163 protein-coding genes, 3 tRNA genes and 1 riboswitch are annotated in these 183,048 nt (G+C 63.7%); of the genes, 81 read left to right on the top strand and 85 right to left on the bottom strand.

Annotation, left to right across the window (positions count from 1 at the left end; genetic code table 11):
- Positions 1-156 precede the first annotated feature (156 nt).
- A tRNA-Leu gene (locus tag WBF69_RS08160) sits at positions 157-241 on the bottom strand.
- A gap of 42 nt (positions 242-283) precedes the next feature.
- Positions 284-1,294 carry a GlxA family transcriptional regulator gene (locus tag WBF69_RS08155; protein WP_424263035.1) on the bottom strand — a complete coding sequence of 337 codons (1,011 nt, stop codon included), beginning with the start codon at positions 1,292-1,294 and terminating at the stop codon, positions 284-286.
- Positions 1,295-1,516: 222 nt separating this feature from the next.
- Here WBF69_RS08155 and WBF69_RS08150 point away from each other — a divergent pair, with 222 nt between their 5' ends.
- On the top strand, positions 1,517-2,929 hold the full coding sequence (locus WBF69_RS08150; protein WP_424263033.1) for an L-serine ammonia-lyase: 1,413 nt from the start codon (positions 1,517-1,519) through the stop codon (positions 2,927-2,929).
- Positions 2,930-2,933: 4 nt separating this feature from the next.
- Here the strand turns inward: WBF69_RS08150 and WBF69_RS08145 are convergent, their stop codons facing one another.
- Positions 2,934-3,893 carry an EamA family transporter gene (locus tag WBF69_RS08145; protein WP_424263031.1) on the bottom strand — a complete coding sequence of 320 codons (960 nt, stop codon included), beginning with the start codon at positions 3,891-3,893 and terminating at the stop codon, positions 2,934-2,936.
- A gap of 73 nt (positions 3,894-3,966) precedes the next feature.
- Here WBF69_RS08145 and WBF69_RS08140 point away from each other — a divergent pair, with 73 nt between their 5' ends.
- Entirely contained in the window at positions 3,967-4,986 is a 1,020-nt protein-coding gene (locus WBF69_RS08140; protein ID WP_424263029.1) for an LLM class flavin-dependent oxidoreductase, read from the top strand.
- Positions 4,987-5,025: 39 nt separating this feature from the next.
- Here the strand turns inward: WBF69_RS08140 and nadE are convergent, their stop codons facing one another.
- The 3 genes from nadE to WBF69_RS08125 all read right to left on the bottom strand — a co-directional run bounded on the left by nadE (position 5,026) and on the right by WBF69_RS08125 (position 8,444).
- Positions 5,026-5,853, bottom strand: coding sequence for an ammonia-dependent NAD(+) synthetase (gene nadE, locus WBF69_RS08135; RefSeq protein WP_424263047.1), 828 nt, complete (start codon positions 5,851-5,853; stop codon positions 5,026-5,028).
- 101 nt (positions 5,854-5,954) lie between these two features.
- Positions 5,955-7,643: a dihydroxy-acid dehydratase gene (ilvD, locus tag WBF69_RS08130; RefSeq protein WP_424263027.1), complete on the bottom strand. Its 1,689-nt coding sequence runs from the start codon at positions 7,641-7,643 to the stop codon at positions 5,955-5,957.
- 129 nt (positions 7,644-7,772) lie between these two features.
- Positions 7,773-8,444, bottom strand: a complete 672-nt coding sequence (locus tag WBF69_RS08125; RefSeq protein ID WP_424263025.1) for a Crp/Fnr family transcriptional regulator — start codon at positions 8,442-8,444, stop codon at positions 7,773-7,775.
- Between the two features lie 91 nt (positions 8,445-8,535).
- Here WBF69_RS08125 and WBF69_RS08120 point away from each other — a divergent pair, with 91 nt between their 5' ends.
- The 5 genes from WBF69_RS08120 (at position 8,536) to ppc (ending at position 16,184) form a co-directional block, all read left to right on the top strand.
- The gene (locus WBF69_RS08120) at positions 8,536-9,531 is read left to right on the top strand and encodes an ABC transporter substrate-binding protein (RefSeq protein ID WP_424263023.1); all 996 of its coding nucleotides are present in this window, start codon (positions 8,536-8,538) and stop codon (positions 9,529-9,531) included.
- Complete coding sequence (locus tag WBF69_RS08115; RefSeq protein ID WP_424263021.1) at positions 9,528-10,310, top strand: ABC transporter permease; 783 nt, start codon at positions 9,528-9,530, stop codon at positions 10,308-10,310. The genes WBF69_RS08120 and WBF69_RS08115 overlap by 4 nt, the downstream gene beginning before the upstream one ends.
- Entirely contained in the window at positions 10,303-10,950 is a 648-nt protein-coding gene (locus WBF69_RS08110; protein WP_424263019.1) for an ATP-binding cassette domain-containing protein, read from the top strand. Before WBF69_RS08115 ends, WBF69_RS08110 begins: the two co-directional genes overlap by 8 nt.
- Positions 10,951-11,020: 70 nt before the next feature.
- Complete coding sequence (locus WBF69_RS08105; protein WP_424263017.1) at positions 11,021-13,141, top strand: TonB-dependent receptor family protein; 2,121 nt, start codon at positions 11,021-11,023, stop codon at positions 13,139-13,141.
- Between the two features lie 193 nt (positions 13,142-13,334).
- On the top strand, positions 13,335-16,184 hold the full coding sequence (gene ppc / locus WBF69_RS08100; protein WP_424263015.1) for a phosphoenolpyruvate carboxylase: 2,850 nt from the start codon (positions 13,335-13,337) through the stop codon (positions 16,182-16,184).
- 1 nt (position 16,185) lies between these two features.
- On the opposite strand, the gene WBF69_RS08095 is transcribed toward ppc, so the two are convergent.
- From WBF69_RS08095 to WBF69_RS08080, 4 genes are all read right to left on the bottom strand, one after another.
- Complete coding sequence (locus WBF69_RS08095; protein ID WP_424263013.1) at positions 16,186-17,076, bottom strand: SMP-30/gluconolactonase/LRE family protein; 891 nt, start codon at positions 17,074-17,076, stop codon at positions 16,186-16,188.
- Between the two features lie 15 nt (positions 17,077-17,091).
- A complete protein-coding gene (gene kdgD / locus WBF69_RS08090) occupies positions 17,092-18,003 on the bottom strand; it encodes a 5-dehydro-4-deoxyglucarate dehydratase (RefSeq protein ID WP_424263011.1) in 912 nt (303 codons plus the stop codon).
- A 239-nt stretch (positions 18,004-18,242) separates the two neighbouring features.
- A complete protein-coding gene (locus tag WBF69_RS08085; protein WP_424263009.1) occupies positions 18,243-18,968 on the bottom strand; it encodes a FadR/GntR family transcriptional regulator in 726 nt (241 codons plus the stop codon).
- Between the two features lie 62 nt (positions 18,969-19,030).
- Positions 19,031-20,305: a glucarate dehydratase family protein gene (locus WBF69_RS08080; protein ID WP_424263007.1), complete on the bottom strand. Its 1,275-nt coding sequence runs from the start codon at positions 20,303-20,305 to the stop codon at positions 19,031-19,033.
- A gap of 292 nt (positions 20,306-20,597) precedes the next feature.
- Here WBF69_RS08080 and WBF69_RS08075 point away from each other — a divergent pair, with 292 nt between their 5' ends.
- From WBF69_RS08075 to WBF69_RS08035, 9 genes are all read left to right on the top strand, one after another.
- On the top strand, positions 20,598-21,779 hold the full coding sequence (locus tag WBF69_RS08075) for an L-talarate/galactarate dehydratase (RefSeq protein WP_424263005.1): 1,182 nt from the start codon (positions 20,598-20,600) through the stop codon (positions 21,777-21,779).
- A 69-nt stretch (positions 21,780-21,848) separates the two neighbouring features.
- On the top strand, positions 21,849-22,823 hold the full coding sequence (locus WBF69_RS08070) for a tripartite tricarboxylate transporter substrate binding protein (RefSeq protein ID WP_424263003.1): 975 nt from the start codon (positions 21,849-21,851) through the stop codon (positions 22,821-22,823).
- A 107-nt stretch (positions 22,824-22,930) separates the two neighbouring features.
- Positions 22,931-23,407: a tripartite tricarboxylate transporter TctB family protein gene (locus WBF69_RS08065; protein WP_424263002.1), complete on the top strand. Its 477-nt coding sequence runs from the start codon at positions 22,931-22,933 to the stop codon at positions 23,405-23,407.
- A gap of 11 nt (positions 23,408-23,418) precedes the next feature.
- Positions 23,419-24,909, top strand: a complete 1,491-nt coding sequence (locus tag WBF69_RS08060) for a tripartite tricarboxylate transporter permease (RefSeq protein WP_424263000.1) — start codon at positions 23,419-23,421, stop codon at positions 24,907-24,909.
- A 320-nt stretch (positions 24,910-25,229) separates the two neighbouring features.
- On the top strand, positions 25,230-26,402 hold the full coding sequence (locus WBF69_RS08055; protein WP_424262998.1) for an ABC transporter substrate-binding protein: 1,173 nt from the start codon (positions 25,230-25,232) through the stop codon (positions 26,400-26,402).
- A 68-nt stretch (positions 26,403-26,470) separates the two neighbouring features.
- Entirely contained in the window at positions 26,471-27,550 is a 1,080-nt protein-coding gene (locus WBF69_RS08050; RefSeq protein ID WP_424262996.1) for an ABC transporter ATP-binding protein, read from the top strand.
- Positions 27,547-28,422 (top strand): ABC transporter permease, encoded by an 876-nt coding sequence (locus WBF69_RS08045; RefSeq protein WP_424262994.1) that lies wholly within the window; start codon positions 27,547-27,549, stop codon positions 28,420-28,422. Before WBF69_RS08050 ends, WBF69_RS08045 begins: the two co-directional genes overlap by 4 nt.
- 5 nt (positions 28,423-28,427) lie before the next feature.
- Entirely contained in the window at positions 28,428-29,294 is an 867-nt protein-coding gene (locus WBF69_RS08040) for an ABC transporter permease (protein ID WP_424262992.1), read from the top strand.
- A 15-nt stretch (positions 29,295-29,309) separates the two neighbouring features.
- The gene (locus tag WBF69_RS08035) at positions 29,310-30,203 is read left to right on the top strand and encodes an aldose epimerase (RefSeq protein WP_424262990.1); all 894 of its coding nucleotides are present in this window, start codon (positions 29,310-29,312) and stop codon (positions 30,201-30,203) included.
- Between the two features lie 122 nt (positions 30,204-30,325).
- Here WBF69_RS08035 and WBF69_RS08030 read toward each other — a convergent pair whose 3' ends face one another.
- Positions 30,326-31,516, bottom strand: coding sequence for an L-talarate/galactarate dehydratase (locus WBF69_RS08030; RefSeq protein ID WP_424262988.1), 1,191 nt, complete (start codon positions 31,514-31,516; stop codon positions 30,326-30,328).
- 234 nt (positions 31,517-31,750) lie between these two features.
- On the opposite strand from WBF69_RS08030, the gene WBF69_RS08025 reads away from it, so the two are divergent.
- From WBF69_RS08025 to WBF69_RS08015, 3 genes are all read left to right on the top strand, one after another.
- Entirely contained in the window at positions 31,751-33,319 is a 1,569-nt protein-coding gene (locus WBF69_RS08025) for an aldehyde dehydrogenase (NADP(+)) (RefSeq protein WP_424262986.1), read from the top strand.
- Between the two features lie 2 nt (positions 33,320-33,321).
- Positions 33,322-34,671, top strand: coding sequence for an enolase C-terminal domain-like protein (locus WBF69_RS08020; protein WP_424262984.1), 1,350 nt, complete (start codon positions 33,322-33,324; stop codon positions 34,669-34,671).
- 81 nt (positions 34,672-34,752) lie between these two features.
- Positions 34,753-35,652: a DMT family transporter gene (locus tag WBF69_RS08015; protein ID WP_424262982.1), complete on the top strand. Its 900-nt coding sequence runs from the start codon at positions 34,753-34,755 to the stop codon at positions 35,650-35,652.
- 33 nt (positions 35,653-35,685) lie between these two features.
- Here WBF69_RS08015 and WBF69_RS08010 read toward each other — a convergent pair whose 3' ends face one another.
- The 3 genes from WBF69_RS08010 to WBF69_RS08000 form a co-directional block, all read right to left on the bottom strand.
- Positions 35,686-36,498, bottom strand: a complete 813-nt coding sequence (locus WBF69_RS08010) for an NAD-dependent epimerase/dehydratase family protein (protein ID WP_424262980.1) — start codon at positions 36,496-36,498, stop codon at positions 35,686-35,688.
- 122 nt (positions 36,499-36,620) lie between these two features.
- Positions 36,621-39,131 carry a YbcC family protein gene (locus WBF69_RS08005; protein WP_424262978.1) on the bottom strand — a complete coding sequence of 837 codons (2,511 nt, stop codon included), beginning with the start codon at positions 39,129-39,131 and terminating at the stop codon, positions 36,621-36,623.
- Positions 39,128-40,729, bottom strand: coding sequence for an NADH-quinone oxidoreductase subunit L (locus tag WBF69_RS08000; RefSeq protein ID WP_424262976.1), 1,602 nt, complete (start codon positions 40,727-40,729; stop codon positions 39,128-39,130). Before WBF69_RS08000 ends, WBF69_RS08005 begins: the two co-directional genes overlap by 4 nt.
- Positions 40,730-40,823: 94 nt before the next feature.
- Here WBF69_RS08000 and WBF69_RS07995 point away from each other — a divergent pair, with 94 nt between their 5' ends.
- Both WBF69_RS07995 and WBF69_RS07990 read left to right on the top strand, forming a co-directional pair.
- Entirely contained in the window at positions 40,824-41,756 is a 933-nt protein-coding gene (locus tag WBF69_RS07995; protein WP_424262974.1) for a LysR family transcriptional regulator, read from the top strand.
- A gap of 17 nt (positions 41,757-41,773) precedes the next feature.
- Positions 41,774-42,409, top strand: a complete 636-nt coding sequence (locus WBF69_RS07990) for a carbonic anhydrase (RefSeq protein WP_424262972.1) — start codon at positions 41,774-41,776, stop codon at positions 42,407-42,409.
- 53 nt (positions 42,410-42,462) lie between these two features.
- On the opposite strand, the gene WBF69_RS07985 is transcribed toward WBF69_RS07990, so the two are convergent.
- Together WBF69_RS07985 and WBF69_RS07980 are read right to left on the bottom strand one after the other, a co-directional pair.
- Positions 42,463-43,044 carry an NUDIX domain-containing protein gene (locus WBF69_RS07985; protein ID WP_424262970.1) on the bottom strand — a complete coding sequence of 194 codons (582 nt, stop codon included), beginning with the start codon at positions 43,042-43,044 and terminating at the stop codon, positions 42,463-42,465.
- Between the two features lie 10 nt (positions 43,045-43,054).
- The gene (locus WBF69_RS07980; RefSeq protein WP_424262968.1) at positions 43,055-45,250 is read right to left on the bottom strand and encodes a putative bifunctional diguanylate cyclase/phosphodiesterase; all 2,196 of its coding nucleotides are present in this window, start codon (positions 45,248-45,250) and stop codon (positions 43,055-43,057) included.
- A 225-nt stretch (positions 45,251-45,475) separates the two neighbouring features.
- On the opposite strand from WBF69_RS07980, the gene WBF69_RS07975 reads away from it, so the two are divergent.
- The gene (locus WBF69_RS07975) at positions 45,476-45,979 is read left to right on the top strand and encodes a GAF domain-containing protein (protein ID WP_424262966.1); all 504 of its coding nucleotides are present in this window, start codon (positions 45,476-45,478) and stop codon (positions 45,977-45,979) included.
- Positions 45,976-47,121 (top strand): PQQ-dependent sugar dehydrogenase, encoded by a 1,146-nt coding sequence (locus WBF69_RS07970; protein ID WP_424262964.1) that lies wholly within the window; start codon positions 45,976-45,978, stop codon positions 47,119-47,121. The genes WBF69_RS07975 and WBF69_RS07970 overlap by 4 nt, the downstream gene beginning before the upstream one ends.
- 162 nt (positions 47,122-47,283) lie before the next feature.
- Here the strand turns inward: WBF69_RS07970 and WBF69_RS07965 are convergent.
- Positions 47,284-47,360 (bottom strand) — tRNA-Pro (locus tag WBF69_RS07965).
- Positions 47,361-47,423: 63 nt separating this feature from the next.
- Positions 47,424-48,389, bottom strand: a complete 966-nt coding sequence (gene ispB, locus WBF69_RS07960; RefSeq protein ID WP_424262962.1) for an octaprenyl diphosphate synthase — start codon at positions 48,387-48,389, stop codon at positions 47,424-47,426.
- A 108-nt stretch (positions 48,390-48,497) separates the two neighbouring features.
- On the opposite strand from ispB, the gene WBF69_RS07955 reads away from it, so the two are divergent.
- Entirely contained in the window at positions 48,498-49,337 is an 840-nt protein-coding gene (locus WBF69_RS07955) for an ATP-binding protein (RefSeq protein WP_424263045.1), read from the top strand.
- Positions 49,338-49,370: 33 nt separating this feature from the next.
- On the top strand, positions 49,371-50,372 hold the full coding sequence (locus WBF69_RS07950) for a Nudix family hydrolase (protein WP_424262960.1): 1,002 nt from the start codon (positions 49,371-49,373) through the stop codon (positions 50,370-50,372).
- Between the two features lie 24 nt (positions 50,373-50,396).
- Here the strand turns inward: WBF69_RS07950 and WBF69_RS07945 are convergent, their stop codons facing one another.
- The 7 genes from WBF69_RS07945 to WBF69_RS07915 form a co-directional block, all read right to left on the bottom strand.
- On the bottom strand, positions 50,397-51,797 hold the full coding sequence (locus WBF69_RS07945) for an efflux transporter outer membrane subunit (protein WP_424262958.1): 1,401 nt from the start codon (positions 51,795-51,797) through the stop codon (positions 50,397-50,399).
- A 124-nt stretch (positions 51,798-51,921) separates the two neighbouring features.
- Positions 51,922-55,026 (bottom strand): efflux RND transporter permease subunit, encoded by a 3,105-nt coding sequence (locus WBF69_RS07940; protein ID WP_424262956.1) that lies wholly within the window; start codon positions 55,024-55,026, stop codon positions 51,922-51,924.
- Entirely contained in the window at positions 55,023-58,106 is a 3,084-nt protein-coding gene (locus WBF69_RS07935; RefSeq protein WP_424262954.1) for a multidrug efflux RND transporter permease subunit, read from the bottom strand. The genes WBF69_RS07940 and WBF69_RS07935 overlap by 4 nt, the downstream gene beginning before the upstream one ends.
- Positions 58,103-59,293, bottom strand: a complete 1,191-nt coding sequence (locus WBF69_RS07930; protein ID WP_424262952.1) for an MdtA/MuxA family multidrug efflux RND transporter periplasmic adaptor subunit — start codon at positions 59,291-59,293, stop codon at positions 58,103-58,105. The genes WBF69_RS07935 and WBF69_RS07930 overlap by 4 nt, the downstream gene beginning before the upstream one ends.
- Positions 59,294-59,310: 17 nt before the next feature.
- Positions 59,311-60,063: a cell division protein ZapD gene (gene zapD, locus WBF69_RS07925; RefSeq protein WP_424263043.1), complete on the bottom strand. Its 753-nt coding sequence runs from the start codon at positions 60,061-60,063 to the stop codon at positions 59,311-59,313.
- Positions 60,064-60,075: 12 nt separating this feature from the next.
- Entirely contained in the window at positions 60,076-60,708 is a 633-nt protein-coding gene (gene coaE / locus WBF69_RS07920; protein WP_424262950.1) for a dephospho-CoA kinase, read from the bottom strand.
- A 32-nt stretch (positions 60,709-60,740) separates the two neighbouring features.
- Entirely contained in the window at positions 60,741-61,454 is a 714-nt protein-coding gene (locus tag WBF69_RS07915; RefSeq protein ID WP_424262948.1) for a prepilin peptidase, read from the bottom strand.
- Positions 61,455-61,526: 72 nt separating this feature from the next.
- On the opposite strand from WBF69_RS07915, the gene WBF69_RS07910 reads away from it, so the two are divergent.
- Positions 61,527-62,204 carry a hypothetical protein gene (locus tag WBF69_RS07910; protein ID WP_424262946.1) on the top strand — a complete coding sequence of 226 codons (678 nt, stop codon included), beginning with the start codon at positions 61,527-61,529 and terminating at the stop codon, positions 62,202-62,204.
- Here the strand turns inward: WBF69_RS07910 and WBF69_RS07905 are convergent.
- From WBF69_RS07905 to WBF69_RS07890, 4 genes are all read right to left on the bottom strand, one after another.
- A complete protein-coding gene (locus WBF69_RS07905; protein WP_424262944.1) occupies positions 62,166-62,516 on the bottom strand; it encodes a response regulator transcription factor in 351 nt (116 codons plus the stop codon). The two genes, WBF69_RS07910 and WBF69_RS07905, sit on opposite strands and share 39 nt — an antisense overlap.
- 118 nt (positions 62,517-62,634) lie before the next feature.
- Complete coding sequence (gene panC, locus WBF69_RS07900) at positions 62,635-63,489, bottom strand: pantoate--beta-alanine ligase (protein ID WP_424262942.1); 855 nt, start codon at positions 63,487-63,489, stop codon at positions 62,635-62,637.
- Between the two features lie 21 nt (positions 63,490-63,510).
- Positions 63,511-64,380: a segregation and condensation protein A gene (locus tag WBF69_RS07895; RefSeq protein WP_424262940.1), complete on the bottom strand. Its 870-nt coding sequence runs from the start codon at positions 64,378-64,380 to the stop codon at positions 63,511-63,513.
- 9 nt (positions 64,381-64,389) lie between these two features.
- The gene (locus tag WBF69_RS07890; protein ID WP_424262938.1) at positions 64,390-64,581 is read right to left on the bottom strand and encodes a DUF3460 family protein; all 192 of its coding nucleotides are present in this window, start codon (positions 64,579-64,581) and stop codon (positions 64,390-64,392) included.
- Positions 64,582-64,652: 71 nt separating this feature from the next.
- Here WBF69_RS07890 and WBF69_RS07885 point away from each other — a divergent pair, with 71 nt between their 5' ends.
- The gene (locus WBF69_RS07885; RefSeq protein WP_424262936.1) at positions 64,653-66,086 is read left to right on the top strand and encodes a DHA2 family efflux MFS transporter permease subunit; all 1,434 of its coding nucleotides are present in this window, start codon (positions 64,653-64,655) and stop codon (positions 66,084-66,086) included.
- Positions 66,087-66,120: 34 nt separating this feature from the next.
- On the opposite strand, the gene WBF69_RS07880 is transcribed toward WBF69_RS07885, so the two are convergent.
- The 3 genes from WBF69_RS07880 to WBF69_RS07870 form a co-directional block, all read right to left on the bottom strand.
- Positions 66,121-66,906: a helix-turn-helix transcriptional regulator gene (locus WBF69_RS07880; protein ID WP_424262934.1), complete on the bottom strand. Its 786-nt coding sequence runs from the start codon at positions 66,904-66,906 to the stop codon at positions 66,121-66,123.
- Positions 66,907-66,983: 77 nt separating this feature from the next.
- On the bottom strand, positions 66,984-70,757 hold the full coding sequence (gene metH, locus WBF69_RS07875; RefSeq protein WP_424262932.1) for a methionine synthase: 3,774 nt from the start codon (positions 70,755-70,757) through the stop codon (positions 66,984-66,986).
- A 76-nt stretch (positions 70,758-70,833) separates the two neighbouring features.
- On the bottom strand, positions 70,834-71,448 hold the full coding sequence (locus tag WBF69_RS07870) for a histidine phosphatase family protein (RefSeq protein WP_424262930.1): 615 nt from the start codon (positions 71,446-71,448) through the stop codon (positions 70,834-70,836).
- A gap of 243 nt (positions 71,449-71,691) precedes the next feature.
- Between WBF69_RS07870 and WBF69_RS07865 the strand changes: the two genes are divergently transcribed.
- On the top strand, positions 71,692-71,847 hold the full coding sequence (locus WBF69_RS07865; RefSeq protein ID WP_424262928.1) for a hypothetical protein: 156 nt from the start codon (positions 71,692-71,694) through the stop codon (positions 71,845-71,847).
- Between the two features lie 68 nt (positions 71,848-71,915).
- Here the strand turns inward: WBF69_RS07865 and WBF69_RS07860 are convergent, their stop codons facing one another.
- Together WBF69_RS07860 and cobT are read right to left on the bottom strand one after the other, a co-directional pair.
- Positions 71,916-72,737, bottom strand: coding sequence for an adenosylcobinamide-GDP ribazoletransferase (locus WBF69_RS07860; protein WP_424262926.1), 822 nt, complete (start codon positions 72,735-72,737; stop codon positions 71,916-71,918).
- Positions 72,734-73,786: a nicotinate-nucleotide--dimethylbenzimidazole phosphoribosyltransferase gene (cobT, locus tag WBF69_RS07855; protein ID WP_424262924.1), complete on the bottom strand. Its 1,053-nt coding sequence runs from the start codon at positions 73,784-73,786 to the stop codon at positions 72,734-72,736. Before cobT ends, WBF69_RS07860 begins: the two co-directional genes overlap by 4 nt.
- Before the next feature lie 74 nt (positions 73,787-73,860).
- A riboswitch (cobalamin riboswitch) is annotated at positions 73,861-74,036 on the top strand.
- A 102-nt stretch (positions 74,037-74,138) separates the two neighbouring features.
- Here cobT and WBF69_RS07850 point away from each other — a divergent pair.
- From WBF69_RS07850 to WBF69_RS07815, 8 genes are all read left to right on the top strand, one after another.
- Positions 74,139-76,046: a TonB-dependent receptor domain-containing protein gene (locus tag WBF69_RS07850; protein ID WP_424262922.1), complete on the top strand. Its 1,908-nt coding sequence runs from the start codon at positions 74,139-74,141 to the stop codon at positions 76,044-76,046.
- Positions 76,047-76,049: 3 nt separating this feature from the next.
- Positions 76,050-76,904 carry a cobalamin-binding protein gene (locus tag WBF69_RS07845; protein ID WP_424262920.1) on the top strand — a complete coding sequence of 285 codons (855 nt, stop codon included), beginning with the start codon at positions 76,050-76,052 and terminating at the stop codon, positions 76,902-76,904.
- A 212-nt stretch (positions 76,905-77,116) separates the two neighbouring features.
- Entirely contained in the window at positions 77,117-78,481 is a 1,365-nt protein-coding gene (locus WBF69_RS07840) for a COG3014 family protein (protein WP_424262918.1), read from the top strand.
- Between the two features lie 36 nt (positions 78,482-78,517).
- Positions 78,518-79,132, top strand: a complete 615-nt coding sequence (lpoB, locus tag WBF69_RS07835; protein ID WP_424262916.1) for a penicillin-binding protein activator LpoB — start codon at positions 78,518-78,520, stop codon at positions 79,130-79,132.
- 7 nt (positions 79,133-79,139) lie between these two features.
- Complete coding sequence (locus WBF69_RS07830; protein ID WP_424262914.1) at positions 79,140-80,483, top strand: CsgG/HfaB family protein; 1,344 nt, start codon at positions 79,140-79,142, stop codon at positions 80,481-80,483.
- 79 nt (positions 80,484-80,562) lie between these two features.
- Positions 80,563-81,366 carry a thiazole synthase gene (locus WBF69_RS07825; protein WP_424262912.1) on the top strand — a complete coding sequence of 268 codons (804 nt, stop codon included), beginning with the start codon at positions 80,563-80,565 and terminating at the stop codon, positions 81,364-81,366.
- 58 nt (positions 81,367-81,424) lie between these two features.
- On the top strand, positions 81,425-82,246 hold the full coding sequence (thiD, locus tag WBF69_RS07820) for a bifunctional hydroxymethylpyrimidine kinase/phosphomethylpyrimidine kinase (protein WP_424262910.1): 822 nt from the start codon (positions 81,425-81,427) through the stop codon (positions 82,244-82,246).
- Positions 82,247-82,366: 120 nt separating this feature from the next.
- Positions 82,367-83,047 carry a protein-L-isoaspartate O-methyltransferase family protein gene (locus WBF69_RS07815; RefSeq protein WP_424262908.1) on the top strand — a complete coding sequence of 227 codons (681 nt, stop codon included), beginning with the start codon at positions 82,367-82,369 and terminating at the stop codon, positions 83,045-83,047.
- A gap of 280 nt (positions 83,048-83,327) precedes the next feature.
- Here the strand turns inward: WBF69_RS07815 and rfaE2 are convergent, their stop codons facing one another.
- The 5 genes from rfaE2 to ubiE all read right to left on the bottom strand — a co-directional run bounded on the left by rfaE2 (position 83,328) and on the right by ubiE (position 88,130).
- Complete coding sequence (gene rfaE2, locus WBF69_RS07810) at positions 83,328-83,816, bottom strand: D-glycero-beta-D-manno-heptose 1-phosphate adenylyltransferase (protein WP_424262906.1); 489 nt, start codon at positions 83,814-83,816, stop codon at positions 83,328-83,330.
- Positions 83,813-85,378: a ubiquinone biosynthesis regulatory protein kinase UbiB gene (gene ubiB / locus WBF69_RS07805; protein WP_424262904.1), complete on the bottom strand. Its 1,566-nt coding sequence runs from the start codon at positions 85,376-85,378 to the stop codon at positions 83,813-83,815. The genes rfaE2 and ubiB overlap by 4 nt, the downstream gene beginning before the upstream one ends.
- Positions 85,372-85,995, bottom strand: coding sequence for a ubiquinone biosynthesis accessory factor UbiJ (locus WBF69_RS07800; protein ID WP_424262902.1), 624 nt, complete (start codon positions 85,993-85,995; stop codon positions 85,372-85,374). Before WBF69_RS07800 ends, ubiB begins: the two co-directional genes overlap by 7 nt.
- A gap of 199 nt (positions 85,996-86,194) precedes the next feature.
- A complete protein-coding gene (locus tag WBF69_RS07795) occupies positions 86,195-87,163 on the bottom strand; it encodes a Tim44 domain-containing protein (RefSeq protein WP_424262900.1) in 969 nt (322 codons plus the stop codon).
- Between the two features lie 202 nt (positions 87,164-87,365).
- Positions 87,366-88,130: a bifunctional demethylmenaquinone methyltransferase/2-methoxy-6-polyprenyl-1,4-benzoquinol methylase UbiE gene (gene ubiE / locus WBF69_RS07790; RefSeq protein WP_424262898.1), complete on the bottom strand. Its 765-nt coding sequence runs from the start codon at positions 88,128-88,130 to the stop codon at positions 87,366-87,368.
- Between the two features lie 130 nt (positions 88,131-88,260).
- Here ubiE and phoB point away from each other — a divergent pair, with 130 nt between their 5' ends.
- Complete coding sequence (gene phoB / locus WBF69_RS07785) at positions 88,261-88,956, top strand: phosphate regulon transcriptional regulator PhoB (RefSeq protein WP_424262896.1); 696 nt, start codon at positions 88,261-88,263, stop codon at positions 88,954-88,956.
- Complete coding sequence (phoR, locus tag WBF69_RS07780; protein WP_424262894.1) at positions 88,953-90,269, top strand: phosphate regulon sensor histidine kinase PhoR; 1,317 nt, start codon at positions 88,953-88,955, stop codon at positions 90,267-90,269. Before phoB ends, phoR begins: the two co-directional genes overlap by 4 nt.
- Positions 90,270-90,278: 9 nt before the next feature.
- On the opposite strand, the gene ilvA is transcribed toward phoR, so the two are convergent.
- On the bottom strand, positions 90,279-91,787 hold the full coding sequence (gene ilvA, locus WBF69_RS07775) for a threonine ammonia-lyase, biosynthetic (RefSeq protein ID WP_424262892.1): 1,509 nt from the start codon (positions 91,785-91,787) through the stop codon (positions 90,279-90,281).
- Positions 91,788-91,973: 186 nt separating this feature from the next.
- On the opposite strand from ilvA, the gene WBF69_RS07770 reads away from it, so the two are divergent.
- Positions 91,974-93,503: a diguanylate cyclase domain-containing protein gene (locus WBF69_RS07770; RefSeq protein WP_424262890.1), complete on the top strand. Its 1,530-nt coding sequence runs from the start codon at positions 91,974-91,976 to the stop codon at positions 93,501-93,503.
- Here WBF69_RS07770 and WBF69_RS07765 read toward each other — a convergent pair.
- The 5 genes from WBF69_RS07765 to WBF69_RS07745 form a co-directional block, all read right to left on the bottom strand.
- The gene (locus tag WBF69_RS07765) at positions 93,476-94,342 is read right to left on the bottom strand and encodes a D-amino acid aminotransferase (protein ID WP_424262888.1); all 867 of its coding nucleotides are present in this window, start codon (positions 94,340-94,342) and stop codon (positions 93,476-93,478) included. The two genes, WBF69_RS07770 and WBF69_RS07765, sit on opposite strands and share 28 nt — an antisense overlap.
- 25 nt (positions 94,343-94,367) lie before the next feature.
- Complete coding sequence (locus tag WBF69_RS07760; protein ID WP_424262886.1) at positions 94,368-95,102, bottom strand: amino acid ABC transporter ATP-binding protein; 735 nt, start codon at positions 95,100-95,102, stop codon at positions 94,368-94,370.
- 15 nt (positions 95,103-95,117) lie between these two features.
- The gene (locus tag WBF69_RS07755) at positions 95,118-95,807 is read right to left on the bottom strand and encodes an amino acid ABC transporter permease (protein ID WP_424262884.1); all 690 of its coding nucleotides are present in this window, start codon (positions 95,805-95,807) and stop codon (positions 95,118-95,120) included.
- Positions 95,808-95,816: 9 nt separating this feature from the next.
- The gene (locus WBF69_RS07750; RefSeq protein ID WP_424262882.1) at positions 95,817-96,557 is read right to left on the bottom strand and encodes an amino acid ABC transporter permease; all 741 of its coding nucleotides are present in this window, start codon (positions 96,555-96,557) and stop codon (positions 95,817-95,819) included.
- A gap of 127 nt (positions 96,558-96,684) precedes the next feature.
- Positions 96,685-97,587 carry an amino acid ABC transporter substrate-binding protein gene (locus tag WBF69_RS07745; protein ID WP_424262880.1) on the bottom strand — a complete coding sequence of 301 codons (903 nt, stop codon included), beginning with the start codon at positions 97,585-97,587 and terminating at the stop codon, positions 96,685-96,687.
- Positions 97,588-97,881: 294 nt separating this feature from the next.
- Between WBF69_RS07745 and WBF69_RS07740 the strand changes: the two genes are divergently transcribed.
- The 7 genes from WBF69_RS07740 (at position 97,882) to WBF69_RS07710 (ending at position 108,610) form a co-directional block, all read left to right on the top strand.
- Positions 97,882-98,778 carry a LysR substrate-binding domain-containing protein gene (locus WBF69_RS07740; protein ID WP_424262878.1) on the top strand — a complete coding sequence of 299 codons (897 nt, stop codon included), beginning with the start codon at positions 97,882-97,884 and terminating at the stop codon, positions 98,776-98,778.
- A gap of 102 nt (positions 98,779-98,880) precedes the next feature.
- Positions 98,881-100,131, top strand: coding sequence for a D-amino acid dehydrogenase (locus tag WBF69_RS07735; protein WP_424262876.1), 1,251 nt, complete (start codon positions 98,881-98,883; stop codon positions 100,129-100,131).
- 55 nt (positions 100,132-100,186) lie between these two features.
- Complete coding sequence (locus WBF69_RS07730) at positions 100,187-100,726, top strand: YqaA family protein (RefSeq protein ID WP_424262874.1); 540 nt, start codon at positions 100,187-100,189, stop codon at positions 100,724-100,726.
- 86 nt (positions 100,727-100,812) lie between these two features.
- On the top strand, positions 100,813-101,544 hold the full coding sequence (locus WBF69_RS07725) for a response regulator transcription factor (RefSeq protein WP_424262872.1): 732 nt from the start codon (positions 100,813-100,815) through the stop codon (positions 101,542-101,544).
- Positions 101,541-102,650: a FecR domain-containing protein gene (locus WBF69_RS07720; RefSeq protein WP_424262870.1), complete on the top strand. Its 1,110-nt coding sequence runs from the start codon at positions 101,541-101,543 to the stop codon at positions 102,648-102,650. The genes WBF69_RS07725 and WBF69_RS07720 overlap by 4 nt, the downstream gene beginning before the upstream one ends.
- 3 nt (positions 102,651-102,653) lie before the next feature.
- A complete protein-coding gene (locus WBF69_RS07715; protein ID WP_424262868.1) occupies positions 102,654-104,588 on the top strand; it encodes a CHASE2 domain-containing protein in 1,935 nt (644 codons plus the stop codon).
- An 89-nt stretch (positions 104,589-104,677) separates the two neighbouring features.
- Positions 104,678-108,610: a DUF3683 domain-containing protein gene (locus WBF69_RS07710; protein WP_424262866.1), complete on the top strand. Its 3,933-nt coding sequence runs from the start codon at positions 104,678-104,680 to the stop codon at positions 108,608-108,610.
- A gap of 95 nt (positions 108,611-108,705) precedes the next feature.
- Here the strand turns inward: WBF69_RS07710 and WBF69_RS07705 are convergent, their stop codons facing one another.
- The 4 genes from WBF69_RS07705 to WBF69_RS07690 form a co-directional block, all read right to left on the bottom strand.
- The gene (locus WBF69_RS07705; protein WP_424262864.1) at positions 108,706-109,251 is read right to left on the bottom strand and encodes an adenine phosphoribosyltransferase; all 546 of its coding nucleotides are present in this window, start codon (positions 109,249-109,251) and stop codon (positions 108,706-108,708) included.
- 51 nt (positions 109,252-109,302) lie between these two features.
- Positions 109,303-110,856, bottom strand: a complete 1,554-nt coding sequence (locus WBF69_RS07700; RefSeq protein WP_424262862.1) for a copper resistance CopC/CopD family protein — start codon at positions 110,854-110,856, stop codon at positions 109,303-109,305.
- On the bottom strand, positions 110,856-111,386 hold the full coding sequence (locus WBF69_RS07695; RefSeq protein ID WP_424262860.1) for a YcnI family protein: 531 nt from the start codon (positions 111,384-111,386) through the stop codon (positions 110,856-110,858). The genes WBF69_RS07700 and WBF69_RS07695 overlap by 1 nt, the downstream gene beginning before the upstream one ends.
- Positions 111,387-111,501: 115 nt before the next feature.
- On the bottom strand, positions 111,502-111,906 hold the full coding sequence (locus WBF69_RS07690) for a DUF2946 family protein (RefSeq protein WP_424262858.1): 405 nt from the start codon (positions 111,904-111,906) through the stop codon (positions 111,502-111,504).
- A 39-nt stretch (positions 111,907-111,945) separates the two neighbouring features.
- On the opposite strand from WBF69_RS07690, the gene WBF69_RS07685 reads away from it, so the two are divergent.
- The 10 genes from WBF69_RS07685 to WBF69_RS07640 all read left to right on the top strand — a co-directional run bounded on the left by WBF69_RS07685 (position 111,946) and on the right by WBF69_RS07640 (position 119,597).
- On the top strand, positions 111,946-112,932 hold the full coding sequence (locus WBF69_RS07685; RefSeq protein WP_424262856.1) for a KpsF/GutQ family sugar-phosphate isomerase: 987 nt from the start codon (positions 111,946-111,948) through the stop codon (positions 112,930-112,932).
- The gene (locus tag WBF69_RS07680; protein WP_424262854.1) at positions 112,932-113,534 is read left to right on the top strand and encodes a KdsC family phosphatase; all 603 of its coding nucleotides are present in this window, start codon (positions 112,932-112,934) and stop codon (positions 113,532-113,534) included. Before WBF69_RS07685 ends, WBF69_RS07680 begins: the two co-directional genes overlap by 1 nt.
- Entirely contained in the window at positions 113,531-114,148 is a 618-nt protein-coding gene (lptC, locus tag WBF69_RS07675; RefSeq protein WP_424262852.1) for an LPS export ABC transporter periplasmic protein LptC, read from the top strand. The genes WBF69_RS07680 and lptC overlap by 4 nt, the downstream gene beginning before the upstream one ends.
- On the top strand, positions 114,145-114,726 hold the full coding sequence (gene lptA / locus WBF69_RS07670) for a lipopolysaccharide transport periplasmic protein LptA (protein ID WP_424262850.1): 582 nt from the start codon (positions 114,145-114,147) through the stop codon (positions 114,724-114,726). Before lptC ends, lptA begins: the two co-directional genes overlap by 4 nt.
- A 14-nt stretch (positions 114,727-114,740) precedes the next feature.
- On the top strand, positions 114,741-115,523 hold the full coding sequence (gene lptB, locus WBF69_RS07665; RefSeq protein WP_424262848.1) for an LPS export ABC transporter ATP-binding protein: 783 nt from the start codon (positions 114,741-114,743) through the stop codon (positions 115,521-115,523).
- Positions 115,524-115,861: 338 nt separating this feature from the next.
- Complete coding sequence (gene hpf, locus WBF69_RS07660; RefSeq protein WP_323018254.1) at positions 115,862-116,188, top strand: ribosome hibernation-promoting factor, HPF/YfiA family; 327 nt, start codon at positions 115,862-115,864, stop codon at positions 116,186-116,188.
- 108 nt (positions 116,189-116,296) lie between these two features.
- Positions 116,297-116,794, top strand: a complete 498-nt coding sequence (locus WBF69_RS07655; protein WP_424262846.1) for a PTS sugar transporter subunit IIA — start codon at positions 116,297-116,299, stop codon at positions 116,792-116,794.
- Positions 116,766-117,704: an HPr(Ser) kinase/phosphatase gene (gene hprK / locus WBF69_RS07650; RefSeq protein WP_424262844.1), complete on the top strand. Its 939-nt coding sequence runs from the start codon at positions 116,766-116,768 to the stop codon at positions 117,702-117,704. The genes WBF69_RS07655 and hprK overlap by 29 nt, the downstream gene beginning before the upstream one ends.
- A gap of 46 nt (positions 117,705-117,750) precedes the next feature.
- Complete coding sequence (rapZ, locus tag WBF69_RS07645; RefSeq protein ID WP_424262842.1) at positions 117,751-118,626, top strand: RNase adapter RapZ; 876 nt, start codon at positions 117,751-117,753, stop codon at positions 118,624-118,626.
- A complete protein-coding gene (locus WBF69_RS07640) occupies positions 118,623-119,597 on the top strand; it encodes a septal ring lytic transglycosylase RlpA family protein (RefSeq protein ID WP_424262840.1) in 975 nt (324 codons plus the stop codon). The genes rapZ and WBF69_RS07640 overlap by 4 nt, the downstream gene beginning before the upstream one ends.
- On the opposite strand, the gene rsmI is transcribed toward WBF69_RS07640, so the two are convergent.
- Positions 119,585-120,514: a 16S rRNA (cytidine(1402)-2'-O)-methyltransferase gene (gene rsmI, locus WBF69_RS07635; protein ID WP_424262838.1), complete on the bottom strand. Its 930-nt coding sequence runs from the start codon at positions 120,512-120,514 to the stop codon at positions 119,585-119,587. The two genes, WBF69_RS07640 and rsmI, sit on opposite strands and share 13 nt — an antisense overlap.
- 33 nt (positions 120,515-120,547) lie before the next feature.
- Between rsmI and WBF69_RS07630 the strand changes: the two genes are divergently transcribed.
- The 6 genes from WBF69_RS07630 to WBF69_RS07605 are packed head-to-tail and all read left to right on the top strand — an operon-like array spanning position 120,548 to position 124,573.
- Positions 120,548-121,045 carry a YraN family protein gene (locus tag WBF69_RS07630; protein WP_424262836.1) on the top strand — a complete coding sequence of 166 codons (498 nt, stop codon included), beginning with the start codon at positions 120,548-120,550 and terminating at the stop codon, positions 121,043-121,045.
- Positions 121,046-121,095: 50 nt separating this feature from the next.
- A complete protein-coding gene (locus tag WBF69_RS07625) occupies positions 121,096-121,689 on the top strand; it encodes a phosphoheptose isomerase (protein ID WP_424262834.1) in 594 nt (197 codons plus the stop codon).
- The gene (locus tag WBF69_RS07620) at positions 121,689-122,402 is read left to right on the top strand and encodes a BON domain-containing protein (protein WP_424262832.1); all 714 of its coding nucleotides are present in this window, start codon (positions 121,689-121,691) and stop codon (positions 122,400-122,402) included. Before WBF69_RS07625 ends, WBF69_RS07620 begins: the two co-directional genes overlap by 1 nt.
- Positions 122,399-122,896: a peroxiredoxin family protein gene (locus WBF69_RS07615; RefSeq protein WP_424262830.1), complete on the top strand. Its 498-nt coding sequence runs from the start codon at positions 122,399-122,401 to the stop codon at positions 122,894-122,896. The genes WBF69_RS07620 and WBF69_RS07615 overlap by 4 nt, the downstream gene beginning before the upstream one ends.
- Complete coding sequence (gene argB, locus WBF69_RS07610; RefSeq protein WP_424262828.1) at positions 122,893-123,795, top strand: acetylglutamate kinase; 903 nt, start codon at positions 122,893-122,895, stop codon at positions 123,793-123,795. The genes WBF69_RS07615 and argB overlap by 4 nt, the downstream gene beginning before the upstream one ends.
- 28 nt (positions 123,796-123,823) lie before the next feature.
- Positions 123,824-124,573, top strand: a complete 750-nt coding sequence (locus WBF69_RS07605) for a pyrimidine 5'-nucleotidase (RefSeq protein ID WP_424262826.1) — start codon at positions 123,824-123,826, stop codon at positions 124,571-124,573.
- Here WBF69_RS07605 and WBF69_RS07600 read toward each other — a convergent pair.
- From WBF69_RS07600 to gpmA, 4 genes are all read right to left on the bottom strand, one after another.
- The gene (locus WBF69_RS07600; RefSeq protein ID WP_424263041.1) at positions 124,503-125,282 is read right to left on the bottom strand and encodes a HesA/MoeB/ThiF family protein; all 780 of its coding nucleotides are present in this window, start codon (positions 125,280-125,282) and stop codon (positions 124,503-124,505) included. The two genes, WBF69_RS07605 and WBF69_RS07600, sit on opposite strands and share 71 nt — an antisense overlap.
- Before the next feature lie 17 nt (positions 125,283-125,299).
- On the bottom strand, positions 125,300-126,808 hold the full coding sequence (locus WBF69_RS07595) for a S41 family peptidase (RefSeq protein ID WP_424262824.1): 1,509 nt from the start codon (positions 126,806-126,808) through the stop codon (positions 125,300-125,302).
- Positions 126,809-126,890: 82 nt separating this feature from the next.
- A complete protein-coding gene (locus WBF69_RS07590; protein WP_424262822.1) occupies positions 126,891-128,273 on the bottom strand; it encodes a murein hydrolase activator EnvC family protein in 1,383 nt (460 codons plus the stop codon).
- A gap of 1 nt (position 128,274) precedes the next feature.
- The gene (gene gpmA, locus WBF69_RS07585) at positions 128,275-129,027 is read right to left on the bottom strand and encodes a 2,3-diphosphoglycerate-dependent phosphoglycerate mutase (protein ID WP_424262820.1); all 753 of its coding nucleotides are present in this window, start codon (positions 129,025-129,027) and stop codon (positions 128,275-128,277) included.
- 89 nt (positions 129,028-129,116) lie between these two features.
- Between gpmA and WBF69_RS07580 the strand changes: the two genes are divergently transcribed.
- The 4 genes from WBF69_RS07580 (at position 129,117) to WBF69_RS07565 (ending at position 131,441) form a co-directional block, all read left to right on the top strand.
- Positions 129,117-129,527: a rhodanese-like domain-containing protein gene (locus tag WBF69_RS07580; RefSeq protein WP_424262818.1), complete on the top strand. Its 411-nt coding sequence runs from the start codon at positions 129,117-129,119 to the stop codon at positions 129,525-129,527.
- A gap of 12 nt (positions 129,528-129,539) precedes the next feature.
- Entirely contained in the window at positions 129,540-129,797 is a 258-nt protein-coding gene (grxC, locus tag WBF69_RS07575) for a glutaredoxin 3 (RefSeq protein ID WP_424262816.1), read from the top strand.
- Positions 129,798-129,833: 36 nt separating this feature from the next.
- Positions 129,834-130,334, top strand: a complete 501-nt coding sequence (gene secB / locus WBF69_RS07570) for a protein-export chaperone SecB (RefSeq protein ID WP_424262814.1) — start codon at positions 129,834-129,836, stop codon at positions 130,332-130,334.
- Between the two features lie 72 nt (positions 130,335-130,406).
- Positions 130,407-131,441, top strand: a complete 1,035-nt coding sequence (locus tag WBF69_RS07565) for an NAD(P)H-dependent glycerol-3-phosphate dehydrogenase (RefSeq protein ID WP_424262813.1) — start codon at positions 130,407-130,409, stop codon at positions 131,439-131,441.
- 29 nt (positions 131,442-131,470) lie between these two features.
- On the opposite strand, the gene WBF69_RS07560 is transcribed toward WBF69_RS07565, so the two are convergent.
- Both WBF69_RS07560 and WBF69_RS07555 read right to left on the bottom strand, forming a co-directional pair.
- Positions 131,471-131,941, bottom strand: a complete 471-nt coding sequence (locus WBF69_RS07560; protein ID WP_424262811.1) for a tRNA (cytidine(34)-2'-O)-methyltransferase — start codon at positions 131,939-131,941, stop codon at positions 131,471-131,473.
- Between the two features lie 68 nt (positions 131,942-132,009).
- On the bottom strand, positions 132,010-132,786 hold the full coding sequence (locus WBF69_RS07555) for a ComF family protein (protein ID WP_424262809.1): 777 nt from the start codon (positions 132,784-132,786) through the stop codon (positions 132,010-132,012).
- 77 nt (positions 132,787-132,863) lie between these two features.
- On the opposite strand from WBF69_RS07555, the gene WBF69_RS07550 reads away from it, so the two are divergent.
- Complete coding sequence (locus tag WBF69_RS07550) at positions 132,864-133,814, top strand: methyltransferase domain-containing protein (protein WP_424262807.1); 951 nt, start codon at positions 132,864-132,866, stop codon at positions 133,812-133,814.
- Here WBF69_RS07550 and rimO read toward each other — a convergent pair.
- Positions 133,811-135,133 (bottom strand): 30S ribosomal protein S12 methylthiotransferase RimO, encoded by a 1,323-nt coding sequence (rimO, locus tag WBF69_RS07545; protein WP_424262805.1) that lies wholly within the window; start codon positions 135,131-135,133, stop codon positions 133,811-133,813. The genes WBF69_RS07550 and rimO overlap by 4 nt on opposite strands.
- Positions 135,134-135,298: 165 nt before the next feature.
- Here rimO and rsmB point away from each other — a divergent pair, with 165 nt between their 5' ends.
- The 4 genes from rsmB to WBF69_RS07525 all read left to right on the top strand — a co-directional run bounded on the left by rsmB (position 135,299) and on the right by WBF69_RS07525 (position 140,315).
- A complete protein-coding gene (rsmB, locus tag WBF69_RS07540; protein WP_424262803.1) occupies positions 135,299-136,606 on the top strand; it encodes a 16S rRNA (cytosine(967)-C(5))-methyltransferase RsmB in 1,308 nt (435 codons plus the stop codon).
- 109 nt (positions 136,607-136,715) lie between these two features.
- Positions 136,716-137,282 (top strand): DUF4390 domain-containing protein, encoded by a 567-nt coding sequence (locus tag WBF69_RS07535; RefSeq protein ID WP_424262801.1) that lies wholly within the window; start codon positions 136,716-136,718, stop codon positions 137,280-137,282.
- Complete coding sequence (locus WBF69_RS07530) at positions 137,282-139,606, top strand: ATP-binding protein (protein WP_424263039.1); 2,325 nt, start codon at positions 137,282-137,284, stop codon at positions 139,604-139,606. Before WBF69_RS07535 ends, WBF69_RS07530 begins: the two co-directional genes overlap by 1 nt.
- Positions 139,607-139,616: 10 nt before the next feature.
- Positions 139,617-140,315, top strand: a complete 699-nt coding sequence (locus tag WBF69_RS07525) for a response regulator (RefSeq protein ID WP_424262799.1) — start codon at positions 139,617-139,619, stop codon at positions 140,313-140,315.
- A gap of 63 nt (positions 140,316-140,378) precedes the next feature.
- On the opposite strand, the gene fmt is transcribed toward WBF69_RS07525, so the two are convergent.
- Together fmt and def are read right to left on the bottom strand one after the other, a co-directional pair.
- Complete coding sequence (gene fmt, locus WBF69_RS07520) at positions 140,379-141,338, bottom strand: methionyl-tRNA formyltransferase (RefSeq protein WP_424262798.1); 960 nt, start codon at positions 141,336-141,338, stop codon at positions 140,379-140,381.
- Positions 141,339-141,342: 4 nt separating this feature from the next.
- Positions 141,343-141,855, bottom strand: coding sequence for a peptide deformylase (gene def / locus WBF69_RS07515; protein ID WP_424262796.1), 513 nt, complete (start codon positions 141,853-141,855; stop codon positions 141,343-141,345).
- 119 nt (positions 141,856-141,974) lie between these two features.
- On the opposite strand from def, the gene dprA reads away from it, so the two are divergent.
- The 3 genes from dprA (at position 141,975) to WBF69_RS07500 (ending at position 144,744) form a co-directional block, all read left to right on the top strand.
- Positions 141,975-143,150 carry a DNA-processing protein DprA gene (gene dprA, locus WBF69_RS07510; RefSeq protein WP_424263037.1) on the top strand — a complete coding sequence of 392 codons (1,176 nt, stop codon included), beginning with the start codon at positions 141,975-141,977 and terminating at the stop codon, positions 143,148-143,150.
- Positions 143,151-143,280: 130 nt separating this feature from the next.
- The gene (locus WBF69_RS07505) at positions 143,281-144,183 is read left to right on the top strand and encodes a hydroxymethylglutaryl-CoA lyase (RefSeq protein WP_424262794.1); all 903 of its coding nucleotides are present in this window, start codon (positions 143,281-143,283) and stop codon (positions 144,181-144,183) included.
- Positions 144,184-144,270: 87 nt separating this feature from the next.
- The gene (locus tag WBF69_RS07500) at positions 144,271-144,744 is read left to right on the top strand and encodes a hypothetical protein (RefSeq protein ID WP_424262792.1); all 474 of its coding nucleotides are present in this window, start codon (positions 144,271-144,273) and stop codon (positions 144,742-144,744) included.
- A gap of 2 nt (positions 144,745-144,746) precedes the next feature.
- Here the strand turns inward: WBF69_RS07500 and WBF69_RS07495 are convergent, their stop codons facing one another.
- From WBF69_RS07495 to WBF69_RS07465, 7 genes are all read right to left on the bottom strand, one after another.
- Complete coding sequence (locus WBF69_RS07495) at positions 144,747-146,018, bottom strand: phenylacetate--CoA ligase family protein (protein ID WP_424262790.1); 1,272 nt, start codon at positions 146,016-146,018, stop codon at positions 144,747-144,749.
- 18 nt (positions 146,019-146,036) lie between these two features.
- Positions 146,037-146,864 (bottom strand): ABC transporter ATP-binding protein, encoded by an 828-nt coding sequence (locus tag WBF69_RS07490; protein WP_424262788.1) that lies wholly within the window; start codon positions 146,862-146,864, stop codon positions 146,037-146,039.
- Positions 146,865-146,909: 45 nt separating this feature from the next.
- A complete protein-coding gene (locus tag WBF69_RS07485; RefSeq protein ID WP_424262786.1) occupies positions 146,910-148,241 on the bottom strand; it encodes an ABC transporter substrate-binding protein in 1,332 nt (443 codons plus the stop codon).
- A 121-nt stretch (positions 148,242-148,362) separates the two neighbouring features.
- Positions 148,363-149,424: a branched-chain amino acid ABC transporter permease gene (locus WBF69_RS07480; protein ID WP_424262784.1), complete on the bottom strand. Its 1,062-nt coding sequence runs from the start codon at positions 149,422-149,424 to the stop codon at positions 148,363-148,365.
- A gap of 32 nt (positions 149,425-149,456) precedes the next feature.
- Positions 149,457-150,386 carry a branched-chain amino acid ABC transporter permease gene (locus WBF69_RS07475; RefSeq protein WP_424262782.1) on the bottom strand — a complete coding sequence of 310 codons (930 nt, stop codon included), beginning with the start codon at positions 150,384-150,386 and terminating at the stop codon, positions 149,457-149,459.
- 9 nt (positions 150,387-150,395) lie between these two features.
- A complete protein-coding gene (locus tag WBF69_RS07470; protein ID WP_424262780.1) occupies positions 150,396-151,229 on the bottom strand; it encodes an ABC transporter ATP-binding protein in 834 nt (277 codons plus the stop codon).
- The gene (locus WBF69_RS07465) at positions 151,230-153,191 is read right to left on the bottom strand and encodes an AMP-dependent synthetase/ligase (protein ID WP_424262779.1); all 1,962 of its coding nucleotides are present in this window, start codon (positions 153,189-153,191) and stop codon (positions 151,230-151,232) included. It abuts the gene before it with no gap.
- Positions 153,192-153,337: 146 nt separating this feature from the next.
- Here WBF69_RS07465 and WBF69_RS07460 point away from each other — a divergent pair, with 146 nt between their 5' ends.
- The gene (locus WBF69_RS07460; protein WP_424262777.1) at positions 153,338-154,012 is read left to right on the top strand and encodes a Crp/Fnr family transcriptional regulator; all 675 of its coding nucleotides are present in this window, start codon (positions 153,338-153,340) and stop codon (positions 154,010-154,012) included.
- Between the two features lie 40 nt (positions 154,013-154,052).
- On the opposite strand, the gene WBF69_RS07455 is transcribed toward WBF69_RS07460, so the two are convergent.
- The 8 genes from WBF69_RS07455 to WBF69_RS07420 all read right to left on the bottom strand — a co-directional run bounded on the left by WBF69_RS07455 (position 154,053) and on the right by WBF69_RS07420 (position 163,055).
- On the bottom strand, positions 154,053-154,772 hold the full coding sequence (locus WBF69_RS07455; protein WP_424262775.1) for an ABC transporter ATP-binding protein: 720 nt from the start codon (positions 154,770-154,772) through the stop codon (positions 154,053-154,055).
- Entirely contained in the window at positions 154,766-156,703 is a 1,938-nt protein-coding gene (locus WBF69_RS07450) for an ABC transporter permease subunit (protein WP_424262773.1), read from the bottom strand. Before WBF69_RS07450 ends, WBF69_RS07455 begins: the two co-directional genes overlap by 7 nt.
- Positions 156,704-156,706: 3 nt before the next feature.
- The gene (locus WBF69_RS07445; protein ID WP_424262771.1) at positions 156,707-157,582 is read right to left on the bottom strand and encodes a branched-chain amino acid ABC transporter permease; all 876 of its coding nucleotides are present in this window, start codon (positions 157,580-157,582) and stop codon (positions 156,707-156,709) included.
- 111 nt (positions 157,583-157,693) lie between these two features.
- Positions 157,694-158,908: an ABC transporter substrate-binding protein gene (locus WBF69_RS07440; protein ID WP_424262769.1), complete on the bottom strand. Its 1,215-nt coding sequence runs from the start codon at positions 158,906-158,908 to the stop codon at positions 157,694-157,696.
- A gap of 129 nt (positions 158,909-159,037) precedes the next feature.
- Complete coding sequence (locus WBF69_RS07435; RefSeq protein ID WP_424262767.1) at positions 159,038-159,958, bottom strand: LysR substrate-binding domain-containing protein; 921 nt, start codon at positions 159,956-159,958, stop codon at positions 159,038-159,040.
- 99 nt (positions 159,959-160,057) lie between these two features.
- On the bottom strand, positions 160,058-161,359 hold the full coding sequence (locus WBF69_RS07430; RefSeq protein WP_424262765.1) for a sulfate adenylyltransferase subunit 1: 1,302 nt from the start codon (positions 161,357-161,359) through the stop codon (positions 160,058-160,060).
- Entirely contained in the window at positions 161,359-162,276 is a 918-nt protein-coding gene (gene cysD / locus WBF69_RS07425; RefSeq protein WP_424262763.1) for a sulfate adenylyltransferase subunit CysD, read from the bottom strand. The genes WBF69_RS07430 and cysD overlap by 1 nt, the downstream gene beginning before the upstream one ends.
- Positions 162,273-163,055 (bottom strand): phosphoadenylyl-sulfate reductase, encoded by a 783-nt coding sequence (locus WBF69_RS07420; RefSeq protein ID WP_424262761.1) that lies wholly within the window; start codon positions 163,053-163,055, stop codon positions 162,273-162,275. Before WBF69_RS07420 ends, cysD begins: the two co-directional genes overlap by 4 nt.
- Before the next feature lie 261 nt (positions 163,056-163,316).
- Between WBF69_RS07420 and WBF69_RS07415 the strand changes: the two genes are divergently transcribed.
- Both WBF69_RS07415 and WBF69_RS07410 read left to right on the top strand, forming a co-directional pair.
- Positions 163,317-164,606 carry a Glu/Leu/Phe/Val family dehydrogenase gene (locus tag WBF69_RS07415; protein ID WP_424262759.1) on the top strand — a complete coding sequence of 430 codons (1,290 nt, stop codon included), beginning with the start codon at positions 163,317-163,319 and terminating at the stop codon, positions 164,604-164,606.
- Positions 164,606-165,580, top strand: a complete 975-nt coding sequence (locus WBF69_RS07410) for an asparaginase (RefSeq protein WP_424262757.1) — start codon at positions 164,606-164,608, stop codon at positions 165,578-165,580. The genes WBF69_RS07415 and WBF69_RS07410 overlap by 1 nt, the downstream gene beginning before the upstream one ends.
- Before the next feature lie 73 nt (positions 165,581-165,653).
- Here WBF69_RS07410 and tdh read toward each other — a convergent pair whose 3' ends face one another.
- Positions 165,654-166,694: an L-threonine 3-dehydrogenase gene (gene tdh, locus WBF69_RS07405; RefSeq protein ID WP_424262755.1), complete on the bottom strand. Its 1,041-nt coding sequence runs from the start codon at positions 166,692-166,694 to the stop codon at positions 165,654-165,656.
- Positions 166,695-166,757: 63 nt separating this feature from the next.
- The gene (locus tag WBF69_RS07400; protein WP_424262753.1) at positions 166,758-167,966 is read right to left on the bottom strand and encodes a glycine C-acetyltransferase; all 1,209 of its coding nucleotides are present in this window, start codon (positions 167,964-167,966) and stop codon (positions 166,758-166,760) included.
- 180 nt (positions 167,967-168,146) lie between these two features.
- Between WBF69_RS07400 and WBF69_RS07395 the strand changes: the two genes are divergently transcribed.
- Positions 168,147-170,726: an EAL domain-containing protein gene (locus WBF69_RS07395; RefSeq protein ID WP_424262751.1), complete on the top strand. Its 2,580-nt coding sequence runs from the start codon at positions 168,147-168,149 to the stop codon at positions 170,724-170,726.
- 119 nt (positions 170,727-170,845) lie between these two features.
- Here the strand turns inward: WBF69_RS07395 and WBF69_RS07390 are convergent, their stop codons facing one another.
- The 3 genes from WBF69_RS07390 to WBF69_RS07380 form a co-directional block, all read right to left on the bottom strand.
- On the bottom strand, positions 170,846-172,582 hold the full coding sequence (locus WBF69_RS07390; protein ID WP_424262749.1) for a TRAP transporter large permease: 1,737 nt from the start codon (positions 172,580-172,582) through the stop codon (positions 170,846-170,848).
- 2 nt (positions 172,583-172,584) lie between these two features.
- Positions 172,585-173,196: a TRAP transporter small permease subunit gene (locus tag WBF69_RS07385; RefSeq protein WP_424262747.1), complete on the bottom strand. Its 612-nt coding sequence runs from the start codon at positions 173,194-173,196 to the stop codon at positions 172,585-172,587.
- Positions 173,197-173,319: 123 nt separating this feature from the next.
- Complete coding sequence (locus WBF69_RS07380; protein ID WP_424262745.1) at positions 173,320-174,408, bottom strand: TRAP transporter substrate-binding protein; 1,089 nt, start codon at positions 174,406-174,408, stop codon at positions 173,320-173,322.
- 246 nt (positions 174,409-174,654) lie between these two features.
- On the opposite strand from WBF69_RS07380, the gene WBF69_RS07375 reads away from it, so the two are divergent.
- Positions 174,655-175,863 (top strand): MFS transporter, encoded by a 1,209-nt coding sequence (locus WBF69_RS07375; protein WP_424262743.1) that lies wholly within the window; start codon positions 174,655-174,657, stop codon positions 175,861-175,863.
- Positions 175,860-177,095 carry a CynX/NimT family MFS transporter gene (locus WBF69_RS07370; protein WP_424262741.1) on the top strand — a complete coding sequence of 412 codons (1,236 nt, stop codon included), beginning with the start codon at positions 175,860-175,862 and terminating at the stop codon, positions 177,093-177,095. Before WBF69_RS07375 ends, WBF69_RS07370 begins: the two co-directional genes overlap by 4 nt.
- Here the strand turns inward: WBF69_RS07370 and WBF69_RS07365 are convergent.
- The 6 genes from WBF69_RS07365 to hemA form a co-directional block, all read right to left on the bottom strand.
- Positions 177,092-178,330, bottom strand: coding sequence for an HD-GYP domain-containing protein (locus WBF69_RS07365; protein WP_424262739.1), 1,239 nt, complete (start codon positions 178,328-178,330; stop codon positions 177,092-177,094). The genes WBF69_RS07370 and WBF69_RS07365 overlap by 4 nt on opposite strands.
- A gap of 30 nt (positions 178,331-178,360) precedes the next feature.
- Complete coding sequence (locus WBF69_RS07360; RefSeq protein ID WP_424262737.1) at positions 178,361-178,969, bottom strand: UbiX family flavin prenyltransferase; 609 nt, start codon at positions 178,967-178,969, stop codon at positions 178,361-178,363.
- A complete protein-coding gene (grxD, locus tag WBF69_RS07355; protein ID WP_424262735.1) occupies positions 178,966-179,307 on the bottom strand; it encodes a Grx4 family monothiol glutaredoxin in 342 nt (113 codons plus the stop codon). Before grxD ends, WBF69_RS07360 begins: the two co-directional genes overlap by 4 nt.
- Positions 179,308-179,324: 17 nt before the next feature.
- Positions 179,325-180,146 carry a peptide chain release factor N(5)-glutamine methyltransferase gene (gene prmC / locus WBF69_RS07350; RefSeq protein WP_424262733.1) on the bottom strand — a complete coding sequence of 274 codons (822 nt, stop codon included), beginning with the start codon at positions 180,144-180,146 and terminating at the stop codon, positions 179,325-179,327.
- Between the two features lie 4 nt (positions 180,147-180,150).
- Positions 180,151-181,230: a peptide chain release factor 1 gene (prfA, locus tag WBF69_RS07345; protein ID WP_424262731.1), complete on the bottom strand. Its 1,080-nt coding sequence runs from the start codon at positions 181,228-181,230 to the stop codon at positions 180,151-180,153.
- A gap of 83 nt (positions 181,231-181,313) precedes the next feature.
- The gene (gene hemA, locus WBF69_RS07340) at positions 181,314-182,591 is read right to left on the bottom strand and encodes a glutamyl-tRNA reductase (protein WP_424262729.1); all 1,278 of its coding nucleotides are present in this window, start codon (positions 182,589-182,591) and stop codon (positions 181,314-181,316) included.
- A 120-nt stretch (positions 182,592-182,711) separates the two neighbouring features.
- Here hemA and WBF69_RS07335 point away from each other — a divergent pair.
- Positions 182,712-182,787, top strand: a tRNA-Phe gene (locus WBF69_RS07335).
- Positions 182,788-183,048 lie beyond the last annotated feature (261 nt).

Genomic DNA, 183,048 nt, shown 5'->3' with positions numbered 1-183,048 from the left:
GGCCTACGGCTTCAGAAACTTTGAGAATTACCGCATGAGGGTCTTGGCTCAATGCGGCTGGAACGGTGTCATCAACCGTGTCTGATGGATGCCCATCCCCCGTTAATGGGGTAGAGCCATGGGGTAGAGCCCAACGCAACCTATTGATTCTAAACGTGGTGCCCGGGGCCGGAATCGAACCGGCACGCCTTGCGGCGGGGGATTTTGAGTCCCCTGCGTCTACCAATTTCACCACCCGGGCAGGGTCGGGGTGGCAGACAGCCACCCCGGAAACGGATCGCCATTATACGGTGTTTTCGGGCGTTTCTGCCTGACGCCGCCAAACGCCCGGGGACAGACCATATTCCCCCTTGAAAATCCGCCCCATGTGCGCGGCGTCGGCGAAGCCGCAGTCGGACGCAATGGCGGCGATGCTCTTGTCGGTCTGGCGCAGCATCCAGGCGGCTAGGCGCAGGCGCACAGTACGGGCGTAGGCCTGGGGGGTGGTGTCCAGATGCTGGCGGAACAGGCGCTGCAACTGGCGCGGCGACAGGCCCAGGCGGCTGGCCAGATTGTCCAGGCTCGGGGCCTGGCCGGCGTATTGCTGAATCAACAGGACAGCGCGGCGCACCGCCGGGGGACTGTCCGCCGGCACGTCCGGCGGCGGGGGCTGAACCTGACGATGGGGTTCACCCGCCTGGATCTGCAGCAGGCGCAGGGCGCGGCGGATGTCCGCCTGGGGCAGGTAGCGGCTTAAGATGCGCACGGCAACGTCGGTGACGGCGGGGCCGCCCACGCAGCTGATGCGCCGCCGATCAAACGCAGCAGGCTGGTCGGTGACCAGGTCATCCGGCCCGAAGGCCGGATAGTGTTCCGTGAATTCGCGGTACAGGCTGCTGCTGATGCTCAGGCGGTGGCCTGCCATCACGCCGGCCTGGGCCAGCGCAAAAACACCATTGCACAGCCCCACCAGACGACGCCCGCCCCTGGCGGCCTGCCGTAGCCACGCCATCAGGGCGGGGCCAGGGCTGTCCTGCGGTTGCTGGGGGCCGCCCACGACCACGATGTAGTCGAAACGCAGGGGATTGCCCAGGAGATCGGTCGGCACGACCTGCACGCCGCTGGCGCAGCGCACGGGGATCAGCGTGTCGGCCACCACTTCCCAGGAACAAGGGCCGGCGGTATCGGTCTGGGCATCCAGCAGGCCCAGCAAATCGGCGAACGCGGCGAATGCGCCCAGCGCGAACTGCGGCAACAGGACGAATCCCAGGCGCACCGAAATATCGCTCGTAGTACTTATGTCGTTTTTATTCATTTAATACGCAATAAAGTCGCTTTTATTCAAAATATAAACTCATCAAAAGGAATATGAAGCATCATATCCTCCATCAATAGCAGAAAATGCATATAAATACCTGATGAATGTCGCTTTCATTCAATCCATATTTTGCCAAATCACTAGAATCTGAGGCAAGCAGGGAATGCCCGCCCCGCGCGACGGCGCCCGCTCCCGAACGACTATGACAACGAGACAAGCATGTCCTTATCCGTCTTTGACATCTTCAAGATCGGCATCGGCCCGTCCAGTTCCCACACGGTGGGTCCGATGCGGGCCGCCCGCAATTTCGCCCGCAACCTGGATGCGCGCGGGTTGCTGGACCAGGTCACCACCCTGTCCATTCACCTGTACGGTTCTCTGGCCGAAACCGGCGCGGGCCACCGCACCGATATGGGCATCATGCTGGGCCTGATGGGCGAAGCCCCCGACACCGTGGACCCTGCCGCCATCGGCGCCTTGATGGACGCCGTCGACCGCGACCGGCGCCTGACGCTGTGGCAGCGGCATACGATCGCCTTCGATCCCGCAACCGTGTTTTCCGGGCGAGTCCAGCCGCTGCCGGAACACCCCAACGGCATGCGCTTCATCGCCAAAGACGCGCAGGGCGGCATCCTGCTCGACGAACGCTATGTGTCCATCGGCGGGGGCTTCATCCGGGCGCTGGACAGCATCGATACCGATGAAACGGTGCCCGAACACGAACCCATGCCCTATCCCTTTGCCAACGCGGCGGAACTGATGGATCAATGCGCCCGCCACGGCCTTAGCATCCCCCAGTTGATGATGGCCAATGAAATCACGATGCGGCCCGAGGATCAGGTGCGCGCGGGGGTGCTGCGCATCGCCCAGGTGATGGACGACGCCATCGACCGGGGCTGCGGTCTGCAGGGCGATTTTGCTGACGAGACCCTGCCCGGAGGGCTGAAGGTCCGCCGCCGCGCCCCGACCCTGTACCGTGAACTGAAGGCGAAATCCGGCGAAACCGGCACGCCCCGCCCCGCCAGCCCGGACGATGTGATGTTCGCCATGGACTGGGTCAATCTGTACGCGATGGCCGTGAACGAGGAAAACGCCGCCAGCGGTCGGGTGGTCACGGCCCCCACCAACGGGGCCTCGGGGCTGCTGCCCGCCGTGCTGCGCTATTACCGCACTTTCATTCCCGGCTGGTCGGAGGACGGGGTGGTGGATTTTCTGCTGACGGCGGCGGCCATCGGTTTTCTGTACAAGGAAAACGCCTCGATTTCCGGGGCCGAAGTCGGCTGCCAGGGCGAGGTCGGCGTGGCCTGTTCGATGGCGGCGGCGGGTCTGACGGCAGTAATGGGCGGCACAGTGGCGCAGATCGAAAACGCCGCTGAAATCGGCATGGAACACAACCTGGGGCTGACCTGCGATCCGGTGGGTGGGCTGGTGCAGATCCCCTGCATCGAACGCAACGCCATGGGCGGCAACAAAGCCATCAACGCATCGCGCCTGGCGCTGCACGGCAATGGCAAACACCACGTGACACTGGACATGGTGATCGAAACCATGCGCCAGACCGGCGCCGACATGAAATCCAAATACAAGGAAACGTCCCGCGGGGGCCTGGCGGTCAACGTGGTGGAATGCTAGGCTGCTAACGCCCTGCCCGCACCACGCCGATGCTGGCGGCGACCACCAGGCCGACCCCCAGTATCTGCCCGATCAGCATGCCCTGCCCCAGGATCAGCCACCCGGACAGGGCGCCGATGGCGGGTTCCAGGCTCATCAGGACGCCAAAGGCCGCCGCCGGCAGATGCCGCAGCGACTGCATTTCCAGGATGTAGGGCACCAAGGGCACCAGTACGGCCAGCCCTGCCGTCAAACCTAGCAGCTGCCAGGAAAACAGACCGGTGCCGGATTCCATCACGGCAAACGGCAAGGACAGGACTGCAGCCGCCAACAAAGACGCCGACAGCCCCTGCAAGCCCGGCAGGCTGCGGCCCACGCGCTTCATCATGATGATGTACACCGCCCAGCCTGCTGCGGCCAGCAAGGCAAAGGCGATGCCGATCGGGTCCGCGCCCTGGCCGTCGTGCGCATCCCCCCAGGCCAGCAACACAATGCCGATGGCGGCCAGCAAAGGCCAGGCCAGCGCCCGCCAGCCGCGCACGCCCAGTGCGGCGACCGCCAGCGGTCCGCAGAATTCCAGCGCGACGGCCAGGTGCTGGGGCAGGCGTTCGAGCGCCACAAAAAACGCCAGGGACATGACGGCCATGCCGGCCCCGAGGATCAGCGTCGCGCGCCATTGGGCGGCGCTGAAACGGTGCAGCGGCGGACGCACGAACAGATAGAGCACCACCGCCGCCCAGCAGATGCGCAAGGAGGACGTGCCCAGCGGCCCATAATCCGCGATGACGGGCACCGCCAGCGACACCCCGGTCTGGACGCTGATCATGGACGCCACGGCAAAACCCACCGCCAGCCACAGACCCTTGCTCTTGCGCAAGCGGGCCTGATCGTCCTGGGGGCGCGAGCCTGCGCCGGAGGACTGGCTGATCTGCCCGCCCGTGGCCTCGTTTTGGGTAGCCGGTGAAAATGGCTTATCGTTGAGCACTGCGTTTTCAGGCGGCACACCATGCCGCTGCCTGCTTTATTTTTTCAGACATTCGACTATACAGGACCGCTCGATGACCGTTTCCATTCCTTTATCCGTCCTGGACCTGGCGCCGATCACCGAGGACGGCAGCGCCGCCGAATCCTTCGCGCATACGGCAGACCTGGCCCGCCACGCGGATGCCTGGGGATACCGGCGTTACTGGATGGCCGAACACCACGGCATGACGGGCATCGCCAGCGCCGCCACCGCCATCCTGATCAATCATGTGGCGGCGGCCACCACCCGCATCCGCGTCGGGGCCGGCGGCATCATGCTGCCCAATCATTCGCCCCTGGTCATCGCCGAACAATTCGGCACACTGGAAGCCCTGCATCCGGGCCGCATCGATCTGGGGCTGGGCCGGGCGCCGGGGTCGGACCAGGCGACCGCCCGCGCCCTGCGCCGTACGCTGCAGACGGATCCCGATGCCTTTCCCCGCGATGTCGTCGAACTGATGGGCTATTTCGGGGGCGAGAACCCCGTGCGCGCCGTCCCTGGTGAAGGCCATCCGGTTCCCATCTGGATTCTGGGGTCCAGTCTGTTCGGCGCCCAACTGGCGGCGGCGCTGGGGCTGCCCTACGCCTTTGCCTCGCATTTCGCACCGGCCCAGATGATGGACGCCATCCGTGTCTACCGGCAGCACTTTCAGCCGTCCGAACATCTGGACAAGCCCTACGTCATGCTGGGATTCAATGTCTTTGCCGCCGACACGGATGAGCAGGCGCGCTTCCTGGCCAGTTCCTGGCAGCAATCCTTCGTCAATCTGCGCACCGGGCGGCCTGGCCGCCTGCCCAGGCCGGTGGACGGCTATCTGGACAGCCTGCCGCCCGCCGCCCGTGAATTACTGGACCACATCCTGTCTTGCGCGGCCATCGGTGCGCCGGAATCAGTCGCGGCCCAGATGCGGTCTTTCATCGCCCGCACCGGGGCGGATGAGCTGATGATCACCTGCAATATGTACGACCATGCGGCGCGGCTGCGGTCATATGAAATCGTGGCGGGGCTGATCAGCAACGCAGCGCCAGGCCACGATCAGGCGGCAGGGACCTGAGCCCGCCGCCAGAAGGCGGGGCCTTACCGCATCAAGGCATCAAGGAGCGACCGGCAGCGCTCGCTTATGGGCGCTGCGCCGCCAGGTACCCACGATGATCTCGAAGGCCTCGAGGGACACGTCTCGCCCTTCCAGAAAATCATCGATCTGCTGGTAGCTGACGCCGAAGGCGTCTTCGTCCGGCTTCAGGGGTGTGAGCAATTCGAGATCGGCGGTGGGTACTTTGAACACCAGGGCGTCCGGCGCCCCCATGGCGCTGGCCAGCGCCCGCACCCGGCGCTTGTTGAGCCCGGCCAGCGGGGTGACATCGGCGGCGCCATCGCCGAATTTGGTAAAGAACCCCATCAGGGCCTCGGCGGCATGATCCGTACCCACCACCAGGCCGCCGCGCGCGCCGGCCACGGCGTACTGGGCGATCATGCGCTGACGGGCTTTGATGTTGCCGTGCAGGAAGTCCTGCTGCGCGGCGTCGCGAAACCCCTGCCCTGATGCCTGCACCGCCGCCAGCATGGCGTCGGATGCGGGCCGCACGTCAACCGTCAGGGCCTCGTCGGGCAGAATGACCTGCAGGCAGGCCTGGGCATCGGCCTCGTCCAACTGGGCGCCATAGGGCAGACGCATGGCCACGAAACGGGCATCGCCGCCCTGATCGCGCACCCGCTGCACGGCCCGCTGCGCCAGGCAGCCCGCCGTCAGGGAATCCACCCCGCCACTGATGCCCAGCACCAGAGCGCGCGCGCCCGTGCTGCGCAGCAGTTCGGCCAGAAAATCGACGCGGTGTTCGATTTCCGCAGCGGCGTCAAAGTCGTCCCGCATGCCCAGACCCAGGCGGATCTGTAGTTGCAAAGCGCGTTGCTCGGCAGTCAACAAGATGCATATCTCCAGCAAAAAGGGCCGGCCCCCACAAGAGAACCAGCCCGATACGATACCGCAGAACCGCCCGCCCGCGAGGGGCGGGCCGCGCAGGATCAGCTGCGGTCTTCGAATCGATCCAGCACGGCGCCGGTGCTGGCGTCGGAACAGTTGAAGGCGAATTTCGCCTGCACGCCGCGCGTGTAGCGGGGTGCGGGCGGCGTCCAGGCGGCGCGGCGCTTGGCCAGGACGTCGTCGGACACATTCACCTGCAGCAGCTGCTTGTGCGCGTCGATGGTGACGGAATCGCCTTCTTCGACCAGGGCGATCGTGCCGCCCACGGCGGCTTCGGGGGCGACGTGGCCCACGACCATGCCCCAGGTCCCGCCGGAGAACCGGCCATCGGTGATCAGGCCGACCGAATCGCCCAGGCCTTCACCCACCAGCGCGCTGGTCGGCGCCAGCATTTCCGGCATGCCCGGGCCGCCCTTGGGGCCCAGATAGCGCAGGACCATGACGTCGCCGGCTTTGATCTTGCCGGCCAGAATGGCGTCCATGGCGGACTGTTCGTCATCGAACACGCGGGCCGGACCGGTGATGGCCGGGTTCTTCAGGCCGGTGATTTTCGCCACAGCGCCCAGTTCGGCCAGATTGCCCTTCAGGATAGCCAGGTGACCTTCGGGATACAGAGCATTGTCTAGCGTGTGGATCACGCTTTGATCGACGGGCACGTCGGGTACGTCGGCCAGGGTTTCGGCGATGGTCTTGCCGGTGATGGTGATGCAGTCGCCGTGCAGCAGGCCGGCGTTCAGCAACAGTTTCATCACCTGAGGCACACCGCCCGCCTTGTGGAAATCCACCACCAGATGCGCGCCGCTGGGCTTGAGGTCGCAGATGACCGGCACGCGACGGCGCACGCGCTCGAAATCGTCGATGGTCCATTCGACTTCCGCCGCATGGGCGATCGCCAGGATGTGCAGCACGGCGTTGGTCGAACCGCCGGTAGCCATGATGACGGCCACGGCGTTTTCAATGGATTTGCGCGTGACGATGTCGCGCGGTTTCAGATCCAGTTTGACGGCATTCAGCAGCACGCGGGCGGATTCAGCCGCCGAGTCGAGCTTTTCCTGGTGCACATTGGCCATGGTCGAGGAATACGGCAGGCTCATGCCCATGACCTCGAAGGCTGAACTCATGGTGTTGGCCGTGTACATGCCGCCACAGGATCCGCTGCAGGGAATGGCATGGGTTTCGATATTGCGCAGATCGGTTTCGGTCATGCGCCCGGCGGCGTGTTCGCCGACGGCTTCGAACACGCTGACGATGTTCAGATCCTGGCCGTTGTAGTGGCCCGGCAAAATGGTGCCGCCATAGACATAGATGGACGGCACATTGGAACGCAGCATGCCCATCATGCCGCCGGGCATGTTCTTGTCGCAGCCGCCGATCACCAGCACGCCATCCATCCACTGACCCTGCACACAGGTTTCCACGCAGTCGGCGATGACTTCGCGCGAGACCAGGGAATATTTCATGCCTTCCGTGCCCATGGCCATGCCATCGGAAATCGTCGGCGTCCCGAACATCTGCGGATTGCCGCCGGATTCCTTGATGGCTTTTGCCGCCGCATCCGCCAGCGGCTGCAGGCCGCTGTTGCAGGGCGTGATCGTGCTCTGCCCGTTGGCGATGCCGATCATGGGATTGTTGAAATCGTCTTCGGTGTAGCCCAGGGCGTAATACATGGAACGGTTCGGTGCGCGGGCCACCCCCTGGGTGATATTGGACGAGCGCAAAGGCTTGGACATGAGCGGATCCTTACGGGTTATTTCTGCAGACAATCGTAAAGTGTACGACCTGTTCAGACAACGCGCAGCAAATCGGCCCGCTGCACAGGGATATTTCCGCATCCGTCCACGCGGCGGTGCCGAAAAGCGTTAAAAATGCCGCCGTGCCGCCTGCGCCCAGGATGCCAGCAGCGCAGGGTCGCGCAGCGCCCATTCCCGGCGGGCGCCGGAAATATGCCCCTGGGCCGCCCAATCCGCCAGCAGACGGCTCAGCGTTTCGGGGCGCACGCCCAGATGCGTGGCCAACTGGCGCTGCGTCAGCGGCAAGCGGACCGTGCCGGCAGGATCGCTGGGCAGCCGCAGCAGATAATCCGCCAGACGCTGCGCCGCCGTGCTGTCGCTATACCACTCGATGTCGTTCACCCGCTGATAGATGCGGTCGCTCAGGCGAGTCAGCAGGCGCCTGGCCAGTTCCGGCCAGACCTGCACGGTGTCCTGCAGACCGCTGCGCTTGAGACATTGCACGATGGCATCGCCCCGCGCGCGCGCTTCCATGGGATAGCGGCCATGCGTCATGAACATGGCGGTTTCCGCCACCAGCTGGCCGGGCTGAAAAATCTGGAAGACCCGGTCCTGCCCTTCCTGGGTATGACGCAGCACCTCGACACCGCCCCCCAGGACATACAGGTATTCCCCGGCGCTCTGCCCCTCGTGAAACAGCACCTCGCCCGACTGCACATGCAGGATGGCGGCGTCGCGCAACAACACCTGCGCAAGGTCCTGCGGCATGCCGCGAAACAGGCTGTGGCCCAGAACTTGCACAGGAGAATCACCAGTTTTATTGACTTTTGTCATTGTGAGCAAAACCACAGAGTGAGACCATATGCGACTGATAATAATTCGCATTCATTTTATGTGGAAATCCCTGAAAACATCATACCGCTACCTGGCCGGCTGTCTGCTGGCAGCCGCACTATCCTACACGCCAGCCGCGGCGACGGCACCCTATCAGAAACTGGTGCTGGCCGGCCCGACCGCTGCCGTCAGCTTTCCATTGATCCACATGGTGGAAACGGGAGCGCTGGCCGGCTGGGCGGACCAGGTGGAATTCAGGCACTGGAAGAACCCGGACCAGTTGCGGGTGCTGCTGGCCAAACAGGAAGTCGACTTCAGCGCCGCGCCGGTCAATCTGCCCGCCATCATGGCCAATCGCGGCCTGCCGGTGCGTTTGTTGAATGTCTCGGTCTGGGGGCTGCTGTGGTTCGTCAGTTCCGATCCGGCCATTCAGTCGGTGACCGATCTGGCGGGACAACCATTGCTGACGACCTTTCAGCGCGACCTGCCGGCGCTGCTGCTGGAACGGCTGCTGGCCGCCCAGGGCCTGACCGGCGACCAGGCCCCGAAAATCCGCTATGCGCGCGACGCCCAGGACGCCACCGCCCTGATGCTGACGGGCGAAGCCCCCACGGTCCTGCTGCCGGAACCCTCCGTGTCGCTGCTGCTGGCGCAAAATGCCCGTCAGGGGCAACAGCCCATCCGTCGGGTGCAAAGCCTGGAAGACGCTTGGCGAACCGCCTTTCCGCAACAGCCTGATCTGCCCCAGGCGGGCATCATGGCCAACGCTCACCGAGCGGGCGATCCCGCCTTGAACCAGGCGGTGGCCCAGGCCTATGAGGCCTCGGCCCGCTGGTGCAAGGCCGAACCCGCCGCCTGCGCGGACGCAGTCCACAAACACCTGGATTTCCTGCCTGTAGACGCCATCGAAGCATCGATCCGCGTCACCCGGCTGGAAAGCCGCGACGCCCAGGCCGCGCGCCCGGCGCTGGAAGCCCTGTACCAACTGATTCTGGATCACAACCCGGAAGCCGTGGGGGGCAAGCTGCCTGCTCCGGATTTCTACGGCTCATGAAGGCCCCCGGCATACCTTCTGCATCGCCCACGTCCCGGCGCTGGTCGGTCCTGGGCGTCATCCTGATCTTCGCAGGCTGGGAGCTCGCGGCCCGCGCCATGGGTCCCATGCTGATGGCCTCGCCGCTGCAGGCGCTGCAAGCCGTCGCCGACCTCAGCCAGGATTCCGGCTTCTGGGAACACAGCCGGGCCAGCCTGTTGCGCATCGCCACCGGGGTCGGCACGGGCTGCCTGATCGGCTTTGCGCTGGGGGTGCTGGCCGGCCACGATGCTCGTCTGCGCGGCCTGCTGGAACCCTTGCGCTGGCTGCTGATGGCTCTGCCGCCGGTGGTGGCAGTCGTGCTGGCGATGCTGTGGTTCGGCCTGGGGTCGGGCATGGTGATTTTCATCACCGTCCTGATGATGGCGCCGGGCATGTACGTCAACACGGTCAAGGGCATGCGGATGATCGATCCTCAGTTGCTGGAAATGAGCCACGTCTACCGCTTCAGCGCCTGGACGCGGCTGCGCCACATCTATCTGCCCGCCCTGGCCGCCCCCCTGACGGCAGCCCTGTTGATTGCCGCCTGCGGCGGTGTGCGACTGGTGGTCATGGCCGAAGTGCTGGGCGCCGAAAGCGGGGTGGGCTATGCGCTGGCCAATGCGCGCAGCACCTTCGACAGCGCGCGCCTGTATGCCTGGGTATTGCTGATCCTGGGGCTGGTGGCCCTGCTGGAATTCCTGCTGCTGCAGCCCATCCAACGACGCCTGACCCGCTGGCAGGAACCTAGCCATGCTTGAACTTCGCGACCTGAGCCGGTCTTTCGGGCAACGTACCGTGCTCGACGGTATCTGCCTGACCGTACGTCCCGGTGAACGTCTCGGCCTCATTGGCCCCAGCGGCGCCGGCAAAAGCACACTGCTGCGCCTGGCCGCCGGCCTGCTGCGCCCCAGCGCCGGGGTGTGCCGCAACACGTTTGCATGCACCCGCCTGGTCTTCCAGGAACCCCGTCTGCTGCCCTGGCGCAGCGTGGCGGACAACCTCGACATCGCCTTGCATGCGCACGGCATCCCGGCACACGAGGCCGCTACGCGGCGGGACAGTTGGCTGGCGCGCGTAGGACTGGCCGACGCGGCACGGTCCTGGCCGGCGGAATTATCCGGCGGCATGGCGCAGCGCGCCGCCCTGGCCCGCGCGCTGGCGCTGGAACCAGACCTGCTGCTGTTGGACGAGCCTTTCAGCGCGCTGGATCCGGCGCTCCGTGCCGACCTGGGGCGTCTGTGCGCCGATCAGGCCCGCGTCACGGGCGCTGCGCTGATCTGCATCAGCCACCAGCCCTGGGAACTCGCCGGGCTGGTGGATCGCGTCCTGTGCGTGGCCGACGGCCGGATATGCGAACAAGCGGTTCCAGCGATCCGGGATACCGCCACCCCGCCCTGAATCCCCCTGGGCGGACGCCACAACCCGCCCTGCACACTTTTCAACCCCGCTTCTTTGACCAAGGATCTCCATGCGCGCACGACACGCACATCAACGCCCCCTGACACTGGCCCTGGCATTGGCTTTCACCGGCCTGACGCCCGCCCTGGCCCAGGATGTCACCAGCCTGAATCCCATCACCGTCAGCGGCGACCGGCAGGCCTCCCCACTGAACCCCGGCGTGGCGGCGGAACGCACCCGCCTGGATGGCGTGGCCGGCGGCGTCAATCTGATCGAGCCGCAAAAGGAAACCCGTCTGGCCACGCTGAAGGACGCCCTGGATTACCAGCCCGGCCTGGTGGTGCAGGAATTCTTCGGCGGCCTGGATCAGCCGCGCCTGAACATCCGGGGGTCGGGCATCCAGAGCAACCCGGTCAACCGGGGCGTGCTGCTGATGCAGGACGGCCTGCCCTTGAACGAGGCCGACGGCTCCTTTGTCATCGGCTTCCTGGAACCTCGCAATGCGCGCCTGATCAGTGTGCGCCGAGGCGCCAATGCGCTGTCGCCCGCCGCCACGACCCTGGGCGGCGAACTGGACTTCCAATCCTTGACCGGCACATCGGGCGACCTGCTGCGGGTGGAAGGCGGCAGCTTCGGGCGTTTCGGCGCTCAGGCGGCCAAGGGCTTCCAATCCGGCAATCTGGACGGTCGCCTGAACGTCACGCACGACCAATACGACGGCTACCGGCACCATTCCGGGTCGGAGCGCACCAGCGTGCAGGGCAATGTCGGCATCCAGGGCGACGGCTTCGAGAACCGGACGTATCTGTCGTATGTGGATCTGGACGTGACCATCCCCACCGTCGTGCCGCGCAGCCAGATGGAAGACGATCCTCGTCAAGTCCTGGGTGACGGCAACGGGCCCTTCGATAAAGCGCAAAACGTCTACCAGCGCAATCCCCACCGCACGTCGTCGCAATTCCGTCTGGCCAACCGCACCTACTGGGGGACGGAGGATCTGAACAACACCTTTGGCGTCTACGCCCAGAACATCGACGATACCTTTCAAGACCCCCTGGTCTCGACCGTCACCGACGGCATGACCTATGGTGCCCAGTGGCAGCTGGCCGGCAAGGTCCGGACGATCGACTATCGCGTCGCCCTGGATTGGTCCCGCAGCGACATGGACCGCGATCTATACGCCGTCAATCCGCAAAACGGCAGCAAACTGCGCCGCTTCGGAACCTACGATCTGCAGGCGGAGAATCGCAGTGCCCTGGCCAGCCTGGCATGGCATGCCACGCCCCAATGGACCGTTGTCGGCGATCTCAAATTCACCCAGGCCATTCGCGATGCGCGTGAGCAAGCCTCGGGCAATACGCTGGACCAGGACTGGAGCTACCTCAGCCCCAAAATCGGCTTGATCTGGCGCCCGGTCGAATCACAGCGCTTCTTCGCGAACGTCAGCCGCAGCAATGAAGCCCCCACCTACTGGGAAATCATCCGTGACAACGCCGCGCCGAACAACGCGCCGACGATGCGCTCCGATCTGAGCAAGCTCGATGTGCAACGCGCGGACACGGTGGAAATCGGCGGGGAAGGCACGCTCGGGCCGGGTCAATACGCCCCCCGCTGGGCGCTGGCGTTCTACCGCAGCGACGTGAAGGACGAGATCATGTCCGTCAGCAATGCCAACGGCACATCGGCGGGCACCTATAACTATCGGGGCGGCACGCGCCACCAAGGCATCGAACTGGGTCTGAACGGCAGCCTGCCCGCCCCCGGCGCGAGCGCGGCCTTCGACTACCGCGTCGCCTACACCTTCAGCGACTTCCGTTTCAAGGGCGGTGAATTCGCCGGCAACCGCATCGCCGGTGTGCCGCGCCATCTGCTCAGCGCCGAAGTGCTGTACCGGATCGGCGGCCTGCGCTTCGGCCCGAACGTGCGCTGGATGCCCTCGGATACAGAAACCACCCACGCCAATATCGCCGGAACGCAACAGGACAGCTACGCCCTGCTCGGCTTCAAGATCGACTACCAGATCGGCAAGCACTGGCAGGCGTACGTGCAGGGGGACAACCTGACGAACAAGACCTACGCCAGCGCCTTTGTCATCCGCAACGCGACACCCGCCAGCGCCCTGACCACGGCCCCCACCTTTCTGCCCGGCAATGGCCGCAGCGTGACGGCGGGCGTCAGCTACAAGTTCTAGGTCGCTCCCCCCAAGGCCCCGGTCATCCGGGGCCGATCCGGCCCGACCGCCCCCCTGGATCGGCACTAAGCATATAAGAAAAAGAGATAAGAGCCGTCTGGACGTAAGCGGAATACGCTTATGATTGTTGGTTGCCGATTCCAGGCCTTCCTGGGGCCGCACCCCTATCCACCCTCACGCCGATGGAGACCCCGTGAAACCCGCATCCTCGAATGACGCCATTTCCCCCCTGCGACAAGACATCCGGATGCTGGGCCGAACGTTGGGGGAAATCATCCGGGAATGCGAAGGGCGGTCCATCTACGATGTGATCGAAAAGCTGCGCCGCGCCGCCGTCAAGTTCCGCCGCGAAGGCCAGGATAGCGACGGCAGGATGCTGGAACGGCAGATCCGCCGCCTGGCCGACGGCGAGGCCAATTCGGTGGCCCGCGCCTTCAGCTATTTCCTGCACCTGTCCAACATCGCCGAGGATCGCGACCAGACACGCCGTCAACGTCAGCAATGGCAGGTCGAAGGCCAGGCCACGCCCGGCAGCCTGCAGCATGCCGTCGAGCGCCTGAAATCAGGCGGCCTGTCGGGCACACGCATCCGCCAGCATCTGTCCCAGGCCTGTATCGTGCCGGTGTTGACCGCCCACCCGACCGAAGTCCAGCGTAAAAGCACTCTGGATCTGCATCAGGAAATCGCCCGCCATCTGCGGCAATTGGATACCCCGCACGCCCCGCTGGAAGCGGCCCGCCTGCAGGAACGATTGACCGGCCTGATCGCCGCCCTGTGGCAGACCCGCATGCTGCGTCAAAGCAAGCTGACGGTGCTGGACGAAATCGACAACGCCCTGTCCTACTACACCAGCACTTTCTTCAGCACTTTGCCCCAGTTGCACCTGGACATGGGAGCCTTGCTGCGCAAGCCGCCGAAATCCGTGTTCGACGTGGACAACACGCCGCTGCCGCCCTTTGCCCATATGGGCAGTTGGATCGGGGGAGACCGCGATGGCAATCCCAACGTCAACGCCGCGACACTGGAACAAGCGCTGCTGCGCCAGTGCGCCCACGCGCTGCGCCACTACCTGACCGAAGTCCACGAACTGGGATCCGAGCTGTCCGTGTCCCAATCGCTGATGCAGGTCACCCCCGCTCTGGCCGATCTGGCCGCCAGCAGCCAGGACCCGTCCACGCATCGCCAGGACGAGCCCTACCGCCGGGCCTGCATCCACATCTACGCCCGCCTGGCCGCCACCGCACAGGCACTGACCGGGCGCCGGCTGGCGCGGCGCAACACCTACGATGCCCCTGCCTATCCGACGGCTACCGACCTGGCTGCCGACCTGCGCATCGTCTCGGAATCCCTGGATAGCCACCACGGCGCCCTGGTGAACCGCCTGCGTCTGACCCACCTGTGCCAGGCGGTCGAGATCTTCGGCTTTCACTTGGCCACCGTCGATCTGCGACAAAGCTCGGATGTGCACGAGAGAGTGCTCGACGAACTGATGCGCCAGGCCCAGGTTACGTTGGACGGCAAAGCCGTCCACTATGCCCGGCTGAACGAAGCCGACCGGATCCGCGTGCTGCGTCAAGAGCTGCGCGAGCCGCGCCCGCTGGTATCCCCCTGGATCGAATATTCCGCAGAAACCGACAAAGAACTCGCCATCCTGCGCATGGCGGCTGACTGCCGGCGCCGCTTTGGCGAGGCGGCGATCCGCCAATCCATCGTCTCGCACACCGAAACGCTCAGCGATCTGCTGGAAGTTCTGGTGCTGCAACAGGAAACCGGCCTGATCGCGCCCACCGTGGGCAACGCCACGCCCCAGACAGGCCTGATGGTGGTGCCGCTGTTCGAGACCATCCCCGATCTGGAACGCGGCCCGGACATCATGGACGCCTGGCTGTCCCTGCCCGAGGTCGCCGCCCGAGTGCGTCAGGCGCAGCACGGCATCCAGGAAGTCATGCTGGGCTATTCGGACAGCAACAAGGACGGCGGCTACCTGACGTCACACTGGTCGCTGTATCAGGCCGAACGCCGCTTGGTGGAAGTCTTTCGCAAACACCGCACCCGCCTGCGCCTGTTCCACGGACGTGGCGGTTCCGTGGGCCGGGGCGGCGGCCCCAGCTACGATTCCATCATCGCACAGCCACCCGGCACCGTGAACAACCAGATCCGCCTGACGGAGCAAGGGGAAATCATCCAGGGCCGCTACAAGGACGCCGAAGTCGGCCGCTGGCATCTGGAACTGTTCGTCGCCGCCACCCTGGAAGCCAGCCTGGCCGGCGCGCCCGCAGCCCGCAACGAGGATCAGCACGCCACGGAATACGGCGAGGCCATGGCCTGGATGTCGCAGACAGCGCGGGACGCATACCGCAACCTGGTGTACGAAACCGAGGGTTTCACAGACTATTTCTTCGCCTCGACGCCGATCCGCGAGATCGCCGGATTGAACATCGGCTCGCGACCCTCGTCGCGCAAAGCGCTGCAGCGCATCGAAGACCTGCGCGCAATCCCCTGGTCGTTTTCCTGGGCGCAATGCCGGCTGCCGCTGCCCGGCTGGTACGGGGTCGGCGCGGCGCTTACCCGCTACCTGGAAGAAGGCGGCCCCGATCACGCCCTGAGCCGCGCAGCGCGCCTGCAGCGCTTGCAGGCCATGGCCCGCGACTGGCCGTTCTTTCGCACCCTGCTGTCCAATATGGAACAGGTGCTGGCCAAGACCGACCTGGCCATTGGCCGCGCCTACGCGGAACTGTTCACGGACAAGGCGCTGCGCAAGCAGATCTTTTCCCGCATCGAAGCGGAATATCACGCCACCGTCCAGCTTTTCCAGGACATCACCGGGCATGGCCTGCTGGCCCACGACGCCCAACTGCAGGCTGCGTTGGCCGAACGGTTCGCCTATATCGACCCGCTGAACCACCTGCAGGTGGAACTGCTGCGCCGCATGCGATCCGGTCCGGCCTCGGCTCACCGCGCCAACGAGCAGGAATCCCGCGACCAGCGCGCGATCCACATGACGATCAACGGGATTGCGGCGGGGCTGCGGAATTCAGGGTGATTCAGCCGGTGTAGGCCGGCTCTTCGATGCCCTGCACCCCTGGTCGCAGGGCGAACACCGCGCCGTCCAGCGCATGCGGCGCGGCATTGGCCGGACGAATCGAGGTGACGAACAAGGTGTCCAGATCACGACCGCCAAACGCGCACATGGCCGGCTTGGCGGCGGGGACGCGCATGCTGCGATCCAGACGGCCATCGGGGGTGTAGCGATGCACCAGGCCGGCATCGTTGCCGCAGATCCAGTAGCAGCCATCCGCGTCCACCGCGGCGCCGTCCGGCCTGCCGCCGGCCAGGCGTTCGATGAACAGCCGGCGCCGGCTGGGCACGCCGTCGTCGGGATCGAAATCAAAAGCCCAGACGCATTGGCGGCTGGGGTGGGAATCGGACAGGTACATCGTCCTGCCGTCCGGGCTGAAGCCCAGCCCATTGGGCGTGACCAGATCATCCAGCACGGCATCCAGGCGCGCACCGGCGCCCTGCCCCGACAGTCGGTATAAAGCCCCCGCCGCGGCCCCCAGCGAGGTATCCCCCACCATGGTGCCGATCCATAGGCGTCCCTGACGATCACAGCGCCCGTCATTGAAACGCATCGCTGCTCTGGAATGCCGGACCTCGGCGACCAGATCCATAGTCAGGGTCTGGTCTGCCGCAGGCGCCAGGCGATAGATGCCGTCTTCCGCAGCCCCCAGCCAGCCGTCTTCGGGCAGCCGGGCGATGCAGCCCAGTTGCTGAGCCGCCCGCCAGCTGGTGTGCTGGCCGTCGCCCGATCGCCAACGGTGCAGCAGCCCCGCCGGAATATCCACCCAGTACAGGGCCTGCTCGCCCACATGCCACAGGGGGCTTTCGCCCGTCTGGTCCCGCAGGTGCAGAACCAGTTCCGCCGTCTCCGTCATGGCTGTTTCCGTTCGTCAGGCGGGCAAGGCTTCGATCAATGCCCGCAAGGATGCTTCTTCCTGGTCGTTCAGTTCGACCAGCGGTGCGCGCACAGGGCCGGCGGAATGGCCGACGATGCGAGCGCCTGCCTTGACCATGCTGACAGCATAACCGGCCTTGCGGTTGCGGATTTCCAGCAGCGGCAAAAAGAAAGTATCCAGCAGATGAGTAATGGTGGCGTCATCGCCCGATTTGACCGCTTCGTAGAATTTCATGGCGGTGGCCGGAATGAAATTGAACACGGCGGACGAATACACCGGCACACCCAGGGCGCGGTAGGCAGCGGCAAAGACCTCGGCGGTGGGCAGACCGCCCAGATAGGCGAAGCGGTCGCCCAGGCGGCGGCGCACCCGCACCATGTTTTCGATGTCGCCGATGCCGTCCTTGAAGCCGATCAGATTGGGGCATTCCTCGGCCAGCTGTTCCAGCACGGATGCCGACAGGCGGCACTGGCCGCGGTTGTAGAGCACCACGCCGATCTCGACCGAATCACAGACTTCTTTGACGTGACGCGCGATGCCGTCCTGCGGGGCTTCCGTCAGGTAGTGCGGCATCAACAGCAGACCCGCAGCGCCCAGGCGCTGAGCTTCCTGTGCGAAAGCAATGGCGGTGCGCGTAGGCCCGCCCGCGCCTGCCAGAATCGGCGTGTGATCCTGACAGGTCTTGACGGCGGTTTCCACGACCTTTGAAAATTCGTCCAGCGTCAGAGAAAAATATTCCCCGGTGCCGCCCGCCGCGAACAGGGCGCGCGCGCCGAACGGCATCAGCCATTCCAGCCGCGCCTGATAACCCTTGGCGTTGAAATCCCCATTGGCATCGAAATCGGTGACGGGAAAGGACAGCAGCCCGTCGTTCATTATTACCTTCAGTTCCTGGCACGAGATCATGAGAGTGTCCTCTGGTGATGAGGGAGCAATCGGAATTTGCTTCCTCATTATTTATGTCATACGTCATCATACAACGTTAAACAAAAAGGGGCAATCAAAATGAGGACCAGGCACCTGACGTTTACCCTTACGTCACCGCAGGCGGCAATACCCCTGTGATCAGGACAGCACCGCCGTTCTGATCACAGGTATGACGACACACGAATGAAGGAGAAGCAAGCGCCCGGGAATCGAGTCGGCTACGCCACGGATTCCTGCGCTTTTCGCAGCCGCTCGCGGCTGTTTGCCAAGTGCGTGCGCATGGCCGCCCTGGCGGCATCCGAGTCCTTGCGGGCGATGGCGTTATAGATATCTTCGTGTTCCACATGCACGCGTTCCAGGTAGCGGACGCGATCATCGTCGGCCAAGGCGGCGGAATCCACCCGCGTCCGAGGAATGATCGTCTTGCCTAGCTGCTTGAGGATGTCGTGGAAATAGCGATTGCCGGTAGCGGTGGCTACCAGCAGGTGAAACGCCACATCCGACACGACGGCATTGCCGGTTTTCTTATAAATGCTGGCGGCGAATTCATCCAGAGCGGCCCGCAACTGCTGCAGATGGGCTTCGGTGCGCCGCAAGGCAGCCAGGCCGGCGGCTTCTGTTTCCAGACTGATCCGCAATTCCAGGATCGCCATGACATCCAGCATGGTCAGGATGTTTTCCGTGCGGATGCGCAGGTGCTGCTCGTTTTGCGGTTCCAGCAGAAAGGTGCCGATGCCATGCCGGGTCTCGACCAGACCCGCGGCCTGCAGCCGGGAAATGGCCTCGCGGATGACCGTGCGGCTGACCCCGAAGGATTCCATCAATTCGGATTCGGTGGGCAGCTTTTCACCGACGTGAAACTCGCCATTGCGGATCCGCTCGGATAAAGCCGTCACCACATTCTGAGTCAAGCTACGCGAACGCCGAACAGGAGCAGTGGCCATGATGGAGATCACATTGAGGTTTAGAGAACGGTCATCATACTTCAATAGCTCATGGAGACCGCCTAGAATCGGGGCGCCTTGCCGGTCCAGTCAGGCTGGTATTTACGCATCTGAGCCGCGTCATTTCGCGACCGGATGCCGCAGGCAAGGTATTGTTGATGCAGCCGCTCCAGCGCGTCTTGATCGATCTCAAGACCCAGACCGGGCGCATCCCCCAACACGAAAGCGCCGTCCTGAAAACGCAGCTGACCGCCGACCACGACTTCCTCGTCCGGGTCCAGCCACGGATAATGCGTGTCGCAGGCGTAGCTGAGCAAGGGCACGCTGGCGGCGACATGCGCCATCGCCACCAGGCTGATGCCCAAGTGGGAATTGGAATGCATGGACAGGCCTAAACCAAAGGTCTCGCACATCCGCGCCAGCAACTGCGTGTCACGCAGACCTCCCCAGTAATGGTGATCCGACAAGATGATCTGGCAACCCTGCGCCATCGTATTCGCACGGAACTGGGCGAGGTCCGTCACGACCATATTGGTTGCCAGCGGCATGCCGGTCGCCTGGTGCAAGGCGGCCATGTCGGCCAGCGTCGGGCAGGGGTCCTCGTAGTATTCCAACAGACCGTCCAACTGCTTGCCGACATCGATCGCCGTATCCAAGGCCCAGTTGCCATTGGGGTCGATGCGCAGCGGCATGCCGGGAAAGCGATCCGCCAAGGCCTGGATGCAGGCGACTTCTTCCTGCGGCGTCAGCACCCCGGCCTTGAGCTTGATGCTCTTGAATCCATGACGAGCGATCATGGTCTCGGCCTGGGCGACCAGCTGCGCCGGCGTCAGGGCCTCGCCCCAGGCGTCATCCGGGTAATCTGCATCGACATGCCGCGCATACTTGAAGAACAGATAGGCGCTGAACGGCACGGCGTCGCGCACCCGCCCGCCCAGCAGATCCACCAGCGGCATGCCCAGATAACGGGCCTGCATATCCAGAAAGGCGACTTCAAAGGCCGAGTAGAGCTTCTGCACGTTCTTGGCGGGGTCGGTGCCCGGCGCCAGGGTAAAGGCCGTGTTGTCGCTGACGCGCGTCTGGTCGACCACCTGCTGGACACGCCGCCGCAAACCGTTGAGATCGAAGGGGTTCATCCCCGCCAGCAAGGGGACCAGCGCGTGCAAGAGATCCAGCACGGGCGCATCTCCGTAGGTTTCCCCCAGACCGATGTGCCCTGTGTCGCTTTCCAGCTCGATGATGGTGCGCAAGGCATAGGGCTCATGGATGCCGGCAGCGTTCAGCAGCGGCGGATCCTTGAAAGCAATCGGGGTAATCTTGACTGACGACAGATGCATGATCGATCCGAAAAAGGGAGACAGGAGACGGGTGAATACGCTCTGAACAGATTTATATCACAGTTGTACGACATAACAACTGTATATCACCCCATCAAAATAACTGATCAGGGAATTCCCCTAAAATTTTATAAAAATATAATTTTTATATTAAAAATCAATTATTTATATATTTCCAGCAGGTCAATTTTTCCAGTTTCAAAAGCCCTGAAACCCATGCCAGTTGTCGAAAAAATAAACTGGTTATACGATGACATATAAAGACTGATCCTCATCAGGAGTGCTTTTGGCTATGTCTCTCAACACAGCTGACCAAGCCCTCGTTTCGCAAACCGATGTCCGCAGCGATGTCGTGCGCGAGGCCCAGGTTTCCTTGATCCGACTGCCCCTGCCCCGCCCTATCAGCGACGCCAAGGTACTGACCGGGCGGCAAAGACCTCTGACCGACGTCGCTCTGATCTTCGTGCGTCTGCAGACGCACGACGGGCACGAGGGCCTAGGATTCAGCTACACCCTGCGCACCGGCGGCGGCGCACTGTACGAACTGGCCCGCGAGATCGCGCCCCTGCTGATCGGCGAGAATCCCGACGATATTTCCGCGCTCTGGAGCAAACTGGCTTGGGCGCTGGCCTCGATCGGCCAAAGCGGATTGGCGATGCACGCCATCGCCCCGTTCGACATCGCCCTATGGGATCTCAAGGCCCGGCGATCCGGCTTGCCGCTGTCCCGCCTGCTGGGCGCGCGGCGGGAATCCCTGCCCGTCTACAACACATCCGGCGGCTATCTGTCCACGCCGCTGGATCAGGTGCTGGACAATATCGACGTCTCTCTGGCTGCCGGGATCGGCGGCATCAAGATCAAGGTCGGGCAGCCCGATCTGGATCTCGACCTGAAGCGCCTGCACGCCATCCGGACGAAACTGGGGGATGCCATCCCCCTGATGGTGGACGCCAACCAGCAATGGGATCGTGCCGCCGCCCTGCAAGCCAGCCGGCGGATGGCACCCTTCGGCCTGACCTGGATCGAAGAGCCGCTGGATACCTACGACCATCAGGGCTATGCCGCGCTGGCGGCTGCCAGCGCCACCCCCTTGTCGACCGGCGAGATGCTCAGCAGCCGGCGCGAACACGAAGCATTGCTGGACAACTGCGCCATCGGCTTTCTTCAGCCGGACGCCCCCCGCATCGGCGGCATCACCCCGTTTCTGCAGGTGATGGACCTGGCGGCGCAACGCGGCATGGGGCTTGCGCCGCATTTCGTGATGGAAATCCACGTTCATCTGGCCGCAGCCTATCCCGATTCGAGCGACCCCTGGATCGAACATTTCGACTGGCTACGCCCTTTATTCAATGAAGACCTTCGTATCCAGCAAGGCCGCATCCAGGTGCCCACCCTGCCCGGATTGGGGTTGAGCCTGAGCGAACAGGCCACACGCTGGACCACCGCCCAATCGGACTGCCGGCAGCCCCCCTGAACCACCACGCTCATTCAAAACCAAAGCTTTCCACCCCTACCCAGCAGCACCCACTCGAGGAGAAGAGACATGACCCCCATCCGACACTATGCCCTCGGCACCCTGATTGCCGCCCTGACTGCAGCTCTCCCGCTGGCCTCTCAGGCTGCCGATGCATGGCCCAGCAAACCCATTCAGGTCGTCGTCCCGGCAGGCGCTGGCGGCGACACCGATTTCAACGCCCGCACCATGGCCCGGTACTTTGAAAAGATGACGGGCACCACGATGATCGTCACCAATATGAACGGCGGCGGCGGCACCATGGCGATGAACAAGGTGCAAACCGCTCAACCGGACGGCAACACGATGCTGTTCGGCCATATCGGATTCCTGATCGTCAACGAGGTCTCGGGCCTGATCGACTATAAGTTCGATGACAAACTGGCCATCTCCAGCATTCCCGCCGTCGACAAGAGCGTGGTGCTCGTCGCGGGCAAGGAATCCGGTCTGAAAACCGTCGGCGACGTCGTGTCCAAATCCAAGGCCGCCGAGGGGTCCGTCATCTACGGCACGGAATTCGGCGGCTTTTCCCACCTGCAAGGGCTGATGTTCCAGAAAGCAGCCGGCATCACGATGAAGTTCGTCGACGTCGGCTCGGCATCCGACAAGATCACCTCGCTGCTGGGCGGGCGCATCGGTCTGGCCTCGATCTCCTACGGCGCGGTGCAGGATTATCAAAAAACCGGCGACATGGCCATGGTGGCCCAGTACAGCAGCACGCCCAATCCCCTGCTGGGCGACATCAAGACCTTCGACGAACAGGGCATCAAGCTGGACATGACCAAGCCTTACGTCATTGCCTTTCCAAAGGGCACGGACCCGGCCATCGTGAAGAAAATGTCCGACATCATGGAAAAGATCACCCAGGACCCTGGCTACGCCAAGGCGCTGGAAGACGGCTTCAAGCAGCCGGTCACTTTCTATCCCACCGATGCCGCCGTCCAGAAGCTCAATGAAATCCGCACCGATCTGATGCAGTACAAGGACCTGCTGCGACAACGCTAAGCCGCTGCGCACGCCCAGCGCCCGCCGCAACCGCCCTACCGGCGGCGCGGGCGCAGCATCGGGAGCGCAGCTCCCGCCCTCCTTCCAGATTTCGGAACCCTATGCTTATGGACAGGCTTAAAAAGCGCGAATTCATCGTCGGCGCCATCATGCTGGCATCCGGCCTGGGATACATGACCCTGACCAGCCAGATCCCGCACGTCAAGAATCAGTATGGCTTCGTGGATGCATCTTTCGTCCCCTACGTGCTCAGCCTCATCATGTGTCTGCTGGGCATCCTGCAGCTGGCGACAGCCAGAAACATGGCGGCCAGCGAGACGGATCAGGAAGCCCGGACCGATCAGCGGACCGTCTTCAAGACCATCGCCCTGATCGTCGCCTACGTGGCTCTTCTGGAGCCGGTCGGGTTCCTGCTGTCGACCGTCGCCTACTTGGTGATCCAGTTCACCATGCTGACCCCCGCCGCCAAGAAACCGAACCTGCCCCTGTACGCGCTGATCGCCGTGCTGACGTCCGGCATCACCTATGCCATTTTCAGATATGCCTTCGACATGGTGCTGCCCGCCGGCATCTTCGGGTTCTAGGAGAGCTCCTCATGCTATCCATGCTTCAGCAAGGCCTCGACGCGGTCTTCACCTTCCAGGTCTTCGGACTGGTGCTGTTCGGCACCATCGTCGGCATCATTTTCGGAGCGATCCCCGGCCTGACCTCGACCATGGCGGTCGCCCTGTTCCTGCCCATCACCTACACCCTGAGTCCCGGCGCCGGCATCTCGCTGCTGGTCGCCCTGTTCGTAGGCGGCACATCCGGCGGCCTGATTTCAGCGATTTTGCTGAAGATCCCCGGCACGCCGTCTTCCATCGCCACCACATTCGACGGCGCCCCGATGATGGAAAAAGGCGAGGCCGTCAAAGCGCTGGGCGCAGGCATCGTGTTTTCCTTTCTCGGCACGATATTCAGCATCGCCGCCCTGGTGTTCATCGCCCCGACACTGGCCAAGGTCGCCCTGAAATTCGGGCCGCATGAATACTTTGCCATCGCCGTTTTTTCCCTGACCCTGATCGCGACGCTGGCCAGCGGATCCATGATCAAGGGCATTTTTTCCGGCGTCGTGGGTTTCGCGTTTGCCACGGTCGGCATCGCGCCGGTGGACGCCATCACCCGGTTTACCTTTGGCTACGCCGACCTGAACGGCGGCTTCCAGATCCTGACCGTGCTGATCGGTCTGTTCGCCATCTCGGAAATCATCAAGGTCGCTGAAACCGTCAAGCACGAGCAAAAGGCATCCATCGGCGTCATCAGTATGAAAAACGTCAAGGGATTCGGTTTTTCCCTGCAGGAATTTTTCGGCCAGACCGGAAATTTCATCCGCTCCTCGGTGATCGGCACCAGCATCGGCATCCTGCCCGGCATCGGCGGCGGCACCTCGAACATCGTGTCCTATATCGTCGCCAAGAACCGATCCAAGCATCCGGAAAAATTCGGCACGGGCATCATGGACGGCGTGGTCGCATCAGAAACCGCAAACAACGCGTCCATCGGCGGCGCGATGGTGCCCTTGCTGACGCTGGGCATTCCGGGCGATGCGGTAACCGCCGTCATGTTGGGCGGCTTCATGATTCAAGGCATCCAACCCGGTCCCCTGCTGTTCGTGACCCAGGGCGCGCTGGTCTATACGATCTTTGTCGCCCTGGTCCTGTCCACCATCATGATGCTGGTGTGCGAATTCTACGGCCTGCGCATCTTCATCAAGCTGCTGGCCGTGCCCAAACACATCCTGCTGCCCATCATCCTGGTCCTGTGCGTCGTGGGCGCCTTCGGTCTGGGCAACAGCATGTTCGATGTCTGGACCATCCTGCTGTTCGGCCTGATCGGCTATGGTTTCCTGAAAGTCGGCATCAGCCTGCCCCCTTTCATCATCGGCTTCATCCTGGGACCCATGGCGGAAACCAATCTGCGTCGGGGACTGCAATTGTCCGACGGCAATTTCACCGGATTCCTGAGCAACCCGATCTCGGCCACTTTCCTGGCCCTGTCGCTGGCCTCGATACTCTGGAGCCTGTATCAATCGCGACAACCTCGCTGAACTCGATCGGCGCCCCCGGCCAAGAGACTTCCTGCCGGGGGCGCCAGACTGCGCACCGACGATGTCATACAACAAGAAAATATCCAGAATTGAATTCATCCCTGCTTATTAGGGAATATACTGATATTTCGGCAGGAATCAGAAAATATATTCATAATCAATTACTTGCAGGAGAAACACAACGATAGAGCCTGTTGCTTCCCTGGATGAACGAAAAAATCTCCTGTTCGGATACCGATCTAAGTTATATGATGACTTATAAGGAAGGACCGATAAACCGACCTTTACCCTAACCGGTGAATACCCAAGGAGACAAACCCATGAAAAGCAATCAGCAGACCACGCTGCCAGTGCGATTTCACGCACTGGCAGGCGCCCTGGCGCTGGCATGCGCCGCTTTTTCGGCGCATGCCGCCCCCGTCGCGCTCAATATCGTGGACGTGGCCGGCAATCTGGCCGTGACGCAAAAGGCGTTGGAAGCCTTCCGCGACCAGAACCCGGATCTGGTGTCCAGCATGACCTTTACCAATGCGCCGGCGCCGCAGATTCCGGGCAAGATCAAGGCCATGCAAAACGCCAAGCGTGCGGATATCGACCTGGTGCTGACCGGCACCGACGCTCTGGCTGCAGGCATCGAACAGGATCTGTGGCTCAAGCTGCTGCCCGACCACCAGGATAAGTTCAAGGACATCCTGACCAAATACCACCGCAATGCCGCCCGCATGCAGGAACTGGCCAAAGGCTACGGCCTGGAAGTCAGCTTCATGCAATCCGGTCCGCTGCTGGAATACAACCCGGACAAAGTCAAGAATCCGCCCAAGACCCCCGCTGAACTGCTGGCCTGGTGCCAGGCCAACCCAGGCCAGTTCCTGTATGCCCGTCCCGCCAATTCCGGGCCGGGCCGCACCTTCCTGATGGGCCTGCCCTATCTGTTGGGCGACAAGGATCCCTATGATCCCATCAATGGCTGGGACAACACCTGGAAGTTCCTGAAAGAACTGAACGAATGCGTGCCCTACTATCCGGGCGGCACCTCGGCGGTGATGAAAGAACTGGGCCAGGGCAGCCGCACCATGACGGCGACCGTCACGGGCTGGGACATCAATCCGCGCGCCCTGGGCATCGTGCCGGCAGACTTCAAGATCCAGGCCTTTGAAAACTTCACCTGGGTCAATGACGCTCACTACATGGTCATCCCCAAAGGCGTGTCCCCGGAAAAGCAGGAAGTCCTGTTCAAGCTGATGGATTTCATGATGCAGCCCAAGCAGCAGGCCATGACCTACGATTCCGGCTACTTCTATCCCGGCCCGGCCATTCGCGACGTCCCGCTATCCGCCGCGCCCAAGGAAAGCCAGGAGATCATCGAAAAATACGGTCGTCCTGAATACGAGGAACTGACGGCCCGCCGCCCCAGCGCCGTGCCGCTGGACGCCAAGGCGATGGTGGAAGCCTTCCATAAATGGGATACCGATATCGGCGCCCTGAAGAAGTAAGCCCGCCTGATGAACCCGCCCGCCCCTGACGGGTGCGGGCGGCCTGTCTTTCCCCTGGATTTTGCGATATGAATGAATCTTTCCAACAGCTGCGGCTAGACGGCGTCGGGCGGCAATACCCCACGGCATCCGGTTCGACGGTCGCCGCCCTGAGCGACCTCAGCCTGGACATCCAGCGGGGCGAATTCATCGCTCTGCTGGGCCCATCCGGCTGCGGCAAATCGACGGCGCTGAACTGCCTGGCGGGTCTGGCCGAACTGAGTTCGGGCAGCATCTGGCTGGACGACACCCGTATCGACGTGCTGCCGCCCGAGCGGCGCGGCTTCGGAATGGTATTTCAGAACTATGCTCTGTTTCCGCACATGTCGGTCCGCGACAACGTCGGCTTCGGCCTGCGCATGCGGGGCACACCCAAAACGGAAATCGCCCAACGGGTCAAGTCAGCGCTGACCCTGGTGCAACTGGAAGGCCACGAAGGCAAGCTGCCCGGCCAGCTGTCTGGCGGACAACAGCAGCGCGTAGCCATCGCGCGCGCTATCGTCATCGAACCGCCCGTCATCCTGATGGATGAACCCCTGTCGAATCTGGACGCCAAGCTGCGCGTGGAAATGCGCGCAGAGATCCGCCGCATCCACCGCCAGCTGGAACGCGCCACGATCTACGTCACTCACGACCAGGACGAGGCGCTATCGATGGCCGACCGCATCGTCGTCATGCGCGCCGGCAGCGTCCAGCAAGTCGGCACCCCGCGCGAGGTCTATGGTCAGCCCCGCAATCTGCACGTGGCGCGCTTCATGGGGTACCGCAACGTCCTCACGTTCCAGGTCACGCACCTGGAAGCCGACCGGATCACCGTCAGCCAGCAGCAGATTTCGCTGCACGGCACCGCCCTGTCCGTGCCGACCGGCACCCAGACCGTGGCTGTCGCCATACGACCCGATGATTTCGAGATCGCCGGCGACCGCCAGACCAACTGCATCGACGCCACCGTCCGGCACCTTGAATTCGGCGGTCGCAGTTCCCTGTTGGTCGTCACCAGCAGCATCGGCGAATTGTTCGTGCGCTTGAGCGGGGATTTTCAGCCCGGCGACCAGATTCGCCTGCACATTCCCGCCGATCGCGTCCTGGCCTATGCGGAGGCGGCATGAGCACCGCAGACCTTGCCCTGGCGCCCAGGGGGGATCGGCGCGGCTGGCTGGCCGCCCCAGCCACGGTGGTGCTGCTGGCCTTATTCGTGTATCCGTTTCTCTATGGGGTCGTGATTTCCTTCCAGCCCATGGAAGGCGGCAGCATCTGGTCCAACTATCTGCATTTCTTCACGACGTCGACAGAATGGGGGACCTTGTGGACGACCTTCAAGCTGGCTGCGCCCGCAACCCTGATCAATATCGGGATGGCCGTGCCGGTCGCCTTTTCCCTGCGCCGCAACAGCCGTAAACAGCGCATCGTCACCACCATTCTGGTCATCCCCATTACGCTAGGCACGGTGCTGATCGCCGACGGCATGCTGACGTTCTACAGCCCGGTGGGCTGGTTCTCGCAATTCGTTCAGGGCCTGCATCTGTACAACCAGGAAGTCCGCCTGACACACAATTACTGGGGGGTGCTGATTTCCCTGGTGATCTCGGACTTTCCTTTCGTCTTCCTGCTGACTCTGTCCTATATCTCCGGGATCGACCCCACCCTGGCCAAGGCAGCCGGCACGCTGGGCGCGAGTCCCTGGCAGCAGTTTCGCCTGATCTACCTGCCTTTGCTGGTGCCGGGGCTGAGCATGGCAGCCGCCCTGTCCTTCGTGCAGACGTTCGCCGTCTTTCCGTCGGCCATCCTGCTGGGCGCGCCGGCAGGCCCGACACGCGTGATTTCCATCGCCGCGTACGAGGCGGCCTTTGAAAAGTACGACTACGGCATGGCCTCGGCCATCGCCATCGTCATGGGGTTTGCGCAGTTGCTGATCGTCTGCGCGATCTTCGCATTCCGGCGGGCCTTCTATACCGGTCCGGCCACCAGCGGCAAAGGGTGATACACATGCAATCCACTACACACGCAGCCCATGCGGCCCAGCGACGCTGGGGCTGGCTCTGGCGCGCCACGGTCTGGACGGTCATGGGATTCTTCCTGCTGAACGTCGTCTTCATGATCCTCACCGTGATGGTCAATTCCGTCGCCACCCGCTGGTTCGGCACCCTGCTGCCCGAAGGCTTCACGCTGGACTGGTACGGTCGCGCCTGGGATGAATTCCAGTTGGCCCACATCCTGGTCGTCACCCTGCAGGTCGTCGCCGCAGTGGTGATCCTGGCCATCGTGCTGGGCGTGCCGGCGGCCTATGCGCTGGCCCGTGCCCGTTTCCCCGGCAAGCGACTGGTGATGCTGCTGATCATCATCCCCATGCTGGTGCCACCCGTCACCTACGGGATCCCCATGGCCACGGCCATGTATCAAATCGGCGTGGGCGGCACGCTGGCCGGCGTCATTCTGTCCAACCTGGTGCCCGCCCTGCCCTTCGTGATCCTGGTGATGACGCCCTTCATCGAACAGATCGATCCCGGCCTGGAATCCGCCGCCCGCATCTTCGGCGCCAATACCTTTCAGTATTTCCGCCATGTGCTGGCCCCCTTGCTGGTGCCGGGCATGCTGGCCGCCGGCCTGTTGGTGCTGGTCCGCACCATCAGTCTGTTCGAGCTGACCTTCTTCACCGCCGGACCCGATTCCCAGACGCTGGTGGTGGCGCTGTATTACGCCGTGTTCTCGACGGGCGTACGAGCGCCGCAGGCCATCGACGCCATGGCCATGATCTACATGGCCATCACCATGGTCTGGGTGTTGATCGCCCTGCGCTTCGTCAGCCCGACCCAACTGGTCAGCCGGGTCAAGGAAGCCCCGCGTGAAGCGTGAGCCAGGCACATCGGCATGATGCCTGATCACATGGACGCCAACCCGCAGCAATGCCTGACCCTGACGCAAGGGCCGCATCGACTGCGGGTGGGGCCTGCCGCCGGCGGTCGCATTCTGGACTGGATCAGCGAACTGCCCGGCGGCCCACGCGACTGGCTGGTGCCGATCCAGGCGCAGGCATGGCCGGCGCATGAGTGGCCCAAAGGCGGCCTGTTTCCTCTGTCGCCGTTTTCCAATCGCATTCGTAACGCCCGCCTGCACTGGGCGGACCGCGAGATCCGGATCCAGCCCCTGCACGGACAGGCGCATGCCTTGCACGGGCAGGCTCAGCGCATGGCCTGGGATGTGCTGGACGCCACCGCCAGCCAGGCGACGCTGAGCACGCGGCTTCTGGCAGGAGAAGACGGCTGGCCCTGGGCCTGGTCGCTGCAGCAGACCATCCGGCTATCCGCTGACGGCCAGCTGGATATCGAACTGGCGCTGCGCAACGACGACACGCAGCCCATGCCTGCGGGCCTGGGCCTGCATCCCTATTTCACCGCCAGCAGCGTCCACACCCTGGCCGGCAAGGACTGGGCGCACGATCAGGAACTGGCCCTGTTCCCGCGCCCGAACCGCCAGACCCGCTGGCAGCGCAGCGATCACACCTGGACGACATTCCTGTCCGGCTGGCCGGGTCAGGCCGACATCATCTGGTCCGATGGGCCAGGCCTGACGCTGCAGGCCCGAGGTCCGCTGGATCATCTGGTGCTGCACTGCAATGCCGGACGCTATCTGTGCGTGGAGCCGGCCACCCACGTCTGCGACGCCGTGAATCTGGCTGCCGCCGGCATTCCAGGCACCGGCCTGCAAACACTGGCGCCAGGCGAGACGCTGACCGTCGGCATGACGCTCAGCATCAGGCCCTGATCCCCGGCCCACGACCTGCCTCGCGGTCCGGTCCGCGCCGACACGGGGTAGCCTCCCGGCAGCGACGCCAGAACAAGACGGGCGGCCCGCGAGCCGCCCGTCTTGTTCCCGCCATCAGTATGTCAGGGCAGCTTGCCGCATTCGGCGGTTTCCGTCGTCCAGGCCCGTGCCTGATCGCTCAGCGTGAAACCCAGCCCCGGACGATTGGGCACGTCCATGCGCCCATCCCGCATGATCAGGCGCTCATTGAACAGCGGCTCCAGCCATTCGAAGTGTTCCAGCCAGGGCTCGCGGGGGTAGGCCGCAGCCAGATGCAGGTGGATTTCCATGGCGAAGTGCGGCGCCATGCTCAGGCCATGATAATCCGCCAGCTGCATGATCTTCAGGAACTGGGTAATGCCGCCCACGCGAGGCGCATCCGGCTGGAAGAAGTCGGACGCATGCGCTTCGATCAGTTCCGCATGTTCCCGGAAGCTGGTCAACATCTCGCCAGTGGCGATCGGCGTGTCAAACGTGGCGGCCAGTGCGGCATGGCCCTGGACGTCATAGGCGTCCAGTGGTTCTTCGATCCAGGTCAGGCCGTACTGTTCCATCACGCGGCACATGCGGGTCGCCGTCATGCGATCCCATTGCTGATTGGCATCGACCATCAGCGGAAAGCTGTCGCCCAGTTTCTTGCGCACGGCATCGACCCGCTGCAGGTCGACGGCATGATCGGGATGGCCGACCTTGATTTTGATCCCCCCGATGCCGCTCGCCCGCGAGGCATCGACATTGTCCAGCACCTGATCCAGCGGCGTGGACAGGAAACCGCCCGAGGTGTTGTACAGGCGAACCGAATCCCGGTGCGCGCCCAGCAGTTTCGCCAGCGGCAAGCCGGCCCGCTTGGCCTTCATGTCCCACAGGGCCACATCGAACGGCGCAATGGCCTGAACCGTCAGGCCGCTGCGTCCAACCGACGCCCCCGCCCAGCAGAGCCGGTCCCAGTGCCGCTGAATATCGCTGGGATCCTCGCCCAGCAGCGTGGGGGCGATTTCCTTGGCATGAGCGTACATGCCCGGACCGCCCGCCCGCTTGGAATAGGCGAAGCCCAGGCCCTCATGTCCGTCGCGGGTGCGGATCTCGCAAAAGATCATGGCGACTTCGGTCAGGGGCTTCTGGCGACCGGTGAAAACCTTGGCGTCGCTGATGGGGGTGGGCAACGGCAGAAAGGCCAGGGAGAGTTTGATCCAGACAATACGGTCACTGCCGCCGTCGGAGACGGCAGCCACATGCGCAGGTTCGGAAAATGCAGCGGATTCTGGGCGAGACATGGGGGGCAATCCTCTTGAGAACACGATATCAACACAGGGATACAGCCCGCCCCGGAACACCCCGGACAGACCGAAAAAGATCACGACAGATATGATCTCTTGTTATCGAAGAAAGACAGGTCAGCCAGCAGCAACACTACAGACAAACTGTGGTTTTCCCCTGGATTTCCTTTCCTCAATAATGAGTTGTATGATAACTTACTTGTGAAAATTTTCCACCCCGGAGGTTCCCCTATGTCCATCACCGGCATGCAGCTTATCGGCAGCCAGAACGTCACCGGCGCCGGCCCTTCTTTTCAGGCCGTCAACCCGGCCACCGGCCAGGCGATCGCTCCGTCATGGGCCGGCGCGGATGATCGGCAGGTCGCCCAGGCCGTCGAGCTGGCGACCGCCGCCTTTGGATCCTATCGGGAAATTTCCCTGGAACAGCGCGCCGCCTTTCTGGAAGCCATTGCCCAGGCCATCCTGGATCTGGGCGACGAACTGATCGAACGCGCCATGCAGGAAACCGGCCTGCCCCGTCCTCGCCTGGAAGGCGAACGCGGACGCACCGCCAACCAGCTGCGACTGTTCGCCCGCGTCGTGCGCGATGGCGATTGGCTGGATGCCCGCATCGACCACGCCCAGCCGGAGCGCAAGCCCGCCCCTCGCAGCGACCTGCGCATGCGCCAGATTCCACTGGGGCCGGTAGCCGTCTTCGGATCGAGCAATTTCCCTCTGGCTTTTTCCGTGGCGGGCGGCGACACGGCGTCCGCCCTGGCCGCCGGCGCCCCGGTAGTAGTCAAGGCACACCCGGCTCACCCCGGCACATCGGAACTGGTGGGCCAGGCCATCCGCAGCGCCGTGCAGCAATGCGGTCTGCACGAAGGCGTGTTTTCCCTGCTGACCGGTCCCGGCATCGACCTGGGGCTGGCGCTGGTCCGCCATCCCGGCATCCAGGCCGTGGGCTTCACCGGCTCACGCCAAGGCGGCATCGCTTTGATGCAGGCCGCCGCCCAGCGCCCGGTACCGATCCCCGTCTATGCGGAAATGAGCAGCACCAACCCCGTCTATCTGCTACCCGGCGCTCTGGCGGCCCGCAGCGATGCGCTGGCGGATCAGTTTTCCGTCTCGCTGCTGGGCAGCGCCGGCCAGCTGTGCACCAATCCCGGCCTGGTGATCGCGTTGGATGGCCCGGATCTGGATCGTTTCATCGCTCGCACCACGCAGAACATCCAGGCGGCCCCGGTCGCCACCATGTTGACCACAGGCATCGCACAAGCCTACGAAAAAGGGGTCCAACGCCTGCTGGACCACCCGGATATTCAGGCCCTGGCGCGCGGCCAGGGCAGCGATGCGCCTGCGCCATGCCAGGCGAATCTGGCCGTCACCACGGCGCGCGGCTTCCTGGCCGACCCGGAACGTCTGGGCGCGGAAATCTTCGGCGCCAGTTCGCTCATCATCCGCTGCGCCGATGCCGATGAATTCCAGGCCATCGCCCTGGCGCTGGAAGGCCAACTGACCGCCACCCTGCATCTGGAACCCGGTGCCGACGCGGCGCTGGCGGCGCGCCTGATCCCCATTCTGGAACTGAAGGCCGGTCGCATCCTGGCCAACGGCTTTCCCACCGGTGTGGAAGTCTGCGATGCCATGGTGCACGGCGGCCCCTATCCGGCGACATCCGACAGTCGCACGACATCCGTTGGCACGCTGGCGATCCGCCGCTTCCTGCGCCCCGTCTGCTACCAGGACATCCCCGACACCCTGCTGCCCGCAGCCCTGCAAGCCGCCAATCCCTGGCATATTCCCCGTACCGAGCGTTGAACATGAATCCACACGCAGCTCCCGACAGCAACACTCCGCGCATCACCCAGGTCCGGGTCGTGCCCGTGGCCGGGCAGGACAGCATGCTGCTGAATCTCAGCGGCGCCCACGGCCCTTACTTCACCCGCAACATCGTCCTGATCGACGATGACGCCGGCCATCAGGGCCTGGGGGAAGTCCCGGGCGGGGAGGCCATCCGGGCCGAGGCCCAGCGATTGGGCCAACGGCTGATCGGCCAGCCTATCGGGCGGATGAACGAACTGCTGGAACAAGGCCGCCGCGCCATCCAGGGCGGCGCGGACGACCGGCGCGGCCAGCAGACCTTCGACCTGCGCACCGGCGTCCATGTCGTCACCGCTCTGGAATCCGCGCTGCTGGACCTGCTGGGTCAGCACCTGGGGGTTCCTGTCGCGGCACTGCTGGCCGATGGCCGCCAGCGCGACGCCGTCGAAGCCCTGGGCTATCTGTTCTACATCGGCGACGCCGGCAAGACCTCTCTGGGTTATCGCCAGGAAGACGGCGCCGACAACGCCTGGTTCCAGTTGCGCAACCGCGAGGCCCTGACCCCGGACGCCATCGTGCGTCTGGCCCAGGCGGCCCATGACCGCTATGGCTTCCGGCACTTCAAGCTGAAAGGCGGCGTACTGGCCGGCGACGCGGAAATCGAGGCTGTCACCGCACTGGCGGACCATTTCCCCGAGGCCCACATCACCCTGGACCCGAACGGGGCCTGGTCCCTGAAGGACGCCATCCGCCTGTGCCGCGACCAGCATCATGTCCTGGCCTACGCGGAAGACCCCTGCGGGGCGGAGTCCGGCTACTCCGGGCGCGAGGTCATGGCGGAATTCCGCCGCGCCACGGGTCTGCGCACCGCCACCAATATGATCGCTACCGACTGGCGCGAAATGATGCACGCCATCCAGCTGCAGTCCGTGGACATCCCCCTGGCCGATCCGCACTTCTGGACGATGCGCGGCTCGGTGCGCGTCGCCCAGATGTGTCACGACTGGGGCCTGACCTGGGGTTCGCATTCCAACAACCACTTCGACATTTCACTGGCCATGTTCACGCATGTCGCGGCGGCGGCCCCCGGCGACATCACCGCCATCGACACGCACTGGATCTGGCAGGACGGCCAGCAGTTGACGATCGATCCCCTGCGCATCGTCGATGGCCGCATCGCCGTGCCTGACGCGCCCGGTCTGGGCGTACGCATCGATCCCGACAGTCTGGACAGGGCGCATGCCCTGTACCGGGAAAAAGGCCTGGGCAGCCGGGACGATTCCGTCGGGATGCAGTTCCTGATCCCCGACTGGCGCTTTGACAATAAGCGGCCCTGTCTGGTGCGATGACACCCCAAGCCCCAGGAAAAGCACTATGATTCCCTTGCCAGGCGACCGGTTTTCGGCGCCTGGCAGTTCTTTTCCGACTCCATGACGACCGACACCCGATCCCCGGCCTGGCTGGGACCCGCCCTGATGTGCGCGGCCAGCTTGTGTTTCGCCCTGCTGGACACAGGCACCAAATACCTGGCGGCGCACTATCCGCTGCTGCAGATCGTCTGGGTGCGCTACATCGCACAAGCAGCCGGAGTCGTCCTGATTTTCGCGCCCCGCATGGGCCTGAGCCTGTTGAATACCCATCGCTACGGCATCCAGCTCTTGCGCGGCCTGTGCCTGTGCTGCGGCAGCGTCTTCGTCATCAACGGTCTGGCGCGTCTGCCGCTGGCGGAATCCACCGCCATCGTCTTTCTCGCACCGGTGCTCATCACGCTGCTGTCGGGCCTGCTGCTGAAAGAAAAAGCCCGCACGCTGGACTGGGTGGCCGTCGCCTGCGGTTTTGCCGGGGTCCTGATCATTGCTCGTCCCGGCGGCGGGCTGCTGACCTGGGCCATCCTGTTTCCTCTGGGATCCGCCATGACCAACGCCATCTACCAGCTGCTCACGCGATCCTCGCGCCAATCCGAACACGCCGCCACCAGCAATCTGTACACCGGCCTGATCGGCGCCCTGGCGCTGACACCGTGGGGGATCAGCGTCTGGGCACCCATGGCCCCCGTCGATTTCCTGATCCTGCTGGGCATCGGCGGCATTGCCTCGATCGGACACCTGACCATCACCTATGCCTTGCTGCATGCTTCAGCGGCGTCGCTGGGCGCCTACAGCTACTCGCAGATCCTCTGGGCCACACTGCTGGGCTGGATCGCCTTCGGGGTCATGCCCGACGCCATGGGCTGGGTGGGCATCCTGGTCATCGCGCTGGGCGGGCTGGTGCTGTCAGTCCCTCAGGCGCGGCACCTGGGCAGCGCGCTGCTGCGCCGGGGACGGCGCTGATTTCGGGATGGCGACACAGCCAGACTGATCCGGCTAATCGGCATCCTCGAACGGCCCTCTGGCCGTGAATACGCCGCCCTGATACACCATGATCGGATCATCCTTTGCCGGCGCGGGCCGGGCTTCGATCACCGACCGGAAGGGTTCGGATGAATCCGCCGGCACATATCCCAGATGCGCAGCCAGGCGATTGTCCCACCAGACATCGCGGTTGTCCGACATGCCGTACACCACGGTATGCCCGACGCCGGGCGTCAACAGACTGCGCCGGATGAGTTCCGTCAGGTCGCCGAAACTGAGCCAGGTATGCAGGGCGCGCCGGTCTCCCGGTTCGGCCACCGCCGTGCCGATGCGGATACTGACGGTTTCAATGCCATAGCGGTCATAGTAGAAACTGGCCATCTGTTCCCCATAGACCTTGGACAAGCCGTAGTAGCCGTCCGGGCGCGTGGGGGAATGGGCATCCAGCCGTTCGCCTTGACGGTAAAACCCGATCGTATGGTTGGAGCTGGCAAACACGACGCGGCGCACCTGATGACGGCGCGCGGCTTCGTACAGATGAAAGATACCTTTGATGTTGGCTTCCAGGATTTCCTCGAAGGGCCGCTCCACGGACACTCCGCCCATGTGCACGACGGCGTCGCACCCCTGCACCAGACGATCCACGGCCTGCTTATCGGCCAGATCGCACAGCTGGATTTCCTCGCCGGGTTGTGGCGCGCCCAGCGTCTGCACATCCGACAGGCGCAGAACCTGCGTCATCGGCTTGAGCGTGTCCCGCAGCACCCTGCCAAGGCCGCCGGCGGCGCCGGTCAACAGCAAACGCCCGATTCGTCCATCTTCCATACTGCACTCCCACATGCTGAACTAGTGATACGTCATCATATGACAATATGATGGAAGAAAGTTCACCCGTCTCGTCCTGCTGCGCCCAAGACAGCGCATCGGATGGCGGCGGACGGCCTTGTTCAGACCTCCAGCGGCAGCCAGCGCCCCTGATCGTAGCGCTGCAGCGTATCGCCCTCGTAGCGCCACAGCAACATCCAGCCGTTGTCGCACAAGTTGGTCAGCACCGCATGGCGCGCCACGATGCCGCCGATCACGCGGGCAGGCGCATCGATCACGACCGTCAGGCGCACCGGCTGGTGGTACCAGCCCTCGCCGTCGTGCAGGGACTGTCTGGGCAGGCCAATGCGCAGATCTCCGCCATTACCCTCGAACACGCCGACATGACCGTCCACGACATTGTGCAGCACCTTGTTGCCCGCGCCATAGTGCAAGGGGTCGCAGGTCGAGGCGTGATACTGCCAGGACAACCAGTTGGTGACCAGCATCGGCCCCAGCATGAGTTTTTCCAGCACTCCGCCGTCCGCATCGCGCCGCGCATCGTAATCGTGCAGATAAGCGCGGCTGAGCACCCGCCCCCGGCTGCGCGCGCGCGGACCGATGATGAACGCCGCATTGCGGGTCAGCCCCCATTCCGGTCGGGTCTGGGAACCATCGTTGGCGCGGCGCCGGAAAGCCGTCAGCAAGGCCTCGGGCGCGAGATTGCAGTCCATCCACAGGGCCGGCGCGCGCTCGCGACGGATGCGGTCGCCCGCCCGCGCGAAGATCCGTTCCATGTGCTTCCAGCGTTCCTGCGCCGCCGGCGGCAGCAGATCCAGATCGAAGCCGCTGACCTCGTCCGTGGTGGTATTGTGCAAAGCCCCCATGAAGACCGTGCCGGACGGAATGTTCAAGCCGCGCAGACGCAAGCCCGCACGCACCTGGGGATCATTCAGCAGCAAGGCCAGCGCGCGCGCATTGGCTTCGCCCGATCTGCCGCCACAAGCCCCGCAATCCAGCGTCGAAGCATGCGCATTATTGGTGCTATGCCCCGCGTGGCCGCACAGAATCACCAGTGGAGCCAAACGATCATCCAACCCCATGGTGCGCAGGACGCCTGCCGCCAGATCGACCCGTTCGTCGATATCCAGCCCCGTCACCATCGGTCGACAGTGATCCTGAGCCACATCCGGCAAACCCAGGCGGTCGGCGTTGACGCGCGGACTGGCCGGCGGTCTGATCCAGCGCGCGATCTTGCCCAGATAGCCGACACCCGCCACCTCGACAAAAGAAAAGGTGGCGCTCGACCATCGGACGGCGCCCAGCCATTGATCCAGCCACGCCAGCCGCGTCCGGCGAGCGCTGCGGATCTGATCCGTATCCGCCAGATCAGCGTGGGCCGTGTGCGGCGCCGTCATCATTTCCTGCACCGCAATGCTGGGATAAGCCAGACCCGGCAACTGCGAACGATGGGCATCTGTCCCCAGGGGCGTGTAATGCATGGGCATGCCGAAGAACCCCGCGAACGCCCGTGTCTGCACGCCAGTCCACAAAGTTTCCAGGGCGCGCCGCATCCGCTCGCTGCGCGTATCGATGCAGAACACTGCCTGAACCTCGGGCGGTCGCGCTGCCGATGCAGGCACCGAGACACGCAGCGTCTGGGCCAATCCGCGCTGAAAGCTGATCTCCAACGCCTGCTGCCAGCACTCATCCACCACCAGTTCCGTCTCGGCCTGAAAGACTCGCTGACTGAAATCCTGCCAATGCGCGCCCAGCGAGGCGATGGCGGCGCCCCGCACGGCAGGGGGTGCAGCGCGGGCCAGCAGGGCCTCCCAGGCGATCCGGCAGGCCAGCAGATCGCTCAGTCGCGCATCATCCTGGCCCGCCGGGATCTTCTGCCAGCCAATGTAGGCGCACCACGACGCCCAGCCATTGAGCGACAGCAGCAGCGCCTCGAAATAGTCCTTCCAGACGGATTCATCCAGTGACAGTTCCGCCAGCGACCAGCGCATGGCATCCTGCGGCAGCTGCGGCAGATGCCGCAGCTGCCGCGTGAATCCGGGCAGGCCCAATCTGGCGCTCAGACCATGATCGCCGACCATGCTTTCACGCCAGAATCCATACAGGTCGGGATGGCCGGCCGCCCGCCAATCCGCCTGGTGACGATCAAAGTAGGTCGCGCACGTCTGGCTCATCTGAAATACGACAGCGGCACGCCACGGCCAGCGTTTGTTCTGCTGAACCGCATCATCGAGCAGATCCACCAGCAGCGGTTCGCGGCGTATCGTGGGTGCCGCCGCCAATTCGGCGATGCAATGGTCCGCTGTCACCGCACCGACAGGCTGCGCGCTGCGCAAACCCAGTGCTGTCTCCAGATCCCCTCGTGTGATGCGACCGGCATCCCATTCCCGCCGGATATAGTCCCGCGTGGGAAACACCTGGAAGCCGCCCTGCACGGCCAGGCGCGCCGCCACATGACGGATCGGCAGACCGATGCGCCGCCAATGCGGGTTGACTGCCACTGCCTGATCCAGCGGCCAGGCCGGCATGATGCTCGAGCACGCCTGCTCGATCGCGCATTGCAGCGCCGACTCATCCATGCGTGTCGGATCCGCTTGATCTTCGGCGTTTGCCGCTTGCAGGACGACGCTCATGATCCGGACCTCCCGCAAGCGGGCTCAACCGGATGCCAGACAAGGGGCGCTGGCCCGCGGCCTGCGCCGGCCCAGGAAATCGGCCACAGTCTCAGCACCCAGCAGGTATAGCCCTCATCCATGTAAAAGCCGGCGTACACCCAGCGGCGCACCGCCACCATCGACCGGGGCCACAACTGAAACGCCGCCATGCCCAGGTACATCAGGGCCATGCCGACCAGCGCGACCAGGCCGGCCTCCGGCAGCGGATCATTGCGCACCCCCAGCGGCGCATGATCCAGGAGGCCCGCCGCCAGTGTCAGGCCGACGGCCATCGCCGCCGCAGTCGCCAGCCGTGTGGGTACTGCCCTGGCACCGCCGGCGTCCGCCTTCGGCACCCACAACAGCGGCGCCCAGGCCAGCGCCAGCACGGTGCTCCACCACCACGGCCAGGCCTGATCCCCCAGTGCAGCTTGCAGCGCAAACACGATGCCCAAGGCCAAGGGGACGGCCAGCAGCATGCTCAAGCCGGAATTTTGGGCTTCGCCCGTCATGAGTTTGCGTTCACAATCCCTGACGACGCTGGATGCATTCAAAAAGTGATGAGCCTTGTACAGCGAATGCCCCAGCAGATGCAGGGATGCAAACAGGTACAGGCCCAGGCCGCATTCCAGCAGCATGAAGCCCATCTGGGCGATCGTGGACCACGCCAGGTGCACTTTCTGGCTGACGCGGGTCAGCAGCACCAAACCCGCCACCGCCGCCGACAGCAGGCCGAAGCCCACCAGCAGCCAGCGTGCCGCCGGCGACACGCCCAACAAAGGCGCGAACAACACCAGCACATACCCGCCCAGATTCACCACCCCGGCATGCAGCAGGGCGGACACCGGCGTCGGCGCCTCCATCACCTGCACCAGCCAGCCATGCACCGGCATCAGCGCCGTGCGCGCGATGACGGCCAGCACCAGACAGATGCCGCTCCAATGGAGCGCGGCGGATGCATGCCCCGCCGCGACATATGCCCACAAGGCGGACAGAGACCCGCTGCCGACCTGCGACCAGGACAGCAAGGCCGCGACGATCAGCAGCGCATCCGCCACCCGATCGGTCACTTTTTTCTTGTGCGCCGCCAGCAGGGCGAACGGCCTGTCGCCGTAAAAACACAGCAGATAGTGCATCGCATGCCCGATGGCTGCCCACGCGGCAATCAGCACAAGCCAATGATCGGCCAGCAGCAGCAGGTGCACGGCAGCCAGCACCGCGCCCAGGGCTGTGATGTATACCGGCTGACGCGGTTCTCCCTTCAGGTGATTGGCGGAATACAGACCAATGGCCGCGCCCAGCAATTGCACCAGCAGGCTGACCCAGGCGCCCAGCAGATTCACTGCCAGCCAGCCCCCCAGGCCCGATCCGGCGGGGTCACCGACCGGCGCCAGCGCCAGATGCAGCACCAGGCTCGCCATTGCGCAAGCCAGCGCCGCCAGCGTCAGCACATGGAAGCGCCGCCACTGTTGCGGCAGGGATACGCCGCCTCGCAATGCCCACAGAGCGGCTCCCGACATCAGCACGACCGGCGCGAGCGCCAGCGCGATATCCAATTCATCCAAGCTATTCAGCACGTGTTCTCTCCCGAAAAGACACGCGTATTCTTGGATTTTTTATATATTCTGTAAATTACATTTATAATATTGGAAAGTTCTATAAAACAGAACAATGAACATCAACCAGCTGAATTTCAAGCACTTGTTCTACTTCTGGCGCGTGGCAAAAAACGGTTCTCTCACCCACGCGGCTGAACAGATCCATACGTCGCAGTCGGCCCTCTCCACACAAATCAAGCAACTGGAGAACCGACTGGGTACACCCCTATTCGATCGCCAGGGGCGGCATCTGGAGCTCACCGCAACAGGCCAGCGGGTCTTCGCCTACGCAGAAAACATCTTCGGATTGGGCGAGCAGATGCTGGGCTGGCTTCAGGGCCGCGACGCGGACGCCACCCATGTGCGCGTGGGCAGTGTCTCGACCATGTCGCGCAACTTCCAGGTCAACTGGCTGCGTCCCCTGTTCCACGACCCATCCATCATTCTGTCCGTGAATTCCGACTCGCTGCAAACGCTGGTCGAACGTCTGCTGCGCCACCAGCTGGATGTGGTGCTGGCCAACGAACCCGTCCCTTCCGATCCGGCACGCCCGGTGTCGTCGCGATTTCTCGGCAGCCAGGTCATCTCGCTGGTCGGCAGAGCCGACCGCTGGGCGGGCGCCGCCCTGCGCATCCCCGAGGACCTGGACGGTGTCGAAATGGCCATGCCCAGCCTGCGTCACAGTGTGCGCCCGCAGTTCGACGCCCTGTGTTTTTCAGCGGGGGTGCAGCCCAAACTGCGCGCCGAGATCGACGACATGACCATGCTGCGGCTGATCGCCCGCGACAGCGGCTGGCTCACGGTCCTGCCGGAAGTGGTCGTGCAGGACGAACTGCACTCGGGCGAACTCGTGCATGTGGGCCATTCCTCGCAACTGACCGAACACTTCTACGCCATCACCGTGCAGCACGGCCATTTGGCGGGCCCCCTGAAGCAGCTGCTGGCGCGCGCCACGACCGGCGACATTCTGGGGGCCTCATCACCCGATTCCCTCGACCCCGTCTAACCCACAAGGACATCATCGTGTTTCCCCAACGACTGACCGAAGGCTATTCCTCATTCCTGCACGGGCGCCTCGAAACCGAACGCGCGCGCTATCTCGATCTGGCGGCATACGGCCAGCATCCGGACATCATGCTGATCAGTTGCGGCGATTCCCGCGTCGCGCCCGAAACGATTTTTGACGTCGGACCCGGAGAAATGTTCGTGGTGCGCAACATCGCCGGCATCGTCCCGCCCTGCGACGAAGATCCGGAATCGGCCTTTCACGGCACCAGCGCCTGCGTCGAATTTTGCGTCAACGCCCTGGAAGTCTCCCACATCGTCGTCATGGGGCATGCCAGTTGCGGTGGCGTGGCCGCCTATGCCAACAAGACCGTGCCGCTGTCCAAGCGCGATTTCATCGGCACCTGGATGTCGCAGATCAAACCGGTGGCGGACAAAGTCGGCCCGCGCACGGGCAACTACGCCGAATGGATCCGCAATATGGAATGGGGCGTGGTCGAATACAGCATGAACAATCTGCTGACCTTTCCCACCGTGCGCGAGCGCGTCGAGGCCGGCAAACTGACCATCCACGGCGCCTATTTTGGCGTAGCCACGGGGGTGTTGTTCATCCGCAACCCGGACACCGGCGCCTTCGAGCCTTACCAGGAATAGCCTGCCGCGCAGGCCGGAACATCCGCCCGCAACGCGCGACACCCCGGCGCCGATCACACAGAGCGCCAGTCCAGCGTCCAGGCGCCGCTGCGCACGTTCTGCAACCACAGGGCGCAGCTGAGCGTCTTGGCGTCCGTGACGCCGCCCGACTGACAGGCCTGGAAGAAATCCCGGTCCGACTGCGGACAGACATCCAGGAATTCATCGGCATCCAGATGACGGACGCCGGCCCGCAAGTCACGGGCGAAGAAAATGTGGATGATCTCGGTGGAATAGGCAATGGCCAGATGCAGAGCGCCCGCATGCGCCCACTGCCCTGCCGCAAAGCCGGTTTCTTCCAGCAGTTCCCGCCGCGCGCAATGCAGCGGGTCTTCGCCGGGTTCCAGTTTGCCAGCGGGGAATTCGCTCATCACCCGCCCCACCGGATAGCGGAACTGACGTTCCAGCAGCACGTGCCCGTCATCCAGCAGCGGAATGATGACGACCGCCCCTGGATGGATGATGTATTCGCGGGTGGAGGTCGTTCCGTCGGGCATGCGCACGGTATCGCGCCGCGCCTTCAGGAAATGGCCATCACACAGGGACTCGCTGGCGACGCAGGTTTCCAGCAGATGATGATCGGATGCATCCGGCATGAGATTTCCTTCAGGTGGCGGCAGCGCGGCGCAGCCAGGCGAGCGCCTGGTCTTCCGGCATGGGACGGCCAATGCCGTACCCCTGGCCCACATCGCAGCCCAGGCCGCGCAGCATGGCTTGGACGGCATCGGTTTCGATCCCTTCGGCGATGACCTTCAGACCCAGGGTATGGCTCATTTCGATGATGGACCGCACGATGGCGCGCAGATCCGCATCGTCGACCATGCCGGCGACGAAGGACTGATCGATTTTCAGCGCATCCACCGGCAGACGGTTCAGATAGGCGAACGACGAATAGCCTGTGCCGAAATCGTCGATGGACAGGCGCACGCCCAAGGCGTGCAGCGCATACAAAGTCCGCAGGGACCTGGCAGGGTCGGCCATGATGACGCTTTCGGTGACTTCCAGTTCCAGCAACGAGGGGTCCAGATCATGGTGGATCAGGGCGTCTTCCACCTGCTGCGGGAAATATTCGTCCAGCAGATTGCGGGCCGAAATATTCACCGCGATGGTCACCCCCGGCTGAATGGCCTGCAACCGCACGCACGCGGCCACGGCCTGATCCACCACCCAGCGGGTGAACGGATGGATCAGATCGCTGACCTCGATGATGGGCATGAACTGAGCGGGCGACACCTGCCCGCGCTCTGGATGTTGCCAGCGTGTCAGGGCCTCGAAACCGATCGGCGCGCCCGGCGGCAGATCCTTGTCGTTCAGCACGATCTTGGGTTGCAGATGCAGCAGAAACTGCCCCTGCGCCAGGGCATCGCGCAGGTCCCCGCGCAGCAACTGGCGATCCTGCGCCCGCGCCCGATCCCGGATATCGAAGACCGCGACACCCAGGCCATCGCGTTTGGCCCGGCGCATCGCCGTATCCGCGCAATGGATCAGCTCGTCGGGTTCGCTCGCATGGGCCGGATAGGAGGCCAGCCCGAAGCTGCAACTGATCCGTATCTGCAAGTCGTTCAGCGTGAACGGCTCACGCACGGCAGCCAGCAGTTCACGCACCTGAGCCTCGGCCTGCCCTTGATCGTCCTTATCCAGCAGAAAGGTGAACTCATCGCTGCCCAGCCGCGCCAGCACGCAGGCATCGCCCAGACAGTCCCGGAACCGCTGCGCGACGGCCTGCAGCAGCTTATCGCCCACATCATGCCCCAGCGCGCCATTGACTTCCTTGAATCCATCGATGTTGGTGATGACCAGCATCCAGGATTGGGCCGGGCCTTGTTGTGTGCGCACCAGAAGACGATGCAGAATGTCCCCCCGGCTGAGCAGCCCTGTCAGGGGATCATGCGTGGCCTGATCGACCAGGACCCGCTGCATCAGGTTACCCGCCACCAGCAGCGCCACACACAACAACAAAGCCATGATCACCAGGCCCGTCCACAGCGCCCGCTGGGCGCTGGCATAGAGAGCGGATTCGGGCACTTCGTAGCGCACGGACAGCCCCTGGGGGTCGCCGCGCGGGCCTGCCAGCATGGCGTAGGTCCGCCAGCGACGGCCATCCGCATCGACACGGTCGCCGCGCAGCAATTCGGTTTGCTGGCTGGGGTGCGGTTCCAGCCGCTCGCCCAGATGACTGGAATCCCCCGGAATCCGCTGCAGGATATGACCGCGGCGATCCAGGACCCATAGCTTCGCGTCCGGCAGCATCTCGGGAATAGCCGTGCCGGCGCGCAGATACCCCAGATTCATGCCGGCATAGACCACCCCGGCGCTGATGCCGGAATGCCCCGGCACATGCACCGCCAGCACCAGCGTGGCGACGCCGGACATCCGGCCAAGGATGAACCCGCCCAGGATCACATCGGCCTGACTCATCGCCGCCTGGAAATAAGGCCGATCCCCCAGGAACGAGCCGGCGCGATCCGGATCCGGCAGGCCCGAACAGACCTGTCGTCCGTCGGCCCCGATCACACCAATGTTCAGATATCGCGGCAGATGACCCAGCAGCGTCGCCATATAGCCCCGGCATTCATCCCAGCGACCATCGCGCAGGACCGGGGAATTGGACAAGGTAAGCAACACGTCGCGCGCATCGTTCAGCAAAGTCCGGTCGTAGGCGGCTGTCACCCGAACCAGGTTTTCAGCCGAACGCTCGCTGCTCAGGATCAGGCCCTGATACTGATGCCAGACGTAGTATCCGAGGCCGCAGATGATGGGAATGGTCGTTGCCAGGACGGCGATCAGCAGGCGCGCGCGCACTTTGCCAAGCAGGCCGAAGCGATAGTCGGTAAGGCTTCTTGCAGCGAATAAGCGGCTAAAGGCACCGGACAATGCGCTTCCCCTCCAGACGCGGTACGCGACGGTTCATACTGGTGACCGCTCAATATACACGGAACTCGCGTTCCTTGAAGGGCGCAGGCCGCATGAAAAAAAACACCGGGCCTAAAATGCCATTATTCATTTGACTGCACCCGGAAATCACCCATGTTTCACCTATCTCCGCAAACCTTTGCCAGCAAAGCCGCCCACTACGCCAGCCTGGCCGAGCAGGCGCGGCATCTGATCGCCGGCGAACCCGACCTGATCGCCAACGCGGCCAATTTCAGCGCGCTGGTGTTCCACAGCCTGCCGGATCTGAACTGGGCGGGTTTCTATCTATTCGACGGCACGGAACTGGTCGTCGGACCCTTCCAGGGCAAACCCGCCTGCATCCGCATCGCCATCGGTTCCGGCGTCTGCGGCACGGCCGCCCAGACCCGCCAGACGCAAGTCGTGCAGGATGTGAATCAATTCGACGGCCACATCCCCTGCGATTCGGCCTCGCAATCCGAAATCGTCGTGCCGCTGGTGCGCGCCGACGGGTCGCTGCTGGGCGTCTGGGACGTGGACAGCCCCGTGACCGGTCGCTTCGATGAAGACGACCGGGTCGGGATGGAAGCCTTGTGCAAGGTGTTCATGGATCAGCCAGGCGCAGGACGAACGCCTTGACGAGCCGATCCAGCTTCTTCGCCAGGCTGATGCTGGCCGCATCGCTGGCCTGGCCGCTGCCCAGCGCCCAGGCCGCGTCCGTCAACGCGGGCGCGCTCGCGCCGGATACCGAGGCCCCCTTCACCAGCCAGCGCATCGCCTCGTTCAACGGCCCCTGGGCAATCGCCTTTCTGCCCGACGGTCGGTTGGTCGTCACCGAAAATGCCGGGCGCATGTTCCTGGCCACACAAGCCGGCGCCAAGACTGCCATCGACGGCATCCCCGCCGTCTACGACCGAGGCCAGAACGGCCTGCTGGATGTGTCGCCCTCGCCGGACTTCAACCAGGATCACACGCTGTATTTCACCTTTGTGGCGCCCGACAAAGCAGGCGGCGCGCTGGTCCTTGCCCGCGCCAAGCTGCAGGAATCCGTGGGCGCTACGCGCCTGAGCACACCGGACATCCTGTGGCGGCAGCCGGCAGGCAGCCGCGGTGGCCAGCCCGGCGGCGTCATCACCTTTTCGCCGGATGGCAGGCATGTGTTCCTGAGCGTCGGCGATCGGATGGAGCCTGACACGGCTCAGGACCCCGACGCCGCCCGCGGCAAGATCTTGCGTCTGAACCGGGATGGCTCCGCACCCGCCGACAATCCCCTGGCCGGACAACAGGGCATCCGTGCACTGACCTGGACGACCGGCCATCGCAATCCATACGGACTGGCCTTCGCGCCCGATGGACGACTATGGGAACATGAAATGGGTCCCAGGGGAGGCGACGAACTGAATCTGATCCAACCCGGTAAGAACTACGGCTGGCCGCTGGTGTCCAACGGCAGACAGTACAGCGGCATCCCGATCCCCCGGCATGACACTCGCCCGGAATTCGAAGCGCCCCGCGTCTACTGGACCCCGGTGATCGCCCCTGCGGGACTGGTCTTCTACCAGGGGGCGCAATTCCCGGCCTGGCAGGGATCGGCGCTGATCGGCGGTCTGCGAGCCGAGAGCCTGGTGCGGGTGGTCTTAGCGACGAACGGCGACGCCCAGCAGGCCGACCGCTGGCCAATGGACGCGCGCATCCGGGATGTCGCCGTCGCTCCCGACGGCGCCGTCTGGATCATCCAGGACGGCGCCGACGCCGCGCTATTGCGCTTGACCGCCAAGTAAGCCTGAATCGACGCGCAGTCGACTGTTCACCTAGATTTGCCAAAATTCCCAACGCCCCCTGGCCGAACAGATGTCAGCGCGGCGGCCTCGGCAGGGGCTGCTGAAACACGGCATAACGAAAAAGCCGGATCAGCTAAAGCTGAATCCGGCTTTTCAAATAAGTGGTCGGGGTGACATGATTCGAACATGCGACTCCTACGTCCCGAACGTAGTACTCTACCAGGCTGAGCTACACCCCGACGGGGATGCTTGAAGGACGTCAAATCGGGGAAACCCAGCACCTGCGCCCATCACGGGAATTTTCAACGATCACGCTCGACCGCGAAAGCACAGAATTTTAGCAGAGTTTCTCGGTAAACGGAATCCGGGAAGGCAGACAGGGCCTGGCGGGCCAGATCGGCCTCGGCCAGGGCGGCCTGGCGGGTGTAGTCCAGGGCATCGGTGGCATGGATGGCGCGGGCCACGGCCTCGAAATCCGCATCGCCTGTTTCGATGGCTCGACGGATCAGGGCGCGCTGTTCACCTGAGCCGGTTTCCAGCACCCGGATCAGCGGCAGCGTAGGCTTGCCTTCGCGCAGATCGTCGCCCACGTTTTTCCCCAGGGCCTGCACATCGCCGCTGTAATCCAGCACGTCGTCGATCAATTGGAAAGCCGTGCCCATGTGACGGCCATAGGCGGCGGCGGCGAGTTCCTGTTCCGGCGTGGCGCCGGAGATGATCGCGCCCACCTGGGCTGCGGCCTCGAAGAGCTTGGCGGTCTTGTAGCGCACCACCTGCAGGTACCGGTCCAGGGACACGTCCGGGTCGTGGACGTTCAGCAGCTGCAGCACTTCGCCCTCGGCGATGACCGTGGTGGCAGCCGACAGCACCGCCATGGCCGCCATCGAATCCGATTCCACCATCATCTCGAACGACCGGGAATACAGGTAATCGCCCACCAGCACGCTGGCGGCATTGCCGAAGACGGCATTGGCGGTGTCGCGACCTCGGCGCATATCGGATTCGTCGACCACGTCGTCATGCAGCAAAGTGGCCGTGTGAATGAATTCGACTACGGCAGCCAGGCGATGGTGATTGTCCCCCCGGTATCCCAGAGCGCCCGCCACCAGCAGCACCATCGCGGGGCGCATGCGCTTGCCCCCCGCGCCGACGATGTAATCGCCGATCGTGCGGATCAAGACGACTTCGGAATCCAGACGGGCGCGGATGACGGCATCAACCGCCTGCATGTCGGACACAATGGGGGCGAACAGTTCAGAGAAATTCAAGGCGGACCCGGATACTGGTGGGCGCGGCGCCAGCCGCAAAGACCCAGATTATACTTTCCGGATCATCATCAGGAGAACCCAGTGGCTGACCCTCAACTGCAGGCCCTCATGAACCGGGCGCTGGGCGTGCTGGCCCAGCTCGAAGCCTGGCTGCCGCCTGCCCCGCCCGCCATCGACTGGACCGCGCGCGCCTACCGCTGGCAGCGGCGCGGCGCACGCGGATGGCTGGATGCCATCCCGCGCATCGCTCCCATCCAACTGGGCGACCTGCAGCACGTCGAGCAGCAGAAAGACACGCTGGAACGCAACACCCTGGCTTTTCTGCGGGGCAAACCCGCCAACAACGTCCTGATGACCGGGGCGCGCGGCACAGGCAAAAGCTCTCTGGTCCGCGCCTTGCTGGATGCTTATGCCGATCAGGGCCTGCGGCTGATCGAGATCGACAAGTCCGATCTGGGCGATCTCAGCCAGATCATCGAACTCATCGCCGATCGGCCCGAACGCTACATCGTCTTTTGCGACGACCTGTCTTTCGAAGAAGGCGAGGCTGGCTACAAGGCCCTGAAATCCGCTCTGGACGGCTCGGTGGCCTCGCCCGGCGACAACCTGCTGATCTACGCCACGTCCAATCGGCGCCACCTGATGCCCGAATACATGCGTGAAAATCTGGAAGCCCAGCACCAGCCAGACGGCGAAATACACCCCGGCGAAACCGTGGAAGAAAAGATCTCGTTATCGGAACGCTTTGGTTTGTGGCTGTCTTTCTACCCCTTTGCCCAGAATGACTACCTGGACATCGTCCATCACTGGCTGGTCTTCCACGGCTGCACGCCGGACCAGATTTCAGCGGCGCGCACCGAAGCCCTGCAATGGGCGCTGGCTCGCGGCTCGCGATCCGGACGGGTGGCGCGACAGTTTGCCCGCGACTGGGCGGCCCGCCATGTCTGATCCCTTCACAGAACACTTCGCTTTTGACCTGTCATGACTGATCCCAAACCCTATGTTCGCGTGGCCGCCGGCCTGATTCTCGATGCCAGGGGCCGACTGCTGCTGGGCCAGCGCCCCGACGGCAAGGCCTGGCCGGGTTGGTGGGAATTTCCCGGCGGCAAGATCGAGGCCGGCGAAACCGTCGAACAAGCCTTGATTCGTGAACTGGACGAAGAATTGGGTATCCACGCCACCCGCGTCTATCCCTGGGTCGTGCATGTCCACGAATATCCCAAATCCATCGTCGAGCTGGCCTTCTGCCAGGTGACGGCCTGGGAAGGCGAACCGCACGGACGCGAAAGCCAGGCGCTGGACTGGGTGGACCCCTGGGACATCCGCCTGGACGAATCCGAACATCCGATCGCGCCCGGCGGCGGGTCCCTGCTGCCAGCCGCCACGCCTCCCCTGCGCTGGCTGCGCCTGCCCACCCGCTACCGCATCAGCGGCATCGGCCATCCCGACCGCCTGGCCGACTGGCTGGCCCAGTTACGCCAGGAATTGCTGAACGGCCTGCAATTGGTGCAGTTCCGCGAACCTTCCTGGGGGGGAGATGCCGACAGCCTGCACGCAGCCTTTCAGGCGACCCTGGCCCTATGCCGCCAGCAAGGCGCCCGGTGCCTGATCAATAGCGCGCATCCGCATGCATGGTGGTCGCAAGCCGACGGCGTGCAGCTGCGAGCAGCCGATGCGGCCCGCATTCTGCAACAGGACACCCGCCCGCCCGGTTGGCTGGGCGTCTCGGCGCACAACGAACAGGACATCGCCTGCGCCCAGCAACTGCAGGCCGATTTCGTGGTGCTGGGTCATGTGCACCCGACCGATAGCCACCCCGGCATTCCCGGATTGGGCTGGGACCGCTTCCGCGCACTGTCCGTCGCTGCCGGCCGACCCGTATTCGCCATTGGCGGGCAATCGCTGGACACCCTGGAAGCCGCCCGCCGCAACGGGGCTCACGGCATCGCAGCCCTCAGCGGATCGCTGATCGAAACCAGCTGAACGCCGCAGACATCCGGGCTGGAATCAGTCGGCGGCAACCGCTGCCTGACCGCCAGACACGGCATCCGACGCCGGCTCGAGATACCCGCCTCCCAAGGCCGCCGCCAGTTGAACCGTGGCGGTCAGGCGCTGCAGGCGCAGATCCAAGGCGTTCTGTTCCGCGCTCAGCGCGCTGGCTTGCGCCTGCACGACGCTGAGATAATCCACCAGCCCCGCCTGATATTGGTTCATCACCTGCCGCAGCGTTTCGCGGGCTGATGCCAGGGCACGGTCCTGCGCATTCTGTTCCTGCACCAAGGCTTGCGACTGCACCAGGGCGTCCTCGACCTCGCGCAGCGCATCGAGCACGGTCTTGCGGTACTGCGCCGCCTGCGCATCATAGGCAGCGCGGGCGGCATCCAGGGCGGCGCTGCGTGCGCCCCCATCGAACAGGCTCAGCGCCAAGCTGGGGCCCAGCGTCCAGAAACGCGCCGGAGCCATGATCCAGGAAGCGAATTCGCCGGCCCGATAACCCCCTTGGGCATCCAGCGTCAGATCGGGAAACCAGGCCGCCTGGGCCACGCCGATCCTGGCGTTGGCCTGGGCGGCCCGGCGCTCCGCCGCCGCCACGTCGGGTCGCTGCTGCAACAGCGCGGAAGGCACGCCCACGGGAAGCGGCGGCGCATCCGGCAGGCCTGCGCCCGTCGGCATGCTGAACCCGGCAGGGACCTGCCCCAGCAGAATGGATAGCGCATGCACCTGCTGTTCCCGCTGCCAGCCCAGACGAATGCGTTGCACCCGCGCTTGATCCAGTTGGGCCGAAGCAGCGGCCACATCCGCCGACGACGCCACCCCCGCCTCGTAGCGGTTGCGCGTCATCCGCAGCGCGCGCTCATATTCACTCAGTGTGCGTGCCAGCAACTCGTCCTGACGCTGACTGGCTCGCACGCTGAAATACGTCTGCGCCAGCGTCGACTGCAGGCTCAGGCGCATGGCCGCCAAGTCGGCAGCGCCGGCCTGTTCCCCGGCACGCGCCGCTTCGACGCTGCGGCGGACCCTGCCCCACAAATCCACTTCCCAACTGACACTGCCCGATAGGGAATAATTGGTCGCCGGATTATTGGCGCTGGAAATCCCCTGACCTGCGCGGGTGGTGGATGCCGCTGCGCTCAGGGACGGAAACAGCCCTGCGCGCGCAGACCCCAAGGCCGCCCGCGCCTGACGGTACTGGGCTTCGGCCTGCGCAATATCCAGATTGCCCGCAGGCATCTGCGCCATCAGGCCATCCAGACCCTCATCGCCAAACCGTGTCCACCAATCAGCCGCCAGGCCCGCATCGCCCGGCTGAGCCGGCAGCCACTGTCCTTGCGGCGCATGCGCATAGGCCGCACCGGTATCCTGGGCCGGTCGCTGGTAATCCGGCCCGACCGCACAGGCGCTTAGCAAGGCACAGAACACCAGCGCCAGGCCCAGGCGGCCAGAGCGGCGCGCACGGCGGCAGCGGCCTGGCGGAAGTCCTTCCGCACACGGGGCATCCGCGCCCCCGGCTGCTGAAGCTTTTACACAAACATCAAACATGCGGCACCACATTCCGAAGGTGATCAGCCGAACGGCGCGAACCCCGCAGGCGGTCCAGGCTCAGGTAGACCACCGGCGTCGTATACAAGGTCAGAATCTGGCTGACCAACAGGCCGCCCAGAATCGTCAAACCTAAAGGCCGGCGCATCTCCACTCCGGCCCCCGTCGCCAATAATAAGGGCAAGGCGCCCAGCATTGCCGACAAGGTCGTCATCAGGATGGGGCGCAGACGCGCCAAGCAGGCCCGGTAGATGGCCTCGCGCGGGTCCAGGCCCTCGCGGCGCTGCGCCTGCAAGGCAAAATCCACCATCATGATGGCATTTTTCTTCACAATGCCGATCAGCAGGAACACCCCGATCAGGGCGATCAGGGTGAATTCCATATCCACCAGCCGCAAGGCCAGCAAGGCGCCGATCCCTGCCGATGGCAGCGTGGACAGAATCGTCACCGGATGGATCAGGCTTTCATAGAGCATGCCCAGCACCAGATACATGGCCACCAGGGCGGCCAGCAGCATCCAGGGCTGCTGCGCCACGGCATTGCGCATCAGGCCGGAGCTTTGATCCAGACCGGCCTGCAGTTCCTGAGTCGGCAGACCGATGCGCGCCACCGCCTGATCGATGGCGTTCAAGGCCTGGTCCAGCGACACCCCGGGTGCCAAGCCAAAAGACACGGAATCGGCGGCCAGCAGGCCTTCGTGATTGACGGCGCGCGGCGCCGTGCCTTCCGCGATCCGGGTAAAGGCCGTCAGCGGAACCCGCTGCCCCTGGGCATTGAGCACTTGCAGCGCCTGCAAGGAATGCACGTCCTGGGCATACTGCGGCTGCACGCGCATCACGACGTGATACTGATTCAAGGCGCCGTACAACACAGCCACCTGGCGCTGGCTGAAAGCATTGTTCAGCACCCCGGCCAGATCCGCCATCTGCACCCCCAGGCGCCGCGCGGCGTCTCGGTCCACCTGCAGTTCCAGGCGTCGCCCTTTGTCCTCGACGTCGTCGTCGACGTCCACCAGTTCCGGCAAATCCGCCAGCACGGCGCGCACCCGCACCAGCCACTGGCTCAACAAGGCCAGGTCGCTGCCCATCAACTGGTATGAATAGGATCCGGCGCGAGAAGAATGCCCCACGAAAATATCCTGCTGAGGCACCAGAAACATCCGCGCACCCGGCGTGTGCTCGAACTTCGACCGTAAACGGTTGACGAGCTGGGCAGCGCTGACGTCGCGCTGATCCAGGGGCTTCAACTGGATCTGGATGAAGCTGGAATTGCTGCCGCCGCGCCCGCCCGCCGTCGCGGTGACCGTATCCACCGCCGGGTCCGATAGCAGGATCTTGCGAAACGCATTCAGGCGCTGCTGGGTTTCCTCGAACGAGGTGCCCGTATCCACGCGAAAGAACCCCAGCAGCTGCCCCGTATCCTGCTGGGGAAAGAAGCCCTTGGGCACGCTGATGTACAGATAGACGTTCAGCCCGATGGTCGCCAGCAACAGCAACAGCACCAAACGGGAATGATCCAGCGCCCAGCGCAACGACGTGGCGTAGGCCTTCAGACAGGACTCGCCTACCCGCTGTGACAACCGGGCCAGAGCATTGCGTCGCAGCGGCTGGTCCGCAGGGGCCACCCGCAGCAGTCGCGAGGCCATGACCGGCGTCAAAGTGACGGAAATCAGCAGCGACACACCGATGGCCGCCGACAGCGTGACGGCGAATTCCTCGAACAGCCGCCCCACCAGACCGCCCACCAGCCACAAGGGGATGAACACCGCGATCAGCGACACGCTCATGGCCAGCACGGTGAAACCGACCTCGGTGACGCCGCGCAAGGCGGCGCGGCCCGGACGCACGCCGCGTTCGATGTGGCGCATGATGTTTTCCAGCACCACGATGGCGTCGTCCACCACGAAGCCGGTCGCCACGATCAGCGCCATCAGGGAAATGCTGTTCAGGCTGAAGCCGAACCACCACATCAGACTGAAGGTGCTGATCAGAGACGCCGGCACCGCAATGGCCGGAATCAGCGCGGCCCGCCAGTTGCCCAGAAACGCGAACACCACGGCCACCACCAGAATCACCGACAGCACCAACGTCAGTTCGGCCTCGTACAGCGACGCCCGGATGCTGGGCGTGCGGTCCTGAGCGATGGTCAGACGCACCTGTTCAGGCAGCAGCGCCTGAAAAGCCGGCAGCAAGTCCCGCACCGCATCCACGGTATCGATGATGTTGGCATCGTTCTGACGACGAATGATCAGCAGCACCGCAGGCCGGTCGTTGAAATAGCCGACCTGATTGGTGTCTTCGACCGAATCCAGCACTTGCGCCACATCGGCCAGGCGCACCGGACGACCGTCCTTCCAGGCGACGATCAGCGGCGCATAATCGGCGGCCTTGCGCAACTGGGCATTGCTGCGAATCTGCCATTGCCGTTCGTCCAATTGCACCAGTCCGCCAGGCCGCAAGGAATTGACGTCCTGCAAGACCTGACGCACCCGGTCCAGCGGCACACCCATGGATTCCAGGGCGCGCGGATTCAGCAAGACGCGCACGGCGGGCAGGGAACTGCCGCCCACCGTCACCTGCCCGACACCGGTGACCTGGGACAGTTTCTGCGCCAGCACGGTCGACGCCAGATCGTACAGTTCCCCCTGCGTGGCGGTATCCGAGGTCAAGGCCAAGGTCATGACCGGCGAGGACGAGGAATTCACCTTGCGGTAAACGGGATTGCCGCGCATCCCCGACGGCAGCAGGGGCCGGGCCGCATTGATGGCGGCCTGCACGTCGCGCGCCGCACTGTTGATGTCGCGATCCAGATCGAACATCAGGGCGATGGTGGTCTGCCCTTCGCTGTTGCGCGAACTCATGCTGCTCACCCCCGAGATCGCGCCCAGGGACTGTTCCAGCGGCATGGCGACACTGGACGCCATGGTCTCGGGACTGGCGCCCGGCAGGGATGCGGACACCGAAATCATGGGAAAGTCCACCTGCGGCAGCGGCGCTACCGGCAGGAATCTCAGGGCCAGCACCCCGGCCAGCACCATGGCCAGACACAGCAGGGACGTACCCACCGGTCTGCTCAGGAACAGGGCGAAGAACCTCATGACCGCGACGCTGCTGCCCGTCGATGGGCCAGGCGCTCAAACATCAAGTAGATGACGGGGGTGGTGAACAGGGTCAGCAACTGGCTGCACAACAAGCCGCCCACCATCGCCAGCCCCAAAGGTTGGCGCAGTTCAGCCCCGGACCCGCTGGCGAACATCAAGGGGATGGCGCTGAAAAACGCCGCCAGCGTCGTCATCAGGATCGGTCGAAACCGCAGCAGCGCCGCTTCGTGGATGGCCGCCTGCGGCCCCAGCCCGCGCTCGCGCTGGGCATCCAGGGCAAAATCGATCATCAGGATGGCGTTTTTCTTGACGATGCCGATCAACAAGATGATGCCGATCACGCCGATCATGTCCAGCTCGGTGCCGCCAATCCACAGGGCCAGCAAGGCGCCGATGGCCGCCGAGGGCAGCGTGGACAGAATCGTCACCGGGTGGATCAGGCTTTCATACAGCACGCCCAGCACGATATACATGGTGATGACCGCCGCCAGCAGCAGCCACAGAGTGCTGGACAGGGACGCTTGAAACGCCTGCGCGGCGCCCTGGAACCGCACATCCACGGAATCCGGCACGCCCACTGCATCGCGGGCGGATTCGATGGCCTGCACCGCATCCGACAGGGCAGTCCGCGGCGCCAGATTGAAAGACACCGTGGCGGCAGGAAACTGGTCCAGACGCTGCACGGCCAAAGACGCAGCGCCAGGCACGAAGCGAGCCACCGTCGCCAGCGGCGTCACCCCGCCGCCCGCCGTGGGCACGTGAATGTGCGCCAGCGCCTGCGGGCCGCCACCGACAAAGTCGTCATCGGCTTCCAGCACCACGCGATACTGCGCAGACTGGGTGTAGATCGTGGAAATCAGACGCTGACCAAAAGCGTCGTACAAGGCATCATCGATGGCTGCCTGCGTCACCCCCAGGCGGGCAGCCGCATCCCGATCCACTTGCACGGCCAAGGCCAGGCCCCGATTCTGCAGATCGCTGGACACCTCGCGCAACTGGGGCAAGTCCTGCATGGCCTGAATCAGACGCGGCGCCCACTGCGCCAGCGCAGCATCGTCAGGACTGGACACGGTCATCTGATACTGCGCCCGGCTTACCTGATCCTCGACCGAGAGTTCCTGCACCGGCTGAAGCCAGATTTGCAGATCGGCCTTTTGATGCAGCGCCTGGCTGAGCCGGTCCATGACGGCCTGTGCGCGATCACTGCGCTGCGCCAGCGGTTTCAGCGTGATCTGCAGCCGCCCGGTATTCAGCGTGGTGTTGTCACCATCGATGCCGATGAACGACGTGACCGACGCCACGGCAGGGTCCTGCAGCACCTGATCGACGGCATCCCGCTGCAGGCGCGACATGAGGGCAAACGAAGCCGTCTGCGGGCCCTGGGTGATGGCCTGGATCGCCCCGGCATCCTGCTGCGGGAAAAAGCCTTTCGGGATGCCGGCGTACAAGCCCGCCGTGAGAGCCAGCGTGCCGACCGCGAACCACAAAGTCGCCCGCTGATGCAGCAGCACCCACTGCAGGCCCCGGTCGTACCAGGCGATCAGCGCATCCAGCATGCGACCGGACCCCTGCAAAAAGCGACCGTGCTGCTCTTGGGCTTCGGGGCGCAGCATGCGGGCGCACATCATGGGCGTCAGGGTCAGGGAAATCAGCAGCGACAGCAAAATCGCCACCGCCAGCGTCACTGCGAATTCCTGAAACAGGCGCCCGACCACATCGGCCATGAATAGCAGCGGAATCAGCACTGCAATCAGCGAGACCGTCAGCGACACCAGGGTGAAGCCGATCTGCCGCGCTCCGCGCAGCGAGGCGGTCAGCGCGTCTTCGCCTTCTTCGAGGTGGCGGGCGATGTTCTCGATCATGACGATGGCGTCATCCACCACAAAGCCCGTGGCGATGGTCAGCGCCATCAATGTCAGGTTATTGATGCTGAACCCCATCAGCATCATCAAGCCAAATGTGCCGACCAGGGACAGCGGCACCACCACGCCGGGGATCAAGGTGGCCCGCCAGGTGCGCAGAAACACGAAGGTCACGGCCACCACCAGGGCGATGGCCAGCAGCATTTCAATCTGCACGTGCTCGACCGAATCCCGGATCGTATGCGTGCGGTCCGACGCCACCTGCACGTCCACGCCGGTGGGCAAGGTCTGACGCAGGCCCGGCAGCAGGGACTGGATCTGATCAACCACCTGAATGACGTTGGCGCCAGGCTGGCGCTGGATGTTCAACAGAATCGCCGGCTGGCGGTTGAACCAGGCAGCCTGGTACAGATTTTCAGCGGCGCGGCGCACCTGCGCCACATCGCCCAGACGCAAGGGCGCCCCGTTTTCATACGTCAGAATCAGACGTTCATATTCGGCGGCGTCCTGCAGCTGATCGTTCACGCTGATGGTCAAGGAACGTTGCGGCCCGTCCAGATTGCCTTTGGGCTGATTGACGTTGGCCTGGGTCACGGCGCGGCGCACATCCGCCAAAGTCAGCTTGTGCGCCGCCAGCGCCTGAGGGTCGACCTGAATGCGCACGGCGGGCCGCTGCCCGCCCGCCACACTGACCAGCCCCACGCCGCTGATCTGGGATAGTTTCTGCACCACCCGCACTTCAATCAGATCCCGCACCTGATCCAGCGGCAAGGTGGGCGACGTCACCGCCAGCGTCATCACGGGCGCATCTGCCGGATTGACCTTGCGGTAGATGGGCGGGGACGGCATATCCGAGGGCAGCAGATTCGAGGCCGCATTGATGGCCGCCTGCACTTCCTGTTCGGCCACATCCAGCGACAGGCCCAGATCGAACCGCAGGGTGATCCGCGACGACCCGCCCGAGCTGGTGGACAGCATCTGCGACAGGCCAGGCATCTGACCGAACTGGCGTTCCAGCGGCGATGTCACGAGCGCCGTCATCACGTCCGGCCCCGCCCCCGGATACAGCGTCGTCACCTGAATGGTGGGAAAGTCCACCTGAGGCAGGGCGGATACGGGCAGCTCCCGGTACCCCATCAAACCTGCCAGCGCCAGGGCAACCATCGCCAGCATGGTGGCGATGGGCCGCAAGATGAACGGGCGCGACAGATTCACGAACCGGGGTCCTGGGGTGCAGCGGCTGCCGGCGGCGTCACCACTTCCACCAGACTGCCCTCGCGCAGACGATCCGTGCCTTCCACCACCAGGCTATCGCCCTGCTGCAGACCGGATTCGACGACGACTCGCCTGCCATCATCCACCCCGGTCACCACCGGCACGACATGGGCCTTCAGTTCGGCATCCACCCGGTAGACGTATTCGCCGACCGAACCGCGCTGCACGGCCCGCAGCGGCACCACCAGCCCGGATTCCAGACCCAGGCGCAACCGCACCTGCACGAATTGGTTGGGGAACAGGGACTCATCGGCATTGTCAAAGCGCGCCTTGAGCTGCACCGTGCCAGTCGCGACATCGATCTGATTGTCCACGGCGATCAATCGGCCCGTCGCCAGCACCGGCCCGCCGGCCTGGCCCAGCAATTGCGTCTGCAGGCCGGCCTCGGTGCGCCGGGCGTCCAGCAACGCCTGCAAGCGGGTCTGCGGAATGGCAAACACGACATCAATCGGCTGGTTCTGGGTCAACACCACCAGCCCGTCCGCATCCGAGGCATGCACCATATTGCCGACGTCTACCTTGCGCAAACCCAGACGACCCGTCACGGGGGCGGTAATCCGAGTGTAGCTAAGCTGCAAGCGGGCATTGTCCACAGCCGCCTGGTCGATGGTCGCCTGGCCCTGCATTTCCCGCACCTGCGCGCGGGCGGTATCCAGTTGCTGACGGGCCACCGAGTCCTGTTTGAAGAGCTGTTCGTACCGCGCCAGGTCCCGGCGGGCGTTGTCCAGCTGAGCGGCATGTTGCGCCTGCTGGCCTTGCGCCTGTTGCAGCTGGATCTGGAAAGGACGCGGGTCAATGACCGCCAGCAGGTCTCCCGCTTTGACCGACTGGCCATCCGTGAAATGCAGAGATTCCAGCGGCCCATCCACCCGCGAGCGGATGGTGATGGTCGCCGGGGCGTTGACCGTGCCCAAGGCACGCAGCGTGCGGTCGATCTGACCGCTTTCCACAGAGACGACGGATACCGGGGTGGCCTGCCCCGAGCCGCCGCGAAACCCCCGGCTCGCGGATTGGTCCGCCCCCTGAGGCCAGAACAGCCAGAGCGCCACGGCGACACCCGCGCACAGCAACGCCCAGACCCAAAATCTGCGGCGCGCGCCCACAGGCTGCGTCTTGGAATTGATCATGATGGAAAAACCTGGATTTAAAGATTGCAGCGGGCAAGGCGAAAAGCAATGTCGCGGCTGACCGGCTGCGGCTTGAGCACATTATCCTGCGCAGAAAACCGAACCCAGATAACGTATTTATTCGCGCTGATTTCGGGGAATACCTGCAGTTGCGGATCGACCCAGACCCGTAACAGCTGAAAGGTCTTGCCGCCCAGCATTTCCTGGTAGGCACCCTGACTGGCCATCTGATCGCGGGCATCGCCCGCATCGCGCAGCAATTGCAGAATCAGGGCCATGGCCCTGTGCAAAGGCAACAGCGGGTCGATCCACCCCTGCAGGTCGTGCATCCGCGCATCGGGCGCTTTGATCTGCCAGGCATAGTAGGACGGCAAATCGACGGACGAGGAGCCGCCCGGCATGGTGATCCGCCCGCGCAAACTGGCCAGCCATTCGTTGTCGCGCAAGCACTGACCGATACGGCCCTGGCCGGCCAGGGCCGCCGACACGGCCTGGATTTCATCCAGCAGATTGTCCACCGTCGTCCGGTCCACCCCAGGGTGTTCCCGCAAGGCAGACAGGGCCGAACGATGCCGGTCGAGATCCTGCAGGACGGCGGTGCGGACATCGGCGCGTTCGCATACGTCGAGCAGGTCGAACAGCGCCGCCATGGCGATCTGATGATGATGCGCGTCTTCGCCGCGCATGAAATAGAACAGGCGGTCGAAGAGATACTCTACCCGGAGCAGAGTGCGTACACGTTCATTGCAGGGATACTCGTATAGAATCACACGCAAAAGACCCTAATCATGAATGGTCGGCCCACGCAACGACCGGGAGGCCAGATCGCACCATAACTGGTGACATTGCCGGGATCGCTGACGCAGCATATCCAAACTGGTATCGCCGTCATTCACGATGACATCGTCTGCAACAGCCAAGCGATCCCCCCGGGCAGCCTGAGCGGACATGATACGCTCAATGGCCTCTGGCGTCAGCCCGCTGCGGCTCTGCACCCGGCGAATCTGCGTCGCCGGATCGCAATCGACCACGCAGATGCGATCCACCCGATCCCGCCAGCGCCCGGATTCCACCAGCAGCGGCACTACATACACCCGATACAAGCCTTGTGTGTGCGCGGCCCGATCCCGCACTGCCTGGTCGATCAAAGGGTGCAGAATGGCCTCCAACCGCTGCCTGACGGACGCATCGCTGAAGACCCGCTCGCGCATCCACGCCCGATCCAGGCTGCCATCGGCAGCAATCGAGGCCGGCCCGAACGCCTGGCGCACGGGTTCGATTGCCGGGCCGCCAGCCGCCGTCAGCGCATGCGCGATCTGATCCGTATCGATCACCGCAGCCCCCCATTCAGCCAGCCAGTCGGCCACCTGGGTTTTACCGGATCCGATACCGCCGGTCAGCCCGATGGAAAACATGCGTCGATCCCGACAAAGATGAAACCATGACTTTACATCAGCCCGTCCAGCAGCAAGGCCACCCCCTGGGGCCACAACAACCACGGGCCTGTCGCCAGAGCCAGATAGGGGCCAAAGGGGTAGACCCGCTGTCGGGATCGGTGGCAGACCCAGCCCAGCAGGCCCAACAGACTGGCCGTCCACAAGAGGGTCAGCGCGGGCACCCCGCCCAGCCAGCCGGCCAGCATGGCCAGGCATTTGATATCGCCGCCGCCAAAGCCATCCCGCCCGCGCACGCGGCGATATAGCCAGGCCAGGATCGCCAGGCCCGCCCAGACGGAAAGCGATGCAAGCACCGCCGACCAGACATCCAGCCGCCCCAGCCACCAGCCCGCTCCCATCAAAGGCAGAGTCAAGGCATCCGGCAGCAAGCCGCTGCGCGCATCCAGCCAGGCCAGGGACATCATGCCCATGCCAAGCAGCAACGATCCCATGCCGGCCCAGCCCTGCAGATACAAGATACCCGCTGCCAGGGTACCGGCTGCCACGCCGCCCACGCCATCCCGTCGCCATCGGACAGGCTGTCGGCGCGCATGCAGGGCTGCGCGCCATAGCGTAGCGGCAACGGCGGGCGCCCCGGCCCGTACACGGCGGTGATATGCCTGTGCCCAGCGCGCCAGCCCCATTCCCCACCAGGCGCACCCGCCGACCATCCCCGCCGCCAGCCACGACCACGATGCGCAAACGGCGTCCAGGAGAGCGCTCATATCCGCGCCACCCTGCCCAAGCAGGCTGCAAATGCGTAGAATGGCGTTTTCGCCCACCTGACCCATACCGTCATGCCGCGCCTTCCTTTCCTTTCCCCGATCCGCTTGCTCAGCCTGAGCCTGATAGTGCTCTTGAGCGCCTGCGCCCAGCAGCGCGCCCCCGGCTACTACGACACCCCACGCGACAGCACGGTATCCGATGCCCGCCAGCGTGCTCAGGGGGATTCCGCCGCCCAGGCGCCTTCTCAGCTTCAGCTGGGCTTTGGCGGCCAGGCTCAGGCATCCTCGGCAGCCGGCAGCCAGTCAGACGCGTCCGCCGGAGCTGGCGCAGGCGCTGCACCGGCGGCCAGCACCGCCCGGCAAAACCTGCCCCAGGCGCTCGCTGACACACGCACCTATCTGGGCACCATCGCCTGCGCAGACAGCGGGCAATGCCCCTCCAATCGCATGACCCTGACGCTGGCGCCCGATGGCCAATGGCGCGCCCGCAGCACCCCTGTGGATGGCAGCAGTCCTGCCCGCGCCACGATGGGCTGCTGGTTCCTGACCGGCGATGCCCCGGTGCGCATCGTGCTGCAAAGCGGTGAACACACCCGCGCCAGCCTGGAATTCAGCACCTCGAACGTGCTGCGCGTGGTACGGGTGAACGGCAAGGCGCCCTTGCTGGACTCCAGCCTGACTCGCCAGGCCGATCTGGACCCGATCGCCGAGCTAGCGTCCCAGCCGGCCCAGCGCTGCGACGCGCCCTGATCGCTGCCCCGGTGCCGGGCGCTGCGCCTGGCACCGATGGTGCCGGCCCGCCCCTTGCTCGTCGGCCAGCGGCAATTTCCAGCGCACGTAGTGCTGCGTCAGTTCGACGGCATTGCGCACGCCGATCTTCATGAAAATACGGGCGCGATGCGCCTCGATGGTGCGCTGCGATACTCCCAGTTCCGCAGCGATGTATTTATTGGAGCGCCCCCGCGTGATGTAATCCGCGACCTCGCGTTCCCGCAGGGTCAGACGCTGAATGGCCTGAGCGCCGGGCGGAACATCCCCCAGGTGCATGCCCATGATCGACATGACAGTCCCCCTTTTTATCTTGCTTTTGGTGCAGGGATTCTGTCATAACCCCCGGTGACGAACAGCTGTCAGGCCTGACAGACAGAAAACAGCCACCCGGGGGGGATCTGCGAGGCGCTTAGCGTCCGGCTTGAAATTCCAGATTGTCGATCAGGCGCGTTGCGCCCAGACGGGCCGCCGTCAGCACGACCAGCGGTTCGCCCTCGTGGATTTCAGCCGCTGTCGGCGCCAACAGGTCGCGCTGGCGGCGCACGGACACATAATCAGGGTCCCAGCCCCGGTCGCGCAAAGTCTGCAGCGCCTGGGATTCCGCCGCTGCACAATCGCTGCGACCGCTGGCGATCATGTCGCGCACCTGCTGCAGCAGGCCGTACAGCTGCGGAGCCTCGGCGCGCTCATCCGCCGACAGGTAACGATTGCGCGACGACAGGGCCAGGCCATCGGGATCACGCACGGTCTCATGCGCGAGAATTTCCACCGGCAACTGAAACTGCCGGCACATGGCCCGCACCACCATCAACTGCTGATAGTCTTTTTTGCCGAACACCGCCACCTGCGGCTGCACACAGGAAAAGAGCTTCAGCACGACCGTGCTGACACCCATGAAAAAATCCGGGCGAAATTCGCCTTCCAGGATCTTGCCCAGCGCATCGCCGGGCTGAATGCGGAAATTTTGCGGCTCGGGATACAGTTCGCGCTCGTCCGGGGCGAACAGCACATATACGTCGCGCTCGCCTTCCAGCTTTTCGATGTCTTGCGCCAGCGTGCGCGGGTAGCGGTCGAAATCCTCGTGTGGCCCGAACTGCAGGCGATTGACGAAAATGCTGGCCACCACCGGATCGCCATGCTGACGCGCCAGACGCATCAGGGACAAATGGGCGGCATGCAGATTGCCCATGGTCGGCACGAAAGCAACGCGCAACTGGCCGCGCAGCTGGTTGCGCAAATCTTCGATGGAATGAACAACTTTCACAGGAAACTCCGGCACGGGCCATCAGGCCGAGCGTGTATAAGACAATCTGACATACAGCGGCGCATACGGCGCCGCCTGGGTAATTTCAAGCAGGGATTCGCGCGTCAATTCCAACAGAGCCAGAAAATGCACGACGATCACCGCCGCCGGCTCGCCCATGCGGACGCGTTCCATGAACAATTCGGTAAATTCCATGAAACGCACATCGGACAGACGCCGCAGGATGTGGCTCATGTGATCGCGCACGGACAGCTGTTCACGCGTGATGCGGTGGCTGGCATTCAGGCGCGCGCGCTGCAAAATGGCCTGCCAGGCGTCTTTCAGATCCGTCGGGCTGATTTCGGGCAACAGAACCTCGACGCTCAGGTCGGCCTGCGCATGGGCCAACTGAAAATCGCGACCCACGCGCGGCAAGGCATCCAGGCGTTGCGCCGCCAGTTTCATGCGCTCGTATTCCAGCAAGCGGCGCACCAATTCGGCACGTGGGTCTTCGACCTCTTCCCCCGTATCCGACTGACGCACGGGCAGCAACATGCGTGATTTGATTTCAATCAGCAGGGCCGCCATCAGCAGATATTCGCCGGCCAGCTCCAGATTGGTGCGCCGGACCTGTTCGACATAACTGAGATACTGGGCCGTGACTTCCGCCATCGGGATGTCGAGCACATTGAAATTCTGCTTGCGGATCAGGTACAGCAGCAAATCCAGCGGGCCTTCGAACGCTTCCAGGAAGACTTCCAGTGCATCGGGGGGGATGTACAGGTCTTGCGGGATGTCGAATAAAGGTTCGCCGTACAGCCGCGCCAACGCCACGTGATCAATCACGTCGGGCGTACTGTCCACAGCCGGCGCCATCAAGGCATCCAGCCCGGTGGCGGGCGCGGGCGGCATGACGACCGATCAGGCCTTTTGGTAATAGACGTAAGGATCCTGCGCGACCTTGGCGGCGCGGAAACCGTCTTGCTGTTCCGGATTCAGATCTTTGTCCCAGAGACGGAACCGACCTGCCCGCTGCCGAGCCTCGGTATCGGGATGATCCTGTTTGTACTGAGTGATGAATTGAGTCAGTTCGGAGGTGAAGTTGTTTGCCATAATAGTGCCATTGCAGATCGTCATGACTGATGCGCCCCAAGTGTACTGCACTCAAGCGCCCCCGAGTGCCCATGTCCTCTCCCGACCGCCCTTCTTTACCCGCCGCCACCCCCCGAACGCTCGAACAGCGGATGATTCCCTTCATCGTCGGCTGCGCCCTGTTCATGCAAATGCTGGATTCGACCGTGGTAGCCACCGCCCTGCCCGCCATGGCGCGGGACTTCGGCGTCACGGCGGTGCGCATGAATCTCACCATCACCGGCTACCTGCTGGCGACAGCGGTCTTTGTGCCCGTCAGCGGCTGGGCGGCTGACCGCTTCGGGGCGCAGCGCGTCTTTCTGGCGGCCATTCTGCTGTTCATCCTCAGCTCGGCGGCCTGCGCGGTCTCGCAGTCCCTGACACAACTGGTGCTCTCGCGCGTGGCCCAAGGCGCAGCGGGCGCCATGATGGTGCCGGTCGGGCGCATCATCCTGCTGCGGCGCATCCCAAAATCCGAACTGGTCCAGGCGATGGCTTTCCTGACGCTGCCCGCCTTGCTGGGGCCGGTCCTGGGTCCGCCCGTCGGGGGCTTTCTGGTGACGTACGCCTCCTGGCACTGGATCTTTCTGATCAATATCCCGGTCGGCGTCCTGGGCATCATGCTGGTGCGGCGCTACATTGCCCGCGACATCCCCGATGGCCGGCCCAGGCTGGATACGGTCGGATTCCTGCTCAGTGGCATCGCCATGGCGGCGCTGATGATCTGCCTGGAAGCCATCGGCCACGGCGATCTGGGCATCGGCGTCATCCTGAGCCTGCTCGCGCTGGGGCTGGTCTGCGGAGTGCTGTACATTCGCCATGCCCGCCACACCACCTACCCCATCATCGACCTCAGCCTGCTGCGCACCCAGACCTTTGCCGTCTCGGTGCTGGGCGGCAATCTGTGCCGCTTCGGCAGCGGCGCAGCGCCGTTCCTGCTGGCCATCCTGCTGCAGGTGGGCTTTGGCCTGTCGGCCTTTTCGGCGGGCATGATCACCTTTACATCGGCGGCGGGCGCACTGCTGATGAAGCTGGTCGCCACACCCATCGTTCACCGTTTCGGCTTTCGCCGCGTGCTGGTGTGGAATGCGCTGATCGCAGCCTGTTTTACCGCCGCCTGCGCCCTATTTCAGGCCAGCACGCCGGTCTGGCTGATGGTGACGGTGCTGCTGATCGGGGGCTTCTTTCGTTCGTTGCAGTTCACCGCCGTCAATGCCCTGACTTACGCCGACATGGATTCCGCGCAAATGAGCCGCGCCAGCAGCTTTGCCGCGATGGCTCAGCAACTGGGCATCAGTCTGGGCGTGGCCTGCGCGGCAACCACCTTGAACCTGAGCATCAATCTGCGCGGCGGCATCGAGGCCGACCGTATCGACGTGATGTGGGGCTTTGCCGTCACCGCCTTGTGCGTGGCCGCATCCGCCCTGTCGTTCCGGCGCCTGTCCAATCTGTCCGGCAGCCAGTTGCGCCGCCGCCAAAAAGCCTGACGGTGCGCCTGCCGCAGCCAGGCCGACGCATCCGTCACTGATCCCCCAACAACATAACCAGCTTGCAGTCCGGGCGGATCGCCAGGCGAAACGTAAATTGCCGGAACCGCAGTCGCCCGCGCGAAGGGTGCTGGAATTCCCGCAGCCCGCCCTCTCGGTCGATCACGGTCTGGCGTGTCCAGCAGCGGGCGAACAAAGGGCTGCCCGCCTGTAATTCAGCGACCAGCGAGCCGATCGCAGGATCGCCGGCCAAGGCCGCCACGTCCGCGCGGAATTCGGCCACCACGCGGCTGGCGCGCTCTTCCCAGTCAAGCACCAGGGTGCGGGCCGCCGGTTCCATGAAAATGTAATGCAGCAGATTCGCCCGGCCCCGTCCCGGCCAGCCGTCAAACAATTGCTGCAAAGCGGGATTCCAGGCCAGGACGTTCCAGGCCTGATCCAGGATGTAGGCCGGCCCCTGGATGCTATCGACGCAATCGCTCAGGCCATCGGGCAGGGCCACCGTGTCCAGCCGTCCGGCTTGGGGGTCGGCGCATTCAGCCAGGCTGAACAGATAATGCCGTTCGGCGCGCGCCAGCTTCAGGGCATCGGCCAGCCGGCACCAGACATCCACCGACACAGAGACCTCGCGGCCCTGTTCGATCCAGGTGTACCAGGTGGTGCTGATGCCCCCCAACTGCGCCACTTCCTCGCGGCGCAATCCGGGGGTGCGCCGCCGCAAACCCGGCGGCAAGCCATGATCGCCAGGGCTGACGCGCGCACGAGCGCTGCGCAGAAACGCCCCCAGCGCCTGACGGCGAGCGGCATCGTCACGCGGCATGCGCGGCCCCCGAGCGCCGGGACCCTGCAGCGGCAGGCATCCCCCTGCCGCCTGCCGCTGCAATCGGGCTGCCGGGGTCAGCGCAAGGTGCTGGCCAGCGTCCGGCGCACATCTTCTTCATCACGGCCCGTGCGGCGCACGTAATCGGCCACCTGATCGGGGCCGATATTGCCGACGTTGAAATACTTGGACTGCGGATGGCTGAAGTAAAAGCCGCAGACGCTGGACGCCGGCATCATGGCAAAGCCTTCGGTCAGCTGCATGCCGATGTCGTCGCAATCCAGCAGGTCGAACATCAGGCGCTTGACGACGTGTTCCGGGCAGGCCGGATAGCCAGGCGCCGGGCGGATGCCCTGATATTTTTCACCGATGATGTCTTCGTTGGACAGGTCTTCGTCGGACACATAGCCCCACAGATCACGACGCACCCGCGCATGCAGGGTTTCGGCGAAGCCCTCGGCCAGCCGATCGGCCAGGGCCTTGAGCATGATGACGGAATAGTCGTCACCGGCATCCTGGAACTGTTTTTCGTACTTTTCGATGCCGATGCCGCCGGTCACGGCAAACATGCCGATGTAGTCGATGACACCGGAATCCTTGGGCGCGATGAAATCCGACAAACACTTGTTGTCCACGCCATCACGCTTTTCCGTCTGCTGGCGCACACCACGCCAGGTCAGCAGGACTTCGCTGCGCGTTTCGTCGCGGTAGATCTCGATATCGTCATCATTGATGCTGTTGGCCGGATAGAACGCCACGATGCCGTTGGCCGTCAGCCATCGGCCATCGACGATGCGCTTCATCATGGCCTGGCCTTCTTCGTACAGCTTGACGGCCTGTTCGCCCACCACCTTGTCGGTCAGGATGGCGGGGAACTGTGCCATCAGCCCCCAGGACTGGAAGAACGGCGTCCAGTCCAGGAATTTCAGGATTTCATTCAGATCGTAGTGCTTGAACACGCGGCGACCGATGAATTTTGGGCGCGGCGGCGTGTAATTGGCCCAATCGATCGCAGGTTTCGCCGCCCGCGCCTGCTCAATCGTCAGCATGGGCGTGGCTTTGCGATTGGCGTGACGTTCGCGGACCAGCTCGTATTCGTCGGCGACCCCCTGCAGATAGGTCCCGACCTGATCGGACATCAGGCTGGTGGCCACGCCGACCGAACGGCTGGCATCCGGCACGTAGATCACCGGTCCTTCGTAGTTGGGGGCGATCTTGACCGCCGTATGTACCCTGCTGGTGGTGGCGCCGCCCACCAGCAGCGGGATATTGCGTTCGCGGAAGTAGGGATCGCGCTGCATTTCGGACGCCACGTAGGCCATTTCTTCCAGGCTGGGCGTGATCAGGCCGGACAAACCGACCATATCGGCGCCGACTTCCTTGGCTTTTTCCAGGATCTTGGCACAGGGCACCATGACGCCCATATTGATGACTTCGAAATTATTGCATTGCAGAACCACCGTGACGATGTTCTTGCCGATATCGTGGACGTCGCCCTTGACCGTGGCGATGACCAGCTTGCCCTTGGAGCGCACATCCGCGCCGGCTTCTTCGAGCAGGCGCTTTTCTTCCTCGATGAAAGGCAGCAGATGGGCCACGGCCTGCTTCATCACGCGCGCGGATTTGACGACTTGCGGCAGGAACATTTTGCCCGCGCCGAACAGGTCGCCGACGACGTTCATGCCGTCCATCAGCGGCCCTTCGATGACTTCGATGGTGCGCCCGCCCGCCGCGTCGATTTCCACGCGGACTTCTTCCGTGTCCTCGACGATGAAGGTCGTGATGCCATGCACCAGGGAATGGGTCAGGCGCTCGCGCACCGATCCCTTGCGCCATTCCAGGTCTTCTTCCTTTTTCTTGCCCGCGCCGCGCAGCGTATCGGCCAGCTCGACCAGGCGCTCGGTGGACGTGCGCTCGTCGGCGGGATCGGTCTTGCCCAGCGGTTCTTCGCGATTGAAGACGACGTCCTCGATCAGGTCGCGCACCTTGGGATCGAGTTCAGAGTAGACCCCCAGCTGACCGGCATTGACGATGCCCATGGTCAGCCCTCGCTGGGTGGCGTAATACAGCACGACGGCATGGATGGCCTCGCGCATGGCCTCGTTGCCCCGGAACGAGAAACTGACGTTCGAGATACCGCCGGAGGTGCGCGCATGCGGCAGATTGTCCGTGATCCAGCCCACGCCTTCGATGAAGTCCAGACCGTAGCGATTGTGCTCTTCCAGGCCCGTGGCGATGGCGAACACATTGGGATCGAAAATGATGTCTTCGGGCGGGAAGCCCACCTGATTGACCAGGATGTCGTAGGCTTTCGAACAGATATCGATGCGCCGCTGCAGATTGTCTGCCTGACCCTCCGTATCAAAGGCCATGACCACCACGGCGGCCCCGTACTTGCGACACAGCTTCGCCTGCTCGATGAAGGGCTCGACACCCTCTTTCATGGAAATCGAGTTGACGACGCTCTTGCCCTGCACGCAGCGCAGACCGGCTTCGATGACCGGCCATTTCGAACTGTCGATCATCACCGGCACGCGAGAAATATCGGGTTCGGAGGCCAGCAGATTCAGAAAGCGCGGCATCAAGACCAGGGCGTCGAGCATGCCCTCGTCCATATTGATGTCGATGATCTGGGCGCCGTTTTCGACCTGCTGGCGGGCGACGGACAGGGCTTCGTCGAATTTTTCCTCGCGGATCAGGCGCAGGAATGCCTTGCTGCCCGTGACGTTGGTGCGTTCGCCGACGTTGATGAACAGAGTGTCGCGATCGAAATTTAGGGGTTCCAGGCCCGACAGGCGTGTCTTGATCGGAATGACCGGCGGCTGGCGGTGCGGCAAAGCACGGACTTTGCGGGCGATTTCGCGGATGTGGTCCGGGGTGGTGCCGCAGCAGCCGCCTACCACGTTCACCAGGCCGGCCCGGGCGAATTCTTCCAGCAGACTGGACGTATCCGAGGGCGTTTCGTCAAAGCCGGTTTCGGCCATGGGGTTGGGCAGGCCGGCGTTGGGATAGACGCAGACGTAGGTGTCGCAGATCTTGGACAGTTCCGCCACGTAGGGGCGCATCAAGGCGGCGCCCAGGGCGCAGTTCAGGCCGATGGTGACGGGTCGCGCATGACGCACGGAATTCCAGAAGCCTTCCACTGTCTGGCCCGACAGGATGCGCCCGGACGCATCGGTCACCGTGCCGGAGATCATCACCGGCAAGCGGATGTTGCGTTCTTCGAAGACAGTTTCGATGGCGAAAATGGCCGCTTTGGCATTCAAGGTGTCGAAAATGGTTTCGACCAGCAGGATGTCTACCCCGCCATCGATCAGGCCGTTGATCTGTTCGGTATAGGCGACGCGCAGTTCTTCGAAGGTGACGTTGCGCGCACCAGGGTCATTGACGTCCGGCGACAGGGATGCGGTCTTGGGCTGAGGCCCCAGCGCACCGGCGACGAAGCGCGGATGATCCTGCGTCGACACGGCATCACAGGCCTCGCGAGCCAGGCGGGCGGCGGCGACGTTCAGGTCGTAAGAAATATCCAGCAGGCCGTAATCACCCTGTGCCACGCGGGTGGCGCCAAAAGTATTGGTTTCCACGACGTCGGCGCCGGCTTCCAGATAGGCCTGGTGGATTTCCCGGATGACGTCGGGGCGGGTCAGGGACAGCAGATCGTTATTGCCCTTGACGTCGCGGTCGTGATCGGCGAAACGGTCGCCGCGAAAATCGGATTCGCCGAGTTTATAACGCTGGATCATGGTGCCCATGGCCCCATCCAGCACCACGATGCGCTTGCCCAGCAGGCGCACGAAATCGGCGCCGTGGGTATAGGATTCGATGGGATAAGGCAAAGCGGGATAGGACACGGCGGAATCCGGGAATGTTGGACAAACCTTCATTGTATCGCTGACGGTTTAGATCTCTATTACCCGGCCTCTTGCATCAAGGCTCGGAAGGGAACCTTTTCCACTGCAGAAGCACCTGGCTGCCCGGCATCGGGGTGGGTAGCGTTAGTGCCTGCTGGCAGGCGGATCGCAGGGTGGCGGGATCTGGCGGCAAGTCGTCGGCGGGCCGGGCGGCGTGCCAGGCCTGCAATAGGCGGATGACGCCGCCATGTGTGACCAGAATCGTGTCTTGCTCCAGCTGGCGCCAGGCTTTGTGGGCTGTCAGGACGCGCTGCATCATGGCGCGGACGGATTCGCCTGCGCCGGGGGCATAGTCCAGTGGATCGGCGGCCCAGGCGTTGATGGCAGATCGGGCTATGGCGTCCCAGGACTGGCCTTCCCAGGCGCCGAAGTCCATTTCCTGCCAGGCGGGGTCGCTATTCAGCGGCAGAACCAGCCGCCGCGACAAGGCGGTGGCCAGGGACCGGCAGCGGCGGGCTGGACTGCAGACCAGACGTTGGTAGTCAGACCAAGGCTGTCCGGGATGGCGGCCTGCGTCCCAGTCGGCCAACCAGGCATCGCGTTCGGCGGGAAGCGCAGGCACGTCCAGGCGACCGTAGCACATGCCGGCTGCGATATCGGGCGCGGTATGGCGGATCAGCAGCAGACGCATGGAGCATGCTCCGCTGCGATACCTGGATGCGCTGACAGCACGGTCAACGCATCCAGGTACAGCAACTTGAACACCGGCTGGACAGCGAGTCGCGTCATCACCATAAACCTATCGATGTTGTTGGGCGCCACGATAAACCAGAAACTGGATATTTCATTGATCATGTTTTATACTAGGGTTATCCCTAGTAGGGTTACGCTCTACTTGCCAAACGACAAGCAATCATAAAGAAGGAGAGCAGCAATGTTGGCACCTTTTTCGAACTACCCCGTCAATCAAGCTTACGAGCGCCTGCTGGCGGAAGAACTGGCCGCTCGCGCCAATCGCCCGCAACAAAGCCCGATTGCACGCATGCTGGACATGCTGTTCGGCGCCAGACAGCCGGCCCCCCAAGCCTGATTGACTGCGGCGTCTCGCACGCCGCCGTCTCGCCACACCAGCCGTCTTCATCGACAGACGGCTGGCTGTCACGTCACGATCAGCAGCAAACCCAGATAACAGCCCAGTTCACTCAACTGCTGCGCAGCACCCAGGCCATCGCCGGTGTAGCCGCCCAGTCGTCGCTGCAACACCCACGCGATCCAGGCAGTGCCTGTCAACAGGCCCATCGCCGCCCACACCACCCCCGCCAGAGGCAACAGGCCGAAGACGATCATCAGCCCCGCCGGCAGACCGCCGCAGATGGCTGCCACGGCGAATTCTTGATTGCGCATGCGGCGGCCTAGCGGTTTCGCCTTGCCCTCTTCTCTGGCGTAACGCATCCGCCAGATCAGCAGCGCAGATCCCAGCCGCGAGGCGGGATGCGCCAGCAATAAAGCCCCCACCACCCCGGACGGCGGCATGGCGTTCAAGGCGGCAAATTTCAGCGCCAGCATCAGGCCAAGGCCCGCCACGCCATACGTGCCCAGACGGGAATCTTTCATGATGTCCAGGGCGCGGTCCTTTGACACCGCGCCGCCCAGACCGTCGCAGACATCCGCGAAACCATCCTCGTGAAAGGCACCGGTCAGCACCAGCCCGGCGGCCATGGACAGCAGCACTGCGACGGGCTGCGGCCAGACCGCCTGCGCCAGCGCATACACCAGCGCCGCCACGCCCCCCGCCACCCACCCCACCAGCGGGTAATAGCGGGTGCAATGCTGCAGCCAGGCCGGCTTGAAACCCACCCAGGCCGGGACCGGCAGGCGCGTGAAAAACTGCAGGGCCGTGAAGAACAGGCGGATTTCATGTCGCCAGCGCTCGGATGCAGATGCGCGCCGCGAGTTCCAGACAGGCCGGAAGCAGCTCATCGCTCATCCCCTCTATCACTGACCCCCGCCTCTTCGAAACTGGCCATGTCGCACAGAAAGGCAGCCGCCGCCTGCACCAGAGGCCAGGCCAGCACGCAGCCGGTGCCCTCGCCCAGCCGCAAGCCCATGTCCAGCAAAGGCCGGGCACCCAGCGCCTGAAGCATGCGGGCATGGCCTCTTTCATCGGACTGGTGGCAGAACACGCAGTAATCCAGAATGGCGGGGGCCAGGCGGGCGGCCACCAGCAGGGCGGACGTAGCGATGAAACCATCGATCAGCAGTACTCGACGACGAGACGCGGCGCCCAGCATGGCGCCCGTCATCATGGCGATTTCCAAACCGCCCAGCGCCGCCAGCACATCCAGCGGCGTCTGCGCCCCGGCATGCCGCTGCATGGCGTGTTGGATCACGCGGATCTTGCGTGCCATGCCCTGGGCATCCACTCCCGTGCCCGCCCCGACGCAATCGGCGACAGAAATGCCGGTCAAGGCATGCATCAGCGCGGCGGCAGGCGTGGTGTTGGCGATGCCCATCTCGCCAAAACCGATCACGTCGCTATCCACATCGGCCATCAGATCCATGCCCGCCCGCAGGGCCTGGCGGCATTCCTGCGCCGTCATGGCGGGTTCGATCGCCAGATTGCCGCTGCCCGCCCGGATCTTGCGGTCGATCAGCCCGGCGCGGCTGCCGAAATCGTGCTTGACGCCGGCATCGACGATGCGCAGCGCCACATCTTGCTGGCGCGCCAGCACCGTGATGGCCGCGCCGCCCGCCAAAAAGTTTTCCACCATCTGCCAGGTGACTTCCTGGAGATAGGCCGACACGCCTTCGGCGGCCACGCCATGATCGGCGGCAAACACAAACACGGTCGGCGGCGACAAGCGCGGCGACACCGTGCCGCGGATCAGGCCGATCTGGTGCGCCAGCGATTCCAGCCGTCCCAGGCTACCGCGCGGCTTGGTCTTCAGATCGATGCGCTGTTGCAAGCGCAGAGACAGGGTTTCATCCCGGATCGGGACGATGGGGGGCAATTCAGCATCCATCGACATCAAGCGTCCAATAAAGCGGCTGGCCGGCCAAGGCAGGCGAAAACAAGCAACAAAATCTTGCGCGAAAGGCCCTTATAATACCGGTCGAAACAGGTATGCCCCGGCGCTCATCCGCGCCCCGGCATCCAAACGGGAAACAGACGGTTCGCCCGCGAACCCAGCTGTGCTGCCCCCGCAACGGTGCGCGCACCCGCCAGGCCTTCGGCCCGGCCCGCGCCAGCCCGATACCGGCCTGATTCAACCTCCTGATTGCCTGCCTGCCGCGCCCGACGACTGATCCGGGTGAATCCATCACGGCCTGCGGGTGTTGATTATTCCGGTGTGCGGGGACGCGCGCCACACAGGGCTTGTCATGACTCACCCCCTCCCCCGGCGCGCGCTTGCCGTCGCCATCTCTCTTTCCTCCTTGGCCGCCACGGCTCAATCCAACCCTGCCGCCGTCCCGACGCTGCAGGATATCGTCGTCACACCCAGCCGCAGCGCCGAACCCTTGTCCGATGCCATCGGCGACGTCACGGTGATCGGTCCGAAAGAACTGGCCCAGGCGCGCGGCGACAGCATCGCCGAGATCATCGGACGGGCGCCTGGGGTGCAGTTCACCTCGAACGGCGGTCCGCAGACGGTGAGCAGCCTGTTCATTCGCGGCGCAAACGCCAATCACACGCTGGTGCTGATCGACGGCATGAGGATCAACGGCTCGACTTCGGGCAGTGTGCAGTTCCCCGCTATCGACCCGGCCATGGTCGAGCGCATCGAAATCCTGCGTGGCGCAGCCAGCAGCTTGTATGGCTCGGACGCCATCGGCGGCGTAGTCAACATTATTACCAAGAAAGGCGAGCAGGACCGTCCCCTGTCGGCCTGGGCGAATATCGGCTATGGCACCTATGAAACCGCCAAGTCCAGCATGGGTCTGTCGGGCGCAGCCCAAGGATGGGATTACAGCTTTTCAAGCAGTGCAGAGAAGAGCAAGGGGTTTGATGCCTTGCGTCAACGTAAAGCGAACAATAGCACCATCGCAGGCCACTATCCGGACAAGGATGGGTACCGCAGCCATGCTGTCTCTGGAACCCTGGGTTATCGCTGGGCCGAGGGCCACCGCATCGGATTGACCGCCTACAACGGTTATATCGATGGTGACTATGACAATGAATTCACACGCTACCCCAACAGCTACGCTATCAACCGCCAACAAGCCTACAGCCTGACCAGCATGGACAAGATCACAGATTGGTGGGAAAGCGACCTGCGTTTCGGTTTCACCAAAGATAGCAGCGACAACCGCAGCGACTCATCCAGTGTGTTCAATTCGTTCAAACGCCATTACACCTGGACTAACTCCTTCAAGCCGCACACCGACCACCGGATTTCCGTTCTGCTAGAACGCCAGGAAGAGCGCGTTCAAGCCACGACCACACGATTCGATCAGGATGCTCGCGACACGAACGCTGCGGCGCTGATCTATAAAGGCAAGATCAACCGTCTGCACACCCAGGCCAGCGTACGTAATGACAACATCTCCGGCTACGGCAACCAGACGACCGGCAGCCTAGGACTGGATTTCGATCTCACAGACTCGTGGCAAATCGGGGTCGCAGGCAACACCGGCTTTCATGCACCGACGTTCAATGATCTTTACTGGCCTTTTGAAACTTCAGCATGGGGATCCTATGGTGGCAATCCTGATCTGAAACCCGAAAAATCCAGAAATATCGAAGGTCATGTTCAATTTCATGCGGAAGACACGCGGATCAAGATGACCGTTTTTACAAACAAGGTCCGCAACCTGATCGCCACCACCACTACAGAAACTGCGCCATGGTTCTACGAAACGACGATTCAGAATGTTAATCAGGCCACCATTCGTGGGCTGACGCTGGCTGGAGAACACAATGTTGGCAACACAACCCTGCGCGCTAGCGCTGACTTTCTCGACCCGCGCAACGACGATCCAAAGCAGGGGGAAGGCTCGATGCTGCCCTACAGAGCCCGCCAAGTCTTCCATCTAGGCGTCGAACATCGCATCCAGGCTCTCAAGTTAGGCGCTGAATACCAGTACACGGGCAACCGGTACGCCGAACTCGCCAACACCAACCGCCTGGGCGGCTATTCCCTCGTCAACCTGACCGCCGCCTACGACTTCAACAAGTCCCTGGGTGTGCAGGTGCGCTGGAACAACGTGCTGGACAAGGACTACGTGCTGGTGGACGGCTACAACACGCCGGGTTCGAACGTGTTCGTCAATCTGTCCTGGCGGATGTAAATCATGCGCTGGCGCGTCCTGGGCCTGATGACTGCTGTCTGGCTGTGCGTCGGCGCAGCCCAGGCAGCCGACCCGCCCCCCCGCGTCATTACCCTGGCCCCCAGCGTGACCGAACTGGTCTACGCGGCGGGGGCCGGCGCCGACATCGTCGGCACGGTCTTGCACAGCGACTATCCGCCGGCGGCCCGCGAGATCCGGCGCATCGGCGACGGCATCCAGGCCAGCGAGGAATCCATCCTGGCCCTGCGACCCACTCTGGTGGTGGCCTGGTACCCGACCGAGGCGACCCGAGCGCTGGACAGCCGCCTGCAAACGCTGAACATCCCCCTGCTGTACGCCAACCCCGGCACCCTGGACGAGATTCCCGCCTTGATCCGCACCCTGGGGCAGCGCCTGGGGACACAGGCCCACGCCGATGCCGCTGCAGCAGCATTGCAGCAGCGCATCGACCGCCTGCAGCCGGCGGCACCGCCGGCGCAAACCGTCTTCCTCGAAATCAGCACGGACCCCCTGTTCACGCTGGGCCGCGATCCCTTGATTAACGATCTGCTGGCCCGCTGCGGCGGCATCAATCCCTATGCCGACAGCCGCGTGGCCGCCCCCCAGGTCAGCGTGGAATCCGTCCTGCACCTGGACCCCCAGGTGCTGATCATGTCGCCCTATGGCCGTGAAACCCTGGAAGCCCGCACTCGCTGGTGGTCCGAACACGGCCTGACCGCTGCCCGCCAGGGCCGCATTTACGCCATCGACCCCGATTGGCTGCACCGCCCCGGCCCTAGGCTGATCGACGCGGCAGAGGCAATCTGCCGGGATCTGCAGCGCGCCCGAGCAAGCCTGGGCGCTTCCGCAGCGCCTTGATCACGGCCTGCCAGGCCGCCTGACCGCACCTGCTCTACAGCCGCCTGCCGGGATTCCCCTCGGGCCATATGGCTGTATTCTTTTCGCACATAATTTTCATTCCAGAAACACATATTGCCGGTTTGAACACATTATGTGACAATCGCTCACCTTGGAGACACATTCCTCCTAAGAGAAATAAATCACACAATACCTGGAGAGGGGACCTCATCATGCGCCGACTGCTCATTAGCTGCGCCTGCGCCATTGCCCTAGCTGGCTGCGCCACGCCTGAATCTACCAAGAACTACAAGCTGGAACTGCAGGCGGGCAACATCCCCGCCGCCACCGAGCGAGCCGTCAAACAATCCGACCAGAACAAAGAAGGCAAGCCCGAAGACCTGCTCTGGTCCCTGGAAGCCGGCACCATGCTGCGCTACAACACGCTCAGCGAACGGTCCACCGCCATGCTGGACGGCGCCGAAGACCTGATGAAAGACGACGACACCCGTAACGCCGTCGCCAGCGGCGGCCAACAGGTCGCCGCCGTTCTCACCAATGACAACATGCTGCCCTACTCACCCAATGTCTATGACACGGTGATGCTGAACACCTACAAGGCCCTGAATTTCTGGCAGCTGGGCGATCACGACAATGCGCGCGTCGAATGGAACCGCACCGACGATCGCCAGCGCCGCGCGGCGGAACACTTCGAATCCGAAATCGCCAAACAAAAAGACGAGGTCGCCTCCAGCGAGAATTCCGATCTGGTGAACCGCAGCCTGAGCAGTTCCGGCGCCGCCTTTGAAAAGGCCGGCGTGGACGTCGAGCAATGGGCGCCCTACGCGGGCTACATCAATCCTGCTGCTCTGTACCTGCACGGCCTGTACTTCCTGCTGAACGGCGAAGGCAAAGCCGACTTCGACAAATCCAAGACCAGCCTGGAACGCGCCTTCGCCCTGACCCAGCACGCTCAGGTCAAAGCCGACCTGGCCTCGGCCCGCAAACCCGGCAAGCTCAAACCCGCCGTCTGGGTGGTCTTTGAAAACGGCATGGCCGCGTCCAAACGCGAACTGCGCATCGACCTGCCGCTCTTCCTGGTCACGGGCGCCCTGAACTACACCGGTATCGCCCTGCCCATGCTGGAAGACGGCGTCCCGGCCTATGACCACATCGCCATCGGCCGCCAGCAAAGCCAGCCGCTGGCCAGCATGGATACCATCATCAAGGGCGAATTCAAGACGCGCTTCAATGCCATCCTGGTGCGCGAGATCATCCGCGCCACGGCCAAGACCGTGATGCAGAAACAGCTCAATGACCAGAACCCCTGGCTGGGCCTGGCCGCAGCTATCGCCCAGGCGGCCAGCACACAAGCCGATCTGCGCAGCTGGCTGACCCTGCCGCACAACTTCCACCTGATGCAGGTGCCTTACCCCGGCAACAACACGCTGACCCTGACGCTGCCTGGCCCTGAAACCGAGATCGAGATCCCGCTGCCAGAGGAAAAGCGGTCCCTGGTGGTCTACGTCCGCGCCCTGAACACCACGGCGCCGCCCAGCATCCAGATCCTGCCGTCCAAAGCGGCGATTCGATCCTGATATAGCCCCCCATCACATCCAGTCAAGAGGTTGACCGTGAATATACGCTTGCTGCTTACCACCACTACCCTGAGCCTGGCCCTGGCCGGCTGCGTCACGCCCACGCATTACGTCGATATGAAAAACGACAATGTCGCCGTCATGGGGCTGGACTACAAGGACTTCGAAAGCGCCGCGACCGAGCTGGTCAACCAGATGCTGGCCTCGCCGCTGATGGTGCACCCCAAATCCAACCAGGGCGCCCGCTACGTGCTGACCGTCTCCAACGTGGTCAACGACACCGCGCAGCGCATCGACACCGACCAGCTGACGAAAAAAATCCGCATCAGCCTGTTGAATTCGGGCCGTTTCATCGTCACCACGGCAGTCGGGGTCAACGGCCCGGAAGACGCCATGACCGCCAAATCGCGCCAGCTGAAATCATCCAAGATGATGAACCAGAAAACCGTCAAGAAAGACGGTCGCGTGATTGCGCCGGATTTTTCCCTGTCGGGCAAGATCATCCAGCGCAACAATCGCGTCAACAGCAGCACCCAGCAGGTCGACTACTACTTCATGCTGACCATGACCAATCTGGATGACGGCCTGGCCTACTGGGAAGGCGAACACCCCATCGTCAAGCGCGGCGACAACCGTACCGTTACCTGGTGATCGCATCATGAAGAAACTGCTTTTGGCCTGCTGCCTGGGCCTGGCCTGGCCCCTGGCCGCGCTCGCGCAACAGACCCAGGATGTCACTGTGCAGGCTCACGGCTACGGGGATACTTACGAAGAGGCCGTGGAATCCGCCCTGGGCGACGCGGTCCGCCAGGTCACCGGCGCCCGGGTGGCCACGCGCTCCGCCGGCCCCAAAGCCACGCTGGACATCAAGGAATCCGGCGAGGGTCAGATCACCACCGGCTATAGCGGCCTGACGACCCAAGGCAAACTGCAATCCCCCGGCAAGGGCACGACCGAAACCACCAGCGGCAGCGCTCGCGTCGAGGCCGAAGGCGCCAGCCGCACCTCGATCGAAGCCGGCATGGGCAGCGAAAACCGCGTCACCAGCCAAGGCAAGGTCAAAGGCTACAAGGTTCTAAAGCAATCCTGCGAAAACAAGGGCTGCGAAGTCGATCTGGAAGTCGTCGTTGAAAAGACCGAATTCCAAAGCAAGGCCCCCCAGGCCAAGCGCGACAGTATCGCCATCGTCACCACAGGCCGCCTGCGCAAAACCGCCAATGCCGACCAACTGCGCCAATCGCTGACGGACAAATTCGTCAAAAGCGGCCGCTTCACCGTGCTGGACCGCAGCAACGACAGCGCCCTCGATCAGGAAATGGGTCACCTCGCGGGCGGCCAGGCATCCGACGAACAGCGCAGCAAGCTCGGGCAGATGCTGGGCGCGGATTTCATGCTGATCGTCAACCTGACCCAGGCAGGCGTCTCGACCAAGGTCACAGAGGAATACATCGACCTGACGGGTGAAAGCAACCGCGAGGTCTCATCCTCGACCAAGGCCTCGGTGCAATACACGCTGGTGGAATCGGCAACCCGCGCCGTGCGCTGGTCGGATTCCAGCCAGTTCAGTTCCGGCGGCAACCGGCTCAGCGCCGCCTTGGACGGTTTTCTGGACAAGATCGTCGGCGACATCACGGAAATCATCAGCCCGCCCAAGGTCATCGGCCTGAACAACGGCCAGGTCATCATCAACCGAGGCAAAGACCTGGCGGCAACCGGACAGACCTACGCCATCTTTTCCGTCGGCGACGCCCTGATCGATCCCGATACCGGCGAACAGCTCGGCACCACGGAAGAGCAGGTCGCGACGATCCGCATCACCACGGTCCAGGCGAAACTGGCCTACGGCGACATCGTGAGCGGCAGCCCCGATGCCATCGCCCGCGGGTCCATCGCCCGGCTGCAAGCCGCGCCCAAGCCCAAGCCGACCAAGGCGCCGGCCCGCAAAAAATCGCCCGCATCGGATCAGCAAACTCAGGACGGCGGAGGCATCATTCTGAACTGATCCGCGCCAAATGGATTATCCTTGTCTGTGGCCGCCCTGTGCGGCCACATCCATGACAGGCCAGCCCATTACATACGCCATGAACACCGCAGACACTCTCACCATCGCCGACCGCAACTTCCATTCCCGCCTGTTGGTCGGCACCGGAAAATACCGCGATTTCGATCAGACCCGCGAGGCCATCGAGGCCAGCGGCACGGAAATCGTCACCGTCGCCATCCGTCGCACCAATATCGGCCAGAATCCCGGCGAACCCAATCTGCTCGATTTCCTGTCCCCGGACCGCTACACCATCTTGCCCAACACGGCGGGCTGCTACACTGCCGACGACGCCGTGCGCACGCTGCGCCTGGCCCGCGAACTGCTGGACGGCCACAATCTGTGCAAACTGGAAGTGCTGGGCGATGCCGGCAACCTGTTTCCCAACATGCCCGAAACTCTGGCTGCCGCCCGCACGCTGGTGGACGACGGCTTTGACGTCATGGTCTATTGCAGCGACGACCCCATCCAGTGCCGCATGCTGGAAGACATCGGCGTGGCCGCCGTGATGCCGCTGGCATCCCTGATCGGTTCCGGCATGGGCATCATCAATCCCTGGAACCTGCGGCTGATCATCGACCAGTCCACGGTTCCGGTGCTGGTGGATGCCGGCGTGGGCACCGCGTCCGATGCCGCCATCGCCATGGAACTGGGCTGCGATGCCATCCTGATGAATACCGCCATTGCGGGCGCGCGCGACCCGATCCGCATGGCCCGCGCCATGCGCCTGGGCGTAGAGGCCGGGCGCGAGGCCTATCTGGCCGGCCGTGTGAAACGCAAATACTACGACGCGGACCCCAGTTCGCCCACCGAAGGCCTGTTGCCTTCGACGCGGGTAGCCTGATTGCCGCCTTTTTCTGACACCGCCGCCCCGGCGTTTTCCGACCGAAGCGAAATCCGTGATGATTCCGAATACCCTCTCCATCGCCGGCGTTGACCCGTCCGGCGGCGCTGGCGTGCTGGCCGACGTCAAGACCATGAGCGCCCTGGGCGCCTATGGCATGGCGGTGATCGCGGCCCTGACAGCCCAGAACACCCAGGCCGTTACGGGCATTTCCCCGGTTCCGCCGGACTTCGTCACCGCGCAGATCGACACCCTGTTTGCCGACGTACGCATCGATGCGGTCAAGATCGGCATGTTGGGCCAGGCGGGCGTCACCCGCGCCGTGGCGGACCGGCTGGCGCATTGGCGGCCCGCCCATCTGGTGCTGGACCCGGTCATGGTCGCCAAAAGCGGCGACCATCTGCTGGAACGTCAGGCCGTCGAGGCGCTGCGCGAAGGCCTGATCCCGCTGGCGACCATCATCACCCCCAATCTGCCCGAAGCCGGCGTGCTGCTGGACCAGCATCCAGTCGACAACCTGAAGGACATGCGCCGCGTAGCCGAACGCCTGCGCCGCCTGCTGCCCGACGACGCGCATCGCTGGGTATTCCTGAAAGGCGGCCACCTGCCCGGCAACGATACGATCGACATGCTGCACGACGGTGATCGCATGATCGAGCTGCCGGGCAAGCGCATCGACACCCCCAATACCCACGGCACAGGCTGCACCCTGTCGGCGGCGCTGGCCGCCCTGCTGCCGCGCACCGGCGACGTGCCCGAGGCCGCCCGCCAGGCCAAACACTACCTGGAACGCGCCATTGCTGCATCCAGCCAACTGCAGGTAGGGTCCGGTCACGGCCCGGTGCATCATTTTCATGCCTGGTGGGGACAGTCCGCCTGACCCTGCCGATGTCCCGAAATCCCCCTCTGGGCCGAGCGTCGCACAGCGCCCGGCATCTCCCGCAGGAGGGGGGGACTGGCCTATAATCACCTCACGTTAACCCTAAGGCTTACGAGAGACATGAACGTCAACGACATCAGCGACGCCGAACGTGCCCGTTTCAATATGATCGAGCAGCAGATCCGCCCCTGGAACGTCCAGGACGAACGCCTTTTGCAGGCGCTTTTCGATCTGCCTCGCGAACGCTTCGTGCCGCCGCAACTTCAGGCGCTGGCTTTCACGGATACCGAACTGCCGCTGGTCATCGACGGCGTCGATTCCCGCGAACACATGCTCTCACCCAAGGTCGAAGCCAAACTCGCCGAAGAACTGCAACTGACGCCCAGCGATTGCGTGCTGGAAATCGGCACCGGTTCCGGCTACCAGGCGGCGCTGCTGGCGCGCCTGTGCCAACAGGTCACGACCATCGAAATCGACAGCCGCCTGGCCGCCTTTGCGCAGGCGAATCTGGCCCGCAGCCAGATCGGCAATGTGGTCCAGGAAACCGGCGACGCCCATGCCGGCTGGGGTACCGCCGAATACGACGCCATCCTGATCACCGGTTCCGTACCCGCCGTGCCGGATGCCCTGAAATACCAGCTGGCCGTCGGCGGTCGCCTAGTCGCCATCGTCGGCCACAGCCCCATCATGACGGCCTGCCGCATTACGCGCACCAGCGCCGCCAATTTTGAAACCGTGCAAATCTTCGACACCTGGACCAAGCCGCTGCGCGGCACCGCCCGGTCACGCTTCCAGTTCTGATGGTCTGATCGCGCCCGCATCAGGCAAAAACCTCTGCCATCCGGCAGAGGTTTTCTTTTACCGCAGGGCCGCCCCAAGGTAAAACGCCCCCTTGGGGGGCAGCAAGCCGAAGGCGCAGCGTGGGGGTTTTTTTTACCGCAGGGCCGCCCCAAGGTAAAACGCCCCCTTGGGGGGCAGCAAGCCGAAGGCGCAGCGTGGGGGTTTTTTTACCGCAGGGCCGCCCCAAGGTAAAACGCCCCCTTGGGGGGCAGCAAGCCGAAGGCGCAGCGTGGGGGTTTTTTTATTGCCGGATCTTGTGCAGCAAAGCCGTGGTGGACCGTTCATGCTCGAACGGAATAGCCACGGCGCTACCGCCCCAGCCGCGCACAGCGGCGGTTTCGGGCAAGAGATCCATATCGTAATCGCCGCCCTTGACGATCATGTCCGGGCGCAGCGCCTGGATCAGTTCCAGGGGGGTGTCTTCTTCGAACCAGGTCACAGCATCCACGCAGGCCAGCGCCGCCAGCAAGGCAGCCCGGTCGGCGCAGGTATTCAAGGGTCGATCCGCGCCTTTGCCCAACCGGCGCACGGATGCATCGGTATTGACCGCGACGATCAGCGACCCGCCCAGCTGCGCGGCCTGATCCAGATACGTGACATGGCCGCGATGCAGTATGTCGAACACCCCGTTGGTGAACACCCACGGGCGCGGCAAACCGCCCTGGGCCAGCATCTGCCGGCATGCGTCCGGCGACAGGATCTTGGATTCAAAGCGCGGGGCCGTCGTCATACCCCGCCCCCCCGCGTCAGCGCCCATAACGCCACGCCCAGACCGGCGGCGAGTATGCCGCACAACACGACCAGCAGGCGGTTGGCGCCTTCTTGGGCGCGGCGCAGCCGTTCCAGTTCGGAGCGCATGGCGGGGCCGGGATCGGGGTGATTCAAGCGGGTGTAGACCAGCCTGGGGATCTGCGGCAGGATCTGCGCCCATTGACTGGCTTCCTGGTCCAACCGCTGGCGCAGGCCGCGCAGGCCCACGCGCTGATGCATCCATTTTTCCAGGAAAGGCTTGGCTGTCTGCCAGAGATCCAGTTTCGGGTCCAGTTCGCGCCCCATGCCCTCGACATTGAGCAGGGTCTTTTGCAGCAGCACCAGCTGCGGCTGAATTTCCACATTGAAACGGCGCGAAGTCTGGAACAGGCGCAGCAGCACTTGTCCCAGAGAGATTTCCGCCAGAGGCCGGTCGAAATAGGGTTCGCACACCGCCCGCACGGCGCCTTCGAGTTCTTCTTCGCGGGTCGTGGGCGGCACCCAGCCCGATTCGATATGCAATTGCGCCACCCGGCGGTAATCGCGGTGGAAGAAAGCCAGGAAATTCTGTGCCAGATAATTTTTGTCGAATTCGGACAAGGAACCGACGATGCCGAAATCCAGGGCGATATAGCGCCCCAGCGTGGCAGGATCATCGGACACATAGATGTTGCCCGGATGCATATCGGCATGGAAAAACCCGTCGGTAAACACCTGCATGAAAAATATTTCCACGCCCTGACGCGCCAGCAGGGGGATGTCGACACCCATCTCGCGCAACTGGGCGACCCGGCTGACCGGCACCCCGTGCATGCGCTGCATGGTGAACACCTGGCTGGCGCAGAATTCCCAGACGACTTCAGGCACCAGCAACAGATCGGCGCGCCCCGTATCCGGCCCGAAATTGCGCCGCAACTGGCTGCAATTGGCGGCTTCGCGGATCAGATCCAATTCGTCGTGCAGATACTTATCGAATTCGGCAACGACTTCGCGAGGCTTCAGGCGGCGGCCATCCGGCGCCAGACGTTCGACCAGACCGGCCAGCGTCCGCAACAGCGTCAGGTCGCGTTCGATGGCCTCGCGCATGCCGGGACGCAAGACTTTGACGGCGACTTCGCGCCCGTCGTGCAGCACGGCAAAATGCACCTGGGCGATCGATGCCGACGCCACCGGATCACGCTCGAACTGCGCAAACAGCGTCTGCGGGGATGCGCCTAAAGATTCCTGGATGATGGCGGCTGCCTGATCCGACGGGAACGGCGGCACGCGGTCCTGCAGGCGGGCGAGTTCATCGGCGATATCCGCCGGCACCAGATCGCGGCGTGTGGACAGCACCTGACCGAATTTCACATAGATCGGCCCGAGGGTTTCCAGCGCCCGCCGCAAGCGTTCCCCCCTGGGGGTGCGTGGCCGACGCCCCAGGCAGATCACCCGCAGCAAGGCATGCGCCCAGGGATGCTGCAGGCTGGACAACACCAGTTCGTCGAGCCGATACCGCAAGCCGATCCACAGGATGTAGCTCAGGCGCCAGAACGTCAGCATGCGGCCTCCGGCAAATGCTGCAGACGGCTATCGAGCTGATTCAGGCGGGATTCCAGCGCCTGCAGATCGCCACGCCAGCGACGGAAATCCTCACCCCGCAAGACCATGCCGGATTCTTCCGCCAGGTATTCGGTCAGATTGTCCTGCGCCCGCCCGGCACTCTGCCGCAGGCCGGCGGCCAAGTGCCGCCCTCCCTGGACCAGCCGGACGGCCATGACATCGCCTACCAGGCGGGACAAGTCGTTCTCGACATCCCAGCGTAAATCCCGCGCCAGGTCGGACACCAGATGCGCCAGACCAGCATCCCCCTGGATGCGCGCAAGCGCCGTCACGCCCGCCAGCCCCTGAGCGCGCCAGGCGGCGGGCAAGTCGCGCAGCCGCTGCGCCGGCACGGACAAGGTGACATCAGGCACGATGGCCGCATCGCTGGTCTGCAGCGTGCCGTCCGCCCCGATGCTGGCCTGCAACGCCCAGGCGCCAGCCGACAACCGCAACGATTTTCCAGCATGGCTGGCCAAGCGGTCGCGGGCCCAGGGCTCTCGGCGCAATAGGGCATTGAACCCATGCAGCAGCAGGTCCGCAGGCCGGGGCAGAAAAGAAGGAAGCAATGTATTCATGCGCAGAAAGCCGATGGCCTGCCCACGCGGAGACGGAGACCGACGCGGGCCCGAAGAAGCCCTGTGGGCAGGATTCAAATGAACTGAGGGTCCGGGAAACGCCGTATCGGCACCCCCTGGCCCCTCAGTTTACTGGTTTTACCGCCTGCTTATGCGCGGGGTGGTAAACCGCCGCTTGCCCCGTCACACGGGGCAGACATCACGCTTGCGGATCGAGCTGCTGGATGCCGGCCAGCAGCCAGCCAGCGCCTTCTGCCTTGTACAGATTCCAGACTTCTTCCACACGGAAGGCCTCGGCACCGGCGGATTCACGCAGCATGCCAGAATAGCGCACGCTGGCCAGATGACCACCCGCCACGGTCTCGATGCCCAGCAGTTCTGCGTTCAGCAAAACGATCTCGGTGCGGTTGCCCTCGTTGGGCTGAGGCAGGCGGGGCGTGATTTCCGCCAGCAGATCGTCGGTCAGCAGTTCCCGCAGGGCATCGCGGTCACCCGCATCCCACAGGGCCTGAATCTGCGTGAACTGTTGCTTGGCCTGTGCCAGGAAGGTCGGCACATCAAAGTCGCCGGGGATGAACCAGGACGGATCCTGGGCGGCGGAGGATGGCACGGATTCAATCACCGGCGCAGCGGATGCAGCCGGCGCCGCCGACCCGGAGGACGGTTGGTTCCAGGCAGCGGGTTGCTGCGTCTGGCGATAGCTGTTATTGCCGCCTGCTCCGGCAGGAGCCAGCGGACGCTGCGCCCCGCGCAGGCGACGCACCAGGAACATGACGGCAAAGATCACCAGACCGATCAGCAAGGCGCTGGACAGGAATTCCAGGAACGCCCCCGACAGGCCCATGCTGGACAGCAGGGCGGCGATGCCCAGACCGGCGGCGATGCCGGCGATGGGACCCAGCCAGCGGGACATGCCCGATTTGGCGGCGCCGGCAGCAGCCGTGCCTGCAGCAGCCCCAGCCGCCGGTGTCGCGGCGCGCTGAGTAGCGGTGGATGCGGCGGGCGGCGTGACAGCCTGACGCTGCTTCATGACGTTGGAAGACTGGCGACCAAAACTGCCGCCACCGCCCATACGGCGCGCTTCGGCAGTGGACGTGACTGTCAGCATCACCAAGGCTGCGACCAGTAGCAAAGTGGCGACAGCCCAGCGGGGCATTTGAACAAACATGGAGTCTCCTGGGTGAAATCGTTCACCAGCTTGAAAGCCAGATTCATCGGAATCTGACAGGAAGCTGAATTTCTGTAAATTACCATAGATTCCAGAGGCCCGCAGCAAGCGATCCATCTCAGGGAACCAGGCGGCGAACCCTCCGGTCCGCAAAAGACCGGGGCCGCACACAGCGGCCCCGGGCATCGATGCGGCGGCTTGGCTAATCCAGCCGGATGCCTTCGTGCAAGGCCACCACGCCAGCCGTCATATTGAAATACTGCACCCGCCCAAAACCCACGGTGCGCAGCATGTCGGCCAGCGTATTCTGATCCGGATGCATGCGGATGGATTCCGCCAGATAACGGTAGCTGGCCTCGTCGGACGCCACAAACTGACCAATTTTCGGCAGGATATTGAAGGAGTACCAGTCGTAGGCCGGCGCCAGCGCCGGAGCGACCTTGGAAAATTCCAGCACCAGCAGCTTGCCGCCGGGTTTCAGTACCCGGTGCATTTCGGCCAGCGCGCGGTCTTTGTGCGTCATGTTGCGCAAACCAAACGCCACCGACACGCGGTCGAAATGACGGTCGGGAAACGGCAGACATTCGGCGTCGCACACGGCCACCGGCGTCACCAGGCCGCGATCCAGCAGGCGGTCGCGCCCCACCCGCAGCATGGAGTCGTTGATGTCGGTCAGCCAGACCTCGCCGGTCGGCCCCGCACGTTTGGCAAAGGCCCGCGCCAGATCGCCGGTGCCCCCGGCGATATCCAGCACCCGCATGCCGGAGCGGATCTGCGCCCGGCCCACGGTAAAGGCCTTCCAGGCCCGATGCAGGCCGCCCGACATCAGATCGTTCATCAGATCGTAGCGGCTGGCGACGGAATGGAAGACCTCGGCCACGCGATGCGCCTTGTCGGCTTCGCGGACGGTCTCGAATCCAAAATGGGTTTCCGGCCCCTGGCCGGGCTGTCGGGAAGGTTCACTCATGATCCGCGTATCGTACCGCATTCCTTCCACCGAATCGCACCCCGCCTGGCAGCGGCACCGTCATATGAATGAAATAATGTGACCGTATGATGACCCTGCTCAATACGACCACAGGATTCACACATCTGTCATGTCCGCCACGATTCTGATCATCGAAGACGAACCCGCCATCCTGGAATTGCTATCCGTCAACCTGCAGCATGCCGGATACACGGTCAGTACGGCACAAGACACCCGCCAGGCCGAGGCCCAGATCCAGAGAGTGCTGCCCGACCTGATCCTGCTCGACTGGATGCTGCCGGACCAGCCCGGCATCCGCCTGGCCAAGCAGCTGCGCGCCGCCGCCCGCACCCGCGACATCCCGCTGATCATGCTGACCGCGCGCGGCGCGGAACAAGATAAGGTCGACGGGCTGGAAGCGGGCGCCGACGACTACCTGACCAAACCCTTTTCCCCGCGCGAGCTGTTGGCCCGCATCAAATCCCTGCTGCGCCGACGCGCCCCTCAGTTGACGCCCGACCCGATCCAGGCGGGCGAACTGACCCTGGACCCCAATACGCGGCAAGTGTCGGCGCGCCAGCAAACGCTGCCGATGGGACCTACCGAGTTCCGCCTGCTACACTTTCTGATGACGCATGCGCAGCGCGTGTACACCCGCAGCCAACTGCTGGACCAAGTCTGGGGCGATCACGTCTTTGTCGAGGAACGCACGGTAGACGTCCACATCCGCCGACTGCGCAAGGCGCTCTCACCCGCGCACCAGGAACATCTCATCCAGACGATCCGGGGAGCCGGCTACCGTTTCAGCACGACACACATGGAATGACCAAAACGCTTGTTTCCATCGCGCTCTGGGCGCTGAGCGGCTGGCTGCTGGGCGCATGGCTGGGCGCCGCCACCGGCTGGGCGGTCTTTGCCCTGGGGCTGCTGATCATGATTCTGGTCAGCGGCCTGCAACTGTCGCGCATCGCCCGCTGGGTACGCAATATCGACGATCCGCCACCGCCCTCGATCGGCCCCTGGGATGAAATCCTGGCGCCCATCTACCGCAAACTGAAGCAGAACCGCCTGGACCTGCAGGAACGCAGCCGCAACTTCCAGCGCGCCTTGCTGGCTGCCGAGGCGCTGCCGGATGGCGCGCTGACCCTGGCGCCGGACAAATCCCTGCTCTGGTGCAACCAGACCGCCGCCGAACACCTGGGTTTGAATCCTCATCAGGACCGGGGACACAGCATCCTGAACATCATCCGGTCGCCGGAATTCGCCCGCTATTCCCGACAGGATAGCTGGGACAAGCCGCTGATCCTGCATCTGAACCACGGCGGCCAGGCCCGCACCCTCATGCTGCACCTGGCGCCCTACGGGGTCGGGCAGTTTTTGATGGTCACCCGCGACATCACGCAGATCGAGCGCCTGGAAAACACCCGTACGGATTTCGTCGCCAACGTCTCGCACGAAATGCGCACCCCGCTGACCGTGCTGTCCGGTTTCGTGGAAACGCTGCTGGACCTGCCCGAAGAAGCGATCAGTACGGCACAGCGCAAGCACTATCTGGAACTCATGGCGCAGCAGGCGCATCACATGCAGGCGCTGGTCGCCGATCTGCTGACCCTGTCATCCCTGGAAACGACCCCCAACACCGCGGGGGACCCGGTCCCCGTGTCCGCTCTGATCCGCACCGCGCTGACGCAATGCCAGGCGCTGTCCAAAGGACAACATCAGTTTGACGTCCACCTGGACGACACGCTGCAGATCATCGGCCAAAGCAAGGAACTGTCATCGGCATTCGGCAATCTGCTGACCAACGCCGTGCGCTACACCCCGGCGGGCGGGACCATCACCGTCACGTGGGCACGGCTGCCGGACGGCGGCGCCTGTTATCAAGTGCACGACACCGGCATCGGTATCTCGACCGAAGACATCCCGCGCCTGACAGAACGTTTTTTCCGGGTGGATCGAGGGCGCTCACGCGCTACCGGAGGCACGGGCCTGGGCCTGGCCATCACCAAGCATGTCGCCCTGCGCCACCAGGCTGCGCTGGATATCGACAGCGCCCCTGGCGCCGGTAGCACCTTTTCGATCCACTTTCCCGGCGCACGCGTCAGCCGTCAGGCGGCAGCGGCGGACCACGCCGCCTGACAGACGCGCCTACAGAAACAGCTGATAGGCGGGATTGTCGGTCTCGTTCCAATAGGGATAGCCCAAGGTCGACAGGAAATCCTTAAAGGCCTTCTTGTCGTCCGGCGGCACCTGGATACCCACCAGGATGCGGCCATAGTCGTCCCCCTGATTCCGATAATGGAACAGGCTGATGTTCCAATCGGGATTCATGGCGCCCAGAAACTTCATCAAGGCGCCAGGGCGTTCCGGGAACTCGAAACGGTACAGCACCTCGTGCCTGGCCAGACTGGAATGACCGCCCACCATATAGCGCAAGTGGGTCTTGGCCATTTCGTTGCTGGTCAGATCCAGCGTGGGGAATTCCTGCTTGCGGAAATGCGCCGCCAGCTTTTCGATTTCCGATTCCGATCGGATCTGCAGGCCGACATAGACATGGGCCTGCTCGGCATCAGAGATCCGGTAATTGAATTCCGTCACGGCCCGCTGACCGACGGCTTCGCACAGCCGCAGGAAACTGCCGCGTTTTTCAGGCAAGGTAATGGCGAACAGCGCCTCGCGGGCTTCGCCCACATCGGCGCGCTCGGCCACGAAACGCAAGCGGTCGAAATTCATATTGGCGCCGCAGGTGATGGCCACCAAGGTCTTGCCCTTCCATTTCTGCTGGGCGGCATAGCGCTTGGCCCCGGCCAGCGCCAGCGCGCCAGCCGGCTCCAGCACGCTGCGCGTGTCCTGGAAAACGTCCTTGATGCCGGCGCAGATCGCATCCGTATCGACAGTGATGAAATCATCCACATATTCGCGCACCAGACGGAAGGTTTCCTGCCCCACCTGCTTGACCGCCGTACCGTCGGAAAACAGCCCCACGTCATTCAGGCGGACCCGCCGACCCGCCCGTACGCTGCGGATCATGGCGTCGGAATCTTCGGTCTGCACGCCGATCACTTGGATCTCCGGGCGCAATTGCTTGATGTAGGCGGCCACGCCGGAAATCAGGCCGCCGCCGCCGATGGCGACGAAGACGGCATCGATGGGGCCGGTATGCTGGCGCAGGATTTCCATCGCCACGGTGCCCTGCCCCGCGATCACGTCCGGGTCGTCAAAGGGATGCACGAAGGTCAGACCGTCGCGCGCCTGCAGCTCGGCCGCATGCTCCGCCGCTTCGGTGAAGCTGTCGCCAAACAGCACGACCTCCCCGCCCAGCGCGCGCACCGCCTCGATCTTGACCGAAGGCGTGGTGACGGGCATGACGATGACCGCTCGGCACTTCAGGCGGCTGGCCGACAGCGCCACCCCCTGGGCATGATTGCCGGCGGATGCCGCAATCACCCCGCGCTTGAGCTCGCCGGCGCTGAGATGCGCCATCTTGTTATAGGCGCCGCGCAGTTTGAAACTGAATACCGGCTGGGTGTCTTCACGCTTGAGCAAGACGGTGTTGCCGATGCGCTTGCTAATTCGGGGGGCCAGGTCCAACGGAGTTTCATGGGCGACGTCATACACTTTGGACGTCAGAATGCGCTTCAGATAATCGACGGACATGGCACGCAAAAGGTGATGAAGGAAGCTGAAAAGAATATCACAGGGAAAAACCGGATTCATACGTCTCGTGCCGCGCCCTAAGATCACTGATCCTGCACGCTTCGCCATCACCACCCCGGCTCGACGGCAAATCAGCTATCCAGTACCGTGGCGGCATCAAAGATGACAGGTTTGAAATTTCATACCATGAGCACCGAACCGCGCTATGTGTGCACCAAACGGCTATGCCTCACCAGCGCATCGCTATGTCTGATCGTCCTCACCTTCATCTGGGCGGTCATCCAGCATCGCATCAGCATAGAACGCACCCAGGAAGTCGACGCCGCTTTGCGCGCCAACTCCAATCTGACCATCGCCTTTGAACAAAACATCTCGCGCACGCTCAAGGCAGCCGAGCAAGTCGCCGCCTTTGTCCGCGAAGGCTATCTGCTGCAAGGCACCGCCCCCGACCTGCACCGCTGGGTTCGGGATTCAGTCATCCGCGAAGGCATGTTCACGATCATCAGCGTGGTGGACGAACACGGCCAGATCATCGCCAGCAGCCAGGACATCCCGACCACCGTCAATTACGCGGACCGGGACTTCTTTCTGGCCCAGCGTGACAACACCCTGGACACCCTGTTCATCAGCCGCCCCGTGCTGGGCCGTGTCTCGGGCGCATGGCGCATCCCTTTGTCCCTGCGCATTTCGCGACCGGACGGCAGCTTCGGCGGCGTCGTAGTGATCGCCATCGACCCGACCAATCTCACCAGTTTTTATCGTCAGACCAACCTGGGGGCGCACGGCCTGCTAGAGGTCACAGGCCTGGACGGTTATACGCGGGGGCGCAAGATCGGCGACCAGATCAGTTTCAATCAAGACGCACGAGCGCTGCCCTGGTTCACCCGGCGCTCGACCGCCCCGACAGGCAACTTCGTAGACCAAGGTGAGATCGACGGTATTTCACGCGTCATCAGCTACCGCACCCTGCACGGCTATCCGCTGATGGCGGTGGTCGGCACCGCCTATGACGAAGCCGTGGCCGCCACCCAGCACCGGCGCACCGTCTATCTGTTCGCCGCCAGCCTGCTCTCGGCCCTGATCCTGTCTCTCACCATCGGCCTGACCCTGGCGATGGCACGCCAACGGGCCATCACCCAGGCCTTGCAGGCCAGCAAAATCCAGTTGGCGCATGCGGCGCGGCACGATCCGCTGACCGGGCTACCCAATCGCGTCCTGTTCCAGGAACGCTGCCTGCGCAGCCTGGAATCCGCCCGCCGTCATCGCACCCTGGCAGCCATCCTGTACCTGGACCTGGATGGCTTCAAAGAAGTCAACGACCGCTACGGACACGCCACCGGCGATGCGCTATTGCAGCAGGCTGCCCAGCGTCTGACGCAACAAGTGCGCGCCTCTTCTGAAGACACCGTGGCGCGATTCGGCGGCGATGAATTCGCCATCATGCTAGACGGACTGCTTACCCAAAAGGACGGCGAACAGATCATCCTGAATATCCTGACCGCCCTATCCCAGCCATTCACGCTGGACGGGGCCGAGGCCCGGATTTCAGCCAGCATCGGCGCCGTGCTGTACCCCCTGCACGGCACCGATCTGAATACGCTGATCGGACAAGCCGATACCGCCATGTACGCAGCCAAAAACGCAGGCAAAAATCAATTCGCCTGGGGCACGGCTGCGGAGCCAAACAATTACAAGGCAGAGATGGCCGCGTCGTAAGCCGCCCGCAAGCGGGTATATACCGGCCCTGGCTTGCCTGCGCCGACCGGACGCCCATCGTATTGCGTGATGGCCAGGACTTCCTTGGTGGCCGACGACAGCATCAGCTCATCGGCGGCGGCGACTTCCGCCTGGGTAATGGGGCGCGACTCGAAGGGTATGCCGGCGCTGGCAGCCAACTGTTCCAGAAAGCTGTAACGGATGCCTTCCAGGATCAAATGATCCCGAAGCGGAGCGCGCAGCACGCCGTCCTTGACCACCCAGATATTGCAGGACGAGCCCTCGGACAGATGGCCGTCGCGAAACTGCACGACCTCGTCCACACCGGCATCCGTGGCGTATTGCTTGGCCAGCACGTTGCCCAGCAAGGACACCGATTTGATTTCGCAATGCAGCCAGCGCTCATCCGGCATGCTGACAGCCGTCATGCCGTGTTCCCGCTTATGCTGGTCGGGGCGTTTCAGCGGCGACACCATGCAAAAGACCGTGGCCTGGCTATCGGCGGGAAAGCCATGATCCCGTTTCGCCACACCGCGCGTCACCTGCAGATAGACCGTACAGTCCCCCTGAACGTTATTGCGCGACAGCATGGCGCCGACCAGATTTTCCCAATCGGCCATGCTACGCCCGGTTTCCAGGCGGATGGCTTTCAGACTGCGCTGTAGACGGGCCAAGTGTGGCTGCATCAGAAAAGGCTTGCCCCCATAGCAGGGGACGACATCGTAGATGCCGTCGCCAAAAATGAAGCCTCGGTCCAGCACCGAGATCTTGGCATCGCCCAGCCGGACGTACTCACCATTCAAATAGACAATGCTGTCATTGTCGACACCGGGGATCATGAATCACACCTTTAAAAACGCATCATCAATGATGCAGGATCTTGGACAGGAAATGCTTGGCGCGGTCGGAACGCGCGTCCGGATTGCTGAAGAAATCGTCCTTGGTGCAGTCCTCGATGATCAATCCCGCATCCATGAAGACCACGCGATCAGCCACGCTGCGGGCAAAACCCATTTCGTGGGTCACGACCATCATCGTCATGCCTTCCTTTGCCAGATCGACCATGACGTCCAGCACCTCGTTGACCATTTCCGGATCCAGCGCAGAGGTGGGCTCGTCAAACAGCATGGCCATGGGATCCATCGCCAGGGCCCGGGCAATCGCCACACGCTGCTGCTGGCCGCCGGATAGCTGGCCGGGATATTTATCGATATGCGCGCTGAGCCCGACGCGTTCCAGCAGCGCCCGGCCACGTTCATTGGCATCCGATTCGGAGCGGTTCAGGACTTTCATTTGCGCCAGGGTCAGGTTGCGCATCACCGACAGGTGCGGAAACAGCTCGAAATGCTGGAACACCATGCCGATGCGCGACCGCAGTTTCGGCAGATTGGTGCCGGCAGCGCCCACCGACACCCCGTCGATGAAGATCTCGCCCTTTTGAAAGGGTTCCAGCGCGTTGGCTGTCTTGATCAGGGTGGATTTGCCGGAGCCGGACGGCCCGCATACCACCACGACCTCGCCTTTGGATACTTTGGTGGTGCAATCCGTCAGGACCTGGAAGGACCCATACCATTTACTAACGTTCTTGAATTCAATCATGGTTAACTCCTGCCCTCAGCGCACGATGGCGATGCGACGCTCCAGCCGCTTGACCGAACGGGAAGCAATATAGGAAATAATGAAATAGACGACGGCGGCGAAAACGAACATTTCCACCATCCGCCCGTCGCGCTGGGCGATGTTGTTGGCAGCCCCCAGGAAGTCGGTCAGAGACAGCACATAGACCAGGGACGTATCCTGAAACAGTACGATCATCTGGGTCAGCAGCACCGGCGTCATATTGCGAAATGCCTGCGGCAACACGATCTGCCCCATGACCTGCCAATAGTTCAGCCCCAGCGCATAGCCAGCCCCGACCTGCCCGAAGGGGATCGACTGGATGCCCGCGCGCATGATCTCGCAAAAATAGGCGGCTTCGAATAGCACAAAGGTGATCAGCGCCGATGTGAATCCGCCCACGGCAATGGGCCGCCCCGCCCCCGTCACCCAACCGAGGATGTAGGGCACCAGGAAATAGAACCAGAAAATAATCAGGATCAGCGGCAAAGCGCGCATCAGATTGACGTACGCGCCTGCGACCCCGGACACCACCCGATTCGACGACAGCCGCATCATGGCCATCAGGGTGCCCAGGATGACGGCGCCAACCGTCGACAACACCGTCAGTTTCAGTGTGAACATCAGGCCCGTACCCAACACATACGGCAGGGTGCGCCAGATGACTTCAAAATCAAATCCGTGCATGGTCGCCCCTTAACGCTTGGTGCCGATAAAGCCCGGCACGCTGATTCCTTTTTCGATCAGGCGCATCAGCACCACCACCACCAGATTGATGATGAGATACAGAATAGTCGCCGCCGTGAAGCTTTCGAAAATCTGGAAGGAGAATTCCTGCATGGAACGGGCGGCCCCGGTGATTTCCAGCAGGCCGATGGTAAAGGCGATGGACGAGTTCTTGATCAGGTTCAGCGCTTCGGAGGTCAGCGGCGGCATGATGATGCGCACCGTCATGGGTAACAGCACGTAGCGGTACATCTGGGGCTTGGTCAGGCCCAAGGCGGTAGCGGCCATGCTCTGCCCGCTAGGCAGCGCCGTGATGCCGGCCCGCACTTGTTCAGCGATCCGGGACGACGTAAACAGACCCAGACACACGGTTGCCGTCCAGAAGGTGCTCCAGACCGGGTCGGCCTGCTTGATCATATCGCCCAAGGACTTCGGCACGACTTCGGGGAAGACGAAATACCACAAGAACATCTGCACCAGCAGAGGCACATTGCGAAAGAGTTCGACATAGCCCGCGCAAAGGCGTTCGATCCAGCTGACGCGGATCGTGCGCAACACCCCGATCACAACCCCTACGGCCAGGGCGATCACCCAGGCCAGCACCGACACGCCTAGCGTCCAGTACATGCCTCGGATCAGGGTATACAGATAGGTTCCGGTGCCGTCAGGGGCATCTGCCCAGAAAATCAGCCAGTTCCAGTTGTAATTCATACGAATATCCTGTGCAGCGCATCTGGAGGCAAATCATGCATCCAGCGGCACCAGTGATGCAAACGGCACCTCCCGGCGTTCAGTCCGGGAGGTGCCGCCACTTGTGAAGTGTTTCCCTGGTGACTATTTATTTATAGTCTGCGGGATCAGGCGAGTCGGTAGGATTGGCGATGACTTTCTTCAGTTCGGGGGTCATCGGCCAATTCAGGTTGATGTTCTTGGGCGGGATCGCGCTGGTGAACCATTTGGCGTACAGCTTGTCGATTTCGCCGTTCTTCATCATGGCCTTGACTGCATTGTCCACCGCGGTCTTGAATTTCTCGTCGCCCTTGGGTTCGATCATGCCGTAGGGCTCGGTGGTGTAGGCTTTTTCGCTGATCATCCAATCACCTGCATTCTGCGAGCTGGCGACCAGGCCGGCCAGCAGAATGTCATCCATGAAGAATGCCGTGGCGCGACCGCTGGCGACGGTCAGGAAGGCTTCGGAGTGGTCTTTGGCCGGGATGATGCGCATGCCCAGATTTTGATCGGCATTGACCTGGGTCAGCCATTTCAGGTTGCTGGTGCCGGACGTGGACACGACGGTCTTGCCCTTGAAGTCGGCCAGATCGTTCAGGTTGGAGGATTTCAGGGCGGCGAAACGGGTGGCCGTGACGAAGGTGGTCGGCGCGAAGGACACCTGTTCCTGGCGCTGGGCGTTGTTGGTCGCCGAACCGCAGGCAATATCCACGGTGCCGTTGGCCACCAGCGGAATCCGCGTAGAGGACGTCACGGAGACCAGCTTGATCTTCAGTTCGGGCAGGCCCAGCTCTTTTTTCAGGGCATCGGCAATGCCGTAGCAGATGTCCATGGAATAACCAACGGGCTTTTGATTGTCATCCAGGTAAGAAAAGGGGATCGATGAGTCACGATGCCCCAGGGTCAGTTCCCCCGTGGATTTGATTTTGTCGATCCGGCTGGTTTCTGCCTGGGCGACGGTCATACTCGCGACCGAGACGGCAGTTGCCAGAATGATGGGCAGTAGTTTCATGGTTCCTCCTAGATTGTTGTAATAAGTGTTCCGTCGTTCATGACGGGAACGGGGCCTGCCAGGGGTACGGCAAGCGACCGTCAGTGTAATCATTAGTCATCCTCGGCACCAAGCCACAGGAAGCAGCAAGGTGATCTTAACCATTATCAGCAGATCGCAGCGCTCGTACAAATAGCAATTTCACGGGGTCCCATAACAGCAGGCTATGCTCTATACTGCTGGGCTAAAAGGCATCATTCTCACCATCCGGTCGCGCCTGCCGGACCTTTCCCCCCTTTTCAATCCGACACCTCCATGCGGTTGCGGCACATTGAAATCTTCGAGGCCATACGCCAGGCCGGGTCGCTGACCCAGGCGGCTGTGCTGCTGAATATCTCGCAGCCCGCCGCCAGCAAAATCCTGGCCCATGCCGAGGCCCAGCTAGGCTTCAAACTGTTCGACCGGATCAAAGGCCGGCTGGTCCCCACGCGGGAAGCCGAAATCCTGACACCGCAAATCGAACAGATCAGTCAGGAGCTGGCTCACGTGCGCCGGCTGGCGGCCAATCTGCGCCAAGGCAGGCAAGGCCACCTGCGCATCGGCTGCGCGCCCGCCATCGGCCTGGGCCTGCTGCCCATGGCCATCCAGCGTTTTCACCCGGCATCCAACGCCTCGTTCAAGATCAGCACGCTGCACAGCCCCGATCTGGTCGAAGGCCTGCACGCGCAGGCGCTGGACCTGGTCATCACCTTTGACAATCACGACCACCCAGGCTTGCGCCGCATCCCCATCGGCACCACAGAGCTGGCCTACCTCAGCCTGACCCCCGCCGCCGATCCGGTCCAGTTGGCGCAACTATCCAAACGACCGGTCATCGCCCTGGACACCCGCGACCAGGTGGGCACGCTCATGGATCATGCCCTGCAACAGGCCGGCATCAGTCTGGACACCCGCATCATCGTCCAGACCCACTACGTCGCCTGCAGCCTGGTCGAGGCCGGCTGCGGCGACGCAATTGTGGACCTGCTGACCGGGCGCGCCATGCTGAAACCCGGCATGACGCTCAGCCGCCTGAACCCTTCCGTGCCCATCCCGATCAACATCATGGTGCACGCCAACGACCCCCTGAGCCTGCTGCACCGCAACTTCATCGATAGCGTCCGGGACATCTGCACGTCGCTGGCCCAGGCGCCACTCACGGTCGCCTCCTGAACACCCATGCCTGTTAGTTATGGATGATGCCCTGATCGGCATTTGTCACCCTGCATGCCTGCGCCGACAATTTGCATTGTTCTCTATTCATGGACATGAAAAATGCATGCATGCGTGATCGGCGCGGGCGTCATCGGCGTCACGACAGCCTGGCAGCTGGCCCGCCAGGGCTGGCAAGTGACATTGGTCGATTCCGCCGCCGAACCGGCCAGCGGCGCCAGCCACGCCAATGGCGGACAGCTCAGCTACAGCTACGTCGCCCCTCTGGCCGGGCCGGGCGTGCTGCCGCACCTGCCGGTCTGGTTGCTCAATCCGAACTCGCCCCTGCGCTTTCGCCTGCGGGCAGACCCTCTGCAATGGCGCTGGTGCCTGCAGTTCCTGCAGGCCTGCAACGCCCGCACCGCCTCGGCCACATCCGCACAGTTGCTGTCGCTCTCCTATCTCAGCCGGCAGGTGCTGCACGATCTCCAGCAAGACACCCCGATCGACTTCGGCCACGCGCGCAACGGCAAGCTGATTGTCTACCGGACGCCCGGGCTGCTGGCCAAGGCGCGCGCCCAGCTTGCCTTGCAAGCCGATCTGGGATCGGAGCAGCAGCTCCTGACGACCGAACAGCTGATCGAACGGGAACCCGCCCTGGCGCCGGCCCGCGCCACCCTGGCAGGCGCCATCTACACACCCAGCGAAGAATCCGGGGACTGCGCGCGCTTCACGCAGGGCCTGGCCCAGCAACTGGCCACCCTGCATCAGGTGGAACTAAGGCCGCAAACCGTCATCCGACAACTGGATCGTCAAGACGGGCGTATCCGCCGCATCCTGACGACGACGGGGGAATCCATCGAAGCGGACCAGTTCGTGCTGGCCGCCGGCATGGGTAGCCGCCCCTTGCTGGCCGCCCTGGGCGTCCATGCGCCTTTGTATCCTCTGAAAGGCTACAGCCTCAGTCTGCCCTGCCGCCAGGCACAGGTCCCCGCCATCAGCGTCACCGACTACGAGCGACGCACGGTCTACGCCAAGCTGGGCGATACCCTGCGCATTGCCGCCATGGTCGGGATCGGCACGCTGGAACAGGGCATCGAGGCCGGCCGCATCGCTCTGGTCAAACGTCAGGCGCAGGCCCTGCTGCCGCACCTGCAGATGGAATCCGCCCAGGCTTGGTCAGGCCTGCGCCCGGCCACCCCGCACGGACGCCCCCTGATTGGCCGCAGCCGGGCCGCCGACAATCTATGGCTGAACATCGGCCACGGCGCGCTGGGTTTCACCCTGGCCTGCGGCAGCAGCCACTTGCTGGGCAGTCTGATGCGCGACACTGCGCCGGCCATCGACCCCACGCCGTTCCGGCCGGACTGCTGACGCCCGCCGTCTCCAGCGCCGCAGCGACCGGCCTGCAGCGATTACACTGCTGCCAATGGAAGCTTGGCTGGAATCTTCAATACACGCTCTGCTGGCCGCACTGGCGCTGCCGGGCATCGGCTTGCCCGCCATCTTCACCATCAGCCTGGTCTCCGCCACCTTGTTGCCCCTGGGGTCCGAGCCGGCCGTCTTCGCGTATGTCCATCTGGCGCCCCCCATGTTTTGGCCGGCGGTGCTGGTCGCCACTCTGGGCAATACGCTGGGCGGAATCATTACCTATGCCATGGGGGCAGGCGCAGAAAATGTCTGGCAGCGTTGGCGTCACCCCCGCGCGGAACCGACTGCATCGGCCCGGCGCCCCGCCGGCGGGCGTTGGCATATCCTGACCACCGCCTGGTTTCGCCGTTTCGGGCCGCCTGCGCTGCTACTGTCCTGGCTGCCCGGCGTGGGCGACCCCCTGTGCGCGGTGGCCGGCTGGCTGAAGCTGCCGTTCTGGCCCAGCGTCATGTATATGGCGATCGGTAAGTTTCTACGTTACACCGTGATGACCACCGTTCTGATGCACGCCTGGCCCTGGTTCAGTCAGTGGCTGTAGCACCGCCAGCGACCTGCATCTGACAAACCGGCATTGCCGTCAGAGAGCGGTCAACTGGCATAATGCTAGGCTTCAACAGGATTCTCATGACTGCCTCCGCCGCCTCTGCTCCCTTGATCGCCGTCCTGGAAGACGATCCCGCGCAATCCACCTGGCTGCAACACCTGCTGCAACAGGCCGGCTTCGGATGTGAGACCTTCGACAACGGCGGCAACCTGCTGTCCGCCCTGCGCACCGCCCACACTTTTCAGCTTTTGCTGCTGGATTGGGAATTACCCGGCATCAACGGCATGGAAGTCCTGCGCTGGATCAGGGCCAATCTGCCCGGCAACATCCCGGTGATTTTCGTCACCAGCCGCATACAGGAAAGCGACCTCGTCGAGGGGCTGGACGCCGGCGCCAACGATTACCTGTGCAAGCCCTGCCGCCCTGCCGAGCTCCTGGCCCGCATTCGTGCACTGTTACGCCCGCACCAAACCCAGGCCGGCCCCGATTCCGGTTTTCGCCTGGGGGAATTCCTGGTCGACACCAGCGCCCGGGAAATCCGGCTGCGCGGCGAAACCATCCAGATGACCCCAAAGGAATTCGATCTCTCCGCCCTGTTCCTGCGGCATCCCTGGCGACTGTTTTCTCGCGACGATCTCAGCGCGCTGGTCTGGAACCGGGAAATCCCCAGCACATCCCGCACACTGGACACGCATTTGTCCAACATCCGCAAAAAACTGCAGCTTGGCCCGGCCTCCGGCACCTTGCTGAGCGCATCGTATGCGCTGGGCTACCGGCTCGAACTGCTGGGCGATCCACAGGAAAGTTCATGAAGACATCCGCCCTGTCCGCCCTTCGCCACATCCCCCTCTGCCTGGCGCTGCTGGGCGCCAGTGCGGCGCTTCTGAACAGCCCCGGCGCTCAGGCTCACCCCCTGGGCGCCCAGGGCGACTACTTTCTCTATCAGGTCGAGCCCGGCGACACCCTGGAAGCCCTGGCGCGCCACTACACGCTGAATCCGGCCAACTGGAGGGTGCTGCAAACCCTGAACCAGGTGGCGGACCCCTACCGCATGCCGATCGCCCTGATCTTGCGCATGCCACTGGATCTGATCCCCCGTCAGCCGGCCCACGCCACCGTGACGCACCTGAATGGCACCGTCACCCGCAATGGCCAGACCCTGCAGACCGGCGACCGGCTTGAAACCGGTGACACTTTGCGCAGCGGGCCAGGGTCCGTCACGCTGACGCTGGAAGATCACAGCCTGCTCACCATCGCGCCGGATACCGAAGTGCAGGTGCGCAACCTGCAAACCTTTCGCGGCAGCGGCCTGAGCGATACGGTGCTAGGCCTGCCGCAAGGCAGCGTCGAATCCTCTGTCGCGCCTGACGACACCGGGGTGGGCCGATTCGAGATCCGCACCCCGGCCACCGTCACGGGCGTGCGCGGCACACAATTGCGTGTCCACGCCGATGCATCAGGATCCCGGCACGAAGTGCTAAGCGGACAAGCCGCGATCCAGAACACCGCCCGCGCCGAACAGGTGCTGGCCAACAGCTACGGGGCGGCCTACGATGCCTCGGGAACCTTGCAGGGAACACAGGCACTGCTGCCGGCTCCCCGCATCCATCCCGCCACGCCGGATACGGCATCGCTGGCCTGGGACCCTGTCCCCGGCGCGGCGGCCTATCGGGTCCGCATCGCCCTGGACGCTGCGGGGACGCAACAACTCTCCACCCAGCGCGTCACGCAGACGCAGATCGCGCTCGCCCACACTCAAGCGGGTTCACGCTACGCCTTTGTCCGAGCCATCAATGCGCTGGACATCGAAGGCAGCGACGCCAGCTTGCGTCTCCAGGGTTCTGGCGGCCTGCTCAGTTCAGACGATCGCCCCGTCCTCAGCAGCAACGGCGAGCCAGTCCGGCTGAACAACCACTAAAGCATGACCCAGCCAGCCCACGCCGACTCCACCCGCCTGCAGCGGCGGCTGTTGCTGGAATGGCTGGGTTTGACACTGGCCTTGTCGCTGCTGCTCATCGCCCTGTCTGTCTGGGGCCGGCTTCCGGTCGTGCGCGACATCAACCAGCAAGCCTACGACCTGAGCATGCAGCTCACTCCCAGACCGATTGCCGACCGCGACATCGTGCTGATCACGATTGACGATGCCAGCATCGAAGCTCTGGGCCACTGGCCTTGGCGCCGGTCGATTCATGCCGCGCTGCTGCCGCGCCTGAACCAGGCACGAGCAGTCGTCATGGATCTGATCCTGGCCGATCCGCGCCCGGATTACCCCCAAGACGATCCGCTGCTGGCCCGCGCCATGGCCGCCCACGGTCGCGTGGTGCTGCCTGAAGTCCTGGACCCTGAAGGCAGGCACCTGATCCGGCCCCTGCCCGTCCTCGCGCAGGCGGCAGCCGCCACCGGTCGCATCGATACGCAGGCCGCCCCCGATGGCCGCGTGCGCGCCGTCACCTTGTGGCGCACAAACCACCAGGGTGAGCGCCTGCCCCATCTCAGTGTCGCGCTGGCCCAGGCCGCCGGTCTGCAGACTGCCGCAGAACAGGCGGCCCGCCTGCAAGCCGACACGCCGTCCTACCTGCAATTCACCGACCCGGCGCATTCCTTTGTCCGCTACCCCTACGCAGCGGTCCTGAACGGGGATATCCCCGCTGCGGAATTTCAAAACCGGATCGTCCTGATCGGCGCATGGGCCTCCGGGCTGGGCGACCAGCTACCGACCGCCATGGGCAGCGGCCTGACTGCCGGGGTCGAAATCCTGGCCGACAGCATCCAGAACCTGAAACATTCCCAGTGGATCCGCATCACACCGGCATGGATCACGATCTTGATCTCTTTATGTGTGCTGTGGCTGGCCTGTCTGGGGTTGCGCAGACTGTCTCCGCGCTGGGGCCTGGCGGGCACGCTGGCCGCACTGCTGGGCTTTCTGTTTGCAGACGCCTGGCTGATGTACCAGGCGGGTCTCTGGATCCCCCCGGCAGGCCTGCTGGCGGGGGTACTGCTCGCCTATCCGCTCTGGAGCTGGCGCATCCAGGAAGCCTCTCTGCAGCAAATAGACCGTGAACTGGAACGCCTGCAGATCCAGCCCAGACCGGGCCTCGCGCCGACCACTCAATGGGTTGGACCCAACACCCTGCCCGCCCGGGCAGCCCGCCTGCAACTGGCGGTATCCCACCTGAAAGCAGCCGCCCAGGACCAAAGAGACACCCTGGGCTTCATTTCCCACGACATGCGCTCGCCACAAAACGCCATCCTGGCCACCATAGAGCTGCGCCGCCAGGCCCCGGACCAATGGCCGGAAGCCGGCACGCTATCCCATATCGAGCAGCAAGCCCACGCCACCCTGCAACTGGTGGACAATTTCGTGCAGCTGGCGCGCGCCGAATCCATGCCCTTGCAAAAACACCCTTGCATCCTGAATGACCTGGTCCAGGACTGCTGCGACCGCCGCTGGTCCCAGGCCGCGCAACGCCGCATCACGTTGACCTTCACACCCTGCACTCAACAAGACCCCATAGTCCTCGACCAACAACTGGTGCACCGCGCCATCGGCAACCTGATCGACAATGCCATCCTGTACAGCCTCGAAGGCGGGGAAATCCAGTGCAGCATCGACCGGAACGCGTCTTCGTGGTGCGTTCATGTCCAGGATGCCGGCCCAGGCATCGCCGCTGATCAGATCCATTACCTGTTCACCCGGTTCTGGCGCGCTGCCGGAGACAGCAGCAAGCCGGCGGGCAGCGGCCTGGGCCTGGCATTTGTCCAGACCGTCGCTCAACGCCACGGAGGGCGAGCCAGCTGCGTCAGCGAACCGGGGCGTGGATCCCGCTTCAGCATCTACCTGCCGGACGCCGCTTAGCGACCGCATGAGCAGCTTGATGAGATTTTGCCATTACACTAAGCGATTGCCCCTGTCTGCCCTAGGGGCACTACCGCCACGATATCCCCATGAACGCCCCCGTCTCTCCCGAACTGCTTGAACCCACCCAGGCGCCCCGTCTGCGTGAGATTCCCTACAACTACACCTCCTGGTCGGACCGTGAAATCGTCCTCCGGCTGCTGGGTGAACCCGCCTGGCAGCTGCTGTCCGAACTGCGCGGCCAGCGGCGCACAGGCCGGTCCGCCCGGATGCTGTTCGAAGTGCTGGGCGACATCTGGGTGGTGCAGCGCAACCCTTATCTGCAGGATGACCTGCTGGATAACCCCAAGCGCCGCCATCAACTGGTCGAAGCCCTGAACCACCGCCTCAGCGAAATCGACCACCGCCGCGATGATGACCACGGCGCCCGCGATGCCAAGGTCCAGCAGCTGCTGACCGCCGCCCGCGCCGCTGTGACCGCGTTCGAGAACGATTTCATCGCCGTGGAAAAGCTGCGCCACGATGCCATGAAGCAGCTGGCGCGCCTGACCAAGCGGGACAATATCCGCTTCGACGGTCTGTCGCGGGTGTCGCACGTCACCGACGCCACCGACTGGCGGGTAGAGTATCCCTTCGTCGTGCTGATGCCCGACACCGAAGACGAGATCGCCGCCCTGGTGCGCGCCTGCATCCAGCTGGGCCTGACCATCGTGCCCCGAGGCGGCGGCACCGGCTACACCGGCGGGGCGATTCCGCTGACCTGGCGTTCGGCGGTGATCAACACCGAAAAACTGGATGCCATCGGCGCCGTCGAGGCCATCGCCCTGCCCGGCGTCGATGAACCCGTGCACACCATCCTGACCGGCGCAGGCGTCGTCACGCGCCGCGTGGCGGAAGCCGCTGAAGCCGCCGGGCGAGTGTTCGCGGTGGACCCGACATCCGCGGATGCTTCCTGTGTGGGCGGCAACGTCGCCATGAACGCCGGCGGCAAGAAAGCCGTGCTGTGGGGTACCGCACTGGACAATCTGGCCTGGTGGCGCATGGTCGATCCCCAGGGCAACTGGCTGGAAATTACCCGTCTGGACCACAATCTGGGCAAAATCCATGATGCGGCGCATGCGCGCTTCGAACTGAAATGGTTCGATGGCAAGCAGCGCCCCGGCCAGATCGCGCTGAAAACAGAAATCCTGGAAATCGAGGGACGCCGTTTCCGCAAAGCCGGCCTGGGCAAGGACGTCACCGATAAATTCCTGGCCGGTCTGCCGGGTGTGCAAAAAGAAGGCTGCGACGGGCTGATCACCGCCGCCCGCTGGATTCTGCATCGCATGCCGGCGCACACCCGCACGGTCTGCATGGAATTCTTCGGCCAGGCCCGCCACGCCGTGCCGTCCATCGTCGAAGTCAAACACTATCTGGACACCGATGGCCGCGCTGCCGGCGCCATTCTGGCCGGGCTGGAACACCTGGACGAGCGCTACCTGCGGGCCGTGGACTACACCACCAAAAGCAAGCGCGGCACCCTGCCCAAAATGGTGCTGATCGGCGACATCGTGGGCGACGACGAGCACGCCGTGGCCCTGGCCGCCAGCGAAGTCGTACGCATCGCCAATTCACGCCACGGCGAAGGCTTTATCGCCGTCAGCCCGGAATCCCGCAAGAAATTCTGGTTGGACCGCGCCCGCACGGCGGCGATTTCCCGCCACACCAACGCCTTCAAGATCAACGAGGACGTCGTCATCCCCTTGCCGCGCATGGGCGAATACACGGACGCCATCGAACGCATCAATATCGAGCTGTCCACGCGTAACAAACTGCGCCTGATCGACGCGCTGGAAACCTATCTGCAAGGCGATCTGCCCGTCGGCAAGGCCGAAGACCCGGACGATGCCGAACACACACGGGAATTCATCCTGTCCACCCGGCGCCACGACGCGCTGGACACCCTGGCCGCCGTGCGCGCCCGCTGGTCCTGGTTGCTAGACCATCTGGACGCGCCCCTGGCCGAGCATCTGGACACCCTGACAGGCCTGGGTCTGGACGCGCTGCTACCCACGCTGAACGAGCGCCTGGCTGAACAACCGGACTGCCGCATCGTGGACATCATCCAGGACCACACGCTGCGCATTTCCTGGAAATCCGACATCCGCGGCGCGATGGAACGCCACTTCGCGGGGGCGGAATGCGCCGCCGTGCTGGCTGGCCTGCAAACCACGCACGACCGCATTCTGAAAAGCCGGGTCTTCGTCGCGCTGCACATGCATGCGGGCGATGGCAACGTCCACACCAACATCCCCGTCAATTCGGACGACTACGAGATGCTGCGCGAAGCCAACCAGGCCGTGGCGCGCATCATGGATATCGCCCGCAGCCTGGATGGCGTGATTTCCGGCGAACATGGCATCGGTCTGACGAAATTCGAATATCTGAACGAAGCCGAACTGGCACCGTTCCAGGACTACAAACGACGCATCGATCCGCACGGCCACTTCAACGCCGGCAAACTGATGCCCGGTGCCGATCTGTCTCGCGCCTGGACGCCCAGCTTCAATTTGCTGGGTTATGAATCGCTGATCATGCAGCGCAGCGAAATCGGCGCGATTTCCAACGCCATCAAAGATTGCCTGCGCTGCGGAAAATGCAAACCGGTGTGCGCGACGCACGTGCCGCGCGCCAATCTGCTGTATTCGCCGCGCAACAAGATCCTGGCGACATCGCTGCTGATCGAGGCCTTTCTGTACGAGGAGCAAACCCGGCGCGGGGTCAGCATCCGTCACTGGGAAGAATTCGAGGACGTGGGCGACCACTGCACGCTATGCCATAAATGCTATAACCCCTGTCCGGTGGATATCGACTTCGGCAATGTCTCGATGGACATGCGGGCCTTGCTGCGAAGCATGGGGAAAAAGTCCTTCAACCCCGGCACGGCGGCGTCGATGTTCTTTCTGAATGCGAAAGACCCGCGCGTGATCAAGGCGACCCGCACGGCCATGATCGATATGGGCTACAAGGCGCAACGCCTGGCCCACGATCTGTTGGCCCCGGTCGCCAAAAAGCAGGTGGCGCATCCGCCGGCCACCGTGGGCAAGGCGCCGGTGCGCGAGCAAGTGATCCACTTCATCAACAAAAAAATGCCCGGCGGTCTGCCCAAACAGACGGCCCGCAAGCTGCTGGATATCGAAGACCCGAATATGGTCCCGATCATCCGCAATCCGGCGACCACTGCCCCCGATTCCGAGGCGGTGTTCTATTTCCCCGGTTGCGGATCGGAACGTCTGTTTTCCCAAGTGGGCCTGGCGACGCAGGCGATGCTGTGGCACGTGGGGGTGCAGACGGTGCTGCCGCCCGGCTATCTATGCTGCGGTTATCCGCAGCGCGGCAACGGCCTGGCCGACAAGGCGGAACAGATGGTGACGGACAACCGGGTGCTGTTCCACCGCATGGCGACGACACTGAACTATCTGGACATCAAGACGGTGGTGGTCAGCTGTGGCACCTGCTACGACCAGTTGGAAAGCTATGAGTTCGACAAGATTTTCCCGGGCTGCCGGCTGATCGACATTCACGAGTATCTGCTGGAAAAGGGCGTCGATATCGCTGGGGTGCAGGGGGTTCGCTATATCTATCACGATCCCTGCCATACGCCGATGAAGCAGCAGGATCCGATGAAGACGGTGAAATCCCTGTTGGGAGAATCGAACGCGATCAAGACGGATCGCTGTTGCGGAGAATCGGGCACACTGGCGGTGTCACGGCCTGATATTTCGACGCAGATCCGGTTTCGCAAGCAGGAAGAGCTGGCGAAAAATACGGCGGCGATCCGCGCTGACGGGTTCCAGGGCGAGGTCAAGATGGTGACGTCCTGTCCGTCCTGTCTGCAGGGGCTGGCCCGCTACGAACAGGATACGGGGCTGTCGGCGGATTACATCGTGGTTGAGATGGCCAGGCACGTGCTGGGGGAAAGCTGGATGCCGGATTATGTGAAGGCAGCGAATTCCGGCGGAATTGAGCGAGTGCTGGTGTAGAGACCCAGACCCAGACTCAGGCCCGCCTCGCGGCTTGCACGCCGCCCGGATTCGCCGGACATGGATCGTCCGCAGAGGACGATCCATGTCCGGGTTCATCCGGCGTCGAATTCGCAGACGGTGTAGACGGGCAGACCCGAATCGCGAACCGCCTTCGATCCGCCCAGGTCGGGCAGGTCGATGATGGCGGCGGCTTCGGCGACGTTGGCGCCCAGGCGCTGCAGCAGTCGGGATGCCGCCAGCATGGTGCCGCCGGTAGCGATCAGGTCGTCGATCAGCAGCACACGCTGGCCGGGGCGCACGGAATCGGTGTGCATTTCCACGGTGGCGTTGCCGTATTCCAGGGAGTATTCCTCGGCCACGGTCTGGTAGGGCAGCTTGCCTTGTTTACGCACGGGGACGAAGCCCAGATTCAGTTCGTAGGCCAGGACGGAACCCACGATGAAGCCGCGGGCGTCGATGCCGGCGACCAGGTCCAGGCGCTGACGCATGTAGCGGTAGACGAACAGGTCGATCAGGACTCGGAACGAGCGCGGGTCCTGGAGAACAGGGGTGATGTCACGAAACTGGACACCTGGTTTCGGCCAATCGGGCACGGTGCGGATCGTGTCGCGGATGTACTGGGCCGGATCGGTTTGCATGACTTCATCCTGTCAAATAAGGCAAGGCGGCCACAGTGTAGCCTGGAAATTTCACCGCTGGGCTGCCAAGGTGATCTGATCGAAATCATCCACCAGCACGGTGAGTTCGATCTGCGCGCGACCGTTGGGCGGCAAGACCGGCAACACGACATGCCACACGCCACCGCTGCGGGCTTGCGCGGACCGGCGCACGGGTTCGATGCCTGCGTCGGGATCTGCCAGTGCAACCGTCACGCTCTGCGCGATCAAGGGCTGGCCATCGGGATGCGTCAAGCGGATCGTCCAGGCGCCGGCGTCCGGCTCGAGAACTGCACGCATCCGTTCATTGCTCAGGGTCACGGCCTCTGCCGCTGCAGCGGGGGCCGTCGTCAAGCTGCGGGGCGGCGGCGTGAAGCGCCACACAGACACAACGGCCAGGATCATGACAACCAGCGCGATTTCCGCCCCGATGACACGGCGCAAGTGGTGTCGGGCCGTGCCTTGGCCAGACAGAGCTGGCTCGGTCAGGCGCCAGCGGTTATAGGCGGCCAGGCAGAACAGCAGGCCGACCAGACAGAGCTTCACGCTGAGTACGCGTCCATAATCCGTGCGCCATAGGTCGGTGACGCGTTCCAGTTGCAACACGGTCAGCAGGACGCCGCTCAGGACCAACAAGAGCACCACCGGCGTGATCCAGCGCGAGAACCGCGCCAGCGCTGGATGTCCACCCGCCGGATCCGCGGGGCGACGCAGAGCGCGCGACAGCGGAATCAGCATGCCTGCCCAGGCAATCGCCATCATGACATGCAGCGCGACGGCGGGACGCGACAGCCACTGGGGTGGCGCCGTTCCAGCATGTCCGCTGGTGGCCAGAGCCACGCCGGCGAGCAGCAGGCTGACCGGCGCCGCCGCCCGACCCAGGGCTGGCGGACGAGCTGTCTGGGCCGCGAGGGCCGCCAGTAACCCCAACGCCAGCAACCCCAGCGTCATGGCATACGTGCTGTTGAGCGCTTGCGCCCAGGTGGCCGACTGCACCAGCGCTGCCCAGGGGGCATCCCGTAAGTCCAGGCCTTGCAGGCCCAGACTAACAGGCAATGCCGCCAGCCCGAGAACGGCCAAGGGGCGGGACCATGCATGATGCGCTTTCTCGTCCAGCAGACGGAAGACCGCCACGCCGACCACCGAAAACAGGCACAGATATCCTAGCCATCGCGCGAGCCAGATGGACAGATCGAGGCTGCGTGACGACGGGGATTGGGCCAGCACAGCAGAAGCGCTGCCGGCCCCGACCGCATAGTCCAGGGTGCCGCCGATGGGATGACCATCCGCCGACACGACGCGCCAGCTCAGCAGGTACGTGCCTTGCGCGGTGTCCTGGGGAACCGGGATGCTGATCTGCTGTCCCCGGTCATGAATCGTCCCAAGAGGCAGCAGCCTGCCATCCGGCCCGAACAAGCGGGCAGCCGTCACGCCCACGGGTTCGCTGAAGATCAGCTCAATGACGGCAGGCGCCTGCGCCAGCACCGCGCCGGGCGCGGGCGCTGCCCTCACAAGGGCCGCATGGCCCCATGCCAGCTGGGGCCACATCAGCAGACTGCACAGCAGGGCAAGCAAGGCCTTCATCATCAGTGATGATGCCCCGCTCCCCCGGACGCCGGCGCGATCAGCTTGATTCGCGGCGCGGCATCCTTGGCGTCCTCACCCCCGCTGGTGTTGATCCAGCGGTCTACCCCTTGGGCGCATTCCTGCACCACCGGAAAGTAGAGCGTCGAGCCCGGCTTCAGCGAAGATGCCAGGAAAGCGCGGAACACGAACTCGTCGTAGTAGGCGTCGGGCAGCGCGCCGCTCCAGCTGATTTCCCGCACGCCCTGATCCAGCTTGGCGCCATGAAGCGTCTGCGGCTGATCGTACTTTCCCTGGACGATATCAATCGCCCAGCCGGCCTTGGGCTGAGGCTTGACCGCCAATACGCCCTCGGGAATGCGCACCCGCAGCCGCGTGGTATCAGACCCCTGGCAGCCATGCGGAACCCGCACCACGGCCATGTAATAGCCGCCGACAGTCGCCTGCCCGTTGGCCAGGGTCACGTGCGCCAGCGCAGCAGGAATGGAAAAAAGCGATGCAACGGCAGCGCCGATGATAAAAAACCGTTTCATGAGATCAACCTATTCAGTCAGAGTGCGAATCAGCAGCGGGACGCGGCGGCACGGATCACGGATCCATGCGCGGCAGCGCGGCGACATGCCGCCAGCGCCCATCAACACAAAGGAATCAGGCCTGCAACGGCGGCGCGCGAGAACCCAGCGGGGCGCCGCATCGATAGGCCAAGGATGGTTGGTCCGCTGTTCGGACCAACGCCAAGACCGTACCCAGCAAGACCGCAGGCAAAGATGGCGCCTGGGAAGGCAGCGGAGCGTCGCCCCCATGAGAGAAGGCCGGGCAAAGCGGGCAGTGGTTCGTTTCAAAATGGCCTGCCGGATCGCCGTGAAGGGGCAGATCATGCGACGCTTGGGATAGCGCGCCGCACAGAATGACAGGCGTCCAGCCGCCGGCAGCCCCCATCAGATTGGGCATGTACCCCGCCGGCACCAGAGCGCGCAGCGCCCACGCCAAACACAGCGCCCACACCCAGGCGGACGGCACGCTGCGACTGCATCGATAGGCTGCGGATCCCATGGACAGCAGTATAAGCGCCAGTCACAGTAAAATCGACGCATGCACACCCAGCCACAGATCACTCCGGATGCGCTGCGCCATAGCGCCATGCGCACCTTCGACATCGAAATCCAGGCCCTGCAGGCCCTGCAGGGGCGCCTTGACGTCCATTTCGAGCAAGCCACACGCCTGATCCTGGACTGCTCCGGTCGCGTGGTCGTCACCGGCATCGGCAAATCCGGCCATGTGGCCCGCAAAATCGCCGCCACTCTGGCCTCGACCGGCACACCGGCCTTCTTCATGCATGCTGCCGAAGCCATCCACGGCGATCTGGGGATGCTGACCGGCCAGGACATCCTGCTGGCCATTTCCTATTCCGGGTCCGCCCAGGAATTGATCACGATCATTTCAGTCGCCAAACGCATGGGCGCACGCATCATCGCCATGACCGGCAATCCCGAATCCGAACTGGCGCGCAGCGCCGACGTATCGCTGGATGCCGCCGTGGACCACGAAGCCTGCCCCCTGAACCTGGCGCCGACCGCCAGCACCACGGCTGCTCTGGTGCTGGGCGACGCCATTGCCGTGGCCTGCCTGGAAGCCCGAGGATTCAACCGCGACGATTTCGCCCGATCCCACCCCGGCGGGGCGCTGGGCCGCCGCCTGCTGACGTCCGTGGCCGACGTCATGCGCAGCGGCGCCGCTCTGCCGCATGTGGCGCCCGACACGCTGATTCCCGACGCCCTGACGGAAATGTCCTCGAAAGGCATGGGCATGACCATCGTGCTGGACCAAGGCCGACCGGTCGGTATTTTCACTGACGGCGATTTGCGCCGCATGATCGCCCAGCACGGCGACATCCGCGCGCTGCCGGTGTCCGCAGGCATGAGCCGTCATCCCCGCAACATCGCCGCTGACGCCCCCGCCATCGAGGCGGCCAGCATCATGGACGAGCACAAGCTGAACCAGATGCTGGTGCTGGATGCCGACGGGCTATTATTGGGGGCTTTGCACATGCACGACCTTTTGGCCGCCAAGGTGATCTGATGAATGAACTGCCCGGCTTTTCCCATCCCGCAGAGGCCCAGATTCTGGCCCGCACCAGCCCCGATGTCCGCGAACGCGCCCGCGCCGTGCGCATGATGATCTTCGACGTGGACGGCGTCCTGACGGATGGCAGCCTCTGGTACGGTGAACACGGCGAGGCCGTGAAACCCTTTAATGCGCTGGATGGCCACGGCTTGCGCCTGCTGCGCGAACAAGGCATCCGCGTCGCCTGGGTCAGCGGTCGAAAAAGCGCCATCACGTCCCGCCGCGCGGCCGAACTGGGTATCTCGCCGGTCTTGCAGGGCATCCACGACAAGCTCATCACGGTCGAAGGCCTGGCCCGCGAAGCCGGGCTGGGACTGGACGCCGTGGGCTACATGGGCGACGACATCATCGACCTGCCGGTGCTGCAGCGCGTGGGCTTCGCCGCCAGCGTCCCCAACGCCCCCTTCTATATCAGCCAGGCAGCGCACTGGATCGCCAGCCAGACCGGCGGGCGCGGCGCGGTGCGCGAATGCTGCGACCTGCTGCTGGCCGCCCAAGGCCGTTTGGGGGCCTGCTTCAACGTCTCGCTGTCTACTTTGGGCGGCGCCATCCAATGAAAGAGCGCCTGCCCGGTCTGGTCGCGGTCCTGTTGCTGGGCCTGCTGGTGCTGGGCACCTGGTGGGCCTCGGATTACGCCCTGCGCTCGATCGAGATCGACCCGCCCCGACGCATCACGCACGAACGCGATTCCTGGGCCAGCGCTTTCGTCATGCTGCGCACCGATCCCGAAGGACGCGCCATCAATCGCCTGGAAGGCAGCGCGATGGAGCATTTCCCCGACACGGACAGCTACGAGATCACAGCCCCTCGCGCCACGGGCCATCAGCCCAATTCCCCCATCACCGTCGGGACGGCCAAAATGGGCACACTGGATCAGCATGGTGAACGCATCGTCCTGATTGGCGACGCCCACCTGCAGCGTCTGCCAGACGCCAATCATCAACTGCTGGACGTGCGCAGCGAACAACTGACGATCGAACCCAACCAGGATCTGGTTTACACCGACCGACCGGCGCTGGTTGTCAACGGCAATTCCACCATGCGCGGCCAGGGGATGCGCTACGATAACCGCACCCGCCAGCTGACCGTCAATGCCGCCAGCGACGTCAAGATTTCCGGCGAAGATCAGGCGGCCCGCGATACCGGACCTCATAAGACCAGACAACCATGAAAATCCTGCCCCTCGCTTTGCTCACCGCATCCATCGGCTACGGTCTGGCCCTGCCCGCGCACGCGGCGCCCGCCCAGGAAAAACCGGCGGATCCCGACACCATCATTCTGTCCGACACCCTGCACTACGACGACCTGAACAAGGTCAGCACCTTCACCGGCAACGTGGTCCTGACCAGAGGCGCCATGACCTTGCGGGCCGACAAGCTCGTCACCCGCGAAGACGCCCAGGGCAATCAGTTTGGCACGGCCACCGCCGACAAGGGCGGCACCGTCACGATCCGCCAGGAAAATCCGGCCAAATTCGAAACCCTGATCGCCACCGGCCAGCAGGCAGACTACGCAGGGCAGGCCGGCGACATCACGTTGACAGGCCAAGCCACCGTCACCCGACAGATCTGCGGCCAGCCATTCGACAACGTCCGTGGCGCGCGCATCATCTACCACGAAAAAACCGGCACCTACGAAGCCTTTGGCGGCCAGAATTCCGCTGCCGCCGGCGGGCGCGTCCGATCTCTGGCGCAACCGCAGTCCCGCGTCGACCAAGCCATCGCCAAGTGCCGGACGCAACGCCCATAATCGCCTCACGCCTCATGCCTGTCTCTTCACACTCCACACCCGAACCCGCGCGTAGCAGCGGCTGCCTCCAGGCCACCGGCCTGGGCAAGACCTTTGGCCGCCGCGCCGTGGTCCAGGATGTTTCCTTATCCGTCGACAGCGGCGAGGTCGTCGGCCTGTTGGGTCCCAACGGCGCCGGCAAAACCACCAGTTTCTACATGATTGTCGGCCTGATCCCCGCCGACACGGGCCGCATCGCCATCGACCACCACGACGTCACAGGCGTGCCCATGCACCGGCGCGCCCAGTTGGGGCTGTCGTATCTGCCCCAGGATGCCTCTGTCTTTCGCCGCCTGACCGTCGAACAGAACATCCGCGCCGTCCTGGAATTGCAGCGCGATTCCCAGGGCCATCCGCTGTCCGGCCCCGCCATCGAAGAACGCCTGGAATCCCTGATCGACGAACTGCAGATCGAGCACATCCGCCGCAATATGGCGCTGTCGCTGTCGGGCGGGGAACGCCGCCGGGTGGAAATCGCCCGCGCCCTGGCTACGCACCCCCGCTTCATCCTGCTGGACGAGCCCTTTGCCGGGGTCGACCCCATCGCCGTGATCGAAATCCAGCGCATCGTGCAGTTTCTGCGCGGGCGCAACATCGGTGTGCTGATCACCGACCACAATGTGCGCGAAACCCTGGGCATCTGCGACCGCGCCTACATCATCAGCGAAGGCCGGGTGCTGACCAGCGGTCACCCTAGCGAAATCGTCGATAACGAGGCCGTGCGCCAGGTCTACCTGGGCAAGAACTTCCGTATGTAGCCCCCACGCCGCGCAGCCTGCGGCTGCTTGCTGCCCCCCCAAGGGGGCGCTTTGGCGCTTGGGGCGGCCCGGCGCGCCAAAGGTAGCCCCCACGCCGCGCAGCCTTGCCCGCGCAAAAACAAATCGCCCCTGCATGCAGGGGCGACTTTCGTGCGTGGCGCAGAACAAACGTCCGGCAGCCAATCCAGCTATCTTACTCTTTTTATCCCCTCTTGCTGTCTTTTTGCCAATCGGTACACTGGACCTGTCATCAACCTGTCAGAAAAGGAGACCCTTCCCCCACTTTCCCGGTTCGCATACAGAACCACCTCTGTTTTTTTCCGCAAGGAGCCTGCACTATGAGCCTGACAATCACCGGTCGTCATCTGGAAATCACCCCAGCCATCCGCGAATACGTCCATACCAAGACCGCCCGCGTCCTACGGCACTTCGATCAGGTCATCGATACCCAGGTCATGCTCTCGATAGAACCGCTCAAACACACGGCTGAAATCACCATGCGTCTGCGCGGCAAGGACCTGCATTGCGCAGCCTCGGATGACAACTTGTACGCGGCCATCGACCTGCTGGTCGACAAAGTCGACCGCCAGGTGATCAAATACAAATCCAAGGCTCAGACTTATGCCCACGAACCACCCAAACGTCAGGAAATCCACGCTGAGTAAGCATCCTGACCGGCTGGCACGGCCCAGCCGACACTGACACCATGGCCTCGCAGCGCTGCTTCGGGGCCATGTTGATATCTGGGGGCATCTCACACCTATAATGTCGCCATGAACCTCAGCTCCCGCATTCTGCCGCCGGACAATATCGTCCTGGACCTGGCGGCTACCAGCAAAAAACGCGCTTTCGAGCACGCCGGCCTGCTGTTCGAGAACAACCAGGGCGTGGCCCGCATGTCCGTCTTTCACAGCCTGCTGGCGCGCGAGCGCCTGGGTTCGACGGCGCTGGGTCACGACGTCGCGATTCCTCACGGTCGTCTAAAAGATCTGCGCGAACCCCACGCCGCCTTCATCCGGCTGGCCAATCCGATCCGCTTCGACGCCAACGACGGGCGCACCGCGCGACTGCTGTTTTTTCTGTTGATGCCCGAAGCCGCCACCCAGACCCACCTGGATCTGCTGGCCGGCATCGCCCGCCTGCTGTCCGACCCGCAGGTGCGCCACACCCTGACGCAGGCCACCGACCCGCAGCAGATCCATCAACTCATCCTGAACGGCGCCGATCACCCGCTGACAGAACATGCTGACCATCCAAGAGCTGATTCGTGACAACGCCGACAAGATCAGCTTTACCTGGCTAGCCGGGCAGGAAGCCGCTGCCGAGCGCGCTATCCCGGACGCCCGGGGAGCCGCCGCCGATCTGGTCGGACACCTGAACCTGATCCACCCCAGCCGCATCCAGGTATTCGGCGCCGAGGAAATCTCGTACTACCAGCATCTGGACAGCAAGCGCCGCCTCCATCACCTGGAAGACCTGGTTGCAGGGGGTGTCCCGGCCATCGTCCTGGCAGGCGACACCGAAGCGCCCGCCGACCTCCAGGCTTTCTGCCGGGAAAAGGCCATTCCCCTCATAGGCACTCCCACCGACGCCGCGCACCTGATCGATCTGCTGCGTATCTATCTAGGCAAACGGATCGCGCCCAAGACCACGGTACATGGGGTTTTCATGGATGTGCTGGGCCTGGGCGTACTGATCACCGGAGAATCCGGTCTGGGCAAAAGCGAACTGGCGCTGGAACTGATTTCGCGCGGCCACGGCCTGGTGGCCGATGACGCGGTCGAACTATCCCGCACCGCCCCCAACTTCGTCGAGGGCCAATGCCCCTCGCTGCTGCAGAACCTGCTGGAAGTCCGCGGCCTGGGCCTGCTGGACATCCGCACGATCTTTGGTGAAACATCCGTGCGGCGCAAGATGAAAATCAAGCTCATCGTGCACCTGGTGCGCATGACACCGGAAAATTTCGAACGCCTGCCCATGCAAGATGAATACCAGGACATCCTGGGCATCCCTATCCGCCGCGTCATGCTGCAGGTGGCGGCAGGCCGCAACCTGGCCGTGCTGGTCGAAGCCGCCGTGCGCAATACCATCTTGAGCCTGCGCGGCATCGACACCATGGGCGAATTCATCGAACGCCAGGCACTGGCCATCATGGAAAGCTCCCGAGAGAAACGCCCGTGATCCACAGCACTTCGTCTTCCTTCCCCGCACACCTCACAGGCGAGCCATGCTGAACATCGTCCTCATCACCGGAATCTCCGGATCGGGCAAATCCGTGGCCCTGCGCATGCTGGAAGACACCGGCTACACCTGTATCGACAACCTGCCCGTGCGCTTCCTGCACGACTTCATCGCCAGCACCCAGGACAGCGGTCTGGAAAGGGTGGCGGTCGCCATCGACGTGCGCACCCCCGGCGACCTGGATGAACTGCCCGGCATTCTGACCAGCCTGCGCGCGATGGGAACCGCGCTGCACGTCATTTTTCTGGATGCCGACGACCACACACTGATGCAACGGTATTCCGAATCCCGGCGCCGACACCCCCTGACCGACCGGATGCAGCGCGAAGGCCTGGATGCCTCGCTGCAGGGCTGTATCAGCCGGGAACGCGATCTGATGGCATCGCTGCGCCACCAGGAACACGTCATTGACACCTCGGACCTGACGCCGGGCCAGTTGCGCAGCTGGGTGCGCGATCTGGTGCAGGTCGATCGGGCCTCGGTCATCCTGACCTTCGAATCCTTTGCCTACAAACGCGGCGTGCCGCATGACGCAGACCTGGTCTTCGACGTGCGCTGCCTGCCCAATCCACACTATGATCCGCAATTGCGCCCCCTGACGGGGCGCGATGAGTCCGTCGCCGCGTGGCTGGCGCAATTTGGCAGCGTCGAGGCCATGATCGAGGACATTTCCGCATTCATCCGCAAATGGCTGCCGCTCTATATGCAGGACACGCGCAATTACCTGACGGTGGCCATCGGCTGCACCGGCGGGCAGCACCGCTCGGTCTACGTCACCGAGCAGCTGGCGCGACGCTTTGCCGATCACTCGCCCTTATTGGTGCGCCACCGTAATCCGATGTTGCAAACGCCAGCACCATGATCCAGACCGCCACGCTCCCCCTATCCGCCCGCCCCTCGCCGCTGCCGCAGCCATCGCTCTGGCGTACGCTGATGATAGTCGGGCTGTGCGTTCTGCTGGCGGTACTGGCGGGCTGCGCGTCGCGGTCCGGCGGCTACTACAAGGACGATGGCCCCGGCGCTCGCATCCCCGCCGACATTGCCTCGATCCCCGACGCTGTGCCGCGCCTGGAGCGCCATGCGCCGGCGAACTTCCGGCCCTACGAAGTCTTCGGCGTACGCTATATCCCCATCGGTGAAGACCAGCCCTATCAACAAGAAGGCATCGCTTCCTGGTACGGGCGCAAATTCCACGGGGAAAAAACCGCCAACGGCGAAACCTACGATATGTACGCCATGACGGCGGCCCACCCGACCCTGCCGATTCCCAGCTATGCCAAAGTCACCAGCCGGGTCAACGGGCGCTCTATCGTCGTGCGCATCAATGATCGAGGTCCGTTTCATCCCGGACGCATCATCGATCTATCCTATGTCGCCGCCTCCAAATTGGGACTGATCGGTCCGGGCAGCGGGCGCGTGGTGGTCCAGGCCATCACCAACGCCGACATCCGCGCCGGACGCGTCCCCGGCGCTACCCTGATGGCCTCGGCCAGCCCGGTGGCCGAACCCGTTCAGCCGCAAGCCCGCCCAGTCAGCGCGCCGGTCACGCCGACCGCGCTGACCCCGGCACCGCTCACGGGCGCCGTGACCGGTGGCAGCATTTACCTGCAATTCGGCGCCTTTTCCTCGATGGACAACGCACAGGCCCTGGCCGAGCGCGTCAATGCGCAAATGGATGGGTCTCTGGGCCAGGCATCCGTCAGCCACCAGCCGCCGCTCTATAAAGTGCGCATGGGGCCGTTCCCATCCAGGGACCAGGCCCACCAGACCGCCAGCGCCCTATCCGCGTCCGCCGGGATGAACCCCGTCATCGCCCTGGATCAGGGACTCTGACGCAGCGCCCAGGCGTACAGACGGTCTCGCGGCAGGCCCGTGGCGGCAGCCCCGACCCGCGCGGCGTCACGCACCGACAGTTCTGCCAGCAGCGCCACCATCAGCCGCTGCTGATCCGCCGACAGATCGTCCTCGGGCGCCGCCTGGACGGCAGGCGCATGCAGCACCAGCACAAATTCCCCCTGGCTGCGATGAGCATCCTGTGCCAACCAATCCTGTACCTGCCCCAGCGACAACGTGGCGATTTCCTCGAACCGCTTGCTCAGTTCGCGAGCCACCGTCAATTCGCGCTCCGGCGCCGCCAGTTCGCATAAATCCGCCAGCGCCGCCTGCAGCCGATGGGGGGTTTCGAACATCACCACGGGTACGGGCAAACCTATCCAGCGCGCCAGCCATTTGCGACGCGCCTGGGGCTTGGAAGGCATAAACCCGGCAAAGGCAAAGCCCGGCTCGTCGTCGCGCGTGGCCCCGCTGGCCATCAGGGCGGCGATCACGGCGCTAGGCCCCGGCAAAGGGATGACGCGATAGCCCGCCGCCTGCACCTGGCGCACGATACGCGCGCCGGGGTCGCTGACAGCGGGCGCGCCGGCATCGGACACCAGCGCAATGCGCTGCCCCTGCGCCAGGCGCTGCACAATGGCATCCGCCGCCTGCTGTTCATTGTGCCGATGCGCCGCCATCAAGGGGGTGGCAATACCCCAGGCATCCAGCAGCGTCCGGCTGGTGCGGGTGTCTTCCGCCGCAATGGCATCGCAGCGCCGCAGGGCCTCCCAGGCCCGCAGGCTGAGATCGCCCAGATTGCCGATCGGAGTGGCCACCACATACAGACAGGCCGACGGCCACATCTGTTCCGCTACCTGCTGCGCGTGACGTTTCCACGTCACCGCCCCTTCATCCAGACCGTCTGTGTCCGTCATACTGAATTCCTTGTCCCGGAAGGACTCCGTCTTATGCCCACCGACCCCTATGCCCGGGCGCAAGCCGCCCAGGACCTGGCCCGACGGCGGCGCCGGCGGGCGTTGCGCGCGGCAGCGCGCCGATCCAGGCCACCCGCGGCGCTGAACACATCGCCCGCTACCGCAGGATCGGCCACGCAACGGCAGGGATACGCTGCCGAAGACCTGGCGGCCCGCTACCTGGCGACCCTGGGCATCGCGGCGCTGGCCCGGAATTTACGCTGCAAAGCCGGCGAAATCGACCTGGTTGCCCGCGAGGGCGCCGTGCTGGTCTTCATCGAGGTACGGCAGCGACGCAACCAGCATCATGGTGGCGCCGCCGCCAGTGTAAACCGGGCCAAGCAGGCTCGCCTGATCCGGGCAGCCCGCTACTTCCTGCCCGCCCTGACCCGCCTGCACTTCCAGGGCAGGCCGCCGCCCTGTCGCTTTGACGTCGTCTGCATCGAAGGCGTCCGGATCGATTGGATCCGAGATGCTTTCCAGCTGGAATAATGGTTACATTCACCTCACCCGCCGGACGCGGTCATGCGATAATCGGCGATATGGACATGACTTCCCGCATGACGTCGCACTTCGATGACGCCGTCGATACCTTCAAGGCCAGCGCCCGCGAATTGGCTCCCGCACTCGCCGCCGGGGTCGACCTGCTCTTTGGCGCCCTGACGAACAACGCCCGCATCCTGGCCTGCGGCAACGGCGGGTCTGCCGCCGACGCCCAGCACTTCGTGGCCGAGCTGGTCGGGCGCTTCGAACGCGACCGCCTGCCGCTGGCAGGCATCGCCTTGAACACCGACACGTCCATCATGACGGCAGTCGGCAACGACTACAGCTTCGCCTCCATCTTCGAACGCCAGGTCAATGCACTAGGGCAGCCAGGCGACGTGCTGGTCGCCATTTCCACCAGCGGCAATTCACCCAACATCATCAAGGCCATCGAAGCCGCCCACGAACGCGAAATGCAGATCATCGCGCTATCGGGCAAGGGCGGCGGCCAGATCAATTCCCTGCTCTACGAAACCGACATCCATCTCTGCGTTCCGCACGATCGCACCATGCGCATCCAGGAAGTCCATATCCTGCTGCTGCATGCGCTATGTGACGGTATCGACGCCCTGCTCCTGGGAGACCCCCTCTGATGACCTTGTCCAATCGCCTGCCTCTCACCCTGGCCCGCTGCGTGCTCGGCGTAGCCGGCCTGTCCATCTTGTCCGGATGCGGCCTGCTGATCGTCGGCGGCACGGCAGCCACCACTGCCGTCGTCGCCACCGACCGCCGCACCGCCGGCGAACAGGTCGACGACCAGACCATCGAACTGCGGGCCTCCAGCGAAATGAACAAGGCCTTTGGCGACAAGGCCCGCATCGTGGGTACATCCTACGCTGGCCGGCTGCTGCTGGTGGGGGACGTGCCCACCGATGCCGACCGCCAGCAGGCGGTCAGCATCGCCCGCGGCATCACCAAGGTGCATTCCGTGGACGACTACATCCGCGTGGGCGACCTGACGCCGCTTAGCGTGCGCACCAACGACACCTGGATCACGTCCAAGGTCAAAAGCCAGCTGATGACCACTGACAACGTGCCTTTCCGCACCATCAAGGTCACGACCGAACGCGGCATCGTCTACCTGATGGGCAAAGTCACCGCCACCGAAGGCGAACTGGCCGCCAAAGTCACCTCCAGCATCACGGGGGTCAACAAAGTCGTAAAATTATTCCAGATCGTCTCGCGGGAAAGTCTGATCACCGATGACGGCAAATCGGCCCCCGTCACGGATTCCAGCTCATCCAGCGCCACCGCCACGCCGCCCGCAGCTGACGGCGGAGGCGCACAACCTATGCCTGTGCAATGAAGAAACTGATTCTCGGCCTGGCTGCGATGATCGCCATTGGCGGCGCCATCGCGCTCTGGCAACTGCAAGACGCCGCTCAGGCGGCCCCCGATGTCGCATTCACCGATCTGCAGGGCAAGACCGTCACCACGCAGGACCTGCGCGGCAAAGTCGTACTGGTCAAATTCTGGGCGACCAGTTGCACCACCTGCATCGCCCAGATGCCCGACACCATCCGCCACTACCAAGACCTCAAATCCAAGGGCTTCGATACGATCGGCGTGGCCATGCAGTACGATCCGCCCAATTACGTTAAAAATTACGCTGAAACCCGCCAGTTGCCCTTCCCGGTCGTGATCGACGCCCAGGGCAAGATCGCTCAGGCCTTCGGCGACGTTCGCCTGACCCCGACGGCTTTTCTGATCGACAAGCAGGGCAACATCATCAAACGCTATCTAGGCAATTACGACGAACAGGCCTTCTTGGCCACTGTGGAAAAGGCATTGGCTTCATGACAACTCCCGCGGACACCGCCCCGGCACTGTCGGCCACCATCAAGGCCGAAGTGCTCTCCGAGGCCCTGCCCTACATCCGCCGTTTCCACGGCAAGACCGTCGTCATCAAATACGGCGGCAACGCCATGACCGACGAACACCTGCAGCGCAGCTTCGCTCATGATGTAGTGCTGCTGAAGCTGGTCGGGCTGAACCCGGTCGTCGTGCATGGTGGCGGACCGCAGATCAACAGCGCCTTAAAGCGCATCGGCAAGGAAGGCACCTTCATCCAGGGCATGCGCGTCACCGACGCCGAAACCATGGAAGTCGTCGAATGGGTGCTGGGCGGCCAAGTGCAGCAAGACATCGTCATGATGGTCAACGAGGCCGGCGGCAAAGCAGTCGGCCTGACCGGCAAGGACGGCTGCATGATCCAGGCGCGTAAAAAAATGATGCCCGACCCCGAACAGCCCGGCAATCTGCTGGACATCGGTTTCGTCGGCGACATCGAACGCATCGAACCTGCCGTGGTCAAGGCCCTGCAAGACGATCAGTTCATTCCCATCATCTCGTCCATCGGCTACGGCGAGGACGGCCAGGCCTACAACATCAATGCCGACGTGGTCGCCGGCAAAATGGCCGAAGTCCTTGGCGCCGAAAAATTGGTCATGCTGACCAATACCCCCGGCGTCCTGGATAAAGCCGGCACCCTGCTGCGCAGCCTGTCGGCCCAGACCATCGATACGCTGTTCCAGGACGGCACCCTGTCGGGGGGCATGCTGCCGAAGATCTCTTCCGCCCTGGACGCCGCGCGACATGGCGTGAATTCGGTGCACATCATCGACGGGCGCGTACCCCACTGCCTGTTGCTAGAGATCCTGACCGACCGCGGGGTCGGCACCATGATCAGTTCGCACTGATGACGGCGCGCCGCGTCGGGAAAGCGGCATGAGTCCCTTGCGCGCCCCCAGCCCGCTACGGCGGGCGCGGCCTGCGTTGCCGGGCGGCCCGATCTGGCTGTTCGACCTGGACAACACCCTACACGACGCCTCGCATGCCATTTTCGGCATGATCGACCAGCGCATGGGCGCTGCCGTCGCCCAGGCCTTGCACCTGCCTGCCGATCAAGCCGATGTACTGCGGCGGCGCTACTGGCAACGCTATGGCGCCACGGCCATCGGCATGGTCCGCCATCACCAAGTCGATCTGCGGCAGTTTCTAGCCAGCTGCCATGATTTTGATGTCGCCCCCCTGGTGCGCACCGAAACCGGCCTGAAGGCCCGGCTACGCGACCTGCCGGGCACCCGGATCGTGCTGACCAATGCACCGGCCCACTATGCCCGCCGCGTCCTCAAGACGCTGGGCATTCTGCAGGAATTCGACGGCCTATGGGCGATTGATCACATGATGCCCATGGGGCTGCCGCGCCCCAAACCGTCGCTGGGGTTGATGCGCCAGATCGTCGCCCGGCTCGGTGTGCCGGCGCACCGGATCATCCTGGTGGAAGACACGCTGAAGAATCTGAAATCTGCGCGTCAGGCCGGGCTGGGCACAGCGTATCTTTACCACCCCGGCACGCCGTTCACCCGGCAACAGCATGGCCGCGACCTGTACGTGGACGTGCGCGTCAATCGTTTGAGCACCCTGCTGCTGCATGCCCGCGCCGGGCGCATACCGGGCATTCCGGGTCGCGCCTGAAACGGATCGTATGCCACTGCATGCGCAGGGCGTCGACCGACAACAGCCGCCCCACCAAGGGTTCCCCCATGCCGGTGATCAGCTTGATCGCCTCGGCGGCCTGTACGCTGCCCACCATACCCACCAGCGGCCCCAGCACACCGGTCGTGGCGCACCGCAGCTCTTCGACATCGTCGGCTTCAGGAAACAGGCAGTGATAACAAGGCGAGGCATCGTCCCGCAAATCGTAGACGCTGATCTGCCCGGAAAATTTGATGGCGGCCCCTGATACCAGAGGCACACGGTTGGCGACGCAGGCCCGATTCAGGGCATGTCGGGTGGCAAAATTGTCGCTGCAATCCAGCACCAGATCGACCTGAGCGGTGAGTTCGCGCAAACGGACTTCGTCCAGCCGTTCGACCAGCGCCCGCACCCGGATATCGGGGTTCAGGGCCAACAGGGCGTCACGACCGGATTCGGCCTTGGGCCGACCCAGTCCTGCCATCGTATGCAGGATCTGGCGCTGCAGATTGCTCAGTTCGACGCTGTCGTCGTCCACCAGCAGCAAATGGCCGACGCCGGCAGCCGCCAGATACAAGGCAGCCGGAGAACCCAGGCCGCCTGCCCCCAGGATCAGCACCCGCGCCGCCAGCAGGCGCTCCTGGCCTTCGATCCCCAGCTCATCCAGCAGGATGTGCCGGGCGTAGCGCATCAATTGCGCATCGCCCAGCCCGGCAGTGTCATGGATCATTGGACCTTGATCAGCCCTTCGGGGGTGATCCGGTAGCGATCTACGTCACCCGAACCCTCATTCAGGGTTTTTTTTTCAGCAGCGGCGGGTTTGGCCGGGGCTGATGCAACCGGCGCCGCCGCCGGGTTCTTATCTGCCGCCCGGGCCTGGCGCGTCAGCGCAGGGTCGGATTTCATCACCGGGCGCCCTTGCAGGACGTTGATCGCCTGCTGCAGCTGCCAATCGTCCGCCCCGCCGAACTCGAACATCTTGATCTCGCCCTCGACGAAATCGCTGTCTTCATTTTCATCCGCCTGCTGCGTGGTCTGGCTGGCCAGATGATGCTGCAGATCGACCTCGCGCTGCATGCGGAACAGATTGCCGGCGGCGCTGTCGTCCACGATGTGGTCCGGCGCCACCCCAGTGTTCTGGATGGATCGACCGCTGGGCGTGTAATAGCGGGCGGTGGTCAGCTTGATCCCCGTGTCTTTGCTAAGCTGCAGCACCGACTGCACAGAGCCTTTGCCGAACGTGCGATTGCCGATGATCTGGGCGCGTTTGTAGTCCTGCAAAGCGCCCGCCACGATTTCCGACGCCGAGGCCGAGCCGATGTTCACCAGCACCGCCATGGGCACGGTGCGCGTCCAGGACGGCAGCGTGACCCCCGCATCGACGCCATGATTGCTGTTCAACGAACGGGCGTAGAATTCTTCGTTGGATGAAGGGATGCGGCCCTTGGTGGACACTACCAGCTTGCCCGCATCGATGAACGCGGACGTCACGCCAATGGCGCCGTCCAGCAAGCCGCCCGGATCGTTACGCAGATCCAGAATCAGGCCTTTGGGCGCCTGCTTTTTCGACAGATCGACCAGCATCCTGACCAGATCCGCCGTCGTGCGATCCTGAAACTGGCTGATGCGCACGTAGGCGATATCGTTGGCCAGCATCTTGCCCCGTACGCTACGGGTCTTGATCATTTCACGCACGATGTGAAATTTCAGCGGCTTGGGGCTGCCGGCGCGCTCGATCGTCAGATCGATGGGCGTGCCGGGTTCACCGCGCATTTTCTTGACCGAATCGTTCAAGGACATGCCCTTGGTCGGTTCGCCATTGATCTGCGTGATCAGGTCGCCCGTCAGGATGCCGGCGCGCGCCGCCGGGGTGTCCTCGATGGGGGCGATGACTTTAGGCATGCCGTCCTGGGTGCCGATCTCGATGCCCAGCCCGCCGAAACCGCCGCGAGTGATGTCCTGCATCTGTTTGTAGGCTTCTTCGTCCAGGTAGACGGAATGCGGATCAAGATCGGTGAACAGCCCCTTGATGGCATCGTCTATCAGCACCTGATCGGCCACGGGCTCGACATAGCTGGATTTGATGGCACCATAGACATTGGCGAACTGCTGCAAGCTTTTGAGCGGCAGCGGTTCGCCTTTCTGGGCCGCGGCGGTAATGCCCAGGCTGACCAGGATACCCCCCAGAAAGCCTGCCATGATCCAACCCAGCGTTCGATTCTTTCGCATGCCCATGCGTGTTCCCTAAACAAATACCCTGCCGTCAAAACGGCCCGTCGCGCGATGCGCACGCACCAAGATCAACATAGTACAGAAATTAAGGCTGCAACCATAGTTGGGGATTGATCGGCGCCCCCTGATGGCGCAGCTCGAAATACAGCCCCGGTTCGACCTGCCCCCCGGTGGCGCCGACGCGTGCGACCACATCCCCCGCCGCCACCACGTCGCCCACCTGTTTGAGCAGGGCCTGGGTATACCCGTAGATGCTGAGATATTGCTGACCATGATCGATGATGAGCAGATTGCCAAAGCCGCTGAGCCAATGCGCATACACCACCCGCCCTGGGGCGACGGCATGCACGGGCGTACCCAGCGCCGAGCGCAGCACGATGCCGCGCCACACGCCGCCCTCGGGACGCTGCATCCCGAAACGCCCCTGCACCTCGCCCGCCACCGGTCGGGGAAGGTTTTTGCGCAGGCCGGAAAACCCCGTATCAGGCATGGCCCTGCCGGCATCTTCGGCGGGTTCTGCCGCGGTCGGCGGCACGGGTCGGGATTGGCCGGCGGAGGCCGCCTGTTCCTCGGCTGACAAATCTGTGCCGACGGATTCCCGCACGTGGCGTTCGGCCTGTTCGCGCACCTGCTGCGCCTGCTGCTGCGCCAGCCGCTGCTGTTCGCGCCGCGCCTGCTCGGCCCGCTCTTTGGCGCGACGCTCGGCGGCGGCCTTGAGCGCCGCCTGCCGACGAGCCTCGGCGCGGGCGATTTCAGCATCCAGCGACTCGATCAATGAGCCCAGCCGCGCATCCCTGGATTCCAGGCTCTTGGCCTGCTGGTGCTCGTCTTTCAGGCGGGCCTGCACCTGAGCCAGCGCATCGCGCCGCTGCGCCTGTTGCGCCTGCAAAGCCTGTTTCTGAACCTGTGTATCGGCTACCAGGGCATCTAGTTCCCGTTGCCCCTGATCGGCCTGCTGCTGCAAGTCGGCGAGTCGCGACACCGTCGCCTGCAAGGTCTTCAGCATCCGGGCACGCGCCCGCGATACGTAGGCCAGATAGGCCAGTTCGCGACCGATTTCCTGGGGATCCCGCCCCGACAACACCGCCGTCCAGGGGGACAGGCCGCTGGCGTATTGTGCGCGCAACTGATCGGCCAGCGCCTGGCGCTGGCGATCGAATTCAGCACTCTGCTGTCGATGCGCATCCTGTAGCTGCTCCAGCGTAGCGACCAGCGTCTTGCGACGCCGGTCCAGATCCACGAGGGTGCGGCTGATGTCGGAAATCGCCTGTTCCGAGTCTTTCAGGGCGAGCGAGGCATCCTGACGCTCGGACTCTGTCGCCCCGATGCGTTTTTGCAGCGCATCGATCCGGTCGCGTAAAACTTGCCGGTCTTCGCGGGCCTGCGCCTGGCGTTCCTGCAAGGAAGATTGCGCCTGAGCGACATTTAACGCCAGGCACAGGCACAGCCCCAGACCGATACGACGCATATCAGGCCTGTTGCGCCTTACCTTGATTGGCCACCGCCTGCATGGCAGCCCGGATCTGATCCTCGTCGCCCAGATAGTAGTGGCGCAGCGGTCGCAGATCGTCATCCAGTTCGTAGACCAGCGGCTGACCCGTGGGGATGTTCACGCCGATGATGTCCTCGTCGGATACGCCGTCCAGATGCTTGATCAGCGCCCGCAGACTATTGCCGTGGGCGGCAATCAGGACCCGGCGTCCGGAACGGATGGCAGGAGCGATGGAATCATTCCAGAACGGCACCACCCTGGCTACCGTATCGCGCAGACATTCCGTCGCCGGCAGCTGATCGACGGGCACACGCTGGTAGCGCGCATCGAACCGCGGGTGACGGGGATCGTCGACGGACAACGGATCGGGCGCAATGTCGTACGCCCGGCGCCACTGCAGCACCTGCGCATCCCCGTATTTGGCAGCGGTTTCGGCCTTGTTCAGGCCCTGCAGCGCGCCATAATGGCGTTCGTTCAGGCGCCAGTTCAAACCGACCGGCGTATGCATGGCATCCATTGCGTCCAAGGCGATCCACAGCGTGCGGATGGCGCGCTTCAGGACCGACGAAAAGGCCAGATCGAAGGCGTAGCCTTCGGCACGCAGCAGTTCACCGGCCTGCCAAGCCTGGGTCCGGCCTGTGTCGGTCAGGTCCACGTCGGTCCAGCCAGTGAAGCGGTTTTCGAGATTCCATTGGCTTTCGCCATGACGCATAAGAACCAGTTTGTGCATGATCGGTTAACCTGAAAAGTTGAAAACTGCGGACCATTTTATAATCCCTCAGCATACAATTTCCCTAGACCACTGTTACAGGAAGCACTGTGGACTTTTTACTCAGTCAAAACAACCTCTGGATCGTGCTCATTGCCCTGGCATCCGGGGCCATGTTGCTGTGGCCCAGTCTGGCCAAGGGGCGTTCCAACGGACGCATCGCCCTGGCCGACGCCATCCAGCATATCAACCGCGAACAAGGTGTGTTCGTGGACATCCGTCCGACGGAACAATTCAAGGCAGGCCACATTCCGCAAGCCCGCAACATCACCCTGGACACGCTGGATGCCCACGTCGGCACCCTGCCCCAGGACAAGCCCGTCGTCATCGTCGATGCCCATGGCCGCGAGGGCGCCCGCGCCGTCGCGCAACTGCGCAAGCACGGCTTTACGCAAGCGTTCTGCCTGGAAGGCGGCCTGAACGCCTGGACCGAGGGCGGCATGCCCCTGAAAAAATCCTGACCGAAGCTCACCATGGCCCAAATCACCATGTACTGCACGACCGTGTGCCCCTATTGCACACGCGCTGAAATGCTGCTGAAGCAACGCGGCGTCCAGCACATCCATAAAATCTACGTGGACCGCGAGCCGGATCAGCGCGCCATCATGATGGAACGCACCGGTCGGCGCACCGTGCCGCAAATCTATATCGACGAACGCCACATCGGTGGCTTCGACGACCTGTCCGCCCTGGACCGTGCCGACGGCCTGCTGCCGCTGCTGCAGGCCTGATCCCGCCCTCTCCACACCTTTTGTACGGAAAATCTCATGTCTGAAGAAAACAACGCCGACCAGGCCCCCAGCTTTGGGCTGCAGCGCACCTACGTCAAGGACCTGTCCTTGGAAATGCCCAATGCGCCATCGATCTTCCTGGAACAGGAAGCACCGACCGTCGAGGTCTCGATCCAGGTGGGCGGCCAGCAATTGGCTGAATCCGTCTTCGAAGCCGTGGTGACGGCCACGGTGACCACCCGCATCGGCGATAAGGTCCTGTACCTGGTCGAACTGAGCCAGGCCGGCATCTTTGAAGCCTCCAACATTCCCGCCGAACAGCTCGACCCGCTGCTGGGCATCGTCTGCCCGACCATGCTGTATCCCTATCTGCGGGCCAATGTGGCCGATGCCATCACCCGCACCTCGCTGCCGCCGCTGCATCTCAGCGAAATGAACTTCCAGGCCTTGTACGAACAGCGCCTGGCCCAGCAAAGCGGCGAACCCGCGCAGGGCGAAGACTCCGGCCTGATCCTGCCCCCCGGCGCCCGCAACTAAGCGGTCCGGTCCGCAGGTGGCACACTGCCGCCTGCGGACCTTCGCCTCCTCGCTGTCGACAGGACCCGTCATATGCCATCCGTTCGACTCACCGTCCTGGGCGCAGGCAGCTGGGGCACCGCGCTGGCCGCACTGGCCAGCCAGCACAGCGATACCCTGCTCTGGGCCCGCGATACCGAGACAATTCGCGCCATCCAGCAGACCCACCGCAATCCGCGCTATCTGCCCGGCATCGATCTGCCGGCGTTCCTGTCGGCCACCGACGACTGGTCGACGGCGCTGGATCACGTGCTGCAGGGGCCAAACGACACCATCCGGCTGATCGTGCTGGGTGTCCCCATGGCAGGGCTGGAAAATCTGTGCCACCGCCTGGCCCACGATCTGCCCGCCAGCACGCGCACCCCCATCCATCTGCTCTGGACCTGCAAGGGCATCAGCCCCGACACCCAGCAGTGGCCGCACCAGATCATCAGCGCCGCCCTGCCCCATGCCCCCTGGCTGCAGGCCGGCGTCCTGTCCGGGCCGTCTTTCGCCCGCGAAGTCGCCCAAGGTCTGCCGGTCGCCCTGACGGTCGCCAGCACCCAGGCCCAGACCGGGCAGGCCGCCCAGGCCGCCTTTCACGGCACACAGGCGCGCATCTACACGACCCGCGACATCATCGGCGTCGAAGTGGGCGGGGCGCTGAAGAACGTCATGGCGATCGCCTGCGGCATCAGCGATGGCCTGCAACTGGGCACCAATGCCAGGGCGGCCCTGATCACCCGAGGGCTGGCGGAAATTCAGCGCCTGGGCGTCACACTGGGCGGGCGCGCTGAAACCTTTACCGGTCTGACCGGACTGGGCGATCTGGTGCTGACCGCGACGGGCGATCTGTCGCGCAACCGTCAGGTGGGCATCGCGCTGGGCCAGGGCCAGTCGCTGGACGCGATCCTGGCCAGCGGCATGACCGCAGAAGGCGTACGCTGCGCCAGAGCGGCCCTGGCTCTGGGACAACGCCACCAGATCGAGCTGCCCATCACCGAAGCCGTCTGCCAAGTCCTATTCGAAAGCCTGCCGCCCCGGCAAGCCGTAGCGGCCCTGCTGGCCCGCGAGGCGCGGTCCGAATAAGCCGCTCGCCGGGTCCCGCCCCGATCCCGTCAGATGCCGCCGGCATAGCCGGCTTGCCGCCAGGCTTCGAACACGGTGACCGCCACCGCATTGGACAGATTCAAGCTGCGCTGCTGCGGGCGCATCGGCAGACGGATGCGCTGATCCAGCGGGAACATGGCCAGTTGTTCCGCCGACAGGCCGGCGGTTTCCCGCCCGAACACAAACACATCGCCCGGCTGCAAGGGCTGCGTCCCGATCAGCACCGAACCATGAGTCGTCAGCGCGAAGCGGCGGGCAGAATCCCCGCCGATGGCGGCCAGCGCCTGACTGAGCGTGTCATGCACCTGCATGTCCGCCCATTCGTGATAATCCAGCCCTGCCCGGCGCATGCGGGCGTCGTCCAGCGGAAAGCCCAGCGGGCGCACCAGATGCAGATGCGTGCCGGTATTGGCGGTCAAACGGATGACATTGCCCGTATTGGGCGGAATTTCTGGTTCGACGAGGACGACGTGAAACATGGCGGCAAAGGGAAGCGCTGCGCGGCAGGCGCATGCAAGACGCCCATTGTAAAACGCACCGGCCCCACCTAGCGCGGGAGCGGGCGGCGCACCGCGCGAGCCAGGACCCAGCCCTCTACCCTGACCGCGCCGGCGGCCTTCAACGCCACGGACACCGCCTGCAGCGTCGCCCCGGTCGTCAACACATCGTCGATCACGGCAATCCGCAGGCCGTCCAGGCGCCCCGTCCATTCCCCGTCGGGCCGATGCCACTGGAACTGGCGAGCGCCCCCGCGCCCGCCCCTGCCGCAGACATACAGCCCCGCCTGCGCCTGCAAACGATCCGCACGCCCCAGCGCCGCCTGCTTTCTGCCGTCCTGCACACGCCGCACCCCGTCCAGGCGGTAAGCCAGGCCCAGCCGTACCGCCAACAGGCGCGCGATCTCCGCAGGCGGGCTGAATCCTCGTTGGCGCAGGGCCTGACGCCGCGCGGGCACTGGCACGATCCAGTCGGGGCGATCCGCAGGCGGCGCGGCGCGCACGGCGCAGGCCAGCCGATCCGCCAGCACACTGGCCAGGGACAAGCGGCAGCGCACCTTGTAATCCTGGATCAGGTCTCTTCCCAGCGCTTGATAATCAAAGGCAGCAATAATCCGGTCGTATGCGGGAGCCTCGTCAGGACAATCGGGGCAGACGCCCGCCACCAGCGGATGCAGACACACCCGACAGCGGGGATGCGTCAAGTCCAGCGCCAGCGCCCCACGGCAGGCATCGCACAGGCCCTGTCCCAGGATGCGCCGCCCGCACCCAGGGCATTGCGCCGGTATCCAGCGGCGCCAGTCGCGCCAGGCTGTCAGATGCCGCATAATGTCACCTTCCTTTCCGCCACGTGTGCTCCATCACATCACAGTGCCGCGCGCGACGGCACCGGTCTTGATCCTTTATGTCACAGCTTCCCCGTCTGCCCATCGATCCTGCGGCTGTCGCACGGCAATTCGCCCGGCGCGCACCGCTGGATGCATCCCAGTTTCTATTGGGCGAGATCGCCCAGCGCATGCTGCGCCGGCTCAGCTATATCCGGATCGATCCGCACGACATCCTGGATGCCGGCTGCGGGGCGGCGCATGCGCTGGACCCCCTGCGCGCCCGCTATCCGAACCTGCATTACACCGGCCTGGACAACTGCGCAGCCCTGCTGGACACCGCCCGCGAACGCTTCCTGAGCAAGCCGGGCTTCTGGCACCGCTTGCGCAACAAGCCCACGCCGCAACCCGAATTCCTGCAGGCCGACCTGGCGGAAACTGGTCTGTCCGACCAAAGCCTGGATCTGGTGTGGTCGAACCTGGCCCTGCACTGGCACCCGGAACCCCACCTGGTGCTGCAAGAATGGCGCCGCATTCTGCGCAACGACGCCTTGGCCATGTATTCCAGCCTGGGGCCAGGGTCGCTGCGCGAATTGCGCGAAGCCGCCGCCGAGGCGGGTCTGGACACCCACCCCATGGAATTCGTGGACATGCACGATTTCGGCGACCTGATGCTACAGGTCGGTTTCGCCGATCCCGTGATGGATCAGGAAATCATCACCCTGACCTACAAGACCGCCGACAAGCTCCTGGACGATGTGCGCCTGCTGGGCGGCAATCCTCATCCGCAGCGGCGTGCGGGGCTGGCGGGCCGCGCCTGGCGCGACCGACTGATTCAGGCGCTGGAGCGCCGCCGCCATCAGGACGGGACCATCCACCTGACCCTGGAAGTCGCCTACGGCCACGCCTGGCGAGCTGCCGCCCGACGCGGCGTGATCGGCGAACTGCCCGTCACCGTCTTCAAGCGCGCCCAGCCTCTGGAAGACGGCAAGCCGCCGCCCAGGGTGGTGCCACGCAAGCCGGACGCTTAAACCGGCGCCCCGTACAGATCGTATTCGTCGGCGTCTTCGATACGCACCTGGACCAGATCGCCGGGGGCGCAGCCAGCGGCGTCCCGCAGCAACACGCTGCCATCGATTTCCGGGGCGTCCGCCATGGAACGCGCCGTGGCGCCGCCCTGATCATCAACCTCGTCCACCAGCACGGTCAGTGTCCGCCCGACCTTGGCCGCCAGACGCTGAGTGGAAATGGCCTGCTGATGCGCCATGAAGCGTTCCCAGCGCTCGGCCTTGACCTCGTCGGGCACGGGATCGGCCAACTCGTTGGCCTTGGCGCCATCCACCGGGGAATACTGGAAGCAGCCGACACGGTCCAGCTGGGCCTCGCTCATCCAATCCAGCAGATACTGGAAATCTTCTTCCGTTTCACCAGGAAAACCGACGATGAAGGTAGAGCGCAGCGTCAGATCCGGACAAGCCTCGCGCCACTGACGGATGCGGGCCAGGGTACGGTCCTCGAAGGCGGGGCGCTTCATGGCTTTCAGAATGCGCGGGCTGGCATGCTGGAAAGGGATATCCAGATACGGCAGGATACGGCCCTCGGCCATCAGGGGGATCAGCTCGTCCACGTGAGGATAGGGGTACACATAGTGCATGCGCACCCAGACGCCGAATTCGCCCAGGGCTTGGGCCAGCTCCGTCAGACGGGTCTTGACGGGGCGACCATCCCAGAAGCCCGTGCGGTATTTGACGTCCACGCCATAGGCGCTGGTGTCCTGGGAAATCACCAGCAGTTCCTTCACGCCCGCATCCACCAGACGGCGGGCCTCGCCCAGCACGTCGCCGATCGGGCGGCTGACCAGGCGCCCGCGCATGGACGGAATGATGCAGAAACTGCAATTGTGGTTACAGCCCTCGGAAATTTTCAGATAGGCGTAGTGGCGCGGCGTCAGGCGGATGCCCTGAGGCGGCACCAGATCCACGTAGGGATCGTGGGCACGGTCGTGCGGAGCCGCGTCGTGCACGGCCCGCACCACCTGTTCATACTGCTGCGGACCGGTCACCGCCAGCACCGCCGGATGCACGTCGCGGATCATGTCGGCCTCGACGCCCAGACAACCGGTGACGATGACCTTGCCATTTTCGGTGATGGCCTCGCCGATGGCGTCCAGCGATTCGGCCTTGGCGCTATCGATGAAGCCGCAGGTGTTGACCACCACCACGTCGGCGCCGTCGTAATCGGCGCTGATGGTGTAGCCATCCATGCGCAGCTGGGTCAGGATGCGTTCCGAATCGACCAGGGCCTTGGGGCAGCCCAGGCTGACGAAACCGACACGGGGAGAAGAGCTCATGGAATCCTCGAGGTGCGAAGCAAACCTTTGATTTTAATGAATTGGTGCTACAGTCCCCAGAAAATCTCCTTGATCCGCTGAATTCACCCCCCCATCGTGCCAGAATCACCACACGCCTCCCCCACAGCACCGGACAGCGCACCGCCGTCCCGGACGAGCATCGCCTTGTCGCAGCAGCTGCTGGCAGCCGCCCAGGCGGTGCGCGGCGTACTGACAGGCCAGTCGCTGTCCGAGTCCCTGGCCCAAACGCCTGGCGCCTTGCGTCCTGCCGCCCAGGCGCTGGCCTTCCATGCCATGCGCCAACTGGGTTTCGCCCAGGCAGTCCGGGCGCAGCTGGTGCCGAGACGTCCATCCGAACGCCTGACCGAGGCCATGCTGCTGCTGGGCATCAGCTTGCTGGAAGCCGGTCTCCGCCAGACCGAAGGTACGCCACAAATTCCCGGCACGCCGATCTATGCCGAACACACGTTGGTGCACCAACTGGTGCAGGCCGCGCAATCGGACCGCCGCACACGCCCCGCTAAAAACCTGATCAATGCCGTCTTGCGCCGCTATGGCCGGGAACGGGCGGCGCTGCTGCCGCAGATTCAGGCGCAGTCGCTGGCCCGCTGGAACCATCCCGACTGGTGGGTCGACGCCCTGCGCCAGGCCTGGCCGCAGCACTGGCAGGCGATTTTGCAGGCCGCCGACCAGCCGCCGCCCATGACGCTGCGGGTCAATGTCCGTCGACAATCCCGCGCGCAGTTGTTGGCACTGCTCCAGACGGCGGGCATCGCCGCCGCGCCGATCGGATCCGTCGGCCTGATCCTGGAACGCCCGCTGCCGGTGCGCGATATCCCTGGCTTTGCCGAAGGCTGGTGGTCGGTGCAAGACGCCTCCGCCCAGCGCGCAGGCGAGCTGCTGCCCTTGCAAGACAATATGCGGGTGCTGGATGCCTGCGCCGCGCCGGGCGGCAAGACCGCCCACCTGCTGGAACGCCATACCCTGGCGCTGACCGCGTTGGACAGCGATGCAGCCCGCCTGGAACGCGTCGCCGACAATCTGCAGCGGCTGGGCCTGTCATCGGACACCGTGCACCTGCGCTGCGCCGATGCCGCCGCGCCTGCGGACTGGTGGGACGGTCAGCCTTACGATGCGATCCTGGCGGACGTGCCCTGCACCGCATCCGGTGTCGTGCGCCGCCACCCCGACATCCGCTGGCTGCGCCGCGCCGAGGACGTGGCCCGCACCGCCGCGCTGCAGGCGAACATCGCCGATGCCCTGTGGCCGCTGCTGGCGCCCGGCGGCCACCTGCTGTACGCCACCTGCTCGATCTTTCCCCAGGAAGGCGAATCCCAGATCCAGGCTTTTCTGGATCGCCACCCGGATGCCCTGCGGCGAGCTGCCCCCGGCCAGATCCTGCCGGGCGGAGTCGACCAAGGCGACGGGTTTTTCTATGCACTGATCCGCAAACCGGAAAACGCCCGCGGCTGAGCAGTGCCGACCGCCCCAACCGCAAGGCGCGAGATCACGCCCGGCTTGCGCTCCGGCGCGACGTCATCAACAATACCGCCATCGTCTGCTTCGTCGCTCAGCTTCGTGCATGCTCCGTTTTCTGATCACGCTGACCTTCTGTTTACTGAACCTCCTGCCAGCCGCTTATGGCCGCGAAGGCCAGGTCGTGCGCATCGACCCCCTGGTGGAGCAAGGTCAGTTGCTGATCGACGCTGACATCGATTTCACCTTGGGCGGGGAACTGCGCGACGCCGTACAAAAAGGCGTCCCGCTCTATTTCACCGCCGATTTGCAGATCCATCGCCCCCGCTGGTGGTGGTTCGACCAGACCGTCGTCGCCGTCGAACAGACCTGGCGCATCCAGTTCAATGCACTGACCCGGCAATGGCGTGTTTCTCTGGACGAGCTGTCTCTGCCCGCCGCCACGCTGGACGAAGCCCTGGATCTGGTGCGCCACATCCGAGGCTGGCAGGTGGGCGCCGCCGACCAGTTCCAGCCGGGCATCGACTACGAAGGGCAATTGCGGCTGCGGCTGGACACGTCACGGCTGGCTCGACCGTTTCAGGTGGACGCGCTTAACAGCAATACCTGGTCCCTGACCACTCCATGGAAAAAATTCACATTTTCTCTTTCCGCCGACACGCCCCAAAACTGATCCGCTGGACACTACGCATCGCCCTGCTGATCGCCGCCATCAGCGCCCTGGCCCTGCTGGGTCTGCTCGTCTGGTCCACCGGCAACGCCTCGCGCTACGCGCAGCAATACGATCTGCTGCTGCTGCTCAATGGCGTGCTGGCGGTGGCGCTGATGTTCTGGGTCGCCATGCTGACCGTTCGACTGATCCGCCAGATCCGGCGGCGCCAGTTCGGCGCGCGCATGACGGCCCGGTTCACGTTGTACTTCACCCTGATCGGCATCCTGCCCGGCGTCGTCATCTACGTCCTGTCGGTGCAGTTCATGTCGCGCTCGATCGAATCCTGGTTCAACGTGCGCGTGGACAGCGCCCTGGAAGCCGGCCTGAATCTGGGCCGAGCGGCGCTGGACGCACAGCTCAACGAGCTGAATATCCGCGCCCACACCATGGCGCTGCGGCTGAACAACGCCAGCGATGCTGAAACCGCGCTGCTGATCACCTCGCTGCGGGAAAGCGGCAGTATCGACGAAGCCATGGTCTTTACCGGCAACGGTCGACTGGTAGCATTTTCATCATCTGCTTTCGGCCAGTTACTGCCCGATCTGCCGCCCAGCAGCGTGATGAATCAGCTGCGCGTCTCCCAGGGCTACTCGGCTGCCGAGGCCGATGTCACACCCAGCAGCGGGCCGACCAGTACAGGACTGCATCTGCGCGTCGTCATCCCGCTGGGATCAGCTGCGGACCGCCTGGGTTCTCCGACAGGTCTGGGCAGCGACACCCGCTGGCTGCAGCTCATCCAGGCCGTGCCCGAACGCATCGCGCACAATGCCAGCCAGGTACAGCAAGGCTTTCGCGATTACCAGGAATTAGCCCTGTCGCGGCTGGGTCTGCGCAAACTGTACGGCATCACGTTGACCCTGGCCCTGATCCTGGCGGTATTCGCCGCCGTCGTCGTCGCCCTGGCGGTGTCGCGCCGACTGGCGCGACCCTTGTTGACGCTGGCCTCGGGCACCCAGGCGGTCGGCGTAGGCGACTACCGACCCCTGCCCGAACCCCCCGCGCGCGACGAGGTCGGCCAGCTGACCCGGTCCTTCAATGCCATGACACGTCAACTGGACGAAGCGCGGCGGATGGTGGACCGCCACCGGCGCCAACTGGAACAAAGCAATCTGTACCTGGAATCCGTCCTGAGCAACCTGTCGTCCGGCGTCCTGGTGTTCGACCACGCCTTTCGCCTGAGCCTGTTCAATCAGGGTGCGCAATCCATCCTGCACCTGGACCTGCGCACCTGCCAGGGCCGTCCCCTGGAAACCGTGGACGGCGCGATGGCCCTATCCCAACTGATCCGCCAGGCTTTTGCCGCCCACAGCGCCGTGGAATCCACGCGCCCCTACTGGCAACAGCAGTTTGAAATCGAGCTGCAGCAGGCGCCGGACAATGAACGCAAAAAGCACGTCATTACGCTGCTGGCCCGCGGGACTCGCCTGGCGATGGATGGGCACGAGGACGGCTATCTGGTCGTGTTCGACGACATCAGTGAAGTCATCTCGGCCAGCCGCACGGTTGCCTGGGGCGAGGTCGCGCGCCGACTGGCGCACGAAATCAAGAACCCGCTCACTCCCATCCAGCTCTCGGCGGAACGTCTGGCCATGAAACTGGCCGACCGCCTGAACGCCGACGACGCGGCGATGCTGCAGCGGTCCACCCAGACCATCGTCAATCAGGTCACCTCGCTCAAGCACATGGTGGATGATTTCCGGGAATACGCCCGTACGCCGCCGCCACAGATGCAGGAGATCGACCTGAACGCCCTGCTCAGCGATGTGCTGACGCTGTACGGCTGGGACTCTGCCGACACCGGCGACTCCCCGGCCAGAGCGGGCGTGCGCATCGATGTCCGCCTGGCCAACGGCCTGCCCACGATCCAGGGGGACCCGGCGCAATTGCGCCAGGTGATCCACAACCTGCTGGCCAACGCTCGCGATGCTGCCAGCGCACATGCCGCCCCCGGCGAGGCGGAAATCCGCATCCAGACACGCCTGATCGACCCTGAAGACGCCGCAGACCATGCCAACATCCGCCTGACGGTCTCGGACAACGGCCCCGGTTTCGCGCCGGAAGTGCTGCACCGGGTGTTCGAGCCCTATGTCACCACCAAAGCGACGGGCACCGGCCTGGGGCTGGCCATCGTCAAGAAGATTGTCGAGGAACACGGCGCTCAGGTGGATATCTCCAACCGCTCCGAAGGCGGCGCCCGCATCTCGATTCTGTTCCCGCTGCTGACACGCGCGCCTGAGCTGCTGGACGCCGAGGATCAGGCACAGGATAATACGCACAATACATAGGTGAGGTGATATGGCCAGAATTCTGGTGGTCGACGATGAAATCGGCATTCGTGAGCTGCTATCCGAAATTCTCTACGATGAAGGCCATACGGTCGCTCTCGCAGAAAACGCCGCCCAGGCTCGCGACTACCGCCTGCGCCAAAGACCGGATCTGGTTCTGCTGGACATATGGATGCCCGACATCGACGGCGTCAGCCTGCTGAAAGAATGGTCCAGCCAGGGACTGCTGAATATGCCCGTCATCATGATGAGCGGCCACGCCACAGTCGACACCGCCGTGGAAGCCACTCGCATTGGCGCCGTCGACTTCCTGGAAAAACCCATCACGCTGCAAAAGCTGCTGAAAACCGTGGCAGCCGGCCTGGCCCGACCCGTGATCCCGGAATCCATGCGCAGCCGCACCGAACGACCGATCATGCCGGACCCGGTCTTCACCCAGCAGCCCGCCCTGGGCAACGCCGCCGCCCAGGCTCAAGCCGCGCCCGCCCCGGCGCCGGATGATTCCCATCTGGGCGCGATTTCTCTGAATCAGCCGCTGCGCGAAGCACGCGACGAATTCGAACGCATTTATTTCGAATACCACCTGCTGCACGAAAATCACAGCATGACACGGGTATCGGAACGCACCGGACTGGAACGCACCCACCTGTACCGCAAGCTGAAACAGCTGGGCATCGATACCTCGCGCAAGAAATCATCCAGCAGCTGAATCCCTATCGGTCAGGCTGCGGCACACGTCAAGCAAGCGCCGTCATGGCCCCACCTGCCGATCTCATGGCACCCGATACGATTGCAGAAAAACGTCTGCCGCCTGACGCCGGCTGCCGGCCTTCTGCAGCAAGGTGATCCGCAACAGCCCCTGGGCCGTCGCCACGTCGATGCCCTCGCGCCCCATCTGCACGATCGTGCCGGGGGCGGGCGCTGCGCCTGCCGACTGATCCGGCATGGGCAGCGCCCGCGCCGCCCAGACCTTCACGGGCTGCTCGATGCCCGGCAAAGCCATCGTAGTCCCCGGAAAGGGATCAAAGGCGCGAATGCGCCGGGCCAGCTCGGTGGCAGGCAGAGAAAAATCCAGGGCCGATTCGGATTTCTGCAGTTTGTCGGCATAGGTAATGCCGTCCTGGGGCTGCGGTACCGGATCAGGCAGACGCCCGACATCCAGATCGCCCAGCACCTGGACAATTGCACTGGCGCCGGCGGTGGCCAGCGCATCATGCAAGCTGGCCCCGGTGTCCTGCGGTCCGATGGGACATTCGACCCGCAACAGCATGTCGCCAGTATCCAGCCCGGCATCCATCTGCATGATGGTGATGCCGCTGTCCGCATCACCGGCCTGAATCGCCCGCTGAATGGGGGCCGCCCCCCGCCAGCGCGGCAGCAGGCTGGCGTGAATGTTCAGGCAGCCATGACGCGGCAGATCCAGCACCCACTGCGGCAGGATCAGACCATAGGCCGCCACCACCATCACCTCCGGCGCCCAGGCCCGCAGGGTGTCCTGCGCGGATTGGGCTTCGTCGGGATACTTGCCGTCCAGGCGCAGGCTGCGCGGTTGCAGCACGGCGATGCCGGCATCCAGCGCCGCCTGCTTGACGGGGCTGGCCTGCAATTTCATGCCTCGCCCGGAGGGACGATCCGGCTGGGTCAACACCCCCACGACCATATGACCGGCATCCAGGATGGCCGACAGAGCCTGCCGGGCGAATTCCGGGGTTCCTGCAAAAACAAGCCGCATGGGATCAGGCCCCGGCAGCTTCACGCTGCTGCTTACGCAGCCGTGTGCGGATACGGTTCTGTTTCAGGACGGACAGATATTCGACAAAGACCTTGCCCAACAGGTGGTCGAGTTCGTGCTGGACGCACACGGCCAGCAGGCCGTCCGCATCAAATTCGTAGGGCTCGCCCTGCTCGTTGAGCGCACGCACATGGATGCGGGCCGACCGCTCGACCTCGTCGTAGACCCCCGGCACGGACAGGCAGCCTTCTTCGTAGACCTGTAGTTCGTCGCTTTTCCAAGTGATCTCGGGATTGATCAGCACGTGCAGATCATTGCCGTCTTCGGATACATCGATGACGACTATGCGTTCGTGCACGTCTACCTGAGTGGCCGCCAGGCCCACGCCCGGCGCGGCGTACATGGTTTCCGCCATGTCGCGGACCAATTGCCGAATGCGGTCGTCCACCTGCTGCACCGGGGCAGCGACCTTGTGCAGCCGGGGATCCGGATATTTGAGAATGGGAAGCAAAGCCATGACAATTGCCTGATTCGATGATGCCTAAAGCTCTATCATAAAACAAGATTTGCGATTCCTACGGGACCCGGATGTCACGCGAGCCAGTCGAAGTCTCCGATCCGTGGCACACTGCCGCCATGCCATTGACCATTGCCGAAGACGAACTGCGGGCCTGGATCCGCCTGAGCCTGGAACCCGATCTTGGGGCGGCGCGCATCCGCCTGCTGCTGTCGGCCTTCGGCATGCCCCAGGACATCTGCGCGGCCTCCATCAGCAGCCTGGCGCGCTACCTGGACCCCGGCCTGGCGGCGCGGCTGCGCCAGCCGCCCGACGAAGCCCTGCAGCAGGCCATCGACGCCAGCCTGGACTGGCTGGCCGACCCCGGACATCATCTGCTGACGCTCGCCGACCCGCAGTATCCCCACGCGCTGTATGAACTGAACGATCCGCCGCCCATCCTGTACGCACACGGACGGCTGGATATCCTGAGCAGGCCCATGCTGGCCATCGTGGGCGCGCGCAGCGCCACCCCGGAAGGCACCCGCAATGCGCATGCGTTCGCGCAGCATCTGGCGCAACAGGGCTGGTGTGTGGTCAGCGGTCTGGCGAGCGGCATCGACGGGTCGGCACACGCCGGCGCGCTGGATGCCGGGTCGGCGGGCGGCGGCACCCTGGCCGTGCTGGGGACCGGTATCGACCGGGTCTACCCGCCTGCGCACCGCGCACTGGCCCATCGCATTGCGGAACACGGCCTGATGCTGTCGGAATTCCCGCTGGGCGCCCAGGGTCTGCCCTTTCACTTCCCGCAGCGCAACCGCCTGGTGGCGGCACTGAGCCGCGGCGTGCTGGTGGTCGAGGCCGCCGCTCGCAGCGGATCGCTGATCACCGCGCGGCTGGCCACAGAGATGGGGCGCGAGGTCTTCGCCATCCCGGGGTCCATCCATTCCCCGCTGTCGCGCGGCTGCCATGCGCTGATCCGCCAGGGGGCCAAGCTGGTCGAATCCGGGCAGGACATCATCGAAGAATTGCGCCAAGGCGTCTTGCCGGGGACGGCGCCGCCCCTCACCCCCAAGCCACCGGCCAGCGCAGCCGAGGCTCCTCAGGCAGCAAGGCCTGCCGGCAATCCTCCTGTCGCCGAGGCAGCGCCTCTGCTGCAGGCCCTGGGCTATGAACCCGCGGATCTCGATACCCTGCAGGCCCGCACCGGCTGGACCATCGACCGGCTGATGGGTGAACTGACGCTGCTGGAACTCGGCGGCGCCCTGGAACGCCAGGCGGATGGCCGCTACCGGCGCCTGCCAGACCCGGCATAAGCTCGCGGCCAGGGGTATCTCCGGCCCTGCCTGCACCGCGTCCGCAAGCGCCGCGCTATGATCGGGGCATGACTTTACAGACCGGCCCCGGCTCACCGGGGCCGGCTCCCACGCATCGGCAAGGATCTCCATGAGCGAACACGTCAAGATCGTCGAAGTCGGCCCACGCGACGGCCTGCAAAACGAACAGCAATTCCTCGACTCGGCGGTCAAGATCGAACTGGTCAACCGCCTGGCCGCCGCCGGCTTCCCTAACGTCGAAGCGGTCTCTTTCGTTTCGCCCAAGTGGGTGCCGCAGATGGCCGACGGAACGCAAGTCATGGCAGGCATCACGCGGCGGCCCGGCACGATCTATTCCGCCCTGGTGCCCAATATGCGTGGGCTGGAGGGCGCCCAGGCGGCGCAGGTAGACGAAGTGGTTATTTTCGGGGCTGCCAGCGAAGCCTTTTCTCAGCGCAACATCAATTGCTCCATCGCCGAATCCATGACCCGCTTCGAGCCGGTGGCGGCAGCGGCCAAGCAAGCCGGCTTGCGGCTGCGCGGCAGCATCAGCTGCGCCCTGGGCTGCCCCTATCAGGGCGAAACCCCGGTGTCCGCCGTCGTGGATGTGGCGGAACGCTTGCTGCGCCTGGGCTGCGATGAAATCGACGTGGCCGATACCATCGGGGTGGGCACGGCTGCGCAGGTCGCCCGCGTGATGCGAGCCGTGGGCCAGATCACCGATCTGGGGACGCGGGTGTCGGGCCATTTCCACGACACCTACGGCCAGGCGCTGGCCAATATCCTGACATCTCTGGAATGCGGAGTGCGCATCTTCCATAGCTCTGTGGCGGGCCTGGGGGGCTGCCCCTACGCCAAGGGCGCCACCGGCAACGTCGCCACTGAAGACGTGCTGTATCTGCTGCACGGACAGGGCCTGCACACCGGCGTCGACCTGGATGCCGTCGTGGACATCGGGCAATGGATTTCCAGTCAGATCGGACGACCCACGGCCAGCCGCGCAGGCCGCGCCCTGGCCCTGAAAAGAGCCTGACCCCTGCAGTCCCCCAGACACACGCCCGCTTCCCTAGAACCGCACAGCACGTTCCCCCTGGAGCAAGCTGTCTCACCATACATTCCGATGTCCCCTTTCGACCGCCCCACCCCCGAAGAACACGCCGAACTCCTGGCTCAGATCGCCCCCTTGCCGCTGCGCGGACGCGCCTGGCCACGCTGGATCGGCGCCATCGCCTGGATATTCATGGCGCTCATCGCCGTGCGCCTGTTCATCGTGCTGCAACTCACCCCCGATATCGCGCTGCCGCTGCCGGTCGTCGCCAGCCTGGTCGTGTGTTTCGGCGCGCTGCTGTGGATGAGCTGGCATATGTGGACATCGGTGACGGAAATTTCCGACTGGGGTATCCGCCAGTCCTGGATTTCGCGGCGCGAGGTTTCCTGGGCCGATATCCAGTCCACCAAATTCATTCCGCAGCTGGCGTCGAAGAAACTGGTGTGCTTCGTGGCCAAGGGCCGGCCCGTCTTCTTTCAAGCGGGCAGCCGCGAACTGCAGACCGCCTTTGCGCACATCAGCCTGGTCTATCGCAAGAAGACCTAAAATCAGTCGTAGCGGCGGATATCCTCGATCACCTTGCCGTCATTGGGCAGAGTGCCCGCGAGCACCCTGTCGACGACGGCCCGCAGTTTGGTCTGATCTCGCACGGTATCGGCCACACTCGCCAGATCCAGATCATCCCCTGATTCGACCTTCAAGGTCATGATGTCATGCCCCATTTCGCCCGACACGACCAGCCTGGCACGGCTGATTTGCGGATGGCGGACCAGCACCTGGGCAATCTGTTCAGGATGCACGAACATGCCGCGCACCTTGGTGGTCTGATCCGCCCGCCCCAGCCAGCCCCGGATGCGGCCATTGGTACGACCGCAGGGGGATTCCCCCGGCATCAGGGCGGACAGATCCCCGGTGCCAAAGCGCACCAGCGGATAGTCCGGATTGAAGGTCGTCACCACGACCTCGCCGACTTCGCCGTCCGGCACGGGCTGGCCAGTGCCGGGTCGCACGATTTCCACGATCAAATCTTCATTCAGGACCAGCCCGGCACGAGCCTCGGTTTCAAACGCGATCATGCCCAGATCCGCGCTGCCATACGCCTGAAAACCCTGAATGCCCCTGGCCTGGAACCAGGCCTGCAGCGACGGCGGATAGGCCTCGCCGGAAAACAGAGCGCAGCGTAGCGCCGGCAGGGCCACCCCCATCTCGTCGGCCTTTTCCAGGATGATGCGCAAAAAGCTGGGCGTGCCGGTATACGCCTGAGGCGCCAGATCGGCCATCGTGCGCACCTGCTGTTCCGTCTGCCCCACGCCGCCGGGAAAGACGGTGCAGCCCAAGGCATGCGCGGCGGTTTCCATCATCGAGCCTGCCGGCGTGAAATGATAGGAAAAGCAGTTGTGCACCAGGTCTCCGGCACGCACGCCCGCCGCATGCAAAGCACGTGCAAAGCCCCAATAATCCGTCCGGGCGCTTTCGGGCTCGTAGATGGGGCCTGGCGAAGCGAACACGCGCCGCGCCGCGCCCCAGCCGACGGTGGATACCCCGCCAAAGACCCGCACTCTTTCCGCCTCGCCCTGCATCGCCGGCTGGGCAAGGCGGGCCGTATGCTGGATCTGCAGCAATTCGCTTTTACGCAGCACCGGAATCCTGGCCAAGGCCTGGCGCGACGTCAGGCTGTTTAAGTCCACCCCCTGCAACTGCCGCGCAATCGCCGGCGCCCCGGCCTGGGCCGCCGCCAACACGGCGGGCAGCCGGGCGAATAGTTCCTGTTCCCGCTGCGGGGCGGATGCCGTCTCGCGCGCATCGTAATAAGCCTGCATGATGCATCCCCTCGTGAATCAGGCCAGCCAGCGCTTGCGCCGGCGATAGAACTTGGTGTCGCGGAAACTGGTGCGACCGGATCCCGACACGCCCAGATAGAATTCCTTGACGTCTTCGTTTTCAGCCAGCGACTGGGCCGCACCATCCATCATGACGCGACCGTTTTCCAGGATGTAGCCATAGTCGGCGTAGCGCAGCGCCACATTGGTGTTCTGTTCGGCCAGCAGAAAACTGACGCCTTCGCGCTGGTTCAGGTCGCGCACGATCTCGAAGATTTCCTCGACGATCTGCGGCGCCAGCCCCATGGATGGTTCATCCAGCAGGATCATGCGCGGATCGGCCATCAGCGCCCGACCAATCGCCGCCATCTGCTGTTCGCCGCCGGACGTATAGCCCGCCTGGCTTTTGCGCCGTTGCTTCAGACGCGGGAAATACTGATAGACCCGTTCCAGCGCCGCCGCCAGATCGCCGCGCCCCAGACGCCGGGTATAGGCCCCGGTCAGCAGGTTTTCCTCGATGCTCAGGTGGGCGAAACAATGGCGGCCTTCCATCACCTGAATCACTCCGCGCTGCACCAGATCGGCGGGCGACAGCGATTCGATGCGTTCGCCGCGATATTCGATGCTGCCCTTGGTGACTTCGCCGCGTTCACCGCGCAGCAGGTTCGAAATAGCCCGCAACGTGGTGGTCTTGCCAGCGCCATTGGCCCCCAGCAAGGCCACGATGCGGCCTTCCGGCACGCTCAGCGATACGCCCTTGAGCACCAGGATCACGTGGTTGTAGATGACCTCGATGCCATTGACATCCAGCAGGACGGCGGGTTCGGGGGCCAGTGCGCTTTCCATGAATATTCTCCTGGGGGCCGGGCATGCGCCCGGCCCCGGCACGGCTTACTCGGCTGCACAATCCCGCACGGGCAGTTTCTTTTCCGTGGCGTATTTTTCGCCCAGAGACTGCACCAGCGGCGTGATGTATTTGGGGTTCGACTGATACCAGTCGGACACCACCTTGAAGGCCTTGCCATCCCACTGAATGATGCGCGCCCAGTCCGTGCCCATGTGGTTCTCGCAGGTGGTCTTGACCGGACGCATCAGCTTGGCGAAGCCCAGTGCTTCCAGACGGGCCTGGTCCAGGTTCAGGTTTTCGTAGCCCCAGCGCACCTGCTCGGGCGTCATGGCCTTGCCCTTGCCGAATTTTTCCTGAGCGGTGCGGATGGCTTCGACCTGCAGCATGGAAATCATCATGCCGCGCGTGTAGGCGATGGAGCCGAAGGTCTTGCCGTCGGTGTCGGCCCCCTGCCCCTTGTCGTAGACGTATTTCTTGACGTCGTCATGCACACGGCCATGCTCGGCGCTGTTCTGGATGGTGATGCCGTGATAGCCCTTGGCCGTATCGCCCAGGTCGGCCACGTCGGTTTCCGAACTGGCCCACCAGATCCCGTACATCTTGTCGCGCGGATAGCCGACTGCCTGCGCCTCGCGGATGGCGGTGGGCGTCATGATGCCCGCGCTTTGCATCAGGACGAAATCCGGACGGTTCTTGCGGATCTGCAGCCAGGTGGATTTCTGTTCCACCCCCGGCGCGGCCACCGGATACAGCTGCAGCTCGAAACCATTGTCCTTGGCGCGCGCTTCCAGCAGCGGAATGGGTTCCTTGCCAAAGGGCGAGTCATGATAGACCAGGGCGATCTTCTTGCCTTTCAGCTTGTCCTCACCGCCCAGGTTTTTCGCAATATCCTGGATCATGACATCGTAGGCGGTCCAGTAATTGCCCAGCAGCGGGAAGTTCCATTTGAACACCCGGCCATCCGCCGATTGCGACAGGCCATAACCGACCGTCACGACGGAACGGCCATCGACCATCGCCTTATCGGTCACGGCAAAGGTGATGCCGGTGGATTGCGTGTCGTAGCCCGTCGCGCCGCCGAACTTGTCCTTCAGGCGTTCATAGCATTCCACGCCCTTGTCCGTGGAATAGGCCGTTTCGCATTCCTCGTAGACGATCTTGACGCCATTGACCCCGCCATCGCGCTCGTTGACCATCTTCAGATAGTCGATCTTGCCATTGGCCCAGGGTATCCCCAAGGGCGCAAACGATCCCGTGCGGTACACCAGCAGGGGAATGAAATTTTCTTCGGCGGCCTGGGCCGTGCTGGAGACACCCGCCAGCCCGGCGGCAGCCACCACGACGGCTGCCGTGGTCTTGATCAATGCATGCTTCATCTGTAGCTCCTCCTGGTGCTGAAGGCACCTTTGAATGAGGCGCATCCAAGCGGATGTCGCCGGAATGACACCACTGGAACCGTTCTGCGGCGCGGACGGATGAGTGCGCTGCAGAACGGTTTTAGTGGGGAAATGGCCAGATCCTGAGTTTCTCCTTGGCAATGCTCCACAGCCTGGCCAGGCCGTGCGGCTCCACGATCAGAAAAAATACGATCAGGAAACCAAACACCATGTGTTCGATATGAGCGGCGACGTCCACGGGGATGGACAAGCCCAGGGCATGTGGCACGTTGGTCAGCAGCACAGGCACCAGCACCATGAAGGCCGCGCCAAAGAAACTGCCGATGACCGACCCCAGGCCGCCGATGATGATGATGAACAGCAGTTGCAGCGAACGGTTCAGGTCGAAGGCCAGCGGTTCCCAGGACCCCAAATGGACATAGGCCCACAGGGCGCCCGCCACGCCGATGATGAAGGAACTGACCGCAAAGGCGGTCAGCTTGGCGTAGACCGGGCGGATGCCGATGACGGCGGCGGCCACGTCCATGTCGCGGATGGCCATCCACTGCCGACCGATCGCGCCGCGCACGAGGTTTTTGACCAACACGCCGATCACCGCGACGAAGCACAGCACGAACAGGTATTTCTGAACCGGCGTGACCACCGGCAAGCCGAAGAAATCCAGAGCAGGGACGGACACATTGCCAGATGTCGAATAGTTGGTGAAATACGGGATGCGCAGAAAAGCCCAATCCATGAAGAACTGCGCCGCCAGGGTCGTGACGGCCAGGTACAGGCCGCGGATGCGCAGGCTGGGCACGCCGAACACGACACCCGCCAGGGTGGCGAATACCCCGCCCATCAGGATCTGCGCGAGCAGCGGCAGATCCAGACGCACGCCGAAGTTCCAGGCGGCGTAAGCGCCCACAGCCATGAAGGCCCCTGAACCGATAGAGATCTGCCCGCAATAGCCGACCAGCACGTTCAGGCCGATGGCCGCCAGCGACAGGATCAGAAAAGGAATCAGAATGGCCTGCAGCCAGTATTCCGACGCCAGGGCCGGCACGCCCACAAAGGCCGCGACCAGCAGGGCGCCCATGAACCAGCGGTCCTGACGGATCGGAAAGATCTGCTGATCCGCGCGGTACGTGCTTTTGAACTGGCCGTTTTCACGATAAAACATGGATGCGGACTCCCCCGTGACGCCTGAACTGATCAGACGCGGTCAATGATTTTTTCGCCGAACAGCCCCTGCGGTCGGAACAGCAGGAACACCAGGGCCAGCATGTAGGCGAACCAGATCTCGATGCCGCCCCCCACGAACGGCCCCAGGTAAACCTCGGACAGCTTTTCGCCCACACCGATGACGAGCCCGCCCACGATGGCCCCCGGCACCGAGGTCAGCCCGCCCAGAATCACCACAGGCAGCGCCCGCAAGGCAGCGGTGGACAAGGTGAACTGCACGCCGAATTTCGATCCCCAGACGATGCCCGTCACCAGCGCCACCAGACCGGCGACCGTCCAGACCACGACCCAGATGCGATTCAGGGGAATGCCCACCGACTGGGCGGCCTGGTGATCGTCCGCCACCGCGCGCAAGGCCCGGCCTATCGTGGTGTATTGAAAGAAGAACGCCAGCACCGCCACCAGCACGGCGGCCACGATCGCCGCCGTCAGATCTTCAAGACTGACCAGCACGCCGCCTTCGAACACGGATTCCAGAATGAAGGCCGGGTCCTTGGGCATGCCCACGTCGATGGAATATACGGAACTGCCGAACAGAATCTGGCCGATGCCATCCAGGAAATAGCTGATGCCGATCGTCGCCATCAGCAGCGTCGTGCCTTCCTGGTTGACCAGATGACGCAGCACCCAGCGTTCCACCAGCACCGCGATCAGCCACATGAAAGCGGCGCTGAGCACGAAAGCCAGCAGATTGGATAGCCAGGGATGGCCGCCGCCCAGCCAGGCGTCGATCCAGCCCGACAGGCGGGCCATGGCCAGGGCCGCGATCAGCACCATGGCGCCCTGGGCGAAATTGAATACGCCGGAGGCCTTGAAGATCAACACGAAACCCAGCGCCACCAGCGCGTACAACATGCCGCTGGTCAAGCCGCCGATCACCGTTTCCAGAAAGAATCCCATGATGCCGCCTCAGTGAGTGGTGCCCAGATAGGCGCGGATGACTTCGGGGTTGTCGCGGACCGCTTCGGGCGTGCCATCGCCGATCTTGCGGCCATAGTCCAGCACCACCACCCGATCGGAGATGTCCATGACCACGCCCATGTCATGCTCGATCAGCACGATGGTGGTGCCGAATTCATCATTCACATCCAGGATGTAGCGGCTCATGTCCTGCTTTTCCTCGACGTTCATGCCGGCCATGGGTTCGTCCAGCAACAGGATGCGAGGCTCCATCGCCAGCGCCCGGCCCAGGTCGACTCGCTTTTGCAGGCCATAGGGCAGACGCCCTACCGGCGTTTTGCGCCAGGCCTGGATTTCGAGAAAATCGATGATGTTTTCCACAAAGGCGCGGTGGGCGAGTTCCTCGCGCTCGGCGGAGCCCAGGCGCAGGGCCTGAGCCAGCACCCCGCTTTTCATGCGCAGATTGCGGCCTGTCATGATGTTGTCCAGCACGCTCATGCCCTTGAACAAAGCCAGGTTCTGAAAGGTGCGGGCGATGCCCATTTCCGCGGCCCGACGCGGGTTCATGCGGGCAAACTGCTGATCCTGCAGCAGGATGCGGCCTTCCTGGGGGGTATAGACGCCATTGATGACGTTCAGCATGGAGCTTTTCCCCGCCCCGTTGGGACCGATGATGGCGCGGATTTCATGTTCGCGCACATCAAAGGAAATATCGGTCAGCGCCTTGACGCCGCCAAAGGACAGGGAAATGTTCTGCAGATCCAGGATGGCGGGCCCGATCCGCCCGGCCCGGCCCGTGCCGGCGGGGATGTCTTGCGTTGCCTGGGTGGTCTGGCTGCTCATTCAGGCTACCTTTTTCAGGGATTCCGCCCGGCTGACGGTCGCTGTTTCGATGCGCAGATCGGCGGCGATCAGGCCGGTGCGCCCATCCTCGAATTTGACTTCGGTTTCGATGTGCTGGTGGCTGCGGCCCTCAAACAGGGCTTCCACCAGCACGGCATATTTCTGCGCGATGAAGGCGCGACGCACTTTGCGGGTGCGGGTGAGTTCATCATCATCGGGGTCCAGTTCTTTATGCAGGATCAGAAAACGGACCACCTGGGACGCCGTCAATTTCGGGTCCTGCGCCAGATCGCGATTGACCTGTTCCACGCAATCGCGGATCAGTTTGTAGACTTCGTCCTTGGATGCCAGATCGGTATAACCCGCATACGGCAGGCCCCGGCGTTCCGCCCAATTGCCCACGGCTTCCAGATCGATGTTCACAAAGGCGCAGACCTCGGTGCGGTCGGCGCCGAAGGCCACGGCTTCCTTGATGAAAGGAAAGAATTTGAGCTTGTTTTCGATGTATTTGGGCGCGAACAGACTGCCGTCCGACAATTGGCCGACGTCCTTGGCGCGATCGATGATCTTCAGCTGCCCGTCGGCGTCCAGATAGCCGGCATCCCCCGTGTGATACCAACCGTCGGGCGTGTAGGATTCCGCCGTGGCCTGGGGGTTCTGATAGTAGCCGGTGAACATGCCGGGACTGCGCACCTGGATTTCCCCGGTATCGGCCACGCGGATGTCCACGCCGTCGCAAGGCGGCCCGACCGTGTCGTCGCGCACCTGGCCATTGGCCTGGACGCAGACGAAGACCGAGGTTTCGGTGGAGCCATACAATTGCTTCAGATTGATGCCGATGGACCGGTAGAACACGAACAGATCCGGGCCGATGGCCTCGCCTGCGGTGTAGGCCACCCGCACCCGGCTCATGCCCAGGGTGTTGCGCAGCGGCCCATAGACCAGCAGGTCCCCCAGGGTGTATTTCAGGCGATCCCAGAGACCTACGGTTCCGTCGCCATCCAGCACGTGCGTGCCGACCCGCCGCGCCAGGCCCATGGCCCAGTGAAACAGCCAGCGCTTGAAGCGGCCCGCGTCTTCCATGCGGATCATGACGTGGGTCAGCAGGCCTTCCAGCACCCTGGGCGGCGCAAAATAATAGGTGGGACCGATGTCGCGCATGTCGATCGACACCGTATCGGGTGATTCGGGATGATTCACCGTGAAGCCGGTGGTCAGGAACTGCGTGTAGGAGAACATGTTCTGCCCGATCCAGGCGGGCGGCAGATAGGCCAACACATCTTCATGGTCGGTCAGGCCTTCGAAACGTTCGATGACCCGAGCCCGGTCGATCAGCGCCTGGTGGCTGAGCACCACGCCCTTGGGCTTGCCGGTGGTGCCCGAGGTATAGAACATGGCGGCGGTATCGGCAGGGTCGATTGCGGCCATGCGATCATCGATTTCCTGCGGCAGCCGACCGATGCGTTCGTCCCCGCGCAGCAGCAAAGCGTCCCAGGACAGCAGGCGTTCATCCTGATAGTGGCGCAGCCCGCGTGGATCGTCGTAGATCAGCGCCTGCAGCGCGGGGCAGCGATCGGAGACTTCCAGCATCTTGTCCAGCTGTTCCTGGTCTTCGACCACGACGACGCGCACCTGGGCATCCTGCAGGACAAAGGCCATTTCCTCGGCCACCGCATCCTGATACAGCGGCACCGGGATAGCCCCCAGACACTGGGCCGCCATCATGGCCATGTACAGCCGGGGCCGGTTCTCGCCGACGACGGCCACATGTTCGCCCACCGCGACATCCAGATCCGCCAGCCCGGCGGCGATGCGGCGGACTTCCGTCGCCACCTGGCGCCAGCTGAGCGTCTGCCAGATGCCCAGATCCTTTTCCCGGATGGCGGGCCGCTGGCCTCGGGCCTGCGCATGATGCATCAACAAGGCGGGAAATGTCACCGCCCCGGCGGATTCCTGTACCATGATGTCTCCTTGGCCCGGCCACGCGCCATCGCACGGAGCCGGGTGGTGCGCCTCTATCCAGGGCGTCATGCATCCTAAGGTACAGGTCGCGCCTGCACCGGACTGTCGCACATATGACATTCACACATGATCTAGGGTAATTCCCCATGAACTTGTCACGGTCTTTGCAGACCCATGCCGCCTGGTTTGAACTGCTGGACGATGCCCAGCAAGCACGGGTCATCCGGGACACCACGGCGGCCCAGGTCGAGGCCGGCACCATCATCGAACACAAAGGCGTCGTGGCGGGCGCCTGGATCGGCGTGCTCGACGGCTTGATCAAGGTTTCCGTAGGCAATGCCGAAGGCAAGCTGGCGTCGTTGACGGGCGTGCCGGCGGGCGGCTGGATCGGCGAAGGCTCGCTGCTGAAACGCGAGGCCCGCAAATACGACATCATCGCCTTGCGCCGCAGCACCATCGCCCGCCTGCGCGGCGATACGTTCAACTGGCTGCTGGACAACAGCATCCCCTTCAACCGTTTCCTGCTGCATCAACTGAACGAACGCGTGGCCCAATTCATCGGCAAGGCTGAACACGACCGCCTGCTGGCACCGGACGCGCGGGTCGCGCGCTGTCTGGCCGAGCTGTTCAATCCACTGCTGTATCCAGGCAATTCCACCCGGCTGGAAATCACCCAGGAAGAAATCGGCTATCTGGCGCGGATATCGCGCCAACGCACCAACCAGGCGCTGCGCGCCCTGGAAGCCGCCCGTCTGCTGAAAGTGGAATACGGCGCCGTCCAGGTGCTGGACCTGGACGGCCTGGGGAAATACGGGATCTAGTGTGCTGCTCGACTAGTACGCGTATTAGTCGAACAGCACACTAGCGACCGCCCAGATAGGCGGCAGCCACGGCGGGGTCGCTGCGCAACCGGGCAGCAGGCCCCTCGATGGCGATCCGTCCGTTTTCCAGCACGTAACCGTAATCGGCCACGGCCAATGCAGCCGCTGCGAATTGCTCGACCAGCAGCATGGTGACGCCTTCGCTCTTCAGGCGCGAGATGATGCGAAACACCTCGTCCACCAGAATCGGCGCCAGTCCCATCGAGGGTTCATCCAGCAAGACGACTTCCGGGTTGAGCATGATGGCGCGCGCCATCGCCAGCATCTGCTGTTCTCCACCGGACAAGGTCCCCGCCAACTGCGTGCGACGTTCTTTCAAACGCGGGAACAGTTCCAAGGCCCGATCCAGATCCTGCGCCACATTGCCTTTGGCCCGGCTGCCGGTCAGGCGCGGAAAGGCGCCCAGCAGCAGATTGTCCGTCACATTGAGCGTCGGAAAGACCCGCCGGCCTTCGGGCGAATGCGCCAAGCCCAGGCGGGCGATCCGATGGGATTCCAGGCCCTGTATCTCACGCCCGTCCAGCGTGATGACACCTGCCGTGGGCCGCAGCATCCCCGAGATCGCTCGCATGGTGGTGGTCTTGCCCGCCCCGTTGGAGCCGATCAAGGTCACGACCTTGCCTGCCGGCACGTCCAGGCTGATGCCGTGCAGCACCTTGACCTTGCCGTAACCGGCTTCCAGTTTTTCGATTTTCAGCATGCTTGGGCTCCTGCCTGTTCACCGCCCAGATAGGCTTCGATCACTCGGGGGTCGGCCTGCACTTCCTGCGGCAGACCTTCCGCAATTTTCTGGCCGAAGTCCAGCACCGACACCGCGTCGCAAATTTCCATCACCACGTCCATGTGATGCTCGATCAGGATCACGGTCAGGCCACGGTCCTTGATCTTGCGCATGATGGCGAGCAAGTCCTCGATATCGGGCGCCGTCAGCCCTGCCGCCGGTTCATCCAGCAACAAGAGGCGCGGGTCCAGAGCCAGCGCCCGGGCGATTTCCAGCAGCCGCTGCTTGCCATAGGGCAGGTTGCGGGCTTCTTCCTGCGCCAACGATGCCAAACCCACAAAATCCAGCAGCGCATAGGCCCGCTCACGCGCCGCCTGTTCTTCCCGGCGCCACAAGGGCAGATGCAAAGCGATGCTGCTCAGGCGGCTCGTGAACGTATGATGCAGGCCGACCAGCACGTTTTCCAGCGCAGTCATTTCACCGAACAACTGCACGTTCTGGAACGTCCGGGCGACCCCGCGCGCCGCGATCTCGGACGACGTCAGGCCGGACAGATTCTTGCCGGCAAACACCACCGAGCCGGACGTCGGCACATAAATGCCGGTCAGCACGTTCATCATCGTGCTCTTGCCCGAACCATTGGGGCCGATCAGGCCATGGATGGTGCCCCGCCGCACGTCCAGATCCACCTCGTTGAGCGCCCGCAAACCGCCGAACTGCATGATGGCCTGACCGACCGACAACAACACGCCATGCGAGGCGTCGGGTTCTTGGCGACCCACTTGGGCCAGATCGGCGGCCACCGGCTTCGGCGTCTCCGCGTCGCGGTGATGCCGTCCCCAGAACTGCAGGACAAAACCGACGATGCCGTCAGGCAGGTAGTACACGACGAACAGGATCATCAAACCGAAGATCGTCAAACGCCAGTCGGTCATCTGTTCCAGGATCAGGGAACCCGCCGCCAGCACCAGCGCACCCGCCACAGGGGCCGCCATCCGCTTCCAGGTGGCCCGGCCACGGCGCACGGCCAGTGTCGAGCCGATGATCACCAGCACCGCCAGACCGATGGCCAGCGGTCGGAAGGTGGACACATCATCCAGCATCTTGGGCAAGAGCACGATGATGGCCGCCCCCAGCAAGGCGCCCGAACGGGTCTTGCGACCGCCCATGATGATGGCCAGCAGGAACAGCACCATCAGCTCGAACGTATAGGTATTGGGTGAAATGTACTGTTCGGAATAGGCATGCAGGGCCCCCGACAAGCCGGCCAGCCCCGCGCTGATCACGAAGGCCACGACTTTGTAGCGATAGACGGACACCCCCATGCAATCACAAGCGATCGGGCTGTCACGCAGGGCCTCGAAGGCCCGCCCATAATGCGAGCGCGCCACGCGTTCGGTCACCAGCACCGACAACACCAGCAGACCCAGCACCAGCCAGAAGAATTCCGGACCGCTCAGCATGTGATCGCCGATCATGGGCTTGTCCAGGCTGATCCCCATGGGGCCGGCCGTCAGGAAATCCATCTCGTTGATCAGGATCTGGATGATGGTGCCAAATGCCAGCGTCACCATCGCCAGATACGGTCCCGTCACGCGCAGCGACGGCAGCGCCAGGACCGCCCCGAAAACCGAGGTCACCGCGATGGCTGCGGGAATCGTCAGCCAGAACGGCAAATTCAGATGCAAGATCAACGCGCCCACCGTGTAGGCGCCGATGCCAAACAGCCCGGCATGTCCCAGGGACACCTGACCGGTATAGCCCACGACGATATCCAGCCCCAGCAGCAAGACCGCGTAGATCAGGATGGTTTCGACCAGGTGCAGGTAGTAAGGGTTGCTCACTGCCAGAGGCACCGCCGCCAGCACCACGACCAGCGCCGCAAACGATAGCAAAGACTTCTTGTTCATGGATCAGACCTTCTTGATGGCGGTTTTGCCAAACAGACCGGCAGGACGTACGGTCAGCACCAGCAGCAACAGAATCAGGCCCGGCACATCCTTGTAGCCGGTGGACAGGTAGAAACCCGTCATGGTCTCCATGATCCCCAGCAACAGGCCGCCGACGATGGCGCCCATCCCGCTGTTCAGCCCCCCCACGATGGCGACGGCAAAGGCCTTCAGGCCCAGCACGGCGCCCATCGAGGCGCCGGTCAGCGTCAGCGGCGCGACCAGCACGCCGGCAAAAGCCGCCGTCAAGGACGACAGCGCATACGAAAAGGTGATGACCAGTTTGGTATTGATGCCCATCAGGCCGGCGGCATCCCGGTCCCCCGCCGTGGCGACCACGGCCTTGCCATAGATCGAGCTACGGGTGAACAATTCGATGGCGCCCATGATCAGCAGAGCGCCCGCCACGACCAGCAATTCCATCGGCAGGATGCGCGCGCCCAGCACGGTGAACGGCGTTTCGGAAACCGGCGAGGGAAAGCGCAAAGCGTCGCGGCCCCAGATGTTTTCCGCCATATTGCGAAAGATGATGCCCAGGGCGATCGTGGCCATGATCCAGCCGAATTCGGATCGGGCCTGGATCGCGGGCCGCACCGCCACGCGTTCGACCACGGACCCTTGCAGCATTCCGAAAATGCAGACCAAGGGAATCATCAGCCAGTAGCTGATCCCAAAACCCACCAAGGTCAGGCCCACCAGGCCGCCCAGCATCAGGGCGTCGCCCTGCCCGAAATTCAGGGTCTCGGAGGTGGCATACGTCAGTTGGTACCCGAAGGCGATGACCGCGTAAATCATGCCCAAAGCAATGCCGCTGTAGGCAAGCTGCAGAAAAATCGTCATGACACATTCCAGCAAAACGCGCCGTCCGGCGGAACAAGGCCGCCCCGACGGCGCTACAAGGCATGCCCCCGTCCTGTCAGACTGTCGGGGGGAAGCATGGATCGAGCAGGCTTACTGCGCGGATTGGCCGGAATTGGCCACGCTGCGCTGTTCGTCTTCGGGGTGGGCGAACACCACCCGGCCCTTGGAGACCTCGCCCATATAGACCGTGTCAGGACTGTCGATGGTCTCGTGATCGGTCGTCGAATAAGGCTGCTTGTAGGTCATGATGACGCCCTCGACCGGTTTCTGCAGATTTTCCAGGGCGGCGCGGATGTCTTGCCCCTTGGTGTTGCCGGCCTGCTCGATGGCGGCTGCCAGCAACAGAACCGAGTCATAGCCCTGAGCCGCGGACACGGCTGATTCGATCACGCCGTTTTTCGGCTGGGCGTCCTTGACGTAGGCGTCGATGAAGGCCTTGCGTTTCGGTGTGTTGGGGTTCTGGATGAAGGTCTGTGGCATCAGCGCGCCGTCACCATTGACCCGCGCCGTATCGATGAAGTTCGCCATGGCCAGCGTCCAGCTACCGATCATCGGGACTTTCCAGCCCAGCTTGGCCATGCCGTTGGCCAACTGCGCGAGTTCGGGCCCGATGCCGTAGGTGAGCAGGGCTTGCGCGCCAGCTTCCTTGGCCCGTAGCAACTGCGCCGTCATGTCCACATCGCCGATATTGAATTTTTCCACCACGACAGGCTTGACGCCCAGCGCGTCCAGGGCCTTTTCCATGTCCTCGCGACCCAGTTGGCCGTAGTTGGTGGAGTCGGCCATGATGGCGACTTTCTTCAAGCCGCGCTTGGTCACGGCTTCGGCGGCGATCATGGGCGCCTGGATATTGTCAGCCGCGGCGGTGCGGAAGATATAGTTGGCCGGATATTTCGGCTGTTCGAACTGCCGCGACACCACCGTGCCGGTCGACACGTTGACGATGGCAGGAATCTCGGCCTTTTGATAGAAGCGGGTCGCGGCCAACGCCACCCCGGTATTGATGAAGCCCACCGTCGCCACGACCTGTTCGCGGTTGATCAGTTCCTGGGCGATCTGGACGCCGCGTTCGTTCTTGGCTTCGTCGTCGCGCTCGATCAGTTCCAGCTGACGACCCAGCACACCGCCGTTGGCGTTGATGTCGCGGGCGGCCAGGCGCACACCTTCGCGCATGCTGACCCCCATCGACGACGACCCCCCGGTATAGGGGCCGGACACCCCGATCTTGATGGTCTCGGCGGCATAGGCAGTGGATGCCAGCGACAGCGTCAGCGCTGCGGCCAAGCAGGTTTTGGACAGTTTCATGAGGTCTCCTGTTGTCGTGCGGCTGACTGTCTTGCCAGCCATGAGTGGTATCGGCGAAAGTCTAGCGATCCACCACAGGAGCGGTTGGAAATTGCCTCGGGACAGGGCGGAAAATAATTCCGCACCGCATCAGTCCCCTAGAGGAAAACTGGGAATCCGGCGGCACAGATCCCTGAGCCATAGGGAAAACGATAGCCTGACGCCGACCAGCGGCATCGAGGCGTCGTGACACAAGTAGTAGTGAGAATCCGGGGCCGCCGTGACCGCAAAGGGCGCCACCAGTTCCCCTGTCCGCAGACTGTGGCTGGCCAGGCTGCGGCGGGTGATCATGACCCCCTGGCCGGCGCGGGCGGACGCCATGGCCATGCCCAGATCAAAGAAACTGATGCCCTCCTCGGGTTCGGGCCAATCCAGCCCGGCGGCGTCGAACCAGGGTTTCCAAGGATCCAGAGGACTGTGCAGCAGATGGCCGAACTGCAGATCGGATGGCTGGCGCAGCGGCCCATGACGGCGTAGATAGTCTGGAGAACATACCGGAAAGACCACATCGTCGGTCAGCAGCTCGGACACTGCGCCAGGGTAACGCCCCAGTCCGAAACGGATCCAGAAATCCGCCTGCGACGGCCCGATGTCCAGGTACGGAATGGACATCACCACACTGAGATCCAGATTGGGATGCGCTTGCATGAACTCGTGCAGATGCGGCCCCAACACGGAATGGCCGAACGAGGGCGTCGTGACCAGCCGCAAGCTGTCGCGCGGCTTTTTCGCCCGGTGGTGCAAAGATACGTTCGACAGCAGGTGCAGCGCGGTTTCGATCTGCTCCAGGTATTCATGCCCGACGGCGGTCAGCGCCACCCCCCGGCTGCCGCGCTCGAACAGCGGCTGGCCCAGCAAGGTTTCCAATTGGGTAATGCGCTTGCCCACCGCGCTGGCGGTCACGCAGAGTTCCTCGGCGGCCCGCCCAAAAGACCCCAGCCGAGCGGCGGACTCAAACGCCCGTATCGTCGCCAGGGACGGCAAGCGGATATTCTGTTGGACGAGTGACATGATCGCAGGGGTCCGGACACCAAGAGAAGGAGTGATCCGGCATTGTGTCACACCCCCAAATCACCGCCTACTCATGCTCCAACGCGCCTGCCCGCTCCCTCATCGGGTGCGCACCAGGCCCGCCGCCGCAGTCTGATTCGTGGCCGTGTCGATCAGGATGAAGGCCCCCGTGGCCCGTTGTGTCTCGTAGTCATCCAGCACCAGGGGATCGCGGGTGCGCAGGCGGACCCGACCGATATCGTTCATGGCCAGGGTGCCGTTCCAGTCGACGGAACGCAGCTCATGGATGTCGCGCCGGGTCTGCACAGCCTGAATCCGGGCCTGCGTCAGGCGGCTGCCCAGCTTCAACCAGTACAGCCGGGCCGGATTCAGGGCCTGCTGATCCAGCCAGCACAAATCCGCCTCGAAATCCTGTCGCAACACGGCTTGTGCGTGGCCATCGACCAGCAGATCACCGCGCGATACGTCGATGTCCCGATCGAGCACCACGGTGATGCTGTCGCCTGGCAGCGCCTCGTCCAGCACCTGGTCCCCGCGCAGCAGGCGGGTGATGACGGCGGTTTCCTGGCTGGGCAGCACCTGCACGGCATCGCCCACCCGCCAGGCCCCGCCCTGCAGCTGGCCCGCATAGCCCCGGAAGGCATCCGGCCCGCTGCCCTGGTGACGGATTACCCATTGCACAAAAAAGCGGGCCTGGCCATTGCCCTGATGCGGATCCAGCGGCAGGGATTCGAGCAAGGCCAGCAAGGGCAGACCCTGATACCAGGGGGTGCGTTCGCTGCGCTGCACGACGTTGTCGCCGGACAGGGCCGACAGGGGCACGATATGGAAATGCGGAATGTCCAGCCGCGCCGCCAGATCTTGATAGGCTGCATGAATCCGGTCAAAGACGGCTTTGTCCCAGCCCACCAGGTCCATTTTATTAACCGCCACGACAATGTGCTGCAGCCCCAGCAGCCGCGCCAGAGAGCTGTGTCGCTTGGTCTGCGGCAGCAAATCGCCATCGGTCGCGCGGCTGGCGTCGATCAGGATGACGGCGGCATCCGCTGTGGACGCACCCGTCACCATATTGCGCGTGTACTGCTCGTGTCCGGGCGCGTCAGCGACGATGAATTTGCGCGCCGGCGTGGCGAAATATCGGTAGGCGACGTCGATGGTGATGCCCTGCTCGCGCTCGGCCTCCAGGCCGTCGGTCAACAGAGCCAGATCGTATTGCGCGTCCGGCGCCCGGGTGTATTTCGACCCGGCGATGGCCTGCAGCTGATCGGCGAAGACGCCCTTGCTGTCCAGCAGCAAACGCCCGATCAGAGTGGATTTGCCATCGTCCACGGATCCCGCCGTGATCAGACGCAACACCCCGGTCTCGCCGGATGCGGGCCACTGTTCATTGATCGCATTCATCAGAAATATCCTTGTTTCTTGCGCCGTTCCATCGACGCTTCCGAGGTCTGGTCATCCATGCGCGTGGCGCCCCGCTCGGTCAGCGTGGCGACCGCTGTTTCGGCAATGATGTCGGCAGGCGTGGCGGCATCGGACGCCACCGGGCAGGTGCAGGACACATCGCCCACCGTGCGAAAGCGCACCGTCAGCCGTTCCTGGTGTTCGCCGTCGCGCAGCGGCGTCAGCGGCGTCACCGGCACCAGCAAGCCCTGGCGGCGCACGATGTCCCGGGAATGGGCGTAATACAGCGACGGCAGCGCCAGTCGTTCACGCTCGATGTACTGCCACACATCCAGTTCAGTCCAGTTGGAAATGGGAAACACCCGGATATTTTCGCCAGGATGCACGCGCGTGTTGTATAGATTCCAGAGCTCTGGCCGTTGCGCCTTGGGGTCCCACTGGCCGAATTCATCACGAAAAGAGCAGATGCGTTCCTTGGCGCGGGCTTTTTCCTCGTCGCGCCGGGCGCCGCCGATGCAAGCGTCAAAGCCGAATTCCGCAATGGATTCCAGCAACGTCGTGGCCTGCGCGGCGTTGCGCGAATCCGTCGCGTGGCGCAACACCACCGTGCCGCGCGCGATGGAATCTTCGACGCTGCGCACGATCAGTTCCTCGCCCAGTTCGCCCGCGCGCTGATCGCGAAAGGCAATGACTTCGGGAAAATTGTGCCCGGTGTCGATATGCATCAGGGGAAAGGGAAAGCGTCCCGGCCGGAAGGCCTTTTCCGCCAGTCGCAGCAGCACGCAGGAATCCTTGCCGCCGGAAAACAGCAGCACGGGCCGCGCGCACTCGGCGGCGACTTCGCGCAGGATATGAATGGCTTCGGATTCCAGCCAATCCAGATGGGTGCGGGTAGAGGAAGCTGTAGCAGTCGTCATGATGAAAGTGAAGATTCGACGGAGTCAGGATAAGCAGGATCGCCAGCGCGCCGCGGGCGCACCAGGGGACGACGATCTGCCAGATTGGAGGCATGCAGGCCGCATTCACGGCTGTCGCGCTGCTCCCACCACCAGCGGCCCGCGCGCGCGTCCTCGCCCGGACGCACGGCCCGCGTACAGGGTTCGCAGCCGATAGAAGGGTAGCCTCGGTCATGCAAGGGGTTGTAGGGGATGTCCAGCGCCCGGATCACCGCCCAGACGTCTTCGCTCGTCCAGGCAGCCAGCGGGTTGAATTTCCACAAGCCGAAGGTCTCGTCCCATTGGAATTCCGGCAATTCCGTGCGCGTGACGGACTGTTCCCGGCGCTGGCCCGTGATCCAGGCGGTGTGGCCCGCCAGCGCCCGGCGCAAGGGTTCGACCTTGCGGATGCCGCAGCATTCCTTGCGCAGCGCGACGCTCTCGTAAAAGGCGAATTCGCCATGCGCCGCGACATGCGCCTGCACGGCAGCCGGGTCGGGGTGCATGCGCTGTACAACGATGCCATAGCGTTCACGGATCACATCCACCATGGCGATGGTCTCTGCATGCAAGCGCCCGGTATCCAGCATGAATACGCCCAGCGGCTGCGGCAACTGAGCCAAGGCATGGATCAGCAGGGTGTCCTCGACCCCCATCGACGAGGCCAGCACGGCATCGGGATGGTCTGCGGCAATCTCACCCAGACGGGCCAGCACCGCCTGCCAAAGGCGCGATAAGGAAGCGGTCAGGGGGGTGGGCACGGGACACTCCATTCAGGAAAGCCGGCGGCAAAGACAGCAAGCGTCTGCCGACAACAGGTCCCAGTGTGCCTTCGCGGCCATGGCAACGGAACGAACAAATCGTTGGTTTCATATAACCCTGACAAGATCCTGGGCACGGTCATTGCCCTTTGATGCCTCCACCGATTCGCCTGGCCTATTCCCCAGGCGATCCGGGTGGCACTAAAATGGGGTCAGTTGTATGTCGTCGCCCTCTCTATATTCATAAAAAGGCTGCACACCATGGCTGAACCGCATTTCCCCTCCCTCCCCTCGTATCTGGACCAGGCCCACCCTGGACCCTGGGGGATTTACCTGGAACAGGTCGATCGGGTGACTCCCTACCTGGGCAATCTGGCCCGCTGGGTCGAAACCCTCAAACGTCCGAAACGCATTCTGATCGTGGACGTGCCGATCGAACTGGACAACGGCACCGTAGCCCACTTCGAAGGCTATCGTGTGCAGCACAACACCTCGCGCGGACCGGGCAAGGGCGGCGTACGCTACCACCAGGATGTCACACTGTCCGAAGTCATGGCCCTGTCGGCCTGGATGTCGGTGAAATCCGCTGCCGTCAATCTGCCCTTTGGCGGCGCCAAGGGCGGCATCCGCATCGACCCGCGCCAGCATTCCCAATCCGAACTCGAACGCATCACGCGCCGCTACACCAGCGAAATCCACGACATCATCGGACCCGCCAAAGACATCCCCGCGCCGGATGTGAACACCAACGGCCAGATCATGGCCTGGATGATGGACACGTATTCCATGAACGAGGGCCGCACCACGACCGGCGTCGTGACGGGTAAACCGGTCTCTCTGGGAGGCAGCCTGGGGCGCATCGAGGCCACCGGGCGCGGCGTCTACGTCATCGCCTGCGAAGCCGCCCGAGAATCCAGCATCGACATCAAGGGCGCCCGCGTGACGATCCAGGGCTTCGGCAATGTGGGCGGCACCGCAGCGCGCCTGTTCCATGACGCCGGCGCGCATGTCATCGCGATTTACGACCACACCGGCGTTGTGCACAATGCGCGCGGCCTGAACATCCCCGCGCTGATCGATTATGTCCGCGAACACGGCGGCGTCGCCGGCGCCCCGGACGCCGATACCCTGACGCCGCAGGAATTCTGGTCCCTGGAAACCGACATCCTGATCCCTGCCGCCCTGGAAGGCCAGATCACGCATGACAACGCCGATCTGATCCGCACCCGCATCCTGGTCGAAGGCGCCAACGGCCCCACCACACCGGAAGCGGACGACATCATCTCGGCCAAGGGCACGGTCATCGTGCCCGACGTGGTTGCCAATGCCGGCGGGGTCACGGTCAGCTACTTCGAATGGGTGCAGGATTTCTCCAGCTTTTTCTGGACGGAACAGGAAATCAACCACCGCCTGGAAGCCATGATGCGCGCTGCCTACAGCGCCATGTCGAACGTGGCCCGCCAGCACGGGGTATCCCTGCGCACAGCCGCCTTCATCGTGGCCTGCTCGCGCATCCTCGAAGCCCGCCAGGTGCGCGGCCTTTACCCCTGATGCGGCGTCTGCTGCTGATCGGCACGGGCGGCACCATCGCCGCCACGTCCGCCGATGCCAGTCGTCTGACCGACTATCAGGTCACCCAGGGCATCCAGGCCATGCTGGCCGCCATCCCGGGGGCCAGCGCGCTCGCCGACATCCGCTGCGAACAACCGTTCAACACGGACAGCAAGGCGCTGCGCACCACCCAGGTGCTGCAGCTGGCGCGCCGGGTGCAACAGGCGGTGCGCGACCCGGACATCGACGGCGTCGTCATCACGCACGGCACCGACAGTCTGGAAGAAACCGCGTTTCTGCTGCACCTGACCATCGCCAGCCCTAAACCTGTTGTCCTGACGGGCGCGATGCGTCCAGCTTCCGCACCCAGCGCCGACGGCCCCCTGAACCTGATCAACGCCCTGCTGGCCGCCCGCGACTCCGCCAGCGCCGGGCGTGGCGTCCTGATCGTGATGAACGACGGCATACTGGCCGCCCGCCAGGCGGCCAAAGGGCACACGACGCGGGTCGATGCCTTTGGCCACGACGGCCTGGGCGTGCTGGGGTCAGTGTGCGACGGGCAGGTGCGTTACCGCCAGCGTCTCGATCCCCTGGCTGTGCCGGCTTTCAGTCTGACCGGCCTGCGATCCCTGCCGGCGGTGGACATCATCCACGACTACCAGGACGCCCCCGCGCACGTTTATCTGGCGGCCATCCAGGCCGGTGTGCGCGGCATCGTGGTGGCGGGCATGGGCAATGGCAGTCTCAGTCCGGCAGCCGAACGCGGCTGCGCCCAGGCGATCCGCCGGGGCCTGATCTGCATACGGGCCAGCCGGGTGCCGCGCGGTAGCGTGACCGCCAAGGCCGCCGACACGGACACCGGCCTGCTGGCCGCCCAGGATCTGAACCCGCTACAGGCGCGCATTGCGTTGCGCCTGGCGCTGGCGCACAACTGGGATCGTGATGCCATTCAGGCGCTGTTGCAGCGCCTGTAGAAAGAATACGTCCCCCCAACCTCGCCGCTTGCTAGCGGCTCCGATTCGCCAGGCGCTGAATAGTCCTCAAGGACTACTCAGCGTCCGGGCTCATCCAGTCCAATATCACCTTGCCGCTTTGCCCCGACAGCATGGCGTCGAATCCCTGGCGAAAGTCCGCCACCGGATAGCGATGTGTCAAGATGGGTGACAGGTCCAGGCCGCTTTGCAGCATGGCGACCATTTTGTACCAGGTCTCGAACATCTGCCGACCATAGATGCCCTTGATTTCCAGGCCTTTGAAGATCACCTGGCTCCAGGCCGCCCCGACCCCGTCGGGCAGGATGCCCAGCATGGCGATCTTGCCGCCGTGGTTCATCTGTTCCAGCATGGTGGCAAAAGCGCTGGGCACCCCGGACATTTCCAGCCCGACATCAAACCCTTCGGTCATACCCAGCTCGTGCATGACGTCGCGCAGGTCTTCGCGGGCCACATTCACCGTGCGGCTGGCCCCCATGCGGGCGGCCAGGTCCAGGCGATAATCGTTCACATCGGTGATGACCACGTTGCGCGCGCCCACATGGCGGGCAACCGCCGCCGCCATCGCCCCGATCGGGCCGGCGCCGGTGATCAGCACGTCTTCCCCCACCAGATCGAAGGCCAGCGCCGTATGCGTCGCATTGCCATAAGGGTCGAAAATCGCGGCCAGATCGTCGGACACGTCATCCGGAATCCGGAAGGCATTGAACGCGGGAATCACCAGATAATCGGCGAAGGCGCCGGGCCGATTGACCCCCACGCCCTGTGTGTTGCGGCACAGGTGGCGGCGCCCCGCGCGGCAGTTGCGGCAATGCCCGCAGGTGATGTGGCCCTCGCCGGACACGCGGTCGCCGATCTTGAAACCCTGGACTTCCTGGCCGATCTCCACGACTTCGCCCACGTATTCATGGCCCACGTGCATGGGGACGGGAATGGTGCGCGACGCCCATTCGTCCCACTTCCAGATATGAATGTCGGTCCCGCATATCGCTGTCTTGCGGATGCGGATCAGGATGTCGTTGTGACCAATGGCCGGTTTGGGGACGTCCACCAGTTCCAGTCCTGCGGCGGGCTGGGTTTTAGCCAAGGCTCTCATGGAAACTCCAATAGCAGAAAAAATGCAGGCTGCCACCGCAGCCTGCTGAATCATGCGCGGGCGTCAGACATGCCCGATCACGCCCAGTTCCCGGCCCACCTGGGCAAACGCCGCCACGGCCCGGTCAATGTCCGCCGGCGTATGCGCGGCGCTCATCTGGGTACGGATGCGGGCCTTGCCCTTGGGGACGACCGGGTAGGAAAAACCGATCACGTAGATACCTTGCGCCAGCAGGGCTTCGGCCATACGACCGGCCAGCGCGGCCTCGCCCAGCATGACGGGAATGATGGGATGTTGACCCGGCACCAGGGTGAAACCCAAGGCCTGCATGGCTTGCCGGAAGTGCTGCCCGTTGCGGTGCACCTGCGCGCGCAAGCGTTCGCCTTCGGCATCCTGCAGCAAAGCCAGCACCCGCCGGGAAGCCGCCACGATGGCGGGGGCCAGGGTGTTGGAAAACAGATAGGGCCGTGAGCGCTGACGCAACAGGTCGACGATCACCGGATCAGCGGCCACGTAGCCGCCCGACGCCCCGCCCAGCGCCTTGCCCAGTGTGCCGGTCACAATGTGCACCCGCCCCTGAACGCCACAGTGTTCCGGCGTGCCGCGCCCCCCTGCCCCCATAAAGCCCACGGCATGGGAATCATCGACCATGACCAGAGCGTCAAATTCGTCGGCCAGATCACAGATGGCGGGCAGATCGGCAATGATGCCGTCCATCGAGAACACCCCGTCCGTCGCGATCATCACGTGGCGGGCGCCGCCTTCGCGGGCGGCCTGCAGCTGCGCGCGCAGATCCGCCATGTCATTGTTGGCGTAGCGATAGCGACGGGCCTTGCACAAGCGTACGCCGTCGATGATGCTGGCATGGTTCAGGGCATCACTGACGATAGCGTCCTGCTCGTCCAGCAAAGTCTCGAACAGACCGGTATTGGCGTCGAAACAGCTGGAATACAAGATTGCATCGCCCATGCCCAGCCACTGGGCCAGTTCGGATTCCAACGCCTTGTGCCCGGACTGCGTCCCGCAGATGAAACGCACGGACGCCATGCCGAAACCATCTGCGGCCAGCCCCGCCTGGGCGGCCTTGATGAGACGCGGATCATTGGCCAATCCCAGGTAGTTATTGGCGCAAAAGTTCAGCACCTGCGCGCCATCTGACAGTGTGATCAAGGCCGCCTGCTGGCTGGCGATGACGCGTTCGGACTTATAGAAGCCTTCGGAGCGCAACTGCCCGATCCGGGCCTGCACATCGGCAAGGAATGCCTGAGACATGATTCACCTTTTGGGGGAACGCCAATAACTGCCTGGCATTGTACGCCGAGGCGCTCTACGCCTGACAATCGGTGAAACTGTTGACAATCCGGCGGCCTGTGCACACTATTGCTTTGCAACACAACGCCCTATGATTGCAACACCTGTTCTACTTTCAGCCTTATGCGCCCTCCCCTACGCATGATCTCCGCGGTTTTTCAGCTGGCCCTGGCATGCTGCCTGGCCCTGGCTGCCGCGCAGGCTCACGCCTTGGATCTCAAGGTCGGCATCTACGAGCAAAGGCCTGATATTTACATCAATGCCGGCGGCAAGCCCGCAGGCATACTGGGCGAATTATTGAATAACATCGCCCACCGCGAGGGCTGGGCCCTGCAAACCCAGCCCTGCGCCTGGGCGGACTGCATGGAGCTACTGAAGACCGGCCAGATTGATCTGCTGCCCGATGTCTACTACACGCCGGAACGCGCCCAGACCCTGAGCTTTCACCATGTCCCCGCGCTGCACAGCTGGTCGCAAATCTATGCGCTGCCCACCAATTCCCTGCACGCCATCACCGACCTGAAACACCACACGATCGCCGTGCTGGCGGGTTCCACCCAACAGGATTATCTGTACGCCACGCTCAAAGGCCTGAACATCGACGCCCAGTTCGTACCGGTGCAACGGCTTGAAGAAGGCTTTCAGATGGTCAACCGCCATCAGGCCGATGCGGTCGCCGCCGATTTCTACGTCGGCGAGCTCACCGCACGACACTACAACCTGAGCGCGACCGCAATCATCTTTCAACCCACCCAGGCTTTTTTCGCCACTCCAAAAGGCGCGCACACGGAAGTCCTGGCCGCCATCGACCGCTACCTGAGCGCCTGGCAGGCGGATCCGAATTCCTTTTATTTCCGCACGCTCAACTCGTGGCGGGCGTCCCCTCCCTCATCCGCTTTGGTCAACAACGCCGCCTGGATCATGGGCGGCCTGTCCAGCTTGCTGGCGCTGGTGCTGCTGATCGTGCTGTGGCTCAAAATCCAGATCCGCGCCCAACGTCAACGCCTGCAATCCAGCGAACGGCGGCTGGATGCCGTCCTGGACAGCATCGATGCCATCGTCTGCATCAAGGACCCCAGCGGCCACTACATCTTCGCCAACCACAAGCTCGAAGAACTCATGAACGTCGGCCCCGGCGGGCTCTCCGGTCGCCGCGACGCGGATTTCATCACCGACCCCGCCTCGCTGGTGTCGATCGAACAAAGCGATCAAACGGTGCTAAAGACCCGGGAACGCAGCGTGATCGAGCAGACCCTGAAATACCCCATCAACAGCGACGCGCGCACGCTGCTGACCATCAAAGCGCCGTTGCACGCGCCCGACGGCGGCCTCGAGGCCATCTGCGTCGTCGCCACCGACATCACCGACCGCCTGCAGGCGGAAAGAACCGCTCACCGTCTGACTTTCTATGACAGCCTGACCGATCTGCCCAACCGACGGCTGGCGCTGGAGCGCCTTTCTCAGCAGATCGAACGCGCGCAGCAGGACAAAAGCTATGGCGCTTTGCTGCAGATCGATCTGGACAACTTCAAGAAAATCAACGATACGCAGGGCTATCAAGTGGGAGACCAAGTGCTGTCCGCCATTGCCTCGCGGCTGGCCCGCACGACGCGGGAACGCGATATGGTGGCCCACACCAGCGCCGATGAATTCGTGGTGCTGGTCGATGGTCTGGGCCTCGAACAGCGCGATGCCGCCCGCACCGCCATGCACATTGCAGACAAGCTGCGCCAATCGATCTCGAGCAGCGCCTTGACCATCCAGGACAATCCGGCCTTCATCACCGCCAGCATCGGCCTGACGCTCATCCACCCCGGCAGCAAGACGACTGACCAAGTGATGCGCGAAGCCGACATGGCCACCCAAAGAGCCAAGGAACGAGGCGGTAATCAGGCCGCCTTCTACGAGCAGGAACTGCAAGCGGAAGTCGAACAGCGCCTATGGCTGGAACACGACCTGCTGCAAGCCATCAACACCCCGCAGATGTCCCTCCACCTGCAGCCGCAATTCGGCCAGGACGGCCAGGTCACGGGGGGCGAGCTGCTGGCCCGCTGGACTCACCCGCAGCACGGGCCGATCTCGCCCTCCATCTTCATTCCGGTGGCCGAGTCATCCGGCCTGATCGATCTGTTGGGTGCCTGGACGCTGGGGATCGCATGCGACACGCTGCTGACGCTGCAGGCCCTGGGGGAAACCTATCCACTGTCGATCAACGTCAGCCCCAAGCGCCTGATGGATCCGCAGTTCGTGGAATACGTGCGCGGCATACTGGACAGAAAGGGCGTGCCCGGCAACCGCCTGATCTTCGAAATCACCGAAGGCGTCCTGATCCAGGATATGCAGGCCGTCGCCCAGCGCATGCGGGCGCTGGCCCGGCTGGGCATCCGTTTTTCCGTGGATGATTTCGGCACCGGCTATTCCAATCTGGCCGGCCTGAAGCGCCTGCCCCTGTACGAGCTGAAAATCGACAAAAGCCTGATCCAGGATCTGCCGCACGACGCCGATGGCATCGCCATCGTGCAAATGATCCTGGCCATGGCCGATCAACTGAATCTGCGGGTCGTGGCCGAAGGCGTCGAAACCGAAGACCAATCCCGCTTCCTGTTCCAGCATGATTGCCACGCCCTGCAAGGCTTCCTGCTGGCGCGCCCCATGCCGATCGACAGCTGGTTGCAGATCGTGCGCGAGCGCCGTCAGGCCAGCCAGCGCGACCCGGACTGACACCGCCGGCGCTTGTCCGCCCCCGGGCGGCAACAAGCTCTGATCGTTCCCATAGCAAAGCGCCCCGCCCGGGACTCCGGGACGGGGCGCTTCAGCCTTGGGCAGATCGGTTGTCCGCCTTACTTGAACATACTGTTGTAATCCTGATCGGACTGACCCGATGACGCACCATCCGACGCTGCGCCGGACGTGTCGGCATCACCGCCGCCATAGGCGCCATAACCCCCGCCGCCATAGCCGCCGAAATTACCCGGATCGATCTTGATTTCCTCGATATCGACCTGTGGCCTGTCCGCCTTGTAGTGCGTGACCATGCCTGGGAACGCCAGAACCGCCACCACCATGATGATCTGGATGACGATGAAGGGCAAAGACCCCCAGTAGATCTGACCGGTCGTGACCTTGGCGATCATCTTGCCCGTGACCTTGTCCTTGTAGTCGTCCTTGGGCGCCACCGATCTCAGGTAGAACAGCGCAAAGCCGAAAGGCGGGTGCATGAAGGAAGTCTGCATATTGACCGCCAGCAAGACCCCCAGCCAGATCAGATCGATGCCCATTTTGTCGGCCACCGGGCCGATCAGGGGGACGATGATGAAAGCCAGCTCGAAGAAATCCAGGAAGAAGGCCAGGGCAAAGGTCAGCAGGCTGATGACGATCAGGAAACCCATCTCGCCGCCCGGCAAGCCGGTCAGCAGATGTTCCACCCACAGGTCACCATTGACGCCCCGGAAGGTCAGGCTGAATACTGAAGAGCCGATCAGGATGAACACCACGAAGCAGGTCAGGGTCGTGGTGGTATCCATCGCCTGACGCAGCAGCTTGAAGTTCAAGCGGCGCTTGATGATCGCCATGATCAAGGCGCCCACCGCCCCCATGGCGCCGCCCTCGGTGGGGGTGGCCACGCCGATGAAGATCGTGCCTAGCACCAGGAAGATCAGCGCCAGGGGCGGAATCATGACGAACGTCACCCGTTCGGCGATTTTCGACAACAGCCCCAGACGCAAGACCTTGTTCAACACGGCTATGACGAAGGCCGCTGCGCCCCACAACAGAATGCTGGTGACGATCAGTTCATCCACGTGAGCTTGCTCATCCAGCAAATACTGCACCCCTGCGTAGGAAATCCCGACCGACAAGGCCATCAAGACCAACAGGGATGGAATGCCATGTCCGCCGTTGGGTTCGATGAAGGTGCGGGCTTCGGGCGGAATGGCCGGCGCTGCCTTGGGGCGGATCAATGCCACCGCGACCACGTACAGGATGTACAAAGCCGTCAGGGCAAAGCCCGGCAGGAAAGCGCCTTTGTACATATCGCCGATGGAACGGCCCAACTGGTCAGCCAGCACGATCAGCACCAGCGACGGTGGAATGATCTGCGACAACGTCCCCGAGGCGGCGATCACGCCCGTTGCCAAACGACGGTCATACCCGTAGCGCAGCATGATGGGCAAAGAGATCAGGCCCATGGAGATCACCGACGCCGACACCACGCCGGTGGTCGCCGCCAGCATGGCCCCCACCAGAATGACGGCGATCGCCAGCCCCCCGCGCAGCGGACCGAACAGCTGACCGACGGTTTCCAGCAGGTCTTCGGCCATGCCCGAGCGTTCCAGAATCAGACCCATGAAGGTGAAGAATGGTACCGCCAGCAGGGATTCATTGGACATGACCCCGAACACCCGCTGCGGCAGCGCCTGGAACAAAGCCGGCGTCAACAAGCCCAGATCAATTCCGATCAGGCCGAACAAAATGCCGTTGGCGGCCAGCGCAAAAGCGACCGGGAAACCCAGCAGCAACAAGACGACCAGCATGCCGAACATCACCGGCGCCATATAGGCAAGCAAAAAGGCTTCCATGTTCAGCGCTCCCCGTGCGAGGCGGCCTCGCGCTGTGCTGCTTCCTGGGCGATCTGCTCGGCCAGCTCTTCTTCTGCGGATTTACCCACATGCGTATCCCGCGGATCCGGGCAAAGCCCGCGCAAGCAGCCGATGCACTTGATCAAGTGCGACAGGCCGGCGGCCACCAGCAGCGCAAAGCCGATGGGAATCAGGATTTTCGCCGGCCAGCGGATCAGACCGCCCGCATTGGAAGACTGTTCGTGATTCACGAAGGCATCCATGAAGAAGGGCCAGGACAGCCACATGATCATGCCGGCCATCGGCAGCAGAAAGAACAGGACGCCAAAAATTTCGATGTACAGCTGCGTGCGACGGGACAAATGCGTCGCCAGCACGTCCACGCGAACGTGTTCATTTTTCAGCAAGGTATAGCCGGCGGCCAGCAGGAAAACGCCGCCAAACAGATACCACTGCAATTCGAGCCAGGCATTGGAACTGAGATTGAAGATTTTGCGGACCGTCGCGTTGGTGGCGCTGACGATCACGGCAATCAGGATCAACCAGGTCACAGCCTGACCCACGCGGCGATTGATGGCATCAATCGCCCGCGACAGGGCTAGGAGTGTATTCATGGTGAAAATCTGTCAAAAAAAGGGAGGAACGCCCGGACACGCCCAGCCCCCGCAAGCGGGGGCTGGTGCGAAACCGGGCACGCCAGCCGGCCTGGAAAAGGCCGGTGCGAAAGGCGCAAACGATTATTTCGCGGCAGAGGCCAGGTACTGGTCGTAGCTGCCTTCGGCAATCCGGAACCAGGGGATTTCATGATCGCGGAAGCCCATGTAATCGTCATGGATCTTCTTGAAGCCGGGATCCTTGGCGGACAATTCCGCGTAGGTTTCCTGGGCGGCCTTGTAGCAAGCGTCCATGACGGGTTTCGGGAAGGCCCGCAGCTTGGCGCCTTCACCGATCAGGCGTTTCAGGGCGTTGGGGTTTTCCGCATCGAAGGTGCCGATCATGGTGTTGGTCGCCAGCGCCGACGCCTGATCCAGCACGGCTTGGTAGTGCTTGGGCAGGGCTTCGTATTTGTCCTTGTTCACGTACAAGGACACCTGCAGCGTGCCTTCCCACCAGCCGGGGAAGTAGTAGTACGGCGCCACACGGTGGAAACCGAGTTTTTCGTCGTCATAGGGGCCGATCCACTCAGCCGCGTCGATCGTGCCTTTTTCCAGAGACGGATAGATGTCGCCGCCGGCGATCTGCTGCGGCACCACGCCGAGCTTCATCAGCACTGCGCCGGCAAAGGCTGCCGTGCGGAATTTCAGGCCTTTCAGGTCTTCGACCGTTTTGACTTCCTTGCGGAACCAGCCGCCCATCTGGCAGCCCGTATAGCCGCAAGGGAAGTTCACGATATTGAATTTGGCAAACAGATCACGCATCAGCTTGCGACCATTGCCATGCATGACCCATGCATTGTGCTGGCGCGTATTCAGGCCAAAGGGCACGGCGCCGTCAAAGCACAGCGAAGGATCTTTGCCGAAGTAATAATAGGACGCCGTATGACCGCATTCGACGGTGCCGTTTTGCACCCCGTCGAGCACGCCCAGCGCCGGCAGGATTTCACCCCCCGGGAAGGCGCGGATCTGGAATTTCCCGCCCGTGGCTTCGGAGACGAATTTCGCGACATTTTCACCGCCGGAATAAATCGCATCCGCGCTGCGCGGGAAACTGGAGGCCAAGCGCCAAGTCAGGGTAGGCGCATCTTGAGCGAAGACGGGAGCGGCGAGGGTGGTGCCGCCGGCGGCCACGCCAAAGGCGGCCTTCTTAAGAAAGGAACGACGTTGCATGAGAGAGAGCCCCTAAGAGTTAATGGTAAACCCGAGTTTTGTACTGTTTTGTAAACAGCGAGAGCGCGCGAATTGTCCCCCGCGCGCCGTAGATGGCGCAATCGGTAATAACGCTTAGCAGCTTCCGGAGCCGAATCCACCCATTGAATGATCCCAGGGTGGACACACGGCAATTTCCTTGCGCAAGCCAAGGATATATCCCCAGGCGGGGCGCATGGCCTTATGCGACAATAGCCCATTGAATTTGTGACCTTTCTCTACGTGCCGCCTGCCCCCGAATCCTTCAGTCTGCGCCAGATTGCGCTACCTGCATTTGGCCCCTCATTGCTTTTTGGCCTGGGCGAAGGCGCCATCTTCCCGATCTTGGCGATCAGCGCCCGCGATCTGGGCGCCAGTTCCGCCGTCGCCGGCCTGATCGTCGCCCTGGTGGGCATCGGCTCTCTGATCGCCAATCTGCCCGCCGCAGCACTGGCCACCCGCTACGGCGAACGCAAGGCCCTGGTCGGGGCGTCCTTATTCTCCATGCTGGGCCTGGTGTTCTGTCTGCTGGCATCGAACCCCTGGGTGTTCGGGCTGGGCGTCTTCATGGTCGGACTGGCCAGCGCGGTCTTTCTGCTGGCCAGGCAGACGTACCTCATCGAGGCCGTCCCCCTGCACATGCGGGCGCGGGCCATGTCCACGCTGGGCGGCACCATGCGCATCGGCATGTTCATCGGCCCCTTCGCCGGCGCAGGCCTGATCCACCTGATGGGGCTGGCCGGCGCATATTGGCTGTCCATTCTGGCCATGCTGGGGGCGGGCATCATCTCGATGACCGTCCCGGACCTGGCGCCACGCGTCGTTAACACCTCGACGCCTGCCGCCCCAAAGATCAGCATGCTCGCGATACTGCGCCAGCACGGGCGCATCATGCTGACCCTGGGCATCGCCACCTCACTCGTATCGGCGCTGCGCGCCTGCCGACAGATCGTCATTCCTTTATGGGCCGTCCAGATCGGCCTGGATGCGACATCCACCGCCCTGATCTACGGCGCGATGGGCGCCGTGGACATGTTGCTGTTCTATCCCGCAGGCAAGGTCATGGATCAGCACGGTCGGCTATGGGTCGCGCTGCCCTGCATGCTGATCATGGGGTTCAGCCTGCTGGCCATGCCCTGGACGACCGACTTCAACAGCCTGCTGATCGTGTGCCTCGTGCTGGGTTTTGGCAACGGCATCGGCTCGGGCATTCTCATGACCATCGGGGCCGACGCCTCGCCGCGCGAGGGCCGTACCGTCTTTTTAGGCCTCTGGCGCCAGATCACCGACCTGGGCGCCAGCGGCGGCCCCCTGCTGCTATCCGGGCTGACGGCGGTGGCATCGCTGGCAGCCGGCATTAGCGCCATTGGCGGGATCGGCCTGCTGGCCGCCTGGATGTTCTGGCGCTGGCTGCCCAGAGGCCCGGTCACCCAATGACAGCCTGCGCCTCACAGACCGCCGATGTCGGCCCGCCCCCCACCACGACCGGGCTGCGAGCCGCCTTGTTCCTGGTGCTGATCGGCATCTGCGCAGCTCTGCACATCTGGAAACTCCCGCCCGCCCTGCCCCAGTTGCAAGCCCAGTTTCAACTCAGCCTGGTGCAATCGGGCTTCCTGCTGTCCGTCGTGCAGATGGGCGGCATGGCGCTGGGCCTGCCGGTCGGCCTGGCGGCTGAACGCATCGGCCTGCGCCGCTGCATCGTGATCGGCCTGGCCATTCTGGCGCTGGCATCGGTTCTGGGCGCATGGCTGGATTCCGCCACGGCCATCCTGCTATGCCGGGCCATCGAAGGCTGCGGCTTCCTGATGGTCGCCATGCCGGTGCCTTCCCTCATCCGCCGCCTGATTGCCCCGGCACACCTGAGCCGCATCATGGGCCTGTGGGGCTGCTATATGCCGCTAGGCACCGTCATCATTCTGCTGTCGGGGTCCTGGGTGCTGACTCTGGGCAACTGGCAACTGCTGTGGCTGCTGCTGGCTGCCCTGACACTGGCCTGCCTGCTGTTGACGCTATCCCAGGTCCCGCCAGATCCGGCGCTTCACCACGACCAGCCCCGCCCGGCCACGCTGTCGCTGGTCGGCACGACACTGAAAGCACAGAACGTCTGGCTGGTGGCCCTGACGTTCGGCGCCTATTCCAGCCAATGGATCGCCGTGATCGGCTTTCTGCCCACGATTTATATGTCGGCAGGCATCGCCGGCACCACCGCCGGCCTGCTGACCGCCGTGGTGGCGGGGGCCAACGCCATCGGCAATCTGTCCGCCGGACGGCTGCTGCACCGAGGCGTTCCCGCCTGGCAATTGCTGCTGCTGGGTCTGGGCGCCATGATCATCTGCGCCTATCTCGCTTTTGGCGCCAGCCTGCCGGCGACCGCGCAGTTTCTGGCCGTCCTTACTTTTTCCATGATGGGCGGCCTGGTGCCGGCCACTTTGTTCGTGCTGGCCCTGACGCTGGCGCCCAGCCCTCAAACGACGTCGACCACGATCGGCTGGATGCAGCAGTGTTCGTCACTGGGCCAGTTCGCAGGCCCGCCGCTGGTCGCCTGGGTCGTCAATCAGGCGGGCGGCGATTGGCAATGGACCTGGGTGGCGACCGGCGCGATGGCGCTGGCCGGGATTGGATTGACGCTTCAGATCCGGCGCCGCACCCAGAGCGGCGACAATGCCTAATCGCTGATCGACGGCACCGGCAAGCCGGATTGCGCCCAGTCCACAGGGGCACGGACCGGCTGCACGGCGCTGCCGCAATCCGGATCCGACAGGTCGACGCGGCGTTCGGGGATCGCATGCGCCCATCGGATCGAATAGAAGACCTTGACCACCGGCTGTTCCGGCAGATCGGGGTTCTGCGCCACCACCAGCCCTAATTCGCTATTGATCAGGCTGATGATGGAACCCACTGGATAGCGACCGACCGAACGGACGAACGCCCCCAGCACATCCATGTCGAACTGACCGTCGGACTGCAGCATCTTGAACAAGGTGAAAGCCGGATCCCAGCCTTTCCGGTAAGGGCGGCTGGACGTCATTTCGTCATAGAAATTGCAGATGGCCGCCATGCGCGAGAGCAGGCCGATCTGCTTGCCTGCCAACTGGTCCGGAAACCCTTTGCCGTCCATGCGCTCGTGGTGATGCAGGCAGACTTCGATGACTTCAGGCGGGATGGACGGATCAGCCCGCAAGATGGCCGCCCCTGCCCCGGGGTGCTGATGCAGCAATGCCTGCGGCTGCTGGACCGGACGACCGATCTTGCCTGGCGCATCGGCAGGATCGTGAGCCTTGCCGATATCATGCAGCAAGCCGGCCATGCCGGCCAGGTGCACGTGTTCGTCCGCCAACCGCATGGTGCGGGCCAGGGCCGTCATCAGCGCAGCGACCGCGACGGAATGGGCATATAGATACTGATCCGCCTTTTTCAGGCGGGCCAGGCTGGTGAGCGCGTCGGGGTGGCCTTCCAGGGAGTCGGCCATATCCTGCACCAGGCCCTGTATCTGGCCCAAGTCCAGCTTGCTGCCCAATTCCGCCTCGGCAAACAACTGCTTGACCTGATCCCGGGATTCGTCCAGGATTTCCCGCGCATCCTCGAAAGCCCGGTGTTCGACCGCCGCGCCCGAAGTCGCCTGCGGCGCCGGAGCCGTCGCCACAGACGCCGCCGCGCCAGCGGCGACCGCAACCGACGCTGCAACAGCCGGCGCGGTGGTCGATGCGGCGCTTTGCCCCACATCCAGCCCCCGGCTGGTATCGATCAGCACCCATTCCAGCCGTGATTCCTGCAGCTTTCGCAGCTTGCTTTCACTGGAAATCAGGAAACGGGACCGCCAGAACGAGTGATCCAGGAAAGATCCCCCCAGATCCTGGATATACATACCCACGCATAACTGAGAAACAGGAACTTTTTTGATCATGTGCGATATCGAAGGGGGATGAACGGCCAGTCAGAGTGTATCCGAAGATCCCCGCACTGGGCCTTCAGGGGTATCCATACCTTCCCAGCGCGGACCAGGCACACGGATATCGAACAGATCCAGCACCCGGCAGACCGTATGATCGATCATGTCGTCCAGGCTGGCGGGCCGCATATAAAAGGCGGGCAGCGGCGGGAAGATGACGCCGCCCATTTCCGTCACGGCTGTCATATTGCGCAGATGCGCCAGGTTCAGGGGTGTTTCCCGCACCATCAACACCAGCCGGCGGCGTTCTTTCAGCGTGACATCGGCGGCGCGGGTGATCAGATTGTCGGACAGGCCATGCGCGATGGCCGCCAATGTACGCATGGAACATGGCGCCACCACCATGCCGGCCGTGGCAAAGCTGCCGCTGGCCAACGTCGCCCCCACGTCGCGGGGACTGTAGACATGATCGGCCAGGGCATGGACGGCCTGGCGATCCAGACCGAGTTCGTGGCGGATATTCAGCACGCCGGACGGGGAAATCACCAGATGGGTTTCCACATCCTGCGTGCGGGCCAGCATCAGCAGGCGAATGGCGTACTGAGCGCCGGTCGCCCCGCTGATGCCGACAACCAGCCGGCGCTTTGAGCTCACTCGATGGCCCCGGCGTCCTTCAGCAAGGTGGCCAGTTCACCGCTAGCGTGCATTTCATTCATGATGTCGGTGCCGCCGACGAATTCGCCCTTGATGTAGAGCTGGGGGATGGTGGGCCAGTTGGCGTAGTCCTTGATCCCCTGACGGACTTCGGCGTCTTCCAGGACATTGACCGTGACAAGCTTGGTCACGCCGATTTCCTTCAGGACCTGGATCGCCCGTCCGGAAAACCCGCACTGCGGAAACTGCGCGGTACCCTTCATGAACAGGACGACCGGATGACCGGTGACGGTTTCGCGGATGAAATTCTGGACTTCGGATTGGGCTGTTTCGCTCATGGTGATCTCTTTAAAATTCAGGCCGGCAGCCGGCCCCAGGTAACGCGTTCGATGCCGGCCAGATCCCGCAGGCTGACCGCATCGGAAAACCCCGATGAATGGAACAAGGCACGCACGGCGGCGGCCTGATCCCAACCATGTTCCACGCACAAGGCCCCGCCAGGCCGCAGATGAGCCACCGCCCCCTGCACAATGCAACGCAGGTCGCTTAAGCCATCCGCCCCGTCGGTCAAGGCCCCCTGCGGCTCGAAGCGCAGGTCGCCCTGGACCAGGTGAGTGTCTTGTGAGTCGATGTAGGGTGGATTGGACACAATCAAATCATAGTGTTCCGAATCCAACTGACTATCGTACCAATTCCCGTGTGAAAACAATAGCTTTGCCCCCAAAGCGCGTGCGTTCATTTCTGCCACATCCAGCGCAGCCTGGCTGCAGTCCGTGGCCCGCACCTGCGCATCGGGCCGATCCAGCGCAATGGAAATCGCCACAATGCCGCTGCCGGTGCCCAGATCCAGCACACAGGGGGATGGCACACCGGCAATCGCCTGCAGGCCGCATTCCACCAGCAATTCGGTATCGGGCCGGGGAATCAGAACCGCCGGGCTGACGTGGAAATCCCGGCTCCAGAATTCCCGATGGCCCAGGATGTAAGCCATGGGTTCGCCCGCCAGGCGACGCGCTTCCAGCGCCTGATACGCGCAGGCCTGCTCGGCATCCGGTTGATCGGCATCGTGGGCGATCAACCAGGCGCGGGACACGCCCAGCACCTGCTGCCACAACAGGCGCGCCTCCAGGCGCGGCAAGGGACTGAGCGCCAGCCAGTCCCGCAGCGATCTCGCCATTCGCTCAGTCCAGCGCCAAGGCGGCTAGTTGCTCGGCTTGATGTTCCGCCAGCAAGGCGTTGGTGACTTCGCTCAGATCCCCGTCCATCACCTGGGCCAGCTTGTAGAGCGTCAGGTTGATGCGGTGATCGGTCACCCGCCCCTGGGGAAAATTGTAGGTGCGGATGCGTTCGGACCGGTCGCCCGACCCCACCAGGCTTTTGCGCTGCGCGGCTTCGCGGGCATGGACTTCCTGCTGCTGGCGGTCTTTCAGGCGGGCCGCCAGCACCTGCATGGCTTTGTCCTTGTTGCGGTGTTGCGAACGGTCGTCCTGGCATTCCACCACCAAACCGGTGGGCAGGTGGGTGATCCGCACGGCGGAATCGGTCTTGTTGATATGCTGGCCGCCCGCGCCGCTGGCGCGGAACGTATCGATGCGCAGGTCGTTGGCATTGATCTGGATGTCCGACTGGGCATCGGCTTCCGGCATCACCGCCACCGTGCAGGCCGAGGTATGCACCCGTCCCTGGGATTCGGTTTCCGGCACGCGCTGAACCCGGTGCGCCCCGGACTCGAATTTCAATTGGCCATACACGCCATCGCCTTCGATATGCGCGATGACTTCCTTGTAGCCGCCCAGTTCGGATGCGCTTTCGGACACCAGTTCGACCCGCCAGCCGCGAATTTCGGCATAGCGGGCATACATACGCAACAGATCGCCCGCAAACAGGGCGCTTTCGTCCCCCCCCGTTCCCGCGCGGATTTCCAGGAAGATGCTGCGGTCGTCATCCGGGTCCTTGGGCAGCAGCAAAATCTGCAGCTCGGCTTCCAGCTGGCCGATCCGCTCATCGGCCCCCGCCAGTTCTTCTTCAGCCAGCAGTTTCATATCAGGGTCCGACAGCATCTCGCGGGCGGTTTCTCGATCCGCCCAGGCCTGCTCCCAGGCCCCGAACACATGCACGACGGGTTCCAGTTCCGCACGCTCGCGCGTCAATTTGCGAAACCGGTCCATATCGTCGGCGCTGTCTGGCTCCGCCAGCATGGCATCGATCTCCGCCAGGCGATGGCTGAGTTGTTCCAGGCGGCTGCGCATCGAGCTTTTCATGGAGAGATTCCGAGGGGGTGTATAGAAGGGATGCGACCCAGCGGCCCCGCCGCCAGGTCGAAAAACAAAGGCGGGACGTTCAGCTACCGGCGGCGGGCGCCGGCTTCGGGCAACAACCGCGGCAACAACGCTAGCATTTGCTCGCGTTCTGCACCCTCGCTGCGGTTGAGCGCAGCCAAAGGCCCGTGCATGTATTTATGCGTCAGGCTATAGGCCAGGTGTTCCAGCACGGCCTGCGGATCATCGCCGCGCGCCAGCAGGCGACGGGCGCGGTCCAGCTCGGCCTGGCGCAAGGCATCGGCACTTTGCTGGTAGTCGATGATCGCCGGCACGATGGCGCGATTGGACAGCCAGTGCATGAAATGCTGGACGCGGGCTTCGATGATGGCCTCGGCCTGGACCACGGCGGCCCGCCGGGCGTCGGTGCCGGATTGCACCATGCGGCCCAGATCATCGACCGTGTACAAGTAGACGTCGGCCAGGCGACCGATTTCCGGTTCGATGTCGCGCGGCACGGCCAGATCGACCATCACGATGGGGCGATGGCGGCGCGTGCGGGCAGCCCTTTCCACCATCCCCAGGCCGAGGATGGGCAAGGATGAGGCCGTACAGGATACGACCACGTCGAATTCAGCCAGGTGATCCGGCAGTGCGGACAGTTTCAGCGTGCGGGCGTCGAATTGCGCCGCCAGCAGTTCCGCGCGTTCCAGCGTGCGGTTGGCCACGGCCATCTGGCGGGGTTGCGCCGCTGCGAAGTGGGTCGCACAGAGTTCGATCATTTCGCCTGCGCCGATGAACAGCACGTTGGCGTCGGACAGATCCCCCAGCACACGTTCGGCCAGTCGCACGGCGGCGGCGGCCATCGAGACCGAATGCGCGCCGATCGCGGTCTGCGAGCGGACTTCCTTGGCGACGGAAAAAGTGCGCTGGAACAACTGATGCAGCAGCGTCCCCAGCGTGCCGGCCTGTTCGGCGGCCCGCACGGCGTCTTTCATCTGCCCCAGGATCTGGGGTTCTCCCAGCACCATGGAATCCAGGCCGCTGGCCACGCGAAAGGCGTGCCGCACCGCGTCATTGCGCTGGTATTCATACAGATGCGGCGTCAGCTGATCGGCTGTCAGGCGGTTGAAATCCGCCAGCCAGCCAGGCAGCGCCGTGCGCACACCCGGATCGGCGGCACAGTAGATTTCCGTGCGATTACAGGTGGACAGGATCGCCGCTTCGCGCACTGCGGGGCCGAACGTGGTCCGCAGCGCGGACAGCGCGGGCTTCAGCAATTCGATCGGGAACGACACACGCTCGCGCACGGAAACGGGCGCGGACACATGGTTCAAGCCGAAGGTGAGAACGTCAACGGACATGCCGCAGCAAAATCTTACAGAGGGAGACTCCCATATTATAAGTCGCGAGAAGGGTCTTGGGCCATTTCCCGGCCCGGACACCTGCATACGGTAAAAAATTCGTGTATGATTCGACGTCTTGGCCCGGTAGCTCAGTCGGTAGAGCAGAGGATTGAAAATCCTTGTGTCGGTGGTTCGATTCCGCCCCGGGCCACCAGTTGCAACTAACCCAACGGTTCTCCGTTGGGTTTTTTGTTGGTCCGTCACTTTTCTGTCAAGTCCATTGGTGGACGGGTGCGGTGCGGTGCGGTGTGGTGCTATTTTCCGGCCGTCTGACTGCCCAGTCTTTTCGGGCTCTACCCCATTAACGGGGGATGGGCATCCATCAGACACGGTTGATGACACCGTTCCAGCCGCATTGAGCCAAGACCCTCATGCGGTAATTCTCAAAGTTTCTGAAGCCGTAGGCCCTACGCGA

It is taken from the genome of Castellaniella sp. (assembly GCF_049673105.1).
In the GTDB taxonomy this organism is placed as follows: domain Bacteria; phylum Pseudomonadota; class Gammaproteobacteria; order Burkholderiales; family Burkholderiaceae_B; genus Castellaniella.
Note: the sequence above shows the minus strand (reverse complement) of the source record. Positions and strands in the feature narration are given on the sequence as shown.

What these genes read in the sequence shown, in the direction of transcription:
- WBF69_RS08155 (WP_424263035.1), bottom strand. Translation starts at nt 1,294, where the DNA reads ATGAATAAAAACGACATAAGTACTACGAGCGATATTTCGGTGCGCCTG.
- WBF69_RS08150 (WP_424263033.1), top strand. Translation starts at nt 1,517, where the DNA reads ATGTCCTTATCCGTCTTTGACATCTTCAAGATCGGCATCGGCCCGTCC.
- WBF69_RS08140 (WP_424263029.1), top strand. Translation starts at nt 3,967, where the DNA reads ATGACCGTTTCCATTCCTTTATCCGTCCTGGACCTGGCGCCGATCACC.
- ilvD (WP_424263027.1), bottom strand. Translation starts at nt 7,643, where the DNA reads ATGTCCAAGCCTTTGCGCTCGTCCAATATCACCCAGGGGGTGGCCCGC.
- WBF69_RS08120 (WP_424263023.1), top strand. Translation starts at nt 8,536, where the DNA reads ATGTGGAAATCCCTGAAAACATCATACCGCTACCTGGCCGGCTGTCTG.
- WBF69_RS08115 (WP_424263021.1), top strand. Translation starts at nt 9,528, where the DNA reads ATGAAGGCCCCCGGCATACCTTCTGCATCGCCCACGTCCCGGCGCTGG.
- WBF69_RS08110 (WP_424263019.1), top strand. Translation starts at nt 10,303, where the DNA reads ATGCTTGAACTTCGCGACCTGAGCCGGTCTTTCGGGCAACGTACCGTG.
- WBF69_RS08105 (WP_424263017.1), top strand. Translation starts at nt 11,021, where the DNA reads ATGCGCGCACGACACGCACATCAACGCCCCCTGACACTGGCCCTGGCA.
- WBF69_RS08095 (WP_424263013.1), bottom strand. Translation starts at nt 17,076, where the DNA reads ATGACGGAGACGGCGGAACTGGTTCTGCACCTGCGGGACCAGACGGGC.
- kdgD (WP_424263011.1), bottom strand. Translation starts at nt 18,003, where the DNA reads ATGATCTCGTGCCAGGAACTGAAGGTAATAATGAACGACGGGCTGCTG.
- WBF69_RS08085 (WP_424263009.1), bottom strand. Translation starts at nt 18,968, where the DNA reads ATGGCCACTGCTCCTGTTCGGCGTTCGCGTAGCTTGACTCAGAATGTG.
- WBF69_RS08080 (WP_424263007.1), bottom strand. Translation starts at nt 20,305, where the DNA reads ATGCATCTGTCGTCAGTCAAGATTACCCCGATTGCTTTCAAGGATCCG.
- WBF69_RS08075 (WP_424263005.1), top strand. Translation starts at nt 20,598, where the DNA reads ATGTCTCTCAACACAGCTGACCAAGCCCTCGTTTCGCAAACCGATGTC.
- WBF69_RS08070 (WP_424263003.1), top strand. Translation starts at nt 21,849, where the DNA reads ATGACCCCCATCCGACACTATGCCCTCGGCACCCTGATTGCCGCCCTG.
- WBF69_RS08065 (WP_424263002.1), top strand. Translation starts at nt 22,931, where the DNA reads ATGGACAGGCTTAAAAAGCGCGAATTCATCGTCGGCGCCATCATGCTG.
- WBF69_RS08060 (WP_424263000.1), top strand. Translation starts at nt 23,419, where the DNA reads ATGCTATCCATGCTTCAGCAAGGCCTCGACGCGGTCTTCACCTTCCAG.
- WBF69_RS08055 (WP_424262998.1), top strand. Translation starts at nt 25,230, where the DNA reads ATGAAAAGCAATCAGCAGACCACGCTGCCAGTGCGATTTCACGCACTG.
- WBF69_RS08050 (WP_424262996.1), top strand. Translation starts at nt 26,471, where the DNA reads ATGAATGAATCTTTCCAACAGCTGCGGCTAGACGGCGTCGGGCGGCAA.
- WBF69_RS08045 (WP_424262994.1), top strand. Translation starts at nt 27,547, where the DNA reads ATGAGCACCGCAGACCTTGCCCTGGCGCCCAGGGGGGATCGGCGCGGC.
- WBF69_RS08040 (WP_424262992.1), top strand. Translation starts at nt 28,428, where the DNA reads ATGCAATCCACTACACACGCAGCCCATGCGGCCCAGCGACGCTGGGGC.
- WBF69_RS08035 (WP_424262990.1), top strand. Translation starts at nt 29,310, where the DNA reads ATGATGCCTGATCACATGGACGCCAACCCGCAGCAATGCCTGACCCTG.
- WBF69_RS08030 (WP_424262988.1), bottom strand. Translation starts at nt 31,516, where the DNA reads ATGTCTCGCCCAGAATCCGCTGCATTTTCCGAACCTGCGCATGTGGCT.
- WBF69_RS08025 (WP_424262986.1), top strand. Translation starts at nt 31,751, where the DNA reads ATGTCCATCACCGGCATGCAGCTTATCGGCAGCCAGAACGTCACCGGC.
- WBF69_RS08020 (WP_424262984.1), top strand. Translation starts at nt 33,322, where the DNA reads ATGAATCCACACGCAGCTCCCGACAGCAACACTCCGCGCATCACCCAG.
- WBF69_RS08015 (WP_424262982.1), top strand. Translation starts at nt 34,753, where the DNA reads ATGACGACCGACACCCGATCCCCGGCCTGGCTGGGACCCGCCCTGATG.
- WBF69_RS08010 (WP_424262980.1), bottom strand. Translation starts at nt 36,498, where the DNA reads ATGGAAGATGGACGAATCGGGCGTTTGCTGTTGACCGGCGCCGCCGGC.
- WBF69_RS08005 (WP_424262978.1), bottom strand. Translation starts at nt 39,131, where the DNA reads ATGAGCGTCGTCCTGCAAGCGGCAAACGCCGAAGATCAAGCGGATCCG.
- WBF69_RS07995 (WP_424262974.1), top strand. Translation starts at nt 40,824, where the DNA reads ATGAACATCAACCAGCTGAATTTCAAGCACTTGTTCTACTTCTGGCGC.
- WBF69_RS07985 (WP_424262970.1), bottom strand. Translation starts at nt 43,044, where the DNA reads ATGCCGGATGCATCCGATCATCATCTGCTGGAAACCTGCGTCGCCAGC.
- WBF69_RS07975 (WP_424262966.1), top strand. Translation starts at nt 45,476, where the DNA reads ATGTTTCACCTATCTCCGCAAACCTTTGCCAGCAAAGCCGCCCACTAC.
- WBF69_RS07955 (WP_424263045.1), top strand. Translation starts at nt 48,498, where the DNA reads ATGAACCGGGCGCTGGGCGTGCTGGCCCAGCTCGAAGCCTGGCTGCCG.
- WBF69_RS07950 (WP_424262960.1), top strand. Translation starts at nt 49,371, where the DNA reads ATGACTGATCCCAAACCCTATGTTCGCGTGGCCGCCGGCCTGATTCTC.
- WBF69_RS07940 (WP_424262956.1), bottom strand. Translation starts at nt 55,026, where the DNA reads ATGAGGTTCTTCGCCCTGTTCCTGAGCAGACCGGTGGGTACGTCCCTG.
- WBF69_RS07930 (WP_424262952.1), bottom strand. Translation starts at nt 59,293, where the DNA reads ATGATCAATTCCAAGACGCAGCCTGTGGGCGCGCGCCGCAGATTTTGG.
- coaE (WP_424262950.1), bottom strand. Translation starts at nt 60,708, where the DNA reads ATGTTTTCCATCGGGCTGACCGGCGGTATCGGATCCGGTAAAACCCAG.
- WBF69_RS07915 (WP_424262948.1), bottom strand. Translation starts at nt 61,454, where the DNA reads ATGAGCGCTCTCCTGGACGCCGTTTGCGCATCGTGGTCGTGGCTGGCG.
- WBF69_RS07910 (WP_424262946.1), top strand. Translation starts at nt 61,527, where the DNA reads ATGCCGCGCCTTCCTTTCCTTTCCCCGATCCGCTTGCTCAGCCTGAGC.
- WBF69_RS07905 (WP_424262944.1), bottom strand. Translation starts at nt 62,516, where the DNA reads ATGTCGATCATGGGCATGCACCTGGGGGATGTTCCGCCCGGCGCTCAG.
- WBF69_RS07895 (WP_424262940.1), bottom strand. Translation starts at nt 64,380, where the DNA reads ATGCCGCCCGCGCCCGCCACCGGGCTGGATGCCTTGATGGCGCCGGCT.
- WBF69_RS07890 (WP_424262938.1), bottom strand. Translation starts at nt 64,581, where the DNA reads ATGGCAAACAACTTCACCTCCGAACTGACTCAATTCATCACTCAGTAC.
- WBF69_RS07885 (WP_424262936.1), top strand. Translation starts at nt 64,653, where the DNA reads ATGTCCTCTCCCGACCGCCCTTCTTTACCCGCCGCCACCCCCCGAACG.
- WBF69_RS07880 (WP_424262934.1), bottom strand. Translation starts at nt 66,906, where the DNA reads ATGCCGCGTGACGATGCCGCTCGCCGTCAGGCGCTGGGGGCGTTTCTG.
- WBF69_RS07870 (WP_424262930.1), bottom strand. Translation starts at nt 71,448, where the DNA reads ATGCGTCTGCTGCTGATCCGCCATACCGCGCCCGATATCGCAGCCGGC.
- WBF69_RS07865 (WP_424262928.1), top strand. Translation starts at nt 71,692, where the DNA reads ATGTTGGCACCTTTTTCGAACTACCCCGTCAATCAAGCTTACGAGCGC.
- WBF69_RS07860 (WP_424262926.1), bottom strand. Translation starts at nt 72,737, where the DNA reads ATGAGCTGCTTCCGGCCTGTCTGGAACTCGCGGCGCGCATCTGCATCC.
- cobT (WP_424262924.1), bottom strand. Translation starts at nt 73,786, where the DNA reads ATGTCGATGGATGCTGAATTGCCCCCCATCGTCCCGATCCGGGATGAA.
- WBF69_RS07850 (WP_424262922.1), top strand. Translation starts at nt 74,139, where the DNA reads ATGACTCACCCCCTCCCCCGGCGCGCGCTTGCCGTCGCCATCTCTCTT.
- WBF69_RS07845 (WP_424262920.1), top strand. Translation starts at nt 76,050, where the DNA reads ATGCGCTGGCGCGTCCTGGGCCTGATGACTGCTGTCTGGCTGTGCGTC.
- WBF69_RS07840 (WP_424262918.1), top strand. Translation starts at nt 77,117, where the DNA reads ATGCGCCGACTGCTCATTAGCTGCGCCTGCGCCATTGCCCTAGCTGGC.
- WBF69_RS07830 (WP_424262914.1), top strand. Translation starts at nt 79,140, where the DNA reads ATGAAGAAACTGCTTTTGGCCTGCTGCCTGGGCCTGGCCTGGCCCCTG.
- WBF69_RS07825 (WP_424262912.1), top strand. Translation starts at nt 80,563, where the DNA reads ATGAACACCGCAGACACTCTCACCATCGCCGACCGCAACTTCCATTCC.
- thiD (WP_424262910.1), top strand. Translation starts at nt 81,425, where the DNA reads ATGATTCCGAATACCCTCTCCATCGCCGGCGTTGACCCGTCCGGCGGC.
- WBF69_RS07815 (WP_424262908.1), top strand. Translation starts at nt 82,367, where the DNA reads ATGAACGTCAACGACATCAGCGACGCCGAACGTGCCCGTTTCAATATG.
- rfaE2 (WP_424262906.1), bottom strand. Translation starts at nt 83,816, where the DNA reads ATGACGACGGCCCCGCGCTTTGAATCCAAGATCCTGTCGCCGGACGCA.
- ubiB (WP_424262904.1), bottom strand. Translation starts at nt 85,378, where the DNA reads ATGCTGACGTTCTGGCGCCTGAGCTACATCCTGTGGATCGGCTTGCGG.
- WBF69_RS07800 (WP_424262902.1), bottom strand. Translation starts at nt 85,995, where the DNA reads ATGAATACATTGCTTCCTTCTTTTCTGCCCCGGCCTGCGGACCTGCTG.
- WBF69_RS07795 (WP_424262900.1), bottom strand. Translation starts at nt 87,163, where the DNA reads ATGTTTGTTCAAATGCCCCGCTGGGCTGTCGCCACTTTGCTACTGGTC.
- ubiE (WP_424262898.1), bottom strand. Translation starts at nt 88,130, where the DNA reads ATGAGTGAACCTTCCCGACAGCCCGGCCAGGGGCCGGAAACCCATTTT.
- phoB (WP_424262896.1), top strand. Translation starts at nt 88,261, where the DNA reads ATGTCCGCCACGATTCTGATCATCGAAGACGAACCCGCCATCCTGGAA.
- phoR (WP_424262894.1), top strand. Translation starts at nt 88,953, where the DNA reads ATGACCAAAACGCTTGTTTCCATCGCGCTCTGGGCGCTGAGCGGCTGG.
- ilvA (WP_424262892.1), bottom strand. Translation starts at nt 91,787, where the DNA reads ATGTCCGTCGATTATCTGAAGCGCATTCTGACGTCCAAAGTGTATGAC.
- WBF69_RS07770 (WP_424262890.1), top strand. Translation starts at nt 91,974, where the DNA reads ATGAGCACCGAACCGCGCTATGTGTGCACCAAACGGCTATGCCTCACC.
- WBF69_RS07765 (WP_424262888.1), bottom strand. Translation starts at nt 94,342, where the DNA reads ATGATCCCCGGTGTCGACAATGACAGCATTGTCTATTTGAATGGTGAG.
- WBF69_RS07760 (WP_424262886.1), bottom strand. Translation starts at nt 95,102, where the DNA reads ATGATTGAATTCAAGAACGTTAGTAAATGGTATGGGTCCTTCCAGGTC.
- WBF69_RS07755 (WP_424262884.1), bottom strand. Translation starts at nt 95,807, where the DNA reads ATGCACGGATTTGATTTTGAAGTCATCTGGCGCACCCTGCCGTATGTG.
- WBF69_RS07750 (WP_424262882.1), bottom strand. Translation starts at nt 96,557, where the DNA reads ATGAATTACAACTGGAACTGGCTGATTTTCTGGGCAGATGCCCCTGAC.
- WBF69_RS07745 (WP_424262880.1), bottom strand. Translation starts at nt 97,587, where the DNA reads ATGAAACTACTGCCCATCATTCTGGCAACTGCCGTCTCGGTCGCGAGT.
- WBF69_RS07740 (WP_424262878.1), top strand. Translation starts at nt 97,882, where the DNA reads ATGCGGTTGCGGCACATTGAAATCTTCGAGGCCATACGCCAGGCCGGG.
- WBF69_RS07735 (WP_424262876.1), top strand. Translation starts at nt 98,881, where the DNA reads ATGCATGCATGCGTGATCGGCGCGGGCGTCATCGGCGTCACGACAGCC.
- WBF69_RS07730 (WP_424262874.1), top strand. Translation starts at nt 100,187, where the DNA reads ATGGAAGCTTGGCTGGAATCTTCAATACACGCTCTGCTGGCCGCACTG.
- WBF69_RS07725 (WP_424262872.1), top strand. Translation starts at nt 100,813, where the DNA reads ATGACTGCCTCCGCCGCCTCTGCTCCCTTGATCGCCGTCCTGGAAGAC.
- WBF69_RS07720 (WP_424262870.1), top strand. Translation starts at nt 101,541, where the DNA reads ATGAAGACATCCGCCCTGTCCGCCCTTCGCCACATCCCCCTCTGCCTG.
- WBF69_RS07715 (WP_424262868.1), top strand. Translation starts at nt 102,654, where the DNA reads ATGACCCAGCCAGCCCACGCCGACTCCACCCGCCTGCAGCGGCGGCTG.
- WBF69_RS07710 (WP_424262866.1), top strand. Translation starts at nt 104,678, where the DNA reads ATGAACGCCCCCGTCTCTCCCGAACTGCTTGAACCCACCCAGGCGCCC.
- WBF69_RS07705 (WP_424262864.1), bottom strand. Translation starts at nt 109,251, where the DNA reads ATGCAAACCGATCCGGCCCAGTACATCCGCGACACGATCCGCACCGTG.
- WBF69_RS07700 (WP_424262862.1), bottom strand. Translation starts at nt 110,856, where the DNA reads ATGATGAAGGCCTTGCTTGCCCTGCTGTGCAGTCTGCTGATGTGGCCC.
- WBF69_RS07695 (WP_424262860.1), bottom strand. Translation starts at nt 111,386, where the DNA reads ATGAAACGGTTTTTTATCATCGGCGCTGCCGTTGCATCGCTTTTTTCC.
- WBF69_RS07690 (WP_424262858.1), bottom strand. Translation starts at nt 111,906, where the DNA reads ATGGGATCCGCAGCCTATCGATGCAGTCGCAGCGTGCCGTCCGCCTGG.
- WBF69_RS07685 (WP_424262856.1), top strand. Translation starts at nt 111,946, where the DNA reads ATGCACACCCAGCCACAGATCACTCCGGATGCGCTGCGCCATAGCGCC.
- WBF69_RS07680 (WP_424262854.1), top strand. Translation starts at nt 112,932, where the DNA reads ATGAATGAACTGCCCGGCTTTTCCCATCCCGCAGAGGCCCAGATTCTG.
- lptC (WP_424262852.1), top strand. Translation starts at nt 113,531, where the DNA reads ATGAAAGAGCGCCTGCCCGGTCTGGTCGCGGTCCTGTTGCTGGGCCTG.
- lptA (WP_424262850.1), top strand. Translation starts at nt 114,145, where the DNA reads ATGAAAATCCTGCCCCTCGCTTTGCTCACCGCATCCATCGGCTACGGT.
- lptB (WP_424262848.1), top strand. Translation starts at nt 114,741, where the DNA reads ATGCCTGTCTCTTCACACTCCACACCCGAACCCGCGCGTAGCAGCGGC.
- hpf (WP_323018254.1), top strand. Translation starts at nt 115,862, where the DNA reads ATGAGCCTGACAATCACCGGTCGTCATCTGGAAATCACCCCAGCCATC.
- WBF69_RS07655 (WP_424262846.1), top strand. Translation starts at nt 116,297, where the DNA reads ATGAACCTCAGCTCCCGCATTCTGCCGCCGGACAATATCGTCCTGGAC.
- hprK (WP_424262844.1), top strand. Translation starts at nt 116,766, where the DNA reads ATGCTGACCATCCAAGAGCTGATTCGTGACAACGCCGACAAGATCAGC.
- rapZ (WP_424262842.1), top strand. Translation starts at nt 117,751, where the DNA reads ATGCTGAACATCGTCCTCATCACCGGAATCTCCGGATCGGGCAAATCC.
- WBF69_RS07640 (WP_424262840.1), top strand. Translation starts at nt 118,623, where the DNA reads ATGATCCAGACCGCCACGCTCCCCCTATCCGCCCGCCCCTCGCCGCTG.
- rsmI (WP_424262838.1), bottom strand. Translation starts at nt 120,514, where the DNA reads ATGACGGACACAGACGGTCTGGATGAAGGGGCGGTGACGTGGAAACGT.
- WBF69_RS07630 (WP_424262836.1), top strand. Translation starts at nt 120,548, where the DNA reads ATGCCCACCGACCCCTATGCCCGGGCGCAAGCCGCCCAGGACCTGGCC.
- WBF69_RS07625 (WP_424262834.1), top strand. Translation starts at nt 121,096, where the DNA reads ATGGACATGACTTCCCGCATGACGTCGCACTTCGATGACGCCGTCGAT.
- WBF69_RS07620 (WP_424262832.1), top strand. Translation starts at nt 121,689, where the DNA reads ATGACCTTGTCCAATCGCCTGCCTCTCACCCTGGCCCGCTGCGTGCTC.
- WBF69_RS07615 (WP_424262830.1), top strand. Translation starts at nt 122,399, where the DNA reads ATGAAGAAACTGATTCTCGGCCTGGCTGCGATGATCGCCATTGGCGGC.
- argB (WP_424262828.1), top strand. Translation starts at nt 122,893, where the DNA reads ATGACAACTCCCGCGGACACCGCCCCGGCACTGTCGGCCACCATCAAG.
- WBF69_RS07605 (WP_424262826.1), top strand. Translation starts at nt 123,824, where the DNA reads ATGAGTCCCTTGCGCGCCCCCAGCCCGCTACGGCGGGCGCGGCCTGCG.
- WBF69_RS07595 (WP_424262824.1), bottom strand. Translation starts at nt 126,808, where the DNA reads ATGGGCATGCGAAAGAATCGAACGCTGGGTTGGATCATGGCAGGCTTT.
- WBF69_RS07590 (WP_424262822.1), bottom strand. Translation starts at nt 128,273, where the DNA reads ATGCGTCGTATCGGTCTGGGGCTGTGCCTGTGCCTGGCGTTAAATGTC.
- gpmA (WP_424262820.1), bottom strand. Translation starts at nt 129,027, where the DNA reads ATGCACAAACTGGTTCTTATGCGTCATGGCGAAAGCCAATGGAATCTC.
- grxC (WP_424262816.1), top strand. Translation starts at nt 129,540, where the DNA reads ATGGCCCAAATCACCATGTACTGCACGACCGTGTGCCCCTATTGCACA.
- secB (WP_424262814.1), top strand. Translation starts at nt 129,834, where the DNA reads ATGTCTGAAGAAAACAACGCCGACCAGGCCCCCAGCTTTGGGCTGCAG.
- WBF69_RS07565 (WP_424262813.1), top strand. Translation starts at nt 130,407, where the DNA reads ATGCCATCCGTTCGACTCACCGTCCTGGGCGCAGGCAGCTGGGGCACC.
- WBF69_RS07560 (WP_424262811.1), bottom strand. Translation starts at nt 131,941, where the DNA reads ATGTTTCACGTCGTCCTCGTCGAACCAGAAATTCCGCCCAATACGGGC.
- WBF69_RS07555 (WP_424262809.1), bottom strand. Translation starts at nt 132,786, where the DNA reads ATGCGGCATCTGACAGCCTGGCGCGACTGGCGCCGCTGGATACCGGCG.
- WBF69_RS07550 (WP_424262807.1), top strand. Translation starts at nt 132,864, where the DNA reads ATGTCACAGCTTCCCCGTCTGCCCATCGATCCTGCGGCTGTCGCACGG.
- rimO (WP_424262805.1), bottom strand. Translation starts at nt 135,133, where the DNA reads ATGAGCTCTTCTCCCCGTGTCGGTTTCGTCAGCCTGGGCTGCCCCAAG.
- WBF69_RS07535 (WP_424262801.1), top strand. Translation starts at nt 136,716, where the DNA reads ATGCTCCGTTTTCTGATCACGCTGACCTTCTGTTTACTGAACCTCCTG.
- WBF69_RS07525 (WP_424262799.1), top strand. Translation starts at nt 139,617, where the DNA reads ATGGCCAGAATTCTGGTGGTCGACGATGAAATCGGCATTCGTGAGCTG.
- fmt (WP_424262798.1), bottom strand. Translation starts at nt 141,338, where the DNA reads ATGCGGCTTGTTTTTGCAGGAACCCCGGAATTCGCCCGGCAGGCTCTG.
- def (WP_424262796.1), bottom strand. Translation starts at nt 141,855, where the DNA reads ATGGCTTTGCTTCCCATTCTCAAATATCCGGATCCCCGGCTGCACAAG.
- dprA (WP_424263037.1), top strand. Translation starts at nt 141,975, where the DNA reads ATGCCATTGACCATTGCCGAAGACGAACTGCGGGCCTGGATCCGCCTG.
- WBF69_RS07505 (WP_424262794.1), top strand. Translation starts at nt 143,281, where the DNA reads ATGAGCGAACACGTCAAGATCGTCGAAGTCGGCCCACGCGACGGCCTG.
- WBF69_RS07500 (WP_424262792.1), top strand. Translation starts at nt 144,271, where the DNA reads ATGTCCCCTTTCGACCGCCCCACCCCCGAAGAACACGCCGAACTCCTG.
- WBF69_RS07495 (WP_424262790.1), bottom strand. Translation starts at nt 146,018, where the DNA reads ATGCAGGCTTATTACGATGCGCGCGAGACGGCATCCGCCCCGCAGCGG.
- WBF69_RS07490 (WP_424262788.1), bottom strand. Translation starts at nt 146,864, where the DNA reads ATGGAAAGCGCACTGGCCCCCGAACCCGCCGTCCTGCTGGATGTCAAT.
- WBF69_RS07485 (WP_424262786.1), bottom strand. Translation starts at nt 148,241, where the DNA reads ATGAAGCATGCATTGATCAAGACCACGGCAGCCGTCGTGGTGGCTGCC.
- WBF69_RS07480 (WP_424262784.1), bottom strand. Translation starts at nt 149,424, where the DNA reads ATGTTTTATCGTGAAAACGGCCAGTTCAAAAGCACGTACCGCGCGGAT.
- WBF69_RS07475 (WP_424262782.1), bottom strand. Translation starts at nt 150,386, where the DNA reads ATGGGATTCTTTCTGGAAACGGTGATCGGCGGCTTGACCAGCGGCATG.
- WBF69_RS07470 (WP_424262780.1), bottom strand. Translation starts at nt 151,229, where the DNA reads ATGAGCAGCCAGACCACCCAGGCAACGCAAGACATCCCCGCCGGCACG.
- WBF69_RS07465 (WP_424262779.1), bottom strand. Translation starts at nt 153,191, where the DNA reads ATGGTACAGGAATCCGCCGGGGCGGTGACATTTCCCGCCTTGTTGATG.
- WBF69_RS07460 (WP_424262777.1), top strand. Translation starts at nt 153,338, where the DNA reads ATGAACTTGTCACGGTCTTTGCAGACCCATGCCGCCTGGTTTGAACTG.
- WBF69_RS07455 (WP_424262775.1), bottom strand. Translation starts at nt 154,772, where the DNA reads ATGCTGAAAATCGAAAAACTGGAAGCCGGTTACGGCAAGGTCAAGGTG.
- WBF69_RS07450 (WP_424262773.1), bottom strand. Translation starts at nt 156,703, where the DNA reads ATGAACAAGAAGTCTTTGCTATCGTTTGCGGCGCTGGTCGTGGTGCTG.
- WBF69_RS07445 (WP_424262771.1), bottom strand. Translation starts at nt 157,582, where the DNA reads ATGACGATTTTTCTGCAGCTTGCCTACAGCGGCATTGCTTTGGGCATG.
- WBF69_RS07440 (WP_424262769.1), bottom strand. Translation starts at nt 158,908, where the DNA reads ATGAAACTGTCCAAAACCTGCTTGGCCGCAGCGCTGACGCTGTCGCTG.
- WBF69_RS07435 (WP_424262767.1), bottom strand. Translation starts at nt 159,958, where the DNA reads ATGTCACTCGTCCAACAGAATATCCGCTTGCCGTCCCTGGCGACGATA.
- WBF69_RS07430 (WP_424262765.1), bottom strand. Translation starts at nt 161,359, where the DNA reads ATGAATGCGATCAATGAACAGTGGCCCGCATCCGGCGAGACCGGGGTG.
- cysD (WP_424262763.1), bottom strand. Translation starts at nt 162,276, where the DNA reads ATGACGACTGCTACAGCTTCCTCTACCCGCACCCATCTGGATTGGCTG.
- WBF69_RS07415 (WP_424262759.1), top strand. Translation starts at nt 163,317, where the DNA reads ATGGCTGAACCGCATTTCCCCTCCCTCCCCTCGTATCTGGACCAGGCC.
- WBF69_RS07410 (WP_424262757.1), top strand. Translation starts at nt 164,606, where the DNA reads ATGCGGCGTCTGCTGCTGATCGGCACGGGCGGCACCATCGCCGCCACG.
- tdh (WP_424262755.1), bottom strand. Translation starts at nt 166,694, where the DNA reads ATGAGAGCCTTGGCTAAAACCCAGCCCGCCGCAGGACTGGAACTGGTG.
- WBF69_RS07400 (WP_424262753.1), bottom strand. Translation starts at nt 167,966, where the DNA reads ATGTCTCAGGCATTCCTTGCCGATGTGCAGGCCCGGATCGGGCAGTTG.
- WBF69_RS07395 (WP_424262751.1), top strand. Translation starts at nt 168,147, where the DNA reads ATGATCTCCGCGGTTTTTCAGCTGGCCCTGGCATGCTGCCTGGCCCTG.
- WBF69_RS07390 (WP_424262749.1), bottom strand. Translation starts at nt 172,582, where the DNA reads ATGGAAGCCTTTTTGCTTGCCTATATGGCGCCGGTGATGTTCGGCATG.
- WBF69_RS07385 (WP_424262747.1), bottom strand. Translation starts at nt 173,196, where the DNA reads ATGAATACACTCCTAGCCCTGTCGCGGGCGATTGATGCCATCAATCGC.
- WBF69_RS07380 (WP_424262745.1), bottom strand. Translation starts at nt 174,408, where the DNA reads ATGCAACGTCGTTCCTTTCTTAAGAAGGCCGCCTTTGGCGTGGCCGCC.
- WBF69_RS07370 (WP_424262741.1), top strand. Translation starts at nt 175,860, where the DNA reads ATGACAGCCTGCGCCTCACAGACCGCCGATGTCGGCCCGCCCCCCACC.
- WBF69_RS07365 (WP_424262739.1), bottom strand. Translation starts at nt 178,330, where the DNA reads ATGATCAAAAAAGTTCCTGTTTCTCAGTTATGCGTGGGTATGTATATC.
- grxD (WP_424262735.1), bottom strand. Translation starts at nt 179,307, where the DNA reads ATGAGCGAAACAGCCCAATCCGAAGTCCAGAATTTCATCCGCGAAACC.
- prmC (WP_424262733.1), bottom strand. Translation starts at nt 180,146, where the DNA reads ATGGCGAGATCGCTGCGGGACTGGCTGGCGCTCAGTCCCTTGCCGCGC.
- prfA (WP_424262731.1), bottom strand. Translation starts at nt 181,230, where the DNA reads ATGAAAAGCTCGATGCGCAGCCGCCTGGAACAACTCAGCCATCGCCTG.
- hemA (WP_424262729.1), bottom strand. Translation starts at nt 182,591, where the DNA reads ATGTCCGTTGACGTTCTCACCTTCGGCTTGAACCATGTGTCCGCGCCC.